The following is a 230,686-nucleotide window of genomic DNA, read 5'->3' on the forward strand; positions in this document are numbered from 1 at the left end:
CGTGAGATAAATCCATCCGGATGATGGGTATCCACGGTCAGGGTAAACAGTGAAAAACGCTGGCCCGAGCGCGAAAGCTCTTCGAATTTTTTCCATGCTTCGTCCAGCACGGTATCGTCGTAGAAGCCCCAGTCGTTACGATAGGCCGGGTCCGCCACCACGCTTTTTAACTCTTGTGCACCGTACAGATGGTCAAAGCCGTGAGATTTCAGGAACACGTCTTTGCCAGCAAAGCGCAGGTTGGCACCCTGCACAAAGTAGTTTTGATAGCCGGAGTTTTTCAGGATATCGCCCAGACAGATATTGTTAGGGAAGAAACTTGAGACCGACGCCGAGGCGTTGCCTTCAAATGGCGCAAACAGCGGAATACCGCACTGGGAGGCGACCATGCCAGCGATGGTGTAATCGGTACCCGGCAGTTGCATGGTATTGCTGAAATCCAGACCTTCATTTTTTAACGCGCCGAGTTCCGGGGTCAGATCCGGGAATGCGTCGTTGTTAAAATAGGTGCGCTCCAGACTTTCGCCGTAGATATAAACCAGGTTCAGCTTCGGATTGGGGATCGTTTTTGATGGCTCTTTGTAATAGGCCGCAAAATCGGGATCGCCATCGCGTGACTGGGATTTAACCAGTTCAGTTATCTGGTGGAACGCCGGGCTGGCATCAACAGAAGCCAGCGCCAGCAGCAGGGCCAGCAGACTGTAACCCACATGATGCGGATGATGGCGACGGCGACGCAGTATCCAACCCAGCGTGACAAAAACGGTGGTCAGCGCCAGGGCTATCCCGACGCCTGGCAAAATATATTTTCCGATACCCGCGCCAGCCAGGCTGTTGGTCAGGGTGTACAGAACCGCGTCATTGATCCCGTCGCCGGTGAAATAGTTACTGGCATACAGCGTGATATTCAGGACAATAAAAATCCCCAGCACCGATAACGTGGCGGCAAACCACCAGGTGTTGCGACCCGCTTTCCAGGCGTAAATCAGCACTGAAGCGAGAAACAAAGTGATGGAGATGAATTCTGACAACGGTCGATCCTCAGTAAACCCGGCACACGCCTGGCAGGCTAATCATTTCTGGACAGTACAATGTAATAGCGTTGTTATATTGCTGCAATTGTAGTGACATTTAATTACGTTGTTATTCAGAATTGGTTTAGATATGCGGGTTTTTGCGGGCAATCACTCCGCATGTGGTAGGTAAATATCTTCGTGGGATTGATTGCTGCCGCGCCGGTGGTGAAATGGCCGGGCGCGGCATTTGTGGCATCAGGAAATGAAGTTCATCCCCTGTTTTAACACCAGATCGCAGGCCTTGGTTTTAACTTTCTGCGCCAGCGAGCTGTTACCGATGGTGTTCAGGTCCAACTGTTGACCATCTTTGGCGTTGAGCAGACCCTGAATACCGTCCATATAGTTGGTGTCTTGTTTCTGCTCAGGCGCGCTGAGGCCCAGTTTATCCAGCACCTGGTTTTTGACGTTTTGCGTGTCGGTGACCGAGGCCAGCTTCTGTTTCGCGCAATATTCCAGGATCCCGGCGGCGTTATTCATGCTGCTGGAGGTCAACGACTGATTGCTGCCATTCAGCAGGCTGGTCAGGGAAGAGAGCGATGAGCTGCTTTGTGAGCCGGAGCTTTGTTTGCTCAGCTCACTGGCCGCGCTGGAGAGCGAATCCTGCCAGGAGGCGGCAAAAACGCTGGTGGAGATGAGCGTGCCGGCGGCAAGCGCACAGCACAGCAGACGTTTGGTAGTTTTCATCATTATATGCAACTCGTGTTATGCCTTTTCAGCGCAGTATAGCGCTGGCAGTCTTAGGAGTGGTCCTAATACGTTAATACTCTTTACCGGTGACCCGACTACGGTAGCTTTCCCAGTTAAAAATGACCCACAGGCTGTTGCCAAGGCGCATACGGTCCATTACGCGCTCACCCAGCAGTTTGTTCATTTCATCCATATTGCTGTTAGTTAACATGCCGGTCGGACGTTTTGAGGATGAACGGCGATCGACAATCTGATTAATAATCACTTTTTCATAGCGGGATTCTGTCTGCATGCCGATCTCGTCGATCACCAGCAGATCCACATTACTCAGATCGTTGAGCAACTGTTCTTCGCTGGTTTCACGATTGCTGAACGTTTCTTTCATCGCCGACATGATATCGGCGACGGTAATAATCAGTACCGACTTGCCGCGCAGCAGCAGTTCGTTGCAGATGGCGGCGGCCAGATGGTTTTTACCCGTGCCGGGCTTGCCAGAGAAGATAAAACTGGCGATGTTGCCGTCAAACTCTTCAACGTACTGGCGAGCTTTGCTCAGGGCATTCATCTGACCTTCGCACTCCACTCGATAGTTATCGAACGAACAGTTCTGATGCAGCGGACGGATACCGGAACGGTTGAATGTACGCTGCATTTTCATGGCCCGGTTTTCGCGGGCCAGCGCGGCGGCGCGAATTTCACCTTGCTCTTTTTGCCATGCCAGCAGTTCTTCGCCTGTTTTGAAGGCTGGCTCAACATTGGGTGGCATCATTTTTTGCAAACGTTTCATCAGGTCGCCAACGTTTTTCATCGTTATCCTCTAAAACCCGGTGGAATGTGGCTGTCAGGTTCACTGACGCTGTTCACATCGCGCTTTGGCATTCCGCCATTGCTGGCCCGTCCAATCTGGATGCTGCGCGCCAGTTTTTGCTGCCACTGAATATGGTGAAAGACTTTGCCTTCGGCTTGCCAGTAGGCAACAAATGAAGCCAGTTCCTCGGCGGTGACGGGCTCTCTTAACGCCACGCCCCACAAGGCGGCCTGACGCTGGAAGTCAGCATCTGGCTGCCAGTCAGCGTACATAGCAAATTTACCCATTGGCACGGCAACCGGTGCCGCTTGCGGCTCTTCATAAAATTGGGCATCTAATGTTACATCGCTTCCCGGGCGTGACAGCTTCTCTTCAAGTGCCAGCAACTCTGCCAGCCGTGCAGGCGTCACCGCGTAAAACGCTGGCGCGTTGTTGGCGAATACGGCTACGGCACCGCCCGCAGACCTGGCCAGCACAGTTTGGTGATCGTGTAGTAAGGCGTCAATGCTCGTGACGTCCGGCGTCAAAATTTTGCAGGGCATAATGTTTCTCAATACTGAACAACAACCGAGAAGGAACTGCTTTTATAGTAACACAGAGAGAGAGGAGAGCAGCAGATGAGGGAAGGTTCCCCCATCTGCAAAGGGGTAAACAGGTTCATTCGTTATACGCGCGGACGTTTGCGATACAGCCATAATCCTGGCACGGAAAGTCCAATTGAGAGTGCGCCCACAATCGATGAGGCTTTCAGAAAATTGGTCAGCAGGGTGATCATCAGCGCTTCGCTATACCCGAAATGACCGATCTTTACGGCGGATATCATGGCGGTGTAGGCGGAGATCCCCGGAAACATAGGGATCACTGCCGCAACGGTGAAGACTTTCGGATGCGCCAGATACCAGCGCGACCACTGGATCCCAATGCAGCCGACCAGCAGCGAGGCCATAAAGGTGGACCATTCGATATTAAACCCTGCAGTCATCATGACCATTCGTGAGCCGTGACCGAGTGCGCCGAGTAATGCACACCATGGGAGCGCCCGATGGGGGACATTGAATACCATGGCAAAGCCAAGCGCCGGGATCGCCGACAGGATCATGTCCTGCATCAGCGCCAAAATGAAATCGATCACGCCCATCCGCGCAGCCCCCATAAGGTCATCGACACGATCACGCCAATACAGGTCGCCAGCGTAAGCAGACTGGCAATCGCCCAGCGAGCGAGCCCGGTATTAATGTGTCCTTTAAACATATCCGCAACCGAATTGATTAACGGAAAACCGGGGACCAATAACAGCACGCTGGCGGCCATGGCTACGGTAGGTGTGTGATTAAACGTCGGTAGCGTAAGCAGCAGGCCGGATATGGTGGTCGCGACAAAAGCGGTAATACAAAAGTTGATTTGTGGATGCAAATGCCGGGAAGCCAGGATCTGGCGAATGTACATGGCGATCATGCTGGCGAAAAAGGTGATCATCGCGCCATCCCAGCCGCCGTTATTGAGTTTACAAAAGCAGGCGCAGGACAATCCTACCATGAAAGCAACCAGCCATCTGGGATAGCGTAGCGGTTTGATTTGGTTAAACCGTTTCTCTACCCCTTTTTCATCCAACAGATTATGCTCTGCCAAAATAACGATGTGTTGCACTTCCGTCACGACGTGCATATTGATGCCACGATCCTGATTTTTTCGGGTTGATGTCAGGCATTGTCCGTCTTTGATCGTCGTCAGGACGATGGCATTCGATGATATGGCACTTTCTACACTGTCCATCCCAAGCGCCAGACCCAGGCGGGTGGAGAGTTCATCGACCAACGCGCTTTCTGCGCCATGTTGCAGTAAAAAAAGCCCGCATTGTATACATAACCGTGTAACCGTTCTTTGTGACGACTGCTCTGTTTGCATAGCTCGCTCTGACTAAAAGATGCTCTCTTAATGAAGAATATCTTCTTTTTATCATGAAGCGTGAGTCGGTTGGCTCTGGATAAGATCAATTTTTGTGTTGAAAAAAGAAACAAGTCACTTGGTGGTTGTAGGAAATCGTATCGTGGGACACACTCCTGAACCAGGGCTAAATTTTTCGAGATGAACAGTAATTACGTAAGGAATGCTAATAATTTAATGTAGTTATTTTAATTGTACAATGAATGTACATGTGCGTGATTATGGCATGATAAATTTATAGTGTGATGTTATTGGGAACGTAGCATCGCCATTTTCTATTTAGAATAAGGATAAATAATTCATCCTGTCTATTGTTTAACGCATGTCTATTTATTAATTATTTTATTTGATTGTAGGTGATACTTGCGCGCGCAAGATTGAAGACATGTGAATATGGAGGAGTTATGTTGCCAGGACGCTGCAAGAACGCAATTATTATTAGTAAATTACCTATCATACAAATTGGGCTTAAAGGGGTAATGCAAGCGCATTTCTCTGATTACAAACTGACCTACTGCCGCGCCGTAGAAGAACTAACATTGATGCAACTGCGACGTTCAGATCTGGTTATCGCTGATTTAACCGGAGACTGCAGTCATCCGCGTGCGGTCTGCGAACAATATTATTCTTTGTTACCTCAATATCGTGATATTCACTGGGTCTTTCTCGTTTCTCGAAATTATTATCCTGTGGCCGTTGAGATGCTGATGTGTCCAATCAGTACGCTGTTATCTGATGCCGAACCGATTGATAGTTTAGTAAATGCTATTGATGCAGGGAATGTTTATGCCGACAGAATTAGCCCGGTATTGCTCTCTCCGGTAATAGCACCAGAAAAACAGGATCATAGCGTACACTCAATTATTCTGACGCTATCTGAACGGAAAGTGTTACGGCTTCTGGGAAAGGGCTGGGGGATTAATCAGATTGCCACATTACTTAAAAAAAGTAATAAGACAATCAGCGCCCAGAAAAATAGTGCGATGCGTCGTCTGTCAATACACAGCAATGCGGAGATGTATGCCTGGATAAATAGTTCTCAAGGAGCACGAGAGTTGAATCTACCTTCAGTTTATGGAGAGACCACGGAATGGAAGACAGAAGTATCAAAAGAAATGTCGCACTGGTAGAAAAGTGTGTAATGAGCAGCGTGGGTATTTATAATTTATTTAATGCCAGACCGAACAACCAATACCAACTTCATCCCTTTTCAGGACAGCCAGCCTTAAGCCAGGCGATGTCACAGACGTCATTTTCCGCGGTTATTTTTTCACTTTCCGCGAAAAGAACCGATCGCCGCACCGGACTGGCTTATCTGACAGAGCTGGCGGTGAAACACCCTCGCATCAAGCGGGTGGTCATTGCCGATGATGATGACGAGGCGCGGCTAATTGGCTCGCTGTCACCGCTACCACTGGATGCCGTGATTAGCAAAGCATCCACGCTGAGTATGTTGCAGGAAGAATTATTTGCAGCGCTGGATTGCGCCAGAGGGGAAACAGAAGACACGAAGAAGCTCTGGTATATCAATCAATGCCGTATGCTTAGCCCAACCGAGCGCGAAATTCTGCGCTATATGTCGAATGGTTATTCGATGCTGCAGATCGCGATTGAGCTTGAGCGAAACATTAAAACGATTCGCGCGCATAAATTTAATGTGATGTCCAAACTGGGCGTTAGTTCGGATGCCGGATTACTGAATGCTGCCGATATCTTGCTGCATGTGCGCTCTGCAGAACCGTCATCTTTTCGTCGTACTGCCCCGTTATGGCGTGCTTGAGAAGATGCGTACCGGCGTAGTCATTGGCATGGAAAGGTAAATCGATCACTGGCACACATCAACCCAGGTTGCCGCAGTCAGTTCTGCTATTCTTTCTGGTGCAATGCGAACCGCGCTGTGAGTGGCTCCTGCTGCAGGGAGCACTTCTGTATAGTGTTTCAACGAGACATCACAGTACACCGATATGGGTGTCTCCAACCCGAAAGGACATACGCCTCCTACGGGATGACCTGTTGCGTTGACTACTTCATCGCTACTCAGCATGCGCGCTTTGGCGCCAAATGTATTTTTCAGTTTTTTATTATCGAGGCGAGCATCTCCTCTGGCGACGATCAGGATAATGTCGTTTTTCACCTTTAGTGACAGCGTTTTTGCTATCTGCCCTGGTTCGACATTATGGGCATTGGCTGCCAGATCGACGGTGGCGGTGCTTTGATCTAATTCGATGATTTCAATATCTGGCGCATGTTGCGCTAAAAACTGCCGTACTGATTGTAAACTCATTCTTCTCTCCCTCTCGCTTATCCGCAGTCCTGCATAGCAGAAAACCGCCTGGCGTAATTTGTCATAGGGGCAGCGTTACTGTAAATATTTTATTGTAACAATACAGCAACATTGGCAGTTTCTCGATCACCTTCACAATCAAAGAAACCGGTTACAGTAACCGGTTGCGGAATACTGAAATGGCGATTAATACTGAAGCTGTCACTCCCTCTGTATCACATAATAAGAGCCATCTATGAAACTTAACTCAAAAAGCGGTAAGGCTGGTTTTTCTCCCGGCACGGTTGCGAAAAGTAGGAATGGGTTTTACGTGGTGGTGTTGATACCAGCACGGTTGCAGGGTTTAGCACAACGGGAGAACGGCTATGTCTACTAACCATGCTGTATTTAATGTGATTTTCCGCTTTGTTGAAAGCTACGTTAGCCCTGTCGCCGGGCGCATTTCTTCACAACGCCATGTGATGGCAATACGTGATGGTTTCATTTCGGCGATGCCGTTTATGATTGTAGGGTCTTTTCTGCTGGTTTTTGCCTATCCGCCTTTTTCGCCGGATACCACCTGGGGGTTTGCCCGCGCATGGCTGGATCTGGCAAAACAATTTGAAGGCCAGATACTCACGCCGTTTGATATGACGATGGGGATCATGTCGGTCTACATATGTGCGGCTATTGCCTATAACCTGGGCAAGCACTATGTGAAGTCGCATCAGTTAGATCCGTTTATGTGCGCGATGCTGTCGATCATGGCGTTTTTGTTGATTGCCGCACCGAAAACCAAAGGTACGATGCCGGTTGATAGCCTCGGCGGTACGGGAATTTTCACTGCCATCCTGGTGGCAATTTATTGCGTTGAAATGATGCGCTTCCTGAAGGCGCACAACATCGGGATCCGCTTACCCGATCAAGTGCCGCCGATGATCAAAAACTCATTTGATCTCCTGATCCCGGTACTGGTGGTGGTGCTGACGCTGTACCCGCTGAGCCTGGTGATACAGTCGCAGTTTGATATGCTGATCCCGCAGGCCATTATGGCCATCTTTAAACCACTGGTGTCCGCAGCGGATTCTCTGCCGGCGATACTGCTGGCAGTACTGATCGGCCATCTGCTGTGGTTTGCCGGTATTCACGGCGCGGCTATTGTGTCGGGAATGCTGCAAATGTTCTGGCTCACCAATCTCGGGATGAACCAGTCGGCGCTGGCGCAGGGTGCGCCGTTGCCGCATATCTTTATGGAAGCGTTCTGGACGTTCTTCATTGTGGTTGGTGGTTCCGGCGCGACGATGGGGCTGGTGATTTGCTATCTGCGCAGCCGCTCGGCCCATCTACGATCGATTGGGCGTTTGAGTGTGGTCCCCAGTATTTTCAACATTAACGAGCCGGTGATTTTCGGTACGCCGATTGTCATGAATCCAGTGTTCTTTATTCCCTTCCTGCTGGCCCCAATGGTGAACGCGGTGCTGGCCTGGGCGGCGATGAAACTGGATCTAATTGGGCGGGTGATTTCAGTGGTTCCCTGGACCGCACCGGCACCCGTTGGCGCGGCATGGGCGTTAGGCTGGGATTATCGTGCGGCGATCCTGGTGGTCGTGTTGGCGCTGGTTTCTGCCATCATTTACTTCCCATTCTTTAAGGTTTATGAGAGGCAACTGTTGGCGCAGGAAAAAGAAGAAGCACAGCGGATAGAAGAGGAAAATCAGCAGGTTGCATAAAGTGTTGGCGGGGGGCTATGGCTCCTCGCTTATTTTAGCGTGCAGTCGCCGCATTGCTGAACATCGGGCAGGCGATAGCGCTGGCAGCAGGTTCTGCGTACTAACAGCCCCTCGCGTGGAACGACGGTACGCCATAGAGGATTATCCTGACCGCAGGAAAGTTGTTTCTCAAAAAAGCAGGTCTGGCGCAGCGTGTTCAACAGTTCTTCACCTAACAACGGCTTCATTTCCGTTAAGTACCAGTGAATTAAGTATCCCGTATTGCTCCAGACAAGTTTCGCATTGATCTCACCCGTTGATTCCAGTGCCTGAACGACCGGTGTCAGGGCTGACAAAATCAGCGTTTCCATACGTTGTTGCGGTGAGAGTGCCGTGGTCTGGTGATCCTGATGTACATCTATCCAGAAACATGCGGCACGCCCGGTTTCGTGAAACTCCACGTGCATATGTTCAGGAGAGACGTCGATAGCCTCTTTTTGCGTCAGCAGAGCCACCATAAGCGGGGGCATCATCAGGCCGATATACCATTGCGCCCAAAGGGAGATCAGCGGTTTATTTTCGCGTACTAACGTGGGGTGGTTGCGGTAGATGTGGTCTGAATAAACGGCCAGAAGCGAACTTAACGTTGTCGGTTGCGTCCATTCATGTGATGTCATTGCACCTTGCGGCGGGGTCTCGTCAAGGCGAATGAAATCCAGCAAGTGTTCGCGGGTTTGGGCTATGGTCGCACGCACGGAAGCCGCCAGCGAGGGCATCTCTGAAGGGAGATGGCTGTGCCAGATGACATCTTCAACGATGGGTGCGGAACGGTAAGCCATGGCGATATAAGGATGTTAATCTAAATGATAATGATTTCTAATCCTATAGATGGGGGTAAACGATGGCAAGATCTTTGTCGCAAGATCGGGCAGTTCCGCACGGAAAACTCAGGAAGAGGTGCAGTTTATCCGCAGCTCATCGCTGACCAGAGTGTTGTTTCGACCCATATTCTTGGCCTCATAAAGCGCTTTGTCTGCTCTGGTAATCGCGGAGTCAATATCCTGTTCCACCAAAGGCGCAATACCGATGCTGACCGTCACATTGGTTGCTACGCTCTCATTAAACATATGTGGAATTTTAAGATCGTACACTTTCTGGCGAATACGCTCGGCGGCAGCCTGGGCCTGTTGGGGGTCGACCGCGGTCAGCAAAACCATAAACTCTTCGCCACCAAAACGTGCCACCACGTCCCGGGAGCGTACGGAATCACGAATCGCGGCAGAAACGCGAATCAGCGCCTGATCGCCCATCATGTGTCCGTAATGATCGTTATAGGCCTTGAAATGGTCGATATCCATCAGCAGGACGTAGTGCTTCGAGTTGCTCAGGGCCAACAGCGTATCGAGTCTGTGTTGCAGCCCCCGGCGATTGTACAAACCGGTTAGCGGGTCGAGCATGCTGAGTCCGTTCAGGGTTTCCCGTTCTTCCAGTAGTTTGTACATCAACTGCTGGGCGAAGCCGTCGTAGCGCTTTTGTATCACATGCTGGATGGCGATCCCGGCCATGGGTAGCGCCATAAAATAGAAAATTCGCAGACCATGCTCGCTGCCGTTAAGCCATAAACAGACGACGACTGAGGGTAACGAATGCAGCGTAAAGGCGATGATATTGTTAGCAAAAGCGATAGAACCAATAAACAGCACGCTGAGAAGTGCGATTAACAGGAAATAATAATCATTATGACCTAGCGCGTTATATTTCAGAAAAATATGTAATGCCCATAGCAAGCCAAAAACGATTGAAATAAAAGGAAGATTAATTTTTTTATTCGCATATTTGCCATGCCATGCCAACAGCAATGTACTGGCGGCCAGGATGAGCAACGCCGGGACAGATACGGCTTTGACGGCAAAAAGTGGGAAAACAAGCGTAAACAGCGCGGAGACTGCATTGAGAAGCAGAAACAGACGTAAAGAAAGTTGATATTTCTTAGTGCGCAGAGTTCGCCAGGATTGTACTGTCATAGGTAAATATTGTTATTTATCTGCAATATACGAAGGTGTGTTTGTAAGGAAAAATGATGAGCGAAAAATCATTCGTTCAGGTCGTTATTGTTTTTTGATGAAAAGCTAACCGGCGAGCAATTTATCACCTTAAACTATTTATGTCATCAATCGTTAAGTAAAACTCATAGAATTGATAGCCTTTCCTGGCTGACAAATGAGAAAATTTATCATATGATATTGGTTATCATTATCAATGTCATAGGTGAAACCATGTTGCAACGTGCGCTGGGCAGTGGATGGGGGGTTTTGCTGCCGGGGATAGTGATTGCCGGGCTGGCATTTACTGATCTGTCACTCGACGCATGGAAGGCGATGATTGTATTAGGATTACTACTGACTTCACTCATGTTATACCACAAGCGTTTACGGCACTTTGTCTTATTACCTTCATGCGCGGCGCTGATCGGCGGCATTGTTTTGGTAATGATGAACTGGAATCAGGGATGAGCAAAACAGGAAAGAAAATCGAAGGAAAGATAAGATAATTGGTGCGAGGGGGGGGACTCGAACCCCCACATCCTAAGGACACTAACACCTGAAGCTAGCGCGTCTACCAATTCCGCCACCTTCGCACAGTCATCTTATTTTTTTGATATCGCCTCGTTGGTGCGAGGGGGGGGACTCGAACCCCCACATCCTAAGGACACTAACACCTGAAGCTAGCGCGTCTACCAATTCCGCCACCTTCGCCCAGTGCGAGCAATATCAACGTGGATTATGGTGCGAGGGGGGGGACTTGAACCCCCACGTCCGAAAGGACACTAACACCTGAAGCTAGCGCGTCTACCAATTCCGCCACCTTCGCATACCATCGATACTCAAAAAGTATCGTTACCACGGAGGCGCATTCTAGTTGTTTTCAACTTTTCGTCAATAGTTAATTGTCCAGGCTGGGCCGATTGATGCAAAAACGGCCACGTGAATGGCCGTTCGCTGCGAGACAATTACGCTTTTTTCGCCTGGCGCGTCATGATGGTGCGATAGACCTTGAAGCGCCCGGTCTGCGCGATAACTTCGTGGAAGCCAAACACTTCATCCAGTACTTTCGGATAAGGCAGGAAGGCGTTGGCTACAATTCGCAGTTCGCCACCGCTGTTAAGGTGACGCACCGCGCCGCGAATCAGCGTTTGCGCGGCATCCAGGCTGGTCTGCATGCCGTCATGGAACGGCGGGTTGGAGATGATCATATCAAAGCGACCCGTCACGTCAGAAAAGACGTTACTGGCGATGACGTCACCTTCAATACCGTTGGCGGCAAGCGTTGCGCGGCTGGCTTCAACAGCGGAGGCGCTAACATCGCACAGGGTTAAGCGCACTTTTGGCGAGTGGCTGGCAAGCGCGACGGAGAGGATACCCGCGCCACAGCCGACATCCAGAACTTTGCCTTTGGTGTGCGGCGTCAGCGTGGAGAGCAGCAGTTGGCTGCCAACATCCAGGCCGTCACGGCTGAATACGCCCGGCAGCGTTTTGATGGTCAGATTGTCTGTCTGGTATTCGTCCCAGTATTTTTCAGCATCAAAGACCGGCTGCTTTTCCAGACGACCGTGGTACAGGCCACAGCGACGTGCGCTGTCGACTTTGTTCAACGGCGCGTATTCGGCCAGCATCTGCTCGGCGCTACGTACGCCGCTGCGGTTTTCGCCAACAACAAAAATATCGGTACCCACCGGTAACAGCGAAAGAAGGTTCATCAACTGGAACTGGGCTTCAGGTTTATTCTTCGGCCAGTAGTAGATCAGCGTATCGCTATCGCCGACGTCATCGGCTTGAGCGATGAGGCTGAAGCGGACGTTGTCGCCCATCTGGCGGTTAAGCACCTGCCAGTGGTGAAGCTGCTGAGTATGCGCACGGCTGGCGGCGCTTTCAAAATGGGCAGGCAGGTCATCCTGCAAATCACCGGCAAACATAATACGGCTTTGTTCGAAATCATCACTGTGGCGCAGCAAGACTTCACTTGCCGGGGTAAAAGCAGACATGGAGTGCTCCTTAAATTGTACAGCGGGGGATTATAGTTGTTTGATGGCACGGATTCGACAAATTTGCTATATTTGCGCCCCTGATTACAGGAGCGCTTCGCTATGACATCCCGACGAGACTGGCAGTTACAGCAACTGGGCATTACGCAGTGGTCGTTGCGTCGTCCTGGCGCACTGCAGGGCGAAATCGCGATTTCCATTCCTGCGCATGTCCGTTTGGTGATGGTTGCGGAACAGTTACCCGCGCTAACCGAACCATTGATGAGCGATATTTTACGCGCATTAACCGTCAGCCCGGATCAGGTTTTACAACTGACGCCTGACCGTGTCGCCATGCTGCCGCAAGGTAGTCGCTGTAATAGCTGGCGGCTGGGAACCGAAGAGCCGCTGCTGCTGGAGGGCGCTCAGGTCGCGAGTCCTGCGTTTAATGAATTACGGGAAAACCCCGCGGCCCGCGCCGCGTTATGGCAACAAATCTGCGCATATGAACACGATTTCTTCCCTCGAACCGACTGATTTACCTGCAGCATTTCAGATTGAAAAACGCGCCCACGCTTTTCCCTGGAGTGAAAAAACATTTGCCAGCAACCAGGGCGATCGTTACCTCAATTTTCAGTTGAGGGTTGATGACGTGATGGCGGCCTTTGCGATTACGCAGGTCGTGCTGGATGAAGCTACGCTGTTCAATATTGCCGTCGACCCTGACTTTCAGCGCCGTGGGCTGGGGCGTGAGCTGCTGGAGCATCTGATCGATGAGCTGGAAAAGCGTGGCATTTTGACGCTGTGGCTTGAAGTGCGCGCCTCAAACGCCGCCGCTATCGCGCTGTACGAAAGCTTAGGCTTTAACGAGGCGACGATCCGTCGCAATTACTATCCAACGGCCGATGGTCACGAAGACGCCATCATCATGGCGTTGCCAATCAGCATGTAAGACAAGGTGTAATGATGAAGAAGTGGGACTGGATTTTCTTTGATGCCGACGAAACGCTGTTTACATTTGACTCGTTTACCGGCTTACAGCGGATGTTTCTCGACTATAGCATTACCTTTACCGCTGAAGATTTTCAGGACTACCAGGCCGTGAATAAACCGCTGTGGGTGGATTATCAAAACGGTGCAATTACCTCATTACAGTTGCAGCATGCCCGTTTTCAGAGCTGGGCCGAACGCCTGAAGGTTGAACCGGGCCAGCTTAATGATGCATTCATCAATGCGATGGCGGAGATCTGCTCGCCGTTGCCGGGGGCGGTTTCTCTGCTCAATGCGATTCGTGATAAAACAAAAATTGGCATTATTACCAACGGCTTCACGGCGTTACAGCAAATCCGCCTTGAGCGGACGGGGCTGCGCGATTATTTCGATCTGCTGGTGATTTCTGAGCAGGTTGGGGTGGCAAAACCCGATCCCCGTATTTTTGACCATGCGCTGGAGCAGGCGGGCAATCCTGACCGTTCTCGCGTGCTAATGGTGGGTGACACCGCAGAGTCCGATATTCTTGGCGGCATTAACGCCGGGCTCTCCACCTGCTGGCTAAATACGCATCACCGCGAGCAGCCAGCAGGCATTCAGCCGACCTGGACGGTCACGTCATTAAGCGAACTGGAGCAGCTCCTGTGTAAACACTGATTGCCTCCCCCCCGTTGATGGGTAAAATAGCCGCAATTTTTCGTATTCAACTTGCCCGGCCCGTTGCCGTGCTTACCTAAGAAGATTTGACTATGACGTTGTCTCCTTATTTGCAAGAGGTGGCCAAACGCCGCACTTTTGCCATTATTTCTCACCCGGATGCCGGTAAAACGACAATTACTGAAAAGGTACTGTTATTCGGACAGGCCATTCAGACCGCCGGTACGGTAAAAGGCCGTGGTTCCAGCCAGCATGCAAAATCTGACTGGATGGAAATGGAAAAGCAACGTGGTATCTCCATTACCACCTCTGTGATGCAGTTTCCGTATCATGACTGCCTGGTGAACCTGCTGGACACCCCGGGGCACGAAGACTTCTCCGAAGATACCTATCGTACTCTGACGGCGGTGGACTGCTGCCTGATGGTTATCGATGCTGCGAAAGGTGTTGAGGACAGGACCCGTAAGCTGATGGAAGTTACCCGTCTGCGCGATACTCCGATCCTGACCTTTATGAACAAACTCGACCGTGACATCCGCGATCCGATGGAACTGCTGGATGAAGTTGAGAACGAACTGAAAATCGGCTGTGCGCCGATCACCTGGCCGATTGGCTGCGGGAAGTTGTTCAAGGGCGTCTATCACCTTTATAAAGATGAAACGTATCTGTACCAGACCGGTAAAGGCCATACGATTCAGGAAGTGCGTGTTGTTAAAGGTCTCAACAACCCGGAACTTGATGCTGCCGTGGGTGAAGACCTGGCGCAGCAGCTGCGCGACGAGCTGGAGCTGGTGCAGGGCGCGTCCAACGAGTTCGATCATGAGCTGTTCCTCGCGGGCGAAATCACCCCGGTCTTCTTCGGTACCGCGTTGGGTAACTTCGGCGTTGATCATATGCTGGATGGCTTAGTGGAGTGGGCGCCTGCGCCGATGCCACGTAAAACCGATACCCGCGTCGTTGAAGCCTCTGAAGAGAAGTTCACTGGCTTCGTGTTTAAAATTCAGGCCAACATGGACCCGAAACACCGTGACCGCGTGGCGTTCATGCGCGTGGTGTCCGGCAAGTACGAAAAAGGCATGAAAATGCGCCAGGTGCGCATTGGTAAAGACGTGGTGATCTCCGATGCGCTGACCTTTATGGCCGGTGACCGTTCTCATGTGGAAGAAGCGTATCCGGGCGATATTCTTGGTCTGCATAACCACGGCACTATCCAGATCGGCGATACCTTTACCCAGGGCGAAATGATGAAGTTCACCGGTATTCCGAACTTCGCGCCGGAGCTGTTCCGTCGTATTCGCCTGAAGGATCCATTGAAGCAGAAGCAGCTACTGAAAGGGCTGGTTCAACTGTCAGAAGAGGGTGCAGTGCAGGTCTTCCGTCCGATCGCCAACAACGATCTGATTGTCGGCGCGGTGGGTGTGCTGCAGTTTGACGTGGTGGTTTCACGTCTGAAGAGCGAGTACAACGTTGAAGCCATTTATGAATCCGTCAACGTGGCGACTGCGCGCTGGGTAGAGTGTCCTGACGTGAAAAAATTCGAAGAATTTAAGCGTAAAAACGAAGTTCAGCTGGCGCTGGATGGCGGTGATAACCTCACCTATATCGCGCCAACCATGGTTAACCTGAATCTCACCCAGGAACGTTACCCGGACGTTCAGTTCCGTAAAACACGCGAACACTAATCGACCTTTCAGGGCACGGTATCCGCCGTGCCCTGCAACTTTTCCTGTCTTTTAAATCCCTTGCGGAATGTTCTTAAATCCCCTGACTTTTGTTTGTTTTTTAATCAATCCAGGCAGCAACCGCGAAATCGTGAACTATATTTAACAATGTGATGACATAAATATCGGCTTTTAATGCTCTTCATTAAGCATTTCGCAGCCCCTTTAGCTGATATTTATTTCAGTCACGAGATTAGTTGCTGGTTCTGACCGCTAAGCGGCAGAACATCGCTATAAGTACAACAAACAGGAATACATCGATGACAATGACAGGACTTAAGATTTCTAAAACGCTACTGGCCGTGATGCTGACTTCCGCTGTGGCAACGGGTTCTGCTTATGCAGAAAACGCCACAATGGATAAAGCGCAATCCGGGCTCGAAAGTGCGGGGCAGAAAGTCGATAGCTCTATGAACAAAGTCGGTAATTTCATGGATGACAGCACCCTCACCGCCAAAGTAAAAGCCGCGCTGGTGGACCACGATAGCATTAAGAGCACCGATATTTCCGTCAAGACCGATCAGAAAGTAGTAACGCTAAGCGGCTTTGTTGAAAGCCAGGCGCAGGCCGAAGAGGCCGTTAAAGTCGCGAAAGGCGTTGAGGGCGTGACCTCCGTTAGCGACAAACTGCACGTGCGTGACAGCAAAAACACCTCCGTAAAAGGCTATGCCGGCGATACGGCCATCACCAGCGAAGTAAAAGCCAAGCTGCTGGCCGATGATATTGTCCCATCCCGCAAAGTGAAAGTTGAAACCACCGATGGTGTGGTACAGCTTTCAGGCACTGTCGATTCACAAGCTCAAAGCGATCGCGCTGAGAGCATCGCCAAAGCGATTGATGGCGTGAAAAGCGTCAAAAACGATCTCAAAACTCAGTAATTAGACTTAATTCGCCCTCCTGACGTTTGTCGGGAGGCGTATTGTGCACCACACTGAAAATATCGCCGATGGGTAGCCTGAGCGCTCATATCAAGCGGTGAAATTAACTATGGTAAAGGAGAAGCATATGTTTCGATGGGGCATCATATTTCTGGTTATCGCGTTAATTGCCGCTGCACTGGGTTTTGGTGGACTGGCGGGTACCGCTGCAGGCGCAGCGAAAATTGTTTTTGTGGTGGGTATCATTCTGTTCCTGGTCAGCCTGTTTACCGGGCGTAAACGACCCTAGTACGTAAACCGTAAAGATAACTTGCTACTGAGCCAGTCCAGCGGACTGGCTTTTACGGTTTTAGCAGCAGGCAATTTGCGTTACTTTGTTGTCCTATTACAAAAACAACAGGAAGGCAGAGGTGGGGCAGAGAATACCCGTCACGCTCGGTAATATCGCGCCGTTATCGTTACGTCCGTTTCAACCAGGCAGTATGGCGCTGGTGTGCGAGGGCGGGGGACAAAGAGGCATCTTCACTGCAGGCGTACTGGATGAATTCATGCGCGCACAGTTCAATCCCTTTGATCTCTTCTACGGGACGTCCGCTGGCGCGCAAAACCTTTCAGCTTATCTCTGTAACCAGCCCGGTTACGGTCGTAAAGTCATCATGCGTTACACTACCCGACGTGAGTTTTTTGACCCGGTGCGCTTTGTGCGCGGGGGAAACTTAATCGACCTCGACTGGCTGGTGGATTCGACCTCGTCCCAAATGCCGCTGGCAATGGATAACGCCGAGCGCCTGTTTGAGGCAGGTAAAGCGTTTTATATGTGCGCCTGCCGGGGAGATGACTACACACCGGGCTATTTTTCGCCGAACCGGCACAATTGGCTGGATCTCATTCGTGCATCCAGCGCGATTCCCGGATTCTACCGCACAGGGGTTGCGCTGGATGGCGTGAACTATCTGGATGGTGGCGTCAGTGACGCCATTCCCGTGCAGGAAGCGGCGAAGCAGGGTGCAAAAACGCTGGTGGTTATCCGCACGGTGCCTTCGCAAATGTACTACACCCCACAATGGTTCAAACGTATGGAGCGCTGGCTGGGGGAGAGCAGTCTGCAGCCGCTGGTGAATCTGGTTCAACATCATGAAGCCAGCTACCGCGCTATTCAGCGCTTTATCGAAAAACCGCCGGGCAAGCTGCGTATCTTTGAGATCTACCCACCAAAGCCACTCCATAGTATGGCACTGGGGAGCCGTATTCCGGCATTGCGTGAAGACTACAAAACCGGACGCCTGTGCGGGCGCTATTTTTTGGCAACGATTGGTAAACTGCTGGCGAAAAACGCGCCGCTGCCTCGTCAGACGCCGAAGATTGTGGTGCCGGGACCGGTGGTGGTTCCACCTGCACCCGTTGCCAACGATGCCCATGCGTCCGTTGCGAGCAGCGCGCCCCAGGCTAACGACACCACGTTTGATAATGAGGATTTGGCGTGAGTTTTCGCTTTATCGATACGCATTGTCACTTTGATTTCCCTCCGTTTACTGGCGACGAATCCGCCAGCCTGCAGCGCGCCTGTGAAGCCGGTGTGGGCAGTATTATCGTCCCGGCTACCGAGGCGGCGAACTTTTCCCGCGTGCTGGCGTTAGCGGATAATTACCCCCCGCTGCTTGCCGCGCTGGGCCTGCATCCCATTGTGATTGAACACCACAGCGATGACTGCCTGGACCAACTGCAGCAGGCGCTGGATAAGCGTCCACAAAAGCTGGTGGCAGTAGGTGAGATTGGATTGGATCTGTACCGGGACGATCCGCAATTTGACCAGCAAGAGTGGATTCTGGAGGCGCAGCTGAAGCTGGCGAAGCGTTACGAACTGCCAGTGATCCTGCATTCACGACGTACCCATGACAAGCTGGCTATGCACCTGAAACGCCATGCTTTGCCGCGAACCGGCGTGGTGCATGGATTTTCCGGGAGTTTTCAGCAGGCTGAACGCTTTGTGCAACTGGGCTACAAAATTGGCGTGGGCGGCACCATTACTTATCCACGCGCCAGCAAAACCCGCGAGGTAATGGCGCGATTGCCGCTGGAGTCACTGCTGCTGGAAACCGATGCGCCGGATATGCCGCTCAACGGATTTCAGGGCCAGCCCAACCGCCCGGAGCAGGTAGTCAGAGTGTTTGACGTCTTATGCGAGCTGCGCCCGGAACCTGCGGACGTGATTGCTGACGCGCTGTATCGGAATACGACGGCGTTGTTTGATTTTTGATTTCCGGATGCGGCGCTTTCGCATCTCATCCGGCATTTCACAGATACAAAGCCGGGAAGATCAAATTATCCACCCCGCGCTCGCGCAATCTTTGCGCCAGGTGCTCCACATCCTCCGGCGTGGCGCTCGGCCAGTCTTTTGCTTCGCCGTATACCCCGTGCGCATGAAAGGCATTCAGCCGCACCGGTACATCACCTGAACGCTTGATAAACGCCGCCAGTGCATCGATATGCTGGAGATAATCCACCTGACCAGGGATAATCAGCAGGCGCAGTTCCGCAAGTTTCCCTTGCCCGGACAGAAAGGTAATACTTTGTTTAATCAGCGTGTTATCGCGCCCTGTCAACTGACGATGACATGCGCTATCCCAGGCTTTTAAATCCAGCATTACGCCGTCGCACACCGGCAACAGCTTTTGCCAGCCGGTTTCGCTCAGCATGCCGTTGCTGTCTACCATGCAGGTCAGGTGTTGCAACTGCGGATCGGTTTTGATCGCGCTAAACAGCGCCACAATAAACGGTAGCTGGGTCGTTGCTTCGCCGCCGCTGACCGTCATTCCTTCAATAAACGGCGAGGCTTTGCGAACATGCTGCAGTACCTCATCAATGCTCATGGTCTGCGCCATCGGCGTAGCCTGCTGGGGGCACATGTGCAGGCAGGTGTCACACTGCTGACACATATCAGATTGCCACCATACTTTTCCCGCGCTCAGACTTAACGCTTCATGTGGGCAATGCAGTACACACTCCCCGCAGTCATTGCAGCGTCCCATCGTCCACGGATTGTGGCAATTTTTACAGCGCAAATTGCATCCCTGCAGGAACAGGGCCAGGCGACTCCCCGGCCCGTCGACGCAGGAGAAGGGAATCAGCTTACTTACCGAAGCGCATCTGCTGTTCATGGCTAATCACGCGAGGTTGTCGTTCCAGAATGCGCGTATTACGCGCGGCTTCTTCGCCAAGCCAGGTGGTGTTGGTGCGAGAACCTGCGGCACGATATTTTTCCAGATCCGACAGGCGCACCATATAACCGGTGACGCGGACCAGATCGTTACCGCTAACGTTAGCGGTAAATTCACGCATCCCGGCTTTAAATGCGCCGAGGCACAATTGCACCAGCGCCTGAGGATTACGCTTGATGGTTTCATCCAGCGTGAGAATGTCGCTGATACCGGCGTGATAATACGCGTGATGCGGCGCAACGGTTTGCAGATGGGTGATCGGGTCCGGTTCATCACCGTAGGGCAGGCGAGCGCCCGGCGTGGTGCCGATGTCAGAACTGATCCCCGACTGTGCATGCAGCATCGCACGCTGATTCCAGCCGTATTTCACCGGTGTGCTTTCTACAAATTCCGCCAGTTGGGCGCTAATACGGTAGCCTAGCTGATTGGCAAACGCATCTTTCCCGTAACGCGCGCATTGCCCTGCTTTTTCACACAGCAGATTTACCGCCTCCGCCAGACCATACATCCCGAACATAGGCACAAAACGCTTGGGATCAATCAACCCTTCCTGCACCAGGAAGCTATTCTCAAAGAAATGTGATTTTTCATAGAGGAATTCACATCGTGAATCAATGATAGCGATTTGCTGCTGGCAGTAGTGCGGTAGGGTGCGCGTAAAGAAGTCATCGACAGAGGTGCTGCGCTCTGCGATGGCTTTCAGATTGAGCCTGACCAGCGTACTTCCGCCGCCAGCCATTGGCAGTGAGTTGTAACAACTGACGACGCCGTAGTGGCCTTTTGTGAAAATTTTATCATTTTCAGGGCCGTTAGAAATGTGCGGTTTACTGCATTCGCAAATATTTTTCGCCACGTTGAGCAGCAGATCGTCAGGGGTAATTTGCGGATCATAAATAAAGGTAAGATTAGGTGAAACCTGCTTTAACTCTGCATCTGCGCGTAAAATTGCGCGTGTAATCGGCGTGTCGGCCGGGCCAATGTTGGCATGCATAAAGGCATCTGGCAGGGTACGGTCGAGATAACGCCAGAAACGTTTTATTCGAATATCGATCTCATCTTGTGTTAGAATTCTAACATACGGTTGCAACAGGGCATCGAGTTGACCGAGATAGACCGGCATCGACGTCACTGACGGAACGTGATGGTAAAGAATAGTGAGTAAGGATAATGCGTCATCGAGATCCTTTGCCCCCTCCAGCTCCAGCCATGATGAGCCGTTGGCCAGAAAACGCGCGTAGTCGGGTAAAACATAACGCGGTTTGAACGGAGCATGGCCTTCGTACATGTCGCAGATCACCCCGTCATCCAGTGCCTGGCGTGCCTCAGCAGGCAGTTGCGGGTAGGGCAGCGCGTTTTCAGCCTCCAGCGCCAGAAAGTGGCGTTTCTGCTCAGGGCTGAGCACCGGACTGGTCACGATTTGTTGGCAACGCTGTTGCAGCGCGAGTTCGCTTGACGTGGGCATCGTTGATTCCTTTTTATCCCGAAGGTGTAACGCCATTGTAGAAAGCAACGCCGCCACAACCTTTGATCCGGATGCGCCTGATGTCACCGCACGCCGCCAGTAAAGGTCATTTATTTGAGGTAGATCTCATTAGAGTAATGCAAATCTGTATGTGGTTTTCATTAACTGTGATGTATATCGAAGTGTAATAGCGAGCGGATGTTAGAATACTAACAAACTCGCAAGGTGAAATTTTATACGGCGACGCCGTTGGAGAATGTTATGACCGATTTAACAGCAAGCAGCCTGCGTGCACTGAAACTGATGGACCTGACCACCCTGAATGACGACGACACCAATGAAAAAGTGATCGCGCTGTGTCATCAGGCGAAGACCCCGGTTGGCAACACTGCCGCAATCTGCATTTATCCGCGTTTCATCCCTATTGCGCGTAAGACTCTGAAAGAGCAGGGTACGCCGGACATCCGCATTGCAACCGTCACCAACTTCCCGCACGGCAACGACGACATCGAGATTGCGTTGGCGGAAACTCGCGCGGCGATCGCCTACGGTGCCGATGAAGTTGACGTGGTGTTCCCGTACCGTGCGCTGATCGCCGGTAACGAGCAGATTGGTTTTGATCTGGTTAAAGCTTGCAAAGACGCGTGTGCGGCGGCAAACGTTCTGCTGAAAGTGATCATCGAAACCGGTGAGCTGAAAGAAGAAGCACTGATTCGCAAAGCATCTGAAATCTCCATCAAAGCCGGTGCTGATTTCATCAAAACGTCTACCGGTAAAGTGCCGGTCAATGCGACGCCGGAAAGCGCACGCATCATGATGGAAGTTATCCGCGACATGGGTGTTTCTAAAACTGTAGGTTTCAAACCGGCTGGCGGTGTGCGTACTGCAGAAGATGCACAGCAGTTCCTGGCGATTGCCGATGAACTGTTTGGCGCTGACTGGGCTGATTCTCGTCACTACCGTTTTGGCGCATCCAGCCTGCTGGCTAGCTTGCTGAAAGCGCTGGGTCACGGCGACGGTAAGAGCGCAAGCAGCTACTAAGTTTGAATTGCCCATTGTAGGCCGGATAAGGCGCAGCCGCCATCCGGCATCAGTACGACTGCCGGGTGCGCGTTGCTTACCCGGCCTACAACGGCTTGGATTATTAAGAGTAATCATTCATTGCAGTGGGTTTTCCGCAGCATTTAACCTGATTAATCGGGGGTTACCGTGTTTCTCGCACAAGAAATTATTCGTAAAAAACGTGATGGTCATGCGCTGAGCGATGAAGAAATTCGTTTCTTTATCAATGGCATTCGCGACAATACCATCTCTGAAGGGCAAATCGCCGCCCTGGCGATGACCATTTTTTTCCACGATATGACAATGCCTGAGCGTGTTTCGCTGACCATGGCAATGCGTGATTCAGGAACCGTGCTGGACTGGAAAAGCCTGCAGCTGAACGGCCCGATTGTGGATAAACACTCTACCGGCGGCGTAGGTGACGTAACGTCACTGATGTTAGGCCCGATGGTTGCTGCGTGCGGCGGCTATATTCCGATGATCTCCGGACGTGGCCTGGGGCATACCGGCGGTACGCTCGATAAACTTGAAGCGATTCCAGGATTTGACATCTTCCCGGACGACGCCCGTTTCCGTGAAATTATTAAAGACGTGGGTGTGGCGATTATTGGGCAAACCAGTTCGCTCGCACCGGCGGATAAACGTTTTTATGCCACCCGCGATATTACCGCGACGGTGGATTCCATCCCGCTGATTACCGGTTCCATTCTGGCGAAAAAACTGGCGGAAGGGCTGGATGCGCTGGTGATGGATGTGAAAGTGGGCAGCGGCGCCTTTATGCCGACTTACGAGCTTTCTGAAGCCCTTGCCGAAGCGATTGTCGGCGTGGCAAACGGTGCGGGTGTACGTACCACCGCGCTGTTAACTGATATGAACCAGGTGTTGGCCTCCAGCGCAGGTAACGCGGTCGAAGTCCGCGAAGCTGTGCAGTTCCTGACCGGTGAATACCGCAATCCACGTCTGTTAGACGTCACTATGGCGCTGTGCGTGGAAATGCTGATCTCCGGCAAGCTGGCGAAAGATGACGCCGAAGCCCGTGCGAAATTGCAGACGGTGCTGGATAACGGCAAAGCAGCAGAGATTTTTGGTCGCATGGTGGCGGCGCAGAAAGGCCCGACCGATTTCGTCGAGAATTATGCGAAGTACCTGCCGACGGCAATGCTCAGCAAAGCGGTATATGCTGATACCGAAGGCTTTGTCAGCGCGATGGATACCCGTGCGCTGGGAATGGCGGTTGTTTCCATGGGCGGCGGTCGTCGTCAGGCATCGGACACCATTGATTACAGCGTTGGCTTTAGCGATATGGCGCGTCTGGGCGACAGCGTAGACGGACAGCGCCCGCTGGCGGTGATCCACGCCAAAGACGAAGCCAGCTGGCAGGAAGCGGCGAAAGCGGTCAAAGCGGCAATTAGCCTTGACGATAAAGCGCCAGAAATTACACCGACAGTCTATCGTCGTATTACCGAATAACTGTATACTGATCTGATCGCTTTTTTGCGGCGCAGATGTATGGAGAACAAGATGAAACGTGCATTTATTATGGTGCTGGACTCCTTTGGTATTGGTGCGACTGAAGATGCGGATCGCTTTGGCGACGTAGGTTCAGACACTATGGGACACATTGCAGAAGCCTGTGCGAAAGGTGAAGCTGACAATGGTCGCAAAGGTCCACTGAATCTGCCTAACCTGACCCGTCTGGGCCTGGTGAAAGCTCACGAAGGTTCTACTGGTAAAATTGCTGCTGGCATGGACGGCAACGCGGAAGTGATTGGTGCCTATGCATGGGCGCATGAACTTTCTTCCGGGAAAGACACGCCGTCTGGCCACTGGGAAATCGCGGGTGTTCCGGTTCTGTTTGACTGGGGATATTTCTCCGATCACGAAAACAGCTTCCCGCAAGAACTGCTGGATAAACTGGTAAAACGTGCCAACCTGCCAGGTTACCTCGGCAACTGCCACTCTTCCGGTACCGTGATCCTGGATCAACTGGGTGAAGAGCATATGAAAACCGGCAAGCCGATTTTCTATACCTCCGCTGACTCCGTGTTCCAGATTGCCTGTCACGAAGAGACTTTTGGCCTGGATAAACTCTACGAGCTGTGCGAAATCGCCCGTGAAGAGCTGACCGAAGGTGGTTACAACATCGGTCGTGTTATCGCGCGTCCGTTTATCGGTGATAAAGCCGGTAACTTCCAGCGTACCGGTAACCGTCACGATCTGGCCGTTGAGCCGCCAGCACCGACCGTGCTGCAGAAACTGGTCGACGAGAAAGACGGCCACGTGGTTTCCGTGGGTAAAATCGCGGATATCTATGCGAACTGCGGCATCACCAAAAAAGTGAAAGCCACCGGTCTGGACGCGCTGTTTGACGCCACCATCAAAGAGATGAAAGAAGCCGGTGATAAGACAATCGTCTTCACCAACTTCGTTGATTTCGACTCTTCCTGGGGTCACCGTCGCGATATCGCCGGTTATGCCGCAGGTCTGGAACTGTTCGACCGCCGTCTGCCTGAGCTGATGGAGCTGGTGGGGGAAGATGACATTCTGATCCTGACCGCTGACCACGGCTGCGACCCGAGCTGGACCGGGACTGACCACACCCGTGAACACATTCCGGTACTGGTTTACGGCCCGAAAGTGAAACCAGGTTCTTTAGGTCACCGTGAAACCTTCGCGGATATCGGCCAGACGCTGGCGAGCTACTTTGGTACGTCGCCGATGGACTACGGTAAAAACATGCTGTAATACCCGTTGTCTTTCGCGCTGTAGATGCGTTGACTTCATTCGCTCACCCCGGTCACATAGTTAATCTATGCTCCCGGGGATTCACGAATTCGTCGCCTTCCTACAACGCGAAATCCTTAGGGTATTTCACTGTTTTGCATACGTTTTGTAGGCCTGATAGGCGTAGCCGCCATCAGGCAATAACAACGAAATAAGGATAAAAAATGGCAACTCCACATATTAATGCAGAAATGGGTGATTTCGCTGACGTCGTATTGATGCCGGGCGACCCGCTGCGTGCGAAACATATTGCTGAAACTTTCCTCGAAGATGTTCGTGAAGTGAACAACGTTCGCGGCATGTTAGGCTTCACCGGTACCTACAAAGGCCGTAAGATTTCCGTAATGGGCCACGGTATGGGTATCCCGTCCTGCTCCATCTATACCAAAGAGCTGATCACCGATTTCGGCGTGAAGAAAATCATTCGCGTAGGCTCCTGCGGCGCTGTGCGTATGGACGTTAAACTGCGTGACGTGGTTATCGGTATGGGTGCTTGCACCGACTCCAAAGTTAACCGTATCCGTTTTAAAGATCATGACTTTGCAGCTATTGCTGACTTCGACATGGTGCGTAACGCCGTTGATGCAGCAAAAGCGCTGGGCGTAGACGCGCGCGTGGGTAACCTGTTCTCCGCTGATCTGTTCTACTCTCCGGACGGCGAAATGTTCGACGTGATGGAAAAATACGGCGTGCTGGGCGTGGAAATGGAAGCGGCGGGCATCTACGGCGTTGCGGCTGAATTTGGTGCGAAAGCGCTGACCATCTGCACTGTATCCGACCATATCCGTACTCACGAGCAGACCACTGCCGCTGAACGTCAGACGACCTTCAACGACATGATCAAAATCGCACTGGAATCCGTTCTGCTGGGCGATAAAGAGTAAGTTGTTTGTGCCCGGTGGCGCTATGCTTACCGGGCCTACAGCAGTATGTAGGCCGGATAAGGCGCAGCCGCCATCCGGCAATTTCAGGCCAGTGCTTAACGCACCGCTCCGGCAATCCATGCCGACAGCTCGCGTAACTCTTTTTCTTGCTCCGGGAAATCAACCAGAAGCGCCTCGCACTCTTGTTGCAGCATATCCGCACGATACAAGCATCCTTGCAGACGACCCGCCAGCGCTTCCAGCGGCGCGGGATTGAGGCTATCGGTGTAGACCTGGGTGCGGGTAATCACGCCTTTTTCAACGTCGAAATGCAGCTCAACGCCGCCCCAGGTGAAACGCTCATCCAACAGGTGCGAGAAGGCCGGCGCCTGACCAAAGTTCCACTCCCAACTGCTCTGGCGGGCAAAGGTTTCGGCAAAGTTCGGCAGATCCGGCGCTTTGTCCGGGGAGATTACCTCGGCTTCTACGCGTTCGCCGTAGTGGGCGAAAAAGGCTTCCGTGATGGCCTGACAGACCTGTTGATGAGTGATGCCCGGTAACAGCTCGGTCAAATTCGCCACGCGCGAGCGAACCGAAGTGATGCCTTTAGCGGCAAGTTTCTTTTTATCGGGATTGAGATAGTTTGCCAGGCGGCTGAGATCGGCATTCAGCAATAGCGTGCCGTGGTGGAATCCGCGGTCTTTCGTTTCACGATAAGCAGAACCAGAGACTTTACGATCGCCATCCGGCGTTTTCACCACCAGATCGTTACGCCCGGAGGCATCAGCTTCTACGCCCAGCGTATTCAGCGCATTGAGGACTATTGCCGTGGAGATGGTTTTGTCGTATTCCGGTTTACCAGCCATAAAGGTAAAGCAGGTATTACCCAAGTCATGGAACACCGCGCCGCCGCCGCTGCTGCGACGGGCGAGCCGCACGTTGTCTTCCTCCATCCGGCGGGTATTACACTCTTTCCACGGGTTTTGCGCCCGGCCAATCACCACCGTATCGGCGTTACGCCACAAGAACAGGACGCGCTGCGTGGCGGGCATCTGGCGAAAAATGCACTCTTCAACCGCCAGGTTAAACCACGGATCGTAAGAGTCTGAGATAAGCAGGCGTAGTGTGGTCATGGTCGATTTCCTTTCTTTGAATTACTCTTTTTTCTCGTTGTCTTCTTCCTGCACCGGTTTGTTGGCGGTCAGCAGGAAAGGGGATTGCTGCCAGCGGGTACGCTTGCCTTGCAATAATGTACGTGTGAGGACTACACCAATAGCCAGTGACAGAAGCAGCATCAGGCGTAAGATGTTGGTGGTGTTGTCTACCTGCTTCGCTTCGGTGGCAAGCGTGTGGGTGTCGAGTGTCAGGCGCAGATAACCCAGCGGGCCGTTTCTCCCCTGAATGGGCTCAACGATTTGCTGATTAAAATAGCCCCCGGCTTTTTTGCCATCGAGCGCCAGCCGGTCACGGACATCGACACTCTCACCAGTGCGGGTAATCAGATCGCCCTGTTCATCGTACACGCCCGCATCCAGAATACGGCTACTTTCCGTTAACTGCGTGAGTACGGCTTTAATGCGCTTTTCATCCGGTGTTTCGGTGCGCATCAGCGGCGCGATGTTTAAGGTGACCTGGCGGGCCAGTGTACGCGCCAGTTCTTCCAACTGCGGATTACGTTGCTGCTGGTGGCTTTGACTAAACCAGGATGCACCCTGCATCAGGGCGACAAGCAACGCGAGACAGAACAATACAATCACTGCACGATGAAGTCGGAATTTCAGTTTTGCGCGAGCCATATTCCACCTGCTGAAAATTTGAGGCTTAATGTTGCCAGAAGCGCTGGTTACAGGGTAGCCTCATGCGTTATTTTCCGCTGGATGATTCCGACCCGAACGATTTTACAGGAGCTTTAATGCCTAACATTACCTGGTGCGATCTACCTGAAGATGTCTCTCTGTGGCCAGGTCTGCCCCTTTCTTTAAGCGGTGATGAAGTCATGCCGCTGGATTACCACGCGGGCCGCAGTGGCTGGCTGCTGTATGGTCGTGGGCTGGATAAACAACGTTTAACGCAATACCAGAGCAAACTGGGTGCGGCGATGGTGATCGTAGCCGCCTGGTGCGTTGAGGATTATCAGGTGATTCGCCTCGCGGGCTCGTTAACGCCGAGAGCGACAAAACTGGCGCATGACGCCAAACTGGATGTTGCCCCATTAGGTAAAATTCCGCATTTGCGCACGCCGGGTTTGCTGGTGATGGACATGGATTCAACGGCTATCCAGATCGAATGCATTGATGAAATTGCCAAACTGGCCGGGACCGGCGAAATGGTTGCCGAAGTCACCGAACGCGCGATGCGCGGCGAGCTGGATTTTACCGCCAGCCTGCGCAGCCGCGTGGCGACGCTCAAGGGGGCTGATGCCAATATTCTGCACCAGGTGCGCGAAACATTGCCGCTGATGCCTGGCTTGACGCAACTGGTGCTAAAACTGGAAACGCTTGGCTGGAAAGTGGCTATCGCTTCTGGCGGGTTTACTTTCTTTGCCGATTATCTGCGTAACAAGCTGCGTCTGACTGCGGCTGTGGCGAATGAGCTGGAGATCATGGACGGTAAATTCACTGGCAACGTGATCGGCGATATCGTCGATGCGCAGTACAAAGCCAGTACTCTGAGCCGCCTGGCGCAAGAATATGAGATCCCGATGGCGCAGACGGTGGCGATCGGCGACGGCGCCAACGATCTACCGATGATCAAAACAGCCGGGCTGGGCATTGCGTATCATGCGAAACCCAAAGTGAATGAAAAGACGGAGATTACTATCCGTCACGCTGACCTGATGGGCGTGTTCTGCATTCTCTCTGGCAGCATGAACCAGAAATAATGAGGTAAAATGTGGCAAAAGCTCCTAAACGCGCCTTTGTTTGTAATGAATGCGGGGCCGATTACCCGCGCTGGCAGGGGCAATGCAGCGCCTGTCAGGCCTGGAACACCATAACCGAGGTGCGCCTTGCCGCGTCGCCAACGGTGGCGCGCAACGAGCGACTCAGCGGCTACGCCGGAAATGCGGGCGTCGCAAAAGTGCAGAAGCTTTCTGACATCAGCCTTGAGGAACTGCCGCGTTTTTCTACCGGATTTAAAGAGTTTGACCGCGTGCTCGGCGGCGGGGTGGTTCCCGGCAGCGCCATACTGATTGGCGGTAACCCCGGCGCGGGGAAATCAACGCTGCTGCTACAAACGCTGTGCAGGCTCGCCGAGCAGATGAAAACCCTGTACGTCACTGGCGAAGAGTCGCTGCAACAGGTGGCGATGCGCGCGCATCGACTTGGCTTGCCGACGGCGAACCTGAACATGCTGTCGGAAACCAGTATCGAACAAATTTGCCTGATTGCTGAAGAAGAACAGCCGAAACTGATGGTGATCGACTCCATTCAGGTGATGCATATGGCGGACATTCAGTCTTCGCCGGGCAGCGTGGCACAGGTGCGTGAAACTGCGGCTTACCTGACGCGCTTTGCCAAAACGCGCGGCGTAGCGATTGTGATGGTCGGCCACGTCACCAAAGATGGCTCATTGGCCGGGCCGAAGGTGCTGGAGCACTGTATTGACTGCTCGGTGTTGCTCGACGGTGACGCTGATTCCCGTTTCCGCACTCTGCGTAGCCACAAAAACCGCTTTGGCGCGGTGAATGAGCTGGGCGTCTTTGCCATGACCGAGCAGGGGCTGCGCGAAGTCAGCAACCCGTCTGCAATCTTCTTAAGCCGTGGCGATGAAGTCACTTCCGGTAGTTCGGTGATGGTGGTCTGGGAAGGCACGCGCCCACTGCTGGTAGAGATTCAGGCGCTGGTCGATCACTCAATGATGGCGAACCCGCGTCGCGTGGCGGTCGGTCTGGAACAAAACCGTCTGGCGATTCTGCTGGCGGTGTTACATCGTCATGGCGGCTTACAGATGGCGGATCAGGACGTGTTCGTCAACGTGGTCGGCGGCGTAAAGGTTACCGAAACCAGCGCCGACCTGGCACTGCTGTTGGCAATGGTCTCCAGCCTGCGCGACAGACCGCTGCCACAGGATTTAGTGGTCTTTGGCGAAGTGGGGTTGGCAGGCGAAATCCGTCCGGTACCCAGCGGGCAGGAGCGTATTTCGGAAGCGGCGAAACACGGTTTTCGCCGGGCGATTGTTCCTGCCGCTAACGTACCGAAAAAAGTACCGGAAGGGATGCAGGTCTTTGGCGTTAAGAAGCTTGCGGATGCGTTAAGCGTGTTTGACGACCTATAATCAAATACCCGCCGTCTTTCCGACGGCATTGGGTATTACGTTTATTTTTACAGCAGGAGGCTCTTGTGTCATTTGATTATCTGAAAACCGCCATTAAGCAAAAGGGCTGTACCCTGCAACAGGTGGCGGATGCCAGTGGCATGACCAAGGGATATCTAAGCCAGCTTCTGAATGCCAAAATTAAAAGCCCCAGCGCGCAAAAGCTGGAGGCGTTGCACCGTTTTCTCGGACTGGAGTTTCCGCGTCAGCAGAAAAATATCGGTGTGGTATTCGGTAAGTTTTATCCGCTGCATACCGGCCATATCTATCTTATCCAGCGCGCCTGTAGTCAGGTCGATGAACTGCATATCATTATGGGCTATGACGACACGCGCGATCGTAGTCTGTTTGAAGACAGCGCCATGTCGCAACAGCCCACGGTGCCCGATCGTCTGCGTTGGCTGCTGCAAACCTTTAAGTATCAGAAAAATATCCGAATTCATGCCTTTAATGAAGAGGGCATGGAGCCGTATCCACATGGTTGGGATGTGTGGAGCAACGGAATAAAAACGTTCATGCAGGAGAAAGGGATCCAGCCAAACTGGATCTACACCTCTGAAGAATCAGATGCCCCGCAATACCTCGAACATCTGGGGATCGAAACCGTGCTGGTGGATCCCAAGCGGACGTTTATGAGTATCAGCGGCGGGCAAATCCGTGAGAACCCGTTTCGCTACTGGGAGTATATTCCCACCGAAGTGAAGCCGTTTTTCGTGCGCACCGTGGCGATCCTCGGCGGGGAGTCGAGCGGTAAATCGACGCTGGTGAACAAGCTCGCCAACATCTTTAACACCACCAGTGCGTGGGAATATGGGCGTGATTACGTTTTCTCCCATTTGGGCGGCGATGAGATGGCGTTGCAGTACTCGGACTACGATAAAATCGCGCTGGGACAGGCGCAGTACATTGATTTCGCGGTGAAATATGCCAATAAAGTGGCGTTCATCGACACTGACTTTGTGACCACTCAGGCCTTCTGCAAAAAGTACGAAGGGCGTGAACACCCGTTTGTGCAGGCGCTGATTGACGAGTATCGCTTTGACCTGGTGATCCTGCTGGAAAACAACACCCCGTGGGTGGCAGATGGTTTGCGCAGCCTTGGCAGCTCGGTTGACAGAAAAGCGTTTCAGACGCTGCTGGTGGAGATGTTACAGGAAAACAACATCGATTTTGTGCACGTTCAGGAGCCGGACTACGATGGTCGCTTCCTGCGCTGCGTGGAGCTGGTGAAAGAGTTGATGGGCGAACAGAGATAGTTTACATGCCGGATGGCGCTGCGCTTATCCGGCCTACAAGTCGCACTAACCTCGTAGGCCAGATAAGGCGTCACGCCGCCATCCGGCGCTTAACGGTAATTACTTAGCAATACGCTTGTACTTAATACGCTTCGGCTCCAGCGCATCTGCGCCCAGCGTGCGTTTCTTGTACTCTTCGTATTCGGTAAAGTTACCTTCGAAGAATTCCACTTTACCTTCATCCTGGTAGTCCAGAATATGGGTGGCGATACGGTCAAGGAACCAACGGTCGTGCGAGATAACCATCGCGCAGCCCGGGAACTCCAGCAGGGCGTTTTCCAGCGCGCGCAGGGTTTCGATATCCAGGTCGTTGGTTGGTTCATCGAGCAGCAGCATATTACCGCCAACCTGCAGCAGCTTCGCCAGGTGCAGACGACCACGCTCACCACCGGACAGCTCGCCGACGCGTTTACCCTGATCCACACCTTTGAAGTTAAAGCGGCCTACGTAGGCGCGGCTTGGCATCTCGGTGTTGCCGATCTTCATGATATCCAGCCCGCCGGACACTTCTTCCCACACGGTTTTGCTGTTGTCCATGGCATCACGGAACTGGTCAACGGACGCCAGCTTCACGGTTTCACCCAGCTCAATGGTGCCGCTATCAGGCTGTTCCTGACCGGACATCATGCGGAACAGGGTGGATTTACCTGCACCGTTCGGGCCAATGATACCGACAATAGCGCCTTTCGGTACCGAGAAGCTCAAATCGTCAATCAGTACGCGATCGCCGTAGGATTTACGCAGATTGGTGACTTCAACGACTTTATCGCCCAGACGAGGTCCTGGTGGAATAAACAGTTCGTTGGTTTCGTTACGTTTCTGGTATTCGGTATTGTTGAGTTCTTCAAAGCGCGCCAGACGGGCTTTGCCCTTAGACTGGCGGCCTTTCGCGCCCTGGCGTACCCACTCCAGCTCTTTCTCAATGGATTTACGGCGAGCCGCTTCCTGAGAGGCCTCCTGGGCCAGACGCTGATCTTTCTGCTCCAGCCAGGAGGAGTAGTTGCCTTCCCACGGAATACCTTCACCGCGGTCAAGCTCCAGAATCCAACCCGCTACGTTGTCGAGGAAGTAACGGTCGTGGGTAATGGCCACCACGGTGCCTTCGAAGTCATGCAGGAAGCGTTCCAGCCACGCCACGGATTCGGCGTCCAGGTGGTTAGTCGGTTCGTCGAGCAGCAGCATGTCTGGTTTTTCCAGCAGCAGGCGGCACAGCGCGACGCGGCGGCGTTCACCACCGGAAAGCTTCTCAATTTTGGCATCCCAGTCCGGCAGACGCAGGGCATCGGCGGCACGTTCGAGCTGTACATTCAGATTATGACCGTCGTGCGCCTGAATAATCTCTTCAAACTTGCCCTGTTGCGCAGCAAGTTTATCGAAGTCGGCGTCTGGCTCTGCGTACTTGGCGTACACTTCATCCAGGCCTTTCAGTGCGTTAACCACTTCGGCAACCGCTTCTTCAACGGATTCGCGAACGGTATGTTCCGGGTTTAGTTTCGGTTCCTGCGGCAGGTAACCGATTTTAATGCCAGGCTGTGGGCGAGCTTCGCCTTCGATATCAGTATCAATACCGGCCATGATGCGCAGCAGGGTAGATTTACCCGCACCGTTCAGACCGAGAACACCGATTTTGGCGCCAGGGAAGAAGCTCAGTGAGATGTTTTTAAGAATATGACGTTTCGGCGGAACGACTTTGCCGACACGATGCATGGTATAAACGAATTGGGCCACGTTGGACTCGCCTCTAATGTTTATCCCGTCATACTTCAAGCCGCAGATGCGTTGGCTGTGTCGTTCACCCCAGTCACGTACTTTTGTACGCTCAGGGGATTCACTTCCTCGCCGCCTTGCTGCAACTTGAATTATTTAGGGCTAATTATTGGTAAATAGTTATCAAAGGCGAAGTGTAGCCTTTTTCATTGCCCAATCCCAGCCAGCAGATCTCACTCGCAACAAAAGTAAAAAAGTGTCCGTGACGTGGCACATTCTGCAATGTCTGGTTAGCATGAATGAATTAAGCGGCATGATGCTGCACAGACGTAAACGACAAGAGGAAGAGCTTGTGGACAAAGCCAAACAATTTACCTGGCGCCTGCTGGCTGCCAGCGTATGTCTGCTGACGGTCAGTCAAGTGGCGCGAGCGGATTCCCTGGATGAGCAGCGCAATCGCTATGCGCAAATTAAGCAAGCCTGGGATAACCGACAAATGGACGTCGTAGAGCAGATGATGCCCGGGCTGAAGAACTATCCTCTGTATCCTTATCTGGAATATCGCCAGATCACTGACGATCTGATGAATCAGCCCACCATTACCGTCACCAATTTTGTGCGCACCAACCCGACGCTGCCCCCGGCGCGTACGCTGCAATCGCGTTTCGTGAACGAACTGGCGCGCCGCGAAGACTGGCGTGGACTGCTGGCGTTCAGCCCGGAAAAACCGGGTACCACGGAAGCGCAATGTAACTATTACTTTGCGAAATGGAGTACCGGGCAAACCGAAGAAGCCTGGCAGGGCGCGAAAGAACTGTGGTTGACCGGGAAAAGTCAGCCGAACGCTTGTGACAAATTATTTGGCGTATGGCGCGCCTCAGGCACTCAGGATCCGCTGGCGTATCTGGAGCGTATTCGTCTGGCGATGAAAGCCGGGAATACCGGTCTGGTGACGGCGCTGGCCGGACAGATGCCCGCGCAATACCAAACCATTGCCTCTGCGATCATCGCGCTGGCCAACGATCCGAATTCGGTAATGACCTTTGCTCGCACCACTGGCGCAACGGATTTCACCCGGCAGATGGCGGCGGTCGCCTTTGCCAGCGTGGCGCGTCAGGATGTGGAAAACGCCCGCCTGATGATCCCCTCGCTGGTGCAAGCGCAGCAGCTGAATGACGAGCAAACCCAGGATCTGCGCGATATTGTTGCCTGGCGCCTGATGGGCAATGACGTTACCGACGAGCAGGCCAAATGGCGTGATGATGCGATTATGCGCTCCAACTCCACCTCGCTTGTGGAGCGCCGGGTGCGCATGGCGCTGGGAACCGGCGATCGCCGTGGCCTGAATACCTGGCTGGCGCGTTTGCCAATGGAAGCCAAAGAAAAAGATGAATGGCGCTACTGGCAGGCGGATCTGCTGCTGGAGCGCGGACGCAATGATGAAGCGAAAGAGATCCTGCACCAACTCATGCAGCAGCGCGGTTTCTATCCGATGGTGGCGGCACAGCGCCTGGGAGAAGAGTACGCGCTGAAAGTGGATAAAGCACCGGACAACGTTGACTCTGCGCTAACTCAGGGACCAGAAATGGCGCGTGTTCGTGAACTGATGTACTGGAACATGGACAATACCGCACGCAGTGAGTGGGCGAATCTGGTTACCAGCCGCACGAAGTCTGAACAGGCACAACTGGCGCGTTACGCGTTCAACAATCACTGGTGGGATCTAAGCGTTCAGGCGACGATCGCCGGAAAGCTGTGGGATCATCTGGAAGAGCGCTTCCCGTTGGCCTATAAAGATCTTTTTACCCGTTACACCAGCGGCAAAGATATTCCGCCAAGCTATGCGATGGCGATAGCGCGTCAGGAAAGCGCCTGGAACCCGAAAGTTAAATCGCCGGTAGGCGCCAGTGGGCTGATGCAGATTATGCCGGGTACGGCGACGCATACGGTGAAAATGTTCTCGATTCCAGGTTACAGCAGTCCGAGCCAGCTATTGGATCCTGATACCAACATCAACATCGGAACCAGCTATTTGCAGTACGTGTATCAGCAATTTGGCAATAACCGCATCTTTGCGTCAGCAGCCTATAACGCCGGCCCGGGACGCGTTCGCACCTGGCTTGGCAATAGCGCAGGTCGTATTGATGCCGTGGCGTTTGTCGAAAGTATTCCGTTCTCGGAAACGCGAGGATATGTGAAGAACGTGCTGGCATACGATGCGTACTATCGCTATTTTCTCGGCGATAAACCGGAGTTGATGAGCGACGCAGAATGGCAACGTCGTTACTGATCGTGTCGGTTGTGTTATGCTATCGTACTCGTTAAAGAGTACAAAGGGGGAAGCAAGCACGCTTCCCCCCGCAACGATGGCGATAACTTATGACTCAGCAATCACCCTATTCAGCAGAGATGGCAGAACAACGTCACCAGGAGTGGTTACGTTTTGTCGATCTGCTTAAACACGCCTACGAACAAGATTTACACCTGCCACTGCTCAATTTGATGTTAACGCCGGATGAGCGTGAAGCGTTGGGCACGCGTGTGCGTATCATTGAAGAGCTGCTGCGCGGTGAGATGAGCCAGCGTGAGCTTAAAAACGAGCTCGGGGCGGGGATTGCTACTATTACGCGAGGGTCGAATAGCCTCAAATCCGCACCGGTGGATCTGCGTCAGTGGCTGGAACAGGTGTTGCTCGGGAAAAATTGATCCGCCGGATGCGGCTTTGCCTTATCCGGCCTACGATTGAACATCCGGCACAATGCTATAAATACACCGCGTTATGAAACGGGCTGAGAGCCAGAATCACCGCCTGGTGGTAAACGCTCGAGCGCGTCAGCTTACCCGCGGTAAAGACGCCGATTGCGCCCTCTTTACGGCCAATCTCATCAATACCTGTATAGTCCGACATCACCGGGCCGAGTGCTTCACCTTTGCGGACTCTGTCGAGAATGACAGCAGGCAATGGCAACGTGGCTGAACGGGCTTCGCCGCGCTGGACGCCGTTATCAATTACCACCCAACTGAAGGTGGCGTCATCGTCAATTCCCGCTTCAATAGCGACCCAGAAATCAGCCTGCGGGTGCAGACGACGCGCGTTATTAACGCGATTTCGTGCGCCAGTGCGCGTTTCCTGGCTTCCGAAAGGCTGTTCCGGCACGCCACTCTCGACGGCGACGGGTTCAATATGGCAGGATCCTTCCCCGAAAATCTCTTCAAATGCCCGCAGAATTGCCTGAATTTTGGCAGGATTGGTGGTCGCAGAGATAACCTTGTGCATAATTAAGCTCAGTTTGAAAATTCATCGCATCGCAGTATAACGGAAAAAAAGCATGTTACAGGTATACCTTGTTCGCCATGGCGAAACGCAGTGGAACGCCGAGCGACGTATTCAAGGCCAGTCAGACAGCCCACTGACCGCTAAAGGTGAGCAGCAAGCCATGCAGGTGGGTGAACGCGCCCGCTCGTTTGGTATTACGCATGTCATCAGTAGCGATTTAGGTCGTACGCGACGCACCGCAGAAATCATCGCCCAGGCCTGCGGCTGTGATATCACCTATGACTCACGTCTGCGTGAACTGAATATGGGCGTGCTGGAGCAACGTCATATCGATACGTTGACGCCGGAGGAAGAGGGCTGGCGTCGTCAGTTGGTGAACGGTACGGTGGATGGTCGTATTCCTGAAGGGGAATCGATGCAGGAACTGAGCGATCGCGTTAACGCGGCGCTGGCATCCTGTCTGGAACTGCCGCCGGGGAGTCGACCGCTGCTGGTCAGTCATGGTATCGCGCTGGGTTGCCTGGTGAGTACGATTCTGGGATTACCGGCATGGGCTGAACGTCGCCTGCGTCTGCGCAACTGCTCTATTTCTCGTGTCGATTACCAGGAAAGTTTATGGCTGGCACCGGGATGGGTAGTTGAAACGGCAGGGGACATCTCTCATCTGGACGCCCCTGCGTTGGATGAACTGCAGCGCTAGCGGCGAATCGGAATCAGGAATTCGCAGCGCAGGTTAATAGGGCGATCTCCCGCTTTGGCATCTTCTGCCGGGTAGTATCGCTCGATATCCTGCCCTTTACGGCGCGTCAGGTTCAGCATCGGCATGCAGGTGCCGTAAACCGTCAGGATAAACTCCTGCACGCCCGTCCCCAGACCCTCATAGGTAAACATCACATATTCGCCGCCCTGTAACAGGATGGGTTGCGCCGACTGCACGTATCCGTTGGCCTGCTCTGGTGTGAGCGCGGTGGTATAAAACACTTCCTGTTCGTCATCTTTCTCAATGCTGGGGCGCGTTTCATTGAGTCCGTACAGAACCTGCGGGATCGCAGGAGCCTGACTGAGGAAGTCGCGCCAGAACTGGATCCGCATTTCATGACGGAAATCTGAAATCTGTTCCAGCGAGCAGGAATAGCTTTGCGTAGTGCCAAGCAGTTGCGTATCTTCAAGCGTGACAAACTCATGCGCAGGCATAGCAAATTCACCCAGTCGCATCGGCGGGCGAATACCGAAAGCGCTCCATTCCGGCGAACGACGATACAGCGCAGGCGTCTGAGAAAACTGTTTCTTGAACGCGCGGGTAAAGGTTTGTTGAGAGTCAAAGCGATACTGCAGGGCGATGTCCAGAATCGGACGCGCAGTCAGGCGTAGCGCCACTGCGGACTTCGATAAACGGCGGGCGCGGATATAGGCGCCAATAGCATGGCCCGTCACGTCCTTGAACATTCTCTGCAGATGCCACTTGGAATAGCCTGCTTTTGCCGCCACATTGTCAAGCGACAAAGGCTGATCCAGATGGCCTTCCAGCCAGATTAAGAGGTCGCGAATAATGCCAGCCTGATCCATAAAATATCCTCATCCTTTCAACAACGAGTACCTGACGTCAGGTATGAGGATAATAGCATTTTTTGCTGTTTTAGCATTCAGTGTTTTTTTTGCTCATAAATGCTTTTTTCGGACATACGAAAGCGTGATTATTGTAATCCTGTGATCTATATACGTTTTATCTTAGAATGTCGAATAATTGCACAGAGTAACTTTTAAAAATGGTAACAATATGAAATATAAGAGCTTAGTCATTTCCTCAATTCTGCTGATGATGGCGCAGGTTGCCCATGCGGAGCAGATTGGATCTGTCGATACCGTGTTCAAAATGTTTGGACCGGATCATAAAATTGTGGTCGAGGCATTTGATGATCCTGATGTCACCAATGTGACCTGCTACGTTAGCCGCGCCAAAACTGGTGGAATTAAAGGTGGACTGGGTTTGGCTGAAGATACTTCCGACGCGGCTATCTCCTGTCAGCAGGTGGGGCCGGTGGAGCTGAGCGACAGAATTAAAAACGGCAAAGCCCAGGGCGAGGTGGTCTTTAAGAAACGTACATCGCTGGTGTTTAAATCCTTACAGGTCGTGCGTTTTTATGATGCAAAACGTAATGCGCTGGCCTATCTGGCCTATTCAGATAAGGTGGTTGATGGATCGCCCAAAAATGCTATCAGCGCGGTACCTATCATGCCGTGGCAGCGATAACAGGCAGGCAAAATGCAACAGGCGCTGATCTGGTTGGTTGAGGACGAGCAGGGGATTGCGGATACGCTTATCTACATGCTGCAGCAGGAAGGTTTTAGCGTTGAAGCTTTTGAGCGTGGATTGCCCGTGCTGGAAAAATCACGCCAGAGATGTCCGGATGCGATCATTCTGGATGTCGGACTCCCGGATATCAGCGGTTTTGAACTGTGCCGACGATTGCTGGAACGCCATCCGGCATTACCGATCCTCTTTCTGACTGCGCGTAGCGATGAAGTCGATCGCCTGCTGGGGCTGGAAATTGGTGCGGATGATTATGTGGCGAAACCCTTCTCTCCGCGTGAAGTGTGCGCCCGCGTGCGTACATTGCTGCGGCGGGTGAGAAAATTCTCCACGCCTTCACCGGCGACGCGCTGTGGGGATTTTGAGCTCAATGAGCTTGCCGCACAGATTACCTGGTTTGGGATGCCGTTAAATCTGACGCGCTATGAATTCTTGTTGCTGAAGACATTACTGTTGTCGCCGGGACGCGTCTACTCACGCCAACAGTTAATGGATTTAGTCTGGGCCGATGCCCAGGATACCTTTGACAGAACGGTCGATACCCACATCAAAACGTTGCGCGCCAAGCTGCGGGCCATCAACCCCGAGCTTTCCCCCATCAATACGCATCGCGGTATGGGATACAGCCTGAGGAGCGTCTGATGCGCATTGGCATGCGTTTGCTGCTCGGCTATTTTCTGATTGTTGCCGTCGCCGCCTGGTTCGTTCTGTCGATCTTTGTGCAGGAAATTAAGCCAGGCGTGCGCCGGGCGACCGAAGGTACTTTAATTGATACCGCCACGCTGCTGGCCGCGCTGGCACGTGATGACTTGCTGTCTGGCTCTCCTTCCCATGGCAGGCTGGCACAGGCCTTTTCGCAACTGCACGATCGTCCTTTTCGCGCCAATATCAGTGGCATTAACAAAGTGCGCAATGAGTATCACGTCTACATGACGGACGCGCAGGGCAAGGTGGTATTTGATTCCGCCAACCAGGCCGTCGGCGAAGATTATTCTCGCTGGAACGACGTATGGTTAACGCTGCGTGGGCAGTATGGCGCACGAAGTACGCCACAGAACATGGCCGATCCGGAAAGTTCGGTGATGTATGTTGCCGCACCGATTGTTGACGGCGGACGTATTATCGGGGTGCTGAGCGTTGGTAAACCGAATGCGGCAATGACGCCAGTGATTAAACGCAGTGAACGGCGGATGCTGTGGGCCAGCGCCGTGTTACTGGGGATCGCCTTAGTGATTGGCTTTGGGATGGTATGGTGGATAAACCGGTCTATCGCGCGGCTGGCACGCTATGCTGATTCTGTCACTGAGGATCGCCCCGTTGCGCTTCCTGATCTTGGTAGCAGTGAGCTACGCAAGTTGGCGCAGGCGCTGGAAAGTATGCGTCTGAAGCTGGAGGGCAAGAATTATATTGAGCAGTACGTCTATGCGTTGACGCATGAGTTAAAAAGCCCGTTGGCGGCGATCCGCGGCGCGGCTGAGATTTTGCGCGAAGGGCCGCCGCCGAACGTGGTTGCGCGTTTCACCGATAATATTCTGACGCAGAATGCGCGCATGCAGGCGCTGGTCGAAACTTTGCTACGCCAGGCACGACTGGAGAATCGACAGGACATTACGTTGACGCCCGTGGCGGTAGATGCGCTTTTTACCCAGCTTAAAGAGGCGCGTAGTGTGCAGCTGGCGGCAAAAAACATCACGCTTACCGTTGTACCTTCATCGCTGACGGTTGCCGCCGATGCCGCACTGTTGGAGCAAGCGTTGGGTAATCTGCTGGATAACGCCATCGACTTTACGCTGGAGAACGGAACAATTGTATTGAGCGCGCATTCGCAGGAGAACCGCGTCACAATACAGGTCAGTGATAACGGTAGTGGCATACCTGACTTTGCGTTGCCGCGTATTTTTGAACGCTTCTACTCGCTGCCCCGCGAGAATGGACACAAGAGTAGTGGGCTGGGGCTGGCGTTTGTCAGTGAGGTTGCGCGATTGCATCGAGGTGACGTGACGTTATGCAACCGACCAGAAGGCGGGGCGCAGGCCTCGTTTACACTTCACCGTCACTTCACATAACTTCAAATTCCCCGCACATAGCTGTTCTACCTTGCTGATATCGCAAAGGAGAACGCTATGTTTAAATCCCCCCTGTTTTGGAAAATAGTCACCTTAGGTGGCGCTATGCTGCTGCTGTTAATTCCACTGACGATGATCAGGCAGATTATTGTTGAGCGGTCGGACTACCGTAGTGAGGTAGAAGATGCTATTCGACAGAGCACCAGTGGGCCGCAAAAGGTGGTAGGCCCGCTGATTGCCGTCCCGGTGACGGAACTGTATACCGAGCTGGAAGGTGACAAACAGATCCAGCGAAAGCGCAGCTACATCCATTTCTGGTTGCCGGAATCGCTGGTTGTTGAGGGTAACCAGAACGTTGAAGCGCGGAAGATAGGTATTTATGAAGGACAGGTCTGGCACAACGATTTATCGGTGAAGGCTGAGTTTAACGCCGAACGGCTGAGCGATTTAAACCATCCCAATGTCAGCGTCGGTAAACCGTTTATTGTGGTTGGCGTGGGCGACGCGCGCGGGATTGGCGTCGTGAAGGCTTCGCAGATTAATGGAACATCGCTGGCGGTCGAACCCGGTACTGGGCTGGATGGCCGTGCTCAGGGGATCCACATTCCGCTACCGGATGCCGGCTGGGCGGAAAAAAATCTCAGTGTCGTGTTGTCGCTTAATCTGAGTGGAACCGGTGATTTTTCTGTCGTCCCGGTTGGTCGTAATAGCGAAATGACTGTGACCAGCAACTGGCCACACCCTAACTTTCTCGGCGATTTTCTTCCGGCTAAGCGTGAAATCAGTGAGTCAGGGTTTAAGGCGCAATGGCAAAGTAGCTGGTTCGCGAATAATCTGGGAGAACGCTTCGGCGATGAGAAGATTGGCTGGCAGGGCATGCCTGCGTTTAGCGTCGCTGTGGCTACGCCTGCGGATCAGTATCAACTGACAGATCGGGCGACAAAGTATGCCATTTTATTGATTACACTGACTTTCATGTCTTTCTTTGTGCTCGAGAGTATGACCAGTCTGCGTCTGCACCCGATGCAATATCTGTTGGTGGGATTATCACTGGTGATGTTCTATTTGCTGTTGTTGGCGCTGTCGGAGCATGTGGGTTTTACTGCGGCGTGGATTACGGCAAGCCTGGTAGGCGCGCTGATGAACGGCGTGTATTTACAGGCGATACTACAGGGATGGCGTAACAGTCTGTTTTTTACCGCAGCATTGCTGGGACTGGATGGCGTGATGTGGGTACTGTTGCGTTCGCAGGACAGCGCGTTACTGCTGGGAACGGGCGTGCTGTTACTGGCGCTTTGTGGGGTGATGTTCCTGACGCGTCATCTTGACTGGCACCGGCTTGCACAGCCAAAGCCCAAAAAGGAGAACGCAACTGAGGACGATGAATTACGGTTGTGGAAATAGGGGCGTAGTAGAATGAAAAACGGCGCATAAAGCGCCGTTTTTATACCAGTCAGGATGACATTAATCCTGCAGATCGCCGCAGAAACGGTAGCCTTCACCGTGAATGGTAGCGATGATTTCTGGTGTATCCGGCGTGGATTCGAAATGCTTACGAATACGGCGGATTGTTACGTCAACGGTACGGTCATGCGGCTTCAGTTCGCGGCCGGTCATTTTTTTCAGCAGTTCTGCGCGAGACTGGATCTTGCCCGGATTCTCGCAGAAGTGAAGCATGGCACGGAATTCGCTACGTGGCAGTTTATACTGCTCGCCGTCAGGGCCAATCAGAGAGCGGCTATTGATGTCCAGCTCCCAACCATTGAACTTGTAGCTTTCGACGCTACGACGCTCTTCGCTCACTGTGCCCAGATTCATGGTGCGGGACAGCAGGTTACGAGCACGGATAGTCAGTTCGCGTGGGTTAAACGGCTTGGTGATGTAATCGTCAGCGCCGATTTCGAGGCCGAGAATTTTATCGACTTCGTTATCACGGCCCGTCAGGAACATCAGTGCAACGTTAGCTTGTTCGCGAAGTTCACGCGCTAACAGAAGACCATTTTTACCTGGCAGATTGATATCCATAATCACAAGGTTGATGTCATATTCAGAGAGGATCTGATGCATTTCCGCGCCATCTGTCGCCTCGAATACATCATAGCCTTCCGCTTCGAAAATGCTTTTCAACGTGTTACGTGTTACTAACTCGTCTTCAACGATAAGAATGTGCGGGGTCTGCATGTTTGCTACCTAAATTGCCAACTAAATCGAAACAGGAAGTACAAAAGTCCCTGACCTGCCTGATGCATGTCGTAAATTAACATGATCGGCGTAACATGACTAAAGTACGTAATTGCGTTCTTGATGCACTTTCCATCAACGTCAACAACATCATTAGCTTGGTCGTGGGCACTTTCCCTCTGGACCCGACAGTGTCAAAAACGGCTGTCATCCTAACCATTTTAACAGCAACATAACAGGCTAAGACGTACCGGACACCCAATAAAACTACGCTTCGTTGACATATATCAAGTTCAATTGTAGCACGTTAACAGTTTGATGAAATCAACGTATCTAAATGATAGCTTTCATCACAAAATTGCAATATTACAACTAGTTGCACGCGCTAATTAATAAATGTAATGAATCCAATCTATGAGAACCATTCTAAATCAAATTATCATGGATAAACAGAAGGATATGCAACTTCTGTTAACATAAAAAGCAATAGTACATGCAGGAAATAGTTTAGCATTTTTTACTGAATGTAAAATGCTTTTTCAGTGATTTCTGTTAAAAATATGTAAATTCGCGCTGCGTAATATGTTGATGCACATCACATAATTATCTGCAGGCCGGTCAAAAAGAGTATCAAAATGCGTTTAACAATTATTCTGGTTGCTCCCGCCAGAGCCGAAAATATTGGCGCGGCAGCTCGTGCTATGAAAACCATGGGATTCACACAAATGCGGATCGTTGATAGCGAGGCTCATCTGGCGCCTGCGACGCGATGGGTTGCGCATGGCTCGGGTGATATTATTGATAATATTAACGTTTTTCCAACATTAGCGGAGGCGCTTCACGACGTGGATTTTACCGTCGCCACCACGGCGCGCAGCCGGGCGAAGTTTCATTATTACGCCACGCCGGTCGAATTGGTTCCCCTGTTGCAGGAAAAATCAACGTGGATGGATCACGCCGCGCTGGTTTTTGGTCGTGAAGATTCGGGGTTAACCAACGAAGAATTGGCTCTGGCGGATGTACTCACCGGTGTACCTATGGTGGCTGACTATCCATCACTCAATTTGGGGCAGGCGGTGATGGTGTATTGCTATCAATTAGCAGGTTTAATACAACAACCGGCCAGAAACATTGAGGTGACGGATGAGCATCAGCTACAGGCATTGCGCGAACGTGTTTTGCGTTTATTAGCCACGCTGAACGTTTCTGACGACATTAAGCTGACGGACTGGCTGCAACAGCGAATGGGTCTGTTAGAGCAGCGAGACACGGCAATGTTGCACCGTTTTTTACATGATATCGAAAAAAGTATTACAAAATAAAATTTCTTCTTTGTTTTATTTTTTAGTGTTTGATTCTGACTTCAAGTGGGGTGCGCACGCTGTATTGGTTGAAAATAAAAGGGCAAGCAGTCGCTCGTGAACAAGTTTCGGAATGTGATCAATTTAAAAATTTATTGACTTAGGTCAGCAGATACTTTAACCCTAAAAGAATACAAGACAGGCCATAAATAATTACAGAGCACACAACATCATGAAACGCATCAGCATCACCATTACAACAACCATCACCATTACCACAGGTAACGGTGCGGGCTGACGCGTACAGGAAACACAAGAAAAAGCCCGCACCTAAACAGTGCGGGCTTTTTTTTCGACCAAAGGCAACGAGGTAAACCATGCGAGTGTTGAAGTTCGGCGGTACATCAGTGGCAAATGCAGAGCGCTTTCTGCGAGTTGCCGATATTCTGGAAAGCAATGCCAGGCAGGGGCAGGTCGCGACCGTGCTCTCTGCCCCCGCAAAAATTACCAACCATCTGGTGGCGATGATTGAGAAGACCATCGGTGGTCAGGACGCTTTAGCCAATATCAGTGACGCCGAACGTATTTTCTCAGAGCTTTTGGTTGGTCTCGCCGCCGCGCAGCCGGGTTTTCCGCTGGCTCCGCTCAAAGCCTTCGTTGAACAAGAATTTGCCCAAATTAAACATGTCCTGCACGGTATCAGCCTGCTGGGACAGTGCCCGGACAGCATCAATGCCGCGCTTATTTGCCGTGGCGAAAAAATGTCGATCGCTATCATGGCAGGCCTGCTGGAGGCGCGCGGGCACCACGTGACGGTCATCGACCCGGTCGAGAAATTGCTGGCGGTAGGCCATTACCTCGAATCTACCGTTGATATCGCCGAATCTACGCGCCGCATTGCCGCCAGTCGTATTCCTGCGGACCACATGATTTTGATGGCAGGCTTTACTGCCGGGAATGAAAAAGGTGAGTTGGTGGTGTTGGGGCGCAATGGCTCCGACTACTCTGCCGCCGTACTGGCCGCCTGTTTACGCGCGGACTGTTGTGAGATCTGGACCGATGTTGACGGCGTATATACTTGCGATCCGCGCCAGGTACCCGACGCCCGATTGCTGAAGTCGATGTCTTATCAGGAAGCGATGGAGCTTTCTTACTTCGGCGCCAAAGTTCTGCATCCGCGCACCATTACCCCAATTGCTCAGTTCCAGATCCCGTGCCTGATTAAAAATACCGGCAATCCACAAGCGCCTGGCACGTTGATCGGCGCCAGCGGTGATGAAGACGATTTGCCAGTAAAAGGTATTTCTAACCTCAATAATATGGCGATGTTTAGCGTCTCTGGCCCTGGAATGAAAGGCATGGTGGGCATGGCGGCGCGCGTTTTTGCCGCGATGTCGCGTGCGGGCATCTCGGTGGTGCTGATCACGCAATCCTCTTCTGAATACAGCATCAGCTTCTGCGTTCCGCAGGGCGACTGCGCGCGTGCGCAACGCGCCATGCAGGATGAATTCTATCTCGAACTGAAAGAAGGCCTGCTGGAGCCGCTGGCGGTGACTGAGCGTCTGGCTATCATCTCTGTTGTGGGTGATGGCATGCGCACGCTGCGCGGTATCTCAGCGAAATTCTTTGCTGCGCTGGCCCGCGCCAACATCAATATCGTGGCCATCGCGCAAGGCTCGTCTGAGCGTTCTATTTCGGTGGTGGTGAATAACGACGATGCAACCACTGGCGTACGCGTCACCCATCAGATGCTATTCAACACCGACCAGGTGATTGAAGTATTTGTCATTGGCGTAGGCGGGGTGGGCGGTGCGTTGCTGGATCAGCTTAAACGTCAGCAAACCTGGCTTAAAAAGAAGCATATTGATCTTCGCGTGTGCGGCGTGGCGAATTCGAAGGCTCTGCTGACCAACGTCCATGGTTTGAATCTGGAAAACTGGCAGGCGGAGCTGGAAAGCGCGAAAGAGCCATTCAACCTTGGGCGCTTAATTCGTCTGGTAAAAGAATATCATCTGCTTAATCCGGTGATCGTCGACTGTACGTCAAGCCAGGCGGTGGCGGATCAATATGCTGATTTCCTGCGCGAAGGCTTCCATGTGGTTACGCCGAACAAAAAGGCCAACACCTCGTCGATGGATTACTACCATCAGCTGCGTTTTGCAGCGGCGAAGTCCCGGCGTAAATTCCTCTACGATACCAACGTGGGCGCGGGCTTGCCGGTTATTGAAAACCTGCAAAATCTACTCAGCGCAGGTGATGAATTGCAGCGTTTCTCCGGTATTCTTTCCGGCTCGCTGTCGTTTATTTTCGGCAAGCTGGATGAAGGAATGAGCTTCTCGCAAGCCACCAGCATGGCGCGTGAGATGGGTTACACCGAACCTGACCCGCGTGACGATCTTTCCGGTATGGACGTAGCGCGTAAGCTGCTGATCCTCGCCCGTGAAACCGGTCGTGAGCTGGAGCTTTCTGACATTGTTATTGAGCCGGTCCTGCCAAAAGAGTTTGATGATTCCGGTGATGTTTCCGCGTTTATGACGAAATTGCCGCAGCTGGATGACGAGTTTGCCGCGCGCGTGGCGAAAGCCCGTGATGAGGGTAAAGTATTGCGCTATGTTGGCAATATTGAAGAAGATGGCGTCTGTCGCGTGAAAATAGAGGCAGTAGACGGCAACGATCCGCTGTTCAAAGTGAAAAACGGTGAAAACGCGCTGGCGTTTTACAGCCACTATTATCAGCCGCTACCGCTGGTGCTGCGTGGATATGGTGCGGGTAACGACGTGACGGCTGCGGGCGTATTCGCCGACCTGTTACGCACCCTTTCATGGAAGTTAGGAGTCTGACATGGTGAGAGTTTATGCCCCGGCTTCCAGTGCCAATATGAGCGTCGGGTTCGATGTGCTTGGCGCGGCGGTAACCCCCGTAGATGGTTCACTGTTGGGTGACGTGGTCTCGGTTGAGACGGCTGACCAGTTCAGCCTGAACAATCTCGGGCGTTTTGCTAACAAGCTGCCGTCTGAGCCGCGAGAAAATATCGTCTACCAGTGCTGGGAGCGTTTCTGTCAGGAGTTGGGTAAAAACGTTCCGGTGGCGATGACGCTGGAAAAAAATATGCCGATTGGCTCCGGGTTAGGCTCCAGCGCCTGTTCCGTTGTGGCGGCGCTGGTCGCGATGAATGAGTACTGCGGTAAACCGCTCAACGATACGCGACTGTTGGCGATTATGGGTGAACTGGAAGGGCGTATCTCCGGCAGTATTCACTACGATAATGTCGCCCCGTGCTTTTTGGGCGGCATGCAGCTAATGATCGAAGAAAACGGCATTATCAGCCAGCAGGTGCCAGGCTTTGATGAGTGGCTGTGGGTGCTGGCATATCCAGGTATTAAAGTTTCCACAGCGGAAGCGCGGGCGATTTTACCTGCGCAATATCGTCGTCAGGACTGTATTGCCCACGGGCGACATCTGGCTGGATTTATCCATGCCTGCTATTCCCGTCAGCCTGGGCTTGCCGCGAAGCTGATGAAGGACGTCATTGCTGAGCCGTACCGTACCCGCTTGCTGCCTGGCTTTAGCCAGGCGCGTCAGGCGGTAGCGGAAATCGGCGCGCTGGCCAGCGGCATCTCCGGCTCGGGGCCGACGCTGTTCGCCTTATGCGATAAGCCGGATACGGCACAGCGCGTAGCAGACTGGCTGGGTAAAAATTACCTGCAAAATCAGGAAGGCTTTGTTCATATTTGCCGGCTGGACACGGCGGGCGCACGGGTACTGGGATAATCAATGAAACTCTATAATCTGAAAGATCACAACGAACAGGTCAACTTTGCGCAGGCCGTCACGCAAGGGCTTGGCAAGAATCAGGGATTGTTTTTTCCACACGAGCTGCCGGAATTTAATCTGACAGAAGTGGATGAGATGCTGAACCAGGACTTCGTCAGCCGCAGCGCTAAGATCCTTTCCGCATTTATTGGCACGGAGATCCCACAAGAGATCCTGGAGGAGCGCGTGCGTGCGGCGTTTGCCTTCCCGGCACCGGTCGCTCAGGTCGAAGGTGATATCGGCTGTCTGGAGCTGTTCCATGGTCCGACACTGGCGTTTAAAGACTTTGGCGGGCGCTTTATGGCGCAAATGCTAACGCACATCAGCGGCGACAAACCGGTGACAATCCTGACTGCGACATCCGGAGACACCGGGGCCGCAGTTGCACATGCTTTTTATGGCCTGAAAAATGTGCGTGTGGTGATCCTCTACCCAAATGGCAAGATCAGCCCATTACAGGAAAAACTGTTCTGTACGCTGGGCGGCAATATTGAAACTGTCGCCATCGACGGTGATTTTGATGCCTGCCAGGCGCTGGTGAAACAGGCGTTTGATGATGAAGAGCTGAAGGCTGCTCTGGGGCTGAATTCCGCAAACTCCATCAACATCAGTCGCCTGCTGGCGCAAATCTGCTACTACTTTGAAGCCGTGGCTCAACTGCCGCAAGAGGCGCGGAATCAGCTGGTTATTTCCGTTCCCAGCGGTAACTTTGGCGATTTGACCGCCGGGCTGCTGGCGAAATCACTGGGCTTACCGGTGAAGCGCTTTATTGCGGCAACTAACGTCAACGATACGGTTCCGCGTTTCCTTGCTGAAGGTGAGTGGGCGCCGAAAGCGACTCAGGCGACGTTATCGAATGCCATGGATGTCAGCCAGCCGAACAACTGGCCGCGCGTGGAAGAACTGTTCCGCCGTAAAATTTGGCGTCTGAATGAGCTGGGTTATGCCGCCGTTGATGATGCAACGACGCAGGACACCATGCGCGAACTGCAGAAGATTGGTTACACCTCAGAGCCGCATGCGGCGGTGGCGTATCGTGCACTGCGTGACCAGTTGAATCCGGGCGAATATGGCCTGTTCCTTGGCACCGCACATCCGGCGAAATTTAAAGAAAGCGTTGAACAGATTCTGAATGTCACGCTGGATCTACCAAAAGAGCTGGCTGAACGTGCAGACTTGCCGCTGCTTTCGCATCATCTGCCCGCTGATTTTGCGCAACTGCGTAAGCTGATGATGACTCGCGGTTAATGGTGGTGCCCGCTGGCGCTTTGCTTAGCGGGCCTACAAAACCTGCAGGCCGGATAAGGCGTTAGCCGCCATCCGGCATGTACACTACTGCTCGTGACGCTTAAACACCAGTTCACCTTTCCCTGACGCTTCTTCATCAAAGAAATAGCCTTCGCTGTTAAAAGCGGTCAACTGTTCTGGCTGCGTTAAGCGGTTTTCAATGATGTAGCGGCTCATCAGGCCGCGCGCTTTCTTGGCATAGAAGCTGATGACTTTGAATTTGCCGTTCTTCTCGTCAAGGAAGACTGGTTTAATCAGCTCGGCATTGAGCTTTTTCGGCTTCACGGATTTAAAATACTCATCCGAAGCGAGGTTTATCACCACGCTGTCACCTTGTGCTCCCAGCGCTTCGTTAAGTTTATCGGTGATGGTATCTCCCCAGAACTGATAGAGATCTTTACCCTTCGCATTGGCCAGACGAATGCCCATCTCCAGACGGTAGGGTTGCATCAAATCCAGCGGGCGCAGAACACCATACAGCCCGGACAGCATGCGTAAATGCTGCTGAGCGAAGTCGAAATCCGCCTCGCTGAAGGTTTCAGCTTGTAATCCGGTGTACACATCACCTTTGAACGCCAGAATGGCCTGACGCGCATTGTCCGGCGTGAAGTCAGGCTGCCAGTCGTGGAAACGGGTCGCGTTCAGATCCGCCAGCTTATCGCTAATTCCCATCAGCTTGCCGATCTGCGGCGCAGAGAGTTGACGCGCCACGTGGATTAACTGCTGGGAGTGGTCCAGCAGTTCAGGCAGCGTATGGCGTGTGGTAGCCAGCGGGCTTTGGTAGTCGAGCGTTTTTGCAGGTGAAATCAGAATCAGCATATCCAGTCCTTGCAGGAGATTTACTGCGACTTTAGCAAAAAAAACGACAGAATTGATCGATGGTTGTGATTGCCGCGCTAGCTGCGCGGCGTTTCATCCCATGTATCCGGTGCAAGCTGTTGTCTGATATCAGGATAACGGTGCGGATCAAATTCCGGGCGCACACCGAGTTTGCGCTGACGCAGATAGTCGCTGGCGATGGTATGGACAACCGGAGAAAGCAGCAGAATCGCCGTCAGGTTAGTGATGGCCATACAAGCCATAATGATATCGGCCAACTGCCAGACCAGCGGGAAGCTGACTAATGTTCCGCCGATAACGGTGCTAACGGTGGCGATGCGCAATAGCCAGATGACACGCATATTGTCCAGTTTCAGAAAGACGAGATTGTTTTCCGCATAGATGTAGTTGGCGACAATTGAGCTAAAGGCAAACAGAATCACAATAAATGCGACAAACCCAGCCCCCCATTCGCCGGTCAGTGAGATCATGGCCTTCTGCATCAATTGGATGCCTTCCATGGGCACATAGCCGGCGCCATTGCCTGCCAACAGAATAATCATGGCGCTGGCCGTACAGACAACGAGAGTGTCGCCTAACACACCGATCATTTGCACAATGCCTTGTGCCGCAGGATGCGGTGGCCAGGAGGCTGCCGACGCGGCTGCATTCGGCGTAGATCCCATTCCTGCCTCATTAGAAAACATGCCGCGCTGAAAACCATTGGCAATAGCCTGGCTTAGCGTATATCCGGCCGCACCCGCTGCGGCTTCCTGCCAGCCAAAGGCGCTTTTTATAATGGTGACGATAATGTCGGGAAGCTGCCCTATATGCCACAGGCAGATGATGATGCTACATCCAACCCACAGCAGCGCCATGATCGGCACAAACCATTGCATCAGACGGGCAACACCATTAATACCGCCAATGATCACCAGGAATGACAGTATCGCCAAAGCGATGCCGGAAGCGAGGGGAGGGATGTCGAACGCAAATGCCAATGCGCGGGAGACAGAGTTTGCCTGAACGCTGTTAAAAATCAGTCCATAGGCAATAAGTAAAAAGATGGCAAAGAGTACGCCCATCCAGCGCATGCCCAGCCCACGAGCCATATACCACGCAGGGCCACCGCGGAACTGTCCTTTGCTATCGCGTTCTTTATACAGTTGCGCGAGTGAGCACTCGGCGAATGACGTTGCCATACCAATGACTGCTGAAACCCACATCCAGAAGACGGCCCCTGCGCCGCCAGCGGCGATCGCCAACGCTACGCCGGCCAGGTTCCCGCTACCAATACGTGCGGCAAGACTGGTGCACAATGCCTGAAACGAGGTTAAGCCACCCGGCTGCGGGCTAATGCTGTTTTTAAGACTTGTGCCAAACTGGCGAATGTAGCGGAACTGCACGAACCCGGTACGCCAGGTGAACCAACATCCTGCACCAAGCAGGAGGTAGATCATCACCGAACCCCAGAGTATTTCATTAATAAACAAGAAAAAATCAGGCATTAACATCCCTCTTGTTGATGCCGGTACGCGCGAATATTCCCATGTAAGCGCTACCAATTATCGAACAGTATATACCTTGTCAGGAGAGTGATTGCGGGAGTTTACCATAACAATGGGGATAACCCTTAATTGCGCATCAGGGGCTTTAAGATGCGTAATCGGGAATGAGCAGTGAGTTGGACAATCCCGGCGGTTGCGCTGAGAGTGCGTCGTGCTATCATCAGGGAAGATCGGTTACATCCCCCTAACAAGCTGTTTAAAGAGAATCGCTATCATGACGGACAAATTGACCTCCCTTCGTCAGTTCACCACAGTAGTGGCCGACACCGGAGACATCGCGGCAATGAAGCTGTATCAGCCTCAGGATGCCACAACTAACCCTTCTCTCATTCTTAACGCAGCGCAGATCCCAGAATACCGCAAGCTGATTGATGACGCTGTAGCCTGGGCTAAGCAGCAGAGCAACGACCGCGCTCAACAGGTCGTCGACGCGACCGACAAACTGGCCGTCAATATCGGTCTGGAGATCCTGAAACTGGTCCCGGGTCGTATCTCTACTGAAGTTGATGCTCGCCTGTCCTACGACACCGACGCGTCTATCGCGAAAGCAAAACGTCTGATCAAACTGTACAACGATGCTGGCATCAGCAACGATCGTATTCTGATCAAACTGGCTTCTACCTGGCAGGGTATCCGTGCCGCTGAGCAGCTGGAAAAAGAAGGCATCAACTGTAACCTGACTCTGCTGTTCTCCTTCGCGCAGGCGCGTGCATGTGCTGAAGCTGGCGTATACCTGATTTCTCCGTTCGTTGGCCGTATTCTTGACTGGTACAAAGCCAATACTGACAAGAAAGAGTACGCACCGGCAGAAGATCCGGGTGTGGTTTCCGTAACGGAAATCTACGAGTACTACAAACAGCACGGTTACGAAACCGTAGTCATGGGCGCGAGCTTCCGTAACATCGGCGAAATCATTGAGCTGGCAGGCTGCGATCGTCTGACGATTGCTCCGGCACTGCTGAAAGAGCTGGCGGAAAGCGAAGGCGCTATCGAACGTAAACTGTCCTTCTCCGGCGAAGTGAAAGCGCGTCCTGCACGCATCACCGAAGCTGAGTTCCTGTGGCAGCACAACCAGGATCCGATGGCTGTAGACAAACTGGCGGACGGTATCCGTAAGTTTGCTGTAGACCAGGGTAAACTGGAAAAAATGATCGGCGATCTGCTGTAATCATTAGAGCGTGGCCCTGATAGGGGTCACGCTACCTCTTCTGAAACCTGTCTGTCCTTCCTTTCGCAGTGTATCATTCTGTTTAACGAGACTGTTTAAACGGAATAATTATGAATACTTTACGCATTGGCCTGGTGTCCATTTCTGACCGTGCTTCCAGCGGCGTTTACCAGGATAAAGGTATCCCGGCCCTGGAAGAGTGGCTGGCGTCTGCCCTTACCACCCCCTTTGAACTGCAAACGCGGTTGATCCCGGATGAACAGGCGATCATCGAACAGACCTTATGCGAGCTGGTGGATGAAATGAGCTGTCATCTGGTGCTGACTACCGGCGGAACGGGTCCGGCACGTCGCGACGTGACGCCTGATGCCACGCTTGCCGTCGCTGACCGCCAGATGCCGGGCTTTGGCGAACAGATGCGCCAGATAAGTCTGCACTTTGTGCCAACGGCGATCCTCTCTCGTCAGGTTGGTGTTATTCGTAAACAGGCGTTGATCCTGAATCTGCCTGGGCAGCCGAAATCGATCAAAGAAACGCTGGAAGGCGTAAAAGATGCCGACGGTAAGGTTATCGTGCCGGGTATCTTTGCAAGTGTACCGTATTGTATACAGCTATTGGATGGGCCGTATGTCGAAACCGCACCGGCTGTTGTAGCATCTTTTCGTCCGAAAAGTGCAATACGCGATATAAACGCCTGAAAGTAGCCCGATCGTGGCATAAGTGCCAATGACAGTGGAGTATTGAATTATTTACGATATAGTAATTTTTTCTTTACATATATCGACAGACAGATTCAATAACTCCACTGACTGATGGTTTGCTATGTCACAACACACTCGACCGCTGAATCGCCAGGATTATAAAACTCTTACGCTTGCTGCCCTCGGCGGTGCGCTTGAGTTTTATGATTTCATTATCTTCGTCTTCTTTGCCGCTGTTGTTGGTGAACTCTTCTTTCCGGCAGACATTCCTGAGTGGCTACGTCAGGTGCAAACCTTCGGCATCTTTGCCGCCGGATATCTGGCGCGTCCGCTGGGTGGCATCATCATGGCGCACTTTGGCGATCTGGTCGGGCGTAAGAAAATGTTCACCCTGAGCATTTTGCTGATGGCGATACCGACGCTGGCGATTGGTCTTTTGCCTACCTACGCCTCAATGGGGATCCTCGCACCGCTGCTGTTACTGCTGATGCGCATTTTGCAAGGCGCTGCCATCGGCGGAGAAGTGCCGGGCGCGTGGGTGTTCGTGGCGGAGCACGTACCGGAGCGCCGCATCGGCATTGCCTGTGGCACGCTGACCGCCGGGCTAACGGTGGGAATTCTGCTGGGGTCAGTGGTGGCTACGCTGGTGAACACCAGTTTTACGCAACAGGCGGTGCATGATTACGGCTGGCGTATCCCTTTCCTGCTGGGGGGCGCGTTTGGGCTGGTGGCAATGTATCTGCGCCGCTGGCTGCAGGAGACGCCCATCTTTCTCGAGATGCAGCAACGTAAGGCGCTGGCGCAGGAACTGCCGGTAAAGTCGGTGGTGAGCAAACATAAAAAAGCGGTGGTGGTGTCAATGCTACTGACCTGGCTGCTCTCGGCCGGGATTGTAGTGGTGATCCTGATGTCGCCCGTCTGGTTGCAAAAGCAATATGGCTTTGCACCCGCGCTAACGTTACAGGCCAACAGTGTCGCTACCATTATGCTATGCGTCGGCTGTCTGCTGGCCGGATTTATTGTCGACAGGGTCGGCGCCAGCAAAACCTTTATTGTCGGCAGTCTGCTGCTGGCCTGTTCGAGCTGGTTTTTCTATCACCTGACCGGCAGCCATCCTCAGCACTTGTTCCTGTTATACGGGCTGGTGGGATTATGCGTTGGCGTGGTCGGCGCAGTGCCTTATGTGATGGTGCGGGCGTTTCCGGCGGAAGTCCGCTTTACCGGCATCTCTTTTTCCTACAACGTTTCCTATGCCATTTTCGGTGGTTTGACGCCAATCGCGGTAACAATGTTAATGAGCGTGTCGCCAATGGCTCCGGCCTGGTATGTGCTGGCGTTATCGCTGGTGGGTTTAGGGCTGGGGATTTGGCTGCGCCAGGATATTTATCATCGTGATACAGGCGTAGAGGGAGAATTACAGCGTCTGTAAAGATTATCCCCCCTTGCGGGGGGATAAAGGCAGATTAGTGTGCTTCACCAATTGGCAGGATGGTGCGGCCAAACTGTTCGTTCAGCACTTCACCCATCGCCAGGTAAATGGCGCTTGCGCCACACACTAAGCCAACCCAGCCAGCAACGTGAATGATTGCTTCGTTACCTGCAATGTTACCCACGGCCAGCAGGGCGAACAGCACGGTCAGGCTCAGGAACACGAACTGCAGCATGCGCGCGGCTTTCAGCGTACCGAAGAACATGAACAGAGTGAACACGCCCCACAGACCCAGGTAAGCGCCCAGGAACTGACCATTGGTTGCATCCGCGAGGCCCATTTTCGGCATCAGCAGAATCGCAACCAGCGTCAGCCAGAACGAACCGTAGGAGGTAAAAGCGGTTAAACCGAAGGTGTTGCCTTTTTTATATTCCAGAAGACCGGCAAAAATTTGCGCGATACCGCCGTAGAAAATGCCCATCGCCAGAATAATAACGTCTAAAGCGAAGAAACCCGCGTTATGCAGGTTAAGCAGAATGGTGGTCATGCCAAAGCCCATCAGGCCCAGCGGTGCCGGATTAGCCAACTTAGTGTTGCCCATAATTCCTCAAAATCATCATTGATTGAATGGTGAAATAGTTTCCCCGAATAACGATCGCTGTCTTCGGGGCGCGGCATAATAATCAGGGGAGAGGGCACTGTCTATGATCTCACGAAGGGAAAATGAATTATTTTCCCTGTGATGGGCATCACGCTTATGTGTGGTTGAGCATTCTGCGCAGGCAGGCGATGTGGAGTACCGCTGGGATCGTCACGCGATAGGCGCTGCCGCTCACCGCTTTAACCCCGTTTAAGGCCGCACCTACCGGGCCGCCAAGTCCGGCTCCGCGCAGTAATCCGTGCCCGATTACGCTGACAGCGGCGTGGGTTCGCAGAATTTTGGTTAACTGGCCGGAGAGCAGGTGAGACACCCCTTTTGCCAGATTGCGGTCTTTCATTAATAGCGGCAACAGTTCTTCCAGCTCAGAGACTTTTGCATCGACCGCCTGCAGAAATTCTTGCTTGTGCTCAGCATCCATTTTTTGCCAGGCGTTGCGTAAAAAGTGCTCCAGCAGAGACTGTTCAATTTCGAACGTGGACATCTCTTTATCAGCTTTAATCTTTAGCCGCTTCGAAACGTCCAGCAAAATCGCCCGATACAGTTTTCCATGTCCACGGAGTTTATTGGCAATGCTGTCGCCCCCATAATGCTGCAGCTCGCCAGCAATCAGTTGCCAGTTGCGGCGGTGCTGTTCCGGGTGTCCCTCCATCGATTTAAACAATTCGTTATGACTCAGAACGCTCGACAGACGGGCTTTCCCCTTTTCATTATGCGTAAGCAGGCGGGTAATATTGGCGAGCTGCTCCTCACTGCAATGCTGAAGAAAGTCGAGATCGTCGTCATTCAAATACGTGACATTCATACTGAATTCTACTTGTGCAGAAGGGATTAGTCGTCGCCAATGATTTTCAACGTTGCCATATCAGAAGAGTTCACTGTATGGCCGGAGAAGGTAATTTTTTTCACGCAGCGCTTATTGTCGTTGTCGCTATTGATGTTGATCCAATTGGTCGTTTGCCCTTCTTTGATGGAGGAAGGCACGTTCAGACTCTGGCTGGACATGCGGGCAGCTTTGAAATAAACCGATGCACCACTGAGCTGTAAATCACCATGATCGGCCGTAAGTTGAATGCGTTTCACCACGCGGCAAACGGGAAGTTTCAGCGTCAGATCGTTGGTTTCATTACGAGGCATGGCGATCACGCCGAGGACTTTATGATCGTTAGCGTGTGCGGCGCTGCTCAGCAGCAGGCCCATAAGCAGGCTGGCGGAAAGGGTTAATACGGATTTCATGGAATTTCTCTTTGACGGCTGTAAAAGTGTGTCGTTTCAGACCATCTTACCGCTGTCAGAATCACGATTCATGCTTGTAATCTTTTCTTTTTATTACAATTTTTCAGTGAATAACTTTACAGTTTTCATTGGTTTTATGAATTAATTTTAATTGGCGACTATTCATTTTTTCAGCTTTCTGCCTTTTCTCTACGATTTTATCGCCACTGCGCTAAAAAAAAATTTTCATGCCCCCCTTGATGACGTGGGTTACGACCCCATCTTGTAAGCAACCGCAGTGGTGAGTCTGAAAAAAAACGATTCAGGGTAGTTGAAACCGCACGTTTCGCCCTTATTACAGATTCACAACCACATGATGACCGAATTTTTAGTGGAGACGTTTAGATGGGTAAAATTATTGGTATCGACCTGGGTACTACCAACTCTTGTGTAGCGATTATGGATGGCACTACTGCACGTGTGCTGGAGAACGCCGAGGGCGATCGCACCACGCCTTCTATCATTGCTTATACCCAGGATGGTGAAACTCTGGTTGGTCAGCCGGCTAAACGTCAGGCAGTGACAAACCCGCAAAACACCCTGTTTGCGATTAAACGCCTGATTGGCCGCCGCTTCCAGGACGAAGAAGTACAGCGTGATGAAGCTATCATGCCGTACAAAATCATCGGTGCTGACAACGGTGATGCATGGATTGACGTAAAAGGTCAGAAACTGGCACCGCCGCAGATTTCTGCTGAAGTGCTGAAAAAAATGAAGAAAACGGCTGAAGATTACCTGGGTGAGCCGGTAACTGAAGCAGTTATCACCGTACCTGCATACTTTAACGATGCTCAGCGTCAGGCAACTAAAGACGCCGGTCGTATCGCAGGTCTGGAAGTAAAACGTATCATCAACGAACCAACCGCAGCTGCGCTGGCTTACGGTCTGGATAAAGAAGTCGGCAACCGTACTATCGCGGTATATGACCTCGGTGGTGGTACTTTCGATATCTCTATTATCGAAATCGACGAAGTTGACGGCGAAAAAACCTTCGAAGTTCTGGCAACCAACGGTGATACCCACCTGGGTGGTGAAGACTTCGACAGCCGTATGATCAACTACCTGGTTGACGAGTTTAAGAAAGATCAGGGTATCGACCTGCGTAATGACCCGCTGGCGATGCAGCGTCTGAAAGAAGCCGCTGAGAAAGCGAAGATTGAGCTGTCTTCCGCTCAGCAGACCGACGTGAACCTGCCGTACATCACTGCAGACGCGACCGGTCCGAAACACATGAACATCAAAGTGACCCGTGCGAAACTGGAAAGCCTGGTTGAAGACCTGGTTAACCGTTCTATCGAGCCGCTGAAAGTTGCTCTGCAGGATGCTGGCCTGTCCGTATCTGATATCAACGACGTTATCCTCGTTGGTGGTCAGACGCGTATGCCGATGGTGCAGAAGAAAGTCGCTGAGTTCTTCGGTAAAGAACCGCGTAAAGACGTTAACCCGGACGAAGCCGTAGCAATCGGTGCTGCTGTTCAGGGTGGTGTATTGACCGGTGATGTTAAAGACGTGCTGCTGCTGGACGTTACCCCGCTGTCTCTGGGTATCGAAACCATGGGTGGCGTAATGACTCCGCTGATCGCGAAAAACACCACTATCCCGACCAAGCACAGCCAGGTGTTCTCTACCGCTGAAGACAACCAGTCTGCGGTAACCATCCACGTGCTGCAGGGTGAACGTAAACGCGCTGCTGATAACAAAGATCTGGGTCAGTTTAACCTGGATGGCATCAGCCCGGCTCCGCGCGGTATGCCGCAGATCGAAGTTACTTTTGACATCGATGCCGACGGTATCCTGCACGTTTCCGCGAAAGACAAAAACAGCGGTAAAGAGCAGAAGATCACCATCAAGGCTTCTTCTGGTCTGAACGAAGAAGAGATTCAGAAAATGGTTCGCGAAGCAGAAGCGAACGCAGAATCTGACCGTAAGTTTGAAGAGCTGGTTCAGACCCGTAACCAGGGTGACCATCTGCTGCACAGCACTCGCAAGCAGGTTGAAGAGGCAGGCGACAAACTGCCGGCTGACGACAAAACAGCCATCGAGTCTGCACTGACCGCGCTGGAAACGTCTCTGAAAGGTGAAGACAAAGCGGATATCGAAGCGAAAATGCAGGCGCTGGCACAGGTTTCCCAGAAACTGATGGAAATCGCTCAGCAGCAGCACGCACAGCAACAGGCTGGTGCAGCAGGCGCTGATGCTTCTGCAAATAACGCGAAAGATGACGACGTTGTCGACGCCGAGTTTGAAGAAGTGAAAGACAAAAAATAATCGCCCTTTGAACGGGTAATTACTGGCACGGGCGAAGAGGTTTCCTCTCCGCCCGTGCACGCATGTTAGGGGCAGATAAAAAGAGATGGCTAAGCAAGACTATTACGAGATTTTAGGCGTTTCCAAATCAGCGGAAGAGCGTGAAATCAAAAAGGCCTACAAGCGCCTGGCCATGAAATATCACCCGGATCGCAACCAGGGTGATAAAGAGGCCGAAGCCAAGTTTAAAGAGATCAAAGAAGCGTACGAGATCCTGACCGATGCGCAAAAACGTGCGGCCTACGATCAGTACGGTCATGCTGCGTTTGAGCAAGGCGGCATGGGCGGCGGCGGCGGTTTTGGCGGCGGGGCTGACTTCAGCGATATCTTTGGTGACGTGTTTGGCGATATCTTTGGCGGCGGTCGTGGTCGTCAGCGCGCCTCACGTGGTGCTGATTTACGTTACAACATGGATCTCACTCTGGAAGAAGCCGTGCGTGGCGTCACCAAAGAGATCCGTATTCCGACTCTGGAAGAGTGTGACGTTTGCCACGGCAGCGGCGCGAAGGCAGGCACTCAGCCGCAAACCTGTCCAACCTGTCACGGTTCTGGTCAGGTACAGATGCGTCAGGGCTTTTTTGCCGTACAGCAGACCTGTCCGCACTGTCAGGGCCGCGGTACGTTGATCAAAGATCCGTGCAACAAATGCCACGGGCATGGTCGCGTTGAGAAGAGCAAAACGCTGTCCGTTAAAATCCCGGCAGGGGTTGATACCGGCGACCGTATCCGTTTGTCTGGTGAAGGCGAAGCCGGTGAGCATGGCGCGCCAGCAGGTGATCTGTACGTGCAGGTGCAGGTTAAACAGCACCCAATCTTCGAGCGTGAAGGCAATAACCTGTACTGCGAAGTGCCGATTAACTTTGCAATGGCAGCCCTGGGTGGCGAGATTGAAGTCCCGACGCTGGATGGTCGCGTGAAGCTAAAAATTCCGGGCGAAACGCAAACTGGCAAACTTTTCCGCATGCGTGGAAAGGGCGTCAAGTCTGTACGCGGTGGCGCTCAGGGAGACCTGCTGTGCCGCGTGGTAGTGGAAACTCCGGTTGGCCTGAATGACAAGCAGAAGCAACTGCTGAAAGATTTGCAGGATAGCTTTGGTGGCCCGACGGGTGAACAAAACAGCCCGCGTTCCAAAAGCTTCTTCGACGGCGTGAAGAAATTCTTTGACGATTTGACGCGCTAAAATAAAAGTAGAGAAAAGGCCATTTCAGCGATGAGATGGCCTTTTTTTTACCTGGCAGATGGATATCCAGACCCTTACCGGCATCGGATATATTATCCAACTTTGTTGGAATAGTATGATGTGTGGAGCAGTGCTACGGTTTTAGAACTAACATCTTTTTTGGCTATTCACAGCCGCATACCAGGTTGATGTGATTGTTTTAACATCAATAAATAATCACGGCCAACCTAATTTAAAAGGCAACTACAGTCATATTTCTGGCGAAATAATTACTTATCTCCTCTCAAACAACATATTCTGACACACTACCAGTAATAACGATTCACCTTCCTTGATGTGAGATTTACATCACTATCCTGTCATTCTATTTCATTATTATTTGTCACCGCGGTAACACAATATTTATTGATGGATTAATTATAATTATGGGGAATACATTCAATGCCTCGGATAAAAAATGGACTATTAGCTTGTCTTATACTTATAGTGCCTTCTCTTTTTAGCCATGCAGCACAAGCTCTGGAGTATAAAAATTCTTTTGGGTCTATTAATGCCGGTTATGCCGACTGGAATAGCGGATTTGTCAATGTACATCGTGGCGAGGTTTGGAAAGCAACAGCGGATTTTGGTGTCAATTTTCGAGAAGCCGAATTTTACTCATTTATTGAAAGTAATGTGTTAAATCATGCTGTAGCCGGTCGAAATCATACGGTGTCGGCGATGACCCATGTGCGTCTCTTTGATTCTGATTATACCTTCTTTGGCAAGATTTATGGCCAGTGGGATAACTCCTGGGGCGACGATCTGGATATGTTTTATGGTCTGGGTTATCTCGGCTGGAGCGGAGATTGGGGGTTTTTAAAACCCTATATAGGTTTGCATAACCAATCTGGTGATTATGTATCACAACGATACGGACAAACCAGCGGCTGGAATGGCTACGTTATTGGCTGGACTGCGGCTTACAATTTTACTTTATTTGGTGAGAAATTTGTTTTATCTGACTGGAATGAAATTGAGCTTGATAGAAATGATGCTTATGCGGAACAGCAATTTGGCCGGAATGGATTAAATGGCGGATTAACACTGGCGTGGAAATTTTATCCACGATGGAAAGCTACAGTGACTTATCGCTATTTTGAAAACAAACTGGGTTATGACGGTTACGGGGATCAGATGATTTATATGATTGGGTATTCATTTTAAATAAAACCAAAGGATCGGAAATGAAAAAAACAGTCGTGGCGAGTTTGGTTGGGCTGGCATTATGTGCCGGGAGCGCATTACAAACAACATATGCAGCTTCAGCGAAACAGCCTAATTTAGTGATTATTATGGCTGATGATTTGGGCTATGGCGATCTCGCGACTTATGGCCATCAAATCGTCAAAACGCCTAATATCGACAAGCTGGCACAGGAAGGGGTGAAATTTACCGACTACTATGCGCCCGCGCCGCTGTGCTCTCCTTCTCGTGCGGGTTTATTAACGGGACGTATGCCATTCCGTACAGGGATCCGTTCCTGGATCCCTGAAGGCAAAGATGTCGCGTTGGGACGGAATGAACTGACGATTGCCAACCTGTTAAAGCAACAGGGGTATGACACGGCGATGATGGGGAAATTGCACCTAAATGCCGGGGGCGATCGCACCGATCAACCGCAGGCGAAGGACATGGGGTTTGACTACACCCTGGTAAACCCGGCGGGATTCGTCACGGATGCTACGCTTGATAACGCAAAAGAACGTCCCCGCTATGGCATGGTGCATCCCACTGGCTGGATCCGTAATGGACAGCATATTGGTCGTGCGGACACCATGAGCGGCGAGCTTGTCAGTTCTGAAGTCGTCAACTGGCTGGATAACAAGAAAGACGACAAACCGTTCTTCTTATATGTCGCGTTCACGGAAGTTCACAGTCCGCTGGCCTCACCGAAAAATTACCTCGACATGTATTCGCAATATATGAGCGCTTACCAGAAACAGCATCCGGATCTGTTTTATGGCGACTGGGCGGATAAGCCGTGGCGAGGAACAGGCGAATACTACGCGAACATCAGCTATATGGATGCTCAGGTCGGTAAAGTAATGGATAAGATCAAGGCTATGGGTGAAGAAGATAACACCATTGTCATTTTCACCAGTGATAACGGCCCAGTGACCCGCGAGGCTCGCAAAGTATATGAACTGAACCTGGCGGGTGAAACGGATGGGCTTCGCGGCCGTAAAGATAACCTTTGGGAAGGCGGTATCCGTGTTCCGGCAATCATCAAGTACGGTAAACATATTCCGCAGGGGATGGTAACGGATACGCCAGTTTATGGTCTTGACTGGGTGCCGACGTTAGCAAACATGATGAATTTTAAACTGCCAACAGATCGTACCTACGATGGGCAGTCTCTGGTTCCATTACTTGAACAGAAAACGTTAGCACGTCAGAAACCACTCATCTTTGGCATTGATATGCCGTTCCAGGATGATCCTACTGACGAATGGGCGATCCGTGATGGCGACTGGAAGATGATTATCGATCGTGAAAATAAACCCAAATACCTCTACAACCTGAAAAAAGATCGCTTTGAAACGCTTAATCAGATTGGGAAACAACCTGAAATCGAGAAACAACTGTATGGCAAGTTCCTGAAATACAAACAGGACATTGACAACGATTCGCTGATGAAAGCTCGCGGTGACAAGCCAACGCCAGTCACCTGGGGCTAACAGAATAATTATAAGAAACATAAGGTATGCCACTTAGGGCTATGCCCGCCTGGTTCAACGCTTTTGTGCTGAGCCAGGTTCTTTTATTTATGGAGCTATCACAATGCAGACAAAAAGTTGTCAGGTCATGATTAAACCGACAGGCTCGGTATGTAATCTGGACTGTAAATACTGTTTTTATCTGGAAAAGGAGATGCTTTATCCGGATAGAAAAGCGAATTACAGAATGTCAGATGACATGCTCGAGTTATTCATCAAACAGCATATTGCCGCGCAGGATGTGAATGACGTGATTTTTGCGTGGCAGGGGGGAGAACCTACGCTGATGGGGTTGGCATTTTATCGGCGAGCGCTGGCATTGCAGCAGCGTTATTCTGGCGGTAAAACGATTATAAATACCTTCCAGACTAACGGTATATTGATTGACGACGAATGGGCTATTTTTTTTAAGCAACACGCCTTCCTGGTGGGCGTTTCTATTGATGGTGATGCCGCGTTACATGATGAATGGCGGGTTACTCGTTCAGGTAAACCGACGCATGGGAAAGTTGAACAGGCCGTTAAATGTCTGGTACGCCACGGTGTAGAATTTAATACGCTGACGGTGGTGAATCACACGAATATGCATCACCCGGTGCGAGTCTATAACTATCTGAAAAGCATTGGCAGTCGCTATATGCAGTTTATTCCGCTCATCGAAAGAAGCGCTGAAGAGGGCGGTATTGGTCTGGCACATCCTGAAGGCGGACAAACAAGAATGATGCCGTGGTCGGTTGATTCACTGCAATTTGGCCATTTTCTCAACGCTATTTTTGATGTCTGGGTCCGTAACGATATTGGTGATATCGGCATACAGATGTTTGAGCAGACGCTCGCGGCGTGGTGCGGGTTACCACCGCAGGTATGCGTGTTTGCACCAACCTGCGGTAGCGCATTCGCCATGGAAATGAACGGCGATGTGTATAACTGCGATCATTTTGTGTATCCGCAGTACAAGTTGGGGAATATTCAGGATTCGACGCTGCGCGCGATGAACAATAGCGAAAAAAACCGGCAGTTTGGCGAGGATAAGCGACGCACAATGGCACAAGAATGTGACTCCTGCTCATGGCAGTTCGCCTGTTATGGCGGTTGTCCTAAGCATCGTTTTTTGCCGTCAATATCAGGTAAAAGAAATCACAACTATTTGTGCGCGGGATATAAGTCGTTTTTCTCTCATACCGCAATGACGATGAGTGCCATGAAAACACTCTACGAAAATGGTTTTTCACCTGTAGAGATAAAATCAGTATTTGCTTGAACGTATCGTATTCGCAGGGAGTGAATATGTTTTCCTGGATTAATGTCGATAGTTGTAAAACGCCCGGCTGCAAAAATATGGGTATGTTGAACAGCCCGGATTACCAAAACCAAGGGAAAAATATACTATGCCGGGCCTGCGGTTTTCTCTTCCCCATTATTTCGGAACGATCACTCAACCGCTTTCGTCAGTCGGTTAATCAGGCATGGAAAGGACTGATAAAATCCTGCCCCCACTGCGGGGGAATTTCACTCAAAAAGTACGGTTTTTCTGCGCAAGGAGAACCGCGTATTTACTGTCAGCGTTGTCATAAAACATTTATTTCTCCTGTCAGGCAAAAAACAGATGCGCGTCAGGATTATCTCGCCACGCTGATTCAGGAAGGTGCGACACTGGCGGATATTCGCACCGCACTCGTGCTGGATAGCACCGGGTTGAATCGGGAGTTACAGAAACTCTCTCGCAATGCAAATCTGGCGGAACGCGAATTTACTTTTCCTACGTTTGATATCGCCATGAGCACGCGCGCTTTTCGGATCAAATTTAACGGTAGTGATAGTTTTCTGTATGTGTTGGTCACTGCAGAAGAGAATACCGGTCGAATTGTTGCCGTTACGACAAATTACTCAGCACATCCCGTAGAGGCTGAGTATCAGTATCATTCTGACTATGAAGAACGCCTGCCTCCCGGTACGTTGGCGCATATTGTGCAACGTAAAGAAGTGATAACGATGCGGCGGGAGACGCTTTTTGATGTGGATTACGGTCCTGCAATATTGCACAAAAATGATCCGGGGATGTTAGTTAAACCCGTTTTGCCAGCTTATCGCCATTTCGAGTTGGTTAAAATGCTCACGGATGAACGTTCTCTCAATATTCAGCATTACCTCGATCAGGAATGCTTTATCCTGGGAGGATGTATGATGGCGAATATACAGCATGTTCAGCAAGGGCGTTGCCACATTGCTTTTGTGAGAGAACGTGGAGAATCAGCACCGCAAAAAGATATTCCGCCAAGGTTGTTTATGGGGGGCGGCATCCGTAATAACGTTTGGCGAACATTCACCACGCGTGACTACGCGCTGGCAGTATGCAACTTAACAGAGAACCGAAAAACGAGTATGCAACGCAGCGCCACGCTTGTGAGTGCGACCCGTTTTATCCATTTTATCGATACACATCCTTTTCTGGCACACCTCAACCGTATGTCTCCGGCAAATGTGACGGCAACGCTGGACCATCTCAGATACGCGTTTAATGCGAGGCATCACTCAGATGCGGACTAACTAATCCTGTGTTTTCTCATTAGATAATGCTCGGAAAAGCCGATTTATTCATCATGAATAATCTAATTTTAACGAGCTTTTTGCGGGTGTAAGATAGTAATTACGAAGTATTCACCCAATAGAGAGAATAAAAGTGAAACATCTGCATCGTTTTTTTAGTAGCGACGCCTCGGGAGGCATCATCCTGATCATCGCAGCCGCAGTCGCTATGCTGATGGCAAATATCGGGGTTACCAGTGGATGGTACCACGCCTTTCTGGAAACACCTGTCCAACTGCGGGTTGGCGCGCTTGAAATCAACAAAAATATGCTGCTGTGGATCAACGACGCGTTGATGGCGGTATTCTTCCTGTTGATTGGTCTGGAAGTGAAGCGTGAGTTAATGCAGGGCTCGCTTGCCAGCCTGCGTCAGGCGGCGTTTCCAATTATTGCCGCGATTGGCGGCATGATTGTCCCGGCGTTGCTGTATCTGGCATTCAACTATGCCGACCCTATCACTCGTGAAGGATGGGCAATTCCGGCAGCAACGGATATCGCTTTTGCATTAGGCGTGTTGGCGCTATTGGGCAGTCGCGTTCCGCTGGCACTGAAAATCTTCCTGATGGCGCTGGCGATTATCGATGACCTCGGCGCGATTGTGATCATCGCGTTGTTCTACACCAGCGATCTCTCGTTGTTGTCTCTGGGCGTCGCCGCGTGCGCAATTCTCGTCCTGGCGGCATTGAATCTGTGCGGTGTCAGACGCACCGGTATTTATATTCTGGTTGGCGTCGTGCTATGGACGGCAGTGCTGAAGTCCGGCGTGCATGCCACTCTGGCAGGCGTGATCGTTGGTTTCTTCATTCCGTTAAAGGAAAAACATGGGCGCTCACCGGCAAAGCGTCTGGAGCATGTCCTGCATCCGTGGGTGGCTTATCTGATCCTGCCTCTGTTTGCCTTCGCTAACGCAGGTGTTTCGCTGCAGGGCGTGACGCTGGATGGATTGACCTCTATCCTGCCGCTGGGAATTATCGCCGGCCTGCTTATCGGTAAGCCGCTGGGGATCAGCCTGTTCTGCTGGCTGGCATTACGTCTCAAGGTGGCGCAACTGCCTGAAGGCACGAGTTTCCAGCAAATTATGGCGGTCGGTATTCTGTGTGGCATCGGCTTTACAATGTCGATTTTCATCGCCAGTCTGGCGTTTGGTAACGTTGATCCGGAGCTGATTAACTGGGCAAAACTGGGGATCCTGATTGGTTCACTGTTGTCGGCAGTTATCGGTTATAGCTGGCTGCGTACCCGGTTGAATACGTCAGCCTGAGCAGATAACTCTTTGGTGACAATTTCAGGGAGAGAGTATGTCTCATATAAATTACAACCACCTGTATTACTTCTGGCATGTGTATAAAGAAGGATCGGTGGTGGGTGCCGCAGAAGCGCTTTATCTGACACCGCAAACTATTACCGGGCAGATCAAAGCGCTTGAGGAACGCTTACAAGGGAAGTTGTTTAAGCGTAAGGGGCGAGGGCTGGAACCCAGCGAGTTAGGCGAATTAGTTTTCCGTTATGCGGATAAAATGTTCACCTTAAGCCAGGAAATGCTGGATATCGTGAACTATCGCAAAGAGTCGAATTTGCTGTTTGATGTCGGCGTGGCGGATGCATTATCGAAGCAACTGGTTAGCAGCGTGCTGGATGCTGCTGTGGTTGAGAACGAGCAAATCCATCTGCGTTGTTTTGAATCAACACACGAGATGCTGCTGGAGCAGCTCAGCCAGCATAAGCTGGATATGATTATCTCCGATTGCCCGATCGACTCAACGCAGCAGGAAGGGCTGTTCTCGGTGCGGATTGGCGAATGCAGCGTGAGCTTTTGGTGCACCAGGCCGCTGCCTGAGAAACCGTTTCCGGCCTGTCTGGAAGAGCGTCGATTGCTGATCCCTGGTCGTCGTTCGATGCTTGGACGTAAGCTGTTGAACTGGATTAACTCACAAGGACTGAACGTTGAAATCCTTGGCGAGTTTGATGACGCCGCGCTGATGAAAGCGTTTGGCGCAACGCATAACGCGATATTCGTTGCCCCTACGCTGTATTCACACAATTTCTATGCTGATGATTCTATTGTTGAAATTGGACGCGTTGAGAATGTGATGGAGGAGTATCACGCCATATTCGCGGAGAGGATGATCCAGCATCCGGCGGTGCAGCGTATTTGCAATGCCAACTACTCAGCACTGTTCAAGCCGCCACAGGTCTAAACGCCTTTATGTTGCCGGCTGCGGTGTACTAACCGCAGCCGGACTATGACTACAGTTTCAACATATTACGATACTGCCCGCCTTCGCGGATAAATACCGGAATTCTGTTCAGGGGAGCGTCATAGCGCAGCGTTTGTCCTCCCTGATAGCTCTCGCCGGTCGCAAAATCCGTCCATGTTTCCCCTTCTGGCAACCAAACGTCGCGTTCGCGCATACCTTCATGCATAACGGGCGCAACCAACAGATCGGGGCCGAAACAGTACTGGTCGGTGATTTCCCAGCTTTTTAGCTGATCGGGGAACTCAAAAAATAGGGTACGCATCACCGGTGTATTGTAGTTATGCGTTTCTGCCATTAACGCTTTGATGTAGGGCTTGAGCTTCTCACGCAGTGTCAGGCAACCCGTTAGCACATCACACACATCCTCACCGTAGCTCCAGATCTCGTTGGGCGCGCCGGTAGGGCACTGGGCAATCCCGTCCCGATAAGGCTGCTGCGGTAAAATCTGCGGATCGCGGTTGCCGTGCAGGCGCATCACCGGGCTAAACACGCCCCACTGGAACCAGCGAATCAGTAGCTCATGAAAGCGTGGGTCGCGAATATTGCCGCCATGAAAGCCGCCAATATCTGTTGTCCACCATGGGATACCTGCAATCCCCATATTCATCCCGGCGGCAAACTGATTGCGTAGCGATCGAAACGATGAGTGGATATCACCTGACCACACCAGCGCGCCGTATTTCTGACTTCCAGCCCAGGCGCAGCGCAGCAGGTTGATAACCTGGTCTTCGCCATTGGCTTTCATGCCGTCAAAAAAGGTTTTGGCGTACATTCGCGGGTAGATATTGCCCACTTCCAGCACCGGTCCGGCGTGGTAGCGATAGTTATCGTAGTCGTAAACGCTGAACTCCGGCTCGGCTTCATCTAGCCAGAAGAGCTTCACGCCTTTATCGTAATAGTTGCGTTTTGCTTTACTCCAGACGTAGTCGCGAGCGCCGGGATGGGTGGCATCAAAGAAAGTGGTATTGCCGAGAAAATCCATATTAATTGGCAATCCGCGCTCCGTTTGTACCAGCCAGCCGTTTTCGCGCATCTCCCGATAGCTCTCGGTGCGATTGTCCACCGTCGGCCAGACGGAGACCATCAGCTCAATACCCAGCGATTTTAACTCGGCGATCATGGCATCGGGATCGGGCCAGTCGCGCGAGTCGAACATCCAGTCCCCCTGATTTGGCCAGTGGAAGAAATCGATAACGATTACCGAGATGGGGAGATTGCGCCGTTTGTACTCGCGGGCGACGGCGAGCAACTCCTCCTGGGTGCGATAGCGTAACTTGCACTGCCAGAAGCCCATGGCGTAATCCGGCATCATCGGCGGCGTGCCCGTGGCGAGCGCATACGCCTGGCTAATTTCTGCCGGGGTATCGCCAGCGGTGATCCAGTAGTCCAACTGCTCGCTGACCTGAGCTTCCCACTCGGTCACGTTATGGGCGAATGTCACGCGGCCGACCGCCGGGTTGTTCCATAAAAATCCGTAGCCCAGGCTTGAGAGCATAAAGGGCACCGAGGCCTGAGAGTTACGCTGGGCCAGTTCGAGCACGCATCCTTTGAGATCCAGATTGGCCTGCTGATATTGGCCCATGCCGTAAATTTTTTCCCCTTCGGCAGCTTCGAAGCGGGCTTTAATCGAATATTTTCCTCCCTGAATAGGGCGGAACTCGCGCCCTTCAAGGTTTAGGGCACTGACATACTGGCCGTGGGAAGATTCGTCCTCGCCGATTTCGCCCCGCAGACGCCAGAACTCCTGCAACAGGCACTTATGCGGATGGCGATAAAAAGCGATTTGCCCTTTTTGATTGACGATTGCGCTAATTTTTCCGTTGGTTAGCGTCGCCTGCTTGTGGTCATAAACGATGTGGCAGGCGCTTTCTGTGACTGGCTCCGTGAGCGCCCAGTCCTCATTTCGCATAACCGGAAGATGACGGCCACTGCGTACGCGCAGGCTGTTCTCGCCCCAGGGTTCAATCCACAAATAGCGATCGTTTTGCTGCCAGACCAGACGACGCGGGTCATGTTGCACAAATGGCATGGTGGTGCCTCCCATATTTTGAGGGTAAAGATTAAGAAAGTTATTGGGTGATGGTTTCCAGATCGTGGCGAATCGTCTCTTCCATTGCTTCGTACTTACGGAAGAAAAGTAGCGGGATCGCCGCGAGTGCGAAGAGCAGGGCGGGCGCCCAGATAAAGGCCCAGGTAATGCCTTCCAGGCCCGCAGCGCTTTGGGTCTGGTTCGGGATATAGCCAAAACTGTTCATGATCCAGGCGGCGAAAGCGGTACCCAGACCGCTGCCCATCTTGATGCAGAAGGTACTGCCGAAGGCGATAAGAATGCCGGTGGCCTTGATGCCCGTTTTCCAGGCACCGAAGTCGACGGCAAAGCCCAACATGGCAAACGGCATTGAGCAGGCGATTCCGCTACCGATATTTCCGAGCACCCAGGCCGCGATGAGGAAAGGTATGTTGTCCGCCGCCAGCCACATCAAGACGCCGCCAAACGTGGCGACCAGCAAGCCGCCTACCCATATCCAGGTTTTAGCCAGGTATTTGCTAAAGAAAGGGATGGCGATGATAAACAGGATCTGAATCGTCGCCAGACTGTTAATCAGCGGAACCAGATCTTTGCGAACGAGGTTGTAGGTCAGATAATAAACAATGGTGGTGGACCGCTGTTGCAGGGCAATCCAGAAGATCAGATTGGCCAGCACCATCAGGATCCATGGCCAGTTACCTTTCATCGCCGTGAAACTTTTTTTCATCGGCAGTTTGGGTTCTTGCTGTATTTTATCCGCATCCATTTCGCGGATATTTTTAAAGGCGAAAAGCGTTAGCGAACAGGATATCGCAGCAAACAGAATCGCCGTATAAATAAATCCGGCATGATCATTTCCGTTACCTAAAAATGCAACCAGGGGTAATGCTGTGGCATTCATTAATAAAACCCCGATTTGTCCTCCGGTCATTCTCCAGGAATTTAATACCAGCCGTTCCTTAGGGGACAGGGTCATCAGAGGTAATATTGCACTGAGCGGTGTATTAAGTCCGGTAAATAAAATGCTGGCAATCATATAGGATATTGCTGCATATATGGCTTTTCCTGTCATGCTGATATCTGGAGACCAAAATGACAGCGCGCTGAATACACCAAAAGGCAGCGGCAGCCATAAAAACCAGGGACGACATTTACCGTAACGTGAACGTGTTTTATCGATAATGATCCCCCAGATTGGGGCATCTATACCATCTACGATACGCGCCAGTAGCAGGATGACACCTGCTACGGCGAGACTTATACCCGCAACGTCAGTGTAGAAATATAAGATGTAGGTTGAACCGAAACAGTACAGCAGATTACCTGCCACATCCAAAGAGCCGTAGCTAATACGCTGTAGTAAAGATAATGATGCTGACCCGCAAGACTGGGTATCCTCAATAACAGAACTCATAATAATAACTCCGATATTGGTGCGATACGCCCAGAAAAACAGCTTTTACTTTCTAAGCAGTAGGGTAGTTGTTATTTTTTATCTAAAAAATTAAACCTTTGGAGAGAAATAGTGGTTAATTGGTTTGGTGAAAAATAGTTAACACGGGCATTGTGATCAATTATCAAATCTTACATCAGGATTGCGTTTATTCGTTTTTGGGGGAGTAATTATGTCATTTGCTATGACGGTCACAATTTGATTAGCAATGAAATTAAAAAAATTAAACAGTGAAAGAAAATGACTTTCATGTGCCCGGTAAGGCGGCTGGCTGAAAAGAGAAGCGGCCCAGAGGAGTACGAACAAGGTCAGTGGATGACGGTTGCCTTCGAAGCTGGTTGTACAAACGACAGGCATAAAAAAACCCGCTTGCGCGGGTTTTTTCACAAAGCGACAACAGACAGGCGATTAAGCCAGTTTGTTGATCTGTGCAGTCAGGTTTGCTTTATGACGCGCAGCTTTGTTTTTGTGGATCAGACCTTTAGCAGCCTGACGGTCCACGATTGGTTGCATTTCGTTAAATGCTTTCAGTGCAGTAGCTTTGTCGCCAGCTTCGATAGCTGCGTATACTTTCTTGATGAAAGTACGCATCATAGAGCGACGGCTAGCGTTGTGCTTGCGGGCCTTTTCAGACTGAACGGCGCGCTTCTTAGCTGATTTGATATTAGCCAAGGTCCAACTCCCAAATGTGTTCTATATGGACAATTCAAAGGCCGAGGAATATGCCCTTTTAGCCTTCTTTTGTCAATGGATTTGTGCAAATAAGCGCCGTTTAAATTCCAGCACTCGTTGCGTAGTGATGGCGCAGGATTCTACCAGCTTGCGTGGCGTGAATACAGCTTTTCGACGAGAAAAATTGCATTGGTGTGCCGGTGAAGGGCGTCAATTTGTTTCATAACAATGAAAACCATCCTCTTTCTGTTTCGTAGAAACAATCGCCGGTTAACGTTGACCGCGGTACAGGGTATACTTTCACGATTTTCACTGTTTTGAGCCAGACATGAAGCTGATACGAGGCATACATAATCTCAGTCAGGCCCCGCATGGGTGTGTGCTGACTATTGGTAATTTCGACGGCGTGCACCGTGGTCACCGTGCGTTGCTGCAGGGCTTACGGGAAGAAGGGCGCAAACGCAATTTACCAGTAATGGTGATGATTTTTGAGCCGCAGCCGCTGGAACTGTTTGCGACGGACAAGTCACCTGCGCGCCTTACCCGCCTGCGAGAAAAACTGCGTTATCTGGCCGAATGCGGTGTGGATTACGTACTGTGCGTGCGTTTTGACCGACGTTTTGCCGCATTAACGGCGCAGACTTTTATCAGCGATCTGCTGGTTAAGCGCCTTGGTGTACAATTTCTTGCCGTTGGCGATGATTTCCGCTTTGGCGCTAGCCGTGCGGGTGATTTCTTGTTATTACAGGAAGCGGGCGCTGAGTATGGTTTTGATATCACCAGTACCCAAACCTTCTGTGAGGGCGGTGTGCGTATCAGCAGCACCGCAGTACGTCAGGCGCTGGCCGAAGATAACCTGCAGCTGGCCGAAAGCCTGCTTGGGCATCCTTTTACTATCTCAGGACGCGTCGTTCACGGTGATGAGTTAGGGCGTACCATCGGTTTTCCGACGGCAAACTTACCGCTTCGTCGCCAGGTGTCTCCAGTGAAAGGGGTTTATGCGGTTGAAGTGATGGGGCTGGGTGATAAACCTTTCCCCGGCGTTGCCAACATCGGCACCCGCCCGACGGTAGCAGGCGTACGCCAGCAGTTGGAAGTGCATCTGTTGGACGTTGTAATGGACCTGTATGGTCGCCATATAGATGTAGTACTGCGTAAAAAAATACGCAGCGAACAGCGATTTGCCTCGCTGGATGAACTAAAAGCGCAGATTGCGCGTGATGAGTTGACTGCCCGTGAATTTTTTGGGCTAACAAAACCGGCTTAATGCCTATACGAGTTTTAAATACGGAACCGAGAATCTGATGAGTGACTATAAATCAACCCTGAATTTGCCGGAAACAGGGTTCCCGATGCGCGGCGATCTCGCCAAGCGTGAACCGGGAATGCTGGCGCGTTGGACTGATGATGACCTGTACGGCATCATTCGTGCGGCCAAAAAAGGCAAAAAAACCTTCATTCTGCATGATGGCCCTCCTTATGCGAATGGCAGCATTCATATTGGTCACTCGGTTAACAAGATTCTGAAAGACATTATCGTGAAGTCCAAAGGACTCACGGGCTATGACTCGCCGTACGTTCCGGGCTGGGACTGCCACGGTCTGCCGATCGAGCTGAAAGTAGAGCAGGAATACGGCAAGCCGGGCGAGAAGTTCACCGCTGCTGAGTTCCGCGCCAAGTGCCGTGAATACGCAGCGACCCAGGTTGATGGTCAGCGTAAAGACTTTATCCGTCTTGGCGTACTGGGCGACTGGTCGCATCCGTACCTGACCATGGACTTCAAAACTGAAGCCAACATCATTCGTGCGCTGGGTAAAATCATCGGCAACGGTCACCTGCACAAAGGTGCGAAGCCGGTGCACTGGTGCGTTGACTGCCGTTCCGCGCTGGCGGAAGCGGAAGTTGAGTATTATGACAAAACCTCCCCGTCCATCGACGTGGCGTTCCACGCTGCCGATCAGGATGCGGTGAAAGCGAAATTTGGCGTTTCTGACGTCAACGGCCCGATCTCTCTGGTTATCTGGACCACTACCCCGTGGACGTTACCGGCGAACCGCGCAATCTCTCTGGCACCTGATTTTGACTATGCGCTGGTGCAGATTGATGGCCAGGCTGTGATTCTGGCGAAAGATCTGGTTGAAAGCGTCATGCAGCGTATTGGCGCGGCTGAATACACCATTCTCGGCACCGTGAAAGGCGCTGAGCTGGAGCTGCTGCGCTTTACCCATCCGTTTATGGGCTTTGACGTGCCGGCTATCCTTGGCGATCACGTTACGCTGGACGCGGGTACCGGTGCGGTCCATACCGCTGGCGGTCACGGTCCGGATGACTACGTCATCAGCCAGAAATACGGTCTGGAAATCGCTAACCCGGTTGGCCCGGACGGCGCATACCTGGCGGGTACCTATCCGGATCTGGACGGTGTGAATGTCTTTAAAGCCAACGACAAAATCGTTGCGCTGCTGAGCGAAAAAGGCGCGCTGCTGCACGTTGAGAAGATGCAGCACAGCTACCCATGCTGCTGGCGTCACAAGTCACCGATCATCTTCCGTGCGACCCCGCAGTGGTTCGTCAGCATGGATCAGAAAGGCCTGCGCGCGCAGTCGCTGAAAGAGATCAAAGGCGTACAGTGGATCCCGGACTGGGGCCAGGCGCGTATTGAATCGATGGTTGCCAACCGTCCTGACTGGTGTATCTCCCGTCAGCGTACGTGGGGTGTGCCGATGTCTCTGTTTGTTCACAAAGACACCGAAGAGCTGCATCCGCGCGCTATCGAACTGATGGAAGAAGTGGCTAAACGCGTTGAAGTTGACGGCATCCAGGCGTGGTGGGATCTCGATCCGAAAGATATCCTCGGCGACGAAGCTGACCAGTATGTCAAAGTCCCGGATACGCTGGACGTGTGGTTCGACTCCGGTTCAACCCACTCATCCGTTGTGGATGTGCGTCCTGAGTTTGCGGGCCATGCGGCAGATATGTATCTGGAAGGTTCTGACCAGCACCGTGGCTGGTTCATGTCTTCTTTGATGATCTCCACCGCCATGAAAGGCAAAGCACCTTATCGCCAGGTACTGACCCACGGTTTCACCGTTGATGGTCAGGGCCGTAAGATGTCCAAATCTATCGGTAACACCGTTTCTCCGCAGGACGTGATGAACAAACTGGGCGCGGATATTCTGCGTCTGTGGGTTGCTTCTACCGACTATACTGGCGAAATGGCCGTTTCTGACGAAATCCTGAAACGTGCTGCCGACAGCTATCGTCGTATCCGTAACACCGCGCGCTTCCTGCTGGCGAACCTGAACGGGTTCGATCCGGTTAAAGACATGGTGAAACCGGAAGAGATGGTGGTGCTGGACAGGTGGGCGGTAGGTTGTGCGCAAGCAGCACAGGACGAAATCCTGAAAGCCTATGAAGCCTATGACTTCCACGAAGTGGTACAGCGCCTGATGCGTTTCTGCTCCGTAGAAATGGGTTCGTTCTATCTCGACATCATCAAAGACCGTCAGTACACCGCGAAAGCGGACAGTGTGGCGCGTCGTAGCTGCCAGACTGCGCTGTTCCATATTGCTGAAGCGCTGGTTCGTTGGATGGCGCCGATCATGTCCTTCACCGCAGATGAAATCTGGGGCTACCTGCCGGGCGATCGTGAGAAGTACGTCTTTACCGGTGAATGGTACGAAGGTCTGTTTGGCTTAGGCGAAACCGAAGCGATGAACGATGCCTTCTGGGACGAACTGCTGAAAGTGCGTGGCGAAGTGAACAAGGTTATCGAGCAGGCGCGTGCGGATAAGAAAGTCGGCGGTTCTCTGGAAGCGGCAGTGACCCTGTACGCTGAACCTGAGCTGGCGGCGAAACTGACCGCGCTGGGTGAAGAGTTGCGCTTTGTTCTGCTGACCTCCGGCGCGACGGTTGCAGATTTTGCAGCGGCTCCAGCTGATGCTCAGCAGAGCGAACTGCTCAAAGGTCTGAAAATCGTACTGAGCAAAGCCGAAGGTGAGAAATGCCCGCGCTGCTGGCATTACACTACCGACGTCGGCCAGGTGGCGGAACATGCAGATATCTGCGGACGCTGTGTCAGCAACATCGCCGGTGATGGCGAACAACGTAAGTTTGCCTGATGAGTAAGCCTCTCTGTTCAACAGGACTACGCTGGCTGTGGCTGGTGGTAGTCGTGCTGATTATCGATTTAGGCAGCAAATACCTGATCCTCCAGAACTTTGCTCTGGGGGATACGGTGTCGCTGTTTCCGTCGCTTAATCTGCACTACGCGCGTAATTATGGCGCGGCGTTTAGCTTCTTAGCCGACAGCGGTGGCTGGCAACGTTGGTTCTTTGCCGGTATTGCCATCGGTATTTGCGTCATCCTGATGGTGATGATGTATCGCTCGAAGGCGACGCAGAAGCTGAATAACATCGCGTATGCGTTAATCATTGGCGGTGCGCTGGGCAACCTGTTCGATCGCCTGTGGCACGGCTTCGTAGTTGATATGATTGACTTTTACGTCGGCGACTGGCATTTCGCGACCTTCAATCTGGCCGATACAGCTATCTGTATCGGGGCGGCATTGATTGTTCTCGAAGGCTTCTTGCCGTCGAAAGAGAAAAAAGCCGCATAAAAAAATGCCGGATGGCGCTATGCTAATCCGGCCTACAATTTACTGCGATCCTTGTAGGCCCGGTAAGCGTAGCGCCACCGGGCAGACAGGCGGCAGCAATTTTAAAGAGCAACCTGCATGTCTAAATCAGTACAGAGTAACAGTGCGGTGCTGGTGCACTTCACCCTTAAGCTCGACGATGGCTCCACCGCAGAGTCAACCCGCAATAACGGCAAGCCTGCGCTGTTTCGCCTGGGCGACGGTTCTCTGTCTGAAGGACTGGAGCAACACCTGCTGGGGCTAAAAGAAGGCGATAAAACCACCTTTGCTCTGGAGCCGGATGCCGCCTTTGGCGTATCAAGTCCGGACTTAATTCAGTATTTCTCGCGTCGGGAATTTATGGACGCGGGCGAGCCAGAAATTGGCGCTATCATGCTCTTTACCGCAATGGACGGCAGTGAGATGCCAGGTGTTATCCGCGAAATCAACGGTGACTCGATCACGGTTGATTTCAACCATCCGCTGGCTGGGCATACCGTTCATTTTGATATTGAAGTGCTGGAAGTCGAACCGGCACTGGAGGCGTAAAATGCAGATCCTGTTGGCCAACCCGCGCGGTTTTTGCGCTGGCGTAGACCGCGCTATCAGCATTGTCGAAAACGCGCTGGCTATTTACGGCGCGCCGATTTATGTCCGTCATGAAGTGGTGCATAACCGTTATGTGGTGGATAGCCTGCGCGAGCGCGGGGCTATTTTTATCGAGCAAATCAGTGAAGTGCCGGACGGTGCGATCCTGATCTTCTCTGCCCACGGCGTGTCTCAGGCGGTGCGTAACGAAGCCAAAGGCCGCGACCTCACGGTTTTTGATGCAACCTGCCCGCTGGTGACCAAAGTACATATGGAAGTCGCCCGCGCCAGCCGTCGTGGCGAAGAATCCATTCTGATTGGTCACGCCGGTCACCCGGAAGTCGAAGGCACGATGGGCCAGTACAGCAACCCGCAAGGGGGAATGTACCTGGTTGAATCACCGGAAGATGTGCTGAAACTGAATGTGAAAAATGAAGGAAAATTATCTTTCATGACGCAGACCACGCTCTCCGTTGATGACACCTCTGACGTCATTGACGCGCTGCGCCAACGCTTCCCGAAAATTGTCGGGCCGCGCAAAGATGATATCTGTTATGCCACCACCAACCGTCAGGAAGCGGTCCGTGCGCTGGCGGAACAGGCCGATGTGGTGCTGGTGGTCGGCTCGAAGAACTCCTCTAACTCCAACCGTCTGGCTGAACTGGCACAGCGAATGGGGAAAGCGGCGTATTTGATTGACGATGCGACCGACATCCAGGAAGCGTGGGTGAAAGAGGCGAAGTGCGTAGGCGTGACGGCCGGAGCCTCGGCGCCGGATATCCTGGTGCAAAACGTGATTGCTCGTCTGCAGGAACTTGGCGGTGGGGAAGCTATTCCGCTGGAAGGCCGCGAAGAGAACATCGTTTTCGAAGTGCCGAAAGAGCTGCGTGTGGATGTTCGTGAAGTAGAGTAAGTCTTTCCGGTTACGACTATGAGAAGATGCCAGACTCAACGTCTGGCATTTTTTTATGGAGAAACCATGCGCTTACCGATCATTCTTGATACCGATCCCGGCATTGATGATGCCGCCGCCATTGCCGCCGCGCTGTTTGCCCCTGAGCTGGATCTGCAACTGATGACCACGGTAGCAGGCAATGTGTCGGTGGAAAAAACCACCCGTAATGCGTTGCAACTGCTGCACTTCTGGAATGCGGATGTTCCACTGGCGCAGGGAGCATCGATGCCGCTGGTGCGGCCGCTGCGTGATGCCGCTTCCGTGCACGGCGAGTCCGGTATGGAAGGGTATGATTTTGTCGAGCACGATCGCCAGGCGATGGCAAAACCCGCCTTCCAGGCGATTCGCGATGCGCTGATGCATGCCTCACAGCCCGTGACGCTGGTGGCAATTGGCCCGCTGACCAACATTGCGCTGCTGCTGACTCATTATCCTGAATGCGTATTTAACATTAAGCGCCTGGTGATTATGGGCGGTTCTGCCGGGCGCGGGAACTTCACACCCAACGCCGAGTTTAATATTGCTATCGATCCCGAGGCTGCCGCGAAAGTCTTCCATAGCGGGCTGGAGATTGTAATGTGCGGGCTGGACGTGACCAACCAGGCGATGCTTGCGCCGGAGTATCTGGCGACGTTACCTCAGCTTAACCAGACGGGAAAAATGCTGCATGCGCTGTTCAGTCACTACCGTAGCGGTAGCATGAATACGGGGCTGCGAATGCACGATCTCTGTGCGATTGCCTGGCTGGTGCGCCCGGATCTCTTTACGCTCAAGCGCTGTTTTGTCGCCGTTGAAACGCAGGGGAAATATACCTCTGGCACAACGGTAGTAGATATCGAAGGGCGGCTGGGGCAACCCGCTAATGCCCAGGTGGCACTGGGGCTGAATGTCGAGGGGTTCCAGCAGTGGGTGGCGCACGTTCTGGCACTGGCCCCCTGATTTCCGCGTTATATAACGATATGACGCTGCTTATTCCGTGGCGTCATACCTTTTACTGATATCTTTCCCTGTTTATCATTAAATTCTAATTATCGACGTTTTCGGCTGGCGGCGCAGCGATACGCTGGTTAATCTGAAAACGATTCACGTAAAATTAACAAAAGAGAATAGCTATGCATGATGTACAAATCCGCGTTGCCATCGCGGGAGCCGGTGGACGCATGGGGCGTCAGTTGATTCAGGCCACTCTTGGCATGGATGGCGTACAGCTTGGCGCGGCGCTGGAGCGCGAAGGCTCTTCCTTACTGGGAAGCGATGCCGGAGAGTTAGCCGGAGCCGGGAAAACGGGCGTTACGGTACAAAGTAGCCTTGAAGCGGTGAAAGATGATTTCGATGTTTTCATCGATTTTACCCGCCCGGAAGGCACGCTGGCGCATCTGGCGTTTTGCCGCCAGCATGGGAAAGGGATGGTAATTGGCACCACCGGCTTTGATGAGGCGGGAAAACAGGCTATTCGCGATGCCGCGCAGGATATTGGCATCGTCTTCGCCGCTAACTTTAGCGTCGGCGTCAACGTCATGCTGAAGCTGCTGGAGAAAGCGGCGAAAGTGATGGGTGATTACACCGATATAGAGATTATTGAAGCGCATCACCGCCACAAAGTGGATGCGCCGTCAGGCACTGCGCTGGCGATGGGCGAGGCGATTGCCGGGGCGCTGGATAAAGATCTGAAAGACTGCGCAGTCTATTCCCGTGAGGGTTACACCGGCGAGCGCGTACCGGGCACGATTGGTTTTGCCACGGTGCGAGCGGGGGATATCGTCGGGGAACATACCGCGATGTTCGCCGATATTGGCGAGCGTATTGAGATCACGCATAAAGCGTCCAGCCGTATGACATTCGCCAACGGTGCCGTAAGATCGGCGGTTTGGCTGAAATCTAAATCAAATGGTCTTTTTGATATGCGAGATGTGCTTGATTTACGCAATTTGTAAGGTTTTTTACCCTTCGTGATGTGGTTATTGTAGTCGTAATTATTTGATTACATGGGGCAATATTTTATTGCCCTTTATTTTATCTATTTCAAGTTTATTTTGAATTTAATATCTTATTTTTATAAGTTTTATTGTCTTTTTGTGTTGGTTAAATGTAAATTTTGACCATTTGGTCTACTTTTTGTCTCTTGTTTCTGAGATTTAATACTCTTCCTGCTCCGCAAGCGTTTTCCACTCTAAGTTAGTTGATCTTTTTGATGCCTGGAGGCGGGTTAATTCGTCAATGGCGCAAAATAATAATAAAAAATGTCCTTTTGGGTAGACTTTTACGTGGGCTATCTCTAGAATGCCGCCGTTTGCCAGAAATCCATAGGTAAGCAAATTTGCATTGATTCATGAGGTGTTAATGAATTAATATGCAAATAAAGTGAGTGAATATTCTTTGGAGGGTGTTTTGATTAAGTCAGCGCTATTGGTTCTGGAAGACGGAACCCAGTTTCACGGTCGGGCCATAGGGGCAACAGGTTCGGCGGTTGGGGAAGTCGTTTTCAATACTTCAATGACCGGTTATCAAGAAATCCTCACTGATCCTTCCTATTCCCGCCAAATCGTCACTCTTACTTATCCTCATATCGGTAATGTCGGCACCAATGAAGCCGATGCAGAATCTTCACAGGTACATGCGCAAGGCCTGGTCATCCGCGACCTGCCGCTGATTGCCAGCAACTTCCGCGATACCGAAGACCTCTCTTCTTACCTGAAGCGCCATAACATTGTGGCGATTGCTGATATCGATACCCGTAAGCTGACGCGTTTGCTGCGTGAAAAGGGTGCACAGAACGGCTGCATCATCGCGGGTGATAACCCGGATGCGGCGCTGGCATTGGAAAAAGCAAAAGCTTTCCCTGGCCTGAACGGTATGGACCTGGCGAAAGAAGTCACCACTGCGGAGCCGTATAGCTGGACGCAAGGTAGCTGGACGCTGGCCGGTGACCTGCCGGAAGCCAAATCTACCGATGAACTGCCGTTCCACGTTGTGGCGTACGATTTCGGTGCTAAACGTAACATTCTGCGTATGTTAGCGGACCGCGGCTGCCGCCTGACGGTTGTACCGGCGAAAACCTCAGCAGAAGACGTTCTGAAGATGAATCCGGACGGTATCTTCCTGTCCAACGGCCCTGGCGACCCGGCGCCGTGCGACTACGCGATTACCGCGATTCAGAAATTCCTCGAAACCGATATTCCGGTATTTGGTATCTGCCTCGGCCATCAGCTGCTGGCGCTGGCGAGCGGTGCGAAGACCATTAAGATGAAGTTCGGCCACCATGGCGGCAACCATCCGGTAAAAGATATTGATAACAACACCGTGATGATCACCGCGCAGAACCACGGTTTTGCTGTAGATGAAGCCTCCATGCCTGCCAACCTGCGCGTGACCCACAAGTCACTGTTCGACGGCACCTTGCAGGGGATTCATCGTACCGACAAACCGGCGTTCAGCTTCCAGGGGCACCCTGAAGCGAGTCCGGGTCCGCACGACGCTGCACCGCTGTTCGACCACTTTATCGAGTTAATTGAGCAATACCGTCAGTCCGCGAAATAATCAGGAGTAAAAGAGCCATGCCAAAACGTACAGACATAAAAAGTATCCTGATTCTGGGCGCGGGTCCGATTGTTATCGGTCAGGCGTGTGAGTTTGACTATTCCGGCGCCCAGGCGTGTAAAGCGCTGCGTGAAGAGGGCTACCGCGTCATTCTGGTGAACTCTAACCCTGCGACCATCATGACCGACCCGGAAATGGCCGATGCCACCTACATCGAGCCGATTCACTGGGAAGTAGTACGCAAAATTATTGAGAAAGAACGCCCGGACGCGGTGCTGCCAACCATGGGCGGCCAGACCGCGCTGAACTGCGCACTGGAACTGGAACGCCAGGGCGTACTGGCTGAGTTCGGCGTGACCATGATTGGCGCGACGGCGGATGCTATTGATAAAGCGGAAGACCGTCGTCGCTTCGACATCGCGATGAAGAAGATTGGTCTCGACACCGCGCGTTCAGGCATCGCTCACACCATGGAAGAAGCGCTGGCGGTTGCCGCTGACGTTGGCTTCCCGTGCATTATCCGTCCTAGCTTCACCATGGGCGGCACCGGTGGCGGTATCGCCTACAACCGCGAAGAGTTCGAAGAAATCTGCGAACGCGGTCTGGACCTTTCCCCAACCAACGAGCTGCTGATTGATGAATCGCTGATTGGCTGGAAAGAGTACGAGATGGAAGTGGTGCGTGATAAAAACGACAACTGCATCATCGTCTGCTCCATCGAAAACTTTGATGCGATGGGCATCCATACCGGTGACTCCATCACCGTAGCACCTGCCCAGACGCTGACTGATAAAGAATATCAAATCATGCGTAACGCCTCGATGGCGGTACTGCGTGAAATCGGCGTGGAAACCGGCGGTTCTAACGTCCAGTTTGCGGTAAACCCGAAAAACGGTCGCCTGATTGTCATCGAGATGAACCCGCGCGTATCCCGCTCCTCGGCGCTGGCCTCTAAAGCCACCGGTTTCCCGATTGCGAAAGTTGCCGCCAAACTGGCTGTTGGATATACCCTCGACGAACTGATGAACGACATCACCGGCGGCCGTACTCCGGCTTCGTTTGAGCCGTCCATCGACTACGTTGTGACCAAGATTCCACGCTTCAACTTCGAGAAATTCGCCGGTGCTAACGACCGTCTGACCACGCAGATGAAATCTGTCGGCGAAGTGATGGCGATTGGCCGTACCCAGCAGGAATCGCTGCAGAAAGCGCTGCGCGGTCTGGAAGTCGGCGCGACCGGCTTCGACCCGAAAGTCAGCCTGGACGACCCTGAAGCGCTGACCAAAATTCGCCGCGAGCTGAAAGACGCGGGCGCTGAGCGTATCTGGTATATCGCCGATGCCTTCCGTGCTGGCCTGTCCGTCGACGGCGTGTTCAACCTGACCAACATCGACCGCTGGTTCCTGGTACAAATTGAAGAGCTGGTGCGCCTGGAAGAAAAAGTAGCCGACCTTGGCATCAACGGCCTCGACGCTGACTTCCTGCGCGTACTGAAGCGTAAAGGTTTCGCTGATGCGCGTCTGGCGAAACTGGCCGGCGTTCGCGAAGCGGAAATCCGCAAGCTGCGCGACCAGTACAACCTGCACCCGGTCTATAAGCGCGTGGATACCTGCGCGGCAGAATTTGCCACCGACACTGCTTACATGTACTCCACTTATGAAGATGAGTGTGAAGCAAATCCGTCCGTCGACCGTGATAAAATCATGGTGTTGGGCGGCGGTCCAAACCGTATCGGCCAGGGGATCGAATTTGACTACTGCTGCGTACACGCCTCGCTGGCGCTGCGCGAAGACGGTTATGAAACCATCATGGTCAACTGTAACCCGGAAACCGTCTCTACCGACTACGACACCTCCGACCGTCTGTACTTTGAGCCGGTAACGCTGGAAGACGTGCTGGAAATCGTGCGCATCGAGAAGCCGAAAGGCGTTATCGTGCAGTACGGCGGTCAGACTCCGCTGAAGCTGGCGCGCGCGCTGGAAGCCGCAGGCGTGCCGGTAATCGGTACCAGCCCGGATGCCATCGACCGTGCGGAAGACCGTGAGCGCTTCCAGCACGCGGTTGACCGTCTGAAGCTGAAGCAACCGGCGAACGCCACCGTAACGGCCATTGAACAGGCTGTTGAGAAGGCAAAAGAGATTGGTTACCCGCTGGTGGTGCGTCCATCCTACGTTCTCGGCGGCCGCGCGATGGAAATCGTCTATGACGAAGCCGACCTGCGTCGCTACTTCCAGACTGCGGTCAGCGTTTCTAACGATGCGCCGGTACTGCTGGACCGTTTCCTTGATGATGCAGTTGAAGTGGATGTCGATGCTATCTGCGACGGCGAAATGGTGCTGATTGGCGGCATTATGGAGCACATCGAACAGGCGGGCGTACACTCCGGTGACTCCGCATGTTCTCTGCCTGCGTACACGCTGAGCCAGGAAATTCAGGATGTAATGCGCCAGCAGGTGCAGAAACTGGCCTTCGAACTGCAGGTTCGCGGTCTGATGAACGTCCAGTTTGCGGTGAAGAATAACGAAGTTTACCTGATTGAAGTGAACCCGCGTGCGGCACGTACCGTTCCATTCGTCTCCAAAGCAACGGGTGTTGCGCTTGCAAAAGTCGCGGCACGCGTAATGGTCGGAAAAACGCTGGCACAGCAGGGCGTCACCAAGGAAGTTATCCCGCCGTACTACTCGGTAAAAGAAGTGGTGCTGCCGTTCAACAAGTTCCCGGGCGTTGACCCGCTGTTAGGGCCGGAAATGCGCTCTACCGGGGAAGTGATGGGCGTGGGGCGTACCTTCGCAGAAGCGTTCGCTAAGGCACAGCTGGGCAGCAGCTCCACCATGAAAAAACAGGGTCGTGCACTGCTCTCCGTTCGCGAAGGCGATAAAGAGCGCGTGGTTGACCTGGCGGCGAAGCTGCTGAAGTTTGGTTTTGAGCTGGATGCGACGCACGGCACGGCGATTGTGCTGGGCGAAGCGGGTATCAATCCACGTCTGGTGAACAAGGTGCATGAAGGGCGTCCGCACATTCAGGACCGTATCAAGAATGGCGAGTACACTTACATCATCAACACCACCGAAGGGCGTCAGGCGATTGAAGACTCCAAGCTGATTCGCCGCAGCGCACTGCAGTACAAAGTGCATTATGACACTACCCTGAACGGCGGTTTCGCGACGGCGATGGCGCTGAATGCCGATGCCACTGAGAAGGTGACCTCTGTGCAGGAAATGCACGCACAGATCAAAAAGTCATAAAAAATAGGTTCGGTGATAATTGTGTTAACCTGACCTGCAATATAATCTTGAAAGGGTTTCTGTAAAGAAACCCTTTTTTAAATTCGCGTAAGGTCATTCCTGGCCAAATGCACTTTCATAACCACATTTTCAATGTAATAAGCACGATATAGCTCACACTAATCAACATTCAAGTCGCATACTATCCTTTATATCCACAATTTTAATATGGCTTAGTTTTTATTAATTTGGACAGGCCGTAGCCAGATTTTTAATTTGTGAAATGGTGTGCTTATGTGTGAAAAATATGTTGAAAGACCGCTTTATTTGTTAATTGCTGACTGGATGATGGCTGAGGATCGTTGGATCACCGCAAAGGAAATTTCCCGCCATTTTGATATTGAGCACTGCAAAGCAATTAATACTCTCTCTTATATTCTGTCGGAAGTGGGAGAAATTGTTTGTGAAGTTAAGATGATCCCTAATCAGATTGCAGGCCGGGGCTGCCAGTGCCAGCGTCTGGTAAAAGTCATCAGTATTGATTCTCACCTCTACAACCGATTGAGCCACAATTTGCAGGAAAAAAAGGTGAGTGTGGCGAAAACGCCGCGGCTGTCTGCCGTTCCCCCAACAGAGCTCAACCGTGAGCAGAAATGGCAGATGATGCTCTCCAAGAGTATGCGTCGCTAATTGTCAGTTTGCCTGATGGCGGTATAAACGGTGATTGACGCGTAGGCCGGATAAGCGTCAGCGCATCCGGCATAGATTACTGGGCCGATTTCGGTTTCACATCTGTCGTGCCTTGCAGGCGCGGCCGGTTTTTTTCGACCTGCGTTAATGGCTGTGTTTCGCGTAAACCTGCCCGGCAGCGGACCGCAAGATCCTGATACTCTTTGGTGTTCAGCCGTTTCCAGTGCTGCTCCTGATCCGTGACTTCGCGCAGTACGCGAGCAGGTGAACCGACCAGCAGTTGCCTTGCCTCCCCCTGAAAGCCGGCTTTGACAAAGCTCATGGCGGCGACAATGCTCTCTTCGCCAATCACCGCACCGTCCATAATCACGCTGTTCATGCCGATCAGCGCGTCCCTGCCCACCACGCAACCGTGCAGGATTGCGCCATGGCCGATATGCCCATTCTCATGCACGATGGTGTCAGTGTCGCAATAACCGTGCATGATGCAGCCATCCTGCAAGTTAGAACCTGCCTCCAGAATCAGGCGACCATAGTCACCGCGCAGTGAGGCATGTGGGCCGACGTAAACGCCAGCCCCCACGATCACATCACCAATCAACACGGCGCTGGGATGAACATACGCCTCTGGATGTACTACCGGAATCAGGCCTTCAAAGGCGTAATAGCTCATCGGTTATCAGCGTCCTTTCCACACCGGATCGCGTTTTTCCGCAAATGCCTGTGGTCCTTCCAGCGCATCTTCCGAGTGCAGCACCGACGGATAGTGCTTCAGCACACCGCTGCGGATGTAACGGTAGCCTTCTTCCACCGGCATTTCGCTGGTCGCACGATAAATCTCTTTCAGCGCGGCGATCGCCAGCGGGGCGCTATTCACCAGCTGCTGCGCCAGTTCGCGCGCGCTATCCATCAGTTCGCTCTGGCTGACAACGCGGTTGACGATACCCCAACGTAGCGCTTCTTCGGCGCTCATTCGTCTGCCTGTCATCACCATTTCGTTGACGATAGCCGGTGGCAGTAGCTTCGGCAGACGCAGAACGCCGCCGCTGTCAGGCACGATCCCGAGCTTGGCTTCCGGTAGCGCGAAGCTGGCATTTTCCGCGCAGACGATAAAATCCGCCGCCAGCGCCAATTCAAAACCACCGCCAAACGCATAGCCGTTTACCGCAGCGATGACCGGTTTATCGAGGTCGAAAATTTCGGTTAAACCGGCAAAGCCGCCTGGGCCAAAATCGGCATCCGGCGCTTCACCTTCAGCTGCCGCTTTTAAGTCCCAGCCCGCAGAAAAGAATTTCTCGCCGCTGCCGGTGATTATCGCTACGCGTAATTCCGGGTCATCACGAAAATTAAGAAACGCTTCACCCATGGCAAAGCTGGTTTTGGCATCAATGGCATTGGCTTTAGGCCGGTCGAGGGTAATTTCCAGGATCGGGCCGTTACGGGTCAGATGTAATGATTCACTCATAGTTCATCTCCAGATAAATAGATTTCCCGGCAGGAGGAATTCCTACCGGGAGGGTTATTTCAGATTTTTTTTGATTATTTTTCCTGAACAATTGCGCGGCAGGTCGGTTCTTATCTCCATAAAAGAGGGAACCTTGAATTTCGCCATATTGTTTTCGCAGAAGCTGAAGAACTCGGCTTCGCTTAATGTTTCACCTTCATTAAGGACGATAAACGCTTTAATGGCTTCATCACGGATTGAATCTTTAATACCGACAACCACAATGTCCTGAATTTTCGGATGCGCAGAAATAATATTTTCCAGCTCGACGCAGGAGACATTTTCTCCGCCGCGTTTAATCATGTTGCAGCGCCTGTCGACGAAATAAAAAAAACCGTCCGCATCCTGGTAACCCGAATCTCCGGTATGTAACCAACCCTCAGCTTCCAGCGCTTTGGCGGTAGCCTCCGGCTGGGCATAGTACTCTTTGAAGATGGTTTTGCCCGGCACGCCTTTGATGCAGATTTCGCCAATTTCTCCGGCGGGCAGGGGACGGTTGCGATCGTCACGGATTTCGGCTTCATAGCTAAAACCCACGCGGCCAATAGAGGGCCAACGCCGTTTGTCTCCGGGGCGATCGCCAATAATGCCGACGATGGTTTCGGTCATACCGTAGGAGGTCAGCAGCCTGACGCCAAAACGTTCGGTAAAGGCGTCTTTTTCCTGCTCGGATAAATTGAGATAGAACATCACTTCGCGCAGGCGATGCTGTCTGTCCGTTGGCGCTGCGGGTTGAACCATCAGCGTTCGGATCATCATCGGAATGCATTCGGTGACCGTCGCCTGGTATCTACGTACCTGATCCCAAAATGCCCTGGCGCTGTACTTTTCCAACAGCACAAAGGTGCTGCCTGCGGAGAATGCCGCCATGGCTGCCGTACACTGACAGTCGATATGAAAAGCGGGCATTACCGTCATGTAGACGTCATCATCGCGCAGGGCGATTTGCCAGGAAGTGTAGTAGCCGGCAAATCGCAGATTGTAGTGGGTAATCACCACCCCTTTAGGCCGTGAGGTGGTGCCAGAGGTAAACAGAATTTCCGCCGTATCGTCAGTGGATAACGCAGGTGTATAGCACAGCGTGGCGGACTGACGGGATTGCAGTTGGGTAAAGTGGCTCACGCCGTCCTCAACCGGAAGTTGCTCGCCAATCAGACAGATATGATTAAGCGGTGTGGTATTTTCCAGCCGTATCTGGCGGTACATAGGATAAAACTGGGCGCTGGTGACCAGCAGGCTTACCTGGCTGTTTTGCAGGATCCAGGCGCTTTCTTCGCCCAGCAAGCGGGCATTAATCGGCACCATAATGGCGCCAATTTTTGCCAGCCCAAACCAGCAAAAAATGAATTCCGGACAGTTATCCAGATGCAATGCGACCTTATCGCCCTTGCGGATCCCTAAAGAATGGAACAGGTTTGCCGTGCGGTTAATCTCTTCATTGAGCGAGGCATAGCTAAATTGCCGAACGTTTCCTTCGCAGGATTCGAAAATTAACGCCGTTTTATCTCCATACACCCCGGCCAGGTCGTCCCACATCAGACGTAAGTTTTGTCCGCCAACGATATCCATATTGCTTTATCCACTGAAATCAGGCGTGAGCGCTAACCCACTCGCGGGTCAGCGCGTCGCGTTTATTCCTCAACTCTGGCCAGGCCTTTGCCGACCAGCTCATTTATGTCTGCTTCGCTATATCCAATATTTTTCAGAATGGCGGCGGTATCCATGCCGTGTGACGGCATGCCACGCCAGATTTTCCCCGGGTTGTTTTTAAATTTCGGCATGATGTTTGGCCCTTTGCAGGTGCGGCCATCCATTGTTTGCCACTGAGTAATCGATTCACGGGCAACGTACTGCGGGTTGCCTTCCAGTTCCGGAATGGTCAGCACCTTCGCGCAGGCGATATTCAGCTCAGCAAAGCGCGCCTGGACTTCGGCGATGGTGTGTGTTGCCAGCCACGCGTCCAGTTTCTCTTCCACGAGCGGGCCGTAAGGGCATTCCACGCGATGGATAAGCTGGGTACCTTCCGGGACTTCCGGTGTGCCAAGAATGTGGGCGAGGCCAATATCTTTGAAGCACTCGTTGATTTGCGTGATGCCGACCAGCTCCATGACGATGTAACCATCGGCGCATTTATACAGGCCGCAGCCAGCGTAATACGGGTCTTTGCCTTTGGTCATGCGTGGGCAAATTTCGCCGCCGTTAAAGTAATCCATCATGAAATACTGGCCCATGCGCAACATCACCTCGTACATGGCGATATCAATGCTTTCACCTTTGCCCGTTTCGCGTACTTTGTGCAGGGCAGCCAGCGCCGCTGTCGTTGCGGTCATCCCGGAGAAGTAATCGGCGGTGTACGGGAAGGCAGGCATCGGCTGATCAACGTCACCGTTTTGAATCAGATAGCCGCTGAACGCCTGCGCGATGGTGTTGTAAGCCGGAAGATTGGTGTACTCCTCGGTACCAAACTGGCCGAAGCCGGAAAGGTGGGCGATAACCAGTTTCGGGTTATGTTCCCACAGCACTTCATCGGTAATGCCGCGACGGGCAAAGGCCGGGCCTTTACTGGCTTCAATGAAGATATCGGTGGTTTCCATAAGCTTCAGAAACGCTTCCCGACCTTCATCTTTGAAAATATTGAGCGACAGGGCGTGCAGGTTACGACGTGAGAGCTGCGGATAGTTAGGCTGTACGCGGATGGTATCGGCCCACGCAACGTTTTCAATCCAGATAACCTCAGCCCCCCATTCGGCGAACATCTGTCCGGCGAACGGACCGGCAATTTCGATCCCTGAAAAGACAACTCGTACCCCGGCAAGTGGGCCAAAGGTTGGCATTGGTAAGTGATCCATAATTTTGCTCCTGGCATTTTTTTGCGGTATGTAGGCCGGATAAGCACAGCGCCATCCGGCATAATTGCCTGATGGCGACGCGAGCGTCTTATCAGGCCTACAAGGGGTCGATTAACGGTATTGCTTCAATACCGCACGACCCAACGTCAGGATCTGCATTTCGTCAGAACCACCAGAAACACGGTCAACGCGCAGGTCACGCCAGAAGCGCGTGATGCGATGGTTACCCGCGATACCCACGCCACCCAGCACCTGCATGGCGGTGTCTACCACTTCAAATGCCGCGTTGGCGCAGAAGTATTTGCACATGGCCGCATCGCCCGAAGTAATAGTGCCGTTATCCGCTTTCCATGCGGCTTCCAGCAGCATGTTTTTCATGGAGTTCAGTTTGATCGCCATATGCGCAAACTTCTCCTGAATCAGCTGGAAACGGCCGATCGTTTCGCCAAACTGTACGCGTTGGTTGGCGTAGCGCGCGGCGTCTTCAAACGCGCACATTGCCGTACCGTAGTTGGTCAGTGCGACGAGGAAGCGTTCATGGTCAAACTCTTCTTTCACACGATTGAAGCCATTACCTTCCCGACCGAACATGTCTTTCTCGTCCAGTTCAACGTCATCAAAGGTGATTTCACAGCAGCTATCCATACGCAGACCGAGTTTCTCCAGTTTGTTGACCTTGATACCCGCTTTGCTCATGTCAACGAACCACTCGGTATAAACAGGTTTATCCGGCGATGCGCCATCTCTCGCCATCACCACGATGTACGGGGTATAGGCGCTACTGGTGATAAAGCACTTACTGCCATTAAGATAAACCTTACCATTTTTACGTGTATAAGTGGTTTTCAGGCTACCAACATCCGATCCCGCTCCCGGTTCGGTGATCGCAGAGTTCCACATCTGCTTACCGGTTCCCTGGAACGCCATGATTTTATCAATTTGCTCTTGAGTACCTTCACGCAGAAAAGTGTTAAAACCGCCAGGTAATTGGTACAACACGTAAGTCGGTGCGCCAAGACGTCCGAGTTCCATCCAGACGGCGGCAACGGTGACAAAACCGGCTTCCAGCCCGCCGTGTTCTTCCGGAATCAACAGGCTATCGATGCCCATATCCGCCAGTGCTTTTACAAAACGCTCAGGGTAGACGCTGTCGCGATCGCACTCGGCAAAATAAGCTTCCCAGTTCTCACTGGCCATCAGTTCACGAATACCGGCGACAAACAGCTCCTGCTCGTCATTTAAGTTGAAATCCATCTTTCAGCCTCTTGATCAATTGGGTTAATAAGAATTACTTGTCTTTCCAGTGCACTTTGGCGTCTTTAATAAAGGACAGCGTCACCATGATGTTGACGAAGAACAGCGGACATCCTCCGGCGATAATTGCGGTCTGAATGGGCTTCAGCCCACCCAGCGCCAGCAGAACGATGCCGATGACGCCGACCAGAACGGACCAACCGATACGTACCAACAGCGGCGGTTCTTCACCATCACGAACTTCGCGACAGGTGGACATCGCCAGGGTGTAGGAGCAGGCGTTAATTAGCGTGACGGTGGCAATAAAGCAGAGGATAAAGAAGCCCCACATGGTGGCGGTGCTGAATGGCAAGGCCGCCCAGGTTTCGATAATGGCGCGCGCCACGCCGTGTTGTTCAATCAGCTGCGGGATGTTGAGAATGTTTTTATCCATCAGCAGTAGGGTATTGCTGCCAAGGACTGTCCACAGGATCCAGGTGGAAGCGGTCAGGCCCAGCACCATCCCAAAGCACAGTTCACGTACGGTACGACCACGAGAAATACGCGCCAGGAAGATACTCATCTGGATGGCGTAAATGACCCACCATGCCCAGTAGAAAACAGTCCAGCCCTGCGGGAAGCCGCCTTTGCCGATGGCATCGGTATAGAACAGCATGCGCGGCAGATACATCAGCAGCATGCCGACCGAGTCGGTGAAGTAGTTCATGATGAAGCTGGCGCCGCTGACGATAAACACCCAGCCCAGCATCAGGAAGCTCAGGTAGCTACGCACGTCGCTGGCGATTCTGACCCCTTTTTGCAGGCCGCAGGCTACGCAAATGGCGTTCAGAATGATCCAGCAGGTAATGATAATGGCATCTAATTGCAGCGTATGCGGAATACCGAACAGCCATTGCATACACTCGGTTACCAGCGGCGTCGCCAGACCGAGGCTGGTACCCATCGCAAAAATCAGCGCCACCAGGTAGAAGTTATCAACGATGGTGCCGAACAGCCCTTTTGCATGCTTTTCGCCCACTAACGGTACCAGCGTGGAGCTGGGACGGATCACATCCATCTTGCGCACAAAGAAGAAGTAGGCGAAGGCAACGGAGAGGAAGCTGTAGGTTGCCCACGGCAACGGCCCCCAGTGGAACAGGCTGTATGCCAGGCCTATCTCTTTCGCGCCAGTGGAATTGGGCGCCAGGGCGAACGGCGGGGTAGAGATATAGTAGTAGATCTCGATGGAACCCCAGAACAGCACCGCGGCGGATGTACAGGAGGCGAACATCATAAAGATCCAGCTGGCGGTACTAAACTCCGGTTTTTCGTCGCCTAATTTCTTTTTGGCATACGGGCCAAAAACCAGCCAGAACCAACCGCCTAGCATGACGACCATATACCATTCAAATGCCCAGCCCCAGACATTGGTGACATAACTGAATACCGCATTAATAACGACGTTAGCGGCATCGAGATCTCTTACTGTTAGCCAACAAAGTATTCCAACTATTATTAATGGCGGAAAAAAAACCTTCGGTTCAATTCCCGATTTTCTCTTTTCATTTTTCATAAGTGAATTCCAGTGTGAAAACGAAATTTATTTAGCGAGCCCGTGCGTGAACGTTTGTTTATTTATTATTAATGATTTGTTGTTAACTTTTAACCTCTGGGAGCGCCTCAGTGAGTAACTCATAATGAGTATTCATTTCGGGTGGTTCTGTTATCTGCATCACACTTTTCTATGCTGGTTATTTTGTCTGGAAATCTATATTATTTCTTTATTAATCATAATGTTGGCATTGGTTTTTTAACTTTTTTAAGTGACTGTCGTTCAATATTGTTGAACCAGCAGACAATATTGAAAATTTTCATATTTGACGTGATTCTTTCAATATTGGTGAGGCATGTAACACTATTGAAAGTTACGAATTTCAATGTGTGACATTTTCAATATTGGTGATTAAGGTTTTATTTCCGAATTAAAGAGCGTGATATCTGTATTTAACACCGCCGATATAAATACGTTTCCTTCATGATTTCTGGAGATGCAATGAAGATAATTACTTGCTACAAATGCGTACCTGATGAGCAGGATATTGCGATTAATAATGCTGATGGAACACTCGATTTCAGCAAAGCGGATGGCAAAATCAGCCAATATGATCTGAATGCGATCGAAGCGGCTTGCCAGTTAAAACAGCAGGTGGGAGAGGCTCAGGTTGTGGCCATGAGCGTCGGAGGCAAAGCGCTGACCAATGCAAAAGGGCGCAAAGATGTGCTTTCCCGTGGCCCTGATGAACTGATTGTTGTCATTGACGATCAATTTGAACAGGCGCTGCCGCAACAAACTGCCACTGCGCTGGCTGCCGCCGTGCAAAAATCCGGTTTTGATCTGCTTATTTGCGGCGACGGTTCTTCCGATCTTTATGCTCAGCAGGTTGGTCTGCTGGTGGGCGAAATGCTGGACGTGCCGGCGATAAATGGCGTGAGTAAAATCCTCTCTCTTACCGACAGCACTCTGACGGTAGAGCGTGAACTGGAAGATGAAGTTGAAACCCTGAGTATCCCGCTCCCGGCGGTGATCGCGGTCTCAACGGATATCAACACCCCTCAAATCCCTTCCATGAAAGCCATTCTTGGCGCGGCGAAAAAACCGGTTCAGGTTTGGTCGCCTGCAGACATTGGGCTGAACAGCGTGCAGGCGTATTCCGCACAGCAGGTTGCTGCACCGAAACAGCGCGAGCGTCAGCGCGTTGTAATTGAAGGTGACGGTGAAGAACAGATTGCCGCGTTTGTCGAGAATCTTCGCAAAATCATTTAATTATCAGGGGATGTTATGAACAAATTTTCCAGTGTCTGGGTATTCAGCGATACCCCTTCTCGTCTGCCGGAACTGATGAAAGGTGCGCAGGCTTTAGGTGAAAAAGTTAACACGTTTGTGCTCAGCGATGCGGACAGCGCAACGGCATGTCATTTGGGTGCAGATCATGTCTGGTTGCTCAGCGGCAAACCAGAAGACCGTATGGTTGAAGAGTACGCCGATGTGATGGCTCAGACCATTCGTCAGCACAGCGAGGGCGGCGCAGTGCTGCTGCCGAATACGCGTCGCGGCAAGCTGTTAGCGGCAAAACTGGGTTTTCGCTTGTCGGCAGCCGTTTCAAACGACGCCAGCGCAGTCGCCGTGCAGGACGGTAAAGCTGCGGTCAAACATATGGTTTACGGCGGCCTGGCGATAGGGGCAGAAACCATCGCTTCACCGTTTGCCGTGGTAACGCTCAGCAGCGGAACGTTTGACGCGCAGCAACCGGATACTAACCGCCGCGGCGAGATGCATTCCGTACAGTGGCAGGATCCGTCCGTTGCCGTGACCCGTACGGCAACTCAGGCGCGTCAGAGCAACAGCGTCGATCTCGACAAAGCCCGTCTGGTGGTCAGCGTGGGACGCGGTATTGGTAGCAAAGAAAATATCTCGCTGGCAGAAGCGCTGTGCCAGACGATTGGCGCTGAGTTGGCTTGTTCCCGTCCGGTGGCGGAAAACGAGAAGTGGATGGAGCACGAACGCTACGTCGGCATTTCCAACCTGATGCTCAAGCCTGAACTGTACCTGGCGGTGGGGATCTCCGGGCAGATCCAACATATGGTCGGCGCCAACGGCGCACAGACGATTTTCGCCATTAACAAAGATAAAAATGCGCCGATTTTCCAGTATGCGGATTACGGCATCGTTGGCGATGCGCTGAAGATCCTGCCTGCGCTGACGGCTGCCTTAGCGCGTTAAACCATTCGGGCAGGATGCGAAGGCATCCTGCCGCTGACAGGAGTACGTATGTCCGAAGATATCTTTGATGCCATCATCGTGGGTGCAGGTCTGGCTGGTTCGGTTGCGGCGCTGGTGCTGGCTCGGGAAGGTGCACAGGTGCTGGTTATCGAGCGCGGCAATTCTGCTGGCGCGAAGAATGTCACCGGTGGGCGCATGTATGCGCATAGCCTGGAGCGCATCATTCCCGGTTTTGCTGAGCAGGCTCCCATTGAACGCATAATCACCCACGAAAAACTCGCCTTTATGACCGACAAAGGGGCGATGACCATCGACTATTGCAATGGTGAAGAGGCCGCATCGTCGCAGGTTTCTTATTCCGTCTTACGTAGCAAATTTGACGCCTGGCTGATGGAGCAGGCCGAAGAGGCGGGCGCTCAGCTCATCACCGGTATTCGCGTGGATAACGTTGTGCAGCGCGAGGGTAAAGTCGTGGGCGTGGAAGCCGACGGCGATATTCTGGAAGCCAAAGTGGTGATCCTCGCCGACGGGGTGAATTCTTTGTTGGCAGAAAAACTGGGCATGGCAAAGCGCGTTGAAGCATCGCATGTTGCCGTCGGCGTAAAAGAGCTGATCGAATTGCCAAAATCGGTGATTGAAGATCGTTTCCAGTTACAGGGGAACGAAGGCGCAGCCTGTTTGTTTGCCGGATCGCCAACCGATGGATTGATGGGCGGTGGTTTTCTCTATACGAATGAAACAACCCTTTCTCTGGGACTGGTCTGCGGTCTTCATCATCTGAAAGACGCTAAAAAATCGGTCCCGCAAATGCTGGAAGATTTCAAACAGCATCCGGCGGTTGCCCCGCTGATCGCCGGTGGCAAGCTGGTGGAATATGCCGCGCACGTCGTACCTGAAGCCGGTATGAATATGCAGCCTGAACTGGTGGGGGACGGTGTGCTGATTGCCGGTGACGCTGCCGGAATGTGTATGAACCTCGGCTTTACCATTCGCGGTATGGATCTCGCCATTTCCGCAGGCGAAGCGGCGGCGAAAACGGTGCTTTCAGCGATGAAGCGTGACGACTTTAGCAAGCAGTCGCTGGGTGAATACCGTCAGCATCTGGACGATGGCCCGATGCGCGATATGCGTATGTACCAGAAGCTTCCTGCTTTTCTTGATAACCCGCGCATGTTTACCGCCTATCCCGAAATGGCGGTCAGTATCGCACGCGACCTGTTCACCGTGGATGGTTCCGCCCCAGTGCCAATGCGTAAAAAAATCCTGCGCCATGCGAAGAAAGTGGGCTTCATCAACCTGATGAAAGATGGCCTGAAAGGAGTGACCGTATTATGACATCTCCCGTCAATGTGGACGTCAAACTGGGCGTCAATAAGTTCAATGTCGATGAAGACAGCCCGCATATCATTCTCAAAACCGATCCTGATAAACAGGCGCTGGAAGTGCTGATTAAGGCCTGTCCAGCAGGGCTGTATAAAAAACAGGACGACGGCAGCGTACGGTTTGATTACGCCGGGTGCCTGGAGTGCGGAACGTGCCGCATTCTCGGGCTCGATACAGCGCTGGAAAAGTGGGAATACCCGCGTGGGACATTTGGCGTGGAGTTTCGCTACGGTTAATAAGTACGAGGTTGTGCACCCGTAGGCCGGATAAGATGCGGTAGCGTCGCCATCCGGCAATCATGTGGCGCCAATGCCGGATGGCGGCGTAAATGCCTTATCCGGCCTACAGATGACGCTTTTCCCGTGTTGAAACAGGAAGTCGCTATGCAGCAGCCCAGGAACTTTGATGACATCAAATTTACCTCTATTCACCGCCGGATAATGCTGTGGGGAAGCGGTGGGCCGTTTCTGGATGGTTATGTGCTGGTGATGATTGGCGTGGCGCTGGAACAGCTCACGCCAGCATTGAAACTGGACGCACAGTGGATTGGTCTGCTGGGGGCCGGCACGCTCGCCGGTCTGTTTGTGGGGACGTCGCTGTTTGGCTACATTTCCGATAAGGTCGGGCGGCGCAAAATGTTCATCATCGATATTATCGCCATTGGCGTGATATCGGCAGCAACCATGTTTGTTTCCTCGCCCGTTGAATTGTTAGTGATGCGCGTGCTGATCGGCATTGTGATTGGTGCCGATTATCCGATTGCTACCTCGATGATTACCGAGTTCTCCAATACCCGCCAGCGCGCTTTCTCCATCGGTTTTATCGCCGCGATGTGGTATGTCGGCGCCACCTGTGCCGATCTGGTCGGTTACTGTTTGTATGATGTTGAGGGCGGATGGCGCTGGATGTTGGGCAGCGCGGTGATCCCCTGCATTTTGATCCTGATTGGGCGCTTCGATCTTCCTGAATCGCCGCGCTGGCTGCTGCGTAAAGGTCGGGTGAAAGAGTGTGAAGCGATGATGATCAAACTCTTCGGCGAACCGGTGGTGTTCGACGAAGAGGCGCCGCAGGAGACGCGTTTCCTTCAGTTGTTTAATCGTCGTCACTTTCCATTTGTCCTGTTTGTTGCCGCCATCTGGACCTGTCAGGTGATCCCGATGTTTGCTATTTATACTTTCGGCCCGCAGATTGTCGGCTTGCTGGGCCTTGGTGTTGGAAAAAGCGCCGCGTTGGGTAACGTGGTGATCAGCCTGTGCTTCATGCTGGGCTGTATTCCACCGATGTTCTGGCTCAATAGCGCGGGCCGTCGACCGCTGTTGATTGGCAGCTTTATTATGATGACGCTGGCGTTGGCCGTGCTGGGGCTAATCCCTGATATGGGCGCATGGCTGGTGGTGCTGGCGTTTGCCGTATACGCGTTTTTCTCAGGGGGACCCGGGAACCTGCAGTGGCTATACCCTAACGAACTGTTCCCCACCGATATTCGTGCCTCTGCCGTCGGCGTGATTATGTCCTTAAGCCGTATTGGCACTATTGTTTCAACCTGGGCACTGCCGATCTTCATCACGAAATATGGGATTAATTCCGTGATGTTAATGGGGGCAGGGATTTCATTGATTGGTCTGTTGGTTTCTATTGCCTTCGCCCCGGAAACGCGAGGTCTGACGCTGGCGCAAACCAGCCAAATGACGATTCGCAGAAAACCGATGTCCAGAGCGAGCGGTTAAGAGTGTTCTGTATTTTCCCTGCAACTCAGTCAGTTAGCCTACAGTTAACGGGCATATCACTGAAAATGACTGAAAAGCAGGGAGAACACCATGCAAAAACATATTCTGATCACCTCCATTTTTACCGCCGCAGCGCTGTTTACCGTTGCCGGTTGCTCTTCTAATCAGGCGGTTAAAACGACCGACGGCAAAACGATCGTCACTGATGGCAAACCGCAAGTGGATGAAGATACGGGCCTGGTCTCGTACAAAAACGCGCAAACGGGTAAGACGGAACAAATTAACCGCGATCAGGTTAAGGATATGAGCGAACTGGACAACTAGTTCAGTTTTCTCCATTCAGCCACTCAATAATATTGACTGTTAGCCTGTGGATTAAGTGACTAAACTCACTGTTATTACAATAATGCAGTGACACAGGCTAATCATGATTCTCATCATTTATGCGCATCCCTATCCGCAGCATTCGCATGCGAATAAGCGGATGCTTGAGCAGGTAAGGACACTGGAAGGGGTGGAGGTTCGTTCGCTCTATGAACTCTATCCCGATTTCAATATCGATATCGCCGCAGAACAGGACGCGCTGTTACGTGCGAGCCTGATTATCTGGCAACATCCCATGCAATGGTACAGCACTCCTCCGTTACTCAAATTGTGGATGGATAAGGTCCTCTCCCACGGCTGGGCGTATGGTCACGGCGGTACCGCGCTGCATGGCAAACACCTGATGTGGGCAGTAACCACCGGCGGCGGTGAAAACCACTTCGATATTGGCTCCTATCCCGGATTTGATGTGCTTTCCCAGCCTTTACAGGCAACAGCGTTATATTGCGGACTCAAATGGCTGCCGCCGTTTGCGATGCACTGTACGTTTATCTGTGATGACGAAACGCTGCAGGCGCAGGCGCGTCACTACAAACAGCGTCTGATGGAATGGCAGGAGGAACACCATGGATAGCCATACGCTGATACAGGCGCTGATTTATCTCGGATCGGCGGCGCTGATAGTCCCCATTGCCGTGCGGCTGGGGTTAGGGTCGGTGCTGGGCTATCTCATCGCCGGGTGCATTATCGGACCCTGGGGTCTGAGGCTGGTGACGGACGCCGAATCTATCCTGCATTTTGCGGAAATCGGCGTGGTGCTGATGCTGTTTGTCATTGGTCTGGAGCTGGATCCACAGCGTTTGTGGAAGCTGCGGGCCTCGGTGTTCGGCGGCGGTGCACTACAGATGGTGGTTTGCGGCGGCTTAATTGGTTTGTTCTGCATGTTCCTAGGTCTGCGCTGGCAGGTAGCGGAACTGATCGGCATGACGCTGGCGCTTTCCTCAACGGCCATCGCTATGCAGGCAATGAATGAACGCAACCTGATGGTTTCGCAAATGGGCCGCAGCGCGTTTGCCGTGCTGCTGTTCCAGGATATCGCCGCTATTCCATTGGTGGCGATGATCCCATTGCTGGCGGCGAGCGGTGCATCGACCACGCTTGGGGCATTTGCATTGTCCGCCCTTAAGGTCGCGGGCGCGCTGGTGCTGGTGGTGCTGTTAGGGCGTTATGTCACCCGTCCTGCCTTACGTTTTGTTGCGCGCTCGGGCCTGCGGGAAGTGTTCAGCGCCGTCGCGCTGTTCCTCGTTTTCGGTTTTGGTCTGCTCCTGGAAGAGGTTGGCCTGTCGATGGCGATGGGGGCGTTTCTGGCAGGCGTGCTGCTGGCGAGCTCTGAGTATCGCCACGCGCTGGAAAGTGATATTGAGCCGTTTAAAGGGCTGCTGCTGGGGCTGTTCTTCATCGGTGTGGGGATGTCTATCGACTTCGGTACGCTGATTGATAATCCCTTGCGCATTATCATTTTGCTGGTCGGTTTCCTGGTGATTAAAACCGTCATGCTGTGGCTGATAGCGAAACCCTTACAGGTGCCGAACAAGCAGCGTCGCTGGTTTGCCGTATTACTTGGGCAGGGCAGTGAGTTTGCCTTCGTGGTGTTTGGCGCGGCGCAAATGGCGAACGTGCTTGACCCTGACTGGGCGAAATCGCTGACGCTGGCAGTCGCGCTGTCGATGGCGGCGACGCCGATTTTACTGGTTGTCCTGACGCGTCTGGAAAAATCGGCGACCGGTGAAGCGCGGGAAGCGGATGAAATCGATGAGGAGCAACCGCGGGTGATCATCGCTGGATTTGGGCGATTTGGCCAGATAACCGGTCGTCTGTTGTTGTCGAGCGGGGTCAAAATGGTGGTTCTTGATCATGACCCGGACCATATCGAAACGCTGCGTAAATTCGGCATGAAGGTTTTCTATGGCGATGCGACCCGGATGGATCTGCTGGAGTCAGCCGGAGCAGCCAAAGCGGAAGTGATCATTAATGCCATTGACGATCCGCAAACCAGCCTGCAACTGACCGAAATGGTGAAAGAACATTTCCCGCATCTGCAAATTATTGCTCGTGCGCGCGACGTGGATCATTACATCCGCCTGCGCCAGGCGGGCGTGGATATGCCGGAACGTGAAACCTTTGAAGGTGCACTGAAGACCGGACGTCTGGCGTTGGAAGGTCTCGGGCTTGGGCGCTATGAGGCACGTGAGCGGGCCGACGTATTCCGCCGATTCAATGCCATGATGGTAGAGGAGATGGTGAAAGGGGAAAATGACGCGACTTCCCGCGCGGCTGTTTATAAACGCACCAGCGCAATGCTGAGTGAAATTATTGCCGAAGATCGTCAACATTTATCGTTGATTCAACGCCATGGCTGGCAAGGCACGGATGAAGGTAAACATACGGGCGACGTCGCCGATGAGCCGGAAGTGAAACCGTCAGCATAGGGTAAAAAATGTGATGTTCTGCAAACTTTACTGCTAATTGGCTGTTTTTGAACTACTGTAATGCTGGCGTACCACCTTAAATAGGTCGGTTCGCCAGCAGAACGGAAAATTTTCCTGTTCATCCTCTTTCCGCCAGTCGACGAAAGATTGCGCTTTCCGTATAGTGGCGACAATTTTTTTGTATCCGGGAAATATTCAATGATCAGTCTGATTGCGGCGTTAGCGGTAGATCGCGTCATCGGTATGGAGAACGCCATGCCGTGGAACCTCCCTGCCGATCTCGCCTGGTTTAAACGTAATACCTTAAACAAGCCGGTTGTCATGGGACGCCACACCTGGGAATCCATCGGGCGACCGCTGCCGGGGCGTAAAAATATCGTCATCAGCAGCAAACCCGGCACCGACGATCGCGTGCAGTGGGTGAAGTCTGTTGATGAAGCCATTGCGGCCTGCGGTGATGAACCAGAGATTATGGTGATTGGCGGTGGGCGCGTGTATGAGCAGTTCCTGCCAAAAGCGCAGAAGCTGTATCTGACGCACATTGATGCTGAAGTCGAAGGGGATACCCATTTCCCGGACTACGAACCGGACGACTGGGAATCTGTTTTCAGTGAATTCCATGATGCCGACGCGCAAAACTCTCACAGCTACTGCTTCGAGATTCTGGAGCGTCGTTAATCCTGTAAGTGCCGGATGGCGGCGAAACGCCTTATCCGGCCTACTCTTGTGCCAGATGTAGGCCTGATAAGCGTAGCACCCTCAGGCATAAACCTCTCAGCAGACGACTATCAGGCGTTGACCGCTTCGCCGGGATCCAGATTCAGATGGCGATTTGATGGCTGCACAAAGTACTGTTTGTCTTCCCAGCGCAGACAGGTGAGATCGCCTCCCCAGCAACACCCCGTATCCAGCGCGTAAATACCTTCTGGTGTGCCTTTGCCTTCCAGCGATGCCCAGTGCCCGAATGCAATGCTGTACGCTTCACTGACAGGTCCAGGAATGGCAAACCACGGCTTCAGCGGGGCAGGTGCGTCTTCTGGTGACTCTTTGCTGTACATATCCAGTTGACCATTGGGGAAGCAGTAACGCATGCGGGTAAACGCGTTGGTAATAAAACGCAGGCGCGCCAGCCCCGTCAGCTCCGGGGTCCAGTTGTTCGGCATGTCGCCATACATCGCATCAAGAAAAAACGGATACGAGTCGCTCGACAGCACGGCTTCTACGTCCCGTGCGCAGTCTTTCGCAGTCTGCAAATCCCATTGAGGGGTAATGCCAGCGTGCGCCATGACCAGTTTTTTCTCTTCGTCTACCTGCAGCAGCGGCTGACGACGAAGCCAGTTGATTAATTCGTCAGCATCCGGCGCTTCGAGCAGCGATGTGACTCTGTCTTTTGGTTTATTACGACTGATGCCGGCAAACACGGCCAGCAGGTGTAAATCGTGATTACCCAATACTAACCGCACGCTGTCGCCCAGTGATTTCACGTAGCGCAAAACGTCCAGCGAACCCGGCCCACGAGCGACCAGATCGCCGGTGAGCCATAGGGTGTCTTTTTTGGAATTAAAGTCTACCTGATGCAGCAAGGCTACCAGTTCATCGTAACAACCGTGAACGTCGCCAATAAGGTATGTCGCCATAGTTATTGTTTTAATGAATGAGTGTTGGAACGGCGAGTCGGAATACGGGAATGTCGATGGTAAAGGCGATGCCCTGCTCATCGATCATTTCGTAATGACCCTGCATGGTGCCCAGCGGCGTTTCAATAACGGCGCCGCTGGTGTACTGGTACTCTTCGCCAGGTTCGATATGGGGCTGAACGCCAACCACACCTTCACCCTGAACTTCGGTTTCGCGCCCATGACCATTGGTTATCAACCAATAACGCCCCAACAGCTGCACTGGCGCTCGCCCCAAATTGCGGATAGTCACGGTATAAGCAAAAACGTAACGTTCATCATCAGGTGAGGATTGCGCCTCAATGTAGACGCTTTGTACCTGAATACACACTCGGGGCGAATTGATCATGCTTAACTCTCCTTCGAAGGCGCGTTTTCTGACAGATAGTTAGCCATCCGGCAGTATTGCGCGACAGAGATATTTTCCGCTCGCATTGCCGGGTCAATGCCCAACTCTGTCAGCACTTCAACGCTGAACAGATTACCGAGGCTGTTACGTACCGTTTTACGGCGCTGATTAAACGCTTCGGTGGTAATGCGGCTCAGGACGCGAACATCTTTAACCGGGTACGGCATCGTCGCGTGAGGGACCAGGCGTACAACGGCGGAATCTACTTTCGGTGCTGGTGTGAAAGCCGACGGTGGAACTTCGAGCACCGGGATCACATTGCAGTAATATTGCGCCATGACGCTTAATCGACCATACGCTTTACTGTTTGGCCCTGCAACCAGACGATTGACCACCTCTTTTTGCAACATGAAATGCATGTCGGCAATGGCATCAGTATAGGAAAAAAGATGGAACATGAGCGGCGTGGAGATGTTGTACGGCAGGTTGCCGAATACACGCAGCGGCTGCCCCATCGTTTGTGCCAGTTCGCCGAAGTTCATGGTCATGGCATCTTGCTGATAAATCGTCAGCTTAGGCCCTAAAAACGGGTGTGTCTGTAAGCGTGCTGCCAGATCGCGGTCCAGTTCAATGACCGTGAGCTTGTCCAGGCGTTCGCCAACTGGTTCGGTCAATGCCGCCAGGCCTGGGCCGATTTCGACCATAGCCTGACCTTTCTGCGGGTTGATAGCAGAGACAATACTTTCGATCACAAACTGATCGTTGAGGAAGTTCTGCCCGAAACGTTTACGGGCTAAATGGCCCTGATGGACTCGATTATTCATTGGTATTAACAATCATTTTGATGGCGAGATTAAGCGCCGTAATAAAACTGCCGACATCTGCTTGTCCACGGCCCGCGAGTTCAAGTGCGGTGCCGTGATCGACGGATGTGCGAATAAAGGGCAGGCCCAGCGTGATATTCACACCGCGACCAAATCCCTGGTATTTTAGCACGGGGAGACCCTGATCGTGGTACATTGCCAGCACGGCATCCGCGTGATCTAGATATTTAGGCTGAAACAGCGTATCTGCGGGCAGCGGGCCATTCAGTTTCATCCCCTGCGCACGCAGGTCATCGAGAACCGGGATGATGGTGTCTATCTCTTCCGTTCCCATATGACCGCCTTCACCGGCATGCGGGTTAAGACCGCACACCAGAATATGTGGATCGGCAATGCCGAACTTAGTGCGTAAATCATGATGCAAAATGCCGATCACTTCCTGAAGCAGGGCGGGCGTAATGGCGTCGGCAACGGCTTTAAGCGGCAGATGTGTGGTCGCCAGGGCAACACGCAGCTCTTCGGTTGCCAGCATCATGACAACCTTCTTCGCCTGTGAACGCTCTTCAAAAAACTCGGTATGCCCGGTAAACGGGACGCCAGCGTCGTTGATGACGCCCTTGTGAACCGGACCGGTAATCAGCGCCGCAAACTCACCTTGCAGACAACCATCGCAGGCGCGAGCCAGCGTATCCACCACATAGTGCCCGTTTTCTACCGCCAACTGACCCGCGACAGCAGGTGCCCGCAACGCAACCGGCAATAGCGTCAGCGTACCCGCTGATTGTGGTTGGGCTGGGATATCTGGAGAGTAGGGAAGGAGCGAGAGCGGTAAACCGAGCATGGCTGCCCGGTCACGGAGTAGCGTGGCATCAGCACAAACAACGAGTTCTACCGGCCACTCGCGCTGTGCAAGCTGGATCACAAGGTCCGGACCAATCCCGGCAGGTTCGCCGGGAGTGATCACAACACGTTGAATTTGAGTCATTAGTTGCTCAGAATTTTAACGTACGCACTGGCGCGCTGTTCCTGCATCCAGGTCGCTGCTTCTTCCGAGAATTTACGGTTCATCAGCATGCGATAAGCTCTGTCTTTCTGTGCCGCGTCAGTTTTATCAACATTACGCGTATCCAGCAGCTCGATAAGATGCCAGCCGAATGAGGAGTGCACCGGGGTGCTCATCTGGCCTTTATGAAGTTTAGTCAGCGCATCGCGGAAAGCCGGATCGAAAATATCGGCTGCAGCCCAACCCAGGTCACCGCCCTGGTTGGCAGACCCCGGATCCTGAGAAAACTCTTTAGCCGCTGCCGCAAAGGTGGTTTTACCGCTCTTAATATCAGCTGCGATTTGTTCCAGTTTCAGACGCGCCTGTTGATCGGTCATGATCGGCGACGGTTTCAGCAGAATATGGCGGGCATGAACTTCAGTCACGGAGATGCTCTGGCTTTGACCACGCATGTCGTTGACTTTCAGGATATGGAAGCCGACACCAGAGCGAATTGGGCCAATGATATCGCCTTTTTTCGCGGTGCTTAACGCCTGGGCGAAGATGCCCGGCAGTTCCTGAATGCGTCCCCAACCCATCTGGCCGCCTTTCAGCGCCTGCTGATCGGCAGAATAAGTGATGGCCAGTTTGCCGAAATCGCTACCATTACGTGCTTCATCAACCACTGAACGCGCCTGACTTTCCGCTTCGTTTACCTGATCGGAAGTTGGGTTTTCCGGCAGTGGGATCAGAATGTGGCTCAGGTTCAGTTCGGTGCTGGCATCATTTTGGTTGCCGACCTGCTGCGCCAGGGCATCAACTTCCTGTGGCAGGATCGTGACGCGACGGCGAACTTCATTATTACGCACTTCAGAGATGGTCATCTCTTTACGGATCTGGTTGCGATAGGTCGAATAACTCAGACCATCCTGAGCCAGACGGCTGCGCATTTGATCCAGCGTCATATTGTTCTGCTTGGCAATATTGGCGATGGCCTGATCTAACTGTTCATCAGAGATTTTTACGCCCATCTTCTGACCCATCTGCAGAACGATTTGATCCATGATCAAACGCTCCAGGATCTGATGACGCAGCGTGGCATCGTCCGGTAATTGCTGACCTGCCTGACCCGCGTTCAGTTTTACTGACTGCATTAAGCCATCGACGTCGCTTTCCAGAACGACGCCGTTATTGACGACGGCTGCGACTTTATCGACTACCTGTGGGGCAGCGAAACTGGTATTCGCGACCATGGCGATACCGAGAAGCAGCGTTTTCCAGTTCTTCATACTTTTTCCATTATCAATTAACCGCAATGCGGATTACGTTGTAAATCAATCAGATCATAAAGAGCTTTGATACGGCAAAATGTTCGAACGCAGCATCTGGTTGGTGCCAAGACCATAGTTAGAGCTCAGGCCGCGCAGTTCGATATTAAAGCCGATCGAGTTGTCATATACCGCGTGTTTCTGGGTGTCATCCCAACCATTCAGCTTACGTTCATAGCCGACGCGAATGGCATAACAGCAGGAGTTGTACTGTAAGCCCAGCATGGAATCCGCCACTTTGTTCACATTGGTATCGAAGTAGTAAGCTCCGACGATTGACCAACGCTCAGCGATCGGCACGCTCGCCACTGCACCCACCTGAGAAATCCCGTTTTTATACTGATCTGCCGTAGAGTAATACGACGGCAGTGTTGCCTGGATATATTCCGGGCTGGCATAGCGGTAGTTCAACTGCAGCATGCGGTTTTCGTCGCGACGGTACTCGATGCTGCTGCTGCTGGTGGCGACACTGTCCAGACGCGTGTCGTACTGGATCCCACCGCGTAAACCCCAACGATCGGAGATGCGCCAGTAAGTATCACCTGCCCATACCAATGAACCGGTTTTGTCGTCATTCTCCCATTTTATGTTGTCATCGCCAGTGCGAGACTCGGTGAAATAGTAGATTTGACCCACAGAAATATTAAAACGTTCAACGGCCGCGTCATCATAAACGCGAGATGTGACGCCAGTCGTTACCTGGTTAGCGGAGGCAATACGGTCCAGACCGCCATAGGTACGGTCACGGAACAGGCCACTGTAGTCAGCTTGCAGCAGGGAAGAGTCATAGTTATAGATATGACTTTGGTTGCGATAAGGCACATACAAATACTGCGCACGCGGCTCCAGCGTCTGGGTATAGCCCGGCGCCAGCATTTCCATGTCACGTTCGAATACCAACTTACCGTCGACTTTGAGCTGCGGCATGACGCGGTTAGCGGAGTCGTCGAGCTTATTTACGTTATCCTGATTGTTGTTGTACCAGTCCAGATTGGTCTGCTGGTAGTGCGTCGCCATCAGCTTCGCTTCAGTGTTGATACTTCCCCACTGATTGGATAGCGGCAGATTGATGGTCGGCTCAAGGTGAACACGCGTCGCTTCCGGCATGTCGTCATTGGTATTGACGAAATGCACCGCCTGTCCATAAATACGGGTATCAAATGGACCGACGTCATTCTGATAGAAGTTGACGTCTAACTGTGGCTGAGCGGAATAACTGCTGTTGTTCTGATCGTCAAAAACCTGGAATTTTTTGGTTGAGACCGTCGCATCAAAGTTTTGCACCGCATAGCCGACACTGAATTTCTGTGTCGCATAACCGTCGGTGCTGGAACCGTACTTATTGTCAAAATCATTAAAGTAGCTGGAGTCGCTGACTTTGGTGTAGTCGACGTTGAAACGCCACACCTGGTCCATCACACCGGCGTGTTGCCAGTAAAACAGCCAGCGGCGTGAATTATCATCATTCGGATGTTCGTCGTCGTAGACCCGGTCGGAATTCAGATAATCGAGTTCCATCAGACCTGCGCCCGCCTGGGTCAGGTAACGGAATTCGTTTTCCCACATAATGCCGCCACGGCGATGCATATAATGCGGCGTAATGGTGGCGTCCATGTTGGGCGCGATATTCCAGTAATACGGCAGGTAGAACTCAAAATAGTTCTTGGTGGAGTATTTTGCGTTCGGGATCAAGAAACCGGAACGGCGTTTATCGCCGACTGGGAGTTGTAAATAGGGGCTGTAAAACACAGGAACCGGGCCCAGCTTAAAACGGGCGTTCCAGATTTCAGCGACCTGTTCTTCACGGTCATGGATCACTTCGCTACCGACGACGCTCCAGGTATTGGAACCCGGAAGACAGGAGGTAAAACTGCCGTTTTCCAGAATGGTATAGCGATTCTCACCGCGCTGTTTCATCAGGTCCGCTTTCCCGCGCCCCTGGCGTCCCACCATCTGGTAGTCACCTTCCCAGACGTTGGTGTCTTTCGTATTCAGGTTTGCCCAACCCTTTGGTCCCTTCAGAATGACCTGGTTGTCATCATAATGGACGTTGCCCAACGCATCGACGGTACGAACGGGAGCGGGTTGACCTTCGGCCTGCTTTTGATGAAGCTGCACTTCATCGGCTTGTAGGCGGCTGTTACCCTGCGCAATATCCACGTTGCCGGTAAACACGGCGTCATCAGGGTAGTTCCCTTTCGCGTGATCGGCATTGATGGTGACAGGTAACTCATTGGTATCGCCCTGCACCAGAGGACGGTTGTAGCTTGGCACGCCCAACATGCACTGTGAGGCGAGATCGGCTGCCAGACCCTGTTGGCTATAAAGGGCGCTGGCAATCATGGTGGCCAGAAGAGTGGGAATACGTTTTTTCATACGTTGTATTTATTGTTCCATCATCAGTAGCGTCGCGCGTGACAAACGGTCACAGCCTAACTTATCTCATCTTCACTGCGCTAGTGTTAATCCTGCCGATTAAGGCTCCGTGGTGTTAGGCACGGCATTGAATGACAGGTATGATAATGCAAATTATAGGCGATGTCCCACAATTGACCGCAGCCGTAAAACGGTAAAAGCACCTTATATTGTGGGACATAGCCTGGCCAAGAGCATAAAGATTTGGGGAATATATGCAGTATTGGGGAAAGATTATTGGTGTGGCCGTGGCCTTAATGATGGGCGGCGGCTTCTGGGGTGTGGTGTTAGGCCTGTTAGTTGGCCATATGTTCGACAAAGCCCGCATGCGCAAAATGGCGTGGTTCGCCAACCAACGAGAGCGTCAGGCGCTGTTTTTTGCCACCACTTTTGAGGTGATGGGGCATCTGACCAAATCCAAAGGCCGCGTCACGGAAGCCGATATTCATATCGCCAGCCAATTGATGGACCGCATGAATTTGCACGGTGATTCGCGTACGGCCGCGCAGCATGCTTTCCGGGTGGGAAAATCAGACAATTACCCATTACGTGAAAAAATGCGTCAGTTTCGCAGCGTCTGCTTTGGTCGATTCGATCTGATCCGCATGTTCCTGGAGATTCAGATTCAGGCGGCATTTGCCGATGGGTCATTGCACCCTAACGAGCGTGAAGTGCTGTATGTGATTGCTGAAGAGTTGGGGATCTCACGGACCCAATTTGATCAGTTCCTGCGTATGATGCAGGGCGGCGCGCAGTTTGGCGGCGGATATCAGCAGCAGTCCGGCGGCGGTGGCTGGCAGCAGGCGCAACGCGGCCCGACGCTGGAAGACGCCTGCAATGTGCTGGGTGTGAAAGCGACCGATGATGCGACCACCATTAAGCGCGCCTACCGTAAGCTGATGAGCGAGCACCACCCTGACAAGCTGGTTGCGAAAGGCCTGCCGCCAGAAATGATGGAAATGGCGAAGCAAAAAGCGCAGGAAATTCAAAAAGCCTACGAGCTAATTAAAGAACAGAAAGGCTTTAAATAATCGTTATGCCGGATGGCGGCTAGCGCCTTACCCGGCATAAATGGGAACTGAATTTAAAAATCCGCCGGGACTTTAAACGTCATACTGTTGCCGTATTCGGGATGGGTGATGGTTAACATCTCTGCATGCAGCAACAGGCGCGGCGCCAACGCCAGCGCTTCCGGCGGCGCATAGAAGCGGTCGCCCAGGATTGGATGCCCTAAAGCCAGCATATGTACACGCAACTGGTGGGAGCGTCCGGTAATGGGTTTGAGCACCACCCGGGCGGTGTTATCCGCCGCGAACTCCACCACCTCATACTCAGTTTGCGCTGATTTCCCGGTTTCATAACACACTTTCTGCTTTGGCCGATTCGGCCAGTCGCAAATCAGCGGCAAATCAACCAGTCCCTCGGCAGGTGCGGGATGTCCCCACACCCGTGCCACGTACTGTTTCTTCGGCTCGCGTTCGCGAAACTGGCGTTTTAGCTCACGTTCTGCCGCTTTGGTTAGCGCGACTACAATCACGCCGCTGGTGGCCATATCCAGACGATGTACGGATTCAGCCTGCGGATAGTCGCGCTGAATACGCGTCATCACGCTGTCTTTGTGTTCATCCAGACGACCCGGCACGGACAACAAGCCGCTCGGCTTGTTGACCACCATAATATGCTCATCCTGATACAGGATAACCAGCCAGGGTTCCTGCGGCGGATTGTAGTTTTCCATCCCCATGTATGGCTCCGTTACTGATGCGTCACGACGATCAGGCGCAGGGCATCAAGACGCCATCCCGCCTGATCCAGGCTTTCCATCACCTGCTGACGGTTGCTTTCAATTGCGCTGAGTTCGTCATCACGGATGTTCGGGTTAACGGCACGCAGCGCTTCGAGGCGCGACAGTTCCGCAGTCAGTTTTTCGTCCGCTTCTTTACGCGCCGCGTCGATCAGCGCGCGAGCCGATTTTTCCACCTGCGCTTCACCCAGTTGCAGAATGGCATGAACGTCCTGCTGCACGGCGTTGACCAGTTTACTGCCGGTGTGGCGGTTAACAGCGCTGAGCTGGCGGTTAAAGGTTTCGAATTCAACCTGTGCGGCAAGGTTATTGCCGTTTTTATCCAGCAGCATACGTACCGGCGTTGGCGGCAGGAAGCGGTTCAACTGCAGCTGTTTCGGCGCTTGCGCTTCAACCACATACACCAGCTCAACCAGCAGAGTGCCGACCGGTAATGCTTTGTTTTTCAACAACGAAATGGTGCTGCTACCGGTGTCGCCGGAGAGGATAAGATCCAGACCATTACGGATTAACGGATGCTCCCAGGTAATAAACTGCGCATCTTCACGCGACAAGGCGACATCACGTTCAAACGTAATGGTGCAGCCATCTTCCGGCAGCCCAGGGAAATCAGGCACCAGCATATGATCGGACGGGGTCAGCACGATCAGATTGTCGCCACGGTCATCCTGATTAATACCAACGATATCAAACAGGTTCATGGCGAAGGCGATCAGGCTGGTATCGTCGTCCTGCTCTTCAATGCTCTCAGCCAGTGCCAGCGCTTTTTCACCGCCGTTAGAGTGGATCTCCAGCAGACGATCGCGACCTTGCTCCAGCTGTGCTTTCAGCGCGTCATGCTGTTCGCGGCAGGTTTTGATCAGATCGTCAAAGCCATCGGTATTTTCTGGTTCAGCCAGGTAGCCGATCAGATTGTTATAGACCGTGTCGTAGATGGTACGGCCGGTCGGGCAGGTGTGTTCGAACGCATCCAGACCTTCGTGGTACCAGCGCACCAGTACGGATTGCGCGGTTTTTTCCAGGTACGGGACGTGAATCTGAATATCATGCGCCTGACCAATACGGTCCAGACGGCCAATACGCTGTTCCAGCAGGTCCGGGTTGAACGGCAGGTCAAACATCACCAGATTGCTGGCGAACTGGAAGTTACGCCCTTCGGAGCCGATTTCAGAACACAGCATTACCTGAGCGCCGCTATCTTCTTCGCTAAACCAGGCTGCGGCGCGGTCACGCTCAATGATCGACATCCCTTCATGGAACACGGCAGCGCGGATACCTTCGCGCTCGCGCAGAACCTGCTCCAGTTGAAGCGCGGTGGTGGCTTTTGCACAGATAACCAGTACTTTTTGCGAGCGGTGGCTGGTCAGATAGCCCATCAGCCATTCCACGCGCGGATCAAAGTTCCACCAGGTACCGGTATCGCCTTCGAATTCCTGATAAATCTGTTCCGGGTAGAGCATGTCGCGCGCCCGGTCTTCCGCACTCTTACGCGCGCCCATAATGCCGGAAACTTTAATCGCCGTCTGGTATTGGGTCGGCAGCGGCAGCTTGATGGTGTGCAGCTCGCGTTTTGGGAAGCCTTTCACACCATTACGGGTGTTACGGAACAGCACGCGGCTGGTGCCATGGCGGTCCATCAGCATCGAAACCAGCTCCTGACGCGCGCTCTGGGCATCTTCGCTGTCGCTGTTTGCCGCCTGCAATAGCGGCTCAATGTCCTGCTCGCCAATCATGTCGCCTAACATGTTCAGCTCATTGTTGCTCAGTTTGTTGCCAGCCAGCAGCATGGCGACGGCATCGGCGACCGGACGGTAATTTTTCTGTTCTTCAACAAACTGGGCGAAATCGTGGAAGCGGCTTGGGTCCAGCAGGCGCAGGCGCGCAAAGTGGCTTTCCAGGCCCAGTTGTTCCGGCGTTGCGGTCAGCAGCAGGATGCCCGGTACGCGTTCTGCCAGTTGTTCAACGGCCATATATTCACGGCTGGGCGCGTCTTCGCTCCACACCAGGTGATGCGCTTCATCGACAATCAGCAGATCCCATTCGGCGTCACACAGATGCTCCAGGCGCTGTTTACTGCGACGGGCAAAGTCCAGCGAACAGATAACCAACTGTTCGGTTTCAAACGGGTTGTAGGCATCGTGCTGCGCTTCTGCATAACGCTCATCATCAAACAGCGCAAAACGCAGGTTGAAGCGACGCAGCATTTCGACCAGCCACTGGTGCTGTAACGTCTCCGGGACGATGATCAGTACGCGCTCTGCGGCGCCTGACAGCAGCTGTTGATGCAGGATCATCCCGGCTTCAATGGTTTTACCTAAACCCACTTCGTCTGCCAGCAATACGCGAGGGGCATGACGACGGCCGACGTCATGGGCAATGTTGAGCTGGTGGGGGATCAGGCTGGTACGTTGACCACGCAAACCACTCCACGGCATACGGTACTGCTCGCTCTGAAATTTACGTGCGCGATAGCGCAGCGCAAAGCGGTCCATACGGTCAATCTGGCCGGCAAACAGGCGATCCTGTGGTTTGCTGAATACCAGCTTGCTGTCCAGCAGCACTTCACGCAGCGTTACACCGGTTTCTTCGGTATCAAGGCGGGTTCCGATATAGGCAAGCAGGCCGTTTTCTTCTTTTACTTCATCGACATGCAGTTGCCAGCCTTCATGGCTCGTTATCGTATCACCAGGATTGAACATCACGCGGGTCACGGGGGAATCACTGCGCGCATACAGACGGTTTTCACCCGTCGAAGAGAAAAGTAAAGTGACGGTTCGCGCATCCATGGCGACAACGGTACCAAGTCCCAATTCGCTTTCTGTATCGCTGATCCAGCGTTGACCAAGTGTAAAAGGCATATATGTTCGGCTCTATATCTTTAGTTGCAGGCAATACTCACCCTCTGCCAGAGTAAAGTGGCAGCAAGTGTATTGGGGTCCAGGAATGGAAAGGGCGCTATGGTACTGGATGGCGACGGTTTCGTCACGCGTCAAAATAACCCCAGTTGCCCTGTGAGTAGTGTAGCAAAGTTATCATCGATAAAGGGAAGTATTCCCTCGGCTACGGGCTGGATCTGCCGGGTCAAATAGTGCTCGTAGTCAAGGGCTGAAAGCTGATAATCCACGGGTTCTGGACCATTTACCGTCCAGACATATTTAATGGTGCCGCGATTCTGATACTGCGGCGGACGTCCCAGCTTTACATTTTGCTCATCGGCGAGGCGCGCGGCGCGCACGTGTGGTGGCACATTGCGCTGGTATTCGCTTAACGGGCGACGCAGGCGTTTGCGATACACCAGTTGGTCGTCCAGTTCACCCGCCATCAGACGGTCGATAGTCTCGCGAACAAACTCCTGATAAGGTTCGTTACGAAAAATTCGCAGGTATAGCTCCTGCTGAAACTGTTGGGCCAGTGGCGTCCAGTCGGTTCTTACCGTTTCCAGGCCCTTAAACACCATGCGTTGCTCTGTACCTTCCTGAATCATCCCGGCGTAGCGCTTTTTACTGCCGGTATCTGCACCGCGAATGGTCGGCATCAGAAATCGACAAAAGTGGGTTTCAAATTCCAGCTCCAGCGCGCTGGTCAGGTTTTGTTGCTTCAGGGACTGCGCCCACCAGTCGTTGACATAGCTCACCAGCTCACGGCCAATCCGGGCGGCATCATCTTCTGAGTGCGCCTTTTTCAGCCAGACAAAGGTCGAGTCGGTATCGCCATAGATAACGTCGTAACCCTGAGCTTCAATCAGTGCTTTGGTCTGGCGCATGATCGCATGACCGCGCATGGTAATGGACGAGGCCAGTCTCGGGTCGAAAAAGCGACAGGCGGTGGTTCCCAGCACGCCGTAAAATGCGTTCATGATGATTTTCAGCGCCTGCGAGAGCGGCTTATTCCCGTGGCGTTTTGCTTCATCGCGCCCATGCCAGATCCGGGTAACGATTTCCGGCAGGCAGTGCTTTTCACGTGAGAACCAGGCGTCAAGGAACCCTTCGGTGCTGTGCTCCGGATCCGGCTGCGCCATCCCTTCGATAAGCCCCACCGGATCGATTAAAAAAGTACGAATAATTGACGGGTACAGGCTTTTGTAATCCAGCACCAGTACCGAGTCGTACAGACCCGGACGTGAGTCCATCACGTAGCCGCCGGGGCTGGCGTGCGCAGGGATTTCACCCAGATTCGGCGCCACATAACCCGCCCGGTGCATGCGCGGCAGGTAGAGATGGCCAAAAGCGGCGACCGAACCGCCGTGCCTGTCGACTGGCAGGCCGTTAACCGTTGAACGCTCCAGCAGAAATGGCATGATCTCGGTTTTATGAAAAATGCGGGTGACCAGTTCACAGTCTTTGAGATTGTAGGTGGCAAGCGCGGGCTTATCGTGGGCAAACCGGCGATCGATTTCGTCCATTCTGTCCCATGGGTTATCAATCGACTTTCCTTCGCCCAGCAGCTCCTGCGACACCGTTTCCAGCGAGAACGATGAGAAATTCCAGAATGCGGATTTGAGCGCCTCAATGCCGTCAATAATCAGACGGCCTTTAGCCTGCGCGAAGAAGACGCCATTTTTGAAGCCATGCTCGCGCCACTCCAGTTCGCTGTTATCACGACCAAAAAGCAGGGGAATACGGTAGCGTTCGGCGTGCTTTTGCAGGACGCGTAAATCGAATTGCACGACGTTCCAGCCGATTATCACATCAGGATCGTGAAGGGCAATCCAGTCATTGAGCTTTTCCAGCAACAGCGGACGGCTGGCAACGTACTCAAGTTCAAAATCTAGCCGGGAGGCATCGCCATTCGGCGGACCGAGCATATAGACAATACGCTGCCCGCAACCTTCAAGACCGATGCAGTAGAGCTCACCGTGGCGCGTGGTTTCGATATCCAGCGAGACCCATTTCAGCGGCGGTCGATAATCCGGATTCGGCTTCAGGCGGGCATTAATCAGCGCGCCGTCATGCCTGTCGCCCTCGACCCAAACAGGAGATGTAATAAAGCGCTCCATCAAATAGCGCTCCGGCGGACGGACATCGGCCTCGTATACCGTTACACCATTTTCGCGCAGCAGTTTTTCCAGCCGCATAAGCTGGCGATGTGAATGGCAATACAGGCCAGAAACGGGCTGACGGTGAAAGTCTTGCAGCTGAAGCGGCGTCAGGCGATAACCTTTTTCAGTGCGTAACAGTGTGGTGACGCGGGGTGTCTGGCTGGTGGGGATAAAAGCGACCGACTCCTGAGGCGCGAGCGTAACCTGCAATGGCCCGCTGTCTGTTGCCAGCCAGAATGAAACCTCTGTCCCCTGCGGGGTATCCCGCCAGTGCCGGGTTAAAATAAATCCTGCCTGCGCCACGCTGCGTATCCATCAAAAAACCAGACATTATTATAGCCTGGTTTACATGATTGTACTGTTATTTTGTACAGGTATGAGGCGTAAGACGCGGTATCCGCTGGAGTAAAAAGCGTCTCTGAGTAAAAAATGTGTTGTGTCAGCATGGGTTATCTTCGTATTTAATATATGAATGTCGTGCCTAAGACGCGTTGCAGTAAACTATTTTATTTGTGTGGCTGTTGTTTTAAATGGAAACTGTCCATCTGGGTTATTGATTGGTATTATTAAGTCCATTATCGGATGTTTGCTATTTTTCAGATTTGTGCTTATTTATTTTTGCTACATCTTTCTCGGATTCAGGAAAAGTTACTTTTTTCATTTGTGTTTATTAATGGTTGATGTAAAGATTTTATTCGAAGCATCCGGATATGAGTTTGAAATATAATATATATTTAATCATGTTTATTGCCGAATAGAAACGGATTTTCAGTTCGAATTCGTCGGGAGTCTCTCTGTATAATTTGGTTTTTATCTCGGAATATGATTTTATTCTCAGCTTGCTGTTCGGGTGCTTCTTAATACATATCCGGGAAAATGATGAAATGGAGTTTTTATGAATGTCTATACTCAGGCGATTTTGCCTGGATACCAGTATTATCTGTTTGTTAACACTCAACTTTCAAACCCATCAATCAAAACTGTGAGCAAATATATTGAGTACAAAACATGGACCGGACAAATTTGGCGGGCTGAAATAATTGAAAGTGGAAACGTTTTTTTTCACTGGCAGGGGCATGACAGAAGAAATGGTCATCGTGATACGGTAATTAATTATTTGTTGCGTGGGCAGAAATGGCAGTCAACGATAACAGATTATATTTTCTTCCATTCTCTGGAAGGAGAGGAAACTCATGGGAATTATGACAATGTGATTGAGTATGTTTGTTCTAATAATTGTGTTTATCAAAGTGCTTTTGCTGAATATATAGCCGAGTAGAAATAAAGCGCGTGACGACTAAAACGCGCTTATATCAAGGTTACTGTCCGTAGTAGGCTTTTGCACCGTGTTTGCGCAGGTAGTGTTTATCTAACAGGGTTTGTTGCATATCCGGCAATTGCGGCGCGAGCTGGCGGCAGAAGATCCCCATATAGGCCACTTCTTCCAGCACGATAGCGTTGTGTACAGCATCTTCAGCATTTTTTCCCCAGGCAAACGGACCGTGAGAGTGCACCAGCACGCCTGGCATCTGCGAAGCATCAATGCCTTGTTTCTCAAAGGTTTCAACGATCACGTTACCGGTTTCCCACTCATATTCGCCGTTGATTTCTTCCTCGGTCATTTTCCGTGTGCAGGGAATCGTGCCGTAGAAATAGTCCGCATGGGTGGTCCCTGTGGCCGGAATCGACTGACCCGCCTGCGCCCAGATGGTTGCATGACGGGAATGGGTGTGAACAATGCCGCCAATGGTCGGGAAAGCCTGATACAGCAGACGGTGCGTTGGGGTATCGGAAGAGGGCTTTTTATTACCTTCCACCACTTCACCGGTAGCGATACTGACGACGACCATATCTTCTGCGGTCATTACGCTGTAATCGACACCGGATGGTTTAATCACAAATACGCCGCGTTCGCGATCGACGGCGCTAACGTTGCCCCAGGTCAGGGTGACCAGGTTGTGCTTAGGCAACGCCAGATTGGCTTCCAGCACCTGACGTTTAAGATCTTCTAACATTATTGTCTCCCTGCCGGATGGCGCTTCGCTTATCCGGCCTACAGGATCGTAGGCCCGGTAAACGCAGTGCCACCGGGCAATCCGTACCTTAGCGTTTAAAACCGTAATACACGTCGTTCCAGCGCAGCGCGTCTTTAAAGGCTGGCAGACGGGTGTCGTTGTCGATCACGGCGATCTCGATATCGTGCATTTCAGCGAACTGGCGCATATCGTTCAGATCCAGCGCGTGGCTGAAGACAGTGTGGTGCGCGCCACCGGCCAGGATCCAGGCTTCAGATGCGGTTGGCAGATCCGGCTGGGCTTTCCACAGTGCGTTTGCCACCGGCAGTTTCGGCAGCTCATGTGGGGTTGGTACGGTGTCGATGCAGTTAACCAGCAGACGATAGCGATCGCCGAGATCGATCAGGCTGGCAACCACGGCCGGGCCGGTTTTGGTGTTGAAGATCAGACGGGCGGGATCGTCTTTACCACCAATGCCGAGGTGTTGTACGTCGAGGATCGGTTTCTCTTCCACCGCGATGGACGGGCACACTTCCAGCATGTGCGAACCAAGTACCAGATCGTTGCCTTTCTCGAAGTGGTAGGTGTAATCCTCCATAAATGAGGTGCCGCCCTGCAGACCGGTTGACATCACCTTCATGATGCGAAGCAGAGCGGCGGTTTTCCAGTCGCCTTCGCCAGCAAAGCCATAGCCTTGCTGCATCAGACGCTGTACGGCCAGACCCGGGAGCTGTTTCAGGCCGTGTAAATCTTCAAATGTGGTGGTGAAGGCGTGGAATCCACCCTGTTCCAGGAAGCGCTTCATCCCCAGTTCAATACGGGCCGCTTCCAGGACGTTCTGACGTTTTTCACCGTGGACTTGCGTCGCCGCCGTCATGGTGTAAGTGCTTTCATACTCATCGATTAGCGCGTTGATTTCGCCGTCGCTAATTGCGTTCACGACCTGCACCAGATCGCCCACGGCCCAGGTGTTTACCGAGAAGCCGAATTTGATCTGCGCGGCAACTTTATCGCCATCGGTGACCGCAACTTCGCGCATGTTGTCGCCAAAACGGCAGACTTTCAGATGGCGAGTGTCCTGTTTGGACACGGCCTGTCGCATCCAGGAGCCGATGCGTTCGTGTGCCTGTTTGTCCTGCCAGTGACCGGTGACCACGGCGTGCTGCTGACGCATACGTGCGCCGATGAAGCCGAACTCACGACCGCCGTGCGCGGTTTGGTTCAGGTTCATAAAGTCCATATCAATGCTGTCCCACGGCAGGGCGGCGTTAAACTGGGTGTGGAACTGCATCAGTGGTTTGTTGAGGATCGCCAGGCCGTTGATCCACATTTTCGCCGGCGAGAAGGTATGCAGCCAGACCACCATCCCTGCGCAGCGATCGTCATAGTTGGCGTCACGACAAATAGCGGTGATTTCGTCAGGCGAGGTACCCAGCGGTTTTAAGATCAGTTTGCAGGGCAGTTTAGCTTCAGTATTCAGTGCGTTAACGACGTGCTCGGCATGTTGGGTTACCTGACGCAGGGTTTCAGGGCCATACAGATGCTGGCTACCAATCACAAACCACACTTCATAGTTATCAAAAATCGTCATTGTCGTGTCCTTAATGTGTCAGGGTTGCCTGGTTTACCGGGGCTTGTTGCGCCGGAGCGGCAGTCGGAAGGTATTGTTGTTCAGCGCTTACTGCCCATTGCTGGTAGCGGCGGTAAAGCTGTTCAAAACGTTGAGCCTGTTCTGGGCGAGGTTGCATCGTCTTTTCTACTGCGCTCGCCATTTTTTGTTGGGCGGCGGGAATGTCCGCGTGGACCTTAGCGGCTACGGCGGCGAAGATAGCCGCACCGAGTGCGCAGCACTGGTCTGAAGCAACGATTTGTAGCGGACGGTTCAGCACGTCACAGCAGGTCTGCATGATGACCGGGTTTTTGCGGGCGATGCCACCTAACGCCATTACGTTATTAACCGCAATGCCCTGTTCGGTGAAGCATTCCTGAATTGCGCGCGCGCCAAAGGCCGTGGCGGCAATCAGCCCACCGAACAGCGCTGGTGCGTCGGTGGCCAGATTGAGATCGGTAATCACCCCTTTCAAACGTTGGTTGGCATTGGGCGTACGGCGACCGTTAAACCAGTCGAGTACCACCGGCAGGTGATCCAGCGACGGATTTTTCGCCCAGGCTTCGGTGAGCGCTGGCAACAGTTGTTTTTGGCTGGCTTTAATCTGGGTCTTCAGCTCCGGATGCTGCGCGGCAAGCTGCTCCAGCGGCCAGCTCAGTACGCGGCTAAACCAGGCATAGATATCGCCGAAAGCAGACTGTCCCGCCTCAAGGCCAATAAAATCAGGCACTACGCTGCCATCAACCTGGCCGCATATGCCTTTCACCGCGCGTTCGCCGACGCTGTGTTTGTCGGCAATCAGAATGTCGCAGGTTGAGGTGCCGATGACTTTTACCAGCGTATTGGGCTGTGCGCCCGCGCCGACTGCGCCCATATGGCAGTCAAAAGCGCCGCCTGCAATCACCACGCTTTCCGGTAGCCCCAGACGCTGCGCCCACTCGGCGCACAGGGTGCCAACCGGCAGGTCGGCCGTGACAGTATCGGTAAACATTGGGTATGGCAGATGGCGGTTAAGGATGGGGTCGAGCTCATCAAAGAAACTGGCTGGCGGCAGACCGCCCCAGCTTTCATGCCACAGGGATTTGTGTCCGGCGCTGCAGCGTCCGCGGCGAATATCCTGCGGGCGTACGGTATTGGAGAGCAGGGCCGGAACCCAGTCGCACAGCTCAATCCATGAAACCGCAGCCTCTGCAACCGCATCATCCTGGCGGGTCACATGCAGGATTTTGGCCCAGAACCATTCGCTGGAATAAATACCGCCGATATAGCGGGAGTAATCGATCTTGCCCGGCGTGTGGCACAGACGGGTAATTTCTTCCGCTTCTTCGACTGAGGTGTGATCTTTCCACAGGACAAACATGGCGTTCGGGTTTTCAGCGAACTCCGGACGCAGCGCCAGTACGTTACCGTCTGCATCAATGGGCGCTGGGGTTGAGCCGGTACTGTCAACGCCGATCCCGACCACTTCCGCGCGCTGTTCAGCGCTCAGTTCGGCCAATACGGTTTTCAGCGCCGCTTCCATGGATTCAATGTAGTCGCGCGGATGATGGCGAAACTGGTTGTTTGGGCCATCGCAATACTGTCCTTCCTGCCAACGTGGATACCACTCAACACTGGTGGCGATCTCTTCGCCGGTGGCACATTCCACCGCCAAAGCGCGTACTGAATCACTACCAAAATCGAGGCCAATTGCAATCGCCATCGTCTTACTCCATCCAAAAATACGGGTATGGATAAACAGTAGTGAGTAGCGATAAAAACCGTCAGGCAGGATCCGCTAATCTTATGGATTAAAATGCTGTGGCATCACAAAGTGTGACGCCGTGCAAATAATCAATGTGGACATTTCTGCCGTAGTTATAGACACTTTTGTTAGCCGATTTTGACGTTGGCTTGGGACATGTTTTTTACAAAGTGCTTTTCACAAGCGGGGTTGATGGTCCATTACCGCAAACACAGCGGCCCGCAGCGGCGACGGCGATGATGTCTGGCATAATATGGACAAATTGTTTCTTAGCAGAACCTAGGGAGTATTGAAATTATGGCTGAAACGCAAAACGATCCCCTGCTGCCAGGCTATTCGTTTAACGCGCATTTGGTGGCCGGATTAACCCCCATTGAGGCGAACGGATACCTGGATTTTTTTATCGACAGGCCGCTGGGGATGAAGGGCTACATCCTCAATCTCACCATCCGTGGCGAGGGGGTTATCAATAATCAGGGCCAGCAGTTTGTCTGTCGTCCTGGGGATATTTTGCTGTTTCCTCCCGGAGAAATTCACCACTACGGACGCCATCCTGACGCCAGCGAGTGGTATCACCAGTGGGTTTATTTTCGCCCGCGCGCCTACTGGCAGGAGTGGCTGGCCTGGCCGGCAATCTTTGCCCAGACCGGTTTTTTCCGCCCGGATGAAGCGCACCAGCCGCATTTTAACGAACTGTTTGGACAGATCATTCATGCCGGACAGGGGGAAGGGCGCTATTCCGAACTGTTGGCGATAAACCTGCTGGAGCAATTATTGCTCAGACGTATGGACGCCATTAATGAATCGCTGCACCCGCCCATGGACAATCGCGTGCGCGATGCCTGCCAGTACATCAGCGATCATCTGGCGGACAGTAATTTTGATATTGCCAGCGTTGCGCAGCATGTCTGCCTGTCACCGTCCCGGTTGTCGCATCTGTTCCGCCAACAGTTGGGCATCAGCGTATTAAGCTGGCGCGAGGATCAGCGTATCAGCCAGGCCAAGCTATTGCTAAGTACCACCCGTATGCCTATTGCTACGGTGGGTCGCAATGTTGGCTTCGACGACCAGCTCTATTTCTCGCGCGTTTTCAAAAAATGTACCGGTGCCAGTCCGAGCGAGTTTCGCGCCGGATGTGAATAAAAAGTGAATGATGTGTCCTGAAAGTTGTCATAACTCGCAATCTATTCAGACAATTGATGGCTTGACGAAGTTGAGAAGGGTTAGCAGAATCCCTGCTTCGTAAATCTGACGGACACATTATGCAAGCATTGCTGGAACACTTTATTCTCCAGTCCGCCCTGTACTCTCTGATCGCCGTACTTTTGGTGGCCTTTCTGGAGTCGCTGGCGCTGGTTGGCCTGATCCTGCCCGGTACCGTGATGATGGCCGGGCTGGGGGCGCTGATTGGCAGTGGCGAACTGAACTTCTGGCATGCCTGGCTTGCGGGCATCATTGGTTGCTTATTGGGAGACTGGATCTCCTTCTGGCTGGGCTGGCGCTTTAAAAAGCCGCTGCACCGTTGGTCGTTCATGAAAAAGAACAAGGCATTGCTGGATAAAACCGAGCACGCGCTGCATCAGCACAGCATGTTTACCATCCTGGTAGGGCGCTTTGTTGGCCCGACGCGACCGCTGGTGCCGATGGTGGCGGGTATGCTGGATCTGCCTGTCGCGAAATTTATTGTGCCCAATATCATCGGCTGCGTGTTGTGGCCGCCGTTCTATTTTCTGCCGGGGATCCTGGCGGGGGCGGCAATCGATATTCCTGCTGATATGCAGAGTGGAGATTTTAAATGGTTGCTGCTGGCCACGGCGCTACTGCTGTGGGTAGGCGGTTGGTTTTGCTGGCGGTTGTGGCGCAGCGGCAAAGCGGCTGTCGATCGCTTAACGGCGTATTTCCCCCGCAGCCGTTTGCTGTATCTGGCGCCGTTGACGCTCGGGATCGGTGTGGTTGCGTTGGTGGCGTTGCTGCGACATCCACTGATGCCGGTGTATATCGATATTCTGCGTAAAGTCGTGGGTTACTGACGAATCTTTTGCCGGATGGCGGCTTCGCCTTATCCGGCAACGCATTATGCTTTAATGCCCAATAGCGCCGAGGCGCTGGCGTTGCCGCTTAACAGATCGTCCGTATCGCCCTGCCAGGCGATGCGTCCGTCGGCGACCACAATCGAACGCGTCGCAATGCGCGCCGCATCTTCTACGCTGTGCGAAACCATCAGCAACGTAAGTTGCTTATCGCGACAGACCTCAGCCACCAGCGTTAACATCTCCTGGCGCAGCGCAGGGTCAAGCGCAGAGAACGGTTCATCAAGTAGCAAAATAGGTTGTTCGCGCACCAGGCAACGCGCCAGCGCCACACGTTGTCGCTGCCCGCCGGAAAGCTCGCCCGGAAGCCTGTCCAGCAGGTTATCAAGACCCATTTGCCGGGCGATATGGTGCATTTTCTCCCGCTGCGGTGCGTTCAGCTTCAATCCTGGATTCAGGCCCAGGCCGATGTTTTGCTGCACGTTCAGATGACTGAACAGGTTGTTTTCCTGAAACAGCATCGAAACCGGGCGACGAGAGGGCGGTGTGGTGGTGTGATCTTCACCTGCAATCATCATCGTGCCGCTGGCAGGTGTCAGAAAGCCGGCAATCAGATTCAGAAGCGTACTTTTCCCGGCGCCGCTTGGCCCGAGTATCGCTACCTGCTCACCGCGCGCGACCGACAACGTAAAGCGCATGGGCAGATGATGATAAAGCCATGTGATATCAATCAGTTTTAACATTTCGACCCGGCAATTTCTCAATAACGGTAAACAGCGTAAAGCACAGGATCAGCAGTAATAACGCCGTAACCGCGCCATCCTGACTGCGATAAGAGCCAATCTGCTGATATAAATAAAACGGCAGGGTGCGGAAATCCTCATTACCAAATAACGCCACTACGCCAAAATCGCCAATCGACAGCACGCAGGCAAACGCCATCGCCTGTGCCAGCGGGCGCTTCAGGGCGCGCAGTTCAACCACTTTCAGGCGCGACCATCCCTCAATGCCCAACGACTGGCACAACATACTATAGCGCGCAGTGACGTCACGCATTGGGTTTTCCAGCACCTTCAATGCATAAGGGATCGCCATCAGCGCATTGGTAAAAATAACAATGCCGTCGGCAGATTCGGGAAGCCCAATAGTGTTATTGAGCAGCAGAAAGAAGCCGGTTGCCAGCACGATACCCGGCATGGCGAGGATCATCATGCCGCTCAACTCCAGCATTTGTCCTGCCAGCGCCTGTTGGCGGGCACGCAGTTCACGACTACTCCATAACAGCATCATGGTGAGTATGACGCACAACGCACCTGCCGCCAGCGCAATGCGCAGCGAGGTTCCCAGCGCCTGCCACAGTACGGGTTGTCTAAGAACATCCAGTACATGGCGGTTTAAGCCATCGACAATCACCGCCAGCAACGGCGGAAGCAACAGCAACAGAGCGAGAACAATCAGAATTAAGTCAGCCAGACGGCTGTGCAGACGATCGTCGGGATCCCGCCAGCCCTGAACCAGCGTGGTGCCGGGGGCGATGGCGCGGCTCAAACGTTGGCTGAGCAGCACCAGTGCCAGACAACAAATCATCTGGATCAACGCCAGCATGGCTGCGCGGGCGGGATCGTAATCAAAGTTCAGCGCCTGATAGATAGCCAGTTCGATGGTGGTGGCCTGCGGCCCACCGCCCAGCGATAAAACGGTGGCGAAGCTGGCGAAGCACAGCATAAAGATGAGCGCCGCGACGGGAAGGATTTGCCGACGCAGCCACGGCCATTCAACGAAACGGAAGAAATGCCAGCCGCGCAGACCCAACTGAGCGGCTAACTGTCGCTGCTCGCCGGGAATATTCTCTAGCGACTGCAACAGCAGACGGCTGGCCATCGGCAGATTGAAAAAGACGTGCGCCAGCAGAATGCCTTGCAAGCCGTATGGCGAAAACGTCCACTCCAGCCCGAATGTATGCCAGAGCGAGGCCAGCCAACCCTGGCGACCGTAGACGCTAAGAATACCGAAGACCGCGACCAGCACCGGCAGGATTAACGTCATGGCGCACAGGCGCAGCAGCGCCAGACGTCCTGGAAAACGGCGACGATAGAGCGCTCTGGCAAGGAAAATCGCCGGGACAACCGACAGCACAGCGGATAGAAAAGCCTGCCAGAAAGAAAAGCGCACCACGTGCCACAGGTAGTCATCTTGCCACAGTGAGAGCCACTCTCCCTGCGGGGCGTTAAACCACAGTGCCAGAAACGCGGCCAGGGCAACGACCACCATCAGCGTGGCGGCGGTAAGCCCTGGAACCAGCCAGCCGGGGATTAACGGCTGACGGCGCGTTGCCATTCGCTAATCCATGCCTGACGTTGAGTCGCAACCTGCTGCGGCGTAAATTCCAGCGCGGTGGCTGGCTTAGTCAGTTGCTCGAATCCTGACGGCAGGGCGACCTGCGTCACCGGATACATCCAGTTGCCGGTCGGAATCGCATTCTGGAATGCCGGAGACACCATAAACTTCAGGAACTTCTCGGCCAGTTCCGGCTGCTTGCTGGCCGCGGTACGCGCGGCGACTTCCACCTGCAAATAGTGGCCTTCGCTAAAATTAGCGGCGGCGTAGTTGTCTTTTTTCTCGGCGATGATGTGATAGACCGGAGAGGTGGTGTAGCTGAGCACCAGATCGCTTTCACCTTTCAGGAACAGGCCGTAGGCTTCGCTCCAGCCCTTGGTGACGGTGACGGTTTTGGCTGCCAGTTTCTGCCACGCCTCTGGCGCTTTATCGCCATAGACTTTCTGCATCCATAGCAGCAGACCCAGACCCGGCGTGCTGGTGCGCGGATCCTGATAAATGACGCGCCATTTTTGGTCGCTTTCAACCAGTTCCTTCAGGCTTTTGGGCGGATTCTTCAGCTTGTTCTTATCATAAACGAAGGCGAAATAGCCGTAGTCAAACGGAACGAAGGTATCGTTTTTCCAGCCGCCGGGTACGTTAACGGTGTCGTTTGCTACACCACTTTTGGCAAACAGTTTGGTTTGTGTGGCGGCTTCCAGAAGGTTGTTATCCAGACCGAGTACAACGTCGGCTTTACTGTTTTTTCCTTCCATGCGCAGGCGGTTAAGCAATGAAACACCATCTTCCAGCGCGACCAGTTTTAATTCACAGTTGCAGTCAGCTTCAAAGGCTTTTTTGATTGTTGGGCCCGGGCCCCAGTCAGCCGCGAACGAGTCGTAGGTATAGACGGTCAGTACAGGTTTGGCGAAGACAGGCGCTGCGCACAGCAGTAAAAGCGGAAGATATTTTTTAAACACTTTGCACCTCAAGAGTTGGGTGGCAAAGGACTTGAGATAAGCCTCAAATCCCTTCGCCGGCATTATCCGGATCAGGTTCGACGGGTATCTCTCAGCCCATACGCAGATCGAATGATTCTGTGTATGTTTTTATTTAGCACCCCGTTGAGAACGGCGTTAGTGTAATGATTTTGTTGCTTAGCAGCAATCAAGGATCCGGCGGAGCAAACCACGCCGATTTAAAATCAAACCAGCCGAGGGTATTCATGCGTAACCCGCGCATACTGCGCTGTCCCTGAATGATCAGCCAGTGGTGGATTAATGGCACAATGGCCTTGGTGGCGAGCAGCTGTTGGCACCATGCTGCCAGGCTCATTTCGCCCGTTCGCCAGCGAGCCGCATCGTTTTCCCAGTCCCGTGAGATACAGTTTTGCAGCAGCGGGACTTCGCACAAATGGGCGAACAGCGAGAAGTCCAGCGGTAGGGTAAAGTTGGCGCTGTTTAGCCAGATATCGCTGACGATTTCTCCCGCATGCCATTGATCGTAGTCGATCTCCTGAATAGTCAACTGCACCTGATGCGCAGCCAGCAGCGTTTTCATGATCTGCGCGATAATCCGGTGTTCGATATGATCGCGATAGTAAGTGAGCGTCAGCGTTTCCAGCCCGGCTGGTTTTTCACCATGGCCGGGTCTGGCGTGATGCCAGCGAGGCAGTAAGCCGTAGGCGGGGAACCACAGTCGCTGATACTGTTCGTCGGCGTGGCAAATTAAATGGGTTGGCGAGAGTACGCGGCTAGCCCACTCGCGGACCTCCTGATTTGCGCCGCGGTGGGATCGTGCATCAAACAGCAGGTAGTAGCAACCTTCTTCGAGGCGACTTTCAATCGCCTTTTCATCCTCTGTGGGACCTTTTAGCGTCAAACCGCCGCCTGGCTCTTCGCCGATGTCAGGTAACACCCAAACGTTCACTTCGTCGATCAGCGCCCGGTAACCAAAGTAATCATCAAATGCGTGAATTTTCAGCTGGTTATTGGTGTTTCTCATCACCGCATATGGGCCAGTACCAATCGGGTGGCTGGAGAAGTTATTCAGCGTTTCCCATTCTCGCGGCAGGATCATGGCGGGGACTTGCCCCAATAACCAGGGAAGCCAACGGTCGGGCTGAGACAGATGGATATCCAGCGTCCAGGCCGTGGGAGAGACGATTTGTGTAATGTGCGAGTACAGAGGCAACGTGTTAATTCGGGTCAATGAGGTGATCACATCGTCCATCTCCAGCTCACGACCGTGATGAAAATGGATCCCCGGGCGCAGGAAGAATCGCCAGTGTAAAGGTGAAATCTGCTGCCAGTGATGGGCAATGTCCGCTTCCAGTTCCCCATTTTCCTCATTTACCCGTATTAAGGCGCTGAAGATTTGTCGGGCGATATGGGTTTCGGAGCGGCGTAGCGCCGTACCAGGTAGCAGGTTGCGCATGGGACGATAATAGAGAACGCGCATGATGTGCCGACCCTGGCGAAAGCTGCGGCCGAGGTGGGAAACCAGCATCTGCCGGACGGCCGTTTTGTCACCGACCAGTTGCACCAGTTGATCGATGCGATCCTGTTCCAGCAGGTCTTCTGCGCGTTGCTGCTGGAGCGCCAGCCCGGTGTAGAGGAATGTCAGGCGTGAGCGTTTACCGCGTCCAACCTCGGCTTCCCACGTTAACCAACCGCGCTCCTGCATGGTATTAAGCAGGGTACGCATATGGCGGCGCGAGCAGCTAAGCAGCTCTGCCAGCTCGTTCAGCGTGGTGTCTTGCGTTTTGCCGTCACAGCATTGCCACAGACGGATGAACTGTTGTTGCAAACGACCAGAAGACATAAAAGGGGAACTCCTGCGAAAAATTCAGCAATTTTATTATCCCTATATTAAGCCAATAATAGATTCCGATGAAGCGATGAGACAACGAAGGGGTCATCTATGCGTCAGTTCTATATGAAGTACTTTACCGCGACGGAAAAAACGTCCTGGTTGGCTTGCCTGAGCGCACCGCAGCGCTTAAAGATGCTCGAAGAACTGATGCAGTGGGAGGTGACAGCCTGACCTCTGAATTACGCATTGCAGACATCATGTGTGACTGAGTATTGGTGTAAAATCACCCGCCAGCAGATTTTTTCTGCTGGCTTTTTTCGTATCAGCCCAGCCAATAGGGATAACAATGCTCTGGATTATGACCATGGGACGGCGCCTCAACGGCGTTTACGCGGCATTTATGCTGGTCGCTTTTATGATGGGCGTGGCAGGGGCATTGCAGGCACCCACCCTGAGTCTGTTCCTGAGCCGTGAAGTCGGTGCGCAACCATTTTGGGTCGGGCTGTTTTACACCGTCAATGCGATTGCCGGGATCGTGGTTAGCCTCGGGCTTGCAAAACGATCCGACAGCCAGGGCGATCGGCGCAAGCTGATCATGTTTTGCTGCCTGATGGCGATTGGCAACGCGCTGCTGTTTGCGTTTAATCGCCATTATCTCACGTTGATCACCTGCGGTGTGCTGCTGGCCTCGCTGGCGAATACCGCCATGCCGCAGTTGTTTGCGCTGGCGCGGGAATATGCGGATAACTCCGCGCGTGAAGTAGTGATGTTTAGTTCGGTGATGCGTGCGCAGCTTTCGCTGGCCTGGGTGATCGGACCGCCGCTGGCCTTCATGCTGGCGCTGAATTACGGCTTTACGGCGATGTTTTCCATTGCCGCAGGGATTTTTGCCATTAGCCTGGTACTGATTGCGCTGATACTGCCGTCTGTCGCTCGGGTGGCGCAGTCCGTTGACGTGCCGCTGGAACAAACCGGCGGTTGGCAGGACAAAAATGTGCGGATGCTGTTTATTGCCTCCACGCTGATGTGGGCCTGCAATACCATGTACATCATCGATATGCCGCTGTGGATTAGCCAGGATTTAGGGCTGCCCGATAAGCTGGCGGGCATTTTAATGGGGACGGCTGCCGGGCTGGAAATTCCGGCGATGATTCTGGCGGGCTACTACGTGAAGCACTTTGGTAAACGGCGAATGATGATCGTCGCCGTGGCGGCCGGCGTGCTGTTTTATCTGGGGCTGATCTTCTTTCATAGCCATACGGCTCTGCTTATTTTGCAACTGTTTAACGCCGTATTCATCGGTATTGTCGCTGGGATAGGGATGCTGTGGTTTCAGGATCTGATGCCCGGACGCGCGGGTTCAGCGACCACATTATTTACCAACAGTATTTCGACCGGCGTCATTCTGGCGGGGGTGATTCAGGGTGCTGTTGCGCAAAGTTACGGACATTTTGCCGTTTACTGGGTAATCGCGGCGATTTCAGTGGTTACGTTGGTGATGACCGGGCGGGTGAAGGATGTTTGATTTATAAAGTGCCGGATGGCGGCGTAAACGCCTTATCCGGCCTACAATTGGAGCGCATATGTAGGCCGGATAAGCGCAGCGCATCCGGTATAACAAAAGACTAGCGCATAAACGCTGGCTGCTCGTTTTCGTACTCGGTGATGGCCGCTTCATGCTGCAGCGTCAGCCCGATGCTGTCGAGACCATTCAGCATGCAGTGACGGCGGAAGTCGTCGATTTTAAAGCTGTAAGACTTATCGCCCGCTTTCACCACCTGCGCTTCCAGATCCACTTCAAATTTAATGCCTGGATTGGCTAACACCTGCGCAAACAGTTCATCCACCTGCGCATCGCTCAGGGTGACCGGCAGCAGTTGGTTATTGAAGCTGTTACCGTAGAAGATGTCGGCGAAGCTTGGGGCGATCACCACTTTAAAACCGTAATCGGTCAGCGCCCACGGCGCATGTTCGCGAGAAGAGCCGCAGCCAAAGTTTTCCCGCGCGAGCAGAATGGACGCGCCTTTATATTCCGGGAAGTTCAGCACGAACTCAGGATTAGGCTGTTGACCTTTTTCGTCCAGAAAACGCCAGTCGTTGAACAGATGGGCGCCAAAACCGGTACGCGTCACCTTCTGCAAAAACTGTTTGGGAATAATGGCGTCGGTATCAACGTTGGCGGCATCCAGTGGGACAACCAGGCCGGTATGCTGGGTAAATTTCTCTGCCATGGTAGTTTCCTTATTTGATGCTGCGAATGTCGGCAAAATGACCAGTAACGGCGGCAGCGGCAGCCATGGCCGGGCTGACTAAATGCGTGCGACCACCACGGCCTTGACGGCCTTCAAAGTTACGGTTGCTGGTGGAGGCACAGCGCTCACCCGGATTCAGGCGGTCATTGTTCATCGCCAGACACATCGAACAGCCCGGTAAACGCCATTCGAATCCTGCTTCGATAAAAATCTTATCCAGACCTTCTGCTTCCGCTTGCGCTTTCACCGGACCAGAACCCGGCACCACCAGCGCCTGTACGCCCGGTGCGACTTTACGGCCTTTGGCGATTTCCGCTGCGGCGCGTAAATCTTCAATACGCGAGTTGGTGCAGGAACCGATGAACACTTTATCGATAGCAACTTCTGTTAACGGAATGCCCGGTTTTAATCCCATGTAAGCCAACGCTTTCTCAGCCGATGCGCGTTCCACCGGATCGGTAAATGATGCCGGGTCGGGAATATTATCGTTTACCGAGATGACCTGACCCGGGTTCGTTCCCCAGGTGACTTGCGGCGCGATCTCTTCTGCCTGCAGGGTGACGACGGTATCAAAGGTGGCACCATCGTCGGTTTTCAGCGTTTTCCAGTACTCAACCGCGTGGGTAAAATCTTCGCCCTTCGGTGCGTGTAAACGCCCTTGCACATAGTTAAAAGTGGTTTCATCCGGTGCGACCAGACCCGCTTTGGCACCCATTTCAATGGCCATGTTACACAGGGTCATACGGCCTTCCATGCTCAGTTCGCGAATGGCTTCGCCGCAAAACTCAACCACGTGCCCGGTGCCGCCCGCGCTACCGGTTTTACCGATAATCGCCAGCACGATATCTTTGGCGGTAATACCAGGGGCTGCTTTGCCGTTGACTTCAATCTTCATGGTTTTGGCGCGCCCTTGTTTCAGGGTCTGCGTCGCCAGCACGTGTTCAACTTCAGAGGTGCCAATACCAAAGGCCAACGCGCCGAACGCGCCGTGGGTGGCGGTGTGGGAGTCGCCGCAGACGATGGTCATACCCGGCAACGTCACGCCTTGTTCAGGCCCCATTACGTGGACGATCCCCTGATACGGATGATTCAGGTCGTACAGTTCGACGCCAAATTCATTACAGTTTTTGATCAATTCCTGCATCTGAATACGCGCCATCTCGCCGGAAGCGTTAATGTCTTTGGTCTGCGTGGAGACGTTGTGGTCCATGGTGGCAAAGGTTTTGCCTGGCTGGCGCACTTGACGCCCATGCGCGCGCAGCCCATCAAACGCCTGCGGAGAGGTCACTTCATGCACCAGATGTCTGTCGATATACAACAGCGGGGTTTCGTTTTGCGCCTCAAAGACGACGTGCGCATCAAACAATTTTTCGTATAACGTTTTGGCCATGATTACACCCCTTCTGCGACATAACGGGCAATAATGTCACCCATTTCATCGGTACCGACTGCGGCAGCGCCACGGGCTAAGTCACCGGTGCGAATGCCTTCTTCTAATGCGCGGTTGATGGCGCTCTCAATGGCGGTTGCCGCATCATTGGCATCCAGGCTGTAACGCAACAGCAGCGCCAGTGACAGAATTTGGGCGATAGGATTGGCAATATTCTTCCCTGCGATATCGGGTGCAGAACCGCCAGCGGGCTCGTACAGGCCAAAACCCTGCTCATTCAGGCTGGCAGACGGCAACATCCCCATTGAGCCCGTGATCATGGCGCATTCGTCAGACAGAATGTCGCCAAACAGGTTGGAACACAGCAGCACGTCGAACTGGGAGGGATCTTTGATCAACTGCATCGTCGCATTGTCGATGTACATATGCGCCAGTTCAACGTCCGGATATTCATTCGCAATTTCATTGACGATTTCGCGCCACAGAATCGATGTTTGCAGTACGTTCGCTTTATCAATCGATGTGACTTTACGGCGACGCTGGCGAGCGGATTCAAACGCGATACGCGCAATACGTTCGATCTCGAAACGGTGATAAACCTCGGTATCAAACGCTTTTTCATGTTGTCCGCTGCCTTCGCGGCCTTTTGGCTGACCGAAGTAGATCCCGCCGGTCAGTTCACGTACGCACAGGATGTCGAAACCGTTAGCTGCAATGTCGGCGCGCAGCGGGCAAAAGGCTTCCAGCCCCTGGTACAACTTCGCCGGACGCAGGTTACTGAATAATTTGAAGTGCTTACGCAACGGCAGCAGCGCACCACGCTCGGGTTGCTGGTTAGGCGGCAGATGTTCCCATTTCGGGCCGCCAACGGAGCCAAACAAAATGGCGTCAGCTTGCTCACAGCCTTCAACCGTCGCAGGCGGCAGCGGCTGGCCGTGGTTATCAATGGCCGCACCACCCACATCGTAGTGGCTGGTGGTAATGCGCATGTTAAAACGGTTGCGGATTGCGTCCAGTACCTTCAAGGCTTGCGCCATCACTTCCGGGCCAATACCGTCACCCGGCAAAACAGCAATATGATAATTCTTCGACATCACACGGTTTCCTTGTTGTTCTCGTTGTTCTGAGCTTTGCGTTGCAATTCTTTTTCGACTTCTTCGGCGCGCCAGATGTTGTTCAGCACATGAACCATTGCTTTAGCGGAAGATTCGACGATATCTGTCGCCAGACCGACGCCGTGGAAGCGGCGACCGTTATAGTTGGCGACGATATCCACCTGACCCAGCGCATCTTTACCGTGCCCTTTGGCGGTCAGGCTGTATTTCACCAGTTCAATGTTGTATTCGGTAACACGGTTGATGGCCTGATAAATGGCATCGACCGGGCCGTTACCGTTCGCCGCTTCGGCTTTCACTTCTTCACCGCAGGCCAGCTTGACGGAGGCGGTGGCGATGTCATTTGAGCCGGACTGCACGCTGAAGTAATCCAGACGGAAATGCTCTGGCTCTTCTTGCTGTTTGTTAATAAAGGCCAGTGCTTCCAGGTCGTAATCAAATACCTGACCTTTTTTATCCGCCAGTTTCAGGAAGGCGTCGTACAGGTTGTCCAGGTTGTATTCATTTTCTTTATATCCCATCTCGTCCATACGGTGTTTTACCGCAGCGCGTCCGGAACGGGAGGTCAGGTTTAACTGTACCTGGTTCAGGCCGATGGATTCAGGCGTCATGATTTCGTAGTTTTCACGATTTTTCAGCACACCGTCCTGATGGATACCGGAAGAGTGGGCAAACGCGCCGCTACCGACAATCGCTTTGTTGGCCGGGATAGGCATGTTGCAGATTTGGCTGACTAACTGACTGGTACGCCAAATTTCCTGGTGATTAATGCGGGTCTGTACGTTCAGAATATCTTTGCGTACTTTGATCGCCATGATCACTTCTTCCAGTGAGCAGTTACCGGCGCGTTCGCCGATACCGTTCATTGCGCCTTCCACCTGGCGAGCACCGGCGTGAACGGCCGCCAGCGCGTTGCCAACGCCCAGACCTAAATCATCATGGGTGTGCACGGAGATGATGGCTTTATCGATATTCGGTACGCGTTCATACAGGCCAGAAATGATTCCACCAAACTCAAATGGCATGGTGTAACCGACGGTATCAGGGATATTGATGGTTTTGGCACCGGCGTTAATGGCGGCTTCGACCACGCGGGCCAGATCGGCGATAGGAGTACGTCCCGCATCTTCACATGAGAACTCCACGTCATCTGTATAATTACGCGCACGCTTAACCATATAGATTGCTCGTTCGATCACTTCATCCAGCGTGCTGCGTAATTTCGTCGCGATATGCATCGGCGAGGTGGCGATAAAGGTATGAATGCGGAAAGCCTCAGCGACCTTCAGCGATTCCGCGGCAACGTCGATATCTTTTTCTACGCAGCGTGCTAAGGCACACACGCGGCTGTTCTTAACCTGACGAGCGATGGTTTGTACGGACTCAAAGTCACCTGGAGAAGAGACCGGGAAACCCACTTCCATCACGTCAACGCCCATACGCTCGAGGGCCAGAGCTATCTGCAGTTTTTCTTTCACACTCAGGCTTGCCTGTAACGCCTGTTCACCATCGCGTAAGGTGGTATCGAAAATAATGACTTGCTGGCTCATGGTTTAAGTCCTTGGTGTTTAGGGCGCCTTGCTTCGAGCATAAAAAAACCCGCGCAATGGCGCGGGTTTTTGTCTTAACTGGAGCTGACTTAATGCTGAATGTCGTCCACCAGTCTACCGCGCAATAAGAATGCGTTTAGTAGTAGTAGACCGTTAAAACGAGCAATGTAAGTCATCAATCAAGCTCCAGGCGAATGCGATATGCTTTTAGTGGTACTGGATATGAAGATTGATGTCAACCCCATCCCCCACAAATGCCCCCACTCGGCGGAAAAAATCTCCTGAACTTTGAGCGAATTGTGCTGAATTTTTATGGTTGTATAAAATAAATCAGCGTGTGGATTACATACTTTTCACGATTTGACATATTTGAGCATATTTGTTTTCAGCTATTGTAACGGCATATTGAAGAGATAACTTGTGGATGGATTTTCTATCTTTATGATTTATTGGTTTTTATATTAATTCTGAATAGATTTGAGGTGCCGTGGGAAAAATGATTGATAAATAAATGTTAAGCATCGCGGTGCTAATGATATAAACATTTAATTGAATCTTAAATATACATTCACTTCGTGCATGATTGTGTATTTGTCATGGTTATGTTTATATTGTTTTCGAAATTTAAACGTATGAATCATCATGCAGCGACCTCTGCCCCACTGCGCTCGCATTGGTTTTTGTTCATTCAGGCCAGGGTCTTTATGTTTTCCTAATTTTAATGCTTTCCCTTTTTCTTATTTTATATGCATGGTAAATCATATTAGCGGAGGTTATTTCTGAGCTCCGTCTGGGAAAAGGGAGTTTTGAGTGACAGTGGAGTTAAATATGCCAGAAGTAAAAATAATAGATAAACCTAATCTTTTAGATATGGGGAAACCGCAGCTGCGCATGGTTGACCTTAATTTATTAACCGTTTTTGATGCGGTGATGCAAGAACAGAATATTACTCGCGCAGCGCATTCTCTGGGTATGTCTCAGCCTGCAGTCAGCAACGCAGTCGCGCGTCTGAAGGTTATGTTTAATGATGAGCTCTTTGTGCGCTATGGCCGAGGCATCCAGCCAACTGCACGGGCTTTTCAGCTATTTGGCTCTATTCGTCAGGCGCTGCAATTGGTGCAGAATGAACTGCCAGGGTCCGGTTTTGAACCCACCAGCAGCTCACGTGTATTTAATCTTTGCGTCTGTAGCCCATTGGATAATATCCTCACGTCCTTGATTTACAATCGCGTTGAGCAAGTTGCGCCTAATATTCATGTTGTATTTAAATCCTCGCTCAACCAAAATACAGAACATCAATTACGGTATCAGGAAACAGAATTTGTTATTAGTTATGAAGAATTCCGCCGTCCTGAGTTCACCAGCATCCCGTTATTCAATGATGAAATGGTGTTAGTCGCAAGTAAAAAACACCCACGCATTAGCGGTCCATTACTGGAGAGTGATGTTTATAATGAACAGCATGCGGTAGTTTCTCTCGAACGCTTTGCGTCATTCAGTCAACCCTGGTATGACACTCAGGATAAACAAGCCTGCGTAGCTTATCAGGGAATGGCATTAATCAGCGTACTGAATATTGTATCCCAAACTCATTTGGTTTCTATTGCGCCACGCTGGTTAGCTGAAGAGTTCTCTGAGGCTTTAGAACTGCAAATATTACCGCTACCGTTAAAACTGAATAGCCGGACTTGTTATCTTTCCTGGCATGAAGCCGCTGGTCGGGATAAAGGACATCAATGGATGGAAGAGCTGTTAGTCTCCATCTGTAAGCAGTGACCTATGGCAGAGTAAATCCGATGATGCGTCTGGTTTATTCTGCTTTTTTATTTTTATTTGAAATTTTATGCTGAAATCTGCTTTTGTTTTTTGCCCGGGAGGGCGAAAAATTAGAGTAATCGCTGTAAGTGCTCATTTTTAAGCGATTATTTGTCATTTCATTTGCTTATACTGGTTTAATTCTCCGTTTATTCGATTCTTTCCTCCGTTTTATTCTTATCCGCCGTTACGCCACCACTTCAGTGTCAATTGCCATGCCTTATCGTCAGCGGTTAATGTGTTGTTAAACCGTTATTCATTATAAGAGTGGAGGCAAGCCATGGAGATGTTGTCTGGAGCCGAGATGGTCGTCCGATCGCTCATCGATCAGGGTGTGAAGCAGGTATTCGGGTATCCCGGGGGCGCAGTCCTCGATATTTATGATGCTTTGCATACGGTCGGTGGTATTGATCATGTGCTGGTCCGCCATGAGCAGGCAGCGGTCCATATGGCCGATGGTCTGGCACGTGCGACGGGGGAAGTGGGCGTTGTGTTGGTCACCTCAGGGCCGGGAGCAACCAATGCGATCACCGGTATCGCAACGGCGTACATGGACTCCATCCCGCTGGTGATCCTCTCCGGACAGGTGGCTACCTCTCTGATTGGCTACGATGCCTTTCAGGAGTGCGACATGGTGGGGATTTCTCGCCCGGTGGTAAAACACAGCTTTCTGGTTAAACAAACGGAAGACATCCCGCAGGTGCTGAAAAAAGCCTTCTGGCTGGCGGCAAGTGGTCGTCCGGGACCGGTGGTAGTGGATTTGCCGAAAGATATTCTGAATCCGGCGAAGAAACTGCCTTACAGCTGGCCGGAGTCGGTGAGCATGCGTTCGTATAATCCGACGACGACCGGACATAAAGGGCAGATAAAACGCGCTCTGCAGACGTTAGTAGCGGCTAAAAAACCGGTTGTGTACGTGGGGGGCGGGGCAGTGAATGCTGCCTGCCACGAACAGCTAAGGCAGATTGCTGAAGCACTAAATCTGCCGGTTGTCTCCTCACTAATGGGCTTAGGTGCGTTTCCGGCAACGCATCGTCAGGCGCTGGGCATGTTGGGTATGCATGGTACCTATGAAGCGAATATGACTATGCATCATTCGGATGTGATATTTGCGGTCGGCGTGCGCTTTGACGATCGTACAACCAATAATTTGGCAAAATATTGCCCGAATGCGACCGTGTTACATATCGATATCGACCCCACCTCTATTTCAAAAACCGTCACGGCGGATATTCCAATCGTGGGCGATGCTCTCCTGGTGCTGGATCAGATGCTTGAGCTGCTGGAGCAGGAGAAATCGCAGCAGCCGCTGGACGATAACCGTGACTGGTGGCAACAGATTGAGCACTGGCGCGCCCGTCAGTGCCTGAAATACGACACTCAAAGCGAAAGTATTAAACCGCAGGCAGTGATCGAAACCATCTGGCGTCTGACAAAAGGGGATGCGTATGTGACCTCTGACGTTGGTCAGCATCAGATGTTTGCTGCGCTGTACTATCCGTTTGATAAACCGCGCCGCTGGATCAACTCAGGCGGCCTCGGCACCATGGGATTCGGTTTACCCGCAGCGTTAGGGGTGAAGATGGCACTGCCGAATGAAACGGTAGTCTGCGTTACCGGTGATGGCAGTATTCAGATGAATATTCAGGAGCTGTCGACGGCGCTGCAATATGAGCTGCCGGTGCTGGTACTCAACCTTAACAACCGCTATCTCGGCATGGTGAAACAGTGGCAGGACATGATCTATTCCGGGCGTCATTCGCAGTCTTATATGCAGTCGCTACCTGATTTTGTTCGTCTTGCTGAAGCATATGGGCATATTGGTATCCAGATAAATCATCCGGATGAGCTGGAAAGCAAACTGGGGGAAGCACTGGAACATGTGCGTAACCATCGTCTGGTGTTTGTCGATGTCACCGTCGACGGTAGTGAACATGTCTACCCGATGCAGATTCGTGGGGGTGGGATGGATGAAATGTGGTTAAGCAAAACGGAGAGGACCTGATTATGCGCCGGATATTATCAGTATTACTGGAAAACGAGTCTGGGGCATTATCGCGCGTAATAGGCCTCTTCGCTCAGCGTGGTTACAACATTGAAAGCCTGACCGTCGCGCCGACTGACGATCCGACCTTATCACGGATGACGATCCAGACCGTGGGCGATGAGAAAGTCCTTGAGCAGATCGAAAAGCAGCTCCACAAGCTGGTGGACGTTCTGCGCGTTAGCGAGCTGGGGCAGGGCGCTCACGTTGAACGAGAAATCATGCTGGTGAAAATCCAGGCCAGCGGTTATGGCCGGGAAGAAGTGAAACGCAACACGGAGATTTTTCGTGGGCAAATTATCGACGTTACGCCGTCGATCTACACCGTACAACTGGCGGGCACCAGCGATAAGCTGGATGCGTTTCTGGCAACACTGCGTGAAGTCGCTAAAATTGTGGAAGTTGCCCGTTCCGGCGTGGTGGGACTCTCCCGAGGCGATAAAATCATGCGTTAATAGCCGACTGTAGGCCTGATAAGCACAGTGCCATCAGGCATCATCGTGGAGGTCATGCCGGATGGCGGCGTAAATGCCTTATCCGGCCTACAGGTAACGTACCCGTTTTCGCTGATGCTACCTGTTGCGCTTTTTTTTGCGAAATCAGCAGTAACCAGAGACAAAAGCGGTTGCCGCAGTCATTATTCTGCGCTTAGATGTTAATAAATTTAACCCATGCCATCTTAAAGGTTATGGTTTGTACATTTTACGCAAGGGGCAATTGTGAAACTGGATGAAATCGCTCGGTTGGCCGGCGTTTCGCGAACGACTGCAAGCTACGTTATTAATGGCAAAGCAAAGCAATACCGCGTAAGCGACAAAACGGTCGAAAAAGTCATGGCGGTGGTGCGCGAACATAATTACCACCCTAATGCTGTGGCGGCCGGGCTCCGTGCTGGACGCACACGTTCTATCGGGTTAGTAATCCCGGACCTGGAGAATACGAGTTATACCCGCATTGCAAACTACCTGGAACGTCAGGCGCGTCAGCGTGGGTATCAACTGCTGATTGCCTGCTCTGAAGATCAGCCGGATAACGAAATGCGCTGTATTGAGCACCTTTTGCAGCGTCAGGTTGACGCCATTATTGTGTCTACCTCATTACCGCCGGAACATCCGTTCTATCAGCGCTGGGCGAACAGTTCATTCCCGATTGTGGCGCTGGATCGTGCGCTGGATCGTGAACACTTCACCAGTGTTGTCGGCGCAGACCAGGATGATGCGGAAATGCTGGCGGAGGAATTGCGTAAATTCCCTGCTGAAACCGTGCTCTATCTGGGGGCGCTCCCTGAATTATCGGTCAGTTTCCTGCGCGAACAGGGTTTCCGTACCGCGTGGAAAGACGATCCGCGTGACGTGCACTTCCTGTATGCCAATAGCTATGAGCGGGAGGCAGCAGCGCAGTTGTTTGATAAATGGCTGGAAACACATCCGATGCCTCAGGCACTGTTCACCACCTCATTCGCGCTATTGCAGGGGGTGATGGATGTGACATTGCGTCGCGATGGGCAACTGCCATCCGATTTAGCCATTGCCACGTTTGGCGATCACGAACTGCTCGACTTCCTGCAATGTCCGGTGCTGGCAGTGGCACAGCGCCACCGAGATGTGGCTGAACGTGTGCTGGAGATCGTCCTTGCAAGCCTTGATGAACCGCGTAAACCAAAACCAGGATTAACGCGCATTCGGCGTAATCTGTACCGCCGCGGCATCCTTAGCCGTAACTAAGTGGTTGCTATTGATGGCATTGGAGAGAATGCTTCGATGCCATCAAATATTTTATTCTCAGAAATAACCTTATTCTATTTAAGAATATTCTTTAGAATTATCTGAAATTTATTCTTTAATTATCCTAATTTAAAAATGCAACTATCCTTTTTTGGGTTATTGATACGTAACGGCGCGTTACGTTTGTATTATTTTGTTACATGCTTGTGTGGATTTGCCGAATTAACAAACACTTTGCCGCCGAATTGCGGCAATCTCTCACCTTCCTTGGCCGTACGGGCCGTACAGACCGATGAACTGGTACTGTTATCTCGCTGCATATTGTCCTAAAATGCCGCTCGCGTCGCAAACTGACACTTTATATTTTCCTCGGTTGATATTGAGTTGTTTTAAACAATGATGAGTTGTTGGATTTTTTTCTTACAAATATTCATGACGTTAATTTGCTTCGTTTGCTGTACGGAATTTGTTCAACGCAGATATTAGCCGTAAACAATGGGTTTTTTGCTCCGCTAAGCGCCGTGACTTGCTTGACAAGGTTTTCCTCCGCTCCGTAAACTCCTTTAAGTGGGAATTTGTGGGATAAAGTGGTAATCGGGGGTGAGACTGGCATGTTCCGGGGAGCAACGTTAGTTAATCTCGACAGTAAAGGGCGCTTATCGGTGCCTACCCGTTATCGGGATCAACTGCTCGAGAGCGCTACCGGTCAAATGGTTTGTACCATTGACATCCATCACCCGTGCCTGCTGCTGTACCCCCTGCCTGAATGGGAAATTATCGAGCAGAAGTTATCGCGTCTGTCGAGCATGAATCCAGTTGAGCGTCGCGTACAGCGCTTATTGCTGGGTCATGCCAGCGAATGTCAGATGGATAACGCCGGTCGCTTATTGATCGCGCCCATTCTGCGACAACACGCAGGGCTAACGAAAGAAGTGATGCTGGTTGGGCAGTTCAATAAGTTTGAGCTGTGGGATGAAACGACCTGGTATCAACAGGTCAAGGAAGATATCGACGCTGAGCAGTCTGTGACCGGCGCGCTGTCGGAACGATTGCAGGACTTGTCTCTATAAGATGATGGAAAATTATAAACACACCACGGTGTTGCTGGATGAAGCCGTAAACGGCCTGAATATTCGTCCAGACGGCATCTACATTGATGGGACATTTGGTCGCGGTGGTCATTCACGTCTGATCCTCTCACAGCTTGGTGAAGAGGGACGTTTACTGGCAATCGATCGCGATCCGCAGGCTATTGCCGTTGCAAAGACGATTACAGATCCCCGTTTTTCCATCGTACATGGACCTTTTTCTGCGTTGGCTGACTATGTCGCCGAACGCGGACTGACCGGTAAGATCGACGGGATTCTTCTCGATCTTGGGGTTTCATCTCCGCAGCTTGATGACGCGGAGCGCGGTTTTTCGTTTATGCGTGACGGTCCGTTAGATATGCGTATGGACCCAACACGCGGTCAGTCAGCGGCTGAATGGCTGCAAACCGCCGATGAAGCAGACATTGCCTGGGTGATTAAAACTTTTGGCGAAGAACGCTTCGGCAAACGCATTGCTCGCGCCATTGTCGAGCGCAATCGCATCGAACCGATGACTCGCACCAAAGAGCTGGCGGAAGTGATTGCGGCGGCAATGCCGGTGAAAGACAAATTCAAACATCCCGCGACCCGTACCTTCCAGGCGGTGCGCATTTGGGTGAACAGTGAACTGGAGGAGATAGAGCAGGCGCTAAAAAGCTCGCTCAGCGTGCTGGCACCAGGTGGTCGCCTTTCGATAATCAGTTTCCATTCGCTTGAAGATCGCATTGTGAAACGCTTTATGCGCGAACAAAGCCGTGGTCCTCAGGTTCCGGCTGGAATACCGATGACCGAAGCGCAGATCAAAAAGCTGGGCGGCCGTGAGTTAAGAGCACTAGGCAAGATGATGCCGGGCGAAGAAGAGGTAGCTGAAAATCCTCGTGCCCGTAGTTCAGTTCTGCGTATTGCAGAGAGGACGAACGCATGATCAGCAGAGTGACAGAAGCCCTCAGCAAAGTTAAGGGATCGATAGGAAGCAACGAGCGCCATGCCTTGCCTGGTGTGATCGGTGACGATCTTTTGCGGTTTGGGAAGCTGCCACTCTGCCTGTTCATTTGCATTATTTTGACGGCGGTTACCGTCGTGACAACAGCACACCATACGCGGTTACTGACCGCGCAGCGTGAGCAGCTGGTTCTGGAGCGAGATGCGCTGGATATCGAATGGCGCAACTTGATCCTTGAGGAGAACGCGCTCGGCGACCATAGCCGTGTTGAACGGATCGCAACGGAAAAGCTGCAAATGCAGCATGTTGATCCCTCACAAGAAAACATCGTAGTACAAAAATAAGGATAAACGCGACGCATGAAAGCAGCGGCAAAAACGCACAAACCAAAACGCCAGGAAGAACAAGCCAACTTTATCAGTTGGCGTTTTGCGTTACTGTGCGGCTGTATTTTGCTGGCACTGGGTTTTCTGCTGGGGCGCGTTGCCTGGCTGCAAATCATCGCGCCGGACATGCTGGTACGTCAGGGCGACATGCGCTCTCTGCGCGTCCAGGAAGTGTCCACCTCGCGCGGGATGATTACCGACCGTTCAGGACGTCCGCTGGCGGTGAGCGTTCCGGTGAAGGCGATTTGGGCCGACCCGAAAGAGGTGCATGACGCAGGCGGCGTGAGCGTTGGCGAGCGCTGGAGAGCGCTGTCGACTGCGCTGAACCTCCCGCTCGATCAACTGGCTTCCCGCATTAACGCCAACCCGAAAGGGCGCTTTATCTATCTGGCGCGTCAGGTAAACCCTGACATGGCTGATTACATCAAAAAACTGAAGCTGCCAGGTATCCATCTGCGCGAAGAATCCCGCCGTTACTACCCTTCCGGAGAAGTGACCGCTCACCTCATCGGTTTTACCAACGTCGACAGCCAGGGGATTGAAGGCGTTGAGAAGAGCTTCGATAAATGGCTCACCGGACAACCGGGTGAACGTATTGTACGTAAAGACCGCTATGGCCGCGTCATTGAAGATATCTCCTCTACCGACAGCCAGGCGGCGCACAACCTGGCGCTGAGTATCGATGAGCGTTTACAGGCGCTGGTCTACCGTGAACTGAATAACGCCGTGGCGTTTAACAAGGCTGAGTCAGGCAGTGCGGTGCTGGTGGATGTGAACACCGGTGAAGTGCTGGCAATGGCCAACAGTCCGTCTTACAACCCGAACAATCTCACCGGTACGCCGAAAGACGCGATGCGTAACCGTACCATTACCGACGTGTTTGAGCCGGGTTCTACCGTTAAACCGATGGTGGTGATGACCGCGCTGCAGCGTGGCGTGGTACGTGAAAATACCGTACTTAACACCATTCCTTACCGAATTAATGGCCACGAAATTAAAGACGTGGCGCGTTATAGCGAATTGACCCTTACCGGGGTTTTGCAGAAGTCGAGTAACGTCGGTGTTTCCAAGCTGGCGTTAGCGATGCCGTCCTCAGCGTTAGTAGATACTTACTCACGTTTTGGGCTGGGAAAAGCGACCAATTTGGGGTTGGTCGGAGAACGCAGTGGCTTATATCCTCAAAAACAACGGTGGTCTGACATAGAGAGGGCCACCTTCTCTTTCGGCTATGGGCTAATGGTAACGCCGTTACAGTTAGCGCGAGTCTACGCAACGATCGGCAGCTATGGCGTTTATCGCCCGCTGTCGATTACCAAAGTTGACCCTCCTGTTCCGGGCGAGCGTATCTTCCCGGAAGCGACCGTACGCACCGTGGTGCACATGATGGAAAGCGTGGCGCTGCCTGGTGGCGGCGGCGTGAAGGCGGCGATTAAAGGTTATCGCATCGCCATTAAAACCGGTACGGCGAAAAAAGTCGGGCCAGATGGCCGCTACATCAATAAATACATTGCTTATACCGCAGGTGTTGCGCCTGCGAGTCAGCCGCGCTTCGCGCTGGTTGTTGTTATCAACGATCCGCAGGCGGGTAAATATTACGGTGGCGCCGTTTCCGCGCCGGTCTTTGGTGCCATCATGGGCGGCGTTTTGCGCACCATGAACATCGAGCCGGATGCGCTGACAACGGGCGATAAAAATGAATTTGTGAATAATCAAGGCGAGGCAACAGGTGGCAGATCGTAATTTGCGCGACCTTCTTGCTCCATGGGTGCCGGGTGCACCGGAGCGAGCACTGCGAGAGATGACACTCGACAGCCGTGTGGCTGCATCGGGCGATCTCTTTGTCGCAGTATTGGGTCATCAGGCGGACGGGCGTCGGTATATCCCGCAGGCGATAGCGCAAGGTGTGGCTGCCATTATTGCAGAAGCAAAAGATGAAGCTGCTGACGGTGAAATCCGCGAAATGCACGGTGTACCGGTTATCTATCTGAGCCAGCTTAACGAACGCTTATCTGCACTGGCGGGCCGTTTTTACCACGAGCCTTCTGAAAAAATGCGTCTGGTCGGTGTGACCGGAACGAACGGTAAAACCACCACCACCCAACTGCTGGCACAGTGGAGCCAACTGCTTGGTGAAACCAGTGCGGTAATGGGAACGGTAGGTAATGGCCTGCTGGGTAAAGTGATCCCGACGGAAAATACTACTGGTTCAGCCGTTGACGTTCAGCATGTGCTGGCGGGTCTGGTTGAACAGGGCGCGACCTTTGGCGCGATGGAAGTTTCATCGCATGGTCTGGTTCAGCACCGCGTGGCGGCGCTGAAATTTGCGGCCTCAGTATTTACCAACTTAAGCCGTGACCATCTCGATTATCACGGCGATATGGAGCACTACGAAGCCGCGAAATGGCTGCTGTATTCCACGCACCATTGCGGGCAGGCCATTGTTAATGCGGATGATGAAGTCGGTCGCCGCTGGCTGGCTAAACTTCCCGATGCGGTTGCCGTATCAATGGAAGACCACATTACCCCGAACTGTCACGGTCGTTGGTTAAAAGCGATTGACGTGGATTATCACGATAGCGGCGCGACGATTCGATTTGCTTCCTCATGGGGCGACGGCGAAATTGAAAGCCGCCTGATGGGGGCGTTTAACGTCAGCAATTTGCTGCTGGCGCTGGCCACACTGTTGGCGTTGGGGTATCCGTTAGCTGATTTACTGAAAACGGCGGCACGACTGCAGCCGGTTTGCGGGCGCATGGAAGTGTTCAGCGCGCCGGGCAAAACCACCGTGGTAGTTGATTACGCCCATACGCCGGATGCACTGGAAAAAGCGCTGCAGGCGGCCCGTCTGCATTGCACCGGCAAGCTGTGGTGCGTCTTTGGCTGCGGCGGCGATCGCGACAAAGGTAAACGTCCGTTGATGGGCGCCATTGCCGAGCAGTTTGCCGATGTCGTTGTGGTTACGGATGACAACCCGCGCACCGAAGAGCCTCGCGCCATTATCAATGACATTCTGGCGGGGATGCTGGATGCCGGGCAGGCCAAAGTAATGGAAGGCCGTGCTGAAGCGGTCACTAGCGCCATCATGCAGGCAAAAGAAAATGACGTGGTGCTGGTCGCTGGCAAAGGCCATGAAGATTACCAGATTGTTGGTGCACACCGTCTCGACTACTCCGATCGCGTGACGGCAGCACGTCTGCTGGGGGTTATCGCATGATTAGCGTAACGCTCAGCCAACTGGCGGAGATCCTCCGTGGCGAACTGAAAGGGGCCGATCTGGCCCTTGATGCGGTGACAACCGATACGCGTAAAGTGACGCCGGGCTGCCTGTTTGTGGCACTGAAAGGCGAACGCTTTGATGCCCATGATTTTGCAGACAAAGCGCAAGAGAGCGGGGCCGGTGCGCTGTTGGTCAGCCGCCCGTTGGACACCAACCTGCCGCAGCTGATTGTTAACGATACGCGTCTGGCGTTTGGTGAACTGGCTGCGTGGGTTCGCGCCCAGGTTCCGGCGCGCGTTGTCGCGCTGACCGGCTCATCCGGTAAAACCTCTGTTAAAGAGATGACGGCTGCCATTCTGAGCCAGTGTGGTAACACCCTATATACCGCGGGCAACCTGAATAACGACATCGGCGTACCGATGACGCTGCTGCGCTTAAACAACGATTATGACTATGCCGTGATTGAACTTGGCGCCAATCATCAGGGTGAAATCGCCTGGACCGTTGGGTTGACGCGTCCGGAAGCGGCGCTGGTGAACAACCTGGCCGCCGCGCATCTGGAAGGCTTCGGTTCTCTGGCGGGCGTGGCGAAGGCAAAAGGTGAGATTTTTACCGGCCTGTCAGCGAACGGTATCGCCATTATGAATGCCGACAACAACGACTGGCTGAACTGGCAAAGCATCATCGGCGATCGCAAAGTCTGGCGTTTTTCGCCGAATGCGGCTAACAGCGACTTTTCGGCGGCCAACGTACATGTGACCTCGCATGGCACGGAATTTTCTCTGCAAACGCCGACCGGAAGCATTGATGTCCTGCTGCCGTTACCGGGTCGCCATAATATCGCTAACGCCCTTGCGGCGGCGGCGCTTTCTATGGCGGTAGGCGCGACGCCAGAGGCGATCAAAGCGGGTCTGAAAGATTTGCAAGCGGTCCCGGGACGTCTGTTTCCGATTCAACTCGCGGAAAATCAGCTGCTGCTGGACGACTCCTATAACGCTAACGTCGGCTCAATGACCGCAGCGGTGCAGGTGCTGTCTGAAATGCCTGGCTACCGCGTACTGGTCGTTGGCGATATGGCAGAGCTTGGCGCGGAAAGTGAAGCCTGCCACGTGCAGGTGGGTATCGCTGCGAAGGCGGCGGGTATCGACCGTGTGCTGAGTACAGGGAAACTGAGTCAGGCAATTAGCCATGCCAGCGGCGTTGGTGAGCATTTTGCGGATAAAACCGCGCTGACCGCGCATCTTAAAGCGCTGATTGCAGAACATCAGATCATGACGATTTTAGTGAAGGGTTCACGTAGTGCCGCCATGGAAGAGGTAGTACGCGCATTACAGGAGAATGGGACATGTTAGTTTGGCTGGCCGAACATTTGGTCAAATATTATTCCGGCTTTAACGTCTTTTCCTATCTGACGTTTCGCGCCATCGTCAGCCTGCTGACCGCGCTGTTCATCTCTTTGTGGATGGGCCCGCGCATGATTGCCCGCTTACAAAAAATGTCCTTTGGACAGGTCGTACGTAACGACGGTCCGGAATCGCACTTCAGTAAACGCGGTACGCCAACCATGGGTGGGATCATGATCCTCACCGCGATAGTTATCTCCGTACTGCTGTGGGCATATCCGTCGAACCCGTACGTATGGTGCGTGCTGGTGGTATTGATTGGCTACGGCATTATCGGTTTTGTCGATGACTACCGCAAAGTGGTGCGCAAAGATACCAAGGGCCTGATTGCCCGCTGGAAGTACTTCTGGATGTCGGTCATTGCATTAGGGGTCGCGTTTGCGCTGTATCTGGCCGGTAAAGACACTCCGGCGACCGAGCTGGTGGTGCCGTTCTTTAAAGACGTGATGCCGCAACTGGGGCTGTTCTACGTGCTGCTGGCGTACTTCGTGATTGTCGGTACCGGGAATGCGGTAAACCTTACCGACGGCCTGGATGGACTGGCGATTATGCCGACCGTGTTTGTGGCCGCCGGTTTTGCGCTGGTGGCATGGGCGACCGGTAACATGAACTTTGCTAACTATCTGCACATTCCTTATTTACGCCACGCTGGCGAATTGGTGATTGTCTGTACGGCGATTGTCGGCGCAGGTTTAGGCTTCCTGTGGTTTAACACCTATCCGGCGCAGGTCTTTATGGGCGACGTCGGTTCGCTGGCGCTGGGTGGCGCGCTGGGCATTATTGCCGTACTGCTGCGTCAGGAGTTCCTGTTAGTGATCATGGGCGGCGTATTTGTTGTAGAAACGCTGTCGGTCATTCTGCAGGTGGGCTCCTTTAAGCTGCGCGGACAGCGCATCTTCCGTATGGCGCCGATTCACCATCACTATGAACTGAAGGGCTGGCCGGAACCGCGCGTTATTGTGCGCTTCTGGATTATTTCGCTGATGCTGGTGCTGATTGGCCTGGCAACGCTGAAGGTACGTTAATCATGGCTGATTACCAGGGTAAAAAAGTCGTCATTATCGGTCTGGGATTGACCGGGCTGTCCTGCGTGGATTTCTTTCTGGCGCGTGGCGTGACGCCGCGCGTGATGGATACCCGTGCGACGCCGCCTGGCCTGGATAAATTACCGGAAGCGGTTGAGCGTCATGTTGGCAGCCTGAATGATGACTGGCTGCTGGCTGCCGATCTCATCGTCGCCAGCCCTGGTATTGCCCTGGCGCATCCTTCGTTGAGCGCCGCTGCTGATGCAGGGATTGAAATTGTTGGCGACATTGAGCTGTTTTGTCGCGAAGCACAGGCGCCGATCGTCGCGATCACCGGGTCCAACGGTAAAAGCACCGTCACGACGCTGGTTGGCGAAATGGCGAAAGCGGCCGGAGTAAACGTCGGCGTTGGCGGTAATATTGGCCTGCCTGCGCTGATGCTGCTGGATGACGAACGCGAACTGTATGTTCTGGAACTGTCCAGCTTCCAACTGGAGACAACCTCCAGCTTACGGGCTGTCGCGGCCACCATTTTGAACGTCACTGAAGATCATATGGACCGTTATCCGTTTGGACTGCAGCAGTACCGTGCAGCCAAACTGCGCGTCTATGAGAACGCGAAAGTATGCGTGGTCAACGCCGATGATGCGCTGACTATGCCGGTTCGTGGTGCAGATGAGCGTTGCGTGAGCTTTGGCGTCAATATGGGGGACTATCACCTGAATCGTCAGCAGGGCGAAACCTGGCTGCGAGTGAAAGGGGAAAAAGTCCTCAACGTGAAAGAGATGACGCTTACCGGCCAGCATAACTATACCAACGCCCTGGCAGCGCTGGCGCTGGCGGATGCTGCGGGTCTGCCACGGGCGTCGAGCCTGAAAGCACTGACCACCTTTACCGGTCTGGCGCACCGTTTTCAGTTGGTGCTGAACCATAACGGCGTACGCTGGATTAACGATTCGAAAGCCACCAACGTGGGCAGTACCGAAGCTGCGCTGAATGGCCTGCACGTTGACGGCACGCTGCACCTGCTGCTGGGCGGCGACGGAAAATCCGCTGACTTTATGCCGCTGCAACGTTACCTGACCGGCAACAATATTCGTCTGTACTGCTTTGGCCGCGATGGCGCGCAACTCGCCGCTCTGCGACCTGATGTTGCGGAACAAACTGAAACCATGGAACAGGCGATGCGTCTTCTTGCGCCGCGCGTGAAGCAGGGCGATATGGTGCTGCTGTCGCCAGCCTGCGCCAGCCTCGATCAGTTCAAGAACTTTGAGCAACGTGGCGACGTCTTTGCCCGTCTGGCGAAGGAGTTGGGTTGATGCGTTTATCTCTCCCTCGTCTGAGAATGCCGCGCGTACCGGGATTGGGTGTCCTGGCGTGGATCTTTGCGGCGCTTAAAGGCTGGGTGATGGCTTCGCGTGATAAAGACGCCGACAGCCTGATCATGTATGACCGCATGCTGCTGTGGCTGACCTTTGGTCTGGCGGCGATCGGCTTCGTGATGGTGACATCAGCATCGATGCCTGTAGGGCAACGCCTGGCGGGCGATCCGTTCCTGTTCGCCAAACGTGATGCGCTGTATATCTTCCTGGCGTTCTGTCTGGCGATGGTGACGCTGCGTCTGCCGATGGAGTTCTGGCAAAAGTACAGCACGACGATGCTGATAGCCTCAATCATCATGTTGTTGATCGTTCTGGTGGTGGGGAGCTCCGTTAACGGGGCGTCGCGCTGGATTGCGTTGGGCCCGCTGCGTATTCAGCCTGCGGAATTTACCAAGCTGTCGCTGTTCTGTTATCTCGCCAATTATCTGGTGCGTAAAGTGGATGAGGTGCGTAACAACCTGCGCGGCTTCTTAAAACCGATGGGCGTGATCCTGGTGCTGGCTATTTTACTGCTGGCGCAGCCTGACCTCGGTACGGTGGTGGTGCTGTTTGTTACCACGTTGGCGATGCTATTTTTGGCTGGCGCCAAATTGTGGCAATTCATCGCCATCATCGGCATGGGGATTTCGGCGGTCGTACTGCTGATCCTTGCCGAGCCGTATCGTATTCGCCGCGTAACTTCCTTCTGGAACCCGTGGGAAGATCCGTTTGGCAGCGGCTATCAGCTGACACAGTCTCTGATGGCTTTTGGTCGCGGTGAAGTGTGGGGCCAGGGATTGGGTAATTCAGTCCAAAAACTGGAGTATTTGCCGGAAGCGCACACCGACTTTATCTTCGCCATTATTGGGGAGGAGCTGGGTTATATCGGTGTGGTACTCGCTCTTTTAATGGTATTCTTCGTCGCTTTTCGCGCGATGTCGATTGGTCGTAAGGCGCTGGAAATTGACCACCGTTTTTCAGGTTTCTTAGCCTGCTCCATCGGGATTTGGTTTAGCTTCCAGGCGCTGGTAAACGTCGGCGCGGCGGCGGGTATGCTGCCAACGAAAGGTCTGACGTTGCCGTTGATCAGTTATGGTGGTTCAAGTTTGTTGATCATGTCGACAGCCATCATGTTTTTGTTACGTATTGATTATGAAACGCGTCTGGAAAAAGCCCAGGCGTTTACACGAGGTGCACGATGAGTGGTCAACCGAAGCGGTTAATGGTGATGGCGGGCGGTACCGGTGGACATGTGTTCCCGGGGCTGGCGGTTGCGCACCATTTAATGGCCCAGGGCTGGCAGGTTCGTTGGCTGGGCACCGCCGATCGTATGGAAGCGGACTTAGTGCCGAAACACGGCATTGAAATTGACTTTATTCGCATCTCCGGTTTGCGTGGCAAAGGTGTTAACGCGCTGCTTGCCTCCCCCGTGCGTATTTTTAATGCCTGGCGTCAGGCGCGCGCCATCATGAAGCAGTTTAAGCCTGATGTGGTGCTGGGTATGGGCGGCTACGTGTCCGGCCCTGGCGGTCTGGCGGCCTGGTCATTAGGCATTCCGGTAGTTCTGCATGAGCAGAACGGTATTGCGGGATTAACCAACAAATGGTTGGCGAAGATCGCGACGAAGGTGATGCAGGCCTTCCCTGGTGCTTTCCCGAATGCGGACGTGGTGGGGAATCCAGTGCGTACTGATGTCCTTGCACTGCCGTTACCCGAAGAACGTTTGGCTGGGCGTGAAGGTCCGGTGCGCGTGCTTGTTGTCGGAGGTTCGCAGGGCGCGCGCGTGCTGAACCAGACGATGCCGCAGGTCGCCGCTAAACTTGGCGACGCAGTGACTATCTGGCATCAGAGCGGTAAAGGCGCGCAGCAAACCGTTGAGCAGGCTTATGCCGATGCGGGACAACCGCAACACAAGGTCACTGAATTTATTGATGATATGGCGGCAGCCTACGCGTGGGCGGATGTTGTGGTCTGTCGCTCAGGCGCGCTGACGGTGAGCGAGATTGCTGCCGCAGGTTTGCCGGCGTTGTTTGTGCCGTTCCAGCACAAAGACAGACAGCAGTACTGGAATGCGCTGCCGCTGGAGAAAGCGGGCGCTGCCAAAATTCTTGAGCAGCCGCAGTTTACTGTGGATGCCGTCGCCAGCACCCTTGCCGGGTGGTCGCGAGAAACCTTATTAACCATGGCAGAACGTGCGCGCGCCGCATCCATACCGGATGCCACAGAGCGTGTTGCAACTGAAGTGAGCCGGGCTGCCCGGGTGTAATTGTTGTGATGCCTTTTGCATCGCATGAACTGAGAAGTTAATGGCTAAAGAATGAATACACAACAACTGGCAAAACTGCGTTCCATCGTGCCCGAAATGCGTCGCGTTCGGCACATCCACTTTGTCGGCATCGGTGGTGCCGGTATGGGCGGTATTGCCGAAGTTTTGGCCAATGAAGGTTATCAGATCAGCGGTTCTGACTTAGCGCCGAATCCGGTGACGCAGCAGTTGACGAATCTGGGCGCCACGATTTTCTTTAATCATCGCCCGGAAAACGTGCGTGATGCGAGCGTGGTGGTGGTGTCCAGCGCTATTTCTGCGGATAACCCGGAAATTGTTGCGGCCCATGAAGCGCGTATCCCGGTGATCCGCCGTGCGGAGATGCTGGCAGAGTTGATGCGTTTTCGTCACGGTATCGCCATTGCCGGGACCCACGGTAAAACCACGACCACGGCGATGGTCTCCAGCATCTATGCGGAAGCGGGTCTGGATCCGACTTTCGTCAACGGCGGTTTGGTGAAAGCAGCAGGCGTCCATGCTCGTCTGGGGCATAGCCGTTATTTGATTGCCGAAGCGGATGAGAGCGACGCGTCGTTCCTGCATTTGCAGCCGATGGTGGCGATTGTCACCAATATCGAAGCTGACCATATGGATACCTACCATGGCGACTTCGAAAATTTAAAGCAGACGTTTATTAATTTCCTGCATAACTTGCCGTTTTATGGTCGTGCGGTGATGTGCGTTGACGATCCGGTGATCCGCGAGTTGTTGCCGCGGGTTGGTCGTCAAACCACAACCTATGGTTTCAGCGATGATGCTGATGTGCGCGTCGAAGATTATCAGCAGATTGGTCCACAAGGGCACTTCACGCTGCTGCGCCAGGGGATGGCTGATTTACGCGTTACGTTAAACGCGCCGGGCCGCCACAATGCGCTGAACGCGGCGGCGGCGGTGGCAGTTGCAACAGAAGAAGGCATTGAAGACGAGGCTATTTTACGCGCGCTGGAAAGTTTCCAGGGGACCGGGCGTCGTTTTGACTTCCTCGGCGAGTTCCCGCTTGAGCCGGTGAACGGGAAAGCCGGAACTGCGATGCTGGTCGATGACTATGGCCATCACCCAACGGAAGTGGACGCCACGATCAAAGCCGCACGCGCAGGTTGGCCGGACAAAAATTTGGTGATGCTGTTCCAGCCGCACCGCTTCACGCGTACACGCGATTTGTACGACGACTTTGCCAATGTGCTGACACAGGTTGATGCGCTGCTGATGCTGGACGTGTATGCCGCGGGCGAAGCCGCGATTCCGGGTGCAGATAGCCGCTCGCTGTGCCGTACCATTCGTGGTCGCGGTAAGATCGATCCTATTCTGGTGTCCGATCCGGCCCAGGTAGCGGAAATGCTGGCACCGGTATTAACCGGCAACGATCTGATTTTGGTGCAAGGTGCTGGAAATATCGGCAAAATCGCACGTTCCTTAGCTGAAATCAAACTGAAGCCGCAAAACCCGGAGGAGGAACAACATGGCTGATAAAATCGCGGTCCTGTTAGGGGGCACCTCCGCAGAACGAGAAGTGTCGCTGAATTCTGGCGCGGCTGTACTCGCCGGGTTGCGTGAAGGTGGTGTAGATGCCCATCCGGTTGACCCGAAAGAGGTTGATGTCACTCTTCTGAAATCAATGGGTTTTCAGAAGGTGTTTATTGCTCTGCACGGTCGCGGCGGTGAAGATGGTACGTTGCAGGGCATGCTGGAGCAGATCGGCCTGCCGTATACCGGTAGCGGCGTTATGGCATCGGCTATCTCAATGGACAAGCTGCGCAGCAAGCTGCTGTGGCAGGGGGCTGGATTGCCCGTTGCGCCATGGGTGGCATTGACCCGTGCTGAGTTTGAAAAAGGACTTAGCGATGAAGTGGTTACGAGAGTTTCTGCGTTAGGCTTGCCGTTGATTGTGAAGCCAAGCCGTGAAGGTTCCAGCGTCGGGATGTCAAAAGTTGAAGAAGAAAATGCTTTGCAAACTGCATTAGTATTGGCTTTTCAGCATGATGAAGAAGTACTGATTGAAAAATGGCTCAGTGGGCCAGAATTCACAGTTGCGATACTCGGCGAAGAAATTTTACCGTCAATACGTATCCAACCTGCGGGAACCTTCTATGATTATGAGGCGAAGTATCTGTCTGATGAGACACAATATTTCTGCCCTGCAGGTCTGGAAGTTGGCCAGGAGGCCGAATTACAGGCGTTAGTCCTGAATGCGTGGAACGCATTGGGCTGTAAAGGCTGGGGCCGTATTGACGTCATGCTGGACAGCGATGGCCAGTTTTATCTGCTGGAAGCGAATACCTCTCCGGGTATGACCAGCCACAGTCTGGTGCCGATGGCGGCACGTCAGGCGGGCCTGAGCTTCTCGCAGTTGGTGGTTCGAATTCTGGCGTTGGCGGACTGATATGTCGCAGGCTGCGCTGAACACGCGAAACGGTGATGAAGAAGAAGTAAACTCCTCACGCCGCAATAATGGAACGCGTCTTGCAGGAATACTGTTCCTGCTGACAGTGCTGTGCACCGTGTTTGTCAGCGGCTGGGTCGTGTTGGGATGGATGGAAGATGCGCAGCGTTTGCCATTGTCGAAGCTGGTATTGACCGGTGAGCGACATTACACGCGCAATGACGATATTCGTCAGTCCATTCTGGCGCTGGGCGCTCCGGGAACCTTTATGACTCAGGATGTGAACATCATTCAGAGTCAGATTGAACGCCTTCCCTGGATTAAGCAGGCGAGCGTCAGAAAGCAGTGGCCTGATGAATTGAAGATTCATCTGGTTGAATATGTGCCAATAGCGCGTTGGAATGACCAACATATGGTGGATGCCGATGGCAATACGTTCAGCGTCCCAACCGGTCGGGCCAATAAGCAGGTATTACCCATGTTGTATGGCCCGGAAGGCAGCGCGAGTGAAGTGTTGCAAGGGTTCCGCGATATGGGGCAGGTGCTGGCTAAGGATAGATTCACCCTGAAGGAAGCGGCGATGACCGCTCGTCGTTCCTGGCAGTTAACGCTTAATAACGATATTAAGCTCAATCTTGGCAGGGGCGATACGATAAAACGTTTGGCTCGCTTTGTGGAACTCTACCCGGTTTTACAGCAGCAGGCGCAAACCGATGGCAAACGGATTAGCTACGTTGATTTGCGTTATGACTCAGGAGCGGCAGTAGGCTGGGTTCCCTTGCCTCCTGAGGAATCTAATCAGCAACAGAATCAGGCACAGGCAGAACAACAATGATCAAGGCGACGGACAGAAAACTGGTAGTTGGACTGGAGATTGGCACCGCGAAGGTAGCCGCTTTAGTAGGGGAAGTTCTGCCCGACGGTATGGTCAATATCATTGGCGTGGGCAGTTGCCCATCGCGAGGTATGGATAAAGGTGGGGTGAATGACCTTGAGTCAGTGGTGAAATGCGTACAGCGCGCCATTGACCAGGCTGAACTGATGGCAGATTGCCAGATTTCCTCAGTGTATCTGGCGCTTTCAGGTAAACATATTAGCTGTCAGAATGAAATTGGTATGGTGCCCATTTCCGAAGAGGAAGTGACCCAGGAAGATGTGGAAAATGTTGTGCATACGGCAAAATCCGTACGTGTGCGCGATGAACATCGTGTACTGCACGTTATTCCACAGGAATACGCCATTGACTACCAGGAAGGCATTAAAAATCCAGTCGGGCTTTCCGGCGTGCGTATGCAGGCAAAAGTACATCTGATTACCTGCCACAACGACATGGCGAAGAACATCGTCAAAGCCGTTGAACGCTGTGGCCTGAAAGTTGACCAACTGATATTTGCCGGGTTGGCAGCCAGTTATTCCGTGTTAACGGAAGACGAACGTGAGCTGGGTGTCTGCGTGGTCGATATTGGTGGTGGTACAATGGACATCGCCGTTTATACTGGCGGGGCGTTGCGCCATACCAAAGTAATCCCTTATGCAGGGAATGTGGTCACCAGCGATATCGCGTATGCCTTTGGTACGCCGCCGAGCGATGCTGAAGCCATCAAAGTGCGTCATGGTTGTGCGCTGGGTTCTATCGTTGGTAAAGATGAGAGCGTTGAAGTGCCAAGCGTCGGTGGTCGTCCGCCACGCAGTCTGCAACGTCAGACTCTGGCTGAGGTCATTGAGCCGCGTTATACCGAGCTGCTTAACCTGGTCAACGAAGAAATTTTGCAATTACAGGAACAACTTCGCCAGCAGGGTGTGAAACATCATCTGGCGGCGGGGATTGTGTTAACCGGTGGTGCTGCGCAAATTGAAGGTCTTGCGGCCTGCGCTCAGCGCGTGTTTCATACGCAGGTGCGTATTGGTGCGCCGCTCAATATTACCGGTCTGACAGATTATGCCCAGGAGCCGTATTATTCAACGGCAGTGGGGTTGCTTCATTACGGGAAAGAATCCCATTTAAGTGGTGAAGCTGAAGTTGAAAAACGTGTAACGGCATCAGTTGGTTCGTGGATTAAACGACTCAATAGTTGGCTGCGAAAAGAGTTTTAATTTTTATGAGGCCGGCAATAATTACGGCCTCAGGCGACAGGCACATACACAACGTCATTCAAGTTGCATCGCGACGGCAACTGAGCGAATCTCCTGGAACATAGTTTACTATGTGACGGGAGTGAGTGAAGGCAGCCAACAAAGAGGCGGCTTGAAGGATAAAGTGTAAAACGGAGAGAGAAACTATGTTTGAACCTATGGAACTGACCAATGACGCGGTGATTAAAGTCATCGGCGTCGGCGGCGGCGGCGGTAATGCCGTTGAACACATGGTGCGCGAGCGCATCGAAGGTGTTGAATTCTTCGCGGTGAATACCGACGCTCAGGCGTTGCGTAAAACGGCGGTTGGACAGACCATTCAGATTGGTAGCGGCATCACCAAGGGTCTGGGCGCGGGTGCAAACCCGGAAGTCGGTCGCAATGCGGCAGACGAAGACCGTGAAGCTCTGCGTGCAGCGCTTGACGGCGCAGACATGGTGTTCATCGCAGCAGGCATGGGCGGCGGGACCGGGACCGGTGCAGCGCCAGTGGTTGCTGAAGTAGCAAAAGATTTAGGTATTCTGACCGTTGCTGTCGTGACTAAGCCTTTCAACTTTGAAGGCAAGAAGCGTATGGCATTTGCGGAGCAGGGTATCACCGAGTTGTCCAAACATGTGGACTCTCTAATTACTATTCCGAACGACAAACTGCTGAAAGTGCTGGGTCGCGGTATCTCCCTGCTGGATGCGTTTGGCGCAGCGAATGATGTGCTGAAAGGCGCAGTCCAGGGTATCGCTGAACTGATTACCCGTCCGGGCCTGATGAACGTCGACTTTGCAGACGTGCGCACCGTGATGTCCGAAATGGGCTATGCGATGATGGGTTCTGGCGTGGCGAGCGGTGAAGATCGCGCTGAAGAAGCGGCTGAAATGGCTATCTCTTCACCTCTGCTGGAAGATATCGATCTGTCTGGCGCGCGTGGCGTGCTGGTTAACATTACTGCGGGCTTCGACCTGCGTCTGGATGAGTTCGAAACCGTGGGTAACACCATCCGTGCATTTGCATCGGATAACGCGACTGTGGTTATCGGTACTTCTCTGGACCCGGATATGAACGACGAACTGCGCGTTACCGTTGTTGCCACTGGAATTGGTATGGACAAGCGTCCTGAAATCACTCTGGTGACCAACAAGCAGGTTCAGCAGCCGGTAATGGATCGTTACCAGCAGCACGGCATGGCGCCGTTGACGCAAGAGCAAAAACCGGTAGCGAAGGTGGTTAACGACAATACGCCGCAGACCACTAAAGAGCCGGATTATCTGGATATCCCTGCATTCCTGCGTAAGCAAGCTGATTAAGAATTAGCTGGAATTTGGGGATTGTGGCTCTTTGTGCTAAACTGGCCCACCGAATGTATAGTACACTTCGGTTGGATAGGTAATTTGGCGAGATTATACGATGATCAAACAAAGGACTCTTAAACGTATCGTTCAGGCGACTGGCGTCGGTTTACATACCGGCAAAAAAGTCACCTTGACATTACGCCCTGCGCCGGCCAACACCGGGGTCATCTATCGTCGCACCGACTTGAATCCTCCGGTAGATTTCCCGGCCGATGCCAAATCTGTGCGTGATACCATGCTCTGTACGTGTCTGGTCAACGAGCATGATGTGCGGATTTCAACCGTTGAGCATCTTAATGCTGCTCTGGCGGGCTTAGGTATCGATAACATCGTTATTGAGGTTAATGCCCCGGAAATCCCGATCATGGATGGTAGTGCTGCTCCGTTCGTCTACTTGCTGCTTGATGCAGGTATTGAAGAACTGAACAGTGCGAAGAAATTTGTCCGCATCAAAGAGACCGTTCGCGTCGAAGATGGCGACAAGTGGGCTGAGTTTAAGCCGTTTAATGGTTTTACGTTGGATTTCACCATCGACTTTAACCATCCGGCGATCGACTCCAGCACCCAGCGCTATGCGATGAACTTCTCTGCTGATGCGTTCATGCGTCAGATCAGCCGTGCGCGTACTTTCGGCTTCATGCGTGATATCGAATATCTGCAGTCCCGCGGCCTGTGCCTGGGCGGCAGCTTCGATTGTGCCATCGTTGTTGACGATTATCGCGTACTGAACGAAGACGGCCTGCGTTTTGAAGATGAATTCGTTCGTCACAAAATGCTCGACGCGATCGGTGACTTGTTCATGTGTGGTCACAACATTATTGGTGCATTTACCGCGTATAAATCCGGTCATGCATTGAATAACAAACTGTTGCAGGCGGTCCTGGCAAAACAGGAAGCCTGGGAATATGTGACCTTCCAGGACGACGCAGAACTGCCGCTGGCGTTCAAAGCGCCTTCGACCGTACTGGCATAACGACATACGTTGTCGTATAAATTCGACTGGTAAATCTGGCACTCTCTCCGGCCAGGTGAGCCAGTCGTTTTTTTTATCCTCCAATAGCTCACCGTCTTTTTCGATGCGACTTTTTTCCCGCTGTCAGATTAAAATACTGAGCGATCGCTGCTTTCTTAAGCATATTTACCCGCGACTTGCGTCATTACTGCTGTGGTGCGAACGCATTAATGGTAATATTTGTGCGCAAAAAATGGTTTTGCATTTATAACCCCAAACGCAGGGTAGATCAGGTGGCAATAACGTGAGTGGAATACTGACGCGCTGGCGACAGTTAGGCAGACGGTACTTCTGGCCGCATCTCTTATTAGGGATGGTCGCGGCAAGTTTTGGCCTGCCCGCGATCGGTAATGCTGCTGAACCTAATACCCCCGCGAAGGCGACCGCCAGCAATCACGATCAAGGCGCTAAAGTTAACTTTAACCAGCTTGCTTTGCTGGAAGCCACTAACCGTCGCCCGAATTTTACTGTTGATTATTGGCATCAACATGCCATTCGTACGGTTATACGCCATCTTTCTTTTGCTATGGCCCCTCAGGCGCTGCCCGTTGCCGAAGAGCCGTTGCCAATCCAGGCGCACCATCTTGCGTTACTGAATACGCTTAGCGCGATGCTGACGCAGGAAGGCAGACCGCCGGCGACAGTAAGTCGCGTGACATATGCCCATTTCACTTCTCAGGCCGCGTTTAGTGTTCCTGTCTGGATAAGCCAGCAGCAGGGTATCCGCGCTGGTCCTCAACGCCTCAGCTAAAAAAGAACCTTCCAACTTATAATTTTTGACTCCGCACCGCGGGGCGTTTGAGATTTTATTATGCTAATCAAATTATTAACGAAAGTATTCGGTAGCCGTAACGAACGTACGCTGCGTCGTATGCGCAAAGTGGTCAACGTCATCAACGCGATGGAACCGGAGATGGAAAAACTCTCCGATGATGAGCTGAAAGCGAAGACCGCTGAATTCCGCGCCCGTCTGGAAAAAGGTGCCAGCGTGGAAAGCCTGATCCCGGAAGCATTTGCGGTAGTCCGTGAAGCGAGTAAGCGTGTGTTCGGTATGCGTCACTTCGACGTTCAGCTGCTGGGTGGTATGGTCCTCAACGATCGCTGTATCGCAGAAATGCGTACCGGTGAAGGTAAAACACTGACCGCAACGTTGCCAGCCTACCTGAACGCATTAAGCGGGAAAGGTGTACACGTGGTTACCGTGAACGACTACCTGGCTCAGCGTGATGCCGAAAATAACCGCCCACTGTTTGAGTTCCTCGGTATGACCGTAGGTATCAACATGTCAGGTCTGCCGGCTCCGGCCAAGCGTGAAGCTTACAATGCTGACATCACTTACGGTACCAACAACGAATACGGCTTTGACTACCTGCGCGACAACATGGCGTTTAGCCCGGAAGAGCGCGTTCAGCGTAAACTGCATTATGCGCTGGTCGATGAAGTCGACTCCATCCTGATCGATGAAGCACGTACTCCGCTGATCATTTCCGGCCCGGCTGAAGACAGCTCGGAAATGTACAAGAAAGTGAACAAAATCATTCCAAACCTGATCCGTCAGGAGAAGGAAGATTCTGACACATTCCAGGGCGAAGGCCACTTCTCTGTCGATGAGAAATCGCGCCAGGTTAACCTTACCGAACGTGGTCTGGTTCTGATTGAAGAACTGCTGGTGAAAGAAGGCATTATGGATGAAGGCGAGTCGTTGTACTCTCCGGGCAACATTATGCTGATGCATCACGTGACTGCTGCACTGCGTGCACATGTGCTGTTCACCCGTGATGTAGACTACATTGTGAAAGACGGCGAAGTTATCATCGTCGACGAACACACCGGACGTACCATGCAGGGGCGTCGCTGGTCCGACGGCCTGCACCAGGCTGTTGAAGCCAAAGAAGGCGTAGAAATCCAGAACGAAAACCAGACGCTGGCTTCTATCACCTTCCAGAACTACTTCCGCTTGTACGAAAAACTGGCCGGTATGACCGGTACAGCAGATACCGAAGCGTTCGAATTCAGCTCTATCTACAAACTGGATACCGTAGTGGTACCGACCAACCGTCCGATGATCCGTAAGGATTTGCCGGATCTGGTGTACATGACCGAAGCGGAAAAAATTCAGGCGATCATCGAAGATATTAAAGAGCGTACCGCGAATGGTCAGCCGGTGCTGGTGGGGACTATCTCCATTGAGAAATCTGAAGTGGTCTCTAACGAACTGACCAAAGCCGGTATCAAGCATAACGTGCTGAACGCCAAGTTCCACGCTAACGAAGCAGCAATCGTCGCACAGGCGGGCTATCCTTCAGCCGTGACCATTGCCACTAACATGGCGGGTCGTGGTACGGATATCGTGCTGGGCGGTAGCTGGCAGGCAGAAGTCGCCGAGCTGGAAAATCCGACAGAAGAACAAATCGCACAGATTAAAGCTGACTGGCAGGTGCGTCACGACGCGGTGTTGGCCTCCGGTGGTTTGCACATCATTGGTACCGAACGTCATGAATCTCGCCGTATCGATAACCAGCTGCGTGGCCGTTCCGGTCGTCAGGGGGATGCGGGTTCTTCTCGTTTCTACCTGTCGATGGAAGATGCGCTGATGCGTATTTTTGCCTCCGACCGCGTGTCTGGCATGATGCGTAAATTGGGTATGAAGCCAGGTGAAGCGATTGAACATCCATGGGTAACCAAAGCGATTGCTAACGCGCAGCGTAAAGTAGAAAGCCGCAACTTCGACATTCGTAAGCAATTGCTGGAATATGATGATGTCGCCAACGACCAGCGTCGCGCAATCTACACCCAGCGTAACGAACTGCTGGACGTATCTGACGTTAGCGAGACCATCAACAGCATCCGTGAAGATGTCTTCAAAGCAACGATTGATGCCTATATTCCGCCGCAGTCTCTGGAAGAAATGTGGGATATCCCGGGTCTGCAGGAACGTCTGAAAAATGATTTCGACCTCGAGATGCCGATTTCAGAGTGGCTGGATAAAGAGCCTGAGCTGCACGAAGAAACGCTGCGCGAACGTATTCTGGCAAACGCCGTAGAAGTTTATCAGCGTAAAGAAGACGTTGTGGGCGCAGAGATGATGCGTCACTTCGAAAAAGGCGTGATGCTGCAAACTCTCGACTCCTTGTGGAAAGAGCACCTTGCGGCGATGGACTATCTGCGTCAGGGTATCCACCTGCGTGGTTATGCGCAAAAAGATCCGAAGCAGGAATATAAACGCGAATCCTTCTCTATGTTTGCATCAATGCTGGAATCACTGAAGTACGAAGTGATCAGCACCCTGAGCAAAGTTCAGGTGCGTATGCCTGAAGAAGTAGAAGCGATGGAGCAGCAGCGTCGCGAAGATGCTGAGCGTTTAGCGCAGATGCAGCAACTGAGCCACAAAGATGATGAGTCTGCTGTCGCAGAAGAGCTGGCGGCACAAACCGGCGATCGTAAAGTGGGACGTAACGATCCGTGCCCTTGCGGTTCCGGTAAAAAATACAAACAGTGCCATGGCCGTCTGAGCTAAGAAAATAACTCACTGAAAAGGCGCAGAATTCTGCGCCTTTTTTATGGACGATAAATATGAAAGTACTGCAAATCGCTGTTGGAATTATTCGTAATAAGCACAACGAGATTTTTATCACTCAGCGTGCCGCCGATGCTCATATGGCAAATAAGCTGGAGTTCCCCGGCGGAAAAATAGAAGCGGGCGAAACGCCGGAACAGGCGCTGGTTCGCGAGCTACAGGAAGAAGTTGGTATTACGCCGACTCAAAGCTCATTGTTCGAAAAGCTGGAGTATCAGTTTCCGGACAGACATATCACGCTGTGGTTCTGGCTGGTTGAAAGCTGGGAAGGAGAGCCATGGGGAAAAGAGGGGCAGCCAGCGCAGTGGATTGCGCAAGCCGCTCTGAATGCGCAGGATTTCCCGCCCGCGAATGCGCCGGTCATTGAAAAGTTGATTGCTGGCTAATGGTGTTGTAGGCCGGATAAGGCAACGCCGCATCCGGCAAATTATTGCGGGGACGCAACGCTTATCCGGCCTGCCGTTGTCGCTGAATTACTTCTGCTCTTCGCTCCAGTCATCGCTTTCTGACAGATCGCCGGAGCTTGGGATACGCTTCTCTTCCGCGGCCCATTCACCCAGGTCGATTAACTGACAACGTTTGCTGCAGAATGGACGAAACGGACTGACTTCTGCCCACACGACTGCTTTACCGCAGGTTGGGCAGTTTACGATAGTTTGTTCAGACATCTTAACTCCTTAACAGCACGCCAGATCGAAATCGAGGCGCTCAGGCACCTGACCATTCTCGCTATCCAGTGGCATAAAGCGAATGGCAAAGCGGCTCTTATGACCCGATATTTGCGGATAAAGCTGCGAAGCGAGCGGCAACTGTAAACGCAGTAGGTCTGCATCATCGCCGTTGTCCTGGTAAAAACCATTCAGGCTGGTTTGCTTACGAAACGGTGCTGAGTTGCGGATTAAATCCAGGACCAGAGACAATGCCTGGTTGAGCGGGTTCAGGCTGGCAAGCCAGGTCTCAACCTGTGTGTCACGCTGAGTCTGTGACAGATGCAGCCAGATATGTAAAGTCGGCAAATCAAAACTGCAGCATCCGCCGGGAATACTTAAACGCTGACGAACAAGGCCAATCAGACGGTCTTCACGCAGGGTTTGTCCGATGCGCGGGGCAGAAATCAGAATACTGCCCGCACTTTTTAATTGCTGACGTAAAGAGTCGATTCTGCTTTGATCGACGCCGGGAACTTCAACCCAGGCCTGAAGTTTTCGCTGCTGTCTTTCCAGCTCTTTGAGGAGTTCAGTACGGACTTCGCCACGTTCAAATACATCCAGTAAATCCCCCACATTGCGGAAAAAATGCAGTGCACCTGCGTGATCCACAATGGGCAAATTAATGGAGAGTTGTTGGATCAGAAACTCAATGCGCAACCATGTACGCATCTTCTCATTGAGAGGGTGTTCAAAAAGGACCTGGGTGTGCATTACGGTTTTTCCTGTGAGACAAACTGCGACGCGAATTGCAAATAGAGTGCGTGCAGGCGGGCGACATCCGAGACGATAGCATCCGGTGCGCCATTATTATCAATAACATCATCTGCCACGGCAAGGCGTGCTTCACGTGTTGCCTGGGCAGCCAAAATTTGTTCAACGTGCTCGCGCGTAACATCATCGCGCTGCATGGTTCGCCTGAGTTGAGTCTCAGGGGTGACATCCACGACGAGTACACGATCGGCTTTTTTATACAGCGCGTTTTCTACCAACAAGGGGACGACCCATAACAGATAAGGAGAGGTCGCTTGCTGAAACTGATGCTGTGTTTCCTGCTGAATAAGTGGGTGGAGCAAGGCATTTAGCCATTTTTTCTCATCAGGATCGGAAAAAATGCGTTCGCGTAAAATGCGTCGCTGCAACGATCCGTCTGTGGCTATCACCTCGGAACCAAAATGTTCTGCAATCGCCTTAAGGGCGGGTGTGCCGGGTTCAACCACCTGGCGCGCAATAATATCTGCATCAATGATGTTTATTCCGAGGTCAGCGAACGCATTTGCAACGGTACTTTTACCACTGCCAATGCCGCCGGTTAAGGCTACCGTATACCTCATAGATGCAGATCCTGGAGTTTAAGTTTGATTATCAAACAGTTAAAAGTTAAGCGTGCGAAGGCGAGGCTGCTGCAGGATTAACCTACTATTCGCCAGGTAAATTTATGGGATTGTAGCGTAAAAAAAGAGAATTTCGCAGTCTTGCGCGGCATTGATTAGTGCGTATGATAGCGTCACTGGAGTTGTGAGTTTCGATTTTTCGCCATTAACCCCAGGAATCCGCACATGCGTATCGAAGAAGATCTGAAGTTAGGTTTCAAAGACGTTCTTATCCGCCCTAAGCGTTCTACTCTCAAAAGTCGTTCCGATGTTGAACTGGAACGTCAATTCACCTTTAAACATTCAGGTCAGACCTGGTCCGGCGTGCCGATTATCGCCGCGAACATGGACACCGTTGGGACGTTTGCCATGGCAACGGCGCTTGCCTCCTTCGACATCCTGACCGCTGTGCATAAACACTATTCTGTTGAAGACTGGGCCGCTTTCATTGCAGATTCCTCAGCCGATGTACTGAAACACGTGATGGTTTCAACCGGGACGTCGGACACTGATTTCGAAAAAACCAAACAGATTCTGGCATTGAATCCAGCGCTGAACTTTATCTGCATTGATGTGGCAAATGGCTATTCAGAGCATTTTGTTCAGTTTGTGTCGAAAGCACGTGCGGCCTGGCCGACAAAAACGATCTGTGCTGGCAACGTGGTCACCGGCGAGATGTGTGAAGAACTGGTGCTTTCCGGTGCTGATATCGTCAAAGTGGGCATTGGCCCAGGTTCTGTATGTACCACCCGCGTAAAAACCGGCGTTGGCTATCCGCAGCTTTCTGCCGTCATTGAATGTGCTGATGCAGCGCATGGCCTGGGTGGTATGATTGTCAGCGACGGTGGCTGCACAATGCCGGGTGATGTGGCAAAAGCGTTTGGCGGTGGTGCGGACTTCGTGATGCTCGGCGGCATGCTGGCCGGCCATGAAGAAAGCGGCGGTAAAATCGTTGAAGAGAACGGTGAGAAATTCATGCTGTTCTACGGGATGAGCTCTGAGTCTGCTATGACGCGCCATGTTGGTGGTGTTGCTCAGTATCGTGCAGCTGAAGGTAAAACCGTTAAGCTGCCGCTGCGTGGCCCGGTTGATAATACCGCTCGCGATATCCTTGGCGGACTGCGTTCTGCTTGTACTTATGTCGGTGCATCCCGTCTGAAAGAGCTGACCAAACGTACAACGTTTATTCGTGTACAGGAACAAGAAAACCGCGTTTTCAATAGCCTGTAAGAACAGGTCGTACTGTTAAACACCTGATGGCGCACAGCTTATCAGGCCTACGCTCATGCTCTGTGTAGGCCTGATAAGGCGTTTATGCCGTCATCCGACATTTAAATTTATCCCACACCACTCATTGCATCTCCCAGATGAAAAATCGGTAGATACATTGCCACAACCAGCGTACCGATAATCAACCCCGTAATGACAAGCAAGGCTGGCTCAAGTAATGACGCCAAATTTTCGGCCTGAGATAGCGTGTACTCGCTGTGATGTCGGGCGAGGTTTTGCAACATCGCATCCAGAGAGCCGGAAGCTTCACCGGTTCTCACCAGTTGCAAGCAAAGTGGACTAAATTCACCGCTATTTTTAAGCGCCAGCCATACCGGCTTCCCGGCACTGATATCGTGATGCACCTGTGCCAAACGTTGGGACCAATAAGGGCAGTTAAGGGTTTCAGTGACACTCTCCAGACCTTGCAGAAAGGGAATGCCCGCGTTTTGTGTTAATGCCAGTACGGTGAAGATCTGTGTAAGTTTTTGCCCCCTGACCATCGGCCCGATGATGGGGAAGTGCAGCAGTATTTTCTGACGCAGAATAAGCCAGTAGGGTTTCTGCTTTATCAACCCGTATGTTGTTCCCAGCACCAGGCAGAGCAACCCTGCCAGCCATCCCCATCGACTGCTGTAGTGTGCCGCGGCCATAATCCACTGAGTGAGCGTCGGTAGCGGGGTGTTGAACGTGCGATAGATGGCGGCAAATTCAGGTAACACAAAATGCAGCATCGCCAGCACGACCATTATCGCCATGGCAAGAATGATAATGGGGTAGCGTAGTGCTTTTTTGACTTTATCAGCGAGTTGCTGTTGGTTTTTTTGCTGACGGGCAAGTTCAAAGCAGCAGTCATCCAGTTTGCCCGTTAGTTCTCCGGTGCGGATCATTGTCTGGTACAGCGGGGGAAATACGTGTTGCCACCGCGAAAGCGAGGCTGACAGCGCAATGCCTTGTTCCATATCGTAAGCCAGCGTGCGCAGTAATGCCTGCCACTGGTTGCTGGGATGCTGTTCAGCAAGCAGAGTTAACCCAGCGGAAAGCGTCAATCCCGCTTTAAGCAGTGTTGCCAACTGGCGTATGGCTTCGGCACTGTTTGCTCTGCTCCAGTGCGAGGTTTTAACGCGCATCCGGTTAATGTGAATTGGCGTAATCTGCTGCTGTTCGAGCACAAACAGGAGCGATGGTCGGGTATCAGCCCATAGCATCCCTGCTACAGGTTGACCTTCGTGGGTTATTCCTTGCCAGCGCCAGAGGTGTTTAGTTGGCATGGGGCGTGCCCAGTACGCGGATCAGTTCTTCAAATGTCGTTAACCCTTGTTCCACAGCCTGACAGCCATCCTCGAAAAGAGTACTCATGCCCGCTTGCTGAGCATCCGATTCCACAACGTCTGCGGATGAACCATCGGCAATACGTTGCCGCAACGCAGGCGTAATGGGCAGTACTTCAAACAGAGCGGTTCGACCATAAAACCCGTGATAGCAGTGTTGGCAACCGGGTGCCTGCCAACGCGGTAGTGGCGTGGGCCAAAGTGTTGCCGGGAGTGTTATGGGAGTATCAAGTCGTCGCCGACAATGTGGGCATAATTTTCTGACTAATCGCTGCGCAACTATTAATGTCAGCGCGGAGGCAATCATCCAGCGTGCCACCCCCATTTGCTGCAGGCGTATCAGTGTTTCACTGGTGGAATTGGTATGCAGTGTCGAAAGAACCAAATGACCGGTTTGTGCGGCTTTCAGGGCAATCTCAGCTGTTTCGCCGTCGCGGATTTCGCCTACCATAATAATGTCGGGATCCTGGCGCAGTAGTGCACGTAATACACCCTGAAAATTAAGTCCGGCGCGGGGATGGATTTGTGTCTGATTGAGTCCTTCAATGGGGATCTCGACCGGATCTTCTACACTACAGAGATTCACATCGGGGGTGTTTCGGGTTTGTAGCGCACTGTACAGGGTAACCGTTTTGCCGCTCCCGGTCGGCCCGGTGACCAGAATCAAACCCTGTGGTTGCTGTAATGCTTGTGAAAACGCAGCCAACTGTGCCTCATGCATGCCCAGTGCGTTGACCTCCAGCGTTTGATTAACCTGATGAAGCAGGCGTAGCACTACTTTTTCACCCCATCGGCAAGGCAGCGTGGCGATGCGAAACGAAATGGGGTCACCTGAAATCTCCACGGTAAATTGTCCATCTTGCGGGAGTCGGTGCTCGGCAATATCCAGACTGCCTAATACCTTTAATCTTGCAGTGAGAGCAATGCCCATCTCGGTTGTGACTTCCGGTAATGTGTGTAGTACGCCATCCACACGTATCCTGATCCGGTAGTGATTCTCCGCAGGTTCAATATGAATATCAGAAGCCCGTTGTGCCAATGCGGATTGAAAAACATGGTTCAGCAACCCTGCGGCAGTTGCGCTGCTTTCTGTGATGATGGCCGGGAGCATTTTACGCGGCGCGTGTGTGTGGCCCTCCATTTGCTGACGCGTCCAGCACACAATATCGATGCGTCGGGTCGTGGCAAAATGCAGTGCATCCAGCAGTTCGTGGGAAGGGGCATCCACAACGGCGATATGCACCGCGTCATTGTCTGCATCCAGTAATATGGCCTGATAGCGCTGGCACAGCGCCGTTAGTTGGGTGGTATTCATCTCTTTTCCTTAGTTGGCATCAAAACGAAAAACGTCTTCGCAAGCCTGTTGCAGCGCGCTGTCATTCTGGATAGAGCAGTTGCGATTCCAGCCCGTTATGCCGTTGGCGTTGTCCCAACCCGGCGTCATGGTGATGCTTAGCCCGTTCAGGCTTTCCTGCCCGCTGAGGCTGACCACGCCTTTTTCCACGCTCATACCTGAGACATAGCGGGTGGTGGTCACAGAGGGGATGCCATTTGTTCCGGCATCACAGGTTTCTGTTCCGCCGTGCTCCAGCGCGCAGAGTTCGACGGCAGTACGGTAGGGGACAAAGGTTTGCAGCATGTCTGTCAGCGCGGCTTTGCGCAGATAGTTTTGATAAGCGGGGATGCCGATAGCGCTGAGGATGGCAATGATGCCAATGACCACCATCAGTTCGATAAGCGTGAAGCCTCGTTGTTTGTTCATTGTTGATTTGCTCCTTGAGTTAGCTGGCGCTACTTTGGCAAATCGAAGGGATTTTAGGCGAGGGGCAAAAAATAGAACGAGAAGGCCGGTTCAGATGAATGTTACGAAATTACAGAATCAGACAACGTATTTGCGAAGACGCTCGAATAAACTGCCGATCGGCGGCGTATACGGCTGGGGGCTGTAGGCCCGATACGCGAAGCGCCATCGGGCAGAACAGTCAGCGATTAGCGAAAACGCATCGAGAGGTCGAGCGCGCGAACGTGCTTGGTCAGCGCGCCCACAGAGATGAAATCCACGCCGGTTTCCGCGAATTCGCGTAGCGTTTCATAGGTGACGTTACCAGAAACTTCCAGACGCGCCTGGCCGTTGGTACGTTTGACCGCTTCGCGCATTTGGTCGGTTTCGAAATTGTCGAGCATGATGATGTCCGCCCCGGCTTTCAGCGCGTCGTCCAGTTCATCCAGGCTTTCTACTTCGACTTCAACCGGCACATCCGGGTGCAGCCAGAAGGCTTTTTCCACGGCCTGTTTCACCGAACCAGACGCAATAATGTGGTTTTCCTTGATCAGGAAAGCGTCAGAAAGCCCCAGACGATGATTTGCGCCGCCGCCGCACAATACCGCGTATTTCAGCGCCGTACGCAGCCCAGGCAGGGTTTTACGCGTATCCAGCAGCTGGGTTTTTGTCCCCGCCAGCAGGTCGACGTATTTACGGACTTCACTCGCTACGCCAGACAGCGTTTGCACAAAGTTGAGTGCGGTACGTTCACCGGTCAGCAGTACGCGGGAAGGGCCGTCCAGTTCAAACAGCGGCTGATTAGCCTTAATGCTGTCGCCATCTTCGACATGCCAGGTGACGCTGACATCATCGCCAGCCAGTTGAATAAAGACCTCTTCCACCCAACGCTTCCCACAAAAAACGCCATCTTCACGGGTAATTACGGTAGCGTGGGAGCGCATATCTTCGGGTAAAAGCTGTGCGGTGATATCGTTATTGGCATCAACTTCTCCGCCTAAATCTTCACGCAGCGCCTGAGCGACAGCGGCAGGGATATCCAGATTTATGCGTTCCAACAGCGCGTCACGTCGGTAGTCAGGGTTATAGCGGCGAGGCGGCATGATAAAACTCCAAATTGCTAACGAATCATAAGGTGGAAACATGCTACCCTGAACCTGATATGAGCACCACCAATAAGGAGATTCTGCATGTTGTTAGACGAGGGCTGGCTGGCAGAGGCGCGACGCGTTCCCTCTCCGCATTACGATTGCCGCCCGGATGACGAAACCCCTTCTTTGCTGGTGGTGCATAATATCAGCCTGCCACCCGGTGAATTTGGCGGCCCATGGATCGACGCGCTGTTTACGGGCACGATTGATCCCAATGCCCATCCTTATTTTGCCGGAATCGCCCATTTGCGCGTTTCTGCCCATTGTCTGATCCGCCGTGATGGTGAGATCGTGCAGTATGTCCCCTTTGATAAACGCGCCTGGCATGCCGGCGTCTCGAGCTATCAGGGCCGCGAACGCTGTAATGATTTCTCAATTGGTATTGAGCTGGAAGGGACGGATACGCTGGCTTATACCGATGCGCAGTACCAGCAACTGGCTGCCGTGACGCAGACGCTGATTCAGCGTTATCCGGCGATTGCCAGTAACATGACTGGGCATTGCAATATTGCGCCCGAGCGTAAGACCGATCCCGGGCCCTCATTTGACTGGGCAAGGTTTCGCGCCCTGGTCACCCCCTCGTCGCACAAGGAGATGACATGACGCTGTTTACAACATTACTGGTGTTGATTGTTGAACGCCTGTTTAAGCTGGGTGAGCACTGGCAGCTTGATCACCGGGTTGAAGCTTTTTTCCGCCGGATTAGGCATTTCTCGATGATGCGTACGGTAGGCATGACTCTTATTGCGATGGGAGTGACGTTTCTGCTACTGCGCGCACTTCATGGACTGCTGTTTAACGTTCCGTTGCTGGTGGCGTGGATCTTAATTGGCTTGCTGTGCATCGGCGCTGGCAAGACACGTCTTCATTATCATGCCTATCTGAACGCGGCGGCTCGCGATGACGCTCACGCTCGTGAGGCGATGGCCAGCGAATTGACGCTGATTCATGGCGTGCCGCCGGACTGTGATGAGCGTGAGTTTTTGCGTGAACTGCAGAACGCGCTGTTATGGAACAACTTTCGCTTTTATCTGGCGCCGTTATTCTGGCTGATTGTCGGTGGCCCGTGGGGACCGGTGACGCTGGTGGGTTATGCTTTTTTACGTGCCTGGCAGTCCTGGCTGGCGCGCTATCAGACGCCGCATCAGCGTCTGCAGTCGGGTATCGATGCAATTCTGCATGTGCTGGACTGGATCCCGGTGCGCCTGGCGGGCGTGGTCTATGCACTGTTAGGACACGGCGAGAAAGCGCTACCGGCCTGGTTTGTCTCGCTTGCGGATATGCATACTTCGCAGTATCAGGTGTTGACGCGCCTGGCGCAGTTCTCGCTGGCGCGCGAACCCCATACCGATAAAGTCGAAACGCCAAAAGCTGCCGTTTCGATGGCAAAGAAAACTTCGTTTGTGGTGGTGGTGGTCATTGCGCTGCTGACCATTTATGGGGCATTAGTATAGCGTTGTGCCGGATGGCGCTAACGCTTATCCGACCTACAATGAAAAAACGTGTAGGCCCGGTAAGCGTTAGCGCTACCGGGCAGTGCAACGGCTTAGTTCGTATCAGCAGGCGGCACGCCAAAATCTGGCATGCCGTTTTCGTCCCAACGCACGAGTTTCAGACGAGTGTGGCGGTTTGGGTCGTACAGCGGATCGCCTTCGATTTCGGTGTAATTTCTCGCGTGGTACACCAGCACATCTTCACCTTCCGGCGTTTGCGTAAAGCTGTTGTGTCCTGGGCCGAACTGGCGGTTTTCGTAGCTGGTGGTAAAGACCGGGCGCGGTGATTTGTGCCAGTTCTGCGGGTTGAGTGGATCGGCGTTGAGGTCAATCCACAATAATCCCATACAGTAATTCTCATCGGTGGCGCTGGCGGAATAGCTGATGAACAGCTTGTCGCCGTGAACCATGACGGCCGGACCTTCGTTGACCCAAAAACCCCGGCATTCCCAGTCATATTCTGGATGGCTGAGCATCACTGGCTCGCCTTTAATCGTCCATGGATTTTCCAGCTCAGCGAGGTAGATATTGGAGTTCCCGGCGATATCGGGCGATTTCTGCGCCCACAGATACCACTGTTTTCCCTGATGGTTAAAGGTTGTGGCATCAAGCGCGAAGGTATCAAACTGGGTTTTTATTTGCCCCTTTTCAACCCACTTACCACTTAGCGGATCGGCATCTGCGCACTCCAACGCAAACATGCGATGCTGGAACATACCCAACGTATCGAGCGCCTGTGTGTGGGTGGCGGCAAAATAGATGTACCACTTACCTGCCAGATGATGGATCTCAGGTGCCCAGATGAGTTGGCTCATGGGGCCGCTTTCTGGTTTGCGCCAGACGACAACGGGTTCCGCGGTGCGTAATTCCCCCAGAGAGTCTGCCCGGCGGATCTCCAGGCGATCGTATTCGGGCACTGAAGCAATGAAATAGTAGTGGCTACCGTCACGTAAAATAAACGGGTCGGCACGTTGTTCAATAAAGGGGTTAGGCCACTGATTCATCAGGCTTTCCTTACGGTTTCAGTTGTTTTTATCTCGTGGTATTCATTCAGTTCACGGTAATTGGCGCGGCGCTTTTCTAAATCTGTCTGGATTTGCTGCATGAACTCGCGGTCAACTTTCAGCAGGCGAACCACGCCTGCAGTAATCAGGTAGCCTACGCCCGGAATAATAGTGAACAACAGCATAATGCCGTTAATCGCGGAGTCGCTTTGCGCTTTAGCGCCTGCATCGTAGCCGTACCAGGAAAGCAGGAAGCCCACCATCGCGCCGGCAATCGCCAGCCCCAGTTTCAGGAAGAACAGGTTGCCGGAGAAGCTGATCCCGGTGATGCGTTTACCGGTTTTCCACTCGCCGTAGTCATCGACATCCGCCATCAGCGACCAGTGCAGCGGGGATGGGATCTGATGCAGGATGTTGAGCAAGAAGTAGAGCACCATAATCATCATGGTGGCTTTCGGATCGAAGAAGTAAAATGCGGCGGAGAAAATCGCCAGGATGATGTTGGTCCAGAAGAAGACTTTCAGTTTGCACCAGCGATCGGTTAATACCTTCGCGAGCATACTGCCGATCATCATGCCGACAACGCCAAGGCTGATAAACAACGTTGCGAACTGTGTGCTTTGCTGCATAACCCAGGTGACGTAGTACATGGTGGCGGCCATACGAATAAAGCCCGGACAGACGTTGCACAAGGTTAATAGCAGGATTTTCACCCACTGATCGTTCTTCCACACGTCTTTCAGATCGGCTTTCAAATCGTCGTTCGTGGGTACCGCAGGGCGTACACGTTCGCGCACGGTCGCGAAACAAAACAGGAACATGCACATACCAATGAAAGCCAGCACGGCCATCGCCATCTGATAGCCTTTGGCTTTATCTTCCCCGCCAAACCAGTCTGCCATTGGCAGTAGCGTGAGTGAGAGTAGCAGAGTTGCAATCCCGACCAGCACGAAGCGATACGACTGGCAGGCGACGCGTTCTTTCGGATCGTTGGTGATGACGCTACCGAGTGAACAGTAGGGAATGTTAATTGCTGTATAGGTAATAGAGAGCAGGAAGTAGGTGACAAACGCATAGATAACTTTGCTGTTATACGTCCACTCCGGAGTGGTAAACATCAATACGCTGAATAATGCGTAGGGGAAAGCCATCCACAGAAGCCATGGACGAAACCGACCATATTTACTGCGGGTACGATCGGCCATTGCACCCATGATAGGGTCAGTAACGGCATCAATAACGCGTACAGAAAGCAGCAATACGCCGACAAGTGCAGGCGCAAGACCAAAAATATCTGTGTAAAAATAGTTAACAAACAGCATGATAGCGCCGAATATGATGTTGCATCCGGCATCGCCCATTCCATAGCCGATCTTTTCTTTCACCGACAGCTTTCTGGTTTCCATCAAGCGCACTCCATTAATGTGATATGGAGAGAATTATTGTCTGGTGTTGGTGTTTTTGCGTTGCAGGATAGCGCCGCTGATATGGACTAAACAGTCATCTGTGGGAAAGTGTGAGGCAGGTAACAACCCCCACCTGGTGCAGGTGGGGGGAAGGATTAATGCGCTTTCACGGCACCGGCTGTTTTCTGTTTGCACAGATAGCCAATGCCAAGAATGGCAATCCATACCGGGATCAGGTAAACAGAGATCGCCATGCCCGGCGTCATCAGCATAATCACCAGTACTGCAGCCATGAAAATCAGGCACACCCAGTTACCCAGCGGATAGAGCAGTGCCGGGAAGCGGGTGGTAACCCCCTGCTGCTGTTTTGCTTTGCGGAACTTCATGTGCGCCAGGCTGATCATTGCCCAGTTGATCACCAGGGCGGAAACAACCAGCGCCATCAGCAGGCCAAAGGCGGATTCTGGCGCCAGATAGTTGATCAGCACACATAGAGCCGTAACCAGCGCGGAAACCAGAATGGTGTTCACCGGTACGCCGCGTTTGTCGACGTTCATCAGCGCTTTTGGCGCGTTGCCCTGTTGAGCCAGGCCGAACAGCATACGGCTGTTACAGTAGACACAGCTGTTATAGACAGAAAGGGCAGCGGTCAGCACCACGATGTTCAGCGCATTGGCAACAAAGGTGTCGCCCAGTTCGTGGAAAATAAGGACAAACGGGCTGGTATCAGCCGTAACACGCGTCCATGGCATCAGGGAAAGCAGTACAGCCAGCGAACCCACATAGAAAATCAGGATACGGTAAATGACCTGGTTGGTGGCTTTAGGAATGCTTTGCTCCGGGTTATCGGCTTCTGCTGCGGTGATCCCGACCAGCTCCAGCCCACCGAAAGAGAACATAATAATTGCCATCATCATTACCAAACCGGTGAAGCCGTGCGGCAGGAAGCCACCCTGGTCCCACAGGTTACTGACGCTGGCCTGCGGCCCGCCGTTGCCGCTGAATAGCAGCCAGCCGCCGAAGATGATCATCGCGACTACGGCAATGACTTTAATAATGGCAAACCAGAACTCCATCTCACCGAACACTTTCACATTGGTCAGGTTAATGGCGTTAATAATCACGAAGAAGGCGGCCGCAGAGGCCCAGGTTGGGATCTCCGGGTACCAGAACTGAATGTATTTACCGACGGCCGTCAGCTCAGCCATGGCAACCAAAACGTACAGCACCCAGTAGTTCCAGCCAGAGGCGAAACCTGCGAAACTGCCCCAGTATTTATAAGCAAAGTGGCTAAAGGAGCCTGCTACCGGCTCTTCAACCACCATTTCACCTAGCTGACGCATAATTAAAAAGGCGATAAATCCGGCGATAGCGTAACCCAGAATAATACCCGGCCCTGCAGACTGAATAACGGATGCGCTCCCGAGGAATAACCCGGTACCAATCGCGCCACCCAGCGCGATAAGCTGTATATGGCGGTTTTTAAGGCCGCGCTTTAGCTGATCGCCATGCTGTTGACTTTCCATCATGAAACCTCGTGTGTGGTTTTACTCTTCATCTTTCGAGTACTTATATTTTGAACCACGCAGTGACGCGTGTGTAAGTTTGCAATTCCGTTTGTTGTATTAATTTATTTACAGCAATGAATTATGAAATGTTGCCTAAAGACTTTTGTCTTGATCAGAATAATGTTATGCGAGCGCGAATGCACCTGCTTTATGCGGCGTGAGAGACGAGTTGAATAAAAAGAAACCATTTGTAAGCGCGAGTTTATCTACCACAAAATTTCCAATTTGAATTTTTATTCGAAAATAGTGATTGATAAATCGATAAATAAGCAGGTGAATCGGTTCAGATAATATATTTTTTCGTTTCAATTCGGTTAAAACTACCTCGGGATGGGTAAATTTAACATTTGTGCATAGTTACATGTTTGAAACGTTATTTCTGTAATGTTGTTAAAATATGCCTCCTTTACTGATTTCAATCAAAACCTGTATGGACAGAAGGTGAATACTTTGTTACTTTAGCGTCAAGAACATGAAATTGGTAAGACCAATTGACTCCGGGCAAATGGCTTAAGACAGGAAATCATGGCCTACAGCAAAATCCGCCAACCAAAACTCTCCGATGTGATTGAGCAGCAGCTGGAGTTTTTAATTCTTGAGGGGACACTTCGCCCCGGAGAAAAACTCCCACCGGAACGCGAGCTGGCAAAACAGTTCGACGTCTCCCGCCCCTCCTTACGCGAGGCGATCCAACGCCTTGAAGCGAAGGGGTTACTGCTTCGTCGTCAGGGCGGTGGCACTTTTGTTCAGAGCAGCCTGTGGCAGAGCTTTAGCGATCCACTGGTAGAGCTGCTCTCCGACCATCCTGAATCCCAGTTTGACCTGCTTGAGACGCGCCATGCGCTGGAAGGTATTGCAGCCTATTACGCTGCACTGCGCAGCACGGATGAAGACAAAACGCGTATCCGTGAACTCCACCATGCGATCGAGCTTGCGCAACAGTCCGGCGATCTTGACGGCGAATCTGATGCGGTACTGCAGTATCAAATTGCTGTCACCGAAGCGGCACATAATGTGGTGCTGCTCCATTTGCTAAGGTGTATGGAGCCCATGCTGGCTCAGAACGTTCGGCAAAACTTCGAATTGCTGTATGCGCGTCGCGAGATGCTGCCGCTGGTAAGCAGTCACCGTACCCGTATCTTTGAAGCAATTATCGCCGGGAAGCCGGAGGAGGCGCGTGAAGCGTCGCACCGTCACCTGGCCTTTATCGAAGAGATCCTGCTGGACAGAAGCCGTGAGGAAAGCCGTCGTGAACGCGCCTTACGCCGTCTGGAGCAACGAAAGAATTAGTGATTTTTCTGGCAGAACGTTAACCAGAAGATGTTGTAAATCAAGCGCCATATAAAGTGCGCGGCAACTAAACGCAGAACCTGTCTTATTGTGCTCTCGCGAGCGAGAACACAATGGGACAGGTTCCAGATAACTCAACGTATTAGATAGATAAGGAATACCCCCATGTCAGAACGTTTCCCAAATGACGTGGATCCGATCGAAACTCGCGACTGGCTACAGGCGATCGAATCGGTCATCCGTGAAGAAGGTGTTGAGCGTGCTCAGTATCTGATCGACCAACTGCTTTCAGAAGCCCGCAAAGGCGGCGTGAAAGTAGCGGCAGGTGCAGGGGCCAGCAATTATGTAAACACTATTGCCGTTGAAGATGAACCGGAATACCCGGGCAATCTGGAGCTGGAACGTCGTATTCGTTCTGCTATCCGCTGGAACGCCATCATGACCGTACTGCGTGCGTCTAAAAAGGACCTCGAGTTGGGTGGCCACATGGCATCCTTCCAGTCCTCCGCAACGGTATATGACGTTTGTTTCAACCACTTCTTCCGTGCACGCAATGAGCAGGATGGCGGCGACCTGATTTACTTCCAGGGCCACATCTCTCCGGGCATCTACGCTCGCGCATTCCTGGAAGGTCGTCTGACTGAAGAGCAGATGAACAACTTCCGTCAGGAAGTACATGGCAAAGGCCTGTCTTCCTACCCGCACCCGAAACTGATGCCTGAATTCTGGCAGTTCCCGACCGTATCTATGGGTCTGGGCCCAATCGGTGCTATCTACCAGGCTAAATTCCTGAAGTATCTGGAACACCGTGGCCTGAAAGATACCTCTAAACAAACCGTTTACGCCTTCCTGGGCGACGGTGAGATGGACGAGCCAGAATCTAAAGGTGCGATCACCATCGCCACCCGTGAAAAACTGGACAACCTGGTCTTTGTTATCAACTGTAACCTGCAGCGTCTTGACGGCCCGGTCACCGGTAACGGCAAGATTGTTAACGAACTGGAAGGCATCTTCGCAGGTGCTGGCTGGAACGTTATCAAAGTGATGTGGGGCGGTCGTTGGGATGAGCTGCTGCGTAAAGACACCAGCGGTAAACTGATCCAACTGATGAACGAAACCGTTGATGGCGACTACCAGACCTTCAAATCCAAAGACGGCGCATACGTACGTGAGCACTTCTTCGGTAAATACCCGGAAACCGCAGCGCTGGTTGCTGACTGGACTGACGAGCAGATTTGGGCTCTGAACCGCGGTGGTCACGATCCGAAGAAAGTCTACGCTGCACTGAAAAAAGCGCAGGAAACCAAAGGCAAAGCAACTGTAATCCTCGCCCATACCATCAAAGGTTACGGCATGGGTGACACCGCCGAAGGTAAAAACATCGCTCACCAGGTTAAGAAAATGAACATGGACGGCGTACGTTACATCCGCGACCGTTTCAACGTTCCTGTGACCGATGAGCAGGTTGAAAACCTGTCTTACATCACCTTCCCGGAAGGTTCTGAAGAGCACACCTATCTGCACGCTCAGCGTCAGAAACTGCACGGCTACCTGCCTGCTCGTCAGCCGAACTTCACCGAGAAGCTGGAACTGCCGGCTCTGGAAGACTTCGGTGCGCTGCTGGAAGAGCAGAACAAAGAAATCTCCACCACTATCGCTTTCGTTCGTGCCCTGAACGTGATGCTGAAGAACAAGTCGATCAAAGATCGTCTGGTGCCGATCATCGCTGACGAAGCGCGTACTTTCGGTATGGAAGGTCTGTTCCGTCAGATCGGTATCTACAGCCCGAACGGTCAGCAGTACACCCCGCAGGACCGTGAGCAGGTTGCTTACTATAAAGAAGACGAGAAAGGTCAGATCCTGCAGGAAGGTATCAACGAGCTGGGTGCTGGCGCATCCTGGCTGGCTGCTGCGACCTCTTACAGCACCAACGATCTGCCGATGATCCCGTTCTACATTTACTACTCCATGTTCGGGTTCCAGCGTATCGGTGACCTGTGCTGGCAGGCTGGCGACCAACAGGCTCGCGGCTTCCTGATCGGTGGTACTTCCGGTCGTACGACGCTTAACGGCGAAGGTCTGCAGCACGAAGATGGTCACAGCCATATTCAGTCTCTGACTATCCCGAACTGTATCTCTTACGATCCGTCTTACGCGTACGAAGTTGCGGTCATCATGCACGATGGTCTGGAGCGTATGTACGGTGAGAAACAAGAGAACGTTTACTACTACATCACCACGCTGAACGAAAACTACCACATGCCGGCAATGCCAGCAGGTGCCGAGGAAGGTATCCGTAAAGGTATCTACAAACTCGAAACCCTCGAAGGTAAGAAAGGTAAAGTTCAGCTGCTGGGCTCCGGTTCTATCCTGCGTCACGTCCGTGAAGCAGCACAGATCCTGGCGAACGACTACGGCGTAGGCTCTGACGTGTACAGCGTGACTTCCTTCACTGAACTGGCGCGTGATGGCCAGGATTGTGAGCGCTGGAACATGCTGCACCCGATGGAAACGCCGCGCGTTCCGTACATCGCTCAGGTGATGAACGACGCTCCGGCAGTAGCATCTACTGACTATATGAAACTGTTTGCCGAACAGGTTCGTACTTATGTACCGGCTGATGATTATCGCGTACTGGGTACTGACGGCTTCGGTCGCTCTGACAGCCGTGAAAATCTGCGTCACCACTTCGAAGTTGATGCTTCCTATGTGGTTGTAGCGGCCCTGGGCGAACTGGCTAAACGTGGCGAAATCGATAAGAAAGTGGTTGCTGACGCAATCATCAAATTCAACATCGATGCAGATAAAGTTAACCCGCGTCTGGCGTAAGAGGTAAAAGAATAATGGCTATCGAAATCAATGTACCGGACATCGGGGCTGATGAAGTTGAAATCACCGAGATCCTGGTCAAAGTAGGCGACAAAGTTGAAGCTGAACAGTCGCTGATCACCGTAGAAGGCGACAAAGCCTCTATGGAAGTTCCGTCTCCTCAGGCTGGTATCGTTAAAGAGATCAAAGTCTCTGTTGGCGACAAAACTGAGACCGGCAAACTGATCATGATTTTCGATTCCGCCGACGGTGCAGCAGCAGCTGCACCTGCTCCGGCAGAAGAGAAGAAAGAAGCGGCTCCGGCAGCAGCACCTGCTGCTGCGGCAGCGAAAGACGTACACGTACCGGACATCGGCGGCGACGAAGTTGAAGTTACCGAGATCATGGTTAAAGTGGGCGACACCGTTGCGGCTGAACAGTCTCTGATCACCGTTGAAGGTGACAAAGCGTCAATGGAAGTTCCGGCACCGTTCGCGGGCGTGGTGAAAGAGATCAAAATCAACACCGGCGACAAAGTGTCTACCGGCTCCCTGATTATGGTCTTCGAAGTGGCGGGCGCAGCGCCTGCTGCTCCGGCTCAGGTTGCCGCTCCGGCAGCAGCGGCTCCGGCTGCTTCTGGTTCGAAAGAAGTTAACGTACCGGACATCGGCGGTGACGAAGTTGAAGTCACTGAAGTGATGGTTAAAGTGGGCGATAAAATTGCCGCTGAGCAGTCACTGATCACCGTTGAAGGCGATAAAGCGTCAATGGAAGTTCCGGCACCGTTCGCGGGCACCGTGAAAGAAATCAAAATCAGCACCGGCGACAAAGTTAAAACCGGTTCTCTGATTATGGTCTTCGAAGTAGAAGGCGCAGCACCGGCTGCTGCCCCTGCACAAGCCGCTGCTCCGGCTCCGGCCGCTGCACCTGTTGCAGCACCGGCTCCGGCTGCTAAAGCGGAAGGCAAATCTGACTTCGCAGAAAACGATGCTTACGTCCATGCAACTCCGCTGATTCGTCGCCTGGCGCGCGAATTTGGTGTTAACCTGGCGAAAGTGAAAGGATCTGGCCGCAAAGGTCGTATCCTGCGTGAAGACGTTCAGGCTTACGTGAAAGACGCTATCAAGCGTGCTGAAGCGGCTCCGGCTGCAGCAGCAGGCGGCGGTATCCCGGGCATGCTGCCTTGGCCGAAAGTGGACTTCAGCAAGTTTGGTGAAATCGAAGAAGTGGAACTGGGCCGTATCCAGAAAATCTCGGGTGCTAACCTGAGCCGTAACTGGGTGATGATCCCGCACGTTACTCACTTCGATAAGACCGATATCACCGATCTGGAAGCGTTCCGTAAACAGCAGAACGCCGAAGCTGAAAAACGTAAACTGGACGTGAAATTCACCCCAGTAGTCTTCATCATGAAAGCCGTTGCCGCAGCACTGGAACAGATGCCGCGCTTCAACAGCTCCCTGTCTGAAGACGGTCAGCGCCTGACCCTGAAGAAATACATCAACATCGGTGTGGCGGTAGATACGCCGAATGGCCTGGTTGTTCCGGTCTTCAAAGACGTGAACAAGAAGAGTATTACCGAGCTGTCTCGTGAACTGACCGTGATCTCCAAGAAAGCGCGTGATGGCAAGCTGACTGCTGGCGAAATGCAGGGCGGTTGCTTCACCATCTCCAGCATCGGCGGCCTGGGTACTACCCACTTCGCGCCGATTGTTAACGCGCCGGAAGTGGCTATCCTCGGTGTCTCCAAGTCCTCTATGGAGCCAGTGTGGAACGGTAAAGAGTTTATGCCGCGTCTGATGATGCCGATTTCGCTCTCCTTCGACCACCGTGTAATTGACGGTGCTGATGGTGCGCGCTTTATCACCATCATCAACAACATGCTGTCTGACATTCGCCGCCTGGTGATGTAAGCGAAAAAGCCGGCCCGACGGCCGGCTTTTTTCTGGTAATCTCATGAAGTCAGTGAGGTTATTGTGCGAAAGACAAATCGGTTGCCGTTTGTTGTTTCAAAATTGTTAACAATTTTGTAAAATACGGGCGGATAGAACGACCCGGTGGACGACGGGTATAAATTAAGAGGTCATGATGAGCACTGAAATCAAAACTCAGGTCGTGGTACTTGGGGCAGGCCCTGCAGGTTACTCTGCTGCCTTCCGTTGCGCAGATTTAGGTCTGGAGACCGTCATCGTAGAACGTTACAGCACCCTTGGTGGTGTTTGTCTGAACGTCGGCTGTATCCCTTCTAAAGCGCTGCTGCACGTAGCAAAAGTTATCGAAGAAGCCAAAGCGCTGGCTGAACACGGTATCGTTTTTGGCGAGCCGAAAACTGATATCGACAAGATTCGTACCTGGAAAGAAAAAGTTATCACTCAACTGACCGGCGGTCTGGCGGGTATGGCCAAAGGCCGTAAAGTGAAAGTGGTTAACGGTCTGGGTAAATTTACCGGGGCGAACACCCTGGAAGTTGAAGGCGAAAACGGCAAAACCGTGATCAACTTCGACAACGCAATCATCGCGGCGGGTTCCCGTCCGATCGAACTGCCATTCATTCCGCATGAAGATCCGCGCGTGTGGGATTCCACCGATGCACTGGAACTGAAAACTGTTCCTAAGCGCCTGCTGGTTATGGGCGGCGGTATCATCGGTCTGGAAATGGGTACCGTGTACCATGCGCTGGGTTCAGAGATCGACGTGGTTGAAATGTTCGACCAGGTTATCCCGGCTGCCGATAAAGACGTGGTTAAAGTCTTCACCAAGCGCATCAGCAAGAAATTCAACCTGATGCTGGAAACCAAAGTGACCGCCGTTGAAGCGAAAGAAGACGGTATCTACGTTTCCATGGAAGGCAAAAAAGCGCCTGCTGAAGCTCAGCGTTACGATGCTGTGCTGGTGGCTATCGGTCGTGTACCGAACGGTAAAAACCTCGATGCGGGCAAAGCTGGCGTGGAAGTTGATGACCGTGGCTTCATCCGCGTTGACAAACAGCTGCGCACCAATGTGCCGCACATCTTTGCTATCGGCGATATCGTCGGTCAGCCGATGCTGGCGCACAAAGGTGTTCACGAAGGTCACGTTGCCGCTGAAGTTATCGCCGGTAAGAAACACTACTTCGATCCGAAAGTTATTCCATCCATCGCGTACACTGAACCAGAAGTTGCATGGGTTGGCCTGACTGAGAAAGAAGCGAAAGAAAAAGGCATCAGCTACGAAACCGCCACCTTCCCGTGGGCTGCTTCTGGCCGTGCTATCGCTTCCGACTGCGCGGATGGTATGACCAAACTGATTTTCGACAAAGAATCTCACCGTGTTATCGGTGGTGCGATTGTCGGTACCAACGGCGGCGAGCTGCTGGGCGAAATCGGTCTGGCGATCGAAATGGGCTGTGACGCTGAAGACATCGCGCTGACCATCCACGCGCACCCGACTCTGCACGAATCTGTGGGCCTGGCGGCAGAAGTGTTCGAAGGTAGCATCACCGACCTGCCAAACCCGAAAGCGAAGAAGAAGTAATCTTCCCGCTTTTGTGAAAACGCCTCTTCGGAGGCGTTTTTTTTGCCTTAAGATTCACCGCAATTTCCCCGGCAGTCTCTTAATGACGAGACAACCAATGCGTTGGCTGTTCAGGGCGCTACGGGATGCCAGGTTTTTTCAGGGCTGTACTCAGTCATCGCCTGTGCTTTCTGTTGTGATGCTTCGCCAAGGTTGGCCTGATAAACATTGTCATCGCCGCTAATCATAAAGCTCATCACTCCGGTGTGACCGTAGCTAATCGGCCATGCAATCATGGCGAAACCACTGGCTTTGTCCGGCAGTATGCGGAAACGATAACCGTGATAACCCGTGCCGGGTTCTTGTGGGCTGAAGGCGGGTCCCAGAGGGCTTGGCGCTTCGCCTGGTGTGACGGGCCAGTAAAGCCCATCTTTTTTACCTTCGCTACTGACAATTTTTTGCGCATACGATTTGTTCAGCGCGTAATAGCTTTGCTGCGCGTCAACGTAGGCGTGCAGCGCTTCGATGGCTGAAAGCTCGTTGCGACCGATCGTTCGAGTGAGGATCTCCTCCTGGGCTTCGGTCATATCGAACGCCCAACCTTTGCTGGTTTTCACCATCGGTATGGGTAACTGCCAGTCATCTTGCCCTACGTTGAGATGCGCCATATTGCCCTGCAGCACAATGTGATGGCTCACCTTCCAGTCGCGATTAAAGCGTGCCACTGCTTCCGGATCGGCCCCTTCTGGTGGCAAAAAATGTCGCCAGTTTTCACCCAGTAGCGCCGTGAGCTGCTTTTCATTTTGCTGCGCCACCGCAGCGGCAAATGCACTGGCCGCGTCTTCGGGGGAGGTGAACGCCTGTTGCGCATAGCTCACCAGCGGCAAGGAGAGCAACAGGGCGCTTAACATAATTTTTTTCATCATCGGCTCCGGTTAACGACGGCGAAATTCGTGGTGCTCAGAAAAATTTTCACGTGCCGCAGCGCGCTGCCCGCTGTTGAGGTTGCCCGCGCGACGGCTTTCCTGCCCACGCAGTTGCTGGGACTGCCACGACGGTGAGCGACTGTCATTCCCGCTGAAGACGTTTGAATGCGTATTCTGACGGGAGGCCAGACGTTGTTGCGAGTTGGATGATTCAACGCGTTGGCGAGCGGTTTCCCTTTGCTGCTGTGAAACCGGATGCTGCTGAGCTTTTGACTTCAGTTCAGAGCGGTGCTGCTGTTGCGTAGTGGATTTATTCAGCGTCTTCTGTGCTGCTTCACGACGGCTGTTGTTTTGTGTTTCGTCATAGCCACGATAGTTATTGCGCTGGGCAATTTGATTTAGCTGTGAAGAGGCTGCTTTGCGTTGAGCATCCCGCGATGTCTGACCCGACAAGTTTGCCGGGGAGGTCTGGCTACGCTGTTGGAACTGCGTCATTGCGGCCTGACGCTGGCTGTCTCGTGTGGCAGTGGTGGTCGGTGTATGTTGAGTGGCGCTTAATCCCCCGCTAACGTTGGTCTGATGAAAACGTTGTGCGACCGCGTCGTTCTGGTAAGGCACGCCGTTACGGTACGCAGGGTTGTGCTGCCAGGCAATGTTTTGCCCTTTAAGGTTTTGTCCGGATATATGGTTGAAATTGTTAACATCAATATTGATGTTATCTCCGTTGTGCTGGTAGCCATTACCGCCGTGAGGGCCGTCATGGTCATGATAGTCATCATCATGGTGATGGTCGTCGTCATCCCAGTCGATGTTACTGAACAGTGCATACGTCGTCGCAACGCCCAGGCTATAGCCGAAACCTTTGACGAAGCTATCGGCAAACTGCTCGCCCGGAGGGGGCGGCAGATAGACAGGGGGGTAGGCGGTATTAGGCCAACTGCCGTAAACAACGGTTGGATTGTAGTTCGGCACATATACCACCTGTGGATCGGTCGGCTCAATTTTGATAACCGTCGAGGTGGGCGCGCTGCTGGTCACTTTCGTCGTTGATGATGACGGCGTCTGAATCACGGTTGTTTTCTGGGTGTTCGTGACCGTTTGCTGCGGAGTGGATTTTAGCGAGCCTGTTTGCTGAGCCAGCAAACGCAGGCGCTGTACGGCATCCATCACGTCCTGTGGTTGTGCCAGAAACGCATTCCCCAGGTTTTGTACCCAGTCAGGGTTTTCGCCCATCAAGGCCATCAATTGCGGAAATGCCACCAGCGACTTCACGCTGGGGTCCCATGACTGGCCGGACACTGCCTGAATGGCGGCGTCACCTTGCAGTGTCGGATTATCACGAGACCACTGAACCGCCTGCACCACGTTCGATGGATATGTTGAGGCCATCAGCACCTGAGACAGCAACGGGTCAGGGTAGAGCGCAACAGGGGCAACCCACTGATCGAGTTGAGCTGTGGTATACGTTGTTGGCGCAACCGGGGCTACTGCGGGAGCCGCCGCAACGGGCGGTTGAGGCGCTGCTGCCGGGGCAGGCTGAGAGGGGGCTTCTGGTGTGCGGCTGTTTACATACAGTACGCCCGCACCGACAAATAACCCTGCACTGCACGCCAGAGCAATGATATGGGGCTTAAAGGGCAACGTCATTTTATCTCTCCCGACTCATTAAGAATCGTCATAGTCATTATGCCTGCCGCCAGTGGGTGCAGTGTTCCGTGAGTATAAAGAGACAATAGTTTAATTTTTGACGAATCTTGGGATCGTTAACGCAAGTTTATTACCAGGGAGCTAAATAATGTGACTAAACATTGCGGGCGAAATTATCATTCCCCTTCTGCCATGACGAAGAGCGTTAGACCATCCTTAACGATTCAGCCAATTTTTTATGTTGCTTTTTTGTAAACAGATTAACACCCAACGAAAATCCTGTTATTGTGCCTTTTGCGGTACCGGGCATTTACCCTACTAACTGCTGTCTCACAGGAGCGTGAAGAGAATCGCCCATATACAAAAGCGCCGCATTATGACAATGAGAGCGAGGAGATATCGTCGTGCTAGAAGAATACCGTAAGCACGTAGCTGAGCGTGCTGCCCAGGGGATTGTGCCGAAACCCTTAGACGCAACCCAAATGGCTGCACTTGTCGAGCTGCTGAAGACCCCGCCTGTGGGCGAAGAAGAATTCCTGTTAGACCTGTTGATTAACCGCGTTCCCCCTGGTGTAGATGAAGCCGCTTACGTTAAAGCCGGTTTTCTCGCCGCTGTCGCTAAAGGTGACACTACCTCTCCGCTGATCACGCCAGAAAAAGCCATCGAACTGCTGGGCACCATGCAGGGCGGTTATAACATTCATCCGCTGATTGATGCGCTGGATGATGCCAAACTGGCGCCGATTGCCGCCAAAGCGCTCTCTTCAACGCTGCTGATGTTCGATAACTTCTACGATGTGGAAGAAAAAGCCAAAGCGGGCAACGAATATGCGAAGCAGGTGATGCAGTCCTGGGCTGATGCCGAATGGTTCCTCAACCGTCCGGCTCTGGCTGAAAAAATCACCGTTACCGTCTTTAAAGTGACCGGTGAAACCAACACCGATGACCTCTCTCCGGCACCGGACGCATGGTCTCGCCCGGATATCCCGCTGCACGCGCTGGCGATGCTGAAAAACGCCCGCGAAGGTATCGAACCGGATCAGCCGGGCGTGGTAGGCCCAATCAAACAGATCGAAGAACTGCAGAAAAAAGGTTACCCGCTGGCCTATGTGGGTGACGTTGTCGGTACTGGTTCTTCGCGTAAATCTGCGACCAACTCCGTGCTGTGGTTTATGGGTGATGATATTCCTCATGTACCGAACAAGCGCGGTGGTGGCTTGTGTCTGGGTGGCAAAATTGCACCTATTTTCTTCAACACTATGGAAGATGCGGGCGCGCTGCCAATTGAAGTGGACGTAAGCAACCTGAACATGGGCGACGTGATTGACGTTTACCCGTTCAAGGGCGAAGTGCGTAACCACGAAACCAACGAACTGCTGGCTACCTTCGAACTGAAAACCGATGTGCTGGTTGACGAAGTACGTGCCGGTGGCCGTATTCCGCTGATTATCGGTCGTGGCCTGACCACCAAAGCGCGTGAAGCGCTGGGGCTGCCGCACAGCGATGTATTCCGTCAGGCGAAAGATGTAGCGGAAAGCAGCCGCGGCTTCTCTCTGGCACAGAAAATGGTTGGCCGCGCATGTGGCGTAACCGGCGTCCGTCCGGGGGCCTACTGCGAACCGAAGATGACTTCCGTCGGCTCTCAGGATACCACTGGCCCAATGACCCGCGATGAACTGAAAGACCTGGCGTGCCTGGGCTTCTCTTCTGACCTGGTGATGCAGTCGTTCTGTCATACCGCTGCGTATCCGAAACCTGTTGACGTGACCACCCACCATACTCTGCCTGACTTCATCATGAACCGTGGCGGCGTGTCGCTGCGTCCGGGCGACGGCGTTATCCACTCCTGGTTGAACCGTATGCTGCTGCCGGATACCGTAGGTACCGGTGGTGACTCTCATACCCGTTTCCCGATCGGTATCTCTTTCCCGGCGGGTTCTGGTCTGGTGGCGTTTGCGGCTGCGACCGGCGTGATGCCGCTGGATATGCCGGAATCTGTTCTGGTGCGTTTCAAAGGCAAAATGCAGCCGGGTATCACCCTGCGTGACCTGGTTCACGCCATTCCGCTGTATGCGATCAAACAAGGTCTGCTGACCGTTGAGAAGAAAGGCAAGAAAAACATCTTCTCTGGCCGCATTCTGGAAATTGAAGGTCTGCCGGATCTGAAAGTTGAGCAAGCATTTGAACTGACCGATGCATCCGCTGAGCGTTCCGCTGCGGGTTGTACCATCAAGCTGAACAAAGAGCCGATCGTTGAATACCTCAGCTCTAACATCGTTCTGCTGAAATGGATGATCGCCGAAGGTTACGGCGATCGCCGTACGCTGGAACGTCGTGTGCAGGGCATGGAAAAATGGCTGGCGGATCCGCAGTTGCTGGAAGCTGATGCTGACGCAGAATACGCGGCAGTGATCGACATCGATCTGGCGGATATCAAAGAGCCGATCCTGTGCGCGCCGAACGATCCGGACGACGCGCGTCTGCTGTCTGACGTGCAGGGTGAGAAGATCGACGAAGTGTTCATCGGTTCCTGCATGACCAACATCGGTCACTTCCGTGCAGCGGGTAAGCTGCTGGATGCGCATAAGGGCCAGTTACCGACCCGTCTGTGGGTGGCTCCACCAACGCGTATGGATGCGGCACAGCTCACCGAGGAAGGCTATTACAGCGTCTTTGGTAAGAGCGGGGCGCGTATTGAGATCCCAGGCTGTTCATTGTGCATGGGTAACCAGGCGCGCGTGGCGGACAACTCAACCGTGGTGTCGACTTCTACCCGTAACTTCCCGAACCGTTTAGGGACTGGGGCGAACGTCTACCTGGCTTCTGCGGAGCTGGCAGCGGTCGCGGCACTGATTGGCAAACTGCCAACGCCGGAAGAGTATCAGACCTATGTGGCGCAGGTAGATAAAACGGCTGTAGATACCTACCGTTATCTGAACTTTGACCAGCTCTCTCAGTACACCGAGAAAGCGGAAGGTGTGATTTTCCAGACGGCGGTATAATTCGCTAGCGCATTTTGCGCAAAAACGCATCAATGCCCGGAGAGGTCAGCTTCTTCGGGCATTTTTATTTCTATTCCTTATACCCGCTACGCTTTTTTTCTGCCGCGCTGCTGCGATAATTACAGCAAGGTGCAGTGCGGTATTGGCGCACTGCCGGGAGCAGAGGAACACATTATGGATTACGAATTTCTGCGCGATATTACCGGAGTGGTAAAGGTGCGTATGTCCATGGGCCACGAAGTGGTGGGGCACTGGTTTAATGAAGAAGTGAAAGATAACCTGGCCTTGCTCGATGAAGTGGAACAGGCGGCGCGTGCGGTAAAAGGCAGTGAACGTTCCTGGCAGCGAGCAGGGCATGAATACACGCTCTGGCTGGATGGCGAAGAGGTTATGGTTCGCGCCAATCAACTAGAGTTCACGGGCGATGAAATGGAAGAAGGAATGAATTACTACGACGAAGAGAGTTTATCTCTGTGCGGCGTTGAAGATTTCTTGCAGGTGGTTGCCGCGTATCGTGAATTTATGCAACAGCGTTAATTCGCACTCGGCTCTGCCGGGGGGCGCTGCGTTTACCCGGCCTGGCGCAACGATGTCATTCCCGGTTCGTAGGCCCGATAAACGTAGCGCCATCGGGCACGGTGTCTTATTTAACGTAAGCCAACAGGCTTAAGGAGTCGCGCGCCAGCGCTTTGCATTTCTTTGCCGTAGGGATGCCGATACTGCTGAGATCGCGATAGCTGTCTTCACCGAGTGCTTTCATATTGAAGGTGTCGTAGTTACTGAGGTCCCACTGGTTCTGTTGAGCAAAAAAGACCAGTGCGCGACGTATCTGCCCGTTGGGCAAATTCTGGTATCCACAGTCATTTTTCAGAAAAACAAAAACTGCCGTTAAATCGGCCATATCTTCGGCTTCGGACTCACTCAGCGCATAGCTGTTTGCGCATACGGCCATCAGGCTGCCGAACAAAACTGTTCTGAAAAACGTCTTCATTGCTTCTACCACTGCATCACGGAAATTAAACGTTAGCATACTGCGAGCGAAGCGACGACCTTTATTATCAGCCGTTCACTTGACCTTCCCGTAGGGGGAGGGCTTATGCTTAAAAGATAGCCTGCTTAAGCTGCTGAATATAAGGAAATGAATATGCAACGTCGTGACTTTTTAAAGTATTCCGTGGCGCTGGGCGTCGCGTCAGCTTTACCTTTGTGGAGCCGCACCGCTTTTGCGGCTGACCGTCCTGCGTTACCCATTCCAGACCTGTTAACTGCGGATGCTTCTAATCGCATACAGCTGATTGTGAAAGCCGGGCAGTCGACGTTTGCGGGGAAAACCGCCACCACCTGGGGATATAACGGTAACCTGCTTGGACCCGCAGTAAAACTGAATACAGGTCAGGCGGTGAGCGTGGATATCCATAATCAGCTGGCCGAAGAGACGACGTTGCACTGGCATGGGCTGGAAATCCCTGGAGAAGTCGATGGCGGGCCGCAAGGTGTTATTCCGGCGGGCGGGAAGCGTTCAGTGACCTTTACCCCCGCGCAACGGGCTGCAACCTGTTGGTTCCATCCGCATCAACACGGGAAAACCGGACGTCAGGTTGCGATGGGCCTGGCTGGTTTGGTACTGATTGAAGATGACGAGATCCGCAAACTATTGCTACCGAAGCAGTGGGGTATCGACGATGTGCCGGTGATTATTCAGGACAAACAGTTTTCCGCTGACGGACAAATTAATTATCAGTTGGATATGATGACCGCCGCCGTCGGTTGGTTTGGCGATACGCTGCTAACCAATGGGGCGATTTACCCACAACATGCCGCGCCACGCGGCTGGTTGCGCTTGCGTCTGCTGAATGGCTGTAACGCACGCTCACTGAATATCGCGGCCAGCGATAACCGTCCCCTGTACGTGATTGCCAGTGATGGTGGATTGTTAGCTGAGCCGGTAAAAGTGACCGAACTACCGATGCTGATGGGTGAGCGTTTTGAAGTATTGGTGGATGTGAGCGACGGAAAAGCTTTCGATCTGGTCACATTGCCTGTCAGTCAGATGGGGATGGCGATCGCGCCATTTGATAAGCCACATCCGGTGATGCGCGTTCAGCCGCTGCTGATTACCGCCTCCGGCACGCTGCCGGATACACTGACAGCTATGCCGGCGCTGCCGTCGCTTGATGGGGTGACGGTACGCAAACTGCAGCTGTCTATGGATCCGATGCTCGACATGATGGGCATGCAAATGCTGATGAAGAAATACGGCGGGCAGGCCATGGCAGGGATGGATCATGGGAAGATGATGGGCCATATGAGTAACGACAATATGGGCCACGGAAACATGGATCATGGCAATATGAACCACGGTGAGATGGGGAATATGCAGCATGGCGGCATGGGCAACATGAAGCAGGATGGCACATTCGATTTCCATAATGCCAACCGGATTAACGGGCTGGCGTTTGATATGAATAAACCGATGTTTGCCGCGACGAAAGGCCAGCATGAACGCTGGGTCATTTCTGGTCAGGGCGACATGATGCTGCACCCGTTCCACATTCACGGCACGCAGTTCCGCATTTTGTCTGAAAATGGCAAAGCGCCTGCTGCGCACCGTACGGGATGGAAAGACACTGTGCGGGTAGAGGGCGGCGTCAGCGAGGTACTGGTGAAGTTTGACCACGATGCGCCGAAAGAACATGCCTATATGGCGCACTGCCATCTGCTGGAGCACGAAGACACCGGCATGATGCTCGGTTTTACGGTTTAAACAACGACGTCTCTGCGCTTGCCCGGCCTGCAGGATATTTCTTGTCGGCTGGGTAAGGCACATCCCCTGCATATTCTGCCATTGAACATAAAGTAATCGCCTTTGGGGCCGATAATCATCACATACCCAATGTGAGTTCAATGGATGAAAAAACGTGATTAAAAATATTCGTGTTATTACCGGTATTCTGCTGGTTCTCGCCATTTTCTGTTTACTGCAGGCCGTTACGGGAAGCCTGTTTTACTCTGCGGTAAACAATGACAGGCATAATTTCCAGAACTCAGGCACCCTCAACGCTCAGCAAGAAAATCTGAGTGACAGCGTCAATACGTTGATTAAAACCCGTGTTACGGTGACGCGCGTCGCCATCCGCTTTTTAAAAAATCAGCGCGATCCCGCCTCGTTGGCCGCTATCAACACGCTGCTCAATACCGCCAGTGATTCAATGAAGAAGGCCGAAGGCTATTTCGCCCAGTATCAGGGATTACCGCAGGTGACAGGGCAAGATCCGCAGATCGCCAGTGAAATGGAAAAGCAGTATCGCCAGATGCACGAAGTGATGAAATTATCGATTGAGTATCTGCGAGCGAATAACTATCAGGCTTATGGCGATCTTGATGCCCAGAAAGCGCAGGATGAGATGGAAACGAGCTATGAGCACTGGCGAAACGAGAATAATGCGCTGCTGCAGCATGCTGCTGCGGAGAATCAGCTCAGTTTTTCCCGTATGCAGTGGACACTGGGAGGCATCGTTCTGGTTGTGCTGATCGTTCTGGGCATGATCTGGAGCGGGTTGCAACACATCCTGCTTAAACCGCTGGCGCAGATTATGGAGCATATTCGCGTCATTACCGGTGGAGACTTAACCCATAAGCTCAATGTTGAAGGTCGCAACGAAATGGGCCGACTGGCGATGGGGTTGGAAGAGATGCAACAGTCGCTGATTTCGACAGTCACTGCCGTACGCAATAGCTCGGAGTCAATTCATACCGGGGCCGCTGAAATATCCTCGGGCAACAACGACCTTTCTTCGCGCACCGAGCAGCAGGCGGCCTCGCTTGAGGAAACGGCCGCCAGCATGGAGCAGTTGACCGCGACAGTGAAGCAGAATACGGACAATGCGAAACAGGCAACCCAATTGGCGAAAAACGCCTCTGATACTGCCGCTCGCGGTGGTCGTGTTGTTGATACCGTTGTGCATACGATGAGTGAAATAGCGGACAGCTCGCAGCAAATCGCGCAGATCACGAACGTTATCGACAGTATTGCCTTCCAGACCAACATTCTGGCGCTGAACGCCGCGGTAGAAGCGGCCAGAGCCGGAGAGCAGGGGCGCGGTTTTGCGGTTGTGGCAGGTGAAGTCCGGACTCTGGCAAGCCGTAGTGCCCAGGCAGCAAAAGAGATCAAAGCGCTGATTGATAATTCAACCCACTGTGTAGGCATGGGATCGCAGCAGGTTTCGGATGCCGGTAAAACCATGGCAGAAATTGTCGCGGCGGTGACCCGTGTGACCGATATCATGGGCGAAATTGCGTCTGCTTCTGAAGAGCAGAGTCGGGGGATTGAACAGGTTAGCCTCGCGGTTTCGCAGATGGACAGCGTGACCCAGCAAAACGCCGCGCTGGTGGAGGAGTCTGCGGCGGCGGCGGCCTCTCTGGAGCAACAGGCCGAGCAGTTGCGGCAGGCCGTTGCGGTATTTCGTATTACCCGCGAGAAGGCGGTGAGTGGGGCTCGAAAACCACTGCAGGACGCTCCGCGCCAGGATCGCGTTGTCTCTACTACCCAGGATCAACATTGGGAAACGTTCTGACCTGAAAAAGTCCGATTTTGCTCACGCTAAAAGCCGGGTTCGTTGCCCGGCTTTCGTGTATTCAGAGCGCGTTAAAATGCGTGCGCAGGCTCTCTGAGTAACTATCAGAGGAATGCGGTCTCTTTGCTGGTATACTTCATCCACTGAATTGTTTGTATGCTGTCGCAAGTTTTGTGGTTAGTGCGAGCCACCGTCTCTTTGGCGGTGTATCAAGGTAAGTGCTTTCTTTCGATTTGCATGATGTGTTAACTGATAAAAATCAGTGAGTTATTTCTTTTATGAAACATACTGTAGAAGTCATGATCCCGGAAGCGGAGATCAAAGCGCGTATTGCCGAACTGGGACGTCAGATTAACGAGCGTTACAAGGACAGCGGCAGTGATATGGTGCTGGTAGGCCTGTTACGCGGTTCATTTATGTTTATGGCTGACCTGTGCCGTGAAGTGCATGTCTCCCACGAAGTCGATTTCATGACCGCCTCCAGCTACGGCAGCGGAATGTCCACCACGCGTGATGTTAAAATCCTCAAAGACCTGGATGAAGACATTCGTGGCAAAGACGTGCTGATTGTTGAGGACATCATCGACTCCGGCAACACGCTGTCAAAAGTGCGTGAAATCCTGAGCCTGCGTGAACCTAAATCTCTGGCGATTTGTACGTTGCTGGATAAACCTTCTCGCCGTGAAGTGAACGTACCGGTCGAGTTTATCGGTTTTTCCATTCCAGATGAGTTCGTTGTTGGCTACGGCATTGACTATGCACAACGTTATCGCCATCTGCCGTATGTTGGCAAAGTGGTGTTGCTGGACGAGTAATGGGCTGGAGCGCCTGATGGCGCTTCGCTTATCAGGCCTACGGCGCTGATTTGTAGGCCGGGTAAGGCGTAACCGCCACCCGGCAATATTACCTTACTTATGGTTGCTGTGCTTCTGGCTGAGGTTTGACAACCCCTGTCGGTAGCGTTGCTCCAGTGTTTCGCGGCTGGTAGCCGTGACGTCCAGATCGCGCAGCAGACCATCATGAATACCGTAAGCCCAGCCGTGAATTGTCACTTTCTGACCGCGTTTCCAGGCTGAACGCATAATGGTTGAGTGGCCCAGGTTATAGACCTGCTCCATAACATTCAGTTCGCACAGGGTGTCCATGCGACGTTCCTGCGGCATTTCGCCCAGCAGTGAGCTGTGTTTAAACCAGATATCGCGGATATGCAGCAACCAGTTATCAATCAGCCCCTGTTCTTTATTTTCAATAGCCGCCTGGACGCCGCCGCAACCATAGTGGCCACAAATAATAATGTGTTCCACTTCCAGCACATCCACCGCATACTGAACCACTGAGAGACAGTTCAGGTCGGTGTGAATGACCAGATTAGCAACATTACGGTGAACAAACAGTTCACCCGGTTCAAGACCGGTTAAACGTTCAGCGGGAACGCGGCTATCGGAACATCCAATCCATAGAAAACGCGGATTCTGCGCATGCGTCAGCGTTTCAAAAAATCCGGGATCCTCTTCTATCAGCATCTTTGACCATAGTGCATTGTTGCTGATGAGTGTATCTATGTCTTTCATGGAGTTGTACAACCCGAAGCCAGATAAATTCGATGGGCTAATATAGGGTAACTCCGGCATTATTTAAACTATATATAAAATGTCAGAACGTAAGGTAAGTAAAAAACCATGACCATTGCTCTGGAACTTCAACAACTTAAAAAAACCTATCCCGGTGGCGTTCAGGCGTTGCGTGGCATAGATTTGCAAGTCGAAGCGGGTGATTTCTATGCGCTGCTAGGTCCCAATGGCGCGGGGAAGTCCACCACCATCGGTATTATCAGCTCGCTGGTGAATAAAACCTCCGGGCGGGTGAGCGTGTTCGGCTACGATCTCGATAAAGACACGGTTAACGCCAAGCGTCAGCTTGGGCTGGTGCCGCAGGAGTTCAACTTTAATCCGTTTGAAACCGTGCAGCAGATCGTGGTCAACCAGGCCGGTTACTACGGCGTAGAGTATAAAGAGGCGGTTAAACGCAGTGAAATTTATCTAAAACAGCTCGACCTGTGGGAAAAACGTAACGAGCGTGCGCGCATGCTTTCCGGCGGGATGAAGCGCCGCCTGATGATTGCCCGTGCGCTGATGCACGAGCCAAAATTACTCATCCTTGATGAACCAACTGCCGGTGTTGATATTGAATTACGCCGCTCAATGTGGGGCTTTTTAAAGGATTTAAACGATAAAGGTACGACGATTATTCTAACCACCCACTACCTTGAAGAAGCGGAAATGCTGTGTCGCAATATCGGCATTATTCAGCACGGCGAGCTGGTGGAAAACACCTCGATGAAAAATCTGCTCTCTAAGCTCAAATCTGAGACGTTTATTCTCGATCTGGCGGCGAAAAGTCCGCTACCTAAGCTGGAAGGCTATCAATACCGCCTGGTTGATACCTCCACGCTGGAAGTTGAAGTTCTGCGCGAACAGGGGGTGAACAGCGTGTTCTCGCAGCTGAGCGCTCAGGGTATTCAGGTATTGAGTATGCGGAACAAGGCGAACCGGCTGGAAGAGCTGTTTGTTTCTCTGGTTCATGAAAAACAAGGAGATCGCGCATGATGCAGCTTTACTGGGTCGCGCTGAAAAGCATCTGGGCGAAAGAGATCCACCGCTTTATGCGTATCTGGGTGCAAACCCTGGTGCCGCCCGTTATCACCATGACGCTCTATTTTATTATCTTTGGTAATTTGATTGGCTCACGGATCGGTGAAATGCACGGTTTTAGCTACATGCAGTTTATCGTGCCGGGGCTTATCATGATGGCGGTGATTACCAACTCGTACGCTAATGTGGCGTCGTCGTTCTTTAGCGCCAAGTTTCAGCGCAACATTGAAGAACTGTTGGTTGCACCGGTACCGACGCACGTAATCATCGCCGGTTTTGTCGGCGGTGGCGTGGCTCGCGGTCTGTGTGTGGGCATTCTGGTCACGGCTATCTCACTGTTCTTCGTGCCGTTCCAGGTGCACTCCTGGGTCTTCGTGGCGCTGACGCTGGTGCTGACGGCGGTGCTGTTTTCGCTGGCGGGCTTGCTGAACGCGGTTTTCGCCAAAACCTTTGACGATATCAGTCTGATCCCGACCTTCGTGTTAACGCCGCTGACCTATCTGGGGGGCGTTTTCTACTCGTTAACGCTGTTACCGCCGTTCTGGCAGGGACTGTCGCACCTGAACCCGATTGTCTACATGATTAGCGGGTTCCGCTACGGTTTCCTCGGCATTCACGATGTGCCGCTGGTGACGACCTTCGGTGTGCTGGTGGTGTTTATCGCCGCGTTTTATTTACTGTGCTGGTATCTGATTCAGCGCGGGCGCGGACTGCGCAGCTAACCTCTTTTCCTCTCCCTGAACGGGAGAGGAAACTTTTGATGTTTATCACCCTTACATATTTATCACCCTGATAAACTACTTGCCTGCTAAGGAGGTAGGCGATGCTAGGTTGGGTAATTACCTGTCATGACGATAAGGCACAGGATATGCTGCAGCGTCTGGAAAAAAAGCACGGCCCTTTGGTCCAGTGTCAGGCGGTGAGTTTTTGGCGAGGTCTCAGCTCGAACATGCTAAGCCGTATGATGTGCCATGCCCTGCATGCCACAGACTCAGGCGAGGGCGTGATATTCCTGACCGATATGGCCGGGGCTGCGCCTTACCGCGTGGCTTCGTTAATGAGCCATAAACATCCCCAGTGTGAAGTCATTTCTGGTATCAGCTATTCATTACTTGAGCGAATGATTTCGTCGCGGGAATCAATGAGCAGTTCTGCGTTTCGCGATTGCATCGTTGCGCTTGGCGGGCCTGAAGTCTCCAGTCTCTGGCATCAGCAACAAAAAAATCCCCCCTTCGTGTTGAAGCATGATTTGTATGAGTATTAATCATTGGTATTGATGGCGCTTTTGCTACAATAGCCGGGGTTTCTCGCCTCGGTTATCTCATATGGTTATGCGCCTTCTGCTTGTTTTATTGCTCCTGTTCTCTGGCAGCGTTGCTGCGGCGTTGCCTGCTCGTTATATGCAAACGACCGAAGCGGCTGCCGTTTGGGCGCAGATCGGTAATAAAATGGTGACGGTCGGGAATATTCGCGCCGGTCAAATCCTCTCAGTAGAACCGATGGCCGCTGACTACTATGAATTCCCCTTTGGCTTTGGTACCGGGTTTATCGATAAGGGACACCTGGAGCCTGTTCAGGGCCGGCAGAAGGTTGACGATGGTTTAGGCGACCTCAACAAGCCGCTCAGCAATCAAAGCCTGGTAACCTGGAAAGACACGCCCGTTTATAATGCTCCGGATGTCGGTAGCGCCCCGTTTGGCGTACTGGCGGACAACCTGCGCTATCCCATCATTAGTAAGCTCAAAGACCGACTTAATCAGACCTGGTTTCAGATCCGCATTGGTGGCAGGCTGGCCTATATCAGTGCGCTGGATGCGCAGGAAGACCACGGTATTCCCGTGTTGACCTACCATCATATTCTGCGTGATGAAGAGAATACCCGTTTTCGCCACACCTCCACGACGACCTCTGTGCGTGCGTTCAGTAACCAGATGGCCTGGCTCCAGGATCGTGGTTACACCACGTTGACGATGTATCAACTGGAAGGCTACGTGCAGAATAAAATGAACCTGCCTGCACGGGCGGTGGTGCTGACTTTTGATGATGGTCTCAAGTCGGTGAGTCGTTATGCTTATCCGATTCTGAAGCAGCACGGCATGAAGGCAACAGCGTTTATCATCTCCTCACGCATCAAGCGGCACCCGCAGAAGTGGGATCCGAAATCGCTGCAGTTTATGAGCATCTCTGAACTGAATGAGATCCGGGACGTGTTCGACTTCCAGTCGCACACCCATTTTTTACATCGGGTTGATGCGAATCGCCGGCCGATCCTGCTGAGTCGCAGCTATCACAATATTTTGTTCGATTTCGCCCGTTCGCGCCGGGCACTGTCCCAGTTTAACCCTCACGTCCTGTATCTTTCGTACCCGTTTGGCGGTTATAACGCCACGGCGGTAAAAGCAGCAGGCGACGCGGGATTCCACATGGCGGTCACCACGGTGAGAGGGAAGGTTAAGCCGGGAGATAATCCGTTCTTATTGAAAAGGCTTTATATTTTAAGAACGGATTCGCTGGAGACGATGTCGCGGCTGATAAGCAACCAGCCGCAGGGGTAAGGCTATCAGGCAACCTGTACCGGAATAGCTTTCGCGGTACGCTTCATTTCGTTGTCGCCTTCAAAGTAAGCCACTTTCGGGCGCCATGTACGGGCTTCTTCATCAGACATGGTGACGAAGCTGGCGATAATCACAATGTCGCCAACCTCTGCACAATGCGCTGCCGCACCGTTCACCGAGATGATTCTGGAGCCGCGTTCAGCCGCAATTGCATAGGTTGAGAAACGTTTCCCATTCGTCACGTTCCAGATATCAATAGCTTCATTTTCCAGAATACCGGAGGCATCAAGGAAATCCTGGTCGATGGCGCAGGAGCCTTCATAGTGCAGGTCCGCCTGCGTGACTTTTACACGGTGGAGCTTGCCTTGCAGCATGGTGCGAATCATAACTTCTATACCCTGTCGTTTACCTTGGCTAAGCAGGTGCTACAGACCTGCTTTGAGAATTTTCAGGCAGTATTGCCTGATTTTTAACCCCTGTCTACTGGGCTAATGTAACGCTTTGATTATCGATCAGACGAGCCTGACCCAGCCAGGCGGCAACCAGAATCACTGCGCGTTTACTGCTTTCAGTCAGTTCAAGCAGCGTGTCGGCGTCGCGGATCTGAATGTCGTCGGCGCGGAAGCCTTTTTCATTCAGCTCGTGTTCAGCAATGGCGATAATCTCTTCCAGATCGCGTTCCCCAGCCTGTAATTTTTCGCCAATGCGGCTCATCACTTTGTACAAGCCAGGGGCGACTTTACGCTGCTCTGCCGTGAGATAGCCGTTACGCGAGCTTAGGGCTAAGCCGTCTTTGGCGCGAATAATCGGTACGCCGACGATCTCAATGTCATAACCCATATCCGCCACCATTTTGCGGATCAGCGCCAGTTGCTGGAAATCCTTCTCGCCAAAGCAGGCGATATCTGGCTGGATCAAATTAAACAGCTTGCTGACGATAGTGGAAACACCACGGAAGTGACCCGGACGGCTGGCGCCTTCAAGCATGGTAGACAGTCCCGGAACATCAACATAGGTATGACCTTCCGTGCCCTGCGGATAGATTTCTTTCTCTGATGGCGCAAAGACGATATCGACTTTGCGTTTGTTCAGCTTTTCGCAATCTTCCTGCAGCGTGCGTGGATAGCGCGCCAGGTCTTCCACACGGTCAAACTGCATTGGGTTGACAAAAATACTGACGATCACCACATCAGCCTGAGCCTTTGCTTCATCAACCAGCTTCATATGGCCGTCGTGCAGGTTGCCCATTGTCGGAACCAGCGCGACGCGTTTGCCTTCCTGACGCAGACGACGAATGTGCTGGCGCAGCAGCGGCAGAGTTTCAATAATTAACACTTGGACTCCTTAATGGAAACTGTGTTCTTCACCCGGATAGACGCCGGATTCAACCTCAGCAATATACTGCCGTACTGCGGCGCGCATGTCGCCCGCTTCAGCGAGGAAATTTTTGGCAAATTTAGGGATATGGCCGCCGGTAATGCCAAATGCATCGTGCATGACGAGGATTTGTCCATCAGTGACGTTACCTGCGCCAATACCAATAACCGGAATCGACAACGCATCGGTGACGCGCTTCGCCAGCTCAACCGGTACGCATTCCAGCACCAGCAACTGAGCGCCAGCCGCTTCCAGCGCCAGCGCGTCGTCGAGCAGTGTTTGCCCGGCATCACCACGGCCTTGCACCTTATAGCCACCATAAATGTTGACGGACTGCGGGGTCAGCCCCAGATGACCGCACACCGGGACCGCGCGTTCGGTGAGCATTTTCACCGTATCGACCAGCCACGCACCGCCTTCTACCTTGACCATGTTGGCGCCCGCACGCATAACCACCGCGGCATTTGCAAAGGTTTGTTCTGGCGTAGCGTAGGCCATAAACGGGAGATCGGAAAGCAGCAGGCAGTTGGGTGCCCCGCGACGCACGGCGCGGGTGTGGTAGGCGATATCTTCAACGGTGACGGGGAGGGTAGAATCATGGCCCTGAACGGTCATGCCCAGCGAGTCGCCAACCAGCATCACATTGATACCTTCGTCGGCAAAGAGTTTCGCGAAGCTGTAGTCGTAAGCCGTAATCGTCGCGAAGCGTTTCTTCTCTTGCTTGTATTTTTGCAGCAATGAGATTGTTGTCGGTTTCATAACATTTCCTGATGGTGAAAGTCATATTTAACGGCATTCTAGCAGTCACATTCAGGGGGGCAATTGATTTAAGCAATCGTTTGGCGCGAAAGCAGTAAACGCTAAAGGGAAAGGATTACTTTACCAGTGTGCAGGTTTTGCTGCACCGAGTTGGGCGAGGTGTTGATGTAGGCTGGTTCCGTCCGGGAAGCTCAGTTCAGGCGCAATTTCATACAGCGGCCACAGCATGAAGCCGCGGTTCTTCATGTCGTAGTGCGGCACGGTCAGACGTTCGGTGTTAATCACTTCATCGCCAAACAGCATGATGTCGAGGTCCAGCGTACGCGGGCCCCAGCGTTCAGCTTTACGTACGCGACCCTGCTGTAGCTCAATGCGTTGGGTGTGATTAAGCAGTTCTTCGGGCGCGAGAGTCGTTTCCAGCGCCACGGCCGCGTTCAGGTAGTCTGGCTGATCCTGTGGGCCTAACGGCGGCGTACGGTAAAACGAGGAAACGGCGACGATGCGGCTGTCGGGAATGTCGCCGATCGCTTGCACGGCAGCATTAACCTGCTCCAGAGGTGAGGCTAAATTGCTGCCGAGCGCAATATAAGCGAGGGTCACGCGGAACCTTCGCGACGTGGCGCACGTTTGCGCGGACGACGATGGCGGCGGCGTTCTGGTTCTTCGTCGAGTTCGTTCAACATGCCTTTTTGTTCCGGCGGCGCGGAAACCTGGAATTCGCCCCACCACTGCGCCAGACGCTGCAGTTCGGCGTTATTTTCCACTTCGGCACGCAGGGCCAACAAGTCGTAGGCAGCGCGGAATTTTGGATGCTCCATCAGCTTCCAGGCGCGTTTGCCCTGACGACGGGACATGCGTAACTGAAGCTGCCAGATATCACGGGTGAGCGACGTCAGACGCTTAGGAATAGCCAGCGAGCGGCAGGCTTCGTCCAGTACATCGTTCATCGCCAGTGCGAAAGCGTCGTAATAGGCCAGACCGCTTTCCTGTGCGATTTTCTGCGCTGCTTCCAGTAACGGGTACCAGAACATCGCCGCAAACAAGAATGCCGGATTCACGCGCATATCATTGTGGATACGGGTGTCGGTATTCTTTAGTACCTGGGCAATGATGCGTTCCATCGCGCTGTCACCGTCTTCGGTGAAATAGCGGGTGATGGTTGGGAACAGCGGCTGGAACAGGCTGTACTCACGCAGTTTTTTATAGGTTTCATACCCGTAGCCCGCCTGTAACAGTTTGAGCGCTTCTTCAAACAGGCGTGCGGGGGGAATATCGTTAAGCAGCGTTGCCAGACGTGGGATCGGCTCTGCGGTTTCAGGGCTGATACGCATGTCGAGTTTGGCGGCAAAGCGCACGGCACGCAGCATACGTACAGGATCTTCGCGGTAGCGCGTTTCCGGATTACCAATCAGGCGGATGACGCCATCTTCGAGATCCTGCATGCCTCCGACGTAATCACGCACGGTGAAATCGGCCACGCTGTAATACAGGCTGTTAATCGTGAAGTCGCGGCGCTGGGCATCTTCTTCGATGGAGCCGAAGATGTTGTCACGCAGCAGCATACCGTTTTGCCCGCGCTGTGACGTTGTGCGATCGGACTCACTGCCTTCATGGTGTCCACGAAAAGTCGCAACTTCGATAATTTCCGGGCCAAACATGACATGGGCCAGACGGAATCGACGCCCAACCAGGCGACAGTTACGAAACAGTTTTCGCACCTGATCTGGCGTTGCATTGGTGGTGACATCAAAATCTTTCGGCTTTTTGCCCAGCAAAAGATCGCGTACGCCACCGCCTACCAGCCATGCCTCGTATCCGGCCTTATTGAGCCTGTACATTACCTTCAGGGCATTTTCACTGATATCTTTGCGGGAGATAGAGTGCTGCTCACGCGGGATTACCGTCATATGCGGACGGGCGACGGCAAGCTCGGCCTCGCGCTCCTCACGGCTTAGCACCTTGCGGCAAAAATTAGCGACTCGGGTAAAAATAGTGCACCTCGGTAGTGTCAAACTTCAGTCAGAACAAGTGTTGCTGTGTAAAAATCGCGGCTAATCATAGCTCAGCATGAGTCATTTGAGAATGCCGGATTTACATTCACTGAACCCGGCACAGTCGTAAGCGTCCAATTTTGCACCGCAGTTTGCAGTAATTCTTCCACACTCAGCGCTTGCCACGGTATTACAGTGTTCTGGCCGAGGAAGCGCAACGCGTTAATGAGAACCGGGCGTGGATCGCCGTGCGGCAGGGCAGGCGCATGATTCTGTTTAGAAAGTTTAGCGCCTTGCTCGTTGAGCGCCAACGGCAGATGAATATAGTCCGGTACTTGCCAACCGAACTGTTGATACAACGAAATTTGGCGTACAGTCGGTTCGATGAGATCCGCGCCGCGTACAATCTCTGTTACTCCCTGGAAGTGGTCATCAACCACTACTGCAAGGTTATAAGCAAACAGTCCGTCGCGTCGGTGGATAATAAAGTCTTCCCGTGCAAGCTCTGGGTCGGTGTGAATATTGCCGCGCAGCAGGTCGTTAAAGTGTAAAACGGGATGCTGTTGCTTGATGCGTACCGCTGCATTTTCCGGCCCGTGGCGTAACGCACGGCAATGACCGTCGTAAATCCCGCCAATACTCTGAATACGGGCGCGTGTGCAGGTACAGTAGTAACTTAAATCTTGTTGTTGTAACCAGGCCAGTGCCTCACGGTAGGCGTCATGGCGTTGCGACTGCCACATGATTTCGCCATCCCAGTGCAGCCCGTAATGTTCCAGCTGACGCAGAATCGTCTCTGCAGCACCGGGAACTTCACGAGGGGGATCGATATCTTCAATGCGTACCCGCCAGATTCCGCGCTGTGCACGGGCCTGCAGATAACTGCCGAGGGCGGCTACCAGGGAACCAAAATGCAGTTCACCGGAAGGTGAAGGGGCAAAACGGCCAATGTAGGGTTTGTCTGTCATGTCGATGGATAATATAAAAGAATAAGGCGGGAGAAACTCCCGCCCAGGTACTGTCGGATTAGCGTAATGCTACCCGGCATGCAACAGTCTACGGGATTAACCCGCCATCTGTTTTTCGCGAATTTCTGCCAGCGTTTTGCAGTCGATGCACAGATCGGCTGTTGGACGGGCTTCCAGACGACGAATACCAATTTCTACGCCGCATGATTCGCAGTAGCCGAAATCTTCGTCTTCTACTTTCTTCAGTGTCTTCTCGATCTTTTTGATCAGTTTGCGCTCACGGTCACGGTTACGCAGCTCAAGGCTGAATTCTTCTTCCTGTGCGGCACGGTCAACCGGATCAGGGAAGTTAGCCGCTTCGTCCTGCATATGAGTCACAGTGCGATCGACTTCATCCCTGAGTTGATTACGCCATGCTTCAAGAATACGCCTGAAGTGCGACAGCTGGGCTTCGTTCATATACTCTTCGCCCGGTTTCTCCTGGTACGGCTCCACCCCAGCGATGGCGAGAATACTCAGGGACGATGTTTTACGGTTTTGCCCTTCTTGCATGTTGCTTCTCCTTAACACGCACTATCGATCCCCATGTTCGGGGGAAAAATCAGGTCGCTATAAATAGCAGATGCTTTTCCGGATAGCAATTATCTATACGTAACACTTGACAACCCTGTGAGGAAAAGCGTATTTGCGCACGCGGCCAGAATATTAATTAACCCGTTGTTTACACCATTACAAGGCAATGGGCAACGGCTCTTTAAGAGTCATACCATGGGCAGAAAGTTCCGCTTTATAAACCAGAATTTCGACCCCCTTTAGCTGTGCTTCGACTAATAACTGCGCATATTTTGCATCGATATGGCGCGCGGGTGAAAACCGTGTAATGGCTGAATGTAGTACCGCGAAAAATATGACGGCACGTTTACCTTCAGCCGCTACGCTCATCAATTCCCGAAGATGTTTCTGACCTCGTTCAGTTATGGCATCGGGAAAATAACCATACTCTTTTTCCGCCAACGTGACTGATTTTACTTCAATATAGCAGTCAGTCCGGGAATCTGCCTGTAACAAAAAATCAATACGGCTGCCTTCTGCTCCGTATTTTACTTCACTTTTCAACACGCTGTAGCCAGAAAGCTCCGCAATGAGTTCATTCTGAATAGCCTCTTTCGTTAAGCGATTGGCCCATAGCGTGTTAACACAAATAAATGCATCAGATGCGGTTTGCGTTAATTCCCAGGTATGTGGATATTTCCGCTTAATATTTTCTGATGTTGAATACCAGACGGTATCACCCGGGGTTGCGCATCCGGTCATTGCTCCGGTATTTGGGCAGTGTAGCGTCAAGGTTGTGCCATCCGGTGTGATCACATCCGCTAAAAAACGTTTATAGCGCTGAATTAGCGTAGCGCGTTGTAAAGGGGGAGAAAATTGCATGAATAATACCCTTGATTATTTGCTCAGCACCCAGCGTTGCAAGGTTGAATAGCGAGTGCGTCCTCGCTCAAATGACGAGGCATAAAGCGCAAACTCCGTAACCGGAAATGACCAGCAAAAACCGGGGGGCGGGATGGCGACTGCATGACTGGCATCGCGCAAGAGCGTGATATGCGGGTGAAAGGGCTGTGGGCTCTGGTAGCATCCGCTGCGTGCGGCCTGTGCTCGCAGCATATTGGCCAGTTGCAATAACCCGCGTGGCGGCTGACGCATTCCCAGCCACACAACCCGCGAACGCAGCCATTGCCCTGCATCGTCCAGCCTGAGCGTGAACGCCGGCTGGCGAATGCGTCCAGCCAGTTGTGATAGCGCCTGCTGTTTCTCGGCACTCACATTCCCTAAAAAAGCCAGCGTCAGGTGCAGATTGTCTGCGGCGACCGGACGGCCCGCCTCTGGCGGAAATTGTGCGGCTCGCCAGTGGATGAGCTGCTCCCGAACCTCAGCAGGCAATTCAATGGCAAAGAACAGCCGTTTCGGCTCAGACATGATGGATACTCGGTTATGAATTAACGCGATGCTACAATGCAGCGCGAAGAATGTTAACCCTCTGGAGTCATTTGTGACGTCGTTGCCCGTTGCCGCCATAGTGCCTGAACTGCTTACCGCCCTTGATGCTTCACCGCAGGTCCTGCTGACCGCGCCGACCGGTGCCGGGAAATCGACTTGGCTGCCGCTACAGCTTCTGGCGCATCAGGGGATATCGGGGCGCATTATCCTGCTGGAACCGCGTCGCCTGGCGGCTCGCAATGTGGCACAACGACTGGCGGAGTCGCTGAACGAAAAGCCCGGCGAAACCGTGGGCTATCGCATGCGTGCGCAAAGCTGCGTGGGGCCGCAAACCCGGCTTGAAGTGGTCACGGAAGGTGTGCTCACACGCATGATCCAACGTGATCCAGAATTGCAGGGCGTTGGTCTGGTGATCCTTGATGAATTTCACGAGCGCAGCCTGCAGGCGGATCTGGCACTGGCGCTGCTGTTGGACGTACAGCAAGGCTTGCGGGACGATTTAAAACTGCTGATTATGTCAGCCACACTGGACAACGGGCGTTTGCAGCAGCTGTTGCCTGACGCGCCTACCCTTGTTTCCGAAGGACGTGCGTTTCCTGTTGAACGGCGCTACCAGCCGCTGGCGACGCATTTTCGTTTTGATGAGGCGGTTGCTATTGCCACCGCGGAGTTGCTACGTAACGAGAGTGGCTCGTTGCTGCTGTTTTTACCGGGTGTAGGGGAAATTCAGCGCGTGCAGGAACAGCTGGCAGGCCGCGTGGGTAGCGATATTCTGTTGTGTCCGCTGTACGGCGCATTGACGCTTGCTGAGCAGCGACAGGCCATTTTGCCCGCGCCGCAAGGTAAGCGCAAAGTGGTGCTGGCGACCAATATTGCCGAAACCAGCTTAACGATTGAAGGTATCCGGCTGGTGGTGGACTGTGCCCAGGAACGCGTGGCGCGCTATGACGCGCGCACCGGTTTAACGCGGTTGATTACCCAGCGCATCAGCCAGGCATCGATGACCCAGCGAGCCGGGCGTGCAGGTCGTCTGGAGCCCGGTATCTGTCTGCATCTGCTTGCCAAAGAGCAGGCGGAAAGAGCGGCGGCGCAGGGAGAGCCTGAGATATTACAGAGCGATCTGTCCGGTCTGCTAATGGAACTGTTGCAATGGGGATGCACCGATCCTGCACAGTTGAACTGGCTGGATACGCCGCCCGCTATCAACCTGCAGGCGGCAAAACGGCTGTTACAGATGCTGGGCGCGTTGGAGGGCAACAGGCTAAGTGCCACGGGGCAGAAAATGGCGGTATTGGGTAATGATCCCCGTTTAGCGGCTATGCTGGTTAGCACCAACAATGATAACGAAGCGGCAACGGCGGCGAAACTGGCCGCGATTCTGGAAGAGCCGCCGCGCGGTGGCAGTACCGATTTAGCCGTCGCATTTTCACGAAATCAGCCCGCCTGGCAACTGCGTAGCCAGCAGCTATTGAAGCGCCTGAATGTGCGGGGAGGCCAGCCCGATAGCGAACGGTTAGCACTTTTACTGGCGCAGGCGTTTGCCGACAGGATCGCGCGCCGTCGCGGGTTGGATGGACGTTATCAACTGGCCAACGGGATGGGGGCGATGCTGGATGCCGATGACGCCCTGGGGCGCCATGAGTGGTTGATTGCGCCGTTGTTATTGCAAGGAAGCGCGTCACCGGATGCGCGTATTTTACTGGCCTTGCCGCTGGATATTGAAGCGTTGATGCAGACGTGTCCTGAACTGCTGCAACAGTCCGATACCATCGAATGGGATGAAGCCCAGGGAACGTTAAAAGCACTGCGCCTCACGCGGATAGGCCAGTTGACGCTAAAAGTGCAGCCGTTGGCTAAACCTTCGGAAGACGAGTTGCATCAGGCGATGCTGAATGGTATTCGCGATAAAGGGCTAAGTGTGCTCAACTGGACGCCGGAGGCTGAACAGTTTCGGCTGCGCCTGCATTGCGCGGCAAACTGGTTGCCGGAGTACGACTGGCCTGCGGTAGATGAGGATTCTCTTCTGGCGGCGCTGGAGAGCTGGTTATTGCCGCATATGAGCGGTGTGCACTCTTTACGCGCGCTCAAAGCATTAAATGTGGCTCAGGCATTGCGCGGTTTGCTGGACTGGTCAATGCTGCAACGTCTGGATAGTGAACTGCCTGCGCATTACACTGTGCCGACGGGAAGCCGGATAGCCATCCGCTATCACGAGGATAATCCCCCGGTGTTGGCGGTCAGGATGCAGGAAATGTTTGGCGAAGCGAATACGCCAACCATCGCCGGGGGGCGTGTGCCGTTGGTGCTGGAGCTGCTTTCTCCGGCCCAGCGACCGCTACAGGTCACCAGCGATCTGAGCGCATTCTGGAAAGGATCGTACCGTGAGGTACAAAAAGAGATGAAAGGGCGTTATCCCAAACACGTCTGGCCGGACGATCCGGCGAATACCGCGCCAACGCGGCGCACCAAAAAGTATTCATAAATTGAGAGATTTCTTCTTCTGTCGCCTGACGGAAGAACAGAGAATCGGGCCTTTGCGCCTGAATGTTGCGGAGAAAAAGCATGGCGGGGAATGACCGCGAGCCAATTGGACGTAAAGGGAAACCGTCACGTCCGGTGAAACAAAAGGTGAGCCGTCGTCAACTCAGAGATGACGAGTATGACGACGATTATGATGATGACTATGAGGATGAAGAACCGATGCCGCGTAAGGGTAAGGGCAAAGGGCGTAAGCCTCGTGGTAAGCGTGGCTGGTTCTGGCTGCTGGTAAAACTGTCGATCGTCTTTTTGGTGCTGATCGCGATATATGGCGTGTACCTGGACCAAAAAATCCGTAGCCGCATTGATGGCAAAGTCTGGCAACTGCCTGCGGCTGTTTATGGCCGGATGGTTAACCTTGAGCCAGAAATGCCCATCGGCAAGAACGAGATGGTGAAACTGCTGGAGGCGACACAGTACCGTCAGGTGACGAAAATGACGCGCCCGGGCGAATTTACCGTGCAGGCGAAGAGCATTGAGATGATCCGCCGTCCGTTTGATTTCCCGGACAGTAAAGAAGGGCAGGTGCGTGCGCGTCTGACCTTTGATGGCGATCATCTGGATACTATTGAGAATATGGATAACAACCGCCAGTTCGGTTTCTTCCGTCTCGATCCGCGTTTGATCACCATGCTGTCTTCCCCTAACGGTGAGCAGCGTCTGTTCGTTCCGCGTAGCGGCTTCCCGGATTTGTTGGTAGATACGCTGCTGGCGACCGAAGACCGCCATTTCTATGAGCACGACGGCATCAGCCTCTATTCCATTGGACGTGCGGTGCTGGCGAATCTGACGGCCGGTCGTACGGTGCAGGGAGCCAGTACGCTGACACAGCAACTGGTGAAAAACCTGTTCCTGTCCAGCGAGCGCTCGTACTGGCGTAAAGCGAACGAAGCCTATATGGCGCTGATCATGGATGCGCGCTACAGCAAAGACCGCATTCTTGAGCTGTACATGAACGAAGTTTATCTCGGTCAAAGCGGCGATAATGAAATTCGCGGCTTCCCGCTGGCGAGTCTCTATTATTTCGGTCGTCCGGTGGAAGAACTGAGTCTCGACCAGCAGGCGTTGCTGGTGGGGATGGTTAAAGGGGCGTCAATCTACAACCCATGGCGTAATCCGAAGCTGGCGCTGGAGCGTCGTAATCTGGTGCTGCGCCTGCTGCAACAGCAGCAGATTATCGATCAGGACCTGTATGACATGCTGAGCGCGCGCCCGTTAGGCGTGCAGCCGCGTGGCGGGGTGATTTCACCACAACCAGCGTTTATGCAGATGGTACGTCAGGAGCTACAGGCGAAGCTGGGCGATAAAGTCAAAGATCTCTCCGGTGTGAAAATTTTCACCACCTTTGATTCCGTGGCACAGGATGCGGCAGAAAAAGCGGCGGTGGAAGGCATTCCGGTGCTGAAGAAACAGCGCAAGCTGAGCGATCTGGAAACCGCGATTGTGGTCGTTGACCGCTTTAGCGGCGAGGTTCGTGCGATGGTCGGCGGCGCAGAGCCGCAGTTTGCGGGCTATAACCGCGCGATGCAGGCCCGTCGTTCCATCGGTTCTCTGGCAAAACCGGCAACCTATCTGACGGCGCTGAGCCAGCCGAAGCTGTATCGCCTGAATACCTGGATCGCCGATGCGCCGATTGCGCTGCGCCAGCCGAACGGTCAGGTGTGGTCACCGCAGAACGATGACCGTCGCTATAGCGAAAGCGGTAAAGTAATGCTGGTGGATGCGTTAACGCGTTCAATGAACGTCCCGACCGTCAATCTGGGGATGGCGCTGGGCCTGCCCGCGGTTACCGAGACCTGGACGAAACTGGGCGCCCCGAAAGATCAGCTCAATCCGGTTCCGGCGATGCTGCTGGGGGCGTTGAACCTGACGCCAATTGAAGTGGCACAGGCGTTCCAGACCATCGCCAGCGGGGGTAACCGTGCGCCATTATCAGCACTGCGTTCGGTCATTGCTGAAGATGGGACCGTGCTGTATCAAAGCTTCCCGCAGGCAGAGCGCGCAGTGCCTGCACAGGCGGCATATATGACGCTGTGGACCATGCAACAGGTGGTTCAACGCGGTACGGGTCGCCAGCTTGGCGCGAAGTACCCAGGGCTGCATCTGGCAGGGAAAACCGGGACCACCAACAACAACGTGGATACCTGGTTTGCCGGTATCGACGGCAGCCAGGTGACGATTACCTGGGTAGGCCGCGATAACAACCAGCCAACCAAGTTGTACGGCGCCAGCGGCGCGATGTCGATTTATCAGCGTTATCTGGCGAACCAAACGCCAACACCGCTGGTGCTGACGCCGCCGGAAGATGTTGTTGATATGGGTGTAGATTACGACGGTAACTTTGTGTGCAGTGGTGGTATGCGTACGCTGCCAGTGTGGACTACCGATCCGGATTCGTTGTGTCAGCAAGGTGAGATGCAGCAGCAGTCAGGTAATCCGTTCGATCAATCAACGCAGTCGCAGCCTCAACAGCAGCAGCAACAACAGCCGCCGCAGCAGGAGAAGAAAGACAGCGACGGCGTCGCAGGTTGGATCAAGGATATGTTTGGCAGCAACTAATGCCTACCTCAAAACCCGCTCCGGCGGGTTTTTCTTTTGACGCCATTCGGTTTTGTTTTGCCTGATGGCGCTGCGCTTATCAGGCCTACGGAATTTGAGCAGCCGTGTCGCTATCCGGTACGTCTTCCGTTAAAACATTTCAGCTTAATTTATTAACCCTTTCTTTTCATCTGGTTATTTCTTAACCCCTTAGTTTTAGTAGGGGCGCGTAGTGCTTGCGATCGCAACAGCGTTTCGAATATCATGCTCCCGTTATAATAATAATTCTCGTTTACGTTATCATTCACTTTCATCAGAGAAATACCAATGGCGCGTCTTAAAACTGCTCAGCCAAACTCCTCACTGCGTAAAATTGCAGTCGTGGTAGCCACAGCGGTTAGCGGCATGTCTGTGTATGCACAGGCGGCGGTTCAACCGAAAGAAGAAACAATCACCGTAACCGCAGCACCTGCCGCACAAGAAAGCGCATGGGGGCCTTCGCCGACGATTGCCGCGAAGCGTTCCGCCACCGCAACCAAGACTGATACGCCTATCGAAAAGACCCCGCAGTCTGTTTCGGTTGTGACGCGTGAAGAGATGGATACCAAGCAACCGGCTACAGTAAAAGAAGCCATTGCTTATACACCCGGTGTTTTTGCTACCCGTGGTAGCTCTTCCACCTATGATGTAGTGACGATTCGTGGTTTTACCTCTCCAACCACGGTCAACACCAACCAGTATCTTGATGGCATGAAACTTCAGGGGAATAACTACTCTGAAGTATCTATGGACCCGTATTTTCTGGAACGCGTAGAAGTGATGCGCGGGCCGACTTCAGTGCTGTACGGCAACAGCAACCCTGGCGGCATCGTCAGTATGGTGAGCAAACGTCCGACAACAGAACCGCTGAAAGAAGTGCAGTTTAAAATGGGGACGAACAACCTCTGGCAAACTGGTTTCGATTTTAGCGACGCTATTGATGATGACGGCGTGTGGTCATACCGTTTAACAGGGCTGGGTAATAGCCAGAACTCTCAGCAGGAGATGTCAAAATCAACGCGTTACGCAGTTGCACCTGCGTTTAGCTGGCGTCCTGATGATAAAACAGATTTCACCTTCCTGAGTAATTTCCAGAACGATCCGTACGCGGGTTATTATGGCTGGTTGCCGCGTGAAGGTACGCTTGTTCCGTATTACGATGCAAATGGTAATCCGCACAAGCTGCCGACTGATTTCAATGAAGGTGAAGCGGATAACAAGATGGCTCGCCGCCAGCAGATGGTTGGCTACAACTTCTCGCATGCCTTTAACGACACCTTCACCGTGCGCCAGAACCTGCGTTATGACAAGGTGAAAACGCTCTACCGTTCTGTATATGGTTTTGGCTATAGTCAGCCTGGTGAGATTATCCGTAAATACGTTCGTTCTGATGAAGATCTCAATGCATTTACCGTTGATACCCAGCTCCAGTCTGCTTTTGCCACTGGTGATGTCGCACATACTCTGCTGACCGGTGTTGATTACTCGCGTATGCGTAACGATGTCAATGCGCTGTATGGCGATGCCGATCCGTTAAATATGCAGAACCCTCAGTACGGTAACCCGAATATTGATGTCAGCGGACCGTATGCTAAGTACGCCGTGTTAAACCGTATGGAACAGACCGGACTTTACGCCCAGGACCAGATGGAATGGGATAAGTGGGTGCTGACACTGGGCGGCCGCTACGATTTCGCAACTACCTCCACGTTGACCCGCTCCAGTAATTCACTGGCCGAAGTGAACGATCAGCAGTTTACCTGGCGTGGCGGTGTTAACTATCTGTTTGACAATGGTATTTCTCCGTACTTCAGCTATAGCGAATCGTTTGAACCGACATCCGGTTCAACGAAAGAAGGCAAACCGTTCGATCCGTCGCGTGGTAAGCAGTACGAAGCCGGTGTGAAGTATGTTCCGAAGGATATGCCCGTTGTACTGACGGCGGCTGTGTACCAACTGACGAAAGATAAAAACCTGACGGCGGACCCGAACGATCCTACGGGTCTGTACAGCGTCCAGACTGGAGAGATTCGTTCACGCGGTATTGAACTGGAAGCAAAAGCAGCCGTAAATGCCAATATTAACGTTACGGCGGCTTACAGCTACACGGATGCGGAATATACCGAAGACACTATCTTTAAAGGTCAACGACCGGCGGAAGTACCACGTAATCAGGCTTCGTTATGGACCGATTACACGTTCTATGAATCAGCACTTAGCGGTTTGACCATTGGGGCTGGTGTGCGTTATACCGGTTCAACGGTGAGTTACTACAAAAACGATACTGCCTCAGGGAATAAAAACGATTCGTTTAATGTGGGCGGTTATACCGTTGCTGATGCCATGGTGAAATACGATCTGGCCCGTTTCGGTATGGCTGGTTCGTCCGTTGCCGTAAACGTCAACAACCTGTTTAATCGTGAATATGTTTCCAGTTGCTATAGCGAATACGCATGTTACTGGGGCGCAGAACGTCAGGTCGTTGCAACCGCAACCTTCCGTTTCTAATTTCTTTTGGGCACGCTTTGCGTGCCCGTTTTACAAGTTGGCCGCTATGCAGGAAAACAGATCCCATCCCGACACGACGTTTGCGTTGAAGAATGTCTCCTTCCGTGTGCCTGGCCGCACGCTTTTGCATCCTCTCTCGTTAACCTTTCCCGTGGGTAAAGTGACCGGTCTTATCGGCCACAACGGCTCAGGTAAATCCACCTTATTGAAAATGCTGGGACGCCATCAGCCGCCGTCAGAAGGTGAAATCCTGCTTGATGAACAGCCGCTGGAGAGCTGGAGCAGCAAAGCGTTTGCCCGTAAGGTTGCCTATTTACCGCAGCAGTTACCGCTGGCCGAAGGGATGACGGTACGTGAGCTGGTGGCGATTGGTCGTTATCCGTGGCATGGGGCGCTGGGACGTTTTGGCGTGGCTGACAGAGAGAAAGTAGAAGAGGCTATTTCGCTGGTCGGCTTAAAGCCGCTGGCGCATCGCCTGGTAGATAGCTTGTCTGGCGGCGAGCGTCAACGTGCGTGGATTGCCATGCTGGTGGCGCAGGACAGCCGCTGCCTGCTGCTTGATGAACCGACCTCGGCGCTGGATATCGCGCATCAGGTTGACGTGCTGGCGCTGGTGCATCGCTTGAGCCAACAGCGTGGGTTGACTGTGGTTGCCGTACTGCATGATATCAACATGGCGGCCCGCTACTGTGATTACCTGGTCGCGCTGCGCGGCGGTGAAATGATTGCCCAGGGAACGCCCGCGGAACTGATGCGTAGTGAAACCCTGGAACTGATTTACGGTATCCCGATGGGCATTTTGCCGCATCCGGCCGGTGCCGCACCCGTGAGTTTTGTCTATTAATGATTGGATTACCTCATCTTTCCCGTCGACGGCTGCTAACGGCAATGGCGTTGTCGCCGCTACTGTGGCAAATGAATACAGCCCGTGCGGCGGCGGTTGATCCACAGCGTATAGTGGCGCTGGAATGGCTTCCGGTTGAGCTGCTGTTGGCGCTGGGTGTTGCACCTTACGGCGTCGCGGATGTTCCAAACTACAAACTGTGGGTCAACGAACCCGTGCTGCCAGACTCCGTCATCGATGTCGGATTACGTACTGAACCTAACCTCGAACTGCTGACCGAAATGAAACCCTCATTTATGGTCTGGTCGGCAGGTTACGGTCCTGCACCTGAGAAGCTTGCACGTATTGCGCCGGGTCGTGGCTTTAACTTCAGTGATGGCAAAAAGCCGCTGGCGGTTGCGCGTCAGTCGTTGCAAGAACTGGCGCAGTTGCTGAATCTGCAGACCGCTGCCGAACGTCATCTGGCGCAGTACGAACACGTGATTGCCAGCCTGAAACCGCGCTTTGTTCAGCGAGGCTCACGGCCATTACTGCTGATGACCCTGCTCGATCCTCGCCATATGCTGGTGTTTGGGCCTAACTGCTTGTTTCAGGAGGTGCTGGATGAGTACGGGATCCGCAACGCCTGGCAAGGCGAAACCAACTTTTGGGGCAGCACCGCAGTAGGAATTGATCGGCTTGCCGCCTACAAAGATGTTGATGTGCTGTGCTTCGATCACGGTAACAACAAGGATATGCAGGCACTGATGTCCACACCGTTGTGGCAGGCGATGCCATTTGTTCGCGCCGGACGTTTTCAGCGTGTTCCCGCCGTCTGGTTCTATGGTGCAACGCTATCGGCGATGCATTTTGCCCGCATTCTGGATAATGCGCTGGGGGGCAAAGCGTGAGTAAACGAATTGCGCTATTCCCGATCCTTCTGCTGGCGGTTCTGTTTGTGGCTGCCTGCTGGCTGACCTGGTTTAACTTTTCCGCTGCTCTACCGCGTAGCCAGTGGCAACAGGCTATCTGGTCACCGAATATCGATCTCATTGAGCAGATGGTTTTCCACTACAGTTTGCTGCCGAGGCTGGCGATTTCACTACTGGTTGGCGCCGGGCTGGGGCTGGTCGGCGTCTTATTTCAGCAGGTGCTGCGTAACCCACTGGCAGAGCCAACCACGCTGGGCGTCGCAACCGGTGCGCAGTTGGGCATTACCATCACCACGCTATGGGCGATTCCCGGTGCGCTGACCACGCAATTCGCGGCGCTGGCGGGAGCATGTGTTGTTGGGGCACTGGTGTTTGGCGTTGCCTGGGGCAAGCGTCTTTCTCCGGTGACGTTAATCCTTGCCGGGCTGGTGGTCAGCCTGTACTGCGGGGCAATTAATCAGTTGATGGTTATCTTCCATCACGATCAGCTGCAAAGCATGTTTTTATGGAGCAGCGGTACGCTAACCCAAACCGACTGGAGCGGCGTACAGCGCCTGTGGCCGCAGTTGCTGGGCGGCGTGATGCTGACGCTGCTGTTACTGCGCCCAATGACGCTGATGGGACTGGATGACGGCGTGGCGCGTAACCTCGGTCTGGCGCTGTCGCTGGCACGTCTGGCGGCGTTATCGCTGGCCATTGTTCTCAGCGCCTTACTGGTTAACGCGGTTGGGATTATCGGTTTTATCGGCCTGTTTGCACCGCTGCTGGCGAAAATGCTCGGCGCGCGGCGTTTGTTGGCGCGTCTGATGCTGGCTCCGCTGATTGGGGCATTGATCCTCTGGCTCTCTGACCAAATTATTCTGTGGCTGACCCGCGTATGGATGGAAGTCTCCACTGGTTCGGTGACGGCGCTGATTGGCGCGCCATTGCTGCTGTGGCTGTTGCCGCGCCTTAGAAGTATGAGCGCGCCGGATATGAATGCCAGTAACCGCATCGCTGCTGAGCGCCAGAATGTACTGATGTTTGCCCTGGCAGGCGGGGCGATATTGCTGCTGACCGTTATTGTGGCGCTCGCGTTTGGTCGCGATGCGCACGGCTGGACATGGGCCAGTGGTGCAATGCTGGATGAGTTGATGCCCTGGCGCTGGCCGCGTATTCTGGCTGCACTGGTGGCTGGCGTAATGCTGGCTGTGGCGGGTTGTATTATTCAGCGTCTGACCGGAAACCCAATGGCCAGCCCGGAAGTATTAGGCATTAGTTCCGGGGCGGCATTTGGCGTGGTGTTAATGCTATTTCTGGTCCCCGGAAATGCCTTTGGCTGGCTGATGCCGGCCGGGAGCCTCGGGGCGGCAGCCACCTTGCTTATTATTATGATTGCCGCCGGGCGCGGGGGCTTTTCACCGCACCGCATGTTGCTGGCAGGGATGGCGCTCAGCACGGCGTTTACAATGCTGCTGATGATGCTGCAGGCCAGCGGCGATCCGCGTATGGCGGGGGTGCTAACCTGGATCTCCGGCTCAACCTATAACGCGACGGGCGAACAGGTGCTGCGCACCGGAATTGTAATGGTTATCCTGCTGGCAATGACGCCGCTGTGCCGTCGTTGGTTGACGATATTACCGCTTGGCGGCGATACGGCGCGGGCTGTCGGTATGGCTATTACGCCGTCGCGAGTAGGATTACTGCTGTTGGCGGCGGGGCTGACGGCAACAGCAACCATGACCATTGGACCGTTGAGCTTTGTCGGGCTGATGGCACCGCATATTGCTCGTATGATGGGCTTTCGCCGGGCGATGCCGCATATGCTGATTTCGGCGCTGGCGGGAGGCGTGTTGCTGGTGTTTGCCGACTGGTGTGGGCGTATGGTGCTGTTTCCGTATCAGATCCCAGCGGGACTGCTATCGACGTTTATTGGCGCGCCGTACTTTATCTATCTGCTGAGAAAACAGAGTCGTTAATTATGCCGGATGGCGGCATAACTGCCTTATCCGGCCTACGGGGGCAAATGTAGGCCGGGTAAGCGTAAGCGCCACCCGGCAATTCATCACTTACAATTTCGCAAACACCCGGCGTGCGGCGTCGATGGTGTTATTGATATCGTCTTCGCTGTGCGCGACAGACATAAAGCCCGCTTCGAAGGCGGACGGCGCCAGGTAAACGCCTTCATCCAGCATCATGTGGAAGAAACGCTTGAAGCGTTCAACATCGCAGGCCATCACGTCCTGATAGCAGGTCACGGTTTCGGCATCGGTGAAGAAAATCCCGAACATCCCGCCGACATGGTTAACCACCAGTGGAATATTTGCTTCTTCGGCAGCTTCCAGCAGACCTTCCGCCAGACGCGTTGTCAGTTCGTTCAACGTCTCATGAATCCCCGGCTGGGCGACTTCGGTCAGACAGGCATAACCTGCCGCCATCGCAATTGGATTACCGGAAAGCGTCCCCGCCTGGTAAACCGGTCCGGTCGGCGCCAGTGCGTCCATCACATCGCGACGGCCACCGAATGCGCCAACGGGCATTCCGCCACCGATGATTTTGCCAAGACAAGTCAGATCCGGTACTACGCCGTAATAATCCTGCGCACCGGCCAGCGCCACGCGGAAACCGGTCATCACTTCATCGATGATCAACAGCGCGCCAAACTCATCGCACAGCGCACGCAGGCCCGGCAGGAATGCCGGCAGCGGCGGGATGCAGTTCATGTTGCCCGCGACCGGCTCAACGATGATGCAGGCGATCTCCTGCGGATACTGTTCGAATGCCGCACGTACTGAGGCAAGATCGTTATAGGTGCAGGTCAGGGTATGTTTTGCGAAATCTGCCGGAACCCCCGGGGAGTTAGGCTGACCCAGCGTTAACGCGCCGGAACCGGCTTTGACCAGCAGACAGTCGGCATGACCGTGGTAGCAGCCTTCAAATTTGATGATCTTATCGCGACCGGTGAAACCGCGCGCCAGACGGATCGCGCTCATTGTGGCTTCGGTACCGGAGTTCACCATACGTACCATATCCATGGTTGGCACTAACTCAGTGACCAGCGCCGCCATTTTTACTTCCATTTCGGTCGGCGCGCCGAAGCTTAAACCGCGCTCTGCCGCTTCAATCACGGCATTGCGAATTGCCGGGTGGTTGTGACCCAGCACCATCGGCCCCCAGGAGCCGACATAATCGATATAGGCTTTACCATCGACATCATACAGATATGCGCCGTCAGCTTTTTCAATAAACAGCGGAGTACCACCCACGCCAGTAAAGGCGCGAACGGGGGAGTTAACGCCGCCGGGGATAAGTTCGCGTGCTGCGCTGTAGAGGTTTTCAGACTTACTCATGGATGGGGTCCTGGTTCGTAGAAAAAGTAAATGCCCGCTATTCTAGTTATTCAGAGAAGGTTATGAAAGTTTTGCGTATTTGAAACAATACGATTTACAGGGGATTTTCACGAAACGTGCGAGTAGAATGCCGTTTCCGTATTTGTATTACCAATTAATGATTATCTGATGAAAACAGACACCCCTTCTTTTGAAGCACAACAAATTGTGCGTTTACGGCGCAGGGATCAGATCCGTCGACTCCTTGATCGTGACAAAACGCCGTTGGCGATCCTCTTTATGGCCGCCGTGGTGGGGACAGTGACGGGGTTGGTGGGTGTGGCGTTTGAGAAAGCCGTGACCTGGGTGCAGAATCTGCGTATTGGCACGCTGGCACAGGTTGCTGACCACGCCGTCCTGGTATGGCCTTTGGCGTTTATTCTTTCTGCATTGCTGGCGATGGTGGGTTATTTTCTGGTGCGTAAATTTGCCCCGGAAGCCGGTGGTTCGGGGATCCCTGAGATTGAAGGCGCATTGGAAGAGCTCCGCCCGGTGCGCTGGTGGCGTGTGCTGCCGGTAAAATTTATCGGCGGTATGGGTACGCTGGGTGCCGGAATGGTGCTTGGGCGAGAAGGACCAACCGTGCAGATTGGTGGCAATATCGGGCGCATGGTGCTGGATATTTTCCGCATGCGTAGCGCCGAAGCGCGGCACACCTTACTGGCAACCGGTGCGGCTGCGGGGCTGTCAGCCGCGTTTAACGCCCCTCTGGCGGGGATCCTGTTCATTATTGAAGAGATGCGCCCGCAGTTTCGCTATAACCTTGTCTCGATCAAAGCCGTGTTTACCGGCGTGATTATGTCGAGCATTGTATTTCGTGTTTTCAACGGCGAGGCACCGCTTATTGAGGTCGGGAAACTCTCCAATGCGCCGGTTAATACGCTGTGGTTGTACCTCATCCTCGGGATTATTTTTGGTTGCGTCGGGCCGTTGTTCAATACCATGGTGTTGCGTACCCAGGATATGTTTCAACGCTTTCACGGTGGTGAAATTAAAAAATGGGTGCTGATGGGCGGTGCGATCGGCGGCCTGTGCGGGATCCTCGGTTTGATTCAACCTGAAGCGGCAGGCGGTGGATTTAACCTGATCCCGATTGCCGCTGCGGGCAATTTCAGCGTGGGCCTGCTGCTGTTTATCTTTATCGCCAGGGTGATCACCACGCTGCTGTGCTTCTCATCCGGCGCGCCTGGTGGGATATTTGCCCCGATGCTGGCGTTAGGCACATTGCTGGGAACTGCATTTGGCATGGCTGCAGCAGCCTCTTTTCCGCAGTATCATCTGGAGGCGGGGACGTTTGCTATTGCCGGGATGGGGGCATTGCTGGCCGCTTCAGTGCGTGCGCCGTTAACGGGCATTGTGCTGGTGCTGGAAATGACGGATAACTATCAGCTCATTTTGCCAATGATTATTACCTGTCTTGGCGCAACACTATTAGCCCAGTTTATGGGTGGAAAACCGCTATACTCGACTATCCTTGCCCGCACGCTGGCTAAACAGGAAGCGGAGCAGGCGGCAAAAAGCCAGAGTACCGCCACGGGCGAGAATACTTGAACGAAATACCAGGGTATTAGATAATGGCCTTAACCATTGGGTTATAATTTGCCCAATTGCCAATGTCGTTTGGAGCAAAATATGAGTGATGACGTAGCGCTGCCACTGCAATTTACTGAAGCAGCAGCCAATAAAGTAAAAAGCCTGATCGCAGATGAAGATAACCCAAATCTGAAATTACGCGTGTATATCACCGGCGGTGGTTGCAGCGGTTTCCAGTACGGTTTTACCTTTGATGATCAGGTAAACGATGGTGATATGACCATTGAGAAACAAGGTGTTGGTCTGGTGGTTGACCCGATGAGCCTGCAGTATCTGGTAGGTGGTGCGGTTGATTATACCGAAGGTCTGGAAGGTTCTCGCTTCGTTGTGACTAACCCGAACGCCAAAAGCACCTGCGGGTGTGGTTCCTCTTTCAGCATCTGATTGCTGTCTGCAATACCGGTGGTCTGATGGTGTAGGCCCGGTAAGCGTAGCGCCACCGGGCAATGTGCCGGATGGCGGCGTAAACGCCTTATCCGGCCTGCATATTCTGCATCATCATGTCAACGTCCGTTATCATCCAGCGCAAACGTCGGTAATTTCAAATGCCAGCGAATGGCGGCAAGCCGAATCAGCAGGGTGACAATCATCCCCATCATACTGGCGTTTTCCAGTGAAACATCAAAGGTATAAAACGCCGTCGCATGCACGATCCCGCCGATAATACAGGCTGTGGCGTAGATCTCGGTGCGCAAAATCATCGGGACTTCACGCGCTAACACGTCGCGAATAATTCCGCCGCCGACGCCGGTAATCACTCCCATACAAATCGCCACCAACGGTCCGGTTCCGGCGAGAAACGCTTTATTCACGCCAATACCCACGAACACCGCCAGGCCAACGGCATCCAGCACCGGAAGGATCCATTTCGGTAAGCGTCTTGGCTGACGCACCAGCACGATCGTCAACATACTGGTGATCATCGCCACCACCAGGTCGGTGGGATCTTTAACCCAGAATACGGGGCCATGATCCAGCGCCATATCGCGGATCGTACCGCCACCGACGGCGGTTACCACGCCCAGGACCAGAACGCCGAAGGGGTCCATACGCAGTTTTCCGGCAAGCAATACGCCAGAGATAGCAAATACCGCGGTACCGACAATATCCAGCCAATAGACGAGCATCTTTACATCCTCACAACAGACCTGGTGGGGGCAGGCGCTAATTTACTTGTGAAAGCGCATTACAGAGTTGTTTTGCGGCGAGGATAATACGCGGGCTCGCGCGTTCAAACCAGTCACTATCAAGAGTAATAACCGGGATTTTTAGCTGATTTCCCCAGTATTGCTCAATTTTAAGAATTTCGCCTGAACCGCCGGTAGCAACAATTGCCTGAGGGGCTCTTGCCAGTACCTGTTCGCGGCTGACCTGCGGCCATGGAACCCGGCTGCCGGAAAAGATGTTTTCTCCACCACATACCTCAAGAACCTGGTTTTGAATGGAACCTTTTCCACTGGTAAATAGAGGATTTGCGCCAAACTGGAGAAACACACGTTTTTTAGGTTTGTTGGCATACTGAGACTTTAGTAAAGCATACTCATCAAGCAGGGTTTGCGCTGCTTGCTTTGCCTGTTCAGGCTTGGGACTCCATGGCGCAAGTTGACGCAATGCATCTGCGACCTGCTCGATGGTGACGGCATCGACCCAGATGACCTTAATTCCCAGGGCGGTCAGTTGATTAACCTGTCGCTCAGCATTCCCTCCACGCCAGGCAATAACCAAATCGGGTTTTAGCGCCACAATACGTTCCAGATTCATGCCTTGCCAGGTTGAGACCTCTTCAATATTTTTGGCCTCGGGCGGGTAGTTTGAATAGCTGCTGACGCCAACGGGGGTAATACCGGCGGCGAAGGCCAGTTCAGTGTTGGCTGGGGAAAGCGAAATAACGCGCGGCGCGGCGTAAAGCCATGCCGGAAGAATGAAAAGCAGGGCGACCAGCGCCCTGGAGATGTATTTAGCCATGTGCCAGTTTCTGCACCAGCGTTTCAACCATCAGGCTTGACTGTTTCGCGGCAACGACCAGGAACTCGTCAAAGCTGAGATGGGACTGCTGATCGGCGACGTCAGAGATAGCGCGAACGACAACAAACGGCACATTAAAGTTGTGACACACGTGCGCAATTGCGGTTGCTTCCATCTCAACGGCAATCGCTTGTGGGAAGTTATGCTTAATTTTTGCCAGACCAACGGAACCGTTAATGAAGGCATCGCCGCTGACGATCAGTCCACGGACGGCGTTCAGATTGAGTTCGGCAATGCAGGATTCCGCCGCAGCAATCAGTATCGGGTTGGCTTTAAAACCGGCCGGGCAGCCCGGTAGCTGGCCAAATTCATAGCCGAATGCGGTGACGTCAGCATCGTGATAGCGCGCTTCGTCAGAAACCACGATATCACCCACTTTCAGCGTAGAAGCCAGACCACCCGCAGAACCGGTATTGATGATGGCATCTGGCTTGCAGCGTTCAAGCAGCAGTGTTGCGCCCAGCGCCGCAGCTACTTTACCGATGCCTGATTTCAGTAGCGCAACCTCAGTACCGTTCAGTTGGCCGGTGTAAATTTCACAACCGCCAAGAGCGATTGTCTGACGGTTTTCGATTTTGTCACGCAGCAGCGTAACTTCTTCTTCCATTGCACCAATGATGCCGATTTTCATAGATTTACTCGCGATAAGCCAGATTTGAGGGCATAGTCTATCATGCGCTTAAGGGGTAGCGCATTTCTCAGGCGGGAGAGGACATGGCACAGATCGATTTCCGAAAAAAAATAAACTGGCATCGTCGTTACCGTTCACCGCAGGGCGTGAGATCTGAGCATGAGATCCTGCGCATTTTCGAAAGCGACCGTGGACGCATTATCAATTCTCCGGCTATTCGCCGACTGCAGCAAAAAACCCAGGTCTTTCCGTTGGAGCGTAACGCGGCGGTGCGTACGCGCCTGACGCACTCGATGGAAGTTCAGCAGGTAGGGCGTTATATCGCCAAAGAGATCCTCAGCCGACTGAAAGAGCAAAAGCTGTTGGAGCAGTACGGCCTGGATGAGTTGACCGGTCCCTTTGAAAGCATCGTCGAAATGTCCTGCCTGATGCATGACATCGGCAATCCGCCGTTTGGTCATTTTGGCGAGGCAGCGATTAATGACTGGTTTCGCCAGCGACTCTATCCGGCTGACGCTGAAAGTCAGCCGTTAAGCGACGATCGCTGCCTGGTGTCTGCGTTACGTTTGCGTGAAGGTGAAGAGTTGCTCAATGATATTCGCCGCAAGGTACGTCAGGACCTGTGCCATTTTGAAGGCAATGCGCAGGGCATTCGGCTGGTGCATACTCTGATGCGCATGAACCTGACCTGGTCGCAGGTGGGGGGAATTTTAAAATATACGCGCCCGGCATGGTGGCGTGGAGGTACGCCAGCGACGCATAACTATTTAATGAAGAAACCGGGCTATTACCTTTCCGAGGAACCGTATATTGAGCGGTTACGTAAAGAATTATCCTTAGCACCTTACAGTCGCTTTCCATTAACCTGGATTATGGAAGCAGCGGACGATATCTCTTATTGTGTGGCTGATCTGGAGGATGCTGTTGAGAAAAGAATCTTCAGCGTCGAGCAGCTTTACCACCATCTGTATGAGGCGTGGGGGCATCATGAAAAAGGTTCCCTGTTTAGTCAGGTTGTTGAGAACGCCTGGGAAAAATCTCGTTCAAATACATTAAGCCGCAGTACTGAAGATCAGTTCTTTATGTATTTACGCGTTAATACGCTGAATAAGCTGGTACCGTACGCCGCTCAGCGTTTTATTGATAATTTGCCGCAAATTTTTGAGGGGAGTTTTAATCACGCTTTATTAGAAGATGCCAGTAGCTTCAGTCAGTTGCTAGGGGTATATAAAAATGTAGCGGTAAAACATGTGTTTAGTCATCCAGATGTGGAACAGCTGGAATTGCAAGGCTATCGGGTTATCAGTGGGCTTCTGGAAATCTACCAACCACTGCTAAAAATGTCATTATCCGACTTTAGCGGACTGGTTGAACACGAAAGATTAAAACAGTTCCCTATCGAATCACGATTATTTCAAAAGTTGTCTACCCGCCATCGTCTTGCTTATGTTGAGGCGGTCAGTAAAATATTGCCGGGTAGTGCCGAGTTCCCGGTCATGGAATATTATTACCGCTGCCGTTTAATTCAGGATTATATCAGCGGGATGACTGACTTGTATGCCTGGGATGAATATAGACGGCTGATGGCGGTAGAACAATAAATACTCATTTGTAAAGACGGACAATAAAATTTTACTTTTTCCTTAAACTTCATTCTGGAACTTAGCGCTATAAAACGACTCTGAGGTATACAGCAATTTTGCGTGACCTGTTAATCGAGAACGAAACACATGAAAAAAACCACATTAGCAATGAGTGCACTGGCTCTGAGTTTAGGTTTGGCGTTGTCCCCCCTGTCTGCAACGGCGGCTGAGACAGCGTCTTCAGCGACAACAGCCCAACAGATGCCAAGCCTGGCCCCGATGCTCGAAAAAGTGATGCCATCGGTGGTGAGTATTAATGTCGAGGGGAGCACGACGGTCAATACGCCGCGTATGCCGCGTAATTTCCAGCAGTTCTTTGGTGATAACTCTCCGTTCTGCCAGGACGGTTCTCCGTTCCAGAGCTCACCGTTCTGCCAGGGCGGTGCTCCGGGCGCTGACAACGGCGGTGGCCAGCAGCAGAAATTTATGGCGCTGGGGTCTGGCGTCATCATTGATGCCGCGAAAGGGTATGTTGTGACCAACAACCACGTGGTCGATAATGCCACGGTGATCAAGGTTCAACTGAGCGATGGGCGTAAGTTTGACGCAAAAATCGTCGGAAAAGATCCGCGCTCTGATATCGCGTTGATCCAAATTCAGGATCCGAAAAACCTGACGGCAATTAAGCTGGCAGATTCTGATGCGCTGCGCGTGGGTGATTACACTGTAGCGATTGGTAACCCGTTTGGCCTCGGTGAAACGGTGACATCAGGTATCGTTTCTGCACTGGGGCGTAGTGGCCTGAATGCCGAAAACTACGAGAACTTTATCCAGACGGATGCGGCGATCAACCGCGGTAACTCTGGCGGTGCGCTGGTTAACCTGAATGGTGAGTTGATCGGGATTAACACCGCGATCCTCGCGCCGGACGGTGGCAACATCGGGATTGGTTTTGCTATCCCAAGCAACATGGTGAAAAACCTGACTTCGCAGATGGTTGAGTTCGGCCAGGTTAAACGCGGTGAGCTGGGTATTATGGGGACTGAGCTGAGCTCTGAGCTGGCGAAAGCGATGAAAGTGGATGCCCAGCGTGGGGCATTCGTCAGCCAGGTTATGCCGAACTCTTCTGCAGCGAAAGCCGGTATCAAAGCCGGGGACGTGATTACTTCCCTGAACGGTAAACCAATCAGCAGCTTCGCTGCCCTGCGTGCGCAGGTCGGCACCATGCCAGTGGGTAGCAAAATTAACCTTGGCCTGCTGCGCGACGGTAAGCCGGTAACGGTGAACCTGGAACTGCAGCAGAGCAGCCAGACTCAGGTTGATTCCAGCTCTATCTTCAAAGGCATTGAAGGTGCGGATATGAGCAACAAAGGCCAGGACAAAGGTGTCGTGGTAAGCGATGTGAAACCGAATTCGCCGGCGGCACAGATTGGCCTGAAGAAAGGGGATGTCATCATTGGTGCTAACCAGCAATCGGTGAAAAACATCGCGGAACTGCGCAAAATTCTCGACAGTAAACCGGCTGTTCTGGCGCTGAACATTCAGCGTGGTGACAGCTCTATCTATCTGTTGATGCAATAATCCCTCTGAACCCCTTCCCATATCAGGGAAGGGGTTTCTTTTTGTGATACCTACCACAACTCCATACTTCTCTCTTCTGCTTTGTGCATTTGCACAATGTCGCAGCCTGTTTTCTTCCCTATGCTTGAGCACTGCTCACAGGAGGGCTTTATGGCTGGCTGGCATCTCGATACCAAAATGGCGCAGGATATTGTGGCGCGCACGATGCGCATCATTGATACCAATATCAACGTAATGGATGCCCGTGGGCGGATAATCGGCAGTGGCGATCGCGAACGTATTGGTGAATTGCACGAAGGGGCACTGCTGGTGCTCTCACAGGGCCGGGTAGTCGATATTGATGATGCGGTAGCGCGACATTTGCACGGCGTGCGTCAGGGGATAAACCTGCCGCTGCGGCTCGAAGGCGAAATCGTTGGCGTTATTGGCTTAACCGGTGAGCCGGAGCATTTGCGTAAGTACGGTGAACTGGTGTGTATGACCGCCGAAATGATGCTGGAGCAGTCGCGTTTGATGCATCTGCTCGCTCAGGACAGTCGTCTGCGCGAAGAACTGGTGATGAACCTGATTCAGGCTGAAGAAAACACCCCGGCGCTGGTGGAATGGGCGCAGAGGCTGGGTATAGATCTGAACCAGCCGCGCGTGGTAGCGGTGGTGGAGGTCGACAGCGGTCAGCTTGGTGTAGACAGTGCCATGGCTGAGCTACAGCAATTGCAGAACGCGTTGACTACGCCTGAACGTAATAATCTGATTGCGATTGTTTCCCTGACCGAGATGGTGGTGCTGAAACCGGCGCTCAATCAGTTTGGTCGCTGGGACGCGGAAGATCACCGCAAGCGTGTTGAGCAGCTCATTGCTCGCATGAAAGAGAACGGACAGCTGCGTTTTCGCGTGTCGCTGGGCAACTATTTTACCGGGCCAGGCAGTATTGCCCGTTCGTATCGCACCGCACGTACAACCATGATGGTCGGCAAGCAGCGCATGCCGGAAAGCCGCAGCTATTTTTACCAGGATTTAATGCTGCCAGTGCTGCTGGACAGCCTGCGCGGCGGCTGGCAGGCTAATGAGCTGGCCCGTCCGCTGGTTCGGCTGAAAGCGATGGATAACAACGGCTTGCTGCGTCGGACTTTAGCGGCGTGGTTTCGGCATAACGTTCAGCCGCTGGCGACCTCAAAAGCGTTGTTTATCCACCGTAATACGCTGGAATATCGCCTGAACCGAATTTCAGAGCTAACCGGGCTGGATTTGGGGAATTTTGACGACCGACTGTTGTTGTATGTGGCGTTGCAACTGGATGAACAGCATTAATTCCTTGCCTGATGACACTACACATATCAGGCAAAATGCCGGGGGGCGGCTTCGCCTTACCCGGCCTACGAATACATTCACATGCGGTTACTTACGCGTCAGTTTTTCCAGATCGGCTTCAATTTCGCTGATCTTATTAGTCACGACGCTTTCCAGATGACGTAAATCATCGAGGATCTTGCGTTTAAGATCGACTTCACTGCGATCGCGCTGGCAGATCTGATCCAGTTCGTCGATCACATAGCGCAGGTTTGGACTGATCTCCTGCACTTCTTTGTAGCCCTGACCGACGCCATCGGCGACAACCGTTTTACGCTGACGGGGATATTTGAACTTCACGCTCTTGGCAAAAAACTCACCTTTATCCTTTTGGAAATAGATTTTCAGGATATCGTTGTTGGCTTCTTGCCGCAGGCTGTAACGATCGATCTCTTCAGGATTAGTAATGCCCAGACTTTTCAGATTGTCATACATAGCGGTACCCTTAAGCTCACTATAACCATTGAATAATTAACGAAAAGCCTTGTTTATGCCACTCGCAGATGTAAAAAAAGCGGGCTAAGCCCGCTTTTTCAAATTGCTGTTAGTCGATGGTACGTAACAGTTCGTTGATACCCACTTTGCCACGCGTTTTAGCGTCGACTTTCTTCACGATCACCGCGCAGTACAGGCTGTATTTGCCATCTTTCGACGGCAGGTTGCCGGAGACAACCACAGAGCCCGCCGGAACGCGGCCATAATGCACTTCGCCTGTTTCACGATCGTAAATACGGGTACTCTGACCGATGTACACGCCCATAGAGATAACAGAGCCTTCTTCGACGATCACGCCTTCAACCACTTCAGAGCGCGCGCCGATGAAGCAGTTGTCCTCGATGATGGTCGGGTTAGCTTGTAACGGCTCCAGTACGCCGCCGATGCCAACGCCGCCGGACAGGTGAACGTTTTTACCAATTTGCGCGCAGGAGCCGACGGTCGCCCAGGTATCAACCATCGTACCTTCATCAACATAAGCGCCGATGTTCACGTAAGAGGGCATTAATACGGTGTTACGCGCGATAAACGCGCCCTGACGTACAGCCGCTGGCGGAACCACGCGGAAACCTTCTTTCTGGAAGCGAGCTTCATCGTAGTCGGCGAATTTCATCGGCACTTTATCGAAGTAACGGCTTTCCGCACCCTCGATAACCTGATTATCGTTAATACGGAAAGAGAGCAGGACCGCCTTTTTCAGCCACTGATGCGTGACCCACTGACCCTCAATCTTTTCTGCGACGCGCAGTGCACCGGAATCCAGTAAAGCAATAACCTGATTCACCGCTTCGCGGGTTACGGTATCTACATTTGCCGGAGTGATGTCGGCACGACGCTCAAAAGCGGACTCAATAACGTTCTGTAACTGCTGCATTGTTAAACTCTTTCCATAATAAATAAAAACATTACCCTTTATCGTTTGGATTGAGGGCCTCTGTCAACCGTTGATGTACTTCCTGCTGCAGCTCATTATTAAGGGCACGCCGGTCGGCGGTGGCGATTATGAATAAATCTTCTACTCGCTCGCCAATGGTTGTAATTCGGGCGCCATGCAGCGAAATTCCCAGATCGGCAAAAATCTGCCCCACCCGCGCCAGCAGTCCAGGCTGGTCGAGAGCGATAAGCTCAAGGAATGATTTACGGTCGGTATGGGTCGGCAGGAAAGTGACCTCGGTATCGACGGTAAAGTGGCGTAATTTTGCCGGTTGACGACGCGGCTGCGGCGGTTGCCAGCTGCGCTGCGTGATGGCCTGTTCCAGTCCAAAACGGATCGCTTCGTGCCTGTCTGACGACAGCGGACTGCCGTCCGGCTCCAGAACGATGAACGTATCCATCGCCATGCCATCACGGGTGGTGAAAATCTGTGCATCGTGAACGCTAAGATTACGTCTGTCCAGTTCGGCGCAGACGGCGGCGAACAGGTAAGGGCGGTCCGGGCTCCAGATGAAAATCTCCGTTCCGCCTCGCGTTGCCTGCGGGCTGAGTAAAATTAGTGGTTTACTGAGATCGTGCTGCAGCAGATGACGCGCATGCCAGGCCAGTTGATTTGGGCTGTGGCGCACGAAATAGTTGGCGCGACAGCGCGACCAGATGTGGTGCAGCGCTTCTTCATCAATGTTGTCCATACGCAGTAGCGCCAGTGCCTGCAGCTGATGATGGCGTACACGCTCGCGCATATCCGGTGTATTTTGCATCCCACGACGCAGCTGTTTTTCCGTGGCGAAGTATAATTCGCGCAACAGGCTTTGCTTCCAGCTATTCCACAGTGTTTCGTTAGTAGCGCAAATATCTGCGACGGTCAGGCACACTAAAAAGCGCAGACGATGTTCCGTTTGTACTTCTTCAGCGAATTGCTTGATCACCTCCGGATCCTGAATATCACGGCGCTGAGCGGTCACCGACATTAGCAGATGCTGGCGCACCAGCCACATGACCAGATTTGTTTCACGCGAGTTGAGTCCGTGTAATTCGGCGAACTTGAGTACGTCCTGAGCCCCCAGAATAGAGTGATCGCCGCCACGTCCTTTGGCGATATCGTGGAACAGCGCAGCAATCAGAATGAGTTCCGGTTGACGCAGGCGCGGCCACAGATCCACACACAGCGGATGGCGCGGGCGAGTCTCTTCCCTGGCAAAACTTTCCAGCTTGAGCATTACGCGGATGGTGTGCTCATCCACCGTATAAGCATGAAACAGGTCAAACTGCATTTGACCGACAATGTGTGACCACTGCGGCATATAGGCCCATAACACGCTGTGGCGATGCATTGGCAACAGGCCGCGACTCACTGCACCCGGATGGCGCAACATGCTGAGAAATAGCGAGCGCGCTTCCGGAATGTAGCACAGCGGTTGAGTTAAATGACGGCGGGCATGACGCAAATGACGCAGTGTGGTGGAGTAAATTCCGGTGATCGCGCTATTGCGTACCATAATGTAAAACATCCGCAAAATAGCCTCGGGCTCGCGGATAAACAGGTCGTCATTGCGCAGGTCAATCAATGTGCCACGCAACTGAAAGTCGTCATCAATTGGGCGCGGTTTTTCATCAGCCGGCATGGCGAGGATCGCCTCGTCAAACAGCTGGAGCAGCATGTGGTTCAGTTCACTCACTCGTCGCGTGACCCGGAAATAGTCTTTCATCATCCGCTCGATCGGCTCATTGCCTTCACCGCCATAATTGAGGCGTTGAGCCACGCTGAGCTGTCGATCAAACAGCAGACGATTATCGTAACGGTTCACGATCAGATGCAATGCAAAGCGAATGCGCCACAGAATATGCAAACATTCATTCAGTTCGGCGCGCTCCGCCAGCGTCAGGAAGCCGAAGCCGACCATCTCATCCAGCGACGTGGCACCAAAATGACGGCGGGCGACCCATTGCAGGGTGTGGATGTCGCGCAGTCCACCAGGACTGCTTTTGATATCCGGCTCCAGGTTGTAGCTGGTGCCGTGATAGCGCTGATGGCGTTGATTCTGTTCCTCCACTTTGGCAGCGTAAAATTTATCGGACGGCCAGAAACCTTCGCTAAAAATATGCTTTTGTAGCTCCAGAAAC

201 protein-coding genes, 3 tRNA genes, 2 pseudogenes, 1 riboswitch and 1 other annotated feature (2 of these 208 running past the window's edge) are annotated in these 230,686 nt (G+C 52.9%); of the genes and pseudogenes, 120 read left to right on the top strand and 86 right to left on the bottom strand.

Features of this window, described 5'->3' with window-relative positions:
* The 6 genes from opgB to AL515_RS04825 form a co-directional block, all read right to left on the bottom strand.
* On the bottom strand, positions 1-1,031 hold the beginning of the coding sequence (gene opgB, locus AL515_RS04800; protein WP_061067182.1) for a phosphatidylglycerol--membrane-oligosaccharide glycerophosphotransferase. Its footprint begins 1,261 nt before the window's first position; only the first 1,031 of its 2,292 coding nucleotides appear in the window; its start codon is at positions 1,029-1,031; its stop codon lies off the left edge, out of view.
* Positions 1,032-1,271: 240 nt separating this feature from the next.
* Positions 1,272-1,763 (bottom strand): DUF2501 domain-containing protein, encoded by a 492-nt coding sequence (locus tag AL515_RS04805; RefSeq protein ID WP_048212789.1) that lies wholly within the window; start codon positions 1,761-1,763, stop codon positions 1,272-1,274.
* A gap of 70 nt (positions 1,764-1,833) precedes the next feature.
* Positions 1,834-2,571 carry a DNA replication protein DnaC gene (gene dnaC, locus AL515_RS04810; protein WP_061067183.1) on the bottom strand — a complete coding sequence of 246 codons (738 nt, stop codon included), beginning with the start codon at positions 2,569-2,571 and terminating at the stop codon, positions 1,834-1,836.
* 2 nt (positions 2,572-2,573) lie between these two features.
* Positions 2,574-3,113, bottom strand: a complete 540-nt coding sequence (gene dnaT, locus AL515_RS04815; protein ID WP_061067184.1) for a primosomal protein DnaT — start codon at positions 3,111-3,113, stop codon at positions 2,574-2,576.
* Between the two features lie 122 nt (positions 3,114-3,235).
* Positions 3,236-3,709, bottom strand: coding sequence for a threonine/serine exporter (locus AL515_RS04820; RefSeq protein WP_048212787.1), 474 nt, complete (start codon positions 3,707-3,709; stop codon positions 3,236-3,238).
* Positions 3,700-4,476, bottom strand: coding sequence for a threonine/serine ThrE exporter family protein (locus AL515_RS04825; protein WP_048212786.1), 777 nt, complete (start codon positions 4,474-4,476; stop codon positions 3,700-3,702). Before AL515_RS04825 ends, AL515_RS04820 begins: the two co-directional genes overlap by 10 nt.
* A 443-nt stretch (positions 4,477-4,919) precedes the next feature.
* Between AL515_RS04825 and AL515_RS04830 the strand changes: the two genes are divergently transcribed.
* Complete coding sequence (locus AL515_RS04830) at positions 4,920-5,645, top strand: helix-turn-helix domain-containing protein (protein WP_061067185.1); 726 nt, start codon at positions 4,920-4,922, stop codon at positions 5,643-5,645.
* Positions 5,606-6,295: a DNA-binding transcriptional activator BglJ gene (gene bglJ, locus AL515_RS04835; RefSeq protein WP_048212784.1), complete on the top strand. Its 690-nt coding sequence runs from the start codon at positions 5,606-5,608 to the stop codon at positions 6,293-6,295. Before AL515_RS04830 ends, bglJ begins: the two co-directional genes overlap by 40 nt.
* A 45-nt stretch (positions 6,296-6,340) precedes the next feature.
* Here bglJ and AL515_RS04840 read toward each other — a convergent pair whose 3' ends face one another.
* Entirely contained in the window at positions 6,341-6,799 is a 459-nt protein-coding gene (locus AL515_RS04840) for a YbaK/EbsC family protein (RefSeq protein WP_061067186.1), read from the bottom strand.
* 365 nt (positions 6,800-7,164) lie between these two features.
* On the opposite strand from AL515_RS04840, the gene AL515_RS04845 reads away from it, so the two are divergent.
* Positions 7,165-8,508: a PTS sugar transporter subunit IIC gene (locus tag AL515_RS04845; RefSeq protein WP_048212782.1), complete on the top strand. Its 1,344-nt coding sequence runs from the start codon at positions 7,165-7,167 to the stop codon at positions 8,506-8,508.
* 29 nt (positions 8,509-8,537) lie between these two features.
* Here AL515_RS04845 and fhuF read toward each other — a convergent pair whose 3' ends face one another.
* Together fhuF and AL515_RS04855 are read right to left on the bottom strand one after the other, a co-directional pair.
* Entirely contained in the window at positions 8,538-9,326 is a 789-nt protein-coding gene (gene fhuF / locus AL515_RS04850) for a siderophore-iron reductase FhuF (protein ID WP_061067187.1), read from the bottom strand.
* Between the two features lie 108 nt (positions 9,327-9,434).
* On the bottom strand, positions 9,435-10,511 hold the full coding sequence (locus AL515_RS04855; RefSeq protein ID WP_048212780.1) for a GGDEF domain-containing protein: 1,077 nt from the start codon (positions 10,509-10,511) through the stop codon (positions 9,435-9,437).
* A 252-nt stretch (positions 10,512-10,763) separates the two neighbouring features.
* Between AL515_RS04855 and AL515_RS04860 the strand changes: the two genes are divergently transcribed.
* Positions 10,764-11,000: a DUF1435 domain-containing protein gene (locus AL515_RS04860; protein WP_086523828.1), complete on the top strand. Its 237-nt coding sequence runs from the start codon at positions 10,764-10,766 to the stop codon at positions 10,998-11,000.
* Positions 11,001-11,039: 39 nt separating this feature from the next.
* Here AL515_RS04860 and AL515_RS04865 read toward each other — a convergent pair.
* From AL515_RS04865 to rsmC, 4 genes are all read right to left on the bottom strand, one after another.
* Positions 11,040-11,125, bottom strand: a tRNA-Leu gene (locus tag AL515_RS04865).
* Positions 11,126-11,157: 32 nt separating this feature from the next.
* Positions 11,158-11,243, bottom strand: a tRNA-Leu gene (locus tag AL515_RS04870).
* A gap of 28 nt (positions 11,244-11,271) precedes the next feature.
* Positions 11,272-11,358, bottom strand: a tRNA-Leu gene (locus AL515_RS04875).
* 139 nt (positions 11,359-11,497) lie between these two features.
* Entirely contained in the window at positions 11,498-12,529 is a 1,032-nt protein-coding gene (gene rsmC / locus AL515_RS04880; protein WP_061067188.1) for a 16S rRNA (guanine(1207)-N(2))-methyltransferase RsmC, read from the bottom strand.
* Between the two features lie 102 nt (positions 12,530-12,631).
* Between rsmC and holD the strand changes: the two genes are divergently transcribed.
* From holD to AL515_RS04920, 8 genes are all read left to right on the top strand, one after another.
* Positions 12,632-13,045: a DNA polymerase III subunit psi gene (gene holD / locus AL515_RS04885; protein WP_048212778.1), complete on the top strand. Its 414-nt coding sequence runs from the start codon at positions 12,632-12,634 to the stop codon at positions 13,043-13,045.
* On the top strand, positions 13,014-13,460 hold the full coding sequence (gene rimI, locus AL515_RS04890; RefSeq protein WP_003829985.1) for a ribosomal protein S18-alanine N-acetyltransferase: 447 nt from the start codon (positions 13,014-13,016) through the stop codon (positions 13,458-13,460). Before holD ends, rimI begins: the two co-directional genes overlap by 32 nt.
* Before the next feature lie 14 nt (positions 13,461-13,474).
* Complete coding sequence (gene yjjG / locus AL515_RS04895; RefSeq protein WP_061067189.1) at positions 13,475-14,155, top strand: pyrimidine 5'-nucleotidase; 681 nt, start codon at positions 13,475-13,477, stop codon at positions 14,153-14,155.
* 92 nt (positions 14,156-14,247) lie between these two features.
* A complete protein-coding gene (gene prfC / locus AL515_RS04900) occupies positions 14,248-15,837 on the top strand; it encodes a peptide chain release factor 3 (protein ID WP_061067190.1) in 1,590 nt (529 codons plus the stop codon).
* Between the two features lie 299 nt (positions 15,838-16,136).
* The gene (osmY, locus tag AL515_RS04905) at positions 16,137-16,754 is read left to right on the top strand and encodes a molecular chaperone OsmY (RefSeq protein ID WP_061067191.1); all 618 of its coding nucleotides are present in this window, start codon (positions 16,137-16,139) and stop codon (positions 16,752-16,754) included.
* A gap of 127 nt (positions 16,755-16,881) precedes the next feature.
* The gene (locus AL515_RS04910) at positions 16,882-17,043 is read left to right on the top strand and encodes a DUF1328 domain-containing protein (protein ID WP_003019081.1); all 162 of its coding nucleotides are present in this window, start codon (positions 16,882-16,884) and stop codon (positions 17,041-17,043) included.
* A 121-nt stretch (positions 17,044-17,164) separates the two neighbouring features.
* The gene (locus AL515_RS04915; protein WP_048212774.1) at positions 17,165-18,238 is read left to right on the top strand and encodes a patatin-like phospholipase family protein; all 1,074 of its coding nucleotides are present in this window, start codon (positions 17,165-17,167) and stop codon (positions 18,236-18,238) included.
* The gene (locus AL515_RS04920; protein WP_061067193.1) at positions 18,235-19,011 is read left to right on the top strand and encodes a metal-dependent hydrolase; all 777 of its coding nucleotides are present in this window, start codon (positions 18,235-18,237) and stop codon (positions 19,009-19,011) included. The genes AL515_RS04915 and AL515_RS04920 overlap by 4 nt, the downstream gene beginning before the upstream one ends.
* 37 nt (positions 19,012-19,048) lie before the next feature.
* Here the strand turns inward: AL515_RS04920 and AL515_RS04925 are convergent, their stop codons facing one another.
* Positions 19,049-19,912: a YjjW family glycine radical enzyme activase gene (locus tag AL515_RS04925; protein WP_061067194.1), complete on the bottom strand. Its 864-nt coding sequence runs from the start codon at positions 19,910-19,912 to the stop codon at positions 19,049-19,051.
* On the bottom strand, positions 19,884-21,434 hold the full coding sequence (locus AL515_RS04930; protein WP_061067195.1) for a YjjI family glycine radical enzyme: 1,551 nt from the start codon (positions 21,432-21,434) through the stop codon (positions 19,884-19,886). The genes AL515_RS04925 and AL515_RS04930 overlap by 29 nt, the downstream gene beginning before the upstream one ends.
* A gap of 261 nt (positions 21,435-21,695) precedes the next feature.
* Between AL515_RS04930 and deoC the strand changes: the two genes are divergently transcribed.
* From deoC to deoD, 4 genes are all read left to right on the top strand, one after another.
* On the top strand, positions 21,696-22,475 hold the full coding sequence (deoC, locus tag AL515_RS04935) for a deoxyribose-phosphate aldolase (RefSeq protein ID WP_003019042.1): 780 nt from the start codon (positions 21,696-21,698) through the stop codon (positions 22,473-22,475).
* A gap of 168 nt (positions 22,476-22,643) precedes the next feature.
* Complete coding sequence (gene deoA, locus AL515_RS04940; RefSeq protein WP_061067196.1) at positions 22,644-23,966, top strand: thymidine phosphorylase; 1,323 nt, start codon at positions 22,644-22,646, stop codon at positions 23,964-23,966.
* Positions 23,967-24,017: 51 nt separating this feature from the next.
* Positions 24,018-25,241, top strand: a complete 1,224-nt coding sequence (gene deoB, locus AL515_RS04945; RefSeq protein WP_003019037.1) for a phosphopentomutase — start codon at positions 24,018-24,020, stop codon at positions 25,239-25,241.
* 203 nt (positions 25,242-25,444) lie between these two features.
* Entirely contained in the window at positions 25,445-26,164 is a 720-nt protein-coding gene (deoD, locus tag AL515_RS04950) for a purine-nucleoside phosphorylase (RefSeq protein ID WP_000224864.1), read from the top strand.
* Positions 26,165-26,259: 95 nt separating this feature from the next.
* Here deoD and lplA read toward each other — a convergent pair whose 3' ends face one another.
* Entirely contained in the window at positions 26,260-27,276 is a 1,017-nt protein-coding gene (lplA, locus tag AL515_RS23550; protein WP_048212769.1) for a lipoate--protein ligase LplA, read from the bottom strand.
* 21 nt (positions 27,277-27,297) lie between these two features.
* Positions 27,298-27,939 (bottom strand): YtjB family periplasmic protein, encoded by a 642-nt coding sequence (locus AL515_RS23555; protein WP_048212768.1) that lies wholly within the window; start codon positions 27,937-27,939, stop codon positions 27,298-27,300.
* Between the two features lie 116 nt (positions 27,940-28,055).
* On the opposite strand from AL515_RS23555, the gene serB reads away from it, so the two are divergent.
* The 3 genes from serB to nadR all read left to right on the top strand — a co-directional run bounded on the left by serB (position 28,056) and on the right by nadR (position 31,713).
* The gene (gene serB / locus AL515_RS04965; protein WP_061068793.1) at positions 28,056-29,024 is read left to right on the top strand and encodes a phosphoserine phosphatase; all 969 of its coding nucleotides are present in this window, start codon (positions 28,056-28,058) and stop codon (positions 29,022-29,024) included.
* Positions 29,025-29,035: 11 nt separating this feature from the next.
* The gene (radA, locus tag AL515_RS04970; protein WP_001728171.1) at positions 29,036-30,418 is read left to right on the top strand and encodes a DNA repair protein RadA; all 1,383 of its coding nucleotides are present in this window, start codon (positions 29,036-29,038) and stop codon (positions 30,416-30,418) included.
* 65 nt (positions 30,419-30,483) lie between these two features.
* Positions 30,484-31,713 (top strand): multifunctional transcriptional regulator/nicotinamide-nucleotide adenylyltransferase/ribosylnicotinamide kinase NadR, encoded by a 1,230-nt coding sequence (gene nadR, locus AL515_RS04975; RefSeq protein ID WP_048212766.1) that lies wholly within the window; start codon positions 30,484-30,486, stop codon positions 31,711-31,713.
* 99 nt (positions 31,714-31,812) lie between these two features.
* Here the strand turns inward: nadR and ettA are convergent, their stop codons facing one another.
* Complete coding sequence (ettA, locus tag AL515_RS04980) at positions 31,813-33,480, bottom strand: energy-dependent translational throttle protein EttA (protein WP_061067197.1); 1,668 nt, start codon at positions 33,478-33,480, stop codon at positions 31,813-31,815.
* 331 nt (positions 33,481-33,811) lie between these two features.
* Between ettA and sltY the strand changes: the two genes are divergently transcribed.
* Both sltY and trpR read left to right on the top strand, forming a co-directional pair.
* Positions 33,812-35,749 (top strand): murein transglycosylase, encoded by a 1,938-nt coding sequence (gene sltY / locus AL515_RS04990; protein ID WP_061068794.1) that lies wholly within the window; start codon positions 33,812-33,814, stop codon positions 35,747-35,749.
* 89 nt (positions 35,750-35,838) lie between these two features.
* The gene (gene trpR / locus AL515_RS04995; protein WP_003837292.1) at positions 35,839-36,165 is read left to right on the top strand and encodes a trp operon repressor; all 327 of its coding nucleotides are present in this window, start codon (positions 35,839-35,841) and stop codon (positions 36,163-36,165) included.
* Between the two features lie 55 nt (positions 36,166-36,220).
* Here trpR and yjjX read toward each other — a convergent pair whose 3' ends face one another.
* Positions 36,221-36,736 carry an inosine/xanthosine triphosphatase gene (gene yjjX / locus AL515_RS05000; protein WP_061067198.1) on the bottom strand — a complete coding sequence of 172 codons (516 nt, stop codon included), beginning with the start codon at positions 36,734-36,736 and terminating at the stop codon, positions 36,221-36,223.
* Between the two features lie 52 nt (positions 36,737-36,788).
* Here yjjX and gpmB point away from each other — a divergent pair, with 52 nt between their 5' ends.
* Positions 36,789-37,436: a 2,3-diphosphoglycerate-dependent phosphoglycerate mutase GpmB gene (gpmB, locus tag AL515_RS05005; RefSeq protein ID WP_005123948.1), complete on the top strand. Its 648-nt coding sequence runs from the start codon at positions 36,789-36,791 to the stop codon at positions 37,434-37,436.
* Here gpmB and robA read toward each other — a convergent pair.
* Positions 37,433-38,302, bottom strand: a complete 870-nt coding sequence (gene robA / locus AL515_RS05010) for an MDR efflux pump AcrAB transcriptional activator RobA (protein WP_048212763.1) — start codon at positions 38,300-38,302, stop codon at positions 37,433-37,435. The genes gpmB and robA overlap by 4 nt on opposite strands.
* Before the next feature lie 211 nt (positions 38,303-38,513).
* Between robA and creA the strand changes: the two genes are divergently transcribed.
* Genes creA through creD form a run of 4 tightly spaced genes read left to right on the top strand, consistent with a single transcriptional unit; the run spans position 38,514 to position 42,517 of the window.
* Positions 38,514-38,987, top strand: coding sequence for a protein CreA (creA, locus tag AL515_RS05015; protein WP_048212762.1), 474 nt, complete (start codon positions 38,514-38,516; stop codon positions 38,985-38,987).
* 12 nt (positions 38,988-38,999) lie between these two features.
* A complete protein-coding gene (gene creB / locus AL515_RS05020; protein ID WP_048212761.1) occupies positions 39,000-39,689 on the top strand; it encodes a two-component system response regulator CreB in 690 nt (229 codons plus the stop codon).
* Positions 39,689-41,113 carry a two-component system sensor histidine kinase CreC gene (creC, locus tag AL515_RS05025; protein ID WP_061067199.1) on the top strand — a complete coding sequence of 475 codons (1,425 nt, stop codon included), beginning with the start codon at positions 39,689-39,691 and terminating at the stop codon, positions 41,111-41,113. Before creB ends, creC begins: the two co-directional genes overlap by 1 nt.
* A 57-nt stretch (positions 41,114-41,170) precedes the next feature.
* The gene (gene creD, locus AL515_RS05030; RefSeq protein WP_061067200.1) at positions 41,171-42,517 is read left to right on the top strand and encodes a cell envelope integrity protein CreD; all 1,347 of its coding nucleotides are present in this window, start codon (positions 41,171-41,173) and stop codon (positions 42,515-42,517) included.
* Between the two features lie 60 nt (positions 42,518-42,577).
* Here creD and arcA read toward each other — a convergent pair whose 3' ends face one another.
* The gene (arcA, locus tag AL515_RS05035) at positions 42,578-43,294 is read right to left on the bottom strand and encodes a two-component system response regulator ArcA (protein WP_001194359.1); all 717 of its coding nucleotides are present in this window, start codon (positions 43,292-43,294) and stop codon (positions 42,578-42,580) included.
* 95 nt (positions 43,295-43,389) lie between these two features.
* Between arcA and yjjY the strand changes: the two genes are divergently transcribed.
* The 6 genes from yjjY (at position 43,390) to thrC (ending at position 49,656) form a co-directional block, all read left to right on the top strand.
* A complete protein-coding gene (gene yjjY / locus AL515_RS05040; protein ID WP_001541509.1) occupies positions 43,390-43,530 on the top strand; it encodes a protein YjjY in 141 nt (46 codons plus the stop codon).
* Positions 43,531-43,929: 399 nt separating this feature from the next.
* On the top strand, positions 43,930-44,616 hold the full coding sequence (locus tag AL515_RS05050; RefSeq protein ID WP_061067201.1) for a tRNA/rRNA methyltransferase: 687 nt from the start codon (positions 43,930-43,932) through the stop codon (positions 44,614-44,616).
* 206 nt (positions 44,617-44,822) lie between these two features.
* Positions 44,823-44,949, top strand: a sequence feature (Thr leader region).
* The gene (thrL, locus tag AL515_RS05055; RefSeq protein WP_032337689.1) at positions 44,828-44,893 is read left to right on the top strand and encodes a thr operon leader peptide; all 66 of its coding nucleotides are present in this window, start codon (positions 44,828-44,830) and stop codon (positions 44,891-44,893) included. (Overlaps the previous feature by 66 nt.)
* Before the next feature lie 23 nt (positions 44,950-44,972).
* Positions 44,973-47,435, top strand: a complete 2,463-nt coding sequence (gene thrA / locus AL515_RS05060) for a bifunctional aspartate kinase/homoserine dehydrogenase I (protein ID WP_061067202.1) — start codon at positions 44,973-44,975, stop codon at positions 47,433-47,435.
* Between the two features lies 1 nt (position 47,436).
* The gene (gene thrB / locus AL515_RS05065; RefSeq protein WP_048212756.1) at positions 47,437-48,366 is read left to right on the top strand and encodes a homoserine kinase; all 930 of its coding nucleotides are present in this window, start codon (positions 47,437-47,439) and stop codon (positions 48,364-48,366) included.
* Between the two features lie 3 nt (positions 48,367-48,369).
* Complete coding sequence (gene thrC / locus AL515_RS05070; protein WP_048212755.1) at positions 48,370-49,656, top strand: threonine synthase; 1,287 nt, start codon at positions 48,370-48,372, stop codon at positions 49,654-49,656.
* A gap of 84 nt (positions 49,657-49,740) precedes the next feature.
* Here thrC and yaaA read toward each other — a convergent pair whose 3' ends face one another.
* Together yaaA and AL515_RS05080 are read right to left on the bottom strand one after the other, a co-directional pair.
* Positions 49,741-50,514: a peroxide stress protein YaaA gene (gene yaaA, locus AL515_RS05075; protein WP_061067203.1), complete on the bottom strand. Its 774-nt coding sequence runs from the start codon at positions 50,512-50,514 to the stop codon at positions 49,741-49,743.
* 77 nt (positions 50,515-50,591) lie between these two features.
* Positions 50,592-52,022, bottom strand: a complete 1,431-nt coding sequence (locus AL515_RS05080; protein WP_061067204.1) for an alanine/glycine:cation symporter family protein — start codon at positions 52,020-52,022, stop codon at positions 50,592-50,594.
* 274 nt (positions 52,023-52,296) lie between these two features.
* Between AL515_RS05080 and tal the strand changes: the two genes are divergently transcribed.
* The 3 genes from tal to AL515_RS05095 all read left to right on the top strand — a co-directional run bounded on the left by tal (position 52,297) and on the right by AL515_RS05095 (position 55,380).
* Complete coding sequence (gene tal / locus AL515_RS05085) at positions 52,297-53,250, top strand: transaldolase (RefSeq protein ID WP_005124064.1); 954 nt, start codon at positions 52,297-52,299, stop codon at positions 53,248-53,250.
* A 110-nt stretch (positions 53,251-53,360) separates the two neighbouring features.
* Positions 53,361-53,948: a molybdopterin adenylyltransferase gene (gene mog / locus AL515_RS05090; RefSeq protein ID WP_003829749.1), complete on the top strand. Its 588-nt coding sequence runs from the start codon at positions 53,361-53,363 to the stop codon at positions 53,946-53,948.
* A 124-nt stretch (positions 53,949-54,072) separates the two neighbouring features.
* Entirely contained in the window at positions 54,073-55,380 is a 1,308-nt protein-coding gene (locus AL515_RS05095; RefSeq protein WP_061067205.1) for an MFS transporter, read from the top strand.
* Between the two features lie 34 nt (positions 55,381-55,414).
* Here AL515_RS05095 and satP read toward each other — a convergent pair whose 3' ends face one another.
* From satP to AL515_RS05110, 3 genes are all read right to left on the bottom strand, one after another.
* The gene (gene satP, locus AL515_RS05100) at positions 55,415-55,981 is read right to left on the bottom strand and encodes an acetate uptake transporter (protein WP_003018969.1); all 567 of its coding nucleotides are present in this window, start codon (positions 55,979-55,981) and stop codon (positions 55,415-55,417) included.
* A gap of 154 nt (positions 55,982-56,135) precedes the next feature.
* A complete protein-coding gene (gene msyB / locus AL515_RS05105; RefSeq protein ID WP_061067206.1) occupies positions 56,136-56,843 on the bottom strand; it encodes an acidic protein MsyB in 708 nt (235 codons plus the stop codon).
* A 26-nt stretch (positions 56,844-56,869) separates the two neighbouring features.
* Positions 56,870-57,274 carry a DUF2541 family protein gene (locus AL515_RS05110; protein WP_003018965.1) on the bottom strand — a complete coding sequence of 135 codons (405 nt, stop codon included), beginning with the start codon at positions 57,272-57,274 and terminating at the stop codon, positions 56,870-56,872.
* Positions 57,275-57,658: 384 nt separating this feature from the next.
* Between AL515_RS05110 and dnaK the strand changes: the two genes are divergently transcribed.
* The 8 genes from dnaK (at position 57,659) to nhaR (ending at position 68,343) form a co-directional block, all read left to right on the top strand.
* Positions 57,659-59,581, top strand: coding sequence for a molecular chaperone DnaK (dnaK, locus tag AL515_RS05115; RefSeq protein WP_003018959.1), 1,923 nt, complete (start codon positions 57,659-57,661; stop codon positions 59,579-59,581).
* 85 nt (positions 59,582-59,666) lie between these two features.
* A complete protein-coding gene (gene dnaJ, locus AL515_RS05120; protein WP_003837322.1) occupies positions 59,667-60,800 on the top strand; it encodes a molecular chaperone DnaJ in 1,134 nt (377 codons plus the stop codon).
* A 441-nt stretch (positions 60,801-61,241) separates the two neighbouring features.
* The gene (locus AL515_RS05125) at positions 61,242-62,006 is read left to right on the top strand and encodes an outer membrane protein OmpK (RefSeq protein WP_048212749.1); all 765 of its coding nucleotides are present in this window, start codon (positions 61,242-61,244) and stop codon (positions 62,004-62,006) included.
* Positions 62,007-62,026: 20 nt separating this feature from the next.
* Positions 62,027-63,520 (top strand): sulfatase family protein, encoded by a 1,494-nt coding sequence (locus tag AL515_RS05130; protein ID WP_061067207.1) that lies wholly within the window; start codon positions 62,027-62,029, stop codon positions 63,518-63,520.
* Between the two features lie 103 nt (positions 63,521-63,623).
* Entirely contained in the window at positions 63,624-64,820 is a 1,197-nt protein-coding gene (locus tag AL515_RS05135) for an anaerobic sulfatase maturase (RefSeq protein ID WP_048212747.1), read from the top strand.
* Positions 64,821-64,846: 26 nt separating this feature from the next.
* The gene (locus tag AL515_RS05140; RefSeq protein ID WP_061067208.1) at positions 64,847-66,106 is read left to right on the top strand and encodes an IS1/IS1595 family N-terminal zinc-binding domain-containing protein; all 1,260 of its coding nucleotides are present in this window, start codon (positions 64,847-64,849) and stop codon (positions 66,104-66,106) included.
* Between the two features lie 133 nt (positions 66,107-66,239).
* Positions 66,240-67,406, top strand: coding sequence for a Na+/H+ antiporter NhaA (gene nhaA / locus AL515_RS05145; RefSeq protein WP_048212745.1), 1,167 nt, complete (start codon positions 66,240-66,242; stop codon positions 67,404-67,406).
* 37 nt (positions 67,407-67,443) lie between these two features.
* Positions 67,444-68,343, top strand: coding sequence for a transcriptional activator NhaR (gene nhaR, locus AL515_RS05150; RefSeq protein ID WP_048212744.1), 900 nt, complete (start codon positions 67,444-67,446; stop codon positions 68,341-68,343).
* Positions 68,344-68,392: 49 nt separating this feature from the next.
* On the opposite strand, the gene AL515_RS05155 is transcribed toward nhaR, so the two are convergent.
* The 3 genes from AL515_RS05155 to rpsT all read right to left on the bottom strand — a co-directional run bounded on the left by AL515_RS05155 (position 68,393) and on the right by rpsT (position 72,557).
* Positions 68,393-70,432, bottom strand: coding sequence for a glycoside hydrolase family 31 protein (locus tag AL515_RS05155; protein ID WP_061067209.1), 2,040 nt, complete (start codon positions 70,430-70,432; stop codon positions 68,393-68,395).
* A gap of 40 nt (positions 70,433-70,472) precedes the next feature.
* On the bottom strand, positions 70,473-71,846 hold the full coding sequence (locus AL515_RS05160; protein WP_061067210.1) for an MFS transporter: 1,374 nt from the start codon (positions 71,844-71,846) through the stop codon (positions 70,473-70,475).
* A 447-nt stretch (positions 71,847-72,293) separates the two neighbouring features.
* On the bottom strand, positions 72,294-72,557 hold the full coding sequence (rpsT, locus tag AL515_RS05165; protein ID WP_003018940.1) for a 30S ribosomal protein S20: 264 nt from the start codon (positions 72,555-72,557) through the stop codon (positions 72,294-72,296).
* Between the two features lie 117 nt (positions 72,558-72,674).
* On the opposite strand from rpsT, the pseudogene AL515_RS23765 reads away from it, so the two are divergent.
* The 11 genes and pseudogenes from AL515_RS23765 to caiF all read left to right on the top strand — a co-directional run bounded on the left by AL515_RS23765 (position 72,675) and on the right by caiF (position 86,187).
* Positions 72,675-72,878, top strand: a pseudogene (locus tag AL515_RS23765) (DUF2575 domain-containing protein).
* 7 nt (positions 72,879-72,885) lie between these two features.
* Positions 72,886-73,824: a bifunctional riboflavin kinase/FAD synthetase gene (ribF, locus tag AL515_RS05175; RefSeq protein WP_016155656.1), complete on the top strand. Its 939-nt coding sequence runs from the start codon at positions 72,886-72,888 to the stop codon at positions 73,822-73,824.
* 37 nt (positions 73,825-73,861) lie between these two features.
* Positions 73,862-76,678 carry an isoleucine--tRNA ligase gene (ileS, locus tag AL515_RS05180; RefSeq protein WP_061067211.1) on the top strand — a complete coding sequence of 939 codons (2,817 nt, stop codon included), beginning with the start codon at positions 73,862-73,864 and terminating at the stop codon, positions 76,676-76,678.
* On the top strand, positions 76,678-77,175 hold the full coding sequence (gene lspA / locus AL515_RS05185; RefSeq protein WP_003018932.1) for a signal peptidase II: 498 nt from the start codon (positions 76,678-76,680) through the stop codon (positions 77,173-77,175). The genes ileS and lspA overlap by 1 nt, the downstream gene beginning before the upstream one ends.
* Positions 77,176-77,292: 117 nt before the next feature.
* Complete coding sequence (gene fkpB / locus AL515_RS05190) at positions 77,293-77,742, top strand: FKBP-type peptidyl-prolyl cis-trans isomerase (RefSeq protein ID WP_003018929.1); 450 nt, start codon at positions 77,293-77,295, stop codon at positions 77,740-77,742.
* 1 nt (position 77,743) lies between these two features.
* Entirely contained in the window at positions 77,744-78,694 is a 951-nt protein-coding gene (ispH, locus tag AL515_RS05195; protein WP_032948486.1) for a 4-hydroxy-3-methylbut-2-enyl diphosphate reductase, read from the top strand.
* A gap of 66 nt (positions 78,695-78,760) precedes the next feature.
* Complete coding sequence (gene rihC, locus AL515_RS05200; RefSeq protein ID WP_061067212.1) at positions 78,761-79,675, top strand: ribonucleoside hydrolase RihC; 915 nt, start codon at positions 78,761-78,763, stop codon at positions 79,673-79,675.
* Between the two features lie 173 nt (positions 79,676-79,848).
* Entirely contained in the window at positions 79,849-80,670 is an 822-nt protein-coding gene (gene dapB, locus AL515_RS05205; RefSeq protein ID WP_061067213.1) for a 4-hydroxy-tetrahydrodipicolinate reductase, read from the top strand.
* Positions 80,671-81,124: 454 nt separating this feature from the next.
* Positions 81,125-82,273 (top strand): glutamine-hydrolyzing carbamoyl-phosphate synthase small subunit, encoded by a 1,149-nt coding sequence (gene carA / locus AL515_RS05215; protein ID WP_048212737.1) that lies wholly within the window; start codon positions 81,125-81,127, stop codon positions 82,271-82,273.
* Between the two features lie 17 nt (positions 82,274-82,290).
* Positions 82,291-85,518: a carbamoyl-phosphate synthase large subunit gene (gene carB / locus AL515_RS05220; protein WP_048212736.1), complete on the top strand. Its 3,228-nt coding sequence runs from the start codon at positions 82,291-82,293 to the stop codon at positions 85,516-85,518.
* Between the two features lie 273 nt (positions 85,519-85,791).
* Entirely contained in the window at positions 85,792-86,187 is a 396-nt protein-coding gene (gene caiF, locus AL515_RS05225; protein WP_003018912.1) for a carnitine metabolism transcriptional regulator CaiF, read from the top strand.
* 76 nt (positions 86,188-86,263) lie between these two features.
* On the opposite strand, the gene caiE is transcribed toward caiF, so the two are convergent.
* From caiE to caiT, 6 genes are all read right to left on the bottom strand, one after another.
* Entirely contained in the window at positions 86,264-86,860 is a 597-nt protein-coding gene (gene caiE, locus AL515_RS05230) for a carnitine operon protein CaiE (protein ID WP_061067214.1), read from the bottom strand.
* Between the two features lie 6 nt (positions 86,861-86,866).
* On the bottom strand, positions 86,867-87,652 hold the full coding sequence (gene caiD / locus AL515_RS05235) for a crotonobetainyl-CoA hydratase (protein WP_061067215.1): 786 nt from the start codon (positions 87,650-87,652) through the stop codon (positions 86,867-86,869).
* Between the two features lie 54 nt (positions 87,653-87,706).
* The gene (gene caiC / locus AL515_RS05240) at positions 87,707-89,260 is read right to left on the bottom strand and encodes a crotonobetaine/carnitine-CoA ligase (RefSeq protein ID WP_061067216.1); all 1,554 of its coding nucleotides are present in this window, start codon (positions 89,258-89,260) and stop codon (positions 87,707-87,709) included.
* A gap of 62 nt (positions 89,261-89,322) precedes the next feature.
* Entirely contained in the window at positions 89,323-90,540 is a 1,218-nt protein-coding gene (gene caiB / locus AL515_RS05245) for an L-carnitine CoA-transferase (protein WP_048212732.1), read from the bottom strand.
* A gap of 111 nt (positions 90,541-90,651) precedes the next feature.
* Positions 90,652-91,794: a crotonobetainyl-CoA dehydrogenase gene (gene caiA / locus AL515_RS05250; RefSeq protein WP_003018898.1), complete on the bottom strand. Its 1,143-nt coding sequence runs from the start codon at positions 91,792-91,794 to the stop codon at positions 90,652-90,654.
* Positions 91,795-91,828: 34 nt separating this feature from the next.
* Positions 91,829-93,346, bottom strand: coding sequence for an L-carnitine/gamma-butyrobetaine antiporter (gene caiT / locus AL515_RS05255; protein WP_048212731.1), 1,518 nt, complete (start codon positions 93,344-93,346; stop codon positions 91,829-91,831).
* A 480-nt stretch (positions 93,347-93,826) separates the two neighbouring features.
* Here caiT and AL515_RS05265 point away from each other — a divergent pair, with 480 nt between their 5' ends.
* The 9 genes from AL515_RS05265 to folA all read left to right on the top strand — a co-directional run bounded on the left by AL515_RS05265 (position 93,827) and on the right by folA (position 102,155).
* A complete protein-coding gene (locus AL515_RS05265) occupies positions 93,827-94,597 on the top strand; it encodes an electron transfer flavoprotein FixA (protein WP_003018893.1) in 771 nt (256 codons plus the stop codon).
* Positions 94,598-94,612: 15 nt separating this feature from the next.
* Positions 94,613-95,554, top strand: a complete 942-nt coding sequence (locus tag AL515_RS05270) for an electron transfer flavoprotein subunit alpha/FixB family protein (RefSeq protein WP_061067217.1) — start codon at positions 94,613-94,615, stop codon at positions 95,552-95,554.
* Positions 95,555-95,602: 48 nt separating this feature from the next.
* Positions 95,603-96,889, top strand: a complete 1,287-nt coding sequence (locus tag AL515_RS05275; RefSeq protein ID WP_003018887.1) for an FAD-dependent oxidoreductase — start codon at positions 95,603-95,605, stop codon at positions 96,887-96,889.
* On the top strand, positions 96,886-97,173 hold the full coding sequence (gene fixX, locus AL515_RS05280) for a ferredoxin-like protein FixX (RefSeq protein WP_000203736.1): 288 nt from the start codon (positions 96,886-96,888) through the stop codon (positions 97,171-97,173). Before AL515_RS05275 ends, fixX begins: the two co-directional genes overlap by 4 nt.
* 147 nt (positions 97,174-97,320) lie before the next feature.
* A complete protein-coding gene (locus AL515_RS05285) occupies positions 97,321-98,664 on the top strand; it encodes an MFS transporter (RefSeq protein ID WP_061067218.1) in 1,344 nt (447 codons plus the stop codon).
* Between the two features lie 90 nt (positions 98,665-98,754).
* Positions 98,755-98,988: a YgdI/YgdR family lipoprotein gene (locus tag AL515_RS05290; RefSeq protein ID WP_040230165.1), complete on the top strand. Its 234-nt coding sequence runs from the start codon at positions 98,755-98,757 to the stop codon at positions 98,986-98,988.
* A gap of 103 nt (positions 98,989-99,091) precedes the next feature.
* Positions 99,092-99,622: a glutathione-regulated potassium-efflux system oxidoreductase KefF gene (gene kefF, locus AL515_RS05295; RefSeq protein WP_061067219.1), complete on the top strand. Its 531-nt coding sequence runs from the start codon at positions 99,092-99,094 to the stop codon at positions 99,620-99,622.
* The gene (kefC, locus tag AL515_RS05300) at positions 99,615-101,477 is read left to right on the top strand and encodes a glutathione-regulated potassium-efflux system protein KefC (protein ID WP_061067220.1); all 1,863 of its coding nucleotides are present in this window, start codon (positions 99,615-99,617) and stop codon (positions 101,475-101,477) included. Before kefF ends, kefC begins: the two co-directional genes overlap by 8 nt.
* A gap of 198 nt (positions 101,478-101,675) precedes the next feature.
* On the top strand, positions 101,676-102,155 hold the full coding sequence (folA, locus tag AL515_RS05310) for a type 3 dihydrofolate reductase (RefSeq protein ID WP_003018873.1): 480 nt from the start codon (positions 101,676-101,678) through the stop codon (positions 102,153-102,155).
* A gap of 110 nt (positions 102,156-102,265) precedes the next feature.
* Here the strand turns inward: folA and apaH are convergent, their stop codons facing one another.
* Genes apaH through lptD form a run of 6 tightly spaced genes read right to left on the bottom strand, consistent with a single transcriptional unit; the run spans position 102,266 to position 109,012 of the window.
* A complete protein-coding gene (gene apaH / locus AL515_RS05315; protein WP_061067221.1) occupies positions 102,266-103,114 on the bottom strand; it encodes a bis(5'-nucleosyl)-tetraphosphatase (symmetrical) ApaH in 849 nt (282 codons plus the stop codon).
* 10 nt (positions 103,115-103,124) lie between these two features.
* On the bottom strand, positions 103,125-103,502 hold the full coding sequence (gene apaG, locus AL515_RS05320) for a Co2+/Mg2+ efflux protein ApaG (RefSeq protein ID WP_003018867.1): 378 nt from the start codon (positions 103,500-103,502) through the stop codon (positions 103,125-103,127).
* Positions 103,503-103,504: 2 nt separating this feature from the next.
* On the bottom strand, positions 103,505-104,326 hold the full coding sequence (gene rsmA, locus AL515_RS05325; protein ID WP_006686666.1) for a 16S rRNA (adenine(1518)-N(6)/adenine(1519)-N(6))-dimethyltransferase RsmA: 822 nt from the start codon (positions 104,324-104,326) through the stop codon (positions 103,505-103,507).
* Positions 104,319-105,311 carry a 4-hydroxythreonine-4-phosphate dehydrogenase PdxA gene (gene pdxA / locus AL515_RS05330; protein ID WP_061067222.1) on the bottom strand — a complete coding sequence of 331 codons (993 nt, stop codon included), beginning with the start codon at positions 105,309-105,311 and terminating at the stop codon, positions 104,319-104,321. Before pdxA ends, rsmA begins: the two co-directional genes overlap by 8 nt.
* Positions 105,311-106,597, bottom strand: coding sequence for a peptidylprolyl isomerase SurA (gene surA / locus AL515_RS05335; protein ID WP_048212721.1), 1,287 nt, complete (start codon positions 106,595-106,597; stop codon positions 105,311-105,313). The genes pdxA and surA overlap by 1 nt, the downstream gene beginning before the upstream one ends.
* Positions 106,598-106,651: 54 nt before the next feature.
* Positions 106,652-109,012: an LPS assembly protein LptD gene (gene lptD / locus AL515_RS05340; protein ID WP_061067223.1), complete on the bottom strand. Its 2,361-nt coding sequence runs from the start codon at positions 109,010-109,012 to the stop codon at positions 106,652-106,654.
* A gap of 254 nt (positions 109,013-109,266) precedes the next feature.
* Between lptD and djlA the strand changes: the two genes are divergently transcribed.
* Positions 109,267-110,082 carry a co-chaperone DjlA gene (djlA, locus tag AL515_RS05345; RefSeq protein WP_005124510.1) on the top strand — a complete coding sequence of 272 codons (816 nt, stop codon included), beginning with the start codon at positions 109,267-109,269 and terminating at the stop codon, positions 110,080-110,082.
* Between the two features lie 53 nt (positions 110,083-110,135).
* On the opposite strand, the gene rluA is transcribed toward djlA, so the two are convergent.
* From rluA to polB, 3 genes are all read right to left on the bottom strand, one after another.
* Positions 110,136-110,795, bottom strand: a complete 660-nt coding sequence (gene rluA / locus AL515_RS05350; RefSeq protein WP_003018849.1) for a bifunctional tRNA pseudouridine(32) synthase/23S rRNA pseudouridine(746) synthase RluA — start codon at positions 110,793-110,795, stop codon at positions 110,136-110,138.
* A gap of 11 nt (positions 110,796-110,806) precedes the next feature.
* On the bottom strand, positions 110,807-113,713 hold the full coding sequence (gene rapA, locus AL515_RS05355; protein ID WP_005124513.1) for an RNA polymerase-associated protein RapA: 2,907 nt from the start codon (positions 113,711-113,713) through the stop codon (positions 110,807-110,809).
* A gap of 131 nt (positions 113,714-113,844) precedes the next feature.
* Positions 113,845-116,196 (bottom strand): DNA polymerase II, encoded by a 2,352-nt coding sequence (gene polB / locus AL515_RS05360; protein WP_061067224.1) that lies wholly within the window; start codon positions 116,194-116,196, stop codon positions 113,845-113,847.
* A 592-nt stretch (positions 116,197-116,788) separates the two neighbouring features.
* Here polB and AL515_RS05365 point away from each other — a divergent pair.
* Complete coding sequence (locus AL515_RS05365) at positions 116,789-117,172, top strand: DUF4751 family protein (RefSeq protein WP_061067225.1); 384 nt, start codon at positions 116,789-116,791, stop codon at positions 117,170-117,172.
* A 40-nt stretch (positions 117,173-117,212) separates the two neighbouring features.
* Here the strand turns inward: AL515_RS05365 and araD are convergent, their stop codons facing one another.
* From araD to araB, 3 genes are all read right to left on the bottom strand, one after another.
* Positions 117,213-117,908 carry an L-ribulose-5-phosphate 4-epimerase gene (araD, locus tag AL515_RS05370; RefSeq protein WP_061067226.1) on the bottom strand — a complete coding sequence of 232 codons (696 nt, stop codon included), beginning with the start codon at positions 117,906-117,908 and terminating at the stop codon, positions 117,213-117,215.
* An 88-nt stretch (positions 117,909-117,996) separates the two neighbouring features.
* Positions 117,997-119,499, bottom strand: a complete 1,503-nt coding sequence (gene araA / locus AL515_RS05375) for an L-arabinose isomerase (RefSeq protein ID WP_061067227.1) — start codon at positions 119,497-119,499, stop codon at positions 117,997-117,999.
* Between the two features lie 10 nt (positions 119,500-119,509).
* Positions 119,510-121,219 carry a ribulokinase gene (gene araB / locus AL515_RS05380; RefSeq protein ID WP_061067228.1) on the bottom strand — a complete coding sequence of 570 codons (1,710 nt, stop codon included), beginning with the start codon at positions 121,217-121,219 and terminating at the stop codon, positions 119,510-119,512.
* A gap of 339 nt (positions 121,220-121,558) precedes the next feature.
* Between araB and araC the strand changes: the two genes are divergently transcribed.
* Positions 121,559-122,404, top strand: coding sequence for an arabinose operon transcriptional regulator AraC (gene araC / locus AL515_RS05385; protein WP_048212712.1), 846 nt, complete (start codon positions 121,559-121,561; stop codon positions 122,402-122,404).
* 119 nt (positions 122,405-122,523) lie between these two features.
* Entirely contained in the window at positions 122,524-123,291 is a 768-nt protein-coding gene (locus AL515_RS05390; RefSeq protein WP_061067229.1) for a DedA family protein, read from the top strand.
* A gap of 44 nt (positions 123,292-123,335) precedes the next feature.
* On the opposite strand, the gene thiQ is transcribed toward AL515_RS05390, so the two are convergent.
* The 4 genes from thiQ to sgrR all read right to left on the bottom strand — a co-directional run bounded on the left by thiQ (position 123,336) and on the right by sgrR (position 128,430).
* Positions 123,336-124,034: a thiamine ABC transporter ATP-binding protein ThiQ gene (gene thiQ / locus AL515_RS05395; protein WP_061067230.1), complete on the bottom strand. Its 699-nt coding sequence runs from the start codon at positions 124,032-124,034 to the stop codon at positions 123,336-123,338.
* A complete protein-coding gene (gene thiP, locus AL515_RS05400; RefSeq protein ID WP_061067231.1) occupies positions 124,018-125,628 on the bottom strand; it encodes a thiamine/thiamine pyrophosphate ABC transporter permease ThiP in 1,611 nt (536 codons plus the stop codon). The genes thiQ and thiP overlap by 17 nt, the downstream gene beginning before the upstream one ends.
* Complete coding sequence (thiB, locus tag AL515_RS05405; protein ID WP_061067232.1) at positions 125,604-126,587, bottom strand: thiamine ABC transporter substrate binding subunit; 984 nt, start codon at positions 126,585-126,587, stop codon at positions 125,604-125,606. Before thiB ends, thiP begins: the two co-directional genes overlap by 25 nt.
* Positions 126,588-126,617: 30 nt before the next feature.
* Positions 126,618-126,741, bottom strand: a riboswitch (TPP riboswitch).
* Between the two features lie 33 nt (positions 126,742-126,774).
* Positions 126,775-128,430, bottom strand: a complete 1,656-nt coding sequence (gene sgrR / locus AL515_RS05410; protein ID WP_061067233.1) for an HTH-type transcriptional regulator SgrR — start codon at positions 128,428-128,430, stop codon at positions 126,775-126,777.
* A 99-nt stretch (positions 128,431-128,529) separates the two neighbouring features.
* Here sgrR and sgrT point away from each other — a divergent pair, with 99 nt between their 5' ends.
* Positions 128,530-128,652 (top strand): glucose uptake inhibitor SgrT, encoded by a 123-nt coding sequence (gene sgrT / locus AL515_RS05415; RefSeq protein WP_061067234.1) that lies wholly within the window; start codon positions 128,530-128,532, stop codon positions 128,650-128,652.
* A 115-nt stretch (positions 128,653-128,767) separates the two neighbouring features.
* Complete coding sequence (locus AL515_RS05420; protein WP_061067235.1) at positions 128,768-129,946, top strand: sugar efflux transporter; 1,179 nt, start codon at positions 128,768-128,770, stop codon at positions 129,944-129,946.
* Between the two features lie 100 nt (positions 129,947-130,046).
* On the opposite strand, the gene leuD is transcribed toward AL515_RS05420, so the two are convergent.
* From leuD to leuL, 5 genes are all read right to left on the bottom strand, one after another.
* Complete coding sequence (leuD, locus tag AL515_RS05425; RefSeq protein WP_048212705.1) at positions 130,047-130,652, bottom strand: 3-isopropylmalate dehydratase small subunit; 606 nt, start codon at positions 130,650-130,652, stop codon at positions 130,047-130,049.
* Positions 130,653-130,662: 10 nt separating this feature from the next.
* Positions 130,663-132,063 (bottom strand): 3-isopropylmalate dehydratase large subunit, encoded by a 1,401-nt coding sequence (leuC, locus tag AL515_RS05430; protein WP_061067236.1) that lies wholly within the window; start codon positions 132,061-132,063, stop codon positions 130,663-130,665.
* Between the two features lie 2 nt (positions 132,064-132,065).
* Positions 132,066-133,157, bottom strand: coding sequence for a 3-isopropylmalate dehydrogenase (gene leuB, locus AL515_RS05435; RefSeq protein WP_061067237.1), 1,092 nt, complete (start codon positions 133,155-133,157; stop codon positions 132,066-132,068).
* Positions 133,157-134,728, bottom strand: coding sequence for a 2-isopropylmalate synthase (gene leuA / locus AL515_RS05440; RefSeq protein WP_048212702.1), 1,572 nt, complete (start codon positions 134,726-134,728; stop codon positions 133,157-133,159). Before leuA ends, leuB begins: the two co-directional genes overlap by 1 nt.
* Positions 134,729-134,817: 89 nt before the next feature.
* Positions 134,818-134,904, bottom strand: a complete 87-nt coding sequence (gene leuL / locus AL515_RS24080) for a leu operon leader peptide (RefSeq protein ID WP_105242147.1) — start codon at positions 134,902-134,904, stop codon at positions 134,818-134,820.
* A gap of 652 nt (positions 134,905-135,556) precedes the next feature.
* On the opposite strand from leuL, the gene leuO reads away from it, so the two are divergent.
* The 23 genes from leuO to mutT all read left to right on the top strand — a co-directional run bounded on the left by leuO (position 135,557) and on the right by mutT (position 162,891).
* Complete coding sequence (leuO, locus tag AL515_RS05450) at positions 135,557-136,504, top strand: transcriptional regulator LeuO (RefSeq protein WP_061067238.1); 948 nt, start codon at positions 135,557-135,559, stop codon at positions 136,502-136,504.
* Between the two features lie 319 nt (positions 136,505-136,823).
* The gene (gene ilvI, locus AL515_RS05455) at positions 136,824-138,548 is read left to right on the top strand and encodes an acetolactate synthase 3 large subunit (RefSeq protein WP_071887318.1); all 1,725 of its coding nucleotides are present in this window, start codon (positions 136,824-136,826) and stop codon (positions 138,546-138,548) included.
* A 2-nt stretch (positions 138,549-138,550) separates the two neighbouring features.
* Positions 138,551-139,042 (top strand): acetolactate synthase small subunit, encoded by a 492-nt coding sequence (gene ilvN, locus AL515_RS05460; protein ID WP_003829566.1) that lies wholly within the window; start codon positions 138,551-138,553, stop codon positions 139,040-139,042.
* A 264-nt stretch (positions 139,043-139,306) separates the two neighbouring features.
* Positions 139,307-140,311, top strand: a complete 1,005-nt coding sequence (cra, locus tag AL515_RS05465; RefSeq protein WP_005124558.1) for a catabolite repressor/activator — start codon at positions 139,307-139,309, stop codon at positions 140,309-140,311.
* Positions 140,312-140,922: 611 nt separating this feature from the next.
* Positions 140,923-141,381, top strand: a complete 459-nt coding sequence (gene mraZ / locus AL515_RS05475) for a division/cell wall cluster transcriptional repressor MraZ (protein ID WP_003018792.1) — start codon at positions 140,923-140,925, stop codon at positions 141,379-141,381.
* 1 nt (position 141,382) lies between these two features.
* The gene (gene rsmH, locus AL515_RS05480; protein WP_006686694.1) at positions 141,383-142,324 is read left to right on the top strand and encodes a 16S rRNA (cytosine(1402)-N(4))-methyltransferase RsmH; all 942 of its coding nucleotides are present in this window, start codon (positions 141,383-141,385) and stop codon (positions 142,322-142,324) included.
* Positions 142,321-142,686 (top strand): cell division protein FtsL, encoded by a 366-nt coding sequence (ftsL, locus tag AL515_RS05485; protein ID WP_000625651.1) that lies wholly within the window; start codon positions 142,321-142,323, stop codon positions 142,684-142,686. The genes rsmH and ftsL overlap by 4 nt, the downstream gene beginning before the upstream one ends.
* 15 nt (positions 142,687-142,701) lie before the next feature.
* A complete protein-coding gene (gene ftsI / locus AL515_RS05490; protein ID WP_003018783.1) occupies positions 142,702-144,468 on the top strand; it encodes a peptidoglycan glycosyltransferase FtsI in 1,767 nt (588 codons plus the stop codon).
* Entirely contained in the window at positions 144,455-145,942 is a 1,488-nt protein-coding gene (gene murE / locus AL515_RS05495) for a UDP-N-acetylmuramoyl-L-alanyl-D-glutamate--2,6-diaminopimelate ligase (protein WP_061067240.1), read from the top strand. The genes ftsI and murE overlap by 14 nt, the downstream gene beginning before the upstream one ends.
* Positions 145,939-147,297 (top strand): UDP-N-acetylmuramoyl-tripeptide--D-alanyl-D-alanine ligase, encoded by a 1,359-nt coding sequence (murF, locus tag AL515_RS05500; protein ID WP_061067241.1) that lies wholly within the window; start codon positions 145,939-145,941, stop codon positions 147,295-147,297. The genes murE and murF overlap by 4 nt, the downstream gene beginning before the upstream one ends.
* Complete coding sequence (gene mraY, locus AL515_RS05505; protein WP_003018774.1) at positions 147,291-148,373, top strand: phospho-N-acetylmuramoyl-pentapeptide-transferase; 1,083 nt, start codon at positions 147,291-147,293, stop codon at positions 148,371-148,373. Before murF ends, mraY begins: the two co-directional genes overlap by 7 nt.
* Positions 148,374-148,375: 2 nt before the next feature.
* Positions 148,376-149,692, top strand: a complete 1,317-nt coding sequence (gene murD / locus AL515_RS05510; protein ID WP_061067242.1) for a UDP-N-acetylmuramoyl-L-alanine--D-glutamate ligase — start codon at positions 148,376-148,378, stop codon at positions 149,690-149,692.
* The gene (ftsW, locus tag AL515_RS05515) at positions 149,692-150,936 is read left to right on the top strand and encodes a cell division protein FtsW (RefSeq protein WP_048212695.1); all 1,245 of its coding nucleotides are present in this window, start codon (positions 149,692-149,694) and stop codon (positions 150,934-150,936) included. The genes murD and ftsW overlap by 1 nt, the downstream gene beginning before the upstream one ends.
* Positions 150,933-152,000 carry an undecaprenyldiphospho-muramoylpentapeptide beta-N-acetylglucosaminyltransferase gene (gene murG, locus AL515_RS05520; protein WP_061067243.1) on the top strand — a complete coding sequence of 356 codons (1,068 nt, stop codon included), beginning with the start codon at positions 150,933-150,935 and terminating at the stop codon, positions 151,998-152,000. The genes ftsW and murG overlap by 4 nt, the downstream gene beginning before the upstream one ends.
* Before the next feature lie 51 nt (positions 152,001-152,051).
* Positions 152,052-153,527, top strand: a complete 1,476-nt coding sequence (gene murC, locus AL515_RS05525) for a UDP-N-acetylmuramate--L-alanine ligase (RefSeq protein WP_061067244.1) — start codon at positions 152,052-152,054, stop codon at positions 153,525-153,527.
* Positions 153,520-154,440 (top strand): D-alanine--D-alanine ligase, encoded by a 921-nt coding sequence (locus AL515_RS05530; RefSeq protein WP_061067245.1) that lies wholly within the window; start codon positions 153,520-153,522, stop codon positions 154,438-154,440. Before murC ends, AL515_RS05530 begins: the two co-directional genes overlap by 8 nt.
* Position 154,441: 1 nt before the next feature.
* A complete protein-coding gene (gene ftsQ / locus AL515_RS05535) occupies positions 154,442-155,275 on the top strand; it encodes a cell division protein FtsQ (RefSeq protein WP_048212692.1) in 834 nt (277 codons plus the stop codon).
* Positions 155,272-156,534 carry a cell division protein FtsA gene (ftsA, locus tag AL515_RS05540; protein WP_003018755.1) on the top strand — a complete coding sequence of 421 codons (1,263 nt, stop codon included), beginning with the start codon at positions 155,272-155,274 and terminating at the stop codon, positions 156,532-156,534. Before ftsQ ends, ftsA begins: the two co-directional genes overlap by 4 nt.
* 185 nt (positions 156,535-156,719) lie before the next feature.
* Positions 156,720-157,871: a cell division protein FtsZ gene (gene ftsZ / locus AL515_RS05545; RefSeq protein WP_003018753.1), complete on the top strand. Its 1,152-nt coding sequence runs from the start codon at positions 156,720-156,722 to the stop codon at positions 157,869-157,871.
* A gap of 100 nt (positions 157,872-157,971) precedes the next feature.
* Positions 157,972-158,889 carry a UDP-3-O-acyl-N-acetylglucosamine deacetylase gene (lpxC, locus tag AL515_RS05550; protein ID WP_061067246.1) on the top strand — a complete coding sequence of 306 codons (918 nt, stop codon included), beginning with the start codon at positions 157,972-157,974 and terminating at the stop codon, positions 158,887-158,889.
* A gap of 283 nt (positions 158,890-159,172) precedes the next feature.
* A complete protein-coding gene (gene secM / locus AL515_RS05560) occupies positions 159,173-159,679 on the top strand; it encodes a secA translation cis-regulator SecM (protein WP_061067247.1) in 507 nt (168 codons plus the stop codon).
* 60 nt (positions 159,680-159,739) lie between these two features.
* Positions 159,740-162,445 carry a preprotein translocase subunit SecA gene (secA, locus tag AL515_RS05565; RefSeq protein ID WP_061067248.1) on the top strand — a complete coding sequence of 902 codons (2,706 nt, stop codon included), beginning with the start codon at positions 159,740-159,742 and terminating at the stop codon, positions 162,443-162,445.
* Between the two features lie 56 nt (positions 162,446-162,501).
* Positions 162,502-162,891 (top strand): 8-oxo-dGTP diphosphatase MutT, encoded by a 390-nt coding sequence (gene mutT, locus AL515_RS05570; protein WP_048212688.1) that lies wholly within the window; start codon positions 162,502-162,504, stop codon positions 162,889-162,891.
* Between the two features lie 87 nt (positions 162,892-162,978).
* Here mutT and yacG read toward each other — a convergent pair whose 3' ends face one another.
* The 3 genes from yacG to coaE are packed head-to-tail and all read right to left on the bottom strand — an operon-like array spanning position 162,979 to position 164,546.
* Positions 162,979-163,173 carry a DNA gyrase inhibitor YacG gene (yacG, locus tag AL515_RS05575; protein ID WP_005124648.1) on the bottom strand — a complete coding sequence of 65 codons (195 nt, stop codon included), beginning with the start codon at positions 163,171-163,173 and terminating at the stop codon, positions 162,979-162,981.
* A 9-nt stretch (positions 163,174-163,182) separates the two neighbouring features.
* Positions 163,183-163,926: a cell division protein ZapD gene (gene zapD / locus AL515_RS05580; RefSeq protein ID WP_048212687.1), complete on the bottom strand. Its 744-nt coding sequence runs from the start codon at positions 163,924-163,926 to the stop codon at positions 163,183-163,185.
* On the bottom strand, positions 163,926-164,546 hold the full coding sequence (gene coaE / locus AL515_RS05585; RefSeq protein ID WP_061067249.1) for a dephospho-CoA kinase: 621 nt from the start codon (positions 164,544-164,546) through the stop codon (positions 163,926-163,928). The genes zapD and coaE overlap by 1 nt, the downstream gene beginning before the upstream one ends.
* Positions 164,547-164,771: 225 nt before the next feature.
* Here coaE and AL515_RS05590 point away from each other — a divergent pair, with 225 nt between their 5' ends.
* On the top strand, positions 164,772-165,815 hold the full coding sequence (locus tag AL515_RS05590; protein ID WP_040229985.1) for a GMP reductase: 1,044 nt from the start codon (positions 164,772-164,774) through the stop codon (positions 165,813-165,815).
* Positions 165,816-165,922: 107 nt separating this feature from the next.
* On the opposite strand, the gene hofC is transcribed toward AL515_RS05590, so the two are convergent.
* The 4 genes from hofC to nadC all read right to left on the bottom strand — a co-directional run bounded on the left by hofC (position 165,923) and on the right by nadC (position 170,068).
* On the bottom strand, positions 165,923-167,125 hold the full coding sequence (gene hofC / locus AL515_RS05595; protein ID WP_061067250.1) for a protein transport protein HofC: 1,203 nt from the start codon (positions 167,123-167,125) through the stop codon (positions 165,923-165,925).
* A complete protein-coding gene (gspE, locus tag AL515_RS05600) occupies positions 167,115-168,500 on the bottom strand; it encodes a type II secretion system protein GspE (RefSeq protein WP_061067251.1) in 1,386 nt (461 codons plus the stop codon). The genes hofC and gspE overlap by 11 nt, the downstream gene beginning before the upstream one ends.
* A 9-nt stretch (positions 168,501-168,509) precedes the next feature.
* Positions 168,510-168,947, bottom strand: coding sequence for a prepilin peptidase-dependent pilin (gene ppdD / locus AL515_RS05605; RefSeq protein WP_061067252.1), 438 nt, complete (start codon positions 168,945-168,947; stop codon positions 168,510-168,512).
* A 227-nt stretch (positions 168,948-169,174) separates the two neighbouring features.
* Complete coding sequence (gene nadC / locus AL515_RS05610) at positions 169,175-170,068, bottom strand: carboxylating nicotinate-nucleotide diphosphorylase (RefSeq protein ID WP_048213473.1); 894 nt, start codon at positions 170,066-170,068, stop codon at positions 169,175-169,177.
* Between the two features lie 87 nt (positions 170,069-170,155).
* On the opposite strand from nadC, the gene ampD reads away from it, so the two are divergent.
* Together ampD and ampE are read left to right on the top strand one after the other, a co-directional pair.
* On the top strand, positions 170,156-170,719 hold the full coding sequence (gene ampD, locus AL515_RS05615) for a 1,6-anhydro-N-acetylmuramyl-L-alanine amidase AmpD (RefSeq protein WP_061067253.1): 564 nt from the start codon (positions 170,156-170,158) through the stop codon (positions 170,717-170,719).
* Complete coding sequence (ampE, locus tag AL515_RS05620; protein ID WP_061067254.1) at positions 170,716-171,570, top strand: beta-lactamase regulator AmpE; 855 nt, start codon at positions 170,716-170,718, stop codon at positions 171,568-171,570. The genes ampD and ampE overlap by 4 nt, the downstream gene beginning before the upstream one ends.
* A gap of 92 nt (positions 171,571-171,662) precedes the next feature.
* Here ampE and AL515_RS05625 read toward each other — a convergent pair whose 3' ends face one another.
* The 3 genes from AL515_RS05625 to aroP all read right to left on the bottom strand — a co-directional run bounded on the left by AL515_RS05625 (position 171,663) and on the right by aroP (position 175,548).
* Positions 171,663-172,613 carry a glycoside hydrolase family 43 protein gene (locus tag AL515_RS05625; protein WP_061067255.1) on the bottom strand — a complete coding sequence of 317 codons (951 nt, stop codon included), beginning with the start codon at positions 172,611-172,613 and terminating at the stop codon, positions 171,663-171,665.
* A complete protein-coding gene (locus AL515_RS05630; RefSeq protein WP_048212679.1) occupies positions 172,613-174,019 on the bottom strand; it encodes a glycoside-pentoside-hexuronide (GPH):cation symporter in 1,407 nt (468 codons plus the stop codon). Before AL515_RS05630 ends, AL515_RS05625 begins: the two co-directional genes overlap by 1 nt.
* 155 nt (positions 174,020-174,174) lie before the next feature.
* Positions 174,175-175,548 (bottom strand): aromatic amino acid transporter AroP, encoded by a 1,374-nt coding sequence (gene aroP, locus AL515_RS05635; RefSeq protein ID WP_086523581.1) that lies wholly within the window; start codon positions 175,546-175,548, stop codon positions 174,175-174,177.
* A gap of 564 nt (positions 175,549-176,112) precedes the next feature.
* Here aroP and pdhR point away from each other — a divergent pair.
* The 4 genes from pdhR to lpdA all read left to right on the top strand — a co-directional run bounded on the left by pdhR (position 176,113) and on the right by lpdA (position 183,198).
* Positions 176,113-176,877 (top strand): pyruvate dehydrogenase complex transcriptional repressor PdhR, encoded by a 765-nt coding sequence (pdhR, locus tag AL515_RS05640; RefSeq protein WP_003018699.1) that lies wholly within the window; start codon positions 176,113-176,115, stop codon positions 176,875-176,877.
* A 165-nt stretch (positions 176,878-177,042) separates the two neighbouring features.
* Positions 177,043-179,706: a pyruvate dehydrogenase (acetyl-transferring), homodimeric type gene (aceE, locus tag AL515_RS05645; RefSeq protein ID WP_040229997.1), complete on the top strand. Its 2,664-nt coding sequence runs from the start codon at positions 177,043-177,045 to the stop codon at positions 179,704-179,706.
* Between the two features lie 14 nt (positions 179,707-179,720).
* Entirely contained in the window at positions 179,721-181,598 is a 1,878-nt protein-coding gene (gene aceF / locus AL515_RS05650) for a pyruvate dehydrogenase complex dihydrolipoyllysine-residue acetyltransferase (RefSeq protein WP_061067256.1), read from the top strand.
* A gap of 175 nt (positions 181,599-181,773) precedes the next feature.
* On the top strand, positions 181,774-183,198 hold the full coding sequence (gene lpdA / locus AL515_RS05655; RefSeq protein WP_003018686.1) for a dihydrolipoyl dehydrogenase: 1,425 nt from the start codon (positions 181,774-181,776) through the stop codon (positions 183,196-183,198).
* Positions 183,199-183,308: 110 nt separating this feature from the next.
* On the opposite strand, the gene AL515_RS05660 is transcribed toward lpdA, so the two are convergent.
* Together AL515_RS05660 and AL515_RS05665 are read right to left on the bottom strand one after the other, a co-directional pair.
* Positions 183,309-184,103 (bottom strand): DUF2950 family protein, encoded by a 795-nt coding sequence (locus AL515_RS05660; RefSeq protein WP_048212676.1) that lies wholly within the window; start codon positions 184,101-184,103, stop codon positions 183,309-183,311.
* A 9-nt stretch (positions 184,104-184,112) separates the two neighbouring features.
* Positions 184,113-185,750: a DUF3300 domain-containing protein gene (locus tag AL515_RS05665; RefSeq protein ID WP_061067257.1), complete on the bottom strand. Its 1,638-nt coding sequence runs from the start codon at positions 185,748-185,750 to the stop codon at positions 184,113-184,115.
* Between the two features lie 404 nt (positions 185,751-186,154).
* Between AL515_RS05665 and acnB the strand changes: the two genes are divergently transcribed.
* The gene (gene acnB / locus AL515_RS05675; RefSeq protein ID WP_061067258.1) at positions 186,155-188,752 is read left to right on the top strand and encodes a bifunctional aconitate hydratase 2/2-methylisocitrate dehydratase; all 2,598 of its coding nucleotides are present in this window, start codon (positions 186,155-186,157) and stop codon (positions 188,750-188,752) included.
* 174 nt (positions 188,753-188,926) lie between these two features.
* Positions 188,927-189,289 carry a protein YacL gene (gene yacL, locus AL515_RS05680; protein ID WP_061067259.1) on the top strand — a complete coding sequence of 121 codons (363 nt, stop codon included), beginning with the start codon at positions 188,927-188,929 and terminating at the stop codon, positions 189,287-189,289.
* A gap of 106 nt (positions 189,290-189,395) precedes the next feature.
* Here the strand turns inward: yacL and AL515_RS05685 are convergent, their stop codons facing one another.
* Positions 189,396-189,743 (bottom strand): YacC family pilotin-like protein, encoded by a 348-nt coding sequence (locus AL515_RS05685; protein ID WP_061067260.1) that lies wholly within the window; start codon positions 189,741-189,743, stop codon positions 189,396-189,398.
* Between the two features lie 153 nt (positions 189,744-189,896).
* On the opposite strand from AL515_RS05685, the gene cueO reads away from it, so the two are divergent.
* The 3 genes from cueO (at position 189,897) to hpt (ending at position 194,141) form a co-directional block, all read left to right on the top strand.
* The gene (gene cueO / locus AL515_RS05690) at positions 189,897-191,516 is read left to right on the top strand and encodes a multicopper oxidase CueO (RefSeq protein WP_061067261.1); all 1,620 of its coding nucleotides are present in this window, start codon (positions 189,897-189,899) and stop codon (positions 191,514-191,516) included.
* A 154-nt stretch (positions 191,517-191,670) separates the two neighbouring features.
* Entirely contained in the window at positions 191,671-193,326 is a 1,656-nt protein-coding gene (gene tcp / locus AL515_RS05695; RefSeq protein ID WP_061067262.1) for a methyl-accepting chemotaxis citrate transducer, read from the top strand.
* Positions 193,327-193,604: 278 nt separating this feature from the next.
* On the top strand, positions 193,605-194,141 hold the full coding sequence (gene hpt / locus AL515_RS05700; RefSeq protein ID WP_003018658.1) for a hypoxanthine phosphoribosyltransferase: 537 nt from the start codon (positions 193,605-193,607) through the stop codon (positions 194,139-194,141).
* A gap of 93 nt (positions 194,142-194,234) precedes the next feature.
* Here hpt and can read toward each other — a convergent pair whose 3' ends face one another.
* Positions 194,235-194,897, bottom strand: a complete 663-nt coding sequence (gene can, locus AL515_RS05705) for a carbonate dehydratase (RefSeq protein ID WP_008786227.1) — start codon at positions 194,895-194,897, stop codon at positions 194,235-194,237.
* Between the two features lie 108 nt (positions 194,898-195,005).
* On the opposite strand from can, the gene AL515_RS05710 reads away from it, so the two are divergent.
* From AL515_RS05710 to AL515_RS05725, 4 genes are all read left to right on the top strand, one after another.
* Positions 195,006-195,932, top strand: a complete 927-nt coding sequence (locus tag AL515_RS05710; RefSeq protein WP_048212670.1) for an ABC transporter ATP-binding protein — start codon at positions 195,006-195,008, stop codon at positions 195,930-195,932.
* Complete coding sequence (locus AL515_RS05715) at positions 195,929-196,699, top strand: ABC transporter permease (RefSeq protein ID WP_003829467.1); 771 nt, start codon at positions 195,929-195,931, stop codon at positions 196,697-196,699. The genes AL515_RS05710 and AL515_RS05715 overlap by 4 nt, the downstream gene beginning before the upstream one ends.
* A gap of 101 nt (positions 196,700-196,800) precedes the next feature.
* Positions 196,801-197,241, top strand: coding sequence for a PTS sugar transporter subunit IIA (locus AL515_RS05720; protein ID WP_048212669.1), 441 nt, complete (start codon positions 196,801-196,803; stop codon positions 197,239-197,241).
* A 61-nt stretch (positions 197,242-197,302) separates the two neighbouring features.
* On the top strand, positions 197,303-198,532 hold the full coding sequence (locus AL515_RS05725; protein WP_061067263.1) for a polysaccharide deacetylase family protein: 1,230 nt from the start codon (positions 197,303-197,305) through the stop codon (positions 198,530-198,532).
* Between the two features lie 5 nt (positions 198,533-198,537).
* Here the strand turns inward: AL515_RS05725 and panD are convergent, their stop codons facing one another.
* From panD to thpR, 9 genes are all read right to left on the bottom strand, one after another.
* The gene (panD, locus tag AL515_RS05730; RefSeq protein ID WP_000621526.1) at positions 198,538-198,918 is read right to left on the bottom strand and encodes an aspartate 1-decarboxylase; all 381 of its coding nucleotides are present in this window, start codon (positions 198,916-198,918) and stop codon (positions 198,538-198,540) included.
* 94 nt (positions 198,919-199,012) lie between these two features.
* Positions 199,013-199,867 (bottom strand): pantoate--beta-alanine ligase, encoded by an 855-nt coding sequence (panC, locus tag AL515_RS05735; protein ID WP_061067264.1) that lies wholly within the window; start codon positions 199,865-199,867, stop codon positions 199,013-199,015.
* Between the two features lie 9 nt (positions 199,868-199,876).
* Positions 199,877-200,668: a 3-methyl-2-oxobutanoate hydroxymethyltransferase gene (gene panB, locus AL515_RS05740; RefSeq protein ID WP_048212666.1), complete on the bottom strand. Its 792-nt coding sequence runs from the start codon at positions 200,666-200,668 to the stop codon at positions 199,877-199,879.
* 120 nt (positions 200,669-200,788) lie between these two features.
* Complete coding sequence (gene folK, locus AL515_RS05745; protein ID WP_048212665.1) at positions 200,789-201,268, bottom strand: 2-amino-4-hydroxy-6-hydroxymethyldihydropteridine diphosphokinase; 480 nt, start codon at positions 201,266-201,268, stop codon at positions 200,789-200,791.
* On the bottom strand, positions 201,265-202,659 hold the full coding sequence (pcnB, locus tag AL515_RS05750) for a polynucleotide adenylyltransferase PcnB (RefSeq protein ID WP_204266837.1): 1,395 nt from the start codon (positions 202,657-202,659) through the stop codon (positions 201,265-201,267). The genes folK and pcnB overlap by 4 nt, the downstream gene beginning before the upstream one ends.
* Positions 202,660-202,730: 71 nt before the next feature.
* Positions 202,731-203,627 carry a tRNA glutamyl-Q(34) synthetase GluQRS gene (gluQRS, locus tag AL515_RS05755; protein ID WP_061067265.1) on the bottom strand — a complete coding sequence of 299 codons (897 nt, stop codon included), beginning with the start codon at positions 203,625-203,627 and terminating at the stop codon, positions 202,731-202,733.
* Between the two features lie 96 nt (positions 203,628-203,723).
* Positions 203,724-204,179, bottom strand: coding sequence for an RNA polymerase-binding protein DksA (gene dksA, locus AL515_RS05760; RefSeq protein ID WP_003829221.1), 456 nt, complete (start codon positions 204,177-204,179; stop codon positions 203,724-203,726).
* A 177-nt stretch (positions 204,180-204,356) separates the two neighbouring features.
* Complete coding sequence (sfsA, locus tag AL515_RS05765) at positions 204,357-205,061, bottom strand: DNA/RNA nuclease SfsA (protein ID WP_061067266.1); 705 nt, start codon at positions 205,059-205,061, stop codon at positions 204,357-204,359.
* Between the two features lie 15 nt (positions 205,062-205,076).
* Positions 205,077-205,607 carry an RNA 2',3'-cyclic phosphodiesterase gene (gene thpR / locus AL515_RS05770; protein ID WP_048212662.1) on the bottom strand — a complete coding sequence of 177 codons (531 nt, stop codon included), beginning with the start codon at positions 205,605-205,607 and terminating at the stop codon, positions 205,077-205,079.
* Positions 205,608-205,680: 73 nt separating this feature from the next.
* Here thpR and hrpB point away from each other — a divergent pair, with 73 nt between their 5' ends.
* The 6 genes from hrpB to fhuB all read left to right on the top strand — a co-directional run bounded on the left by hrpB (position 205,681) and on the right by fhuB (position 216,964).
* Positions 205,681-208,110: an ATP-dependent helicase HrpB gene (hrpB, locus tag AL515_RS05775; protein ID WP_061067267.1), complete on the top strand. Its 2,430-nt coding sequence runs from the start codon at positions 205,681-205,683 to the stop codon at positions 208,108-208,110.
* Between the two features lie 80 nt (positions 208,111-208,190).
* Positions 208,191-210,725, top strand: coding sequence for a bifunctional glycosyl transferase/transpeptidase (gene mrcB / locus AL515_RS05780; RefSeq protein WP_048212660.1), 2,535 nt, complete (start codon positions 208,191-208,193; stop codon positions 210,723-210,725).
* A 306-nt stretch (positions 210,726-211,031) separates the two neighbouring features.
* On the top strand, positions 211,032-213,251 hold the full coding sequence (gene fhuA, locus AL515_RS05785) for a ferrichrome porin FhuA (RefSeq protein WP_061067268.1): 2,220 nt from the start codon (positions 211,032-211,034) through the stop codon (positions 213,249-213,251).
* 46 nt (positions 213,252-213,297) lie between these two features.
* On the top strand, positions 213,298-214,095 hold the full coding sequence (fhuC, locus tag AL515_RS05790) for a Fe3+-hydroxamate ABC transporter ATP-binding protein FhuC (RefSeq protein WP_048212658.1): 798 nt from the start codon (positions 213,298-213,300) through the stop codon (positions 214,093-214,095).
* A complete protein-coding gene (gene fhuD / locus AL515_RS05795; protein ID WP_048212657.1) occupies positions 214,095-214,985 on the top strand; it encodes a Fe(3+)-hydroxamate ABC transporter substrate-binding protein FhuD in 891 nt (296 codons plus the stop codon). The genes fhuC and fhuD overlap by 1 nt, the downstream gene beginning before the upstream one ends.
* Positions 214,982-216,964: a Fe(3+)-hydroxamate ABC transporter permease FhuB gene (gene fhuB, locus AL515_RS05800; RefSeq protein ID WP_061067269.1), complete on the top strand. Its 1,983-nt coding sequence runs from the start codon at positions 214,982-214,984 to the stop codon at positions 216,962-216,964. Before fhuD ends, fhuB begins: the two co-directional genes overlap by 4 nt.
* A 90-nt stretch (positions 216,965-217,054) precedes the next feature.
* Here the strand turns inward: fhuB and hemL are convergent, their stop codons facing one another.
* Positions 217,055-218,335, bottom strand: a complete 1,281-nt coding sequence (gene hemL, locus AL515_RS05805) for a glutamate-1-semialdehyde 2,1-aminomutase (RefSeq protein ID WP_061067270.1) — start codon at positions 218,333-218,335, stop codon at positions 217,055-217,057.
* Positions 218,336-218,503: 168 nt separating this feature from the next.
* On the opposite strand from hemL, the gene clcA reads away from it, so the two are divergent.
* From clcA to erpA, 3 genes and pseudogenes are all read left to right on the top strand, one after another.
* On the top strand, positions 218,504-219,925 hold the full coding sequence (clcA, locus tag AL515_RS05810; protein ID WP_061067271.1) for a H(+)/Cl(-) exchange transporter ClcA: 1,422 nt from the start codon (positions 218,504-218,506) through the stop codon (positions 219,923-219,925).
* A 23-nt stretch (positions 219,926-219,948) separates the two neighbouring features.
* Positions 219,949-220,014 (top strand): annotated as a pseudogene (yadW, locus tag AL515_RS23770) (small protein YadW).
* Entirely contained in the window at positions 220,007-220,351 is a 345-nt protein-coding gene (erpA, locus tag AL515_RS05815; RefSeq protein ID WP_003018581.1) for an iron-sulfur cluster insertion protein ErpA, read from the top strand. The pseudogene yadW and the gene erpA overlap by 8 nt, the downstream one beginning before the upstream one ends.
* Positions 220,352-220,470: 119 nt before the next feature.
* Here erpA and AL515_RS05820 read toward each other — a convergent pair whose 3' ends face one another.
* Genes AL515_RS05820 through mtnN form a run of 3 tightly spaced genes read right to left on the bottom strand, consistent with a single transcriptional unit; the run spans position 220,471 to position 222,623 of the window.
* A complete protein-coding gene (locus tag AL515_RS05820) occupies positions 220,471-221,094 on the bottom strand; it encodes a TRIC cation channel family protein (protein WP_061067272.1) in 624 nt (207 codons plus the stop codon).
* A 37-nt stretch (positions 221,095-221,131) separates the two neighbouring features.
* The gene (gene btuF, locus AL515_RS05825) at positions 221,132-221,932 is read right to left on the bottom strand and encodes a vitamin B12 ABC transporter substrate-binding protein BtuF (protein ID WP_048212652.1); all 801 of its coding nucleotides are present in this window, start codon (positions 221,930-221,932) and stop codon (positions 221,132-221,134) included.
* Complete coding sequence (gene mtnN / locus AL515_RS05830; RefSeq protein ID WP_061067273.1) at positions 221,925-222,623, bottom strand: 5'-methylthioadenosine/S-adenosylhomocysteine nucleosidase; 699 nt, start codon at positions 222,621-222,623, stop codon at positions 221,925-221,927. The genes btuF and mtnN overlap by 8 nt, the downstream gene beginning before the upstream one ends.
* A gap of 83 nt (positions 222,624-222,706) precedes the next feature.
* Here mtnN and dgt point away from each other — a divergent pair, with 83 nt between their 5' ends.
* The 3 genes from dgt to cdaR all read left to right on the top strand — a co-directional run bounded on the left by dgt (position 222,707) and on the right by cdaR (position 227,095).
* Positions 222,707-224,224, top strand: a complete 1,518-nt coding sequence (gene dgt, locus AL515_RS05835; protein ID WP_061067274.1) for a dGTPase — start codon at positions 222,707-222,709, stop codon at positions 224,222-224,224.
* Between the two features lie 129 nt (positions 224,225-224,353).
* On the top strand, positions 224,354-225,787 hold the full coding sequence (degP, locus tag AL515_RS05845) for a serine endoprotease DegP (protein WP_061067275.1): 1,434 nt from the start codon (positions 224,354-224,356) through the stop codon (positions 225,785-225,787).
* Positions 225,788-225,937: 150 nt separating this feature from the next.
* Complete coding sequence (gene cdaR / locus AL515_RS05850) at positions 225,938-227,095, top strand: DNA-binding transcriptional regulator CdaR (protein WP_005132128.1); 1,158 nt, start codon at positions 225,938-225,940, stop codon at positions 227,093-227,095.
* An 87-nt stretch (positions 227,096-227,182) separates the two neighbouring features.
* On the opposite strand, the gene AL515_RS05855 is transcribed toward cdaR, so the two are convergent.
* The 3 genes from AL515_RS05855 to glnD all read right to left on the bottom strand — a co-directional run.
* Complete coding sequence (locus AL515_RS05855) at positions 227,183-227,569, bottom strand: DUF3461 family protein (RefSeq protein ID WP_003018562.1); 387 nt, start codon at positions 227,567-227,569, stop codon at positions 227,183-227,185.
* A gap of 109 nt (positions 227,570-227,678) precedes the next feature.
* On the bottom strand, positions 227,679-228,503 hold the full coding sequence (gene dapD / locus AL515_RS05860; RefSeq protein WP_061067276.1) for a 2,3,4,5-tetrahydropyridine-2,6-dicarboxylate N-succinyltransferase: 825 nt from the start codon (positions 228,501-228,503) through the stop codon (positions 227,679-227,681).
* Between the two features lie 31 nt (positions 228,504-228,534).
* Positions 228,535-230,686, bottom strand: the 3' portion of a protein-coding gene (gene glnD / locus AL515_RS05865; RefSeq protein WP_048212649.1) for a bifunctional uridylyltransferase/uridylyl-removing protein GlnD. It continues 521 nt past the right edge of the window; 2,152 of the gene's 2,673 nt are visible here — the last part of the coding sequence; its start codon lies beyond the right edge, outside the window; its stop codon occupies positions 228,535-228,537.

This window comes from Citrobacter sp. FDAARGOS_156, assembly GCF_001559235.2.
Classification (GTDB): Bacteria; Pseudomonadota; Gammaproteobacteria; order Enterobacterales; family Enterobacteriaceae; genus Citrobacter; species Citrobacter youngae.

Coding starts and splice junctions, on each gene's coding strand:
- deoC (WP_003019042.1), top strand. CDS start 21,696: ATGACCGATTTAACAGCAAGCAGCCTGCGTGCACTGAAACTGATGGAC.
- secA (WP_061067248.1), top strand. CDS start 159,740: ATGCTAATCAAATTATTAACGAAAGTATTCGGTAGCCGTAACGAACGT.
- prfC (WP_061067190.1), top strand. CDS start 14,248: ATGACGTTGTCTCCTTATTTGCAAGAGGTGGCCAAACGCCGCACTTTT.
- panD (WP_000621526.1), bottom strand. CDS start 198,918: ATGATTCGCACCATGCTGCAAGGCAAGCTCCACCGTGTAAAAGTCACG.
- mog (WP_003829749.1), top strand. CDS start 53,361: ATGAATACTTTACGCATTGGCCTGGTGTCCATTTCTGACCGTGCTTCC.
- AL515_RS04840 (WP_061067186.1), bottom strand. CDS start 6,799: ATGAGTTTACAATCAGTACGGCAGTTTTTAGCGCAACATGCGCCAGAT.
- murD (WP_061067242.1), top strand. CDS start 148,376: ATGGCTGATTACCAGGGTAAAAAAGTCGTCATTATCGGTCTGGGATTG.
- yacL (WP_061067259.1), top strand. CDS start 188,927: ATGGATTACGAATTTCTGCGCGATATTACCGGAGTGGTAAAGGTGCGT.
- AL515_RS05095 (WP_061067205.1), top strand. CDS start 54,073: ATGTCACAACACACTCGACCGCTGAATCGCCAGGATTATAAAACTCTT.
- AL515_RS05130 (WP_061067207.1), top strand. CDS start 62,027: ATGAAAAAAACAGTCGTGGCGAGTTTGGTTGGGCTGGCATTATGTGCC.
- ispH (WP_032948486.1), top strand. CDS start 77,744: ATGCAGATCCTGTTGGCCAACCCGCGCGGTTTTTGCGCTGGCGTAGAC.
- caiD (WP_061067215.1), bottom strand. CDS start 87,652: ATGAGTGAATCATTACATCTGACCCGTAACGGCCCGATCCTGGAAATT.
- AL515_RS05665 (WP_061067257.1), bottom strand. CDS start 185,750: ATGACGTTGCCCTTTAAGCCCCATATCATTGCTCTGGCGTGCAGTGCA.
- fhuA (WP_061067268.1), top strand. CDS start 211,032: ATGGCGCGTCTTAAAACTGCTCAGCCAAACTCCTCACTGCGTAAAATT.
- ftsL (WP_000625651.1), top strand. CDS start 142,321: ATGATCAGCAGAGTGACAGAAGCCCTCAGCAAAGTTAAGGGATCGATA.
- djlA (WP_005124510.1), top strand. CDS start 109,267: ATGCAGTATTGGGGAAAGATTATTGGTGTGGCCGTGGCCTTAATGATG.
- carB (WP_048212736.1), top strand. CDS start 82,291: ATGCCAAAACGTACAGACATAAAAAGTATCCTGATTCTGGGCGCGGGT.
- thpR (WP_048212662.1), bottom strand. CDS start 205,607: ATGTCTGAGCCGAAACGGCTGTTCTTTGCCATTGAATTGCCTGCTGAG.
- sgrT (WP_061067234.1), top strand. CDS start 128,530: ATGCGTCAGTTCTATATGAAGTACTTTACCGCGACGGAAAAAACGTCC.
- AL515_RS05625 (WP_061067255.1), bottom strand. CDS start 172,613: ATGAATCAGTGGCCTAACCCCTTTATTGAACAACGTGCCGACCCGTTT.
- AL515_RS05720 (WP_048212669.1), top strand. CDS start 196,801: ATGCTAGGTTGGGTAATTACCTGTCATGACGATAAGGCACAGGATATG.
- AL515_RS05140 (WP_061067208.1), top strand. CDS start 64,847: ATGTTTTCCTGGATTAATGTCGATAGTTGTAAAACGCCCGGCTGCAAA.
- btuF (WP_048212652.1), bottom strand. CDS start 221,932: ATGGCTAAATACATCTCCAGGGCGCTGGTCGCCCTGCTTTTCATTCTT.
- AL515_RS05265 (WP_003018893.1), top strand. CDS start 93,827: ATGAAGATAATTACTTGCTACAAATGCGTACCTGATGAGCAGGATATT.
- caiE (WP_061067214.1), bottom strand. CDS start 86,860: ATGAGCTATTACGCCTTTGAAGGCCTGATTCCGGTAGTACATCCAGAG.
- hpt (WP_003018658.1), top strand. CDS start 193,605: ATGAAACATACTGTAGAAGTCATGATCCCGGAAGCGGAGATCAAAGCG.
- apaG (WP_003018867.1), bottom strand. CDS start 103,502: ATGATCAATTCGCCCCGAGTGTGTATTCAGGTACAAAGCGTCTACATT.
- lpdA (WP_003018686.1), top strand. CDS start 181,774: ATGAGCACTGAAATCAAAACTCAGGTCGTGGTACTTGGGGCAGGCCCT.
- lspA (WP_003018932.1), top strand. CDS start 76,678: ATGAGTAAGCCTCTCTGTTCAACAGGACTACGCTGGCTGTGGCTGGTG.
- thrB (WP_048212756.1), top strand. CDS start 47,437: ATGGTGAGAGTTTATGCCCCGGCTTCCAGTGCCAATATGAGCGTCGGG.
- clcA (WP_061067271.1), top strand. CDS start 218,504: ATGAAAACAGACACCCCTTCTTTTGAAGCACAACAAATTGTGCGTTTA.
- leuL (WP_105242147.1), bottom strand. CDS start 134,904: ATGACTTACATTGCTCGTTTTAACGGTCTACTACTACTAAACGCATTC.
- deoD (WP_000224864.1), top strand. CDS start 25,445: ATGGCAACTCCACATATTAATGCAGAAATGGGTGATTTCGCTGACGTC.
- AL515_RS05285 (WP_061067218.1), top strand. CDS start 97,321: ATGCAGCAGCCCAGGAACTTTGATGACATCAAATTTACCTCTATTCAC.
- ftsW (WP_048212695.1), top strand. CDS start 149,692: ATGCGTTTATCTCTCCCTCGTCTGAGAATGCCGCGCGTACCGGGATTG.
- ftsZ (WP_003018753.1), top strand. CDS start 156,720: ATGTTTGAACCTATGGAACTGACCAATGACGCGGTGATTAAAGTCATC.
- arcA (WP_001194359.1), bottom strand. CDS start 43,294: ATGCAGACCCCGCACATTCTTATCGTTGAAGACGAGTTAGTAACACGT.
- ftsQ (WP_048212692.1), top strand. CDS start 154,442: ATGTCGCAGGCTGCGCTGAACACGCGAAACGGTGATGAAGAAGAAGTA.
- yaaA (WP_061067203.1), bottom strand. CDS start 50,514: ATGCTGATTCTGATTTCACCTGCAAAAACGCTCGACTACCAAAGCCCG.
- AL515_RS23555 (WP_048212768.1), bottom strand. CDS start 27,939: ATGGCTCGCGCAAAACTGAAATTCCGACTTCATCGTGCAGTGATTGTA.
- lplA (WP_048212769.1), bottom strand. CDS start 27,276: ATGACCACACTACGCCTGCTTATCTCAGACTCTTACGATCCGTGGTTT.
- AL515_RS04820 (WP_048212787.1), bottom strand. CDS start 3,709: ATGGGCGTGATCGATTTCATTTTGGCGCTGATGCAGGACATGATCCTG.
- ribF (WP_016155656.1), top strand. CDS start 72,886: ATGAAGCTGATACGAGGCATACATAATCTCAGTCAGGCCCCGCATGGG.
- kefF (WP_061067219.1), top strand. CDS start 99,092: ATGATTCTCATCATTTATGCGCATCCCTATCCGCAGCATTCGCATGCG.
- dgt (WP_061067274.1), top strand. CDS start 222,707: ATGGCACAGATCGATTTCCGAAAAAAAATAAACTGGCATCGTCGTTAC.
- leuA (WP_048212702.1), bottom strand. CDS start 134,728: ATGAGCCAGCAAGTCATTATTTTCGATACCACCTTACGCGATGGTGAA.
- panB (WP_048212666.1), bottom strand. CDS start 200,668: ATGAAACCGACAACAATCTCATTGCTGCAAAAATACAAGCAAGAGAAG.
- hemL (WP_061067270.1), bottom strand. CDS start 218,335: ATGAGTAAGTCTGAAAACCTCTACAGCGCAGCACGCGAACTTATCCCC.
- osmY (WP_061067191.1), top strand. CDS start 16,137: ATGACAATGACAGGACTTAAGATTTCTAAAACGCTACTGGCCGTGATG.
- murC (WP_061067244.1), top strand. CDS start 152,052: ATGAATACACAACAACTGGCAAAACTGCGTTCCATCGTGCCCGAAATG.
- creC (WP_061067199.1), top strand. CDS start 39,689: ATGCGCATTGGCATGCGTTTGCTGCTCGGCTATTTTCTGATTGTTGCC.
- AL515_RS05365 (WP_061067225.1), top strand. CDS start 116,789: ATGAATGTCTATACTCAGGCGATTTTGCCTGGATACCAGTATTATCTG.
- bglJ (WP_048212784.1), top strand. CDS start 5,606: ATGGAAGACAGAAGTATCAAAAGAAATGTCGCACTGGTAGAAAAGTGT.
- yjjG (WP_061067189.1), top strand. CDS start 13,475: ATGAAGAAGTGGGACTGGATTTTCTTTGATGCCGACGAAACGCTGTTT.
- lptD (WP_061067223.1), bottom strand. CDS start 109,012: ATGAAAAAACGTATTCCCACTCTTCTGGCCACCATGATTGCCAGCGCC.
- rapA (WP_005124513.1), bottom strand. CDS start 113,713: ATGCCTTTTACACTTGGTCAACGCTGGATCAGCGATACAGAAAGCGAA.
- mraZ (WP_003018792.1), top strand. CDS start 140,923: ATGTTCCGGGGAGCAACGTTAGTTAATCTCGACAGTAAAGGGCGCTTA.
- AL515_RS05855 (WP_003018562.1), bottom strand. CDS start 227,569: ATGTATGACAATCTGAAAAGTCTGGGCATTACTAATCCTGAAGAGATC.
- kefC (WP_061067220.1), top strand. CDS start 99,615: ATGGATAGCCATACGCTGATACAGGCGCTGATTTATCTCGGATCGGCG.
- thiP (WP_061067231.1), bottom strand. CDS start 125,628: ATGGCAACGCGCCGTCAGCCGTTAATCCCCGGCTGGCTGGTTCCAGGG.
- yjjX (WP_061067198.1), bottom strand. CDS start 36,736: ATGCACAAGGTTATCTCTGCGACCACCAATCCTGCCAAAATTCAGGCA.
- thrC (WP_048212755.1), top strand. CDS start 48,370: ATGAAACTCTATAATCTGAAAGATCACAACGAACAGGTCAACTTTGCG.
- leuC (WP_061067236.1), bottom strand. CDS start 132,063: ATGGCCAAAACGTTATACGAAAAATTGTTTGATGCGCACGTCGTCTTT.
- ampE (WP_061067254.1), top strand. CDS start 170,716: ATGACGCTGTTTACAACATTACTGGTGTTGATTGTTGAACGCCTGTTT.
- AL515_RS05050 (WP_061067201.1), top strand. CDS start 43,930: ATGCGTTTAACAATTATTCTGGTTGCTCCCGCCAGAGCCGAAAATATT.
- AL515_RS04845 (WP_048212782.1), top strand. CDS start 7,165: ATGTCTACTAACCATGCTGTATTTAATGTGATTTTCCGCTTTGTTGAA.
- AL515_RS04860 (WP_086523828.1), top strand. CDS start 10,764: ATGTTGCAACGTGCGCTGGGCAGTGGATGGGGGGTTTTGCTGCCGGGG.
- dnaK (WP_003018959.1), top strand. CDS start 57,659: ATGGGTAAAATTATTGGTATCGACCTGGGTACTACCAACTCTTGTGTA.
- hofC (WP_061067250.1), bottom strand. CDS start 167,125: ATGCCAACTAAACACCTCTGGCGCTGGCAAGGAATAACCCACGAAGGT.
- aroP (WP_086523581.1), bottom strand. CDS start 175,548: ATGATGGAAAGTCAACAGCATGGCGATCAGCTAAAGCGCGGCCTTAAA.
- mutT (WP_048212688.1), top strand. CDS start 162,502: ATGAAAGTACTGCAAATCGCTGTTGGAATTATTCGTAATAAGCACAAC.
- leuD (WP_048212705.1), bottom strand. CDS start 130,652: ATGGCAGAGAAATTTACCCAGCATACCGGCCTGGTTGTCCCACTGGAT.
- AL515_RS05530 (WP_061067245.1), top strand. CDS start 153,520: ATGGCTGATAAAATCGCGGTCCTGTTAGGGGGCACCTCCGCAGAACGA.
- AL515_RS05660 (WP_048212676.1), bottom strand. CDS start 184,103: ATGATGAAAAAAATTATGTTAAGCGCCCTGTTGCTCTCCTTGCCGCTG.
- AL515_RS05710 (WP_048212670.1), top strand. CDS start 195,006: ATGACCATTGCTCTGGAACTTCAACAACTTAAAAAAACCTATCCCGGT.
- dnaC (WP_061067183.1), bottom strand. CDS start 2,571: ATGAAAAACGTTGGCGACCTGATGAAACGTTTGCAAAAAATGATGCCA.
- fhuD (WP_048212657.1), top strand. CDS start 214,095: ATGATTGGATTACCTCATCTTTCCCGTCGACGGCTGCTAACGGCAATG.
- msyB (WP_061067206.1), bottom strand. CDS start 56,843: ATGAATGTCACGTATTTGAATGACGACGATCTCGACTTTCTTCAGCAT.
- zapD (WP_048212687.1), bottom strand. CDS start 163,926: ATGCACACCCAGGTCCTTTTTGAACACCCTCTCAATGAGAAGATGCGT.
- ilvN (WP_003829566.1), top strand. CDS start 138,551: ATGCGCCGGATATTATCAGTATTACTGGAAAACGAGTCTGGGGCATTA.
- ileS (WP_061067211.1), top strand. CDS start 73,862: ATGAGTGACTATAAATCAACCCTGAATTTGCCGGAAACAGGGTTCCCG.
- araB (WP_061067228.1), bottom strand. CDS start 121,219: ATGGCGATTGCAATTGGCCTCGATTTTGGTAGTGATTCAGTACGCGCT.
- thrA (WP_061067202.1), top strand. CDS start 44,973: ATGCGAGTGTTGAAGTTCGGCGGTACATCAGTGGCAAATGCAGAGCGC.
- creA (WP_048212762.1), top strand. CDS start 38,514: ATGAAATATAAGAGCTTAGTCATTTCCTCAATTCTGCTGATGATGGCG.
- gpmB (WP_005123948.1), top strand. CDS start 36,789: ATGTTACAGGTATACCTTGTTCGCCATGGCGAAACGCAGTGGAACGCC.
- AL515_RS05590 (WP_040229985.1), top strand. CDS start 164,772: ATGCGTATCGAAGAAGATCTGAAGTTAGGTTTCAAAGACGTTCTTATC.
- AL515_RS05080 (WP_061067204.1), bottom strand. CDS start 52,022: ATGCCTGATTTTTTCTTGTTTATTAATGAAATACTCTGGGGTTCGGTG.
- pdxA (WP_061067222.1), bottom strand. CDS start 105,311: ATGACTCAAATTCAACGTGTTGTGATCACTCCCGGCGAACCTGCCGGG.
- AL515_RS05110 (WP_003018965.1), bottom strand. CDS start 57,274: ATGAAATCCGTATTAACCCTTTCCGCCAGCCTGCTTATGGGCCTGCTG.
- dapD (WP_061067276.1), bottom strand. CDS start 228,503: ATGCAGCAGTTACAGAACGTTATTGAGTCCGCTTTTGAGCGTCGTGCC.
- yacG (WP_005124648.1), bottom strand. CDS start 163,173: ATGTCTGAACAAACTATCGTAAACTGCCCAACCTGCGGTAAAGCAGTC.
- creD (WP_061067200.1), top strand. CDS start 41,171: ATGTTTAAATCCCCCCTGTTTTGGAAAATAGTCACCTTAGGTGGCGCT.
- gluQRS (WP_061067265.1), bottom strand. CDS start 203,627: ATGACAGACAAACCCTACATTGGCCGTTTTGCCCCTTCACCTTCCGGT.
- AL515_RS05275 (WP_003018887.1), top strand. CDS start 95,603: ATGTCCGAAGATATCTTTGATGCCATCATCGTGGGTGCAGGTCTGGCT.
- AL515_RS05290 (WP_040230165.1), top strand. CDS start 98,755: ATGCAAAAACATATTCTGATCACCTCCATTTTTACCGCCGCAGCGCTG.
- dnaJ (WP_003837322.1), top strand. CDS start 59,667: ATGGCTAAGCAAGACTATTACGAGATTTTAGGCGTTTCCAAATCAGCG.
- AL515_RS05390 (WP_061067229.1), top strand. CDS start 122,524: ATGCAAGCATTGCTGGAACACTTTATTCTCCAGTCCGCCCTGTACTCT.
- AL515_RS04930 (WP_061067195.1), bottom strand. CDS start 21,434: ATGCCCACGTCAAGCGAACTCGCGCTGCAACAGCGTTGCCAACAAATC.
- AL515_RS05630 (WP_048212679.1), bottom strand. CDS start 174,019: ATGGAAACCAGAAAGCTGTCGGTGAAAGAAAAGATCGGCTATGGAATG.
- AL515_RS05155 (WP_061067209.1), bottom strand. CDS start 70,432: ATGCCATTTGTGCAACATGACCCGCGTCGTCTGGTCTGGCAGCAAAAC.
- fixX (WP_000203736.1), top strand. CDS start 96,886: ATGACATCTCCCGTCAATGTGGACGTCAAACTGGGCGTCAATAAGTTC.
- erpA (WP_003018581.1), top strand. CDS start 220,007: ATGAGTGATGACGTAGCGCTGCCACTGCAATTTACTGAAGCAGCAGCC.
- cdaR (WP_005132128.1), top strand. CDS start 225,938: ATGGCTGGCTGGCATCTCGATACCAAAATGGCGCAGGATATTGTGGCG.
- satP (WP_003018969.1), bottom strand. CDS start 55,981: ATGGGCAACACTAAGTTGGCTAATCCGGCACCGCTGGGCCTGATGGGC.
- AL515_RS05160 (WP_061067210.1), bottom strand. CDS start 71,846: ATGAGTTCTGTTATTGAGGATACCCAGTCTTGCGGGTCAGCATCATTA.
- rsmA (WP_006686666.1), bottom strand. CDS start 104,326: ATGAATAATCGAGTCCATCAGGGCCATTTAGCCCGTAAACGTTTCGGG.
- caiA (WP_003018898.1), bottom strand. CDS start 91,794: ATGGATTTCAACTTAAATGACGAGCAGGAGCTGTTTGTCGCCGGTATT.
- aceF (WP_061067256.1), top strand. CDS start 179,721: ATGGCTATCGAAATCAATGTACCGGACATCGGGGCTGATGAAGTTGAA.
- ppdD (WP_061067252.1), bottom strand. CDS start 168,947: ATGAACAAACAACGAGGCTTCACGCTTATCGAACTGATGGTGGTCATT.
- fhuF (WP_061067187.1), bottom strand. CDS start 9,326: ATGGCTTACCGTTCCGCACCCATCGTTGAAGATGTCATCTGGCACAGC.
- lpxC (WP_061067246.1), top strand. CDS start 157,972: ATGATCAAACAAAGGACTCTTAAACGTATCGTTCAGGCGACTGGCGTC.
- degP (WP_061067275.1), top strand. CDS start 224,354: ATGAAAAAAACCACATTAGCAATGAGTGCACTGGCTCTGAGTTTAGGT.
- surA (WP_048212721.1), bottom strand. CDS start 106,597: ATGAAGAACTGGAAAACGCTGCTTCTCGGTATCGCCATGGTCGCGAAT.
- AL515_RS05725 (WP_061067263.1), top strand. CDS start 197,303: ATGGTTATGCGCCTTCTGCTTGTTTTATTGCTCCTGTTCTCTGGCAGC.
- nhaR (WP_048212744.1), top strand. CDS start 67,444: ATGTCTCATATAAATTACAACCACCTGTATTACTTCTGGCATGTGTAT.
- AL515_RS04830 (WP_061067185.1), top strand. CDS start 4,920: ATGTTGCCAGGACGCTGCAAGAACGCAATTATTATTAGTAAATTACCT.
- caiB (WP_048212732.1), bottom strand. CDS start 90,540: ATGGATCACTTACCAATGCCAACCTTTGGCCCACTTGCCGGGGTACGA.
- sgrR (WP_061067233.1), bottom strand. CDS start 128,430: ATGTCTTCTGGTCGTTTGCAACAACAGTTCATCCGTCTGTGGCAATGC.
- araC (WP_048212712.1), top strand. CDS start 121,559: ATGGCTGAAACGCAAAACGATCCCCTGCTGCCAGGCTATTCGTTTAAC.
- mtnN (WP_061067273.1), bottom strand. CDS start 222,623: ATGAAAATCGGCATCATTGGTGCAATGGAAGAAGAAGTTACGCTGCTG.
- ftsI (WP_003018783.1), top strand. CDS start 142,702: ATGAAAGCAGCGGCAAAAACGCACAAACCAAAACGCCAGGAAGAACAA.
- dksA (WP_003829221.1), bottom strand. CDS start 204,179: ATGCAAGAAGGGCAAAACCGTAAAACATCGTCCCTGAGTATTCTCGCC.
- folA (WP_003018873.1), top strand. CDS start 101,676: ATGATCAGTCTGATTGCGGCGTTAGCGGTAGATCGCGTCATCGGTATG.
- leuO (WP_061067238.1), top strand. CDS start 135,557: ATGCCAGAAGTAAAAATAATAGATAAACCTAATCTTTTAGATATGGGG.
- yjjY (WP_001541509.1), top strand. CDS start 43,390: ATGACTAAAGTACGTAATTGCGTTCTTGATGCACTTTCCATCAACGTC.
- can (WP_008786227.1), bottom strand. CDS start 194,897: ATGAAAGACATAGATACACTCATCAGCAACAATGCACTATGGTCAAAG.
- AL515_RS05270 (WP_061067217.1), top strand. CDS start 94,613: ATGAACAAATTTTCCAGTGTCTGGGTATTCAGCGATACCCCTTCTCGT.
- fkpB (WP_003018929.1), top strand. CDS start 77,293: ATGTCTAAATCAGTACAGAGTAACAGTGCGGTGCTGGTGCACTTCACC.
- araD (WP_061067226.1), bottom strand. CDS start 117,908: ATGTTAGAAGATCTTAAACGTCAGGTGCTGGAAGCCAATCTGGCGTTG.
- mrcB (WP_048212660.1), top strand. CDS start 208,191: ATGGCGGGGAATGACCGCGAGCCAATTGGACGTAAAGGGAAACCGTCA.
- AL515_RS05820 (WP_061067272.1), bottom strand. CDS start 221,094: ATGCTCGTCTATTGGCTGGATATTGTCGGTACCGCGGTATTTGCTATC.
- coaE (WP_061067249.1), bottom strand. CDS start 164,546: ATGAGGTATACGGTAGCCTTAACCGGCGGCATTGGCAGTGGTAAAAGT.
- araA (WP_061067227.1), bottom strand. CDS start 119,499: ATGACGATTTTTGATAACTATGAAGTGTGGTTTGTGATTGGTAGCCAG.
- mraY (WP_003018774.1), top strand. CDS start 147,291: ATGTTAGTTTGGCTGGCCGAACATTTGGTCAAATATTATTCCGGCTTT.
- AL515_RS04925 (WP_061067194.1), bottom strand. CDS start 19,912: ATGAACAGCAGATGCGCTTCGGTAAGTAAGCTGATTCCCTTCTCCTGC.
- AL515_RS05685 (WP_061067260.1), bottom strand. CDS start 189,743: ATGAAGACGTTTTTCAGAACAGTTTTGTTCGGCAGCCTGATGGCCGTA.
- leuB (WP_061067237.1), bottom strand. CDS start 133,157: ATGTCGAAGAATTATCATATTGCTGTTTTGCCGGGTGACGGTATTGGC.
- robA (WP_048212763.1), bottom strand. CDS start 38,302: ATGGATCAGGCTGGCATTATTCGCGACCTCTTAATCTGGCTGGAAGGC.
- rihC (WP_061067212.1), top strand. CDS start 78,761: ATGCGCTTACCGATCATTCTTGATACCGATCCCGGCATTGATGATGCC.
- AL515_RS04825 (WP_048212786.1), bottom strand. CDS start 4,476: ATGCAAACAGAGCAGTCGTCACAAAGAACGGTTACACGGTTATGTATA.
- trpR (WP_003837292.1), top strand. CDS start 35,839: ATGACTCAGCAATCACCCTATTCAGCAGAGATGGCAGAACAACGTCAC.
- apaH (WP_061067221.1), bottom strand. CDS start 103,114: ATGGCGACATACCTTATTGGCGACGTTCACGGTTGTTACGATGAACTG.
- AL515_RS05125 (WP_048212749.1), top strand. CDS start 61,242: ATGCCTCGGATAAAAAATGGACTATTAGCTTGTCTTATACTTATAGTG.
- ampD (WP_061067253.1), top strand. CDS start 170,156: ATGTTGTTAGACGAGGGCTGGCTGGCAGAGGCGCGACGCGTTCCCTCT.
- AL515_RS04910 (WP_003019081.1), top strand. CDS start 16,882: ATGTTTCGATGGGGCATCATATTTCTGGTTATCGCGTTAATTGCCGCT.
- ftsA (WP_003018755.1), top strand. CDS start 155,272: ATGATCAAGGCGACGGACAGAAAACTGGTAGTTGGACTGGAGATTGGC.
- pdhR (WP_003018699.1), top strand. CDS start 176,113: ATGGCCTACAGCAAAATCCGCCAACCAAAACTCTCCGATGTGATTGAG.
- holD (WP_048212778.1), top strand. CDS start 12,632: ATGACATCCCGACGAGACTGGCAGTTACAGCAACTGGGCATTACGCAG.
- ilvI (WP_071887318.1), top strand. CDS start 136,824: ATGGAGATGTTGTCTGGAGCCGAGATGGTCGTCCGATCGCTCATCGAT.
- AL515_RS05135 (WP_048212747.1), top strand. CDS start 63,624: ATGCAGACAAAAAGTTGTCAGGTCATGATTAAACCGACAGGCTCGGTA.
- dapB (WP_061067213.1), top strand. CDS start 79,849: ATGCATGATGTACAAATCCGCGTTGCCATCGCGGGAGCCGGTGGACGC.
- sfsA (WP_061067266.1), bottom strand. CDS start 205,061: ATGCAATTTTCTCCCCCTTTACAACGCGCTACGCTAATTCAGCGCTAT.
- fhuC (WP_048212658.1), top strand. CDS start 213,298: ATGCAGGAAAACAGATCCCATCCCGACACGACGTTTGCGTTGAAGAAT.
- murF (WP_061067241.1), top strand. CDS start 145,939: ATGATTAGCGTAACGCTCAGCCAACTGGCGGAGATCCTCCGTGGCGAA.
- dnaT (WP_061067184.1), bottom strand. CDS start 3,113: ATGCCCTGCAAAATTTTGACGCCGGACGTCACGAGCATTGACGCCTTA.
- murG (WP_061067243.1), top strand. CDS start 150,933: ATGAGTGGTCAACCGAAGCGGTTAATGGTGATGGCGGGCGGTACCGGT.
- AL515_RS05715 (WP_003829467.1), top strand. CDS start 195,929: ATGATGCAGCTTTACTGGGTCGCGCTGAAAAGCATCTGGGCGAAAGAG.
- serB (WP_061068793.1), top strand. CDS start 28,056: ATGCCTAACATTACCTGGTGCGATCTACCTGAAGATGTCTCTCTGTGG.
- nadC (WP_048213473.1), bottom strand. CDS start 170,068: ATGCCGCCTCGCCGCTATAACCCTGACTACCGACGTGACGCGCTGTTG.
- caiF (WP_003018912.1), top strand. CDS start 85,792: ATGTGTGAAAAATATGTTGAAAGACCGCTTTATTTGTTAATTGCTGAC.
- thiQ (WP_061067230.1), bottom strand. CDS start 124,034: ATGTTAAAACTGATTGATATCACATGGCTTTATCATCATCTGCCCATG.
- deoB (WP_003019037.1), top strand. CDS start 24,018: ATGAAACGTGCATTTATTATGGTGCTGGACTCCTTTGGTATTGGTGCG.
- rsmC (WP_061067188.1), bottom strand. CDS start 12,529: ATGTCTGCTTTTACCCCGGCAAGTGAAGTCTTGCTGCGCCACAGTGAT.
- tal (WP_005124064.1), top strand. CDS start 52,297: ATGACGGACAAATTGACCTCCCTTCGTCAGTTCACCACAGTAGTGGCC.
- aceE (WP_040229997.1), top strand. CDS start 177,043: ATGTCAGAACGTTTCCCAAATGACGTGGATCCGATCGAAACTCGCGAC.
- AL515_RS04855 (WP_048212780.1), bottom strand. CDS start 10,511: ATGACAGTACAATCCTGGCGAACTCTGCGCACTAAGAAATATCAACTT.
- creB (WP_048212761.1), top strand. CDS start 39,000: ATGCAACAGGCGCTGATCTGGTTGGTTGAGGACGAGCAGGGGATTGCG.
- caiT (WP_048212731.1), bottom strand. CDS start 93,346: ATGAAAAATGAAAAGAGAAAATCGGGAATTGAACCGAAGGTTTTTTTT.
- caiC (WP_061067216.1), bottom strand. CDS start 89,260: ATGGATATCGTTGGCGGACAAAACTTACGTCTGATGTGGGACGACCTG.
- rimI (WP_003829985.1), top strand. CDS start 13,014: ATGAACACGATTTCTTCCCTCGAACCGACTGATTTACCTGCAGCATTT.
- rluA (WP_003018849.1), bottom strand. CDS start 110,795: ATGGGGATGGAAAACTACAATCCGCCGCAGGAACCCTGGCTGGTTATC.
- gspE (WP_061067251.1), bottom strand. CDS start 168,500: ATGAATACCACCCAACTAACGGCGCTGTGCCAGCGCTATCAGGCCATA.
- rsmH (WP_006686694.1), top strand. CDS start 141,383: ATGATGGAAAATTATAAACACACCACGGTGTTGCTGGATGAAGCCGTA.
- AL515_RS05420 (WP_061067235.1), top strand. CDS start 128,768: ATGCTCTGGATTATGACCATGGGACGGCGCCTCAACGGCGTTTACGCG.
- AL515_RS04805 (WP_048212789.1), bottom strand. CDS start 1,763: ATGATGAAAACTACCAAACGTCTGCTGTGCTGTGCGCTTGCCGCCGGC.
- cueO (WP_061067261.1), top strand. CDS start 189,897: ATGCAACGTCGTGACTTTTTAAAGTATTCCGTGGCGCTGGGCGTCGCG.